The 230,686-nt window shown below is 62.2% G+C and carries 205 protein-coding genes, 8 tRNA genes and 1 other annotated feature (2 of these 214 cut by a window edge); of the genes, 108 read left to right on the top strand and 105 right to left on the bottom strand.

Going from position 1 to position 230,686, the window contains the following annotated elements:
* Positions 1-424, bottom strand: the 5' portion of a protein-coding gene (locus tag KF885_02435; GenBank protein ID MBX3048009.1) for a DUF4388 domain-containing protein. It extends 410 nt beyond the left edge of the window; 424 of the gene's 834 nt are visible here — the first part of the coding sequence; it begins with the start codon at positions 422-424; its stop codon lies beyond the left edge, outside the window.
* A gap of 113 nt (positions 425-537) precedes the next feature.
* Between KF885_02435 and KF885_02430 the strand changes: the two genes are divergently transcribed.
* From KF885_02430 to KF885_02415, 4 genes are all read left to right on the top strand, one after another.
* Positions 538-609: transfer RNA gene (locus KF885_02430), tRNA-Asn, on the top strand.
* A gap of 179 nt (positions 610-788) precedes the next feature.
* Complete coding sequence (ptsP, locus tag KF885_02425) at positions 789-2,528, top strand: phosphoenolpyruvate--protein phosphotransferase (protein ID MBX3048008.1); 1,740 nt, start codon at positions 789-791, stop codon at positions 2,526-2,528.
* A gap of 15 nt (positions 2,529-2,543) precedes the next feature.
* The gene (locus KF885_02420; protein MBX3048007.1) at positions 2,544-3,386 is read left to right on the top strand and encodes an inositol monophosphatase; all 843 of its coding nucleotides are present in this window, start codon (positions 2,544-2,546) and stop codon (positions 3,384-3,386) included.
* 48 nt (positions 3,387-3,434) lie between these two features.
* Positions 3,435-3,812, top strand: coding sequence for a DUF2089 domain-containing protein (locus tag KF885_02415; protein ID MBX3048006.1), 378 nt, complete (start codon positions 3,435-3,437; stop codon positions 3,810-3,812).
* 45 nt (positions 3,813-3,857) lie between these two features.
* Here KF885_02415 and KF885_02410 read toward each other — a convergent pair whose 3' ends face one another.
* Positions 3,858-4,187, bottom strand: coding sequence for a zinc ribbon domain-containing protein (locus KF885_02410; protein MBX3048005.1), 330 nt, complete (start codon positions 4,185-4,187; stop codon positions 3,858-3,860).
* Positions 4,188-4,257: 70 nt separating this feature from the next.
* The gene (locus KF885_02405) at positions 4,258-5,967 is read right to left on the bottom strand and encodes a tetratricopeptide repeat protein (protein ID MBX3048004.1); all 1,710 of its coding nucleotides are present in this window, start codon (positions 5,965-5,967) and stop codon (positions 4,258-4,260) included.
* 77 nt (positions 5,968-6,044) lie between these two features.
* Here KF885_02405 and KF885_02400 point away from each other — a divergent pair, with 77 nt between their 5' ends.
* On the top strand, positions 6,045-6,971 hold the full coding sequence (locus tag KF885_02400) for a LysM peptidoglycan-binding domain-containing protein (protein ID MBX3048003.1): 927 nt from the start codon (positions 6,045-6,047) through the stop codon (positions 6,969-6,971).
* Here the strand turns inward: KF885_02400 and KF885_02395 are convergent.
* A complete protein-coding gene (locus KF885_02395) occupies positions 6,968-8,194 on the bottom strand; it encodes a site-2 protease family protein (protein MBX3048002.1) in 1,227 nt (408 codons plus the stop codon). The two genes, KF885_02400 and KF885_02395, sit on opposite strands and share 4 nt — an antisense overlap.
* Before the next feature lie 9 nt (positions 8,195-8,203).
* Positions 8,204-9,037 carry a thioredoxin gene (trxA, locus tag KF885_02390; GenBank protein ID MBX3048001.1) on the bottom strand — a complete coding sequence of 278 codons (834 nt, stop codon included), beginning with the start codon at positions 9,035-9,037 and terminating at the stop codon, positions 8,204-8,206.
* A gap of 262 nt (positions 9,038-9,299) precedes the next feature.
* Here trxA and KF885_02385 point away from each other — a divergent pair, with 262 nt between their 5' ends.
* The 17 genes from KF885_02385 (at position 9,300) to KF885_02305 (ending at position 20,375) form a co-directional block, all read left to right on the top strand.
* Positions 9,300-10,406, top strand: a complete 1,107-nt coding sequence (locus tag KF885_02385; protein ID MBX3048000.1) for a PIN domain nuclease — start codon at positions 9,300-9,302, stop codon at positions 10,404-10,406.
* A gap of 8 nt (positions 10,407-10,414) precedes the next feature.
* Complete coding sequence (gene cysS, locus KF885_02380) at positions 10,415-11,902, top strand: cysteine--tRNA ligase (protein MBX3047999.1); 1,488 nt, start codon at positions 10,415-10,417, stop codon at positions 11,900-11,902.
* Between the two features lie 2 nt (positions 11,903-11,904).
* Positions 11,905-12,642, top strand: coding sequence for a 23S rRNA (guanosine(2251)-2'-O)-methyltransferase RlmB (gene rlmB / locus KF885_02375; protein MBX3047998.1), 738 nt, complete (start codon positions 11,905-11,907; stop codon positions 12,640-12,642).
* A 121-nt stretch (positions 12,643-12,763) separates the two neighbouring features.
* A tRNA-Thr gene (locus KF885_02370) sits at positions 12,764-12,835 on the top strand.
* A gap of 29 nt (positions 12,836-12,864) precedes the next feature.
* Positions 12,865-12,946: transfer RNA gene (locus tag KF885_02365), tRNA-Tyr, on the top strand.
* A 95-nt stretch (positions 12,947-13,041) separates the two neighbouring features.
* Positions 13,042-13,113 (top strand) — tRNA-Thr (locus tag KF885_02360).
* Between the two features lie 48 nt (positions 13,114-13,161).
* Positions 13,162-14,364 carry an elongation factor Tu gene (gene tuf / locus KF885_02355; GenBank protein MBX3047997.1) on the top strand — a complete coding sequence of 401 codons (1,203 nt, stop codon included), beginning with the start codon at positions 13,162-13,164 and terminating at the stop codon, positions 14,362-14,364.
* 27 nt (positions 14,365-14,391) lie between these two features.
* The gene (rpmG, locus tag KF885_02350; protein MBX3047996.1) at positions 14,392-14,559 is read left to right on the top strand and encodes a 50S ribosomal protein L33; all 168 of its coding nucleotides are present in this window, start codon (positions 14,392-14,394) and stop codon (positions 14,557-14,559) included.
* Between the two features lie 28 nt (positions 14,560-14,587).
* Positions 14,588-14,660: transfer RNA gene (locus KF885_02345), tRNA-Trp, on the top strand.
* 78 nt (positions 14,661-14,738) lie between these two features.
* Positions 14,739-14,951, top strand: coding sequence for a preprotein translocase subunit SecE (gene secE, locus KF885_02340; GenBank protein ID MBX3047995.1), 213 nt, complete (start codon positions 14,739-14,741; stop codon positions 14,949-14,951).
* A gap of 123 nt (positions 14,952-15,074) precedes the next feature.
* The gene (gene nusG / locus KF885_02335; protein ID MBX3047994.1) at positions 15,075-15,683 is read left to right on the top strand and encodes a transcription termination/antitermination protein NusG; all 609 of its coding nucleotides are present in this window, start codon (positions 15,075-15,077) and stop codon (positions 15,681-15,683) included.
* A 63-nt stretch (positions 15,684-15,746) separates the two neighbouring features.
* On the top strand, positions 15,747-16,172 hold the full coding sequence (gene rplK, locus KF885_02330) for a 50S ribosomal protein L11 (protein ID MBX3047993.1): 426 nt from the start codon (positions 15,747-15,749) through the stop codon (positions 16,170-16,172).
* Between the two features lie 124 nt (positions 16,173-16,296).
* On the top strand, positions 16,297-17,016 hold the full coding sequence (rplA, locus tag KF885_02325; GenBank protein MBX3047992.1) for a 50S ribosomal protein L1: 720 nt from the start codon (positions 16,297-16,299) through the stop codon (positions 17,014-17,016).
* A 24-nt stretch (positions 17,017-17,040) separates the two neighbouring features.
* Positions 17,041-17,182 (top strand) — a sequence feature (ribosomal protein L10 leader region).
* A gap of 8 nt (positions 17,183-17,190) precedes the next feature.
* On the top strand, positions 17,191-17,718 hold the full coding sequence (gene rplJ, locus KF885_02320; protein MBX3047991.1) for a 50S ribosomal protein L10: 528 nt from the start codon (positions 17,191-17,193) through the stop codon (positions 17,716-17,718).
* A gap of 32 nt (positions 17,719-17,750) precedes the next feature.
* Positions 17,751-18,128, top strand: coding sequence for a 50S ribosomal protein L7/L12 (gene rplL, locus KF885_02315; protein ID MBX3047990.1), 378 nt, complete (start codon positions 17,751-17,753; stop codon positions 18,126-18,128).
* A gap of 117 nt (positions 18,129-18,245) precedes the next feature.
* Positions 18,246-18,923 carry a response regulator transcription factor gene (locus KF885_02310; protein ID MBX3047989.1) on the top strand — a complete coding sequence of 226 codons (678 nt, stop codon included), beginning with the start codon at positions 18,246-18,248 and terminating at the stop codon, positions 18,921-18,923.
* A 6-nt stretch (positions 18,924-18,929) separates the two neighbouring features.
* A complete protein-coding gene (locus tag KF885_02305; protein ID MBX3047988.1) occupies positions 18,930-20,375 on the top strand; it encodes a HAMP domain-containing protein in 1,446 nt (481 codons plus the stop codon).
* Here the strand turns inward: KF885_02305 and KF885_02300 are convergent.
* From KF885_02300 to KF885_02270, 7 genes are all read right to left on the bottom strand, one after another.
* Complete coding sequence (locus tag KF885_02300) at positions 20,329-20,958, bottom strand: transglycosylase SLT domain-containing protein (GenBank protein MBX3047987.1); 630 nt, start codon at positions 20,956-20,958, stop codon at positions 20,329-20,331. The two genes, KF885_02305 and KF885_02300, sit on opposite strands and share 47 nt — an antisense overlap.
* 69 nt (positions 20,959-21,027) lie before the next feature.
* Entirely contained in the window at positions 21,028-21,663 is a 636-nt protein-coding gene (locus KF885_02295) for a hypothetical protein (protein ID MBX3047986.1), read from the bottom strand.
* 445 nt (positions 21,664-22,108) lie between these two features.
* Positions 22,109-22,906 (bottom strand): hypothetical protein, encoded by a 798-nt coding sequence (locus KF885_02290; GenBank protein MBX3047985.1) that lies wholly within the window; start codon positions 22,904-22,906, stop codon positions 22,109-22,111.
* A gap of 125 nt (positions 22,907-23,031) precedes the next feature.
* Complete coding sequence (locus KF885_02285; GenBank protein ID MBX3047984.1) at positions 23,032-24,690, bottom strand: ATP-binding protein; 1,659 nt, start codon at positions 24,688-24,690, stop codon at positions 23,032-23,034.
* 16 nt (positions 24,691-24,706) lie between these two features.
* Positions 24,707-25,057: a four helix bundle protein gene (locus tag KF885_02280; GenBank protein ID MBX3047983.1), complete on the bottom strand. Its 351-nt coding sequence runs from the start codon at positions 25,055-25,057 to the stop codon at positions 24,707-24,709.
* A 40-nt stretch (positions 25,058-25,097) separates the two neighbouring features.
* Positions 25,098-25,700, bottom strand: a complete 603-nt coding sequence (locus KF885_02275) for a hypothetical protein (GenBank protein MBX3047982.1) — start codon at positions 25,698-25,700, stop codon at positions 25,098-25,100.
* Positions 25,697-26,881, bottom strand: a complete 1,185-nt coding sequence (locus KF885_02270; protein MBX3047981.1) for a DNA double-strand break repair nuclease NurA — start codon at positions 26,879-26,881, stop codon at positions 25,697-25,699. The genes KF885_02275 and KF885_02270 overlap by 4 nt, the downstream gene beginning before the upstream one ends.
* Before the next feature lie 140 nt (positions 26,882-27,021).
* On the opposite strand from KF885_02270, the gene KF885_02265 reads away from it, so the two are divergent.
* Positions 27,022-27,540, top strand: a complete 519-nt coding sequence (locus KF885_02265; protein MBX3047980.1) for a hypothetical protein — start codon at positions 27,022-27,024, stop codon at positions 27,538-27,540.
* Here the strand turns inward: KF885_02265 and KF885_02260 are convergent.
* Complete coding sequence (locus tag KF885_02260; protein MBX3047979.1) at positions 27,537-28,019, bottom strand: thioesterase family protein; 483 nt, start codon at positions 28,017-28,019, stop codon at positions 27,537-27,539. The genes KF885_02265 and KF885_02260 overlap by 4 nt on opposite strands.
* Positions 28,019-28,357 carry a VOC family protein gene (locus KF885_02255; GenBank protein MBX3047978.1) on the bottom strand — a complete coding sequence of 113 codons (339 nt, stop codon included), beginning with the start codon at positions 28,355-28,357 and terminating at the stop codon, positions 28,019-28,021. Before KF885_02255 ends, KF885_02260 begins: the two co-directional genes overlap by 1 nt.
* 128 nt (positions 28,358-28,485) lie before the next feature.
* On the opposite strand from KF885_02255, the gene pdhA reads away from it, so the two are divergent.
* The 7 genes from pdhA (at position 28,486) to KF885_02220 (ending at position 35,951) form a co-directional block, all read left to right on the top strand.
* Positions 28,486-29,451: a pyruvate dehydrogenase (acetyl-transferring) E1 component subunit alpha gene (gene pdhA / locus KF885_02250; protein ID MBX3047977.1), complete on the top strand. Its 966-nt coding sequence runs from the start codon at positions 28,486-28,488 to the stop codon at positions 29,449-29,451.
* Between the two features lies 1 nt (position 29,452).
* Positions 29,453-30,424 (top strand): alpha-ketoacid dehydrogenase subunit beta, encoded by a 972-nt coding sequence (locus KF885_02245; protein MBX3047976.1) that lies wholly within the window; start codon positions 29,453-29,455, stop codon positions 30,422-30,424.
* 75 nt (positions 30,425-30,499) lie between these two features.
* Positions 30,500-31,774, top strand: a complete 1,275-nt coding sequence (locus KF885_02240) for a 2-oxo acid dehydrogenase subunit E2 (protein MBX3047975.1) — start codon at positions 30,500-30,502, stop codon at positions 31,772-31,774.
* An 89-nt stretch (positions 31,775-31,863) separates the two neighbouring features.
* Positions 31,864-32,385 (top strand): hypothetical protein, encoded by a 522-nt coding sequence (locus tag KF885_02235; GenBank protein ID MBX3047974.1) that lies wholly within the window; start codon positions 31,864-31,866, stop codon positions 32,383-32,385.
* Positions 32,386-33,612, top strand: coding sequence for a glycosyltransferase family 4 protein (locus KF885_02230; protein MBX3047973.1), 1,227 nt, complete (start codon positions 32,386-32,388; stop codon positions 33,610-33,612). It abuts the gene before it with no gap.
* 9 nt (positions 33,613-33,621) lie between these two features.
* Positions 33,622-35,550: an asparagine synthase (glutamine-hydrolyzing) gene (gene asnB / locus KF885_02225; protein ID MBX3047972.1), complete on the top strand. Its 1,929-nt coding sequence runs from the start codon at positions 33,622-33,624 to the stop codon at positions 35,548-35,550.
* Entirely contained in the window at positions 35,547-35,951 is a 405-nt protein-coding gene (locus tag KF885_02220; GenBank protein ID MBX3047971.1) for a hypothetical protein, read from the top strand. The genes asnB and KF885_02220 overlap by 4 nt, the downstream gene beginning before the upstream one ends.
* Here the strand turns inward: KF885_02220 and KF885_02215 are convergent.
* From KF885_02215 to KF885_02195, 5 genes are read right to left on the bottom strand one after another with little or no spacing between them, the layout of a single operon-like run.
* Positions 35,948-36,361, bottom strand: a complete 414-nt coding sequence (locus KF885_02215; GenBank protein ID MBX3047970.1) for a hypothetical protein — start codon at positions 36,359-36,361, stop codon at positions 35,948-35,950. The two genes, KF885_02220 and KF885_02215, sit on opposite strands and share 4 nt — an antisense overlap.
* 15 nt (positions 36,362-36,376) lie before the next feature.
* Positions 36,377-37,603, bottom strand: a complete 1,227-nt coding sequence (locus KF885_02210) for an ABC transporter permease (GenBank protein ID MBX3047969.1) — start codon at positions 37,601-37,603, stop codon at positions 36,377-36,379.
* A 2-nt stretch (positions 37,604-37,605) separates the two neighbouring features.
* On the bottom strand, positions 37,606-38,859 hold the full coding sequence (locus tag KF885_02205) for an ABC transporter permease (GenBank protein MBX3047968.1): 1,254 nt from the start codon (positions 38,857-38,859) through the stop codon (positions 37,606-37,608).
* A 9-nt stretch (positions 38,860-38,868) separates the two neighbouring features.
* On the bottom strand, positions 38,869-39,807 hold the full coding sequence (locus KF885_02200; protein MBX3047967.1) for an ABC transporter ATP-binding protein: 939 nt from the start codon (positions 39,805-39,807) through the stop codon (positions 38,869-38,871).
* An 8-nt stretch (positions 39,808-39,815) separates the two neighbouring features.
* On the bottom strand, positions 39,816-40,253 hold the full coding sequence (locus KF885_02195) for a MarR family transcriptional regulator (GenBank protein ID MBX3047966.1): 438 nt from the start codon (positions 40,251-40,253) through the stop codon (positions 39,816-39,818).
* 106 nt (positions 40,254-40,359) lie between these two features.
* On the opposite strand from KF885_02195, the gene KF885_02190 reads away from it, so the two are divergent.
* From KF885_02190 to KF885_02170, 5 genes are all read left to right on the top strand, one after another.
* Positions 40,360-41,751: a PD40 domain-containing protein gene (locus tag KF885_02190; GenBank protein MBX3047965.1), complete on the top strand. Its 1,392-nt coding sequence runs from the start codon at positions 40,360-40,362 to the stop codon at positions 41,749-41,751.
* A gap of 69 nt (positions 41,752-41,820) precedes the next feature.
* Complete coding sequence (locus KF885_02185; protein MBX3047964.1) at positions 41,821-43,353, top strand: hypothetical protein; 1,533 nt, start codon at positions 41,821-41,823, stop codon at positions 43,351-43,353.
* Positions 43,354-43,549: 196 nt separating this feature from the next.
* Positions 43,550-44,323: a response regulator transcription factor gene (locus KF885_02180; GenBank protein MBX3047963.1), complete on the top strand. Its 774-nt coding sequence runs from the start codon at positions 43,550-43,552 to the stop codon at positions 44,321-44,323.
* Between the two features lie 44 nt (positions 44,324-44,367).
* On the top strand, positions 44,368-46,083 hold the full coding sequence (locus KF885_02175) for a hypothetical protein (protein MBX3047962.1): 1,716 nt from the start codon (positions 44,368-44,370) through the stop codon (positions 46,081-46,083).
* A gap of 86 nt (positions 46,084-46,169) precedes the next feature.
* Positions 46,170-46,931 (top strand): sortase, encoded by a 762-nt coding sequence (locus tag KF885_02170; protein MBX3047961.1) that lies wholly within the window; start codon positions 46,170-46,172, stop codon positions 46,929-46,931.
* Positions 46,932-47,065: 134 nt separating this feature from the next.
* Here the strand turns inward: KF885_02170 and KF885_02165 are convergent, their stop codons facing one another.
* The 5 genes from KF885_02165 to KF885_02145 all read right to left on the bottom strand — a co-directional run bounded on the left by KF885_02165 (position 47,066) and on the right by KF885_02145 (position 50,398).
* Positions 47,066-47,899 carry a hypothetical protein gene (locus KF885_02165; protein ID MBX3047960.1) on the bottom strand — a complete coding sequence of 278 codons (834 nt, stop codon included), beginning with the start codon at positions 47,897-47,899 and terminating at the stop codon, positions 47,066-47,068.
* Between the two features lie 160 nt (positions 47,900-48,059).
* Entirely contained in the window at positions 48,060-49,067 is a 1,008-nt protein-coding gene (locus KF885_02160; protein MBX3047959.1) for a carbohydrate kinase family protein, read from the bottom strand.
* 9 nt (positions 49,068-49,076) lie between these two features.
* Complete coding sequence (locus KF885_02155) at positions 49,077-49,271, bottom strand: hypothetical protein (GenBank protein MBX3047958.1); 195 nt, start codon at positions 49,269-49,271, stop codon at positions 49,077-49,079.
* A gap of 3 nt (positions 49,272-49,274) precedes the next feature.
* Entirely contained in the window at positions 49,275-49,703 is a 429-nt protein-coding gene (locus KF885_02150) for a hypothetical protein (GenBank protein ID MBX3047957.1), read from the bottom strand.
* A 23-nt stretch (positions 49,704-49,726) separates the two neighbouring features.
* On the bottom strand, positions 49,727-50,398 hold the full coding sequence (locus tag KF885_02145; GenBank protein ID MBX3047956.1) for a rhomboid family intramembrane serine protease: 672 nt from the start codon (positions 50,396-50,398) through the stop codon (positions 49,727-49,729).
* A 96-nt stretch (positions 50,399-50,494) separates the two neighbouring features.
* On the opposite strand from KF885_02145, the gene KF885_02140 reads away from it, so the two are divergent.
* The 3 genes from KF885_02140 (at position 50,495) to KF885_02130 (ending at position 51,310) form a co-directional block, all read left to right on the top strand.
* Positions 50,495-50,568: transfer RNA gene (locus KF885_02140), tRNA-Pro, on the top strand.
* A gap of 38 nt (positions 50,569-50,606) precedes the next feature.
* Entirely contained in the window at positions 50,607-50,912 is a 306-nt protein-coding gene (locus KF885_02135) for a hypothetical protein (GenBank protein MBX3047955.1), read from the top strand.
* Positions 50,913-51,073: 161 nt separating this feature from the next.
* On the top strand, positions 51,074-51,310 hold the full coding sequence (locus KF885_02130; GenBank protein MBX3047954.1) for a hypothetical protein: 237 nt from the start codon (positions 51,074-51,076) through the stop codon (positions 51,308-51,310).
* Positions 51,311-51,355: 45 nt separating this feature from the next.
* Here KF885_02130 and KF885_02125 read toward each other — a convergent pair whose 3' ends face one another.
* The 8 genes from KF885_02125 to KF885_02090 form a co-directional block, all read right to left on the bottom strand.
* A complete protein-coding gene (locus tag KF885_02125; GenBank protein MBX3047953.1) occupies positions 51,356-51,607 on the bottom strand; it encodes a YdeI/OmpD-associated family protein in 252 nt (83 codons plus the stop codon).
* Positions 51,604-52,185: a YdeI/OmpD-associated family protein gene (locus KF885_02120; GenBank protein ID MBX3047952.1), complete on the bottom strand. Its 582-nt coding sequence runs from the start codon at positions 52,183-52,185 to the stop codon at positions 51,604-51,606. Before KF885_02120 ends, KF885_02125 begins: the two co-directional genes overlap by 4 nt.
* A gap of 5 nt (positions 52,186-52,190) precedes the next feature.
* The gene (locus KF885_02115; GenBank protein ID MBX3047951.1) at positions 52,191-52,772 is read right to left on the bottom strand and encodes a YdeI/OmpD-associated family protein; all 582 of its coding nucleotides are present in this window, start codon (positions 52,770-52,772) and stop codon (positions 52,191-52,193) included.
* Positions 52,769-53,311: a DUF1697 domain-containing protein gene (locus tag KF885_02110; GenBank protein MBX3047950.1), complete on the bottom strand. Its 543-nt coding sequence runs from the start codon at positions 53,309-53,311 to the stop codon at positions 52,769-52,771. The genes KF885_02115 and KF885_02110 overlap by 4 nt, the downstream gene beginning before the upstream one ends.
* A gap of 3 nt (positions 53,312-53,314) precedes the next feature.
* Positions 53,315-53,698: a VOC family protein gene (locus tag KF885_02105; protein MBX3047949.1), complete on the bottom strand. Its 384-nt coding sequence runs from the start codon at positions 53,696-53,698 to the stop codon at positions 53,315-53,317.
* 12 nt (positions 53,699-53,710) lie between these two features.
* Positions 53,711-54,271, bottom strand: coding sequence for a metalloregulator ArsR/SmtB family transcription factor (locus KF885_02100; GenBank protein ID MBX3047948.1), 561 nt, complete (start codon positions 54,269-54,271; stop codon positions 53,711-53,713).
* Positions 54,272-54,329: 58 nt separating this feature from the next.
* The gene (locus KF885_02095) at positions 54,330-54,776 is read right to left on the bottom strand and encodes a hypothetical protein (protein MBX3047947.1); all 447 of its coding nucleotides are present in this window, start codon (positions 54,774-54,776) and stop codon (positions 54,330-54,332) included.
* A gap of 55 nt (positions 54,777-54,831) precedes the next feature.
* A tRNA-Ser gene (locus KF885_02090) sits at positions 54,832-54,919 on the bottom strand.
* Between the two features lie 48 nt (positions 54,920-54,967).
* Here KF885_02090 and KF885_02085 point away from each other — a divergent pair.
* Positions 54,968-55,696, top strand: coding sequence for a gamma-glutamyl-gamma-aminobutyrate hydrolase family protein (locus tag KF885_02085; protein ID MBX3047946.1), 729 nt, complete (start codon positions 54,968-54,970; stop codon positions 55,694-55,696).
* Between the two features lie 9 nt (positions 55,697-55,705).
* Here the strand turns inward: KF885_02085 and KF885_02080 are convergent, their stop codons facing one another.
* Both KF885_02080 and KF885_02075 read right to left on the bottom strand, forming a co-directional pair.
* Positions 55,706-57,106, bottom strand: coding sequence for an MBL fold metallo-hydrolase (locus tag KF885_02080; protein ID MBX3047945.1), 1,401 nt, complete (start codon positions 57,104-57,106; stop codon positions 55,706-55,708).
* Between the two features lie 9 nt (positions 57,107-57,115).
* Positions 57,116-58,246 carry an HRDC domain-containing protein gene (locus KF885_02075; protein ID MBX3047944.1) on the bottom strand — a complete coding sequence of 377 codons (1,131 nt, stop codon included), beginning with the start codon at positions 58,244-58,246 and terminating at the stop codon, positions 57,116-57,118.
* 28 nt (positions 58,247-58,274) lie between these two features.
* On the opposite strand from KF885_02075, the gene KF885_02070 reads away from it, so the two are divergent.
* Positions 58,275-59,009, top strand: a complete 735-nt coding sequence (locus KF885_02070) for an RNA methyltransferase (GenBank protein ID MBX3047943.1) — start codon at positions 58,275-58,277, stop codon at positions 59,007-59,009.
* A 15-nt stretch (positions 59,010-59,024) separates the two neighbouring features.
* Here KF885_02070 and KF885_02065 read toward each other — a convergent pair whose 3' ends face one another.
* The 6 genes from KF885_02065 to KF885_02040 all read right to left on the bottom strand — a co-directional run bounded on the left by KF885_02065 (position 59,025) and on the right by KF885_02040 (position 67,971).
* A complete protein-coding gene (locus tag KF885_02065; protein MBX3047942.1) occupies positions 59,025-60,326 on the bottom strand; it encodes a hypothetical protein in 1,302 nt (433 codons plus the stop codon).
* A gap of 81 nt (positions 60,327-60,407) precedes the next feature.
* Positions 60,408-62,081, bottom strand: a complete 1,674-nt coding sequence (locus KF885_02060; protein MBX3047941.1) for a class F sortase — start codon at positions 62,079-62,081, stop codon at positions 60,408-60,410.
* Positions 62,082-63,275: 1,194 nt separating this feature from the next.
* Positions 63,276-64,913, bottom strand: a complete 1,638-nt coding sequence (gene groL / locus KF885_02055; protein MBX3047940.1) for a chaperonin GroEL — start codon at positions 64,911-64,913, stop codon at positions 63,276-63,278.
* 39 nt (positions 64,914-64,952) lie between these two features.
* Positions 64,953-65,249 (bottom strand): co-chaperone GroES, encoded by a 297-nt coding sequence (groES, locus tag KF885_02050; protein MBX3047939.1) that lies wholly within the window; start codon positions 65,247-65,249, stop codon positions 64,953-64,955.
* 173 nt (positions 65,250-65,422) lie between these two features.
* Positions 65,423-66,721 (bottom strand): tetratricopeptide repeat protein, encoded by a 1,299-nt coding sequence (locus tag KF885_02045; GenBank protein ID MBX3047938.1) that lies wholly within the window; start codon positions 66,719-66,721, stop codon positions 65,423-65,425.
* 2 nt (positions 66,722-66,723) lie between these two features.
* The gene (locus KF885_02040; GenBank protein MBX3047937.1) at positions 66,724-67,971 is read right to left on the bottom strand and encodes a tetratricopeptide repeat protein; all 1,248 of its coding nucleotides are present in this window, start codon (positions 67,969-67,971) and stop codon (positions 66,724-66,726) included.
* Between the two features lie 117 nt (positions 67,972-68,088).
* Between KF885_02040 and trmD the strand changes: the two genes are divergently transcribed.
* Both trmD and KF885_02030 read left to right on the top strand, forming a co-directional pair.
* The gene (trmD, locus tag KF885_02035) at positions 68,089-68,829 is read left to right on the top strand and encodes a tRNA (guanosine(37)-N1)-methyltransferase TrmD (GenBank protein ID MBX3047936.1); all 741 of its coding nucleotides are present in this window, start codon (positions 68,089-68,091) and stop codon (positions 68,827-68,829) included.
* Positions 68,826-69,401 (top strand): TIGR00730 family Rossman fold protein, encoded by a 576-nt coding sequence (locus KF885_02030; protein MBX3047935.1) that lies wholly within the window; start codon positions 68,826-68,828, stop codon positions 69,399-69,401. The genes trmD and KF885_02030 overlap by 4 nt, the downstream gene beginning before the upstream one ends.
* Before the next feature lie 53 nt (positions 69,402-69,454).
* On the opposite strand, the gene prmA is transcribed toward KF885_02030, so the two are convergent.
* Positions 69,455-70,369 carry a 50S ribosomal protein L11 methyltransferase gene (prmA, locus tag KF885_02025; GenBank protein MBX3047934.1) on the bottom strand — a complete coding sequence of 305 codons (915 nt, stop codon included), beginning with the start codon at positions 70,367-70,369 and terminating at the stop codon, positions 69,455-69,457.
* Between the two features lie 134 nt (positions 70,370-70,503).
* On the opposite strand from prmA, the gene KF885_02020 reads away from it, so the two are divergent.
* The gene (locus KF885_02020) at positions 70,504-71,781 is read left to right on the top strand and encodes an MFS transporter (protein ID MBX3047933.1); all 1,278 of its coding nucleotides are present in this window, start codon (positions 70,504-70,506) and stop codon (positions 71,779-71,781) included.
* On the opposite strand, the gene dnaJ is transcribed toward KF885_02020, so the two are convergent.
* From dnaJ to KF885_01995, 5 genes are all read right to left on the bottom strand, one after another.
* Positions 71,778-72,899 (bottom strand): molecular chaperone DnaJ, encoded by a 1,122-nt coding sequence (gene dnaJ, locus KF885_02015; protein MBX3047932.1) that lies wholly within the window; start codon positions 72,897-72,899, stop codon positions 71,778-71,780. The genes KF885_02020 and dnaJ overlap by 4 nt on opposite strands.
* A 73-nt stretch (positions 72,900-72,972) precedes the next feature.
* The gene (gene dnaK / locus KF885_02010) at positions 72,973-74,871 is read right to left on the bottom strand and encodes a molecular chaperone DnaK (protein MBX3047931.1); all 1,899 of its coding nucleotides are present in this window, start codon (positions 74,869-74,871) and stop codon (positions 72,973-72,975) included.
* A gap of 18 nt (positions 74,872-74,889) precedes the next feature.
* Positions 74,890-75,405 (bottom strand): nucleotide exchange factor GrpE, encoded by a 516-nt coding sequence (locus KF885_02005; protein ID MBX3047930.1) that lies wholly within the window; start codon positions 75,403-75,405, stop codon positions 74,890-74,892.
* Positions 75,406-75,410: 5 nt separating this feature from the next.
* Positions 75,411-76,490, bottom strand: coding sequence for a heat-inducible transcription repressor HrcA (gene hrcA, locus KF885_02000; protein MBX3047929.1), 1,080 nt, complete (start codon positions 76,488-76,490; stop codon positions 75,411-75,413).
* Positions 76,491-76,684: 194 nt separating this feature from the next.
* Positions 76,685-77,899 (bottom strand): C39 family peptidase, encoded by a 1,215-nt coding sequence (locus KF885_01995; GenBank protein ID MBX3047928.1) that lies wholly within the window; start codon positions 77,897-77,899, stop codon positions 76,685-76,687.
* 86 nt (positions 77,900-77,985) lie between these two features.
* On the opposite strand from KF885_01995, the gene miaB reads away from it, so the two are divergent.
* Entirely contained in the window at positions 77,986-79,350 is a 1,365-nt protein-coding gene (gene miaB, locus KF885_01990) for a tRNA (N6-isopentenyl adenosine(37)-C2)-methylthiotransferase MiaB (GenBank protein MBX3047927.1), read from the top strand.
* Between the two features lie 55 nt (positions 79,351-79,405).
* On the opposite strand, the gene KF885_01985 is transcribed toward miaB, so the two are convergent.
* The gene (locus tag KF885_01985; GenBank protein MBX3047926.1) at positions 79,406-80,689 is read right to left on the bottom strand and encodes an MFS transporter; all 1,284 of its coding nucleotides are present in this window, start codon (positions 80,687-80,689) and stop codon (positions 79,406-79,408) included.
* Positions 80,689-81,960, bottom strand: coding sequence for an MFS transporter (locus KF885_01980; GenBank protein ID MBX3047925.1), 1,272 nt, complete (start codon positions 81,958-81,960; stop codon positions 80,689-80,691). The genes KF885_01985 and KF885_01980 overlap by 1 nt, the downstream gene beginning before the upstream one ends.
* 165 nt (positions 81,961-82,125) lie before the next feature.
* On the opposite strand from KF885_01980, the gene KF885_01975 reads away from it, so the two are divergent.
* On the top strand, positions 82,126-82,902 hold the full coding sequence (locus KF885_01975; protein ID MBX3047924.1) for an alpha/beta fold hydrolase: 777 nt from the start codon (positions 82,126-82,128) through the stop codon (positions 82,900-82,902).
* A gap of 114 nt (positions 82,903-83,016) precedes the next feature.
* Here KF885_01975 and KF885_01970 read toward each other — a convergent pair whose 3' ends face one another.
* Together KF885_01970 and KF885_01965 are read right to left on the bottom strand one after the other, a co-directional pair.
* Entirely contained in the window at positions 83,017-85,182 is a 2,166-nt protein-coding gene (locus tag KF885_01970; GenBank protein MBX3047923.1) for a sortase, read from the bottom strand.
* A gap of 145 nt (positions 85,183-85,327) precedes the next feature.
* Positions 85,328-86,476 carry a hypothetical protein gene (locus tag KF885_01965; protein ID MBX3047922.1) on the bottom strand — a complete coding sequence of 383 codons (1,149 nt, stop codon included), beginning with the start codon at positions 86,474-86,476 and terminating at the stop codon, positions 85,328-85,330.
* A gap of 240 nt (positions 86,477-86,716) precedes the next feature.
* On the opposite strand from KF885_01965, the gene KF885_01960 reads away from it, so the two are divergent.
* Genes KF885_01960 through KF885_01950 form a run of 3 tightly spaced genes read left to right on the top strand, consistent with a single transcriptional unit; the run spans position 86,717 to position 89,216 of the window.
* Complete coding sequence (locus KF885_01960) at positions 86,717-87,583, top strand: hypothetical protein (GenBank protein ID MBX3047921.1); 867 nt, start codon at positions 86,717-86,719, stop codon at positions 87,581-87,583.
* Positions 87,583-88,371 carry a ParA family protein gene (locus KF885_01955; protein ID MBX3047920.1) on the top strand — a complete coding sequence of 263 codons (789 nt, stop codon included), beginning with the start codon at positions 87,583-87,585 and terminating at the stop codon, positions 88,369-88,371. Before KF885_01960 ends, KF885_01955 begins: the two co-directional genes overlap by 1 nt.
* Positions 88,371-89,216: a ParB/RepB/Spo0J family partition protein gene (locus KF885_01950; GenBank protein ID MBX3047919.1), complete on the top strand. Its 846-nt coding sequence runs from the start codon at positions 88,371-88,373 to the stop codon at positions 89,214-89,216. The genes KF885_01955 and KF885_01950 overlap by 1 nt, the downstream gene beginning before the upstream one ends.
* A gap of 33 nt (positions 89,217-89,249) precedes the next feature.
* On the opposite strand, the gene KF885_01945 is transcribed toward KF885_01950, so the two are convergent.
* The 8 genes from KF885_01945 to KF885_01910 all read right to left on the bottom strand — a co-directional run bounded on the left by KF885_01945 (position 89,250) and on the right by KF885_01910 (position 98,162).
* On the bottom strand, positions 89,250-90,413 hold the full coding sequence (locus tag KF885_01945) for a hypothetical protein (protein ID MBX3047918.1): 1,164 nt from the start codon (positions 90,411-90,413) through the stop codon (positions 89,250-89,252).
* Positions 90,414-90,479: 66 nt separating this feature from the next.
* Positions 90,480-91,919 carry a hypothetical protein gene (locus KF885_01940; GenBank protein MBX3047917.1) on the bottom strand — a complete coding sequence of 480 codons (1,440 nt, stop codon included), beginning with the start codon at positions 91,917-91,919 and terminating at the stop codon, positions 90,480-90,482.
* Positions 91,919-92,509, bottom strand: a complete 591-nt coding sequence (locus KF885_01935) for a hypothetical protein (GenBank protein ID MBX3047916.1) — start codon at positions 92,507-92,509, stop codon at positions 91,919-91,921. Before KF885_01935 ends, KF885_01940 begins: the two co-directional genes overlap by 1 nt.
* Positions 92,509-94,026: a hypothetical protein gene (locus KF885_01930; GenBank protein MBX3047915.1), complete on the bottom strand. Its 1,518-nt coding sequence runs from the start codon at positions 94,024-94,026 to the stop codon at positions 92,509-92,511. The genes KF885_01935 and KF885_01930 overlap by 1 nt, the downstream gene beginning before the upstream one ends.
* The gene (locus tag KF885_01925; protein ID MBX3047914.1) at positions 94,026-94,607 is read right to left on the bottom strand and encodes a hypothetical protein; all 582 of its coding nucleotides are present in this window, start codon (positions 94,605-94,607) and stop codon (positions 94,026-94,028) included. The genes KF885_01930 and KF885_01925 overlap by 1 nt, the downstream gene beginning before the upstream one ends.
* A gap of 51 nt (positions 94,608-94,658) precedes the next feature.
* Positions 94,659-95,639 (bottom strand): glycosyltransferase family 2 protein, encoded by a 981-nt coding sequence (locus KF885_01920; protein MBX3047913.1) that lies wholly within the window; start codon positions 95,637-95,639, stop codon positions 94,659-94,661.
* A 44-nt stretch (positions 95,640-95,683) separates the two neighbouring features.
* Positions 95,684-96,625 carry a carbamate kinase gene (gene arcC / locus KF885_01915; GenBank protein ID MBX3047912.1) on the bottom strand — a complete coding sequence of 314 codons (942 nt, stop codon included), beginning with the start codon at positions 96,623-96,625 and terminating at the stop codon, positions 95,684-95,686.
* Between the two features lie 148 nt (positions 96,626-96,773).
* Entirely contained in the window at positions 96,774-98,162 is a 1,389-nt protein-coding gene (locus tag KF885_01910) for an 8-oxoguanine deaminase (GenBank protein MBX3047911.1), read from the bottom strand.
* A gap of 568 nt (positions 98,163-98,730) precedes the next feature.
* On the opposite strand from KF885_01910, the gene KF885_01905 reads away from it, so the two are divergent.
* Genes KF885_01905 through mnhG form a run of 7 tightly spaced genes read left to right on the top strand, consistent with a single transcriptional unit; the run spans position 98,731 to position 104,735 of the window.
* On the top strand, positions 98,731-101,115 hold the full coding sequence (locus tag KF885_01905; protein MBX3047910.1) for a DUF4040 domain-containing protein: 2,385 nt from the start codon (positions 98,731-98,733) through the stop codon (positions 101,113-101,115).
* Positions 101,108-101,536, top strand: coding sequence for an MnhB domain-containing protein (locus KF885_01900; GenBank protein ID MBX3047909.1), 429 nt, complete (start codon positions 101,108-101,110; stop codon positions 101,534-101,536). The genes KF885_01905 and KF885_01900 overlap by 8 nt, the downstream gene beginning before the upstream one ends.
* The gene (locus KF885_01895; GenBank protein MBX3047908.1) at positions 101,533-102,000 is read left to right on the top strand and encodes an NADH-quinone oxidoreductase subunit K; all 468 of its coding nucleotides are present in this window, start codon (positions 101,533-101,535) and stop codon (positions 101,998-102,000) included. Before KF885_01900 ends, KF885_01895 begins: the two co-directional genes overlap by 4 nt.
* Complete coding sequence (locus KF885_01890) at positions 101,997-103,562, top strand: Na+/H+ antiporter subunit D (GenBank protein ID MBX3047907.1); 1,566 nt, start codon at positions 101,997-101,999, stop codon at positions 103,560-103,562. The genes KF885_01895 and KF885_01890 overlap by 4 nt, the downstream gene beginning before the upstream one ends.
* A gap of 24 nt (positions 103,563-103,586) precedes the next feature.
* Positions 103,587-104,096, top strand: a complete 510-nt coding sequence (locus tag KF885_01885; protein MBX3047906.1) for a Na+/H+ antiporter subunit E — start codon at positions 103,587-103,589, stop codon at positions 104,094-104,096.
* Positions 104,093-104,365, top strand: a complete 273-nt coding sequence (locus KF885_01880; protein MBX3047905.1) for a hypothetical protein — start codon at positions 104,093-104,095, stop codon at positions 104,363-104,365. Before KF885_01885 ends, KF885_01880 begins: the two co-directional genes overlap by 4 nt.
* 7 nt (positions 104,366-104,372) lie before the next feature.
* Entirely contained in the window at positions 104,373-104,735 is a 363-nt protein-coding gene (mnhG, locus tag KF885_01875; protein MBX3047904.1) for a monovalent cation/H(+) antiporter subunit G, read from the top strand.
* A 21-nt stretch (positions 104,736-104,756) separates the two neighbouring features.
* Here the strand turns inward: mnhG and folD are convergent, their stop codons facing one another.
* The 3 genes from folD to gyrB form a co-directional block, all read right to left on the bottom strand.
* Entirely contained in the window at positions 104,757-105,635 is an 879-nt protein-coding gene (folD, locus tag KF885_01870) for a bifunctional methylenetetrahydrofolate dehydrogenase/methenyltetrahydrofolate cyclohydrolase FolD (protein ID MBX3047903.1), read from the bottom strand.
* Between the two features lie 30 nt (positions 105,636-105,665).
* On the bottom strand, positions 105,666-106,181 hold the full coding sequence (locus KF885_01865; protein MBX3047902.1) for a hypothetical protein: 516 nt from the start codon (positions 106,179-106,181) through the stop codon (positions 105,666-105,668).
* Positions 106,182-106,280: 99 nt separating this feature from the next.
* Positions 106,281-108,200 carry a DNA topoisomerase (ATP-hydrolyzing) subunit B gene (gene gyrB / locus KF885_01860; GenBank protein MBX3047901.1) on the bottom strand — a complete coding sequence of 640 codons (1,920 nt, stop codon included), beginning with the start codon at positions 108,198-108,200 and terminating at the stop codon, positions 106,281-106,283.
* 385 nt (positions 108,201-108,585) lie between these two features.
* Between gyrB and KF885_01855 the strand changes: the two genes are divergently transcribed.
* From KF885_01855 to KF885_01775, 17 genes are all read left to right on the top strand, one after another.
* On the top strand, positions 108,586-109,809 hold the full coding sequence (locus KF885_01855) for a branched-chain amino acid ABC transporter substrate-binding protein (GenBank protein ID MBX3047900.1): 1,224 nt from the start codon (positions 108,586-108,588) through the stop codon (positions 109,807-109,809).
* 118 nt (positions 109,810-109,927) lie between these two features.
* Positions 109,928-110,962, top strand: coding sequence for a branched-chain amino acid ABC transporter permease (locus tag KF885_01850; GenBank protein ID MBX3047899.1), 1,035 nt, complete (start codon positions 109,928-109,930; stop codon positions 110,960-110,962).
* Between the two features lie 11 nt (positions 110,963-110,973).
* On the top strand, positions 110,974-112,635 hold the full coding sequence (locus KF885_01845) for a hypothetical protein (protein ID MBX3047898.1): 1,662 nt from the start codon (positions 110,974-110,976) through the stop codon (positions 112,633-112,635).
* A gap of 8 nt (positions 112,636-112,643) precedes the next feature.
* Positions 112,644-113,441: an ABC transporter ATP-binding protein gene (locus tag KF885_01840; GenBank protein ID MBX3047897.1), complete on the top strand. Its 798-nt coding sequence runs from the start codon at positions 112,644-112,646 to the stop codon at positions 113,439-113,441.
* A gap of 11 nt (positions 113,442-113,452) precedes the next feature.
* A complete protein-coding gene (locus tag KF885_01835; GenBank protein MBX3047896.1) occupies positions 113,453-114,166 on the top strand; it encodes an ABC transporter ATP-binding protein in 714 nt (237 codons plus the stop codon).
* 349 nt (positions 114,167-114,515) lie between these two features.
* A complete protein-coding gene (locus KF885_01830; GenBank protein MBX3047895.1) occupies positions 114,516-115,496 on the top strand; it encodes a hypothetical protein in 981 nt (326 codons plus the stop codon).
* 91 nt (positions 115,497-115,587) lie between these two features.
* The gene (locus KF885_01825) at positions 115,588-116,742 is read left to right on the top strand and encodes an FAD-binding oxidoreductase (protein ID MBX3047894.1); all 1,155 of its coding nucleotides are present in this window, start codon (positions 115,588-115,590) and stop codon (positions 116,740-116,742) included.
* Positions 116,742-117,926, top strand: coding sequence for a CinA family nicotinamide mononucleotide deamidase-related protein (locus tag KF885_01820; GenBank protein MBX3047893.1), 1,185 nt, complete (start codon positions 116,742-116,744; stop codon positions 117,924-117,926). The genes KF885_01825 and KF885_01820 overlap by 1 nt, the downstream gene beginning before the upstream one ends.
* An 80-nt stretch (positions 117,927-118,006) precedes the next feature.
* On the top strand, positions 118,007-119,938 hold the full coding sequence (locus KF885_01815; protein ID MBX3047892.1) for an amidohydrolase family protein: 1,932 nt from the start codon (positions 118,007-118,009) through the stop codon (positions 119,936-119,938).
* A gap of 164 nt (positions 119,939-120,102) precedes the next feature.
* Entirely contained in the window at positions 120,103-121,911 is a 1,809-nt protein-coding gene (locus KF885_01810) for a PQQ-binding-like beta-propeller repeat protein (GenBank protein ID MBX3047891.1), read from the top strand.
* 9 nt (positions 121,912-121,920) lie between these two features.
* Entirely contained in the window at positions 121,921-122,808 is an 888-nt protein-coding gene (locus tag KF885_01805; protein MBX3047890.1) for a serine/threonine-protein phosphatase, read from the top strand.
* Positions 122,809-122,813: 5 nt separating this feature from the next.
* Complete coding sequence (locus KF885_01800) at positions 122,814-124,313, top strand: VWA domain-containing protein (GenBank protein MBX3047889.1); 1,500 nt, start codon at positions 122,814-122,816, stop codon at positions 124,311-124,313.
* Positions 124,310-124,807, top strand: coding sequence for an FHA domain-containing protein (locus KF885_01795; protein MBX3047888.1), 498 nt, complete (start codon positions 124,310-124,312; stop codon positions 124,805-124,807). The genes KF885_01800 and KF885_01795 overlap by 4 nt, the downstream gene beginning before the upstream one ends.
* 2 nt (positions 124,808-124,809) lie before the next feature.
* Positions 124,810-125,052 (top strand): hypothetical protein, encoded by a 243-nt coding sequence (locus KF885_01790; GenBank protein ID MBX3047887.1) that lies wholly within the window; start codon positions 124,810-124,812, stop codon positions 125,050-125,052.
* 5 nt (positions 125,053-125,057) lie between these two features.
* Positions 125,058-125,810, top strand: a complete 753-nt coding sequence (locus tag KF885_01785) for a response regulator transcription factor (protein MBX3047886.1) — start codon at positions 125,058-125,060, stop codon at positions 125,808-125,810.
* Between the two features lie 89 nt (positions 125,811-125,899).
* Positions 125,900-127,210, top strand: a complete 1,311-nt coding sequence (locus KF885_01780) for an MFS transporter (protein ID MBX3047885.1) — start codon at positions 125,900-125,902, stop codon at positions 127,208-127,210.
* Positions 127,211-127,414: 204 nt separating this feature from the next.
* The gene (locus tag KF885_01775) at positions 127,415-127,873 is read left to right on the top strand and encodes an Hsp20/alpha crystallin family protein (GenBank protein ID MBX3047884.1); all 459 of its coding nucleotides are present in this window, start codon (positions 127,415-127,417) and stop codon (positions 127,871-127,873) included.
* 147 nt (positions 127,874-128,020) lie between these two features.
* On the opposite strand, the gene KF885_01770 is transcribed toward KF885_01775, so the two are convergent.
* Both KF885_01770 and KF885_01765 read right to left on the bottom strand, forming a co-directional pair.
* Entirely contained in the window at positions 128,021-128,362 is a 342-nt protein-coding gene (locus KF885_01770; GenBank protein MBX3047883.1) for a DUF971 domain-containing protein, read from the bottom strand.
* A gap of 14 nt (positions 128,363-128,376) precedes the next feature.
* The gene (locus tag KF885_01765; GenBank protein MBX3047882.1) at positions 128,377-128,862 is read right to left on the bottom strand and encodes a hypothetical protein; all 486 of its coding nucleotides are present in this window, start codon (positions 128,860-128,862) and stop codon (positions 128,377-128,379) included.
* Between the two features lie 130 nt (positions 128,863-128,992).
* On the opposite strand from KF885_01765, the gene KF885_01760 reads away from it, so the two are divergent.
* The 8 genes from KF885_01760 (at position 128,993) to KF885_01725 (ending at position 137,458) form a co-directional block, all read left to right on the top strand.
* On the top strand, positions 128,993-130,030 hold the full coding sequence (locus KF885_01760; protein MBX3047881.1) for a serine/threonine protein kinase: 1,038 nt from the start codon (positions 128,993-128,995) through the stop codon (positions 130,028-130,030).
* A 173-nt stretch (positions 130,031-130,203) separates the two neighbouring features.
* Positions 130,204-130,869 carry a ribulose-phosphate 3-epimerase gene (locus KF885_01755; protein MBX3047880.1) on the top strand — a complete coding sequence of 222 codons (666 nt, stop codon included), beginning with the start codon at positions 130,204-130,206 and terminating at the stop codon, positions 130,867-130,869.
* A 20-nt stretch (positions 130,870-130,889) separates the two neighbouring features.
* Positions 130,890-131,240, top strand: coding sequence for an Asp23/Gls24 family envelope stress response protein (locus KF885_01750; GenBank protein ID MBX3047879.1), 351 nt, complete (start codon positions 130,890-130,892; stop codon positions 131,238-131,240).
* Positions 131,241-131,261: 21 nt separating this feature from the next.
* Positions 131,262-132,941, top strand: a complete 1,680-nt coding sequence (locus KF885_01745; GenBank protein MBX3047878.1) for a DAK2 domain-containing protein — start codon at positions 131,262-131,264, stop codon at positions 132,939-132,941.
* On the top strand, positions 132,941-133,774 hold the full coding sequence (locus KF885_01740; protein MBX3047877.1) for a DegV family protein: 834 nt from the start codon (positions 132,941-132,943) through the stop codon (positions 133,772-133,774). Before KF885_01745 ends, KF885_01740 begins: the two co-directional genes overlap by 1 nt.
* 54 nt (positions 133,775-133,828) lie before the next feature.
* Positions 133,829-136,300, top strand: a complete 2,472-nt coding sequence (gene recG, locus KF885_01735; protein ID MBX3047876.1) for an ATP-dependent DNA helicase RecG — start codon at positions 133,829-133,831, stop codon at positions 136,298-136,300.
* On the top strand, positions 136,300-136,827 hold the full coding sequence (gene coaD / locus KF885_01730) for a pantetheine-phosphate adenylyltransferase (GenBank protein ID MBX3047875.1): 528 nt from the start codon (positions 136,300-136,302) through the stop codon (positions 136,825-136,827). Before recG ends, coaD begins: the two co-directional genes overlap by 1 nt.
* Positions 136,828-136,933: 106 nt before the next feature.
* Positions 136,934-137,458, top strand: coding sequence for a hypothetical protein (locus tag KF885_01725; protein ID MBX3047874.1), 525 nt, complete (start codon positions 136,934-136,936; stop codon positions 137,456-137,458).
* A 199-nt stretch (positions 137,459-137,657) separates the two neighbouring features.
* Here the strand turns inward: KF885_01725 and KF885_01720 are convergent, their stop codons facing one another.
* A complete protein-coding gene (locus KF885_01720) occupies positions 137,658-138,524 on the bottom strand; it encodes a hypothetical protein (GenBank protein MBX3047873.1) in 867 nt (288 codons plus the stop codon).
* Positions 138,525-138,538: 14 nt separating this feature from the next.
* Positions 138,539-139,852, bottom strand: a complete 1,314-nt coding sequence (locus KF885_01715) for a hypothetical protein (protein MBX3047872.1) — start codon at positions 139,850-139,852, stop codon at positions 138,539-138,541.
* A gap of 134 nt (positions 139,853-139,986) precedes the next feature.
* On the opposite strand from KF885_01715, the gene KF885_01710 reads away from it, so the two are divergent.
* From KF885_01710 to KF885_01690, 5 genes are all read left to right on the top strand, one after another.
* Complete coding sequence (locus KF885_01710; GenBank protein ID MBX3047871.1) at positions 139,987-141,114, top strand: PhnD/SsuA/transferrin family substrate-binding protein; 1,128 nt, start codon at positions 139,987-139,989, stop codon at positions 141,112-141,114.
* Between the two features lie 129 nt (positions 141,115-141,243).
* Complete coding sequence (gene phnC, locus KF885_01705) at positions 141,244-141,996, top strand: phosphonate ABC transporter ATP-binding protein (protein ID MBX3047870.1); 753 nt, start codon at positions 141,244-141,246, stop codon at positions 141,994-141,996.
* A 4-nt stretch (positions 141,997-142,000) separates the two neighbouring features.
* Positions 142,001-143,836, top strand: coding sequence for an ABC transporter permease subunit (locus KF885_01700; GenBank protein ID MBX3047869.1), 1,836 nt, complete (start codon positions 142,001-142,003; stop codon positions 143,834-143,836).
* A gap of 94 nt (positions 143,837-143,930) precedes the next feature.
* A complete protein-coding gene (locus KF885_01695) occupies positions 143,931-144,500 on the top strand; it encodes an HDIG domain-containing protein (GenBank protein ID MBX3047868.1) in 570 nt (189 codons plus the stop codon).
* Between the two features lie 142 nt (positions 144,501-144,642).
* A complete protein-coding gene (locus tag KF885_01690) occupies positions 144,643-145,755 on the top strand; it encodes a nuclear transport factor 2 family protein (GenBank protein MBX3047867.1) in 1,113 nt (370 codons plus the stop codon).
* Between the two features lie 53 nt (positions 145,756-145,808).
* On the opposite strand, the gene rpoC is transcribed toward KF885_01690, so the two are convergent.
* The 12 genes from rpoC to lepA all read right to left on the bottom strand — a co-directional run bounded on the left by rpoC (position 145,809) and on the right by lepA (position 172,310).
* Positions 145,809-150,098 carry a DNA-directed RNA polymerase subunit beta' gene (rpoC, locus tag KF885_01685; GenBank protein ID MBX3047866.1) on the bottom strand — a complete coding sequence of 1,430 codons (4,290 nt, stop codon included), beginning with the start codon at positions 150,096-150,098 and terminating at the stop codon, positions 145,809-145,811.
* 287 nt (positions 150,099-150,385) lie between these two features.
* Entirely contained in the window at positions 150,386-153,598 is a 3,213-nt protein-coding gene (locus tag KF885_01680) for a HAMP domain-containing protein (GenBank protein ID MBX3047865.1), read from the bottom strand.
* Complete coding sequence (gene cmk / locus KF885_01675; protein MBX3047864.1) at positions 153,595-154,974, bottom strand: (d)CMP kinase; 1,380 nt, start codon at positions 154,972-154,974, stop codon at positions 153,595-153,597. Before cmk ends, KF885_01680 begins: the two co-directional genes overlap by 4 nt.
* Before the next feature lie 3 nt (positions 154,975-154,977).
* Positions 154,978-156,657, bottom strand: coding sequence for a hypothetical protein (locus KF885_01670; GenBank protein ID MBX3047863.1), 1,680 nt, complete (start codon positions 156,655-156,657; stop codon positions 154,978-154,980).
* A 40-nt stretch (positions 156,658-156,697) separates the two neighbouring features.
* Entirely contained in the window at positions 156,698-159,124 is a 2,427-nt protein-coding gene (locus KF885_01665; GenBank protein ID MBX3047862.1) for a hypothetical protein, read from the bottom strand.
* Positions 159,121-164,301, bottom strand: a complete 5,181-nt coding sequence (locus tag KF885_01660; GenBank protein MBX3047861.1) for a glycosyltransferase family 39 protein — start codon at positions 164,299-164,301, stop codon at positions 159,121-159,123. The genes KF885_01665 and KF885_01660 overlap by 4 nt, the downstream gene beginning before the upstream one ends.
* A gap of 1 nt (position 164,302) precedes the next feature.
* The gene (locus KF885_01655; GenBank protein ID MBX3047860.1) at positions 164,303-166,414 is read right to left on the bottom strand and encodes a glycosyltransferase family 39 protein; all 2,112 of its coding nucleotides are present in this window, start codon (positions 166,412-166,414) and stop codon (positions 164,303-164,305) included.
* A gap of 73 nt (positions 166,415-166,487) precedes the next feature.
* The gene (locus KF885_01650) at positions 166,488-167,291 is read right to left on the bottom strand and encodes a class I SAM-dependent methyltransferase (GenBank protein ID MBX3047859.1); all 804 of its coding nucleotides are present in this window, start codon (positions 167,289-167,291) and stop codon (positions 166,488-166,490) included.
* On the bottom strand, positions 167,288-168,466 hold the full coding sequence (locus KF885_01645) for a glycosyltransferase family 4 protein (protein ID MBX3047858.1): 1,179 nt from the start codon (positions 168,464-168,466) through the stop codon (positions 167,288-167,290). Before KF885_01645 ends, KF885_01650 begins: the two co-directional genes overlap by 4 nt.
* A gap of 8 nt (positions 168,467-168,474) precedes the next feature.
* A complete protein-coding gene (locus tag KF885_01640) occupies positions 168,475-169,503 on the bottom strand; it encodes an SDR family NAD(P)-dependent oxidoreductase (GenBank protein MBX3047857.1) in 1,029 nt (342 codons plus the stop codon).
* A 4-nt stretch (positions 169,504-169,507) separates the two neighbouring features.
* Complete coding sequence (locus tag KF885_01635; GenBank protein MBX3047856.1) at positions 169,508-170,521, bottom strand: flippase-like domain-containing protein; 1,014 nt, start codon at positions 170,519-170,521, stop codon at positions 169,508-169,510.
* Entirely contained in the window at positions 170,514-172,310 is a 1,797-nt protein-coding gene (lepA, locus tag KF885_01630) for a translation elongation factor 4 (GenBank protein ID MBX3047855.1), read from the bottom strand. Before lepA ends, KF885_01635 begins: the two co-directional genes overlap by 8 nt.
* A gap of 127 nt (positions 172,311-172,437) precedes the next feature.
* Here lepA and KF885_01625 point away from each other — a divergent pair, with 127 nt between their 5' ends.
* A complete protein-coding gene (locus KF885_01625) occupies positions 172,438-174,036 on the top strand; it encodes a diguanylate cyclase (GenBank protein MBX3047854.1) in 1,599 nt (532 codons plus the stop codon).
* Between the two features lie 9 nt (positions 174,037-174,045).
* Here KF885_01625 and KF885_01620 read toward each other — a convergent pair whose 3' ends face one another.
* A complete protein-coding gene (locus KF885_01620; GenBank protein ID MBX3047853.1) occupies positions 174,046-174,843 on the bottom strand; it encodes a TlyA family RNA methyltransferase in 798 nt (265 codons plus the stop codon).
* A 64-nt stretch (positions 174,844-174,907) separates the two neighbouring features.
* Here KF885_01620 and KF885_01615 point away from each other — a divergent pair, with 64 nt between their 5' ends.
* Complete coding sequence (locus KF885_01615; protein ID MBX3047852.1) at positions 174,908-175,774, top strand: decaprenyl-phosphate phosphoribosyltransferase; 867 nt, start codon at positions 174,908-174,910, stop codon at positions 175,772-175,774.
* Positions 175,775-175,781: 7 nt separating this feature from the next.
* Positions 175,782-176,732, top strand: coding sequence for a mevalonate kinase (gene mvk, locus KF885_01610; GenBank protein ID MBX3047851.1), 951 nt, complete (start codon positions 175,782-175,784; stop codon positions 176,730-176,732).
* Here mvk and KF885_01605 read toward each other — a convergent pair.
* Positions 176,704-177,462, bottom strand: a complete 759-nt coding sequence (locus KF885_01605; protein ID MBX3047850.1) for a metalloregulator ArsR/SmtB family transcription factor — start codon at positions 177,460-177,462, stop codon at positions 176,704-176,706. The two genes, mvk and KF885_01605, sit on opposite strands and share 29 nt — an antisense overlap.
* 82 nt (positions 177,463-177,544) lie before the next feature.
* On the opposite strand from KF885_01605, the gene KF885_01600 reads away from it, so the two are divergent.
* Genes KF885_01600 through greA form a run of 3 tightly spaced genes read left to right on the top strand, consistent with a single transcriptional unit; the run spans position 177,545 to position 179,989 of the window.
* Positions 177,545-178,342, top strand: coding sequence for a hypothetical protein (locus KF885_01600; protein MBX3047849.1), 798 nt, complete (start codon positions 177,545-177,547; stop codon positions 178,340-178,342).
* A gap of 34 nt (positions 178,343-178,376) precedes the next feature.
* A complete protein-coding gene (locus KF885_01595; GenBank protein ID MBX3047848.1) occupies positions 178,377-179,525 on the top strand; it encodes a deoxyguanosinetriphosphate triphosphohydrolase in 1,149 nt (382 codons plus the stop codon).
* Positions 179,522-179,989, top strand: coding sequence for a transcription elongation factor GreA (gene greA, locus KF885_01590; GenBank protein MBX3047847.1), 468 nt, complete (start codon positions 179,522-179,524; stop codon positions 179,987-179,989). The genes KF885_01595 and greA overlap by 4 nt, the downstream gene beginning before the upstream one ends.
* 30 nt (positions 179,990-180,019) lie before the next feature.
* On the opposite strand, the gene KF885_01585 is transcribed toward greA, so the two are convergent.
* The 7 genes from KF885_01585 to rpsP form a co-directional block, all read right to left on the bottom strand.
* On the bottom strand, positions 180,020-181,069 hold the full coding sequence (locus KF885_01585; protein MBX3047846.1) for a hypothetical protein: 1,050 nt from the start codon (positions 181,067-181,069) through the stop codon (positions 180,020-180,022).
* A gap of 167 nt (positions 181,070-181,236) precedes the next feature.
* On the bottom strand, positions 181,237-183,534 hold the full coding sequence (gene topA, locus KF885_01580) for a type I DNA topoisomerase (protein ID MBX3047845.1): 2,298 nt from the start codon (positions 183,532-183,534) through the stop codon (positions 181,237-181,239).
* 82 nt (positions 183,535-183,616) lie between these two features.
* Positions 183,617-184,708: a mannose-1-phosphate guanylyltransferase gene (locus KF885_01575; protein MBX3047844.1), complete on the bottom strand. Its 1,092-nt coding sequence runs from the start codon at positions 184,706-184,708 to the stop codon at positions 183,617-183,619.
* A 1-nt stretch (position 184,709) separates the two neighbouring features.
* Positions 184,710-185,864, bottom strand: a complete 1,155-nt coding sequence (gene dprA / locus KF885_01570; GenBank protein ID MBX3047843.1) for a DNA-processing protein DprA — start codon at positions 185,862-185,864, stop codon at positions 184,710-184,712.
* Between the two features lie 62 nt (positions 185,865-185,926).
* Positions 185,927-186,436, bottom strand: a complete 510-nt coding sequence (gene rimM, locus KF885_01565) for a 16S rRNA processing protein RimM (GenBank protein MBX3047842.1) — start codon at positions 186,434-186,436, stop codon at positions 185,927-185,929.
* An 83-nt stretch (positions 186,437-186,519) separates the two neighbouring features.
* Positions 186,520-186,756, bottom strand: a complete 237-nt coding sequence (locus tag KF885_01560; GenBank protein MBX3047841.1) for a KH domain-containing protein — start codon at positions 186,754-186,756, stop codon at positions 186,520-186,522.
* Between the two features lie 14 nt (positions 186,757-186,770).
* Positions 186,771-187,388 (bottom strand): 30S ribosomal protein S16, encoded by a 618-nt coding sequence (rpsP, locus tag KF885_01555; GenBank protein MBX3047840.1) that lies wholly within the window; start codon positions 187,386-187,388, stop codon positions 186,771-186,773.
* A gap of 180 nt (positions 187,389-187,568) precedes the next feature.
* Between rpsP and KF885_01550 the strand changes: the two genes are divergently transcribed.
* Positions 187,569-188,420, top strand: a complete 852-nt coding sequence (locus KF885_01550) for a DegV family protein (GenBank protein MBX3047839.1) — start codon at positions 187,569-187,571, stop codon at positions 188,418-188,420.
* A 53-nt stretch (positions 188,421-188,473) separates the two neighbouring features.
* On the opposite strand, the gene KF885_01545 is transcribed toward KF885_01550, so the two are convergent.
* Positions 188,474-189,778, bottom strand: a complete 1,305-nt coding sequence (locus KF885_01545; GenBank protein ID MBX3047838.1) for a thymidine phosphorylase — start codon at positions 189,776-189,778, stop codon at positions 188,474-188,476.
* Between the two features lie 120 nt (positions 189,779-189,898).
* Between KF885_01545 and KF885_01540 the strand changes: the two genes are divergently transcribed.
* The 4 genes from KF885_01540 to KF885_01525 all read left to right on the top strand — a co-directional run bounded on the left by KF885_01540 (position 189,899) and on the right by KF885_01525 (position 196,992).
* Entirely contained in the window at positions 189,899-193,111 is a 3,213-nt protein-coding gene (locus KF885_01540) for a tetratricopeptide repeat protein (protein ID MBX3047837.1), read from the top strand.
* A gap of 142 nt (positions 193,112-193,253) precedes the next feature.
* A complete protein-coding gene (locus KF885_01535; GenBank protein ID MBX3047836.1) occupies positions 193,254-193,445 on the top strand; it encodes a hypothetical protein in 192 nt (63 codons plus the stop codon).
* A 39-nt stretch (positions 193,446-193,484) separates the two neighbouring features.
* Complete coding sequence (locus KF885_01530) at positions 193,485-193,700, top strand: hypothetical protein (GenBank protein ID MBX3047835.1); 216 nt, start codon at positions 193,485-193,487, stop codon at positions 193,698-193,700.
* Positions 193,701-193,869: 169 nt separating this feature from the next.
* On the top strand, positions 193,870-196,992 hold the full coding sequence (locus KF885_01525; protein ID MBX3047834.1) for a GAF domain-containing protein: 3,123 nt from the start codon (positions 193,870-193,872) through the stop codon (positions 196,990-196,992).
* Here the strand turns inward: KF885_01525 and queA are convergent.
* Entirely contained in the window at positions 196,989-197,999 is a 1,011-nt protein-coding gene (queA, locus tag KF885_01520) for a tRNA preQ1(34) S-adenosylmethionine ribosyltransferase-isomerase QueA (protein MBX3047833.1), read from the bottom strand. The two genes, KF885_01525 and queA, sit on opposite strands and share 4 nt — an antisense overlap.
* 2 nt (positions 198,000-198,001) lie before the next feature.
* Complete coding sequence (gene ruvB, locus KF885_01515; protein ID MBX3047832.1) at positions 198,002-199,030, bottom strand: Holliday junction branch migration DNA helicase RuvB; 1,029 nt, start codon at positions 199,028-199,030, stop codon at positions 198,002-198,004.
* Positions 199,031-199,124: 94 nt separating this feature from the next.
* On the opposite strand from ruvB, the gene upp reads away from it, so the two are divergent.
* Positions 199,125-199,751, top strand: a complete 627-nt coding sequence (upp, locus tag KF885_01510; GenBank protein MBX3047831.1) for a uracil phosphoribosyltransferase — start codon at positions 199,125-199,127, stop codon at positions 199,749-199,751.
* A 69-nt stretch (positions 199,752-199,820) separates the two neighbouring features.
* On the opposite strand, the gene tpiA is transcribed toward upp, so the two are convergent.
* From tpiA to KF885_01495, 3 genes are read right to left on the bottom strand one after another with little or no spacing between them, the layout of a single operon-like run.
* Complete coding sequence (gene tpiA / locus KF885_01505) at positions 199,821-200,585, bottom strand: triose-phosphate isomerase (protein MBX3047830.1); 765 nt, start codon at positions 200,583-200,585, stop codon at positions 199,821-199,823.
* A 2-nt stretch (positions 200,586-200,587) separates the two neighbouring features.
* The gene (locus KF885_01500; GenBank protein ID MBX3047829.1) at positions 200,588-201,766 is read right to left on the bottom strand and encodes a phosphoglycerate kinase; all 1,179 of its coding nucleotides are present in this window, start codon (positions 201,764-201,766) and stop codon (positions 200,588-200,590) included.
* Between the two features lie 13 nt (positions 201,767-201,779).
* Positions 201,780-203,117 (bottom strand): YvcK family protein, encoded by a 1,338-nt coding sequence (locus KF885_01495; protein MBX3047828.1) that lies wholly within the window; start codon positions 203,115-203,117, stop codon positions 201,780-201,782.
* A 10-nt stretch (positions 203,118-203,127) separates the two neighbouring features.
* Between KF885_01495 and recJ the strand changes: the two genes are divergently transcribed.
* Entirely contained in the window at positions 203,128-204,903 is a 1,776-nt protein-coding gene (recJ, locus tag KF885_01490) for a single-stranded-DNA-specific exonuclease RecJ (GenBank protein ID MBX3047827.1), read from the top strand.
* 6 nt (positions 204,904-204,909) lie between these two features.
* Here the strand turns inward: recJ and KF885_01485 are convergent, their stop codons facing one another.
* Positions 204,910-205,590 carry a glycosyltransferase family 2 protein gene (locus KF885_01485; protein MBX3047826.1) on the bottom strand — a complete coding sequence of 227 codons (681 nt, stop codon included), beginning with the start codon at positions 205,588-205,590 and terminating at the stop codon, positions 204,910-204,912.
* 137 nt (positions 205,591-205,727) lie between these two features.
* Here KF885_01485 and KF885_01480 point away from each other — a divergent pair, with 137 nt between their 5' ends.
* Positions 205,728-208,592, top strand: a complete 2,865-nt coding sequence (locus tag KF885_01480; GenBank protein MBX3047825.1) for a hypothetical protein — start codon at positions 205,728-205,730, stop codon at positions 208,590-208,592.
* Here the strand turns inward: KF885_01480 and KF885_01475 are convergent.
* Positions 208,557-209,540 (bottom strand): serine/threonine protein kinase, encoded by a 984-nt coding sequence (locus KF885_01475; protein ID MBX3047824.1) that lies wholly within the window; start codon positions 209,538-209,540, stop codon positions 208,557-208,559. The genes KF885_01480 and KF885_01475 overlap by 36 nt on opposite strands.
* Positions 209,541-209,675: 135 nt before the next feature.
* Between KF885_01475 and KF885_01470 the strand changes: the two genes are divergently transcribed.
* Positions 209,676-210,344 carry an FHA domain-containing protein gene (locus KF885_01470; protein MBX3047823.1) on the top strand — a complete coding sequence of 223 codons (669 nt, stop codon included), beginning with the start codon at positions 209,676-209,678 and terminating at the stop codon, positions 210,342-210,344.
* Between the two features lie 158 nt (positions 210,345-210,502).
* On the opposite strand, the gene KF885_01465 is transcribed toward KF885_01470, so the two are convergent.
* Genes KF885_01465 through lat form a run of 3 tightly spaced genes read right to left on the bottom strand, consistent with a single transcriptional unit; the run spans position 210,503 to position 214,818 of the window.
* Positions 210,503-211,849, bottom strand: coding sequence for a hypothetical protein (locus KF885_01465; protein MBX3047822.1), 1,347 nt, complete (start codon positions 211,847-211,849; stop codon positions 210,503-210,505).
* A gap of 20 nt (positions 211,850-211,869) precedes the next feature.
* Positions 211,870-213,426 carry a PAS domain-containing protein gene (locus KF885_01460; GenBank protein MBX3047821.1) on the bottom strand — a complete coding sequence of 519 codons (1,557 nt, stop codon included), beginning with the start codon at positions 213,424-213,426 and terminating at the stop codon, positions 211,870-211,872.
* A gap of 48 nt (positions 213,427-213,474) precedes the next feature.
* A complete protein-coding gene (lat, locus tag KF885_01455) occupies positions 213,475-214,818 on the bottom strand; it encodes an L-lysine 6-transaminase (protein ID MBX3047820.1) in 1,344 nt (447 codons plus the stop codon).
* A gap of 106 nt (positions 214,819-214,924) precedes the next feature.
* Here lat and KF885_01450 point away from each other — a divergent pair, with 106 nt between their 5' ends.
* The 4 genes from KF885_01450 to KF885_01435 are packed head-to-tail and all read left to right on the top strand — an operon-like array spanning position 214,925 to position 219,985.
* The gene (locus KF885_01450) at positions 214,925-217,285 is read left to right on the top strand and encodes an SLC13 family permease (GenBank protein MBX3047819.1); all 2,361 of its coding nucleotides are present in this window, start codon (positions 214,925-214,927) and stop codon (positions 217,283-217,285) included.
* A complete protein-coding gene (tgt, locus tag KF885_01445) occupies positions 217,286-218,407 on the top strand; it encodes a tRNA guanosine(34) transglycosylase Tgt (GenBank protein MBX3047818.1) in 1,122 nt (373 codons plus the stop codon).
* Positions 218,408-218,465: 58 nt separating this feature from the next.
* Positions 218,466-219,248 carry an undecaprenyl-diphosphate phosphatase gene (locus tag KF885_01440; GenBank protein ID MBX3047817.1) on the top strand — a complete coding sequence of 261 codons (783 nt, stop codon included), beginning with the start codon at positions 218,466-218,468 and terminating at the stop codon, positions 219,246-219,248.
* A 14-nt stretch (positions 219,249-219,262) separates the two neighbouring features.
* Entirely contained in the window at positions 219,263-219,985 is a 723-nt protein-coding gene (locus KF885_01435) for a hypothetical protein (GenBank protein ID MBX3047816.1), read from the top strand.
* A gap of 37 nt (positions 219,986-220,022) precedes the next feature.
* Here the strand turns inward: KF885_01435 and gap are convergent, their stop codons facing one another.
* Together gap and KF885_01425 are read right to left on the bottom strand one after the other, a co-directional pair.
* Complete coding sequence (gene gap / locus KF885_01430; protein MBX3047815.1) at positions 220,023-221,027, bottom strand: type I glyceraldehyde-3-phosphate dehydrogenase; 1,005 nt, start codon at positions 221,025-221,027, stop codon at positions 220,023-220,025.
* Between the two features lie 96 nt (positions 221,028-221,123).
* The gene (locus KF885_01425; protein MBX3047814.1) at positions 221,124-221,927 is read right to left on the bottom strand and encodes an ABC transporter permease; all 804 of its coding nucleotides are present in this window, start codon (positions 221,925-221,927) and stop codon (positions 221,124-221,126) included.
* 57 nt (positions 221,928-221,984) lie between these two features.
* Between KF885_01425 and KF885_01420 the strand changes: the two genes are divergently transcribed.
* Entirely contained in the window at positions 221,985-222,536 is a 552-nt protein-coding gene (locus KF885_01420) for a helix-turn-helix transcriptional regulator (GenBank protein MBX3047813.1), read from the top strand.
* On the top strand, positions 222,533-223,315 hold the full coding sequence (gene modA / locus KF885_01415) for a molybdate ABC transporter substrate-binding protein (GenBank protein MBX3047812.1): 783 nt from the start codon (positions 222,533-222,535) through the stop codon (positions 223,313-223,315). Before KF885_01420 ends, modA begins: the two co-directional genes overlap by 4 nt.
* Before the next feature lie 155 nt (positions 223,316-223,470).
* Here the strand turns inward: modA and KF885_01410 are convergent.
* Positions 223,471-223,542 (bottom strand) — tRNA-Arg (locus tag KF885_01410).
* 259 nt (positions 223,543-223,801) lie between these two features.
* On the opposite strand from KF885_01410, the gene KF885_01405 reads away from it, so the two are divergent.
* Complete coding sequence (locus tag KF885_01405) at positions 223,802-224,500, top strand: response regulator transcription factor (protein ID MBX3047811.1); 699 nt, start codon at positions 223,802-223,804, stop codon at positions 224,498-224,500.
* Between the two features lie 2 nt (positions 224,501-224,502).
* Here the strand turns inward: KF885_01405 and KF885_01400 are convergent, their stop codons facing one another.
* Positions 224,503-225,423 (bottom strand): polyprenyl synthetase family protein, encoded by a 921-nt coding sequence (locus KF885_01400; protein ID MBX3047810.1) that lies wholly within the window; start codon positions 225,421-225,423, stop codon positions 224,503-224,505.
* A gap of 67 nt (positions 225,424-225,490) precedes the next feature.
* Entirely contained in the window at positions 225,491-225,637 is a 147-nt protein-coding gene (locus tag KF885_01395) for a hypothetical protein (protein ID MBX3047809.1), read from the bottom strand.
* Between the two features lie 60 nt (positions 225,638-225,697).
* Between KF885_01395 and KF885_01390 the strand changes: the two genes are divergently transcribed.
* Positions 225,698-227,989 (top strand): hypothetical protein, encoded by a 2,292-nt coding sequence (locus KF885_01390; protein MBX3047808.1) that lies wholly within the window; start codon positions 225,698-225,700, stop codon positions 227,987-227,989.
* Between the two features lie 188 nt (positions 227,990-228,177).
* On the opposite strand, the gene KF885_01385 is transcribed toward KF885_01390, so the two are convergent.
* The 3 genes in view from KF885_01385 to KF885_01375 are tightly spaced (at most 33 nt apart) and all read right to left on the bottom strand, a layout consistent with a single transcriptional unit that may run on beyond the window.
* On the bottom strand, positions 228,178-228,903 hold the full coding sequence (locus KF885_01385; protein MBX3047807.1) for a Jag N-terminal domain-containing protein: 726 nt from the start codon (positions 228,901-228,903) through the stop codon (positions 228,178-228,180).
* Between the two features lie 33 nt (positions 228,904-228,936).
* Entirely contained in the window at positions 228,937-229,701 is a 765-nt protein-coding gene (locus tag KF885_01380; GenBank protein ID MBX3047806.1) for a YidC/Oxa1 family membrane protein insertase, read from the bottom strand.
* Between the two features lie 14 nt (positions 229,702-229,715).
* Positions 229,716-230,686 carry the 3' portion of a PQQ-binding-like beta-propeller repeat protein gene (locus KF885_01375; protein MBX3047805.1) on the bottom strand. The gene runs 94 nt beyond the window's last position, so only the last 971 of its 1,065 coding nucleotides appear in the window; its start codon lies off the right edge, out of view; it ends in the stop codon at positions 229,716-229,718.

Here is a 230,686-nt window from a genome sequence, read left to right as displayed (position 1 = left end):
TGCCCTCAGGCACGTCCTGGCTGGTCTCGAACTTGAAGTGGCCTTCGACCCAAGTGAAGAGCTGTTGAATGATGCCTACATAATAGTCCTGCAGACTTTCCAGAATATCGCTGCGGGTGACATACCCGGAGTTGATCAGCAGCAGGCCCAACTCTTTGTCGCTCATGCTGCCGGCGCGTGTGCGCAGCGTGGCCAATTGGGCGTCGTTGATCTTTTCAGAGCGGTGCAATACTTCAGGCAGGCTGCTTTGGGCGCCGTCCGCATCGCTGGCCAGCTGCGCGTAAGCCAGCTTGCCCTGGCGGAAGATTAGCCGGGCGCCTTCGCTGGGCACGTCCACCAGCAGCGCGCCGCTTTTGCTGGCCAGGTTGACCAGGTTGAGCAGCTGGGTAGTACTGAAGTCTTGCAAATTGCCTTGGAGAGCCATAGGATGCTGTCTGCCTTGATAGGCGATTATACATGTTCGCAGGGGTGGCGAGCGGCCCTCCGTGAATGCGGTGGTTGACACCCCCAGTTACCCCGAATATAATCCAGCCGCCTTCCTCGGTAGCTCAATGGCAGAGCGGGCGGCTGTTAACCGCTAGGCTGTAGGTTCGAATCCTACCCGAGGAGCTGAAGAGACGGCCCGGTTTTCGGGCCGTCTCTTTTTAATCCGATGCGCTGTCCACAGCCTCACTGGATTCAAGGTGCATTACTTGGCACGCTGTGCTCGAAGTGGTAAGCTCAAAGCCGAAGGATAGCAAGGCGCACGGGCTTAAGAAGCTGCACTTATTCGTCTTGCACGGAACACAATGGATACTGCTGTAGCCAATCTCACCATCAAAGGGGTCCCAGCCTCGGCTGGGATCGCCATCGGCAAACCCTGGATCTACCGGCCAGCGCAAGCGGCCGTGAAACGACGCAGCATTGCGGATGTGGACCAGGAACTGGAACGCTTCGAAGCCGCCCGGCAGGAAGCGCTGCAGCAGCTAGGCGATCTGGCCACTAAAACCCGCGCCGAGATCGGCCAGGCTGAGGCCGAGATTTTCGAGGCACACCAGCTTTTTCTGGAAGACGATGAACTGATCAAGGTCATTACCCACACCGTACAGAGCGAGAAGATCTGTGCCGAGGCGGCTGTGGACGCGGCGATCGCTGCTGCTGCGGCCCAGCTCAGCGCTTTGGAGGACGACTATTTTCAGGCGCGGGCGATTGATTTGCGGGATGTGGGCCGCCGGCTGGTGAACCTGCTGCTGGGCGTGGACACGGGCTTGCGAGATTTTCCGGCCTACCCGGTGGTTGTGCTGGCCGAGGATCTAACGCCCTCCGACACCATGCAGTTTGAGAAGTCCAAGCTGTTGGCTTTGGTGACCGTGCAGGGCGGCCCCACATCGCACACCGCCATCCTGGCGGGCAGCATGGGCATCCCCGCCCTGGTGAGCGTGCCGGTGGACTTGGCCGCTGCGGAGCGCAGCCCTCAGGTGATCGTGGATGGCAGCACCGGCCAACTGATCCTTGACCCGCATCCGGATCTGTTGGCTGCCAAACAAGCTGAGCAGGCCCAACTGCATGCCAAACACAGCGCGGCCGAAGCGCGCAGCCACGAAGCCGCCATCACGCTGGACGGCCACGTCGTAGAAATTGTGGCCAATATTGGCAATCTGGAGGGCGCCCAGAAGGCTCTGCAGCATGGCGCCGAAGGGGTGGGGCTGTTCCGTACGGAGTTTCTTTTCCTCGACCGTGAGCAGATGCCCACCGAGGAGGAACAAACCCAGGCCTACCGGCAGATTTTTGAGGTGCTGCGCGGCAAGCCGGTCGTCGTGCGGACTCTGGACATTGGCGGCGACAAAGCTGTGCCTTACCTGGGGTTCAAGGACGAGGCCAACCCCTTCCTCGGCTGGCGCGCCATCCGCATGATGGATGGCCGCTCAGACGTGCTGCTTTCCCAGTTGCGCGCTCTGCTGCGCGCCGGGGTGGATGCAGACCTGCGCATTATGGTGCCGATGGTCTCGCGCCTGACAGAGGTGGAGCAGGCCCGCAGCCTGCTGCAGCTGGCACAGGAGCAGCTGCAAAATGAAGGCCTGCCCGCTTGCCAAACCCCCCAGTTCGGCATCATGGTTGAGGTGCCCTCGGCTGCTTTGGTGGCAGAGCACATCGCCCCCGTGGTGGACTTTTTTAGCATCGGCACCAATGACCTTACTCAGTACACCATGGCCGTCGACCGCACCAATGAACGTGTGGTCCACATTGCCAGCACTTTCCATCCCGGCGTATTGCGGCTGATCCAAATCACGATTGAAGCCGCTCATCACCACGGAAAATGGGTGGGCCTGTGCGGCGAATTCGCCTCCAACCCGGCGGCAGTCCCTTTGTTGCTGGGCCTGGGTTTGGATGAGTTCAGCATGTCTCCGGTCCACATCCCCAATATCAAGGATCTGGTCCGTGGCTGGTCGATGGACGAGTGCCGCGAGATCGCCCGCCATGCGCTGAGCCTGCCTAAGGCTGCTGCGGTGGAAGCCTACCTCAAGTCGGTCTATGAGCATAAACTCTAAAGAATAGAGGCTTGTTTGACCAAGCATGAAATTCCAGCAGACCTGGAGCACTATTTGACCCTGGCGGTGGACTGCGCTCGCCAGGCCGGGGCTTTGCTGGAGCAAGGCTATGAAAAAGAAAAGCGGGTGGAGCACAAAAGCTCTGCTGTGGATTGGGTCACCGAGTATGACCGCGCCTCAGAGGAGTTGATCGTCGGGCGACTGACAGCAGCCTACCCCGGCCACGGCATCGTCGGCGAAGAAGGCAGCCGTCGAGAAAGCCAGGATGGCCATGCCTGGTATATCGATCCCCTGGATGGCACCAGCAACTATGCGCACAATTTCCCCGTGTTTTCGGTCTCGATCGCGCTATACAAAGACGACGTCCCTCTGGTGGGGGTGGTCTTTGACCCTTTGCGTGATGAGCTTTTCACGGCGGTACAGGGATGGGGAGCTTTCCTGACCCGCGCCGGGACAAAGCAGCGCCTGCAGGTCAGCCATGTGGCTTCGCTGACCGCAGGGCTGATCGCCACCGGTTTCCCGTACGACAGCCATACCAGCCAGCACAACAACATCACCGAATTGGGCGCATTTCTGCGCCGGGCGCAGGGCATTCGCCGGGCGGGCTCGGCGGCGTTGGACATGGCCTACGTGGCGGCTGGGCGCTTGGATGGCTACTGGGAGTTCAAGTTGCGCGCCTGGGATATGGCGGCCGCCCGGCTGATCGTGGAGGAAGCCGGCGGTGTGCTTACCCAGCCAGATGGCCAGCCCATCCAGATGCAGGAAATACTGGCCGTAGTGGCCAATAACGGCCGCATTCATGGGGAAATGCTCGAAGTGCTGGCGCAAGCTGCGGCCCAGCGCGGCGCGCAGGATTGACCGGCGCGGCCCGCCGCACGCCGCCAAGCTGGCGTGTATAATGCGCGTATGTACCCGATTCCCCACGAATGCCCCGTTTGCCACGGCGAACTGCACATCACCCGCCTGGTTTGCCGCGAGTGTGACACGGCGATCGAAGGTCGCTTTCTGGCCGGCGCCTTTTCCCGCCTGAGCGAAGAACAGCTGCATTTCGTAGAAGCCTTTGTGCGCAACGAGGGCAAGATCACCCGTATGGAAGAGGACTTCGGCCTCTCTTACCCCACCATTCGCAGCCGCCTGCACGAGGTCATTCGGGCTTTGGGTTATGAGCCGGGCAAAGATGCCGTCGCCAAGCTCACCGAAGAAGAGCGTCGCCGTATTCTGGAGGACCTGGACAAGGGCAAAATCACCTCCGAAGAAGCCATGCGCATGTTGGAAGAAGGTTGATCTACTGACAAAAACTCGCCGGCCGGCGAGTTTTTTTTGACAAGGTTATTCGGTTTTGGCCGCTGGTTTGCTTTCGCCAGCGGTCTTCTCTTTTGCGGTGGTTTCTTTAGCTGGCGCGCTGCTGGTATCCCCGCTGCTGGGTTTGCTCTCCGTGGCCGCCGGCGCGCTGGGCTTGGTGGCCGGCAGGGCGGAGGGTTTCTTTTTGTCAGTTACGTAGAAGCCGGAACCCTTAAAGGCTACGGCAGCCGGTTTGTAGACCTTTTGCAGGGAATGCTTGCGGCATTCCGGGCAGATCTTCAGCGGGTTGTCTTCAAAACCTTGGCGCACGTCAAACTCGTGGCCGCAATTGGCGCAGTGGTAAGTGTAGATCGGCATGTTTATTTACGTATATAACGAACGGGCGGCATTATAGCCCTGCCCCATGGGCTTGGCAATAGCCGGCGGCTTAACCGTCCACCCGGCCTTGGGCCGTCTGGCGCCAATCCTCGGGGCTGGCGCTGGCGGGTAGCTCCAGCAGGCTGCGCCAATCCGCCAGTGCGTTCTGGTTTTGGCCCAGCGCTTCCAGGGACATGGCCCGCCAGTAAAAGAACATGGCACGCTGCTGGTCTGTCTCCACACGCGGGCTGCTGGTGTTGATTTCAAAAAAGGCCAGGCTGGGGTTGCCGGTGAACAGGTGGGCGCGAGCCAAACCAATGCGGGCTTCGAACCAATCGGGCAAGCCGTTGACGGCGATTTGCATGTATCCCAGCGCGCTGGAGGGGCGGCCTTCTTCCAGGTCTTGAAGGCCGTGATAGTACGAGGCGTAGGGCAGGTTGGGGTCCAGCGTCAGGCCGTGGTCGAAGGCATTCAATGCGTCTGCGCTTTTGCCGGTGTGTTCAAAGCCCAGGCCGAGCAGTTGCCAGCCCAGCGGGTCGCGGCCATTGAAACTGAGATAGCGTTGCATGGTCACGATCGAGGCCGGGTAGTCGCCGGAACCCTGTTCCGCCTCCGCTTTGGCCAGATAGTTGGGCAACAGGGTCAGGTCCAGGTCGTGCGCCAGTTGGCTGCTCTGCAAGGCGGCTGCGTAGTCGCCGCGCGCCAGGGACAGGCGGGCCTGATAGTACAGCACCAGCGGCGAGTTGGGAGCCAGGCTGGCCGCGCTGGCAATGTCTTCGCCGGCGGCATCCAGGTTGTTCCGCCCCAGGTTGAAGGCGGCTCGCTGCAAATAGGCATCGACATAATTGGCGTCCAGCAGCACGGCGGTGTTCAGATCGGTGATCACATCGCCGTTGCTGCCGGCCAGGCTGGCCCGCGCCCGCCCCAGGTAAGCCGGGGCAAAGCTGGGCAGGGTTTGAATGGCGCGGTCAAAGGCCGCGTTGGCCGCCGTCAGGTTGCCGGCGCCCAGGTAGGCTTCGCCCAGGTAGTACGCCACGTCTGCTGCTTGTGGGTTGCTGGTCAGCAGCGCTTCAAAGGCATTGGCGGCGGCCGCCCAGTTTTGTGCTCCCAGCGCCTGCAGTCCTTCCGTGTAACTTGGGCTTTCTGGGTGGGGCGTGTCCACATAAACCGGCGTGGGGGTGTAGGTGGCTTGCAGCAACTCTTGCGGGTTGCTGGGCACCAACACTGGCAGGGTAGCCGTGGCGCGGCTGGGCGGCGCGGTGCTGCCATCGCCAGGACTGGCTTGGGCTTGGGGACTGCCGCTGCCCAGACTGTCCATCCACTCGTCCAGTAGATTGTTTTCCGCGGCGTAATAGGCCAATAGAATTAATGCGACGCCCACGCCCAGGGCCGCCAAAATGCCGCGCAACGACCAGGGTTTCTCGCGCGTTTTGCGCCTGCGTTTGCGGATCTTGGGCGCGGCGATCTCTTTGGTGTGCCATTCCTCGGTTTCTTCGGGCAGGAAAGCGGGCACGTGGGGCAGCGGCGCATCCGCATCCAGCAGTTTTAGGTCATGCCGGGCGGCACTGTTTTCGGGGTCCAGAAAGAGCACATTTTGCAGACAATAAATGCGTTCTTCGCGAGATTCCACTGTGGTGCTCATCAGCAGCCAATACAGCGGCTCTCGGTTGTCTCTTTTGAGCAGCTTTAATAAAAGCTGGCGCGCAAGTGCCGGGTTGCCTTGCTTGCTGGCCTCAACGGCTTTCTCCAATAAGGCATCTTTGGAGGAGTTGGCGCTCATATGCGGTGAGTGTAGCACAGCGTATATGGGCCAACAAGCCAGGCCGGCATTGGCAGGCCGCTCGGTATAATTTGCCGGTGCAAGCAACTAAATGGCTTCTGCTCTTTGTGGGTTTGGCGGCCTGCGCACCGGGCGCTGAGGCCGGCTTGACCCCGGCGCCGAACCAGCCCGTGCAGGTTTATCAAACCGCCACCCCCACGGCCAGCCCGCCAGCCCCCACGGAGCCGGTTGTGCTGCCCACCGCCACACCCTCTCTGTATACCGTAGTGTCTGGGGACACTTTCTTTTCGATCGCCGCCCGGCACGGCATCAGCCTGCAGGCCCTGCAGTTGGCCAACCCGGATGTGAACTCCACTTTTATTTCACCGGGGATGCAGCTGTTCATCCCTTCCAGTGATGAAGCTGCTCAGGCACTGCCGAACCCCACCGCCGCCGCGGCTGATGTCAGCCCGGCCGCCTGCTACACCACTGCGGCTAACGAGCTGTGGTGCTTTCTCCTGGTGCGCAATATCAATGAAGTAATTGTCGAGAACCTTGGCGGCTTAATTCAATTGCTTGATGCCCAGGGCAAGGCCATCATCAATCTTGTGGCCAATCCGCCTTTGAATATCTTGCCCCCTGGAGATGCAATGCCCCTGGTGGCCTATTTGCCTGAAGCGCCCGAGGGTTGGCACACGGCTCGCGGGCAGCTGAGCGCTGCCTACCCGCTGACGGTGGATGACTATTATTTGGCGGCGCAACCCTACGAGGAGCGTATTCAAGTCTCGACAGATGGTCTTTCCGCACAGGTGACTGGTGGGGTAAAGGTGTCGGCGCCACCCAGCATGGTGTGGGTGTTGGCCGTGGCCTATGACAGCCGCGGCGATGTAGTTGGCATCCGGCGCTGGGAAAGCGGCGACCTGAGCTCAAGCCCTGACCCGCAGACTGTGCAGTTCGATGTGTGGGTCTACAGCCTGGGCCGGCCGATTGACCGCGTGGAGCTTTTGCTGGAGGTGCAGCCTTAGCCGCCGAAGGGGCCTTCGATGATCTGCAGCGGCACGGGGATAAACACCAGCAGGAAAATGATCAGCCCAAAAATGGCCAGCAGGATGCGCGGCCGGTCGAGCTGCGTGATCTGGTCCAGGGGTTGGGCGTGCCTGCCGCCCATCATTAAGATCAAGAAGACCCACAGCCACCAACCAGACCAGAAGAAGCCCAACACAGCCAGCACGCCCAAAATGACGGGCAGCGCAAAGCTGCTCAATTTCCCCAGCAAGCTGTAGAGCAGGTGCCCGCCGTCCAGTTGGCCCGCCGGAATGAGATTGAGGGCCGTCACCAAGAGACCCGCCCAGCCTGCCCAGGCGATGGGATGCAAAAAGACATCCGCGCCGCCCAGTGGGATGGGCTGGCCGGTGAACAGGAAGCGCACCCAATGCAGCAGAGGGGACAACTCATAGCTGGCGGGCTGGGGAAGCCACTGGCCATGCACGGCGTACTTGGCCAGCAGATAGAGGATGGAATTGCCCTCCAAACTGTAAGCATCGCCGGCGCGCACAAAGTTGGGCAGCTGCGTGATCTCTGAGAGCGACAGGCCCAACAGCAACACAGGGATGGCCACCAGCAGCCCAGCCAGCGGCCCTGCCAGGCCAATATCCAGCAGCACGCGCTTGTTGCGCGGCGGCTCCTTGAGCTGAATGAACGCCCCCAATGTGCCAAATATGCTGAGCGGGAAAGGCAGAAAATAGGGCAGGGTCACTGCGGTCTTGTGGTAACGCGCCGCCAGGTAATGGCCAAATTCATGCGCCAGCAAGATCGCCAATAAGCTGGCGGCGAAGGGCACACCATCGCCCAAGCGGGCGAATACTTGCTGGATCAGCAGCATGCTGTCTTCCACAGCCGGCCCGTCATAGCTGTACAGGGTGCCGGCCATCAGCATGCTGACCACAGTCAGGATGAACATGACCAAATTGACCAGCGGATTGGAACCTTTCGGCTTGGGAGGTGAGGGCATCAGCTGGATGATGTGCTGACCCTTCTCCTCCAAAAAGAGCGGGGTGATGCCCATCTTGTCCAAGCTGTGGCTCAGTGCGGCATAGGCTGTTTCCGAATCCTGGGTCAGGCGGCCCACATACTTGGTGATGAAGGGGAAGCGGCCGCCCCCGGGGATGATCTGTTGGATGTCGAATACCCGCGCTATGTGCGGGGTAAGCATTTCTTGTGGCTCAAAGGCTTCGGTGGGTTCACTCATGTCGTCTCTTTAGAAGAGCAGGGCCGCCAGGTCAGCGCGGTAGGCACGCGTGTTCGGGTTCTCATCGCCCAGCACGGCCAGGCAGCCCAGGAAGACTTGCCGGGTGCGGCCGGCGGCGTGCTGCTTGTTCTCGCGCAGCACGTCCAGCAGGCCATCCATCGCCGCCAGCAATTGGCCGCGCCCGGCCAGGCGCATAGCGTTGGCCGCCAGGGCGTCCAGCTCCTCCGCCTCATCGGGCGGGCTGTCGTTTGCGGCGGCCATTGTTTCCGCCAGCGGGATAAGCTGCTCTGCAGTGGCGTAGAGCTTGCTTACTGGGAACTCGCGCAGGATGGGCAGTGCCGCGGCGGCCAGACCCTGGGCCAGCAGGCTGCGCGCCAGGCCCAGTAAGGCTGCCGGATGGTCTGGGTTGTCATCCAGTGCCTGGCGGTAGAGATCTTCTGCTTCTTCCCAGGCTTCTTCTGCCAGCAGCGCATCAGCTTTGCCAGTGGCCATGTCACCCAGGGGCGGCTGTAGCGCTTTCAGAAACTGGCGGATTTCTGTTTCGGAACGCACACCGCTGAATTCGGCCACGACCTGACCATTGCGGAAAGCCTTGATGGCGGGGATGCCGCGCACGCCAAATTGCTCGGCCAGCCCCGGGTTGGCATCTACATCTACCTTGGCCAGGCGAAAGGCGCCGCCTTCCTCGTGGGCCAGCTTTTCCAAAATGGGGGCGATCACTTTGCACGGCGCGCACCACTCGGCCCAAAAATCCACCACTACTGGGCGCTGGCTGGAATGCAGCAGCACTTCGGTGTGAAAATCAGCCTGGTTTACCTCAATAATGTGGCTTGAAGCGTTCATGGATTGATGAATCGTACCAGATGTTTGTTTTAACCATATTTAAAATCCGCTTTTGATTGACGCTGCTTGGCCCACATGCTAAGATAGCCGCAGTTCTTGCAGTTTATTGCACTTATTTGACTCACGCTTAACCCTTGGGTTAGCACGGACTTATTTTGGCGAAGTGACATTGCCAGCAAACTGGTTCATGATCTAAAAGACACAGGGTTGGCGCAGGGGACTGCGCTTTTCGCTATTGCGGGCGTGAGAGACTAGGAGATGAATGAGCATTGCGTTTTTCTCGCGCTTGGTCGGCATGCTGGTTTTCGGCATTGCCGGCTGGTATCTGGGGGGCGCCCTGGCCCCATTGGTCGGTTCACAAGACATCACCCTTTGGTCACAAGCCGGTAGCGCCCTGGGCGCCCTGGTGGGTCTGCTGCTGACCCCCTGGTTGGCTTTACGCCCGCTGCGCGCCACCTATACGTTTCTTTCCCAGCTTTCCCTGCGCTCGCTGATGGCCGGGTTGCTGGGCCTGATCTTGGGCTTGATCGTCTCGGGCTTGCTGGCTGTGCCGCTGTCCCTGCTGCCCCAGCCCCTCAGCCAAATTTTGCCGATCGTGGTTGCCGTGGCTCTCAGCTACCTGGGTGTGGTGACCAGCGTCAACCGCCAGGGTGAGATATTTTCGATCTTCAGCAATTTCGGCAACCGCGCCGCAGCCGAAGGCCGCAGCAAGGCCACCCCGGCGGCCGGCCGCACCATCCTGACTGACACCAGCGTGATCATTGATGGCCGCATCACCGATATTGCGCGTACCGGCTTCCTTTCAGGCACCTTGCTCATCCCGCGTTTTGTTCTGAACGAACTGCAGCACATCGCCGATTCGTCCGATAAGCTGCGCCGCCAGCGCGGCCGTCGCGGCCTGGAAGTGCTGGCGGCCCTGCAAAAGGACCCGCATATCACTGTGCAGATCAGCGATATTGATGTGGAAGGCATGCGTGAGGTGGATGACAAGCTGGTGGTTCTGGCCCGCCAAATGCATGCGCCGATCCTGACCAACGATTTCAACCTGAACCGCGTGGCCGACCTGCAAGGTGTGCTGATCTTGAACATCAATGACCTGGCCAACGCGGTCAAATCGGTCTTTTTGCCGGGCGAGGAACTCACCGTGCGCGTGATCCAGGAAGGGCGGGAGCACCGCCAGGGCGTCGGTTACCTCGAAGACGGCACCATGGTCGTGGTGCAAGATGGGGTGGACTTTATGGGGGCAGAAGTGCGCACTTCGGTGACCAAGGTGCTGCAGACGGCAGCCGGGCGCATGGTCTTTGCCAAGCCCGAAGAAAAACCCAAAAATTCCCCACGTCCGACCCGCAACGGCGGACGCAAACGTTAGGCAGCTCAATGGCATTGCGTATCTACAACACCCTCACCCGCAGCACCGACGAATTCAAGCCGCTGGTGCCTGGGGAAGTCTCCATGTATGTCTGCGGCCCCACCGTGTACGCATCGGCGCACATCGGGCACGCCATGTCATCTTTGATCTTTGACGTCGTGCGGCGCTATTTGGAATACCGCGGTTATAAGGTGCGGCACGCCATGAACTACACGGATGTGGATGACAAGATCATCCAAAAGGCCAACAGCGAGGGCAGCGATTCGCTGAGCGTGGCCGAACGCTACATTGAGGAATACGCCAAGCACCTCAGAGAATTGAATGTCTTGCCTGCCACGATCTACCCGCGCGCCACACAGGAGATCGATTACATCATCGATATGGTTTCTGGCATGGTGGCGGGGGGCGCGGCCTATGAGGCCGGCGGCGATGTCTACTACCGGGTTGAACGAGACGAGGATTATGGCAAGCTCTCCGGCCGCCGGTTGGAGGACATGAACGCCGGAGCGCGCATCGATGTCGATGAGCGCAAAGAACACCCCATGGACTTCGCTGTGTGGAAGACGGCCAAGCCGGGCGAACCCGCCTGGGACAGCCCCTGGGGGCCGGGCCGCCCCGGCTGGCACATCGAGTGCTCCGCCATGGTCTTCCATCATTTGGGCGAGCAGATCGATATTCATGGCGGCGGCAATGACCTGATCTTCCCCCATCATGAGAACGAAATTGCCCAGAGCGAGAGCCTGAGCGGCAAGCCATTTGCCCAGGTGTGGATGCACAATGGGATGATGCAGCTCTCGGGCGAGAAGATGTCCAAGTCGCTGGGCAACCTGATCACTATTCAGCAATTTTTGGATGCACACTCGGCGGATGCGCTGCGCATGATGGTGCTGAACACCAGCTATCGCCACCCGCTGACTTACAGCACCGAGATCGTGGAGCAAGCCGAGCGCGGCCTGGACCGCTTGCGCAGCGGCCTGCGTCCGGCCCTGCCGGGTGTCAGCGGCGCCAGCCCCGAGGCGATAGAGGCGCTGAACGCCCGTGCTGAAGCCGCTCCGCCGGCCTTCGTTGAGGCGATGGATGACGACTTCAATAGCGCGGCGGCTTTGGCGGTCATGTTTGAGCTGGTGCGCCAGATCAACCAGGCGCGGGATGCCGGCGCTACGGATGCCCAGCTGGCCGCAGCCCAGAACGTCCTCCTGGAGCTCTCCGGCGTGCTGGGCCTGCGTCTCAAAGCGGTAGAGCGCCAGCCGGATGTCGCCCCACTGCATGGCCTGATCGATGAGATCGCTGCCGAGCTGGAGGGCCAGGCAGACCTACTGGAGGCCGCCCGCTCGGCAGAGAACGGTGCAGCTCTGATGGATACATTGCTGGAGCTGCGCAAGGCGATCCGCGCCCAAAAGCTGTGGGCGCTTTCGGACAAGATCCGCGACCGCCTGGCTGAGCAAGGCATCCTGGTCGAAGACAGCGCCGGCGGCAGTTCCTGGCGCTGGGGCTAAACTTGAAAGAATGGATCTATGGCCGTCATGCAGTCTATGAAACCCTGCGGGCCGGCCGTCGCAAAGTCCATCGCTTGAAGCTGGCCCAAGGCTTACAGACCAGTGCAGTCTTGCAGGCCGCGCTAGACCTGGCCCAAAAGCTCAAAGTGCCCGTCGAGCAAGTGCGCCGCAATGAGCTGGACGGCTTGGGTGACAACCATCAGGGCCTGGCACTGCAAGCTGATGAATTCCGCTACAGTCATTTGGGGGAGCTGCTGGCCAAGGCCAAATCTTCCGGCGAGCCCCCTTTCTTTTTGATCCTTGATTCTTTGCAAGACCCGCAAAACCTGGGTACGTTGCTGCGCTCTGCAGAGGCGGTCGGAGTGCATGGAGTCGTGCTGCCGCAGCGGCGCACCGCCAGCATCACCCCGGCCGTGGTCAACTCTTCCTCGGGCGCCAGCGAGCACTTGCTGGTGGTGCAGGCCAACCTGGCCCAGGTGATCGAGGAACTTAAACGCGAGAACGTGTGGGTCATCGGTCTGGAGGGCGGCCCCGGCGCCCAACCGCTCGGCCGGCTGCGTTTGGATGGCGCCATTGCCCTGGTGGTGGGCAGTGAGGGTGAGGGCTTGCGCCGCCTGGTGCGTGAATCCTGTGATGGCTTGCTGAGCCTGCCGATGAAAGGCCAAATCGAGTCGCTAAATGCGGCTGTGGCCGGCTCTGTGGCACTATATATGGCTTGGCAAGCGCGTAACTTTTCCTGAGTCTATTGACTCCCTACCTGTCCGCGGATACACTTCGCCTTCGCCCAGTTGCCTTGAAAGCCTAAGGCTGGCTTGGTATAATGCGGCGCGCCTTGTGCGGGCTTCTTTAACATGTGAATACGCCGACGTAGCTCAACGGCAGAGCAACCGCCTTGTAAGCGGTAGGTTATGGGTTCGATTCCCATCGTCGGCTTCCGCACGCGGCCAACCGCGTTGCGGCTGGGGCAGGTACCCAAGTGGACAACGGGGTCTGACTGTAAATCAGATGGCATCGCCTTCGGGGGTTCGAATCCCTCCCTGCCCACAAGCCTGCCTGAGAAGGCGGCGCGAACAACCGTGTGAGCCGCGAAGCGGCCGCTGGAACACGCAAGGCAAAACAATTGCCGCAAGCAATTGTTAGCCCTCATAGCTCAGGGGTAGAGCGCATTCTTGGTAAGAATGAGGTCATGGGTTCAAATCCCATTGAGGGCTCTGTAGCCAGAAAAACGAATTACGCAAAATTTGAAGGAGAAGGCAATTATGTCGAAGGAAAAATTTGATCGGAGTAAGCCGCATTTGAATGTGGGGACCATGGGGCACATTGACCATGGCAAGACCACGTTGACGGCCGCGATCACGAAGGTAGCGGCGTTGATGGGCAAAGGCGAGTTCAAAGCCTATGACCAGATCGACAATGCGCCGGAAGAGCGCGAGCGCGGCATCACGATCAGCATCACGCATGTGGAGTATGAGACCGAGAAGCGCCACTATGCGCACGTGGACATGCCGGGCCACCGGGACTACATCAAGAACATGATCACGGGAGCGGCGCAGGTGGACGGCGCCATCTTGGTGGTGGCGGCCCCGGACGGGCCGATGCCGCAGACGCGTGAGCACGTGCTGCTGGCGCGCCAGGTGGAAGTGCCGAGCATCGTCATCTTCCTGAACAAGACCGACATGATGGACGACCCGGAACTGTTGGAGCTGGTGGAGCTGGAGCTGCGTGAGCTGCTGAATGAATATGGCTTCCCGGGCAATGAGACCCCCATCGTGCGCGGGTCGGGCTTGAAGGCCTTGGAGAGCACCTCCACGGACATCAATGCGCCAGAGTATGCGCCGATCGTGGAACTGCTGCGGGTGGTGGACGAGTACATTCCGGAGCCGACGCGTGAAGTGGACAAGCCGTTCATGATGTCTGTGGAGGACGTGTTCTCGATCAAAGGTCGCGGCACGGTGGTGACTGGCCGCATTGACCGCGGCAAGGTCAAGCTGAACGACACGGTGGACATTGTGGGCCTGCGGGATGAAGCGGGCAGCACGGTGGTGACGGGCATTGAGATGTTCCACAAGCAGCTGGAAGAGGGACTGGCAGGCGACAATGCGGGTCTGTTGCTGCGTGGTGTGGACCGTGAGCAGGTGGAGCGCGGCATGGTGTTGGCCAAGCCTGGCAGCATCAAACCGCACCGCAAGTTCAAGAGCGAAGTGTATGTGTTGAAGAAGGAAGAGGGTGGGCGGCACAAAGCCTTCTTCAGTGGGTACAAGCCGCAGTTCTACATTCGGACGTTGGACGTGACGGGCGAGATCACCCTGCCTGCTGGGGTGGAGATGGTGATGCCTGGGGACAACGTGAACCTGGATGTGGAGTTGGGGACGCCGGTGGCGCTGGAGCAGGGCTCGAAGTTCGCCATTCGCGAAGGCGGCCTGACCGTCGGCGCCGGTGTCATCACCGAGATCCTGGACTAAGACCAGGCAGTAAGCTAGGACGTAGAGATGGCTGGAAAAAAAGGTATACGAGTGGTGATCACTTTGGAGTGTACGGAGTGCCATGAGCGCAACTACACTTCCGAGAAAAGCCGGCGCAACGACCAGAACCGCTTGGAAATGAAGAAGTTCTGCCCGCGCTGCCGTGTTCACCGGTTGCACCGCGAGACGAAGTAACCCTGCGTCCCAGTGGTTGGCAATACATAGGCGAGTAGCTCAATTGGCAGAGCACCGGTCTCCAAAACCGGGGGTTGCGGGTTCGATTCCTGCCTCGCCTGCCTAAATTGCCGACAATCAAACAGAAACTGAAGCAAAGCCGCTGTACAGCGGCTTTGCCCACAGAATAAGGTGTGCATATGAGCCTCAAATCAGTAAAGCGAGAACCCAATGCCCTGCAGCGCTGGGCGCGTGAGACGGTGACCGAACTTCGCCGGGTCTCGTGGCCGACGCGTGAGCAGGCCGTTCACCTGACCATTGTGGTGTTGATAGTCATGCTGGTGGCAGGCGCCATTTTGGGCAGCCTGGACTTCTTGTTTGAACGTCTGTTTGTTGTGTTGCTGGGGCGATAGAATAGTTGGTGAGTTTGCATGGTTGAGGACGAGAAGGACTTCGTAGCAGAGGAACAAGACGGCCAAGAGGCCGACTTGGCCGCGCCTGCAGAAGAAACACCTCCTGAAGCTGAAACGATTGCTATTGGCGAGGTTTCCGCTCAGGAGCCGGCTGCCGAAGACGAAGACGCGCCTGCAGCCACGGCGCCCGCGGCTGACGCCGAAGGCGATGACCGCGCTTGGTATGTGGTGCACTGCTACTCGGGTTACGAGAATAAAGTGCGCCACAACCTGGAACAGCGCATTGAGTCGATGGGCATGAAAGACATGATCTTTGATGTGGTGGTGCCCACCGAAGAGGAAATCGAAGTCAAAGAAGGCAAGCGCCGCACGGTAGAGCGCCGCGTGTTCCCTGGGTACATCCTGGTGAATATGGTCATGACCGAAGAGTCTTGGTACGTGGTGCGCAACACCCCCGGCGTGACCAGCTTTGTGGGCCAGGGCAACACGCCCCTGCCCCTGCGTCCGGAAGAAGTGGCTCAGATCGTCAAGCGCATGGAAGCTGAAGCGCCGCGCATCAAGGTCACTTTCCGCCAGGGCGAACGTGTACGCATTGTGGATGGCCCTTTCAACGATTTCCGCGGCACAGTCTCGGAGATCGACATGGAGCGCGCCAAGGTGCGCGTAATGGTGAATTTCTTCGGTCGTGAAACGCCGGTTGAACTGGACTTTTTGCAGGTCGAGAAAGCGTAGCAATCAGGCGGGAGGCTTGCACAGCTCAGGGCTGCGCGCCGCTAATACCGCCAAGGAGAGAAAATGGCAAAGAAGTTAAAAGCAGTAGTTACCGTGCGCATTGAGGCCGGCAAAGCCAGCCCCGCACCGCCGATTGGTCCGGCTCTGGCCGGCCACGGCATCAACCTGATGGGTTTTTGTAAGGAATACAACGCGCGTACGGCCAACCGTATGGGCGATGTGATCCCCGCTCAGGTCACCATCTACACCGATGGCTCGTTCACCTTCATCCTCAAGACCCCGCCCGCTTCGGTGCTGTTGGCCAAAGCCGCTGGCGCGGCCAAGGGTTCTGGTGAGCCCAACCGCCAGAAGGTTGGCGAGGTGACGCGCGCCCAAGTGCGTGAGATCGCCGAAGTCAAGATGGTGGACTTGAACGCCAACGATATTGAAGCCGCGATGAAGCAGATCGAAGGCACCGCCCGCAACATGGGCATCACCGTACGCGACTAACTACACATAAATACGTGGGAGAGCTGCGGTGCTTCGCACCGCGAGTCAAAGCCAAAGGTTTTGACTGCCATTGAGCGGCTCGCCAAGTTGACGGGTTTCGTCGGCAGACCACAAAGGAGCAAGAATGGCTAAACGAGGCAAGAAGTACAAAGAAGCAGCATCCAAGGTCGAACACGGCCGCCAGTATTCCCCGCAGGAAGCGCTTTCCTTGGTGAGGGAAACCTCCTACACCAAGTTCGACGCCAGCGTGGAAGTGCACATCCGCCTGGGTGTGGACCCGCGCCATGCTGACCAGCAAGTGCGCGATGTGGTGGTTCTGCCGCACGGCTTGGGCAAAGACGTGCGTGTCTTGGTGTTCGCCCAGGGTGACGCTGCCCGCGCTGCCCGCGAGGCCGGCGCTGACGGCGTGGCCGATGACGATGCCACGCTGAAGAAGATCGGCGATGGCTGGCTGGACTTTGACGTGGCGATCGCCACCCCGGACATGATGGGTGCCGTAGGCCGCATTGGCCGTGTACTCGGCCCGCGCGGCCTGATGCCGAACCCCAAAGGCGGCACCGTGGTCAATGAGAAGGACCTGGTCCGCGCCATTGAGCAAGCCAAGGCCGGCCGCGTAGAGTTCCGTTTGGACAAGACCGGCAATGTGCATGTGGCGATTGGCAAGGTGTCCTTTGAGCCCGAAAAGCTGCAGGAGAATTTCTCCACCCTACTGGACGCGATCATCAAAGCCAAACCGGCCTCATCCAAGGGCGCTTACATTCGCAGCCTGACCCTGTGCGCCACCATGGGGCCGGCGATTAGTGTGGATCCGCTGCAAGCTCAGAACATCGGCGCTGCCGCTTAGGATTATGTAGTAAAATCTTGCTCGCCCTAGATGGGCGCCCTGCCAGTGACAGCAGGTGTAGCGTAAAGCACGCTACTTAATTCCCTGCCGAGGTAAGGACTTTGCAGCTTTTGCCTGCTTATAAGTCTTTGCTTCGTCACTGGAGCAAAGACTTTTTGTTTAGGAGGTAAAGACTTGGCGCTTTCGAAAGACAAGAAGCAAGCCATCCTGGCTGAATATGAAGACTGGCTGAGCAAGTCTGAGGCCGTGTACTTGACTGAGTACACCGGCCTGACGATGCCAGACTTCAATGAACTGCGCAAGCGCGTCCGCGAAGCTGGCGGCGAATTCCACGTGGTCAAAAACACGTTGGGACAGTTGGCTTTCAAGAATGCGGGCTATGATGTGCCCGCCGAATTCTTGACGGGCAGCTCAGCCGTCGGCCTGGCGTTCAGTGATGCGCCCGGTGTGGCCAAAGCGATCGCCGATTTCTCCAAGGAGAAAGAGGCAGTCAAGATCAAAGGCGGTTTCCTCGGTAAGGAACTTCTTTCCAAGGATTCGGTCACGCGCTTGGCTACGCTGCCCTCGCTGCCGGTGGTGCGCAGCCAGTTCCTGGCTCTGCTCAACACCCCGGCCACTCAGTTGGCTCGCTTGCTGGCAGAACCTGGCCGCCGTGTGGCTCAGGTTGTCAAGGCCTATGCAGACAAACCTGCATCGGCATAACTTTGAATTTTTGAACCTATAAGGAGTAAGAAATGGCTGATTTGGATAAATTGGTAGAAGAACTCGGCAAGCTTTCCGTTGTGGAAGCTGCTGAATTGGTGTCCAAGCTGGAAGAGGCTTGGGGTGTGACTGCTGCGGCCCCTGTGGCTGTGGCGGCTGCCCCCGCTGGCGGCGCGGCTGCCGCCCCGGCTGAGGAAAAGACCGAGTTTGACGTGATCATCAAGGACGCAGGTCCCAAGAAGATCGAGGTCATTAAGGTCTTGCGCCAGCTGACCAATGTGGGCTTGGCGGATGCCAAGCAGCAGGTGGAAGCCGGCAACACCAAGGTGCTGGAAGGCGCCACCAAGGAAGCGGCCACCGACGCCAAGGCGAAGCTGGAAGCTGCTGGCGCTGTGGTGGAACTGGCCTAAGTTTTACCAGTCCCTGTCAAAGGCCGCCCATCCGGGCGGCCTTTGTTGTTAATTTCACGCAATTATTAATCTTTGACGCTATTATTAAGCAAATCCAGAAACTTGGAGACACTGCACATGCCTACTCGCATATTAGTGATTGAAGATGACGAAGCAATTTTGGCCTTTCTGCGCCGCGGATTGGGTTATGAGGGCTATGAAGTCGAAACTGCTGAAAACGGGCAGAAGGGTCTGGCACTGGCTGCCGGCAACCGCCCCGATTTGGTGGTCTTGGACTGGATGCTGCCAGGCATGGATGGTTTGGAGGTGTGCAAGCGCTTGCGCACCATGGGCAAAGTGCCGATCTTGATGCTCACCGCCAAGGACTCGGTCAGCGACCGGGTGCTGGGGCTGGACGCCGGGGCGGATGACTACATGGTCAAGCCCTTCAATCTGGATGAGCTTCTGGCCCGGGTGCGCGCCTTGCTGCGGCGCACGCAAGCCCCCAAACAGAAAACCTACACCTTTGGCGACTTGGAGCTGGATACCGGCACACGCCGGGCGCAGCGCGGCGAGCGGGTGATTGACCTGACGGCCAAGGAGTACGAACTGTTGGAGCTGTTTATGCGCAACCCGCGCCAAGTGCTGACGCGTGAGATGATCTATGACGAGGTGTGGGGCTACGATTTCGGTGGGGAGAGCAACATTATTGAGGTCTATATTCGTTATTTGCGCCAGAAGATTGAAGAAGGCAGCGAGCCCCGCCTGCTGCACACCGTGCGCGGTATGGGGTATGTGCTGCGCGAAGACGAATAAGCCTGCATGTCGCTTCGTTCACGGCTGACGCTTTTCTATACCATAGGCTTGGGCGTCGTCTTGGTCTTTTTTGGGCTAAGCGTCTACGGTCTGGTGTCTGTGGTGCAACTGCGACAAGTGGATGCGACCCTTGACCGCACCGCCCGTGATCTGATCGATGTGACCCGCGTGGACGAACGCGGCCAGTTTGTGCTCTCCGAGCGCGTCTCGCTCGATTCCAGTGTGATTGTGCAAATTTGGGACTTGGATGGCAACCTGGTTGGTATGACCCTGGCCGTGGAGCCGGACAGCCCGCTGCGGGCGCCCTTTGATCCTTCTGCCATGCAGACTAGCCTGCCCATATACAGCAGCGCTGATCTGGGCGGGGTGCATTTCCGCGTGCTCAGCGTGCCGCTGCACACCGGCGGTACACCGATCGGCGTGATGCAGGCGGCCACCTCGCTGACCGTGATCGATGCGCTGCGCACCGATATTGTGCGCTACCTGGTGGTGCTGAGCGCTCTGGCCATCCTGCTGGTCAGCTTGATCGGCCTGGTCACGGGCAGCCGGGCGCTGGAGCCGCTTTCGCAGATGACCGAGACGGCATTGCAGATCACCCGGGCGGACGACCTGTCGCGGCGCATTCCCACCGAAGGCATTGTGGACGATGAGGTCGGCAAGCTGATCGTGGCCTTTAATGACACCCTGGCCCGCTTGGAGAAATTGTTTGCCACCCAGCGCCGTTTTCTGGCGGATATTGGCCATGAGCTGCGCACACCGCTGACCGTGATCCGCGGCAATCTGGACCTGATGCGCCGCATTGGCGAGTACGACGAACAGGCCCTGCATAGCATGGGTCTGGAGGTGGACCGCCTGGCGAGGATGGTGGCCGATCTGCTGCTGCTGGCCCAGGCTGAGTCCGGCAGGCTGCCCTTGGATCAGCGCCGAGTGGAGCTGGATACGCTGTTGCTGGAGGTCTTCAATCAGGCGCATGTGCTGGCGGGCGAGCGCGTCAGCCTGGAAATCGACACGATTGACCAGGTCATTGTTTGTGGTGATCGGGATCGGCTGAAGCAGGTTGTGCTCAACTTGCTGGCGAATGCGATCAAGTATTCCAAGGATGGCGGCAAAGTAATTGTCAATCTGTCGAAGAATCAGGGGCAGGCGTTCCTGGCGATCAAGGACAGCGGTATTGGTATTCCGGCGGAAGATTTGCCGCATGTGTTTGAGCGTTTTTACCGGGCCGACCGTTCCCGCTCGCGGGCCAAGGATGGTACCGGGTTCGGTCTGGGCTTGTCAATCGCTTACTGGATCGTACGCAATCATTCTGGCGAGATCGACGTGAAATCCCGTGTGAATCGCGGCAGCACCTTCACCGTGCGCTTGCCTTTGGCCGGCCCGGACTGCGCCGATACGACCACTGATCTCAGCGGCCAGCCTCTGCCAGTTGCTGAGCCTGAGCGCATAGGCTAGCGCCGCCCGCCGCCAGCCATTCCTGCAGCACGGGACTACTCTCGCGGCCTGTGGCTGCGTCGGCGTAGATGTTTTCTCCCCAATAGACATAATCTCGGGTTTCTTGCGCCCAGGCGGCCGCGGGGCGGCTGGCGCCGTTGATGCCGCCGTTGTATCCCGCCATCGCCATGGGCGGCGACCCAAAATTGTCGAGTGATTTGCGTAAGTAGGCCAGCCCGCGGTGGGCGTTGGTGTCCGGGTCGAAGCTGTTTTCGCCGTCCGCAAAATGGTAGGGCATTACCTGGAACAAGCCCATGGCGCCGGCGCGGGAAACCGCCTGCGCGTATCCACAGGATTCGATTTGCATGACCGTGGCCACCAGGTTGGGATCCAGGCCAGCGTCGTCTGCCCAGCGCAGGATCTCAGTTTCCCAGCGCAGAACTTGCGGCGTGAACAGGGCCGCCAGGCGGCCGCTGTAGGCGGCGGGCTGCTGCTCTGCGTTCATCTTGGCTGGAGCGACAGCGAAAAAGGGCAGACTGATGTTGGTCAGCAGGTGAAAAATCAGCGCACCGGCCAGGGCGACACTGATCGGCGGAAAAAGCAAGAAAGAGAGGCAGCCGCTTCCGGTTGCCTCTCTTTCTGCGTAGGGTGCGCTGTGCGGCATGCCCACGATTTAGAAGTCGTTCTCGTCGCGGCCCTGGGGTACCAGGCCGTGGTACATGGCGGGCTGCGCCTGGCCCTGGCGGACGGCCGGCGCGGGATTGGCCCGGCGCAGGGTGGGCGGGTTGTTGCGCTCCACGCTGGAGCGGGTGAACATCTTGCCGCCCGTGGTGATGAAGGCGCCGATGACCAGCATGCGGATCAGCCAGACCAGCACGGCCACGAAGGCGGGCACGGTCTGCAGCATGACCTCGCGACCCATCAGGCTCGTGCCCAGGCTGACGTGGCCGGCGATCGCCACGGTGATGCCCCACCAGGTCAGCACGGCGTTCATGGTGGCAGCCAGCAGCCAGGCGCCGAACAGGTACCAGATCTCCAGGGCCTGTTTGTTGCGCAGATCGCTGCTGTTGCTGAACAGGTGGGCGATTCCAGCAAAGTCCATCACGCAGATGGCGAGCGCCAGCAGGGTGGCCCAGGCGAACTCGCCGAAGCGCAGGTCTCCCAGCAAGTCGCGCATGGCGAATTCGGTGGTGCTGAAGTTGAAGACCTCGAAAGCGACCAGCGCGGCGCCGGTCAGCAACCCCCAGACCAGGTTGCGGGGCAGGCGGCCCGCCCATTCAAACTGTTGAAGCAAACCTCGATTGACCATCTTGTTCTCCTTTGGCCTCGCGGCCTAGAAACAAATGTTCTATGTGATGGCCAAAGTATAGAACGGATGGGCTAATAGAGTCAAGCGCTGTATATGGGGGCACGTAGCGGTGCCACCTGCTTGTGTGGGTGGAGTCGGCTGCTTGCCTGTATACTTGGCGATGACTTGTTTCATCGTGGCTTATGACCCGCAGAGTAAGCAGTCGGCATGGTGGTGCAGCCCCACCGGCTCGCCGTCGGTGCTATCGTGGCCTGGGCGCGGTGGCCACGCAGTCGTAGCCAATGTCGCCTTCGGCCCGCAGGGCCTGGACTTGCTCGCAGGCGGCGCCAGCGCGACGGAAGCCCTGCCTGCTGGCCAGCGGCTTGGCAGCAGCGGCCCGATGGCCAGGATGCTGATGAGGGCGGCGAACTGGACGAGGACAAGACACGGGGTTCATATTTGCTATTTACGGTGCAATTACCTTTGCATCAGGGTATCGCTGATCGAATCTCCGTGCTACTTCAAAAATATAGTCTAGGACGTACTTATGTAATTTTAGAAAATCCTCAAAGCTGATTCTGATGTTTTCACCCTCTCGATATCCTAACCATGGACAACTATCAATGAACTTTCTATCTGCGACCGCATTGTTATGGATAAACGAATTCCGGATTTGTTGGACTTCCGCAATCTTTTTGTGCAGCCGCTTTCCCGTGGCACCAGCTAAACCAACATGCCTTAGTATGCAATCAAAGCGCTCAGCCCCTAGGAATCTATTGCAATAAGTAGCGTTTAGTAACAAATTGGCTGTGTGATCTATTTGCTGATCCTTGGTCATCCTATGATAGTCCAGTAAGGAAACTCTAATTTTCTTGAATTCTTCCGAAGCGAATGTCGTGCGGTCAAATTCGAGTATCAGTGAAACAAGATCTCGTACAAAGACTTCCAATATTGTCCATAGCAAAGTAACGCCCTGAAAATATACTTGTCTCAAGTAATTCTCTTTTGCCACTTCCAGTCCAACAACCCAGTCATCGAAATCCGGGATGTTGCCAGGATCGAGCATCTTCATAAGTGCTTCGCGCACGACTCTTAGCTCCATTTCACTACCCTTTAAATTGTAATGAGAACTTAAAGTCATAAGCGAGACAGAGAAAGACATTTCTATGGCTTGTGTTACATGAAGGCATTGGCGCGCTTTTTGAAACGCTTGAGCCCACAAATGCTGAAAATCCTTGTAAAAAATTGCTTCGTCAAAGTTCATCACTGACTCAGTTCAATACCCCATCTCTTCCTTGAGCTGCTTTTTGTCCTTGCCGCTACCCTTGCTGCCTTGCAGTTCGTCCCAGAACGTGTCGTCGTAGCGGCGGCTTGCGTCGCTTCTCCATGTTAGAAGCCAAGCTCTTCGTCAACTTCCTTTGCGCCTTTTCTCTTGCCTTTGCCTTGCAATTCATCCCAGAACATATCGTCATATCTTCTTGATTTTATAGGCAGCGGCATCGGCACGCCCCAGCCCAGCAGCAGCACCTCCTCCTTCGGCTGCAGGCGCGCCAGCATGCCGCGCAGCGCCTCGCGGCCGGCCAGGCCGCTGAGCACGGCGCGGATGTCGTCGTCGTCGCCCAGCCAGCCGGAGATGCGCGTGCCCAACTGCGACATGACCTCGTCGTAGATCTGGCTGGGGCGCTGGTCGATGATCAGCAAGGTCACGTAATACTTGCGCAGCTCGCGGGCGATGGTGCTGAAGGTGGTCTGCACGGCCATCTCACGGTTGAGCAGCTTGTGTGCCTCCTCTACGGCGATGACCAGCGGGCGCGGTTCGCCTTTGTTGTTACTGCGCAGCTCGTTGGTGGTCTGCTCCCAGCGTTCACGGATGCGGCGGGTGAGCAAGTTGCTGACCAGCAGATAATCCAAATCGCTCTCGTGCTTGCCAAAGGAGAGGATCACGTGCTGGCCCGCCTCCAGCGATTTGACGATCTCGCCCACCGTGTCCACTGCCGGTTTTTCTGCCAGGTAGGCCAGGCGGAACACCTTGCCCAGTTTGTTGTGCAAACCCTCGGCCGCCATTTCATTGACGTTGTTCTCTCTGGCCCAGGCCGCTACGCTGCCTGGGGCGTCTGTCCTTTTCCCGTCATCGCCTTCCACCTTGGCTCGCGACATCTCTTTGAACGCTTTAAACCACTGGGTAGGTCCGAAGCTGGCCAGCAGGGCGTCCAGAGTGGCAGACGTGGTTTCTTTTAGGTTGAGCTCTCGGGTGAGCAGTTCGATATCGCCGGGCTGGATGTCGCTCATGGCGATTTCCAGGTTGAAGTCGGGCGTTTTGCCGCGGATGGTTGCCCCAGCCCCCAGACCGGCCACGCGCACCTTGGCGGGAAACTTGTCGCGCAGGCCGCTGACCGGGTTGCCGTTCTCGTCCTGATCGTTGTAGGCGTACTCGTTGTGCATGTCCAGCACCAGCACTGAAGCGGCATTGTGCTGGATCAGCCCGGCCAGCATCAGCCGGGTCAGAAAGCTCTTACCGGTGCCGGTGGCGCCGAAGATGCCGGAAGAGCGCTTGACCAGTTTGTCCAGGTCGATCGCCACCGGGTGGTTTTGCTCGCGGGTGTGGCCCAGCACAAAGTCGCCTTGGAACACTTCGGCCACGTCACCCTCGCTGGCCAGGAACACATCCGCCTGGTGCGAGGGCACAGTCTTGACTGGCAATGGTCCCTGGCGTTCTTCGCCGCCGGTGAACATCAGGGCGGGCAGGATCTCGAGGTTGGTGTACAGCGTTTGGCCTTGCAGCAGGCCGGCCAATTCGCCGGGCAGGCGGTTGGTGGTCTGCTCGTCGGCAAAGCGCGGGTTGGTGGCGCCGAGCTGCAAGTCGGTCACCAGGCCGTGGAAGAGCCAGTCATTGCTCTCGATGACCACAAAAGCGCCCTCCTGCACTTGCTGGGGGGGCACTTGCAGGCGGGCCAGCAGGTGGGTTTTCAGGCTGCCACCCACGACGAAGCCCACCCGGCGGCGGCCGCTGGATTGCTGATTGCTGATTGCTGAGTTCTGATCTGTCATGAAAGAACCTGCCTCTTCAGATTGCTTGACGCAGTTTTGTGGGAAGCTGTGAGGATGGCGGTAATTTGGTTAGCCTCGTCGAGCAGCATGGCTGCTTGTTCAGCGGATACGATCTGAGCTTCCAACAGCATTTCCAGCCAGTAGACGCTTTCGTCCGCCTCCCTATTGAAATCCCTAGCTTGGCGATAAATTCAGCTTTGGAACGCCCTCGGCAAGCCGCGCGATAATTCGCTCCCACCGAAGTGGCGGAACGAAGCAATTGGCGCCGAATGACGAAGCTAGTTTCGTTTCGGGGAAGGATTTGGACGAACTTGATCACGTCCAATCCAAAGCGTTTCGTTCTGGCCTTTAGTTCAACCTGGTCCATCTTTCCCTCAATCAGCGATCAGCATTCCAAAATTTGACAATCAGCTGGCGTCAGCCAGCGCGCTCATCACCTGCATCAGCGTTTCGTAGTCGTCGCGCAGCAGGGTAATGATCTCTTGCGAGGCGCGCTGGCGCCAGGTGCCGTCTGGGTGGTCGGCGGCGGCCTGGTGGATGTGCGCCGCCAGCAGTTCGGCGGCTGGCAGTTCCGGGTTGGCCGTATTGCGCAGGATGTGGCGGAAATACCCCAGCCGCTCGGTGAACTCGGCCACTTCGGCGGGCTGGCACTGCCAGACGATGTCCAGGCTCAGCGGGGCGCGCGGCGGCAGCAGGTGCGAGACGGCCTCTTCGCGGCGGTGGCCCACGGTGAGCACGCTGATCTCCAGCGGCACCGTGCGGTTCTTGCGGTTATCCGCCACCACCACCTCATCCACATTGTCGCTGGTGGCGATCTGGCGCACGGTGCCGTCGTCGTCAATGTTCATGGCGTAGATCAGGCCATAGATCCACATGCCGGGGTTGAGCGGGGCTTTGACCAGCGCGCCGAACTGCGGCGCATCCTGCTCGCTGACCCGCGTGCCGGCCACAAAACCGGTGATGGCCGAGCGCAGCAAATAGCCGACCTTGTAAGCTTGAGCATCGTTCACAGAGTAAACCTCCTGCGGCCGGGCAGGTTTTTGGCCGCCTGTTTTTGCGAGAGCTCGCCGGGCTCCACACCCATGGCGCGTAATTCGTTGATGATCAGCTGAGCCACCTGCTCGTGCTCTTCGTACTTCACCAGAGCGATCTCGTGCGCCCGGTGCAGTACATAGGGATAGGTGTAGGAGCCCAGAATGTTGTTTTGGGCGACCAGCACGGCGTGCAATGCGTCGAGCAGCGCCGGGTTGCCCGCCACCCAGCCGGGGATCTCCACCCGGGCCAGCCAGGGCGCGCCGGGCTTGCCCACGTTGAGATAGAAGAAATGCAAGGCCAGATGGCCAAAGTAGCGCCCGGCGGATTGGGACTGGATGCCGAAGACGGCCGAGCGCTCACCGGGCTGCAGCAGGTCGCGCAGCAGGTGCGCGTCGGTCACGCCGCGCAGCGGGCGCGCCCGCAGGGCCTGCGCATCAGAACCTTCGGGCAGCTGCAGCACCTCCAGCATGCGCACCAGCAGGTCGGCGCGCGGCTTGTCCACATAGCCCGCCGTGGCTGCCCCGCGCTGGTGCAGCTGCTCCAGCGCCGCCAGGTATTCGCTGAGGTGTTCGCTAAAGGCCTTGTCATCCCCGTAGCCGGCGGCTTTTTCGCCCCACAGCTCCAGCGGTCCGTCGGTCAACGTGATGATCGGCTGCTGGGCCGCGCTTTCGGCCAGCTCGGCGACCAGTTTGCGTTCGCCTTTGTCGCGTTCCAGGCTGACCATCTCTTCAGAATAGCCGCCGCTGCGTGTGTATTCGGCCACGTGCAGGTCGCTGTGAGTGAACACATCGGGAGCCTGGTCGCCCCCGCCCTGCAGGCGGATGGCGCCCAGGTTGACCAGGAAATAGTGCACCGGAGCGTGGGCATTGGGGTTGATCTGCGAGCCGTCGGCAGCGATCAATGTATAGGCAGCGGGGGCGGCAGGCAGTCCGCCGGCATGGGTCAGCGGCTCGCTGCTGGGCAGGGCACAGCGCAGCCGGGGGTCCAGGTGCGCTGCGTCGGCCACGCTCTGGCGGATGGCCTCCAGGTCGCTGGCTCGCTGTTGCAGCAGGGCCGCCGCCACGGCGCGGCGCTCCTCGACCTGCTTTAGGGCGGTCCTGGCCTTGAGCGCTTCGGCTTTGGCTTGCTGGCGCAGATCGAGGTAATTAATTGGCATAGTCTAAAGCTTGACAAGGGTGTGCGGGCATGGCATTATGGCGCATAGAACACTTGTTTTATTGTAACGCAAAACCCTGCTGCAAATGTATTGTAATCGGCAGGGGAAACTAAAACCGGCAACAAGTGTGAGGAGCAACGATGCACGAAGCACGCGCGTCATTCAATGGCTATTTTTACGGCCCGAGCGGGGGCAAAGACCAGTTCACCTTACGCCAAACTGAAGAACAAAGCGACCTGGAGTTCATCCAGCGCGTCGAGGCTTTCGTGGCTCTGCTGGCCGAGCGCGGCTGGAATAGAGTTTGCGAAGCAAATTCTGATGTGTTGCGTAGCAACACTACGCCCGCAATCCATGGCAACGGCAGCCCGGCTGCCACTGGCAGCGAGGCCACCCCGCCGACAAAATCCTTCGAAGTCGACAGCATCAAGCTGGCCGCGGGCGGCGAGCACCCGCGTTGGGTGATAAAGGGCGGCAGCTTCAAGAAATTTGGCGTAACCTGCTGGCCGGAGACGCTGGAGGCCGCCGGCCTCCGCGGCCTGGACCCGCTGAAGGACAACCGCCCGCGGGGCGCCTGGCTGGCGCACTACAGCAAACGCCAGAACGACGAGGGCCGCTGGGTGCCGGATAAGGTAGTGCGGCTGGAGAGGCAGTCCGCCTAAGCGATCTTGATCACCCCGCTCGCCCCAGCATCCCAAGCCAGCGCGGCATGCTCGGCGATGAGGCCGTCAAAATAAGCGACGATATGCTCCGGCAGCGGGGCGCTGCGCCGGGTGGACATGTCGATGTGGATGCCCAGCAGCTCGCTGGTCGCCGATAGCGCGCCATCGCTCAGGCGCTGCATGTACATGATGTAGTGGAACAGCTTGGCGTTGCGTGCCAGCATGCGGATGTGCACACCCAGCCGGTCGCCTACGCGCAGCTCGGACAGGTAGCGGGTGTGCGTCTCCAGGGCGAAGCTGCCCCAGCCGCTTTGCGTGTGATAGGAGGCGCCAAAGTCAAAGCTCTCGTACCAGTGCCAGATGGCCTTGTCAAAAAAATGCGTGTACCACATCACGTTCATGTGGTTCATATGGTCCAGGTGTTTCGGCTCCACTTCGGCTTCCAGCCAGCGCGGCAGCAGATTGAGATCGATCGTCATCAGGCCATCACCTCTACCGTGAACCCGCCGGGCGCGGCTACGTAAAAGGTGTAGGCGTGTGAATCTACAGGCGGCTCGACATTAAACCCATCTTCTTTTAACTGTTGGTTGAGCGTATCCACCATGGCGCGGTCCACTTGGCTGAAGCCGATATGGAAAGTTCCCGGATACTGCACAGACCCCTTGGTCTTCATCAGCGAGAGCACCAGGCCGTTCTTGTCCATCAGGAAGGCCATGCCCTGGTTGCCTCCCTGCGAAGTCATCTGGAAGTACTTGACCAGAAAATCCGCCGCGGCCGGCACATCGCTGACCGCCAAATTGATGTGGTTGAGGATCATGATCTGCTCCTGAGGAATGCCAAAGGTGGATTGTACCTGCCTTGGTATAATCCACCTTTGGTTTCATGATCACCACAACATCCGCAGCGATGCGGGGGTTGTTTTTAATGGGAGCACCCTACATGACATTGAAGAAGAAGGATCATCTGGAGCTGTACCGCCAAATGGTGCTGATTCGCCGCGTGGAAGAGCGCGCCGCGGAGCTGTATCAGGAAGGCAAAATTGGCGGTTTTCTCCACCTCTACATTGGCCAGGAGGCGGTCAGTACCGGCATTGTTTCCGCCCGCATCCCTGAGGATCGCGTGATCACCGCTTACCGTGACCACGGCGTGGCGATCAACTGTGGTATCAGCGCCAAGCAGGTGCTGGCGGAGCTGCTCGGCAAGGAAACTGGCATCTCCAAGGGCCGTGGCGGTTCCATGCACATGGCCTCTGTGGAGAACAACTATTGGGGCGGTCACGCCATTGTTGGCGCCCACCTGCCCATCGCCTCCGGCATGGCCCTGGGCGACCAGTACTTGGGCAACAAGGGCGTTACCATCTGCATGTTTGGCGATGGCGCCACCAACATCGGCTTCTTCCACGAGGGCGTAAACCTTTCCAAGGTTTGGAACCTGCCTGTGCTGTGGATCTGCGAGAATAACCAGTACGGCATGGGTACCGCGGTAGACCGTGCTTCGGCAGTGGAAGAGATCCACATGAAGGCTGAAGGCTACGGCATCCCGCACTCCCGCCTGGACGACGGCATGGACGTGATGAAGGTGCGCGCCAAAGTGGCCGAAGCGCTCGATTTCATCCGTGCCGGCAATGGGCCGTACTTTCTGGAGATCATGACCTATCGTTTTGAGGGCCACTCGATGGGTGACCCGCAGCGTTACCGCGACAAGGAAGAAGTCACCCAGTGGGAGAAGACCGACCCGATCGGCATTTACCACCGCTATTTGGTGGATGAGAAGATTGCCAGCAAGGCCGACCTGGACAAGATCGAGGCGGCCGTGGAAACTGAGACGCAGGAGGCCGTGGAATTTGCCGAAAGCAGCCCAGACCCGGCGATGGACACTTTGTTTGACTTCGTCTACGCGGAGGGCAACTAACATGGCAGAAATTACAATGCGGCAGGCCATCTCCGACGCGCTGTGGGAGGAGATGGAAAAAGACGAGCGTGTCTTCATCATGGGCCAGGAAGTGGGCGTGTGGGGCGGTACCTACGCCGTGACCAAGGGCTTCTATGACCACTTTGGCGAGAAGCGCGTGCGTGACACACCCATCGCCGAGTCGGCAATTGTCGGCGGCGGCATTGGCGCCGCCCTGGCCGGCCTGCGTCCGGTAACCGAGATCATGACGATCAACTTCGCCTTCGTGGCGATGGACTATATCGTGAATGAGGCGCCCAAGATGCACACCATGTTCGGTGGGCAGATGCGCGTACCGTTGGTCATTCGCACTGCGGGTGGCGGCGGCCGCCAGCTGGGCGCAACGCACTCCCAGACGCCCGACGCTATTTTTGCGCATTTCCCTGGCCTCAAGGTGGTTTCGCCCGGTACCCCGGCGGACGCCAAAGGCCTGTTGAAGGCGGCCATCCGCGACGACAATCCGGTGCTCTTCATCGAGCATGCTGCCATGTACCAAGTGCGCGGCGAAGTGCCGGAGGGCGACTACACCGTGCCCATTGGCGTCTCCAAAGTGCAGCGCGAGGGCAGCGATGTGACCGTGGTGAGCTACTGCCGCGGCCTGCAGCTTTCCATGCAGGCTGCCCAGCAATTAGAAGCTGAAGGCATCAGCGCCGAAGTGGTCGATTTGCGCAGCCTGCGCCCCTTGGACATGGGCCCAGTGATCGAATCGTTCAAGAAGACCAACCGCGCCGTGGTGGTGGAAGAGGGTTGGCCCAGTTACGGCGTCGGTTCTGAAGTGGTCACCCGCCTATATGAAGAAGCCTTTGACTATGCCGATGCGCCGATCAAGCGCGTGGCCCAAAAAGAAGTGCCCCTGCCGTACAACCAGGCGTTGGAACAATCTGCCCTGCCGCAGGTGGCCGATGTGGTTGCCGCGGTGAAGGAGGTTATGTAGTGGACCAGCGCATCTGCTTGCTACAATTGACATGCGAAATGATCGTGATTGACGAATGCACTTCTGGAGGCCACTTTGGCTGAAATCATCTCCATGCCCAAGCTGGGCTTTGACATGGCCGAAGGCACCCTGGTTCGCTGGGTTAAGAAGGAAGGCGACAAGGTGGAGAAGGGCGAGTTGCTCGCCGAGATCGAAACCGATAAGGCCACGGTAGAAGTCGAATCGCAATATTCCGGCGTGGTGCTCAAACACCTGGTCGCCGAAGGAACCAGCGTGCCGGTCAGCCAGCCCATCGCCGCCGTCGGCGAAGCCGGCGAAACCGTGGACGTCGCCGCCATCGGTGGCAGCGCGCCTGCGGAAGAGCCGCCTGCTCCGGCGCCCAGCACACCTGCTGCCGAACCGGCTGCCGCAGCACCAGCCCCGGCGCAGACTGGGGCTCTCGCGCCCGCTCCGGAAACCCCGGCAGATAGCAACGGCCAGCTGCCCGGCGGCGTGCGCGCCTCGCCTCTGGCCCGGCGCATCGCCGAAGAGCGTGGCGTCAATCTGCAGGCTGTGCGCGGCTCCGGCCCGCAAGGCCGTATCATCAAGCGTGATGTGGAAGGTGCCCAGCCCGGTGGCGCGGGCCTTCCGGCTTTGCAGTTCACCCAGCTGGGGCCGGCCCCGGCTGACAAGCGCATCCCGCTCAGCCGGCTGCGCTCGGCCATTGGCCGCCGCATGGTGCAGTCTCGCCAGCAAGTGCCGCACTTCTACGTCACCCACGAGTACGACATGGGACCGATCATGGACGCCCGCGCCCAGGCCAACCGCGCCCTGGAAGGCAGTGGCGAAAAGCTCTCGGTCAATGACTTCATCGTCAAAGCCGCTGCGCTGGCCTTGCGCCAGTTCCCCAACCTGAACGCCAAGTTGGATGATGACGCGGTGGTGCAGTTCGGCCAGGTCAACATTGGCGTGGCCGTGGCGGTGGAAAATGGCCTGCTGGTCATCGTCTGCCGCGATGCGGACCGCAAGCCGCTGCGCCAGATCTCGCAAGAAGTGCGCGAGATGGCCGGGCGGGTGCGCTCTGGCAAGGTCAGCCCGGAGGATATCGAAGGCTCCACCTTCTCGCTAAGCAACCTGGGTATGTTTGACGTCTACGACTTCACCGCCATCATCAACCCTCCGGAGGCAGCCATCCTGGCCCTGGGCTCCGCTCAGGAACAGGCCGTGGTCAAGAACGGACAGATCACGGTTGGCTGGCGCATGCGCGCCACCATCTCGGTGGACCACCGCGTCAGTGACGGCGCCGAAGCGGCCCAGTACATGCAGGCCCTGGCGACTTACATCGAGAACCCAGTGGCCCTGCTGCTGTAAGTTCGAATAAATCGAATGGATTGTGAAAGCCGCCTCTGTGCACAGAGGCGGCTTTGCTTTCGGCTGTCCGGGCTTGTTATACTCATAGCATGCAAGCTCAAGACCAATTGAAATTCCTGCGAGACGGCCTGGCTGGCCTCAAAGACTATTTGCTTTCAGACGAGTTATTTTGGCCCATGGGGGGCAGCCAACAGCTTACGCCGGGTAACCTGCTGTTCGCCATAGCCTACCTTGAAGGAACAGGCCAATCACTGGCCAATGAGGCACAGCAACTGGCCGCCCTGCAAACAGAGTGGCGCCAAGCCTGGCAGAAGAAAACCGCCCGCGAGTTCGATTCACGGCTGCGCCAGTGGGAACACGTCCTAACCGAGTGGGCTGACCAACCCCAGCGCTATGCTGACTATTATGCGACGGAGGTGCGTCTGCGCGCTTTGCTGGAACTGCTGGCGGAAACGCCGGAGCAGCGCCAGCAATTGGCCGGCCCTGATGCGTTGCTGCGCGGCCTGACGGTGCCCGGGGACTTCGTCTGGGAACCAACTGCCGCGGCCGCCTTCCCCGCGCAGGCGTACTGGTTCCTCTATCGCCGCCCCAAACCCGCTGACCAAGACTGAATGGCATCCCGGCCGCGCATTGCTGTGATCTCTGATACGGCGCCGCCCACCAGTGGCGGCGGCGTGGGCGTGGCGCACTATAACCTGGTGCGCGCCCTGCACAGAGAAGGTTATCCCGTACAGCTTTTTCTGTTTTTTGATGGCGGCGACCTCATCGAGGACGAAGGCGAGTTGACCGGGCTGGTGCATCGCTTTGGAACCAGCAAGCGCTTGTTGAAGCTGTTGCGCATTGCAAATGGTCGCTTGTTTGGACGCCTGTCTCCGGGCAGAGCCGCCTGGAATGTAGTGGATATTTTCGGCACCTGGCCTGGCATGTTAAAGGTGAACAAAGCGCTGGCAAAATTTGCCCCTGATGTGATCGTTATTCCCGACCATGGGGCACCCGCCCTTTGGCTACGTAAACCCAAAAATGCAGAAGTTATTCTGATCGCTCACCATAATCCGATGCGTTTGGCAGATATGAACCTGGAAGTCTATTCGGAATTGGATGCGCGCTGGGCTGTTACGCTGGAGCAGCGCTCTCTGCGCAAAGTCAGCAAGGTGATCTCTCCATCCCGACACATGCAGGAGTGGTTTTTGAGCACCTATGACTTTGAGGGAGAACAGGCGGTTATCCCCAACTTGGTGATTGCGGAAGACCTGCAAGCAGTACCGCTTGCAAGCGGCTTGCGCTCTCGCCTGGGCTTGCCGGATAACGCCTTTGTCATCTGTGTTCCCTCAGCACAGGCTGTGGTGAAAGGGACGCGCTTACTGCCGGATATCCTGACCGGATTGGCAGAAAAATTGCGACGGCCGTTCGGGGTTTTCATTCCAGGTGAATTGGATGCGGAATTCGAGAAAAAGCTGCCCTTCCTGCCGGAAGTAGTTCGCCTTTATACTCCGGGCAGGTTGACTTGGCAGGAGTACATTGGACTGCTTAAGAGTTGCTCGCTAGGCATGTTCTTGTCCCTGCGGGATAACTACAGCATGTCTTTGGTGGAGGCGACCCATTGCGGCGTACCAATGGTTGCTTTTGATGCTGGAGGGAACGCAGATATTGTTAGCCACGGCGTCAACGGATTACTGTTCGATGAAGTGGATATCGCAAAACTGACTGATGCAGTTGCCGAGTTGGCAGACGCGCCCGAAAAGCTTGAAGCTCTGCGCAATAAGTGCCTTGCAGACGCGAGCGAGCGCTTTGATAGCCAGAAGATCGTGAAGGAGTATCTGCGCTTTATTGAGGATTGAGGTCCGAGCATGTGTGGCATTGCTGGCTGTGTTTCATCGGAGGAACTAACATCCAGGCAACGTGAGCAGGTAAGCCGCTTGCTGGCTTGTATGGTGCATCGCGGTCCGGATGGGGCCGGGGCGCATTCGGCCTCGCATGCTGAGTTGGCCATGCGCCGCTTGAGCATCATCGACCTGGACGGCGGTTGGCAGCCCATCTACAACGAAGACAAAAGCCTGGCCGTGGTCTGCAACGGCGAAATCTACAATTATGTGGAACTGCGAGCCGAGCTTGAGACGCGCGGCCACCGCTTTTATACCAATAGCGATGTAGAGACCATAGTCCACCTGTATGAGGAACATGGGCTTGACTTCGTGAGGTACCTGCGTGGCATGTTCGCCATTGCCCTCTGGGACGAGAATAACAGCAAGCTGATCTTGGCTCGAGACCGGATGGGGGAGAAGCCGCTTTATTACCTGGAAAAGTCGGATGGCCTCTATTTCGCTTCTGAGCTGAAGGCGATTTTGCGAACCGGACTGGCGGCATTGGAGTTAAACCCCGCTTCAGCTTACCAATATTTCCATTTTCAATACGTCCCAGACCCGGCCACTATGGTCCTTGGGGTCGAGAAGCTGCCTGCCGCGCATATGCTTGTAATGACTGCCCATCCCTGGCAGAGCCAGCTGATCCAGTATTGGCATTTTGAGGAGGCTGACCCGATCGACGCTGATCCGGCGACAACGTTGGAGGCGGAACTGGATCGCGCCAGTGAGCTGGTGGTGCGCTCCGATGTTCCCGTGGGGCTGGCGCTGAGCGGCGGGGTCGATTCGGCGATAGTGGCGGCTTTTGCCGCGCACAAATACCCTGGTGTGCTGCAAACCTTCAGTGTGGGCTATGCGGGTGGAGCGGCTTCCGATGAACGCGAGGACGCCCGGGCTGTAGCCGACTACCTCAAGGTGCCCTTCACCAACATTGAGATCAACGATCAGGAGATGGTTGACTTCTTTCCGCAGCTGGTCTACTGGCGTGACGACCCCATCGCCGATATTTCGGGTCAGGGCTATTATGCCGTGATGAAAGCGGCCAGCCAGCAGGGAGTACGTGTCATGCTGCAGGGTCAGGGTGGCGATGAGCTCTTCTGGGGCTACGACTGGGTGCGTCGCGCTCTGGCGGAGAACCGTGAACGGACCGTACGCAATCGTGATTTGCGTAGTTACCTCAACAATTGGGAGCCGGTTTGGCCCACAGGCTTAAGTCGCGCCGGCCTGGGGCCGTTCCTGCGCAGCGCCGGGGGCCTGCGCACCAGCTGGGAGAAGCAGCAGCGGTTGGCCACCACGCCTGACAGCCAGATCATTCTCTATGAGCTCAGTCGCGATTTTCAATTGGCGCGCAAAAGCCTGCACCCATACCTGGATCGAAAAATGGCTCTCGGCTCTTATGGGAAAGCCATGGTTTGGCCCTTTGAGATGAACGGATTCGATGCGCCATTGGAAGTGCAAATAACTAAAGCGATTGCGCATACGTATTTAATGGAGAACGGTGTGGCGCAGGGCGATCGGCTGGGCATGGCCTCTGGGGTGGAGCTGCGCCTGCCTTTATTGGATCACAAGCTGATTGAGACGGTCGTGGGGCTGCGCAAGGCGCAGCGCGACGACGTTTTGGAGCCCAAGGAGTGGTTGAAACAAGCCGCGGCTGGGCGCATCCCGCGCCGTTTCCTGGACAAGCCCAAGCGCGGCTTTGAGCCGCCGGTGCGCCGCTGGCACCAAATGCTTTTTGAGCGCTATGGCAATTGGCTGATCGATGGTCAGCTGGTGCAGCAGGGCATCCTCAGCCCGGCTGGCGCCAAGCAGCTGGCGCAGGGTCCTTTCCCGAAATTCGCGGTCACTCCCATTTCGTTCAAGGCCCTGGTGCTGGAGACTTGGATGCGGCAGATGGCCAGCGCACAGGAGCCAGCATGAAAACCCGATCCAATCTGGTTGGCGTGGCAAGCTCAGTCATGGTTTTACTGCTCGCCTATGCGGTTGATCTGGGGCTGAATGCATTGCGTGAATATAGCGGCCGGAGTTTTGATTTTCGCACGGCTATCGCCGGGCAGTTGGGCCTGGTTTTGCTGTTCGGGCTCTTGCTGGTCGCCTTTCAGACCGTGTTGGTCCACCTGAGGCCAGACCGTTGGTTGTTCTGGGTGTGTATTGGCCTGGGCGCCATCGTCTTTGTTCCTTTTGTCGGCTTCCACTTTGCGGCCATTCCAAGCATTCCCAGCTTGTCCAGTATTGTGCCGCCCTGGCCGTACACGTGCATCGCTGCCGCTGTCGTGCTGTGGACCGGCGTCAGCCATCTGTTCCGCCGAGACCTGGACTAACCGGTCGCCTGCACCAGCCCGACTCCCAATACCAATAAGCCCGCCGCCAGCACCACCGCGCCGACATACGCCAGGTTGATCAGTCGGTTGGGTTTTTGCGCGTCCGGCTTCAACACCGAAAGGAAGAAGGCCACAGGCAGAAAGATGGCTGAGCTTGGGATAGCGTTGCGTACAAAAGTTTTCCAAGCAGGCGCCAGGGCGGTCTGGTCCACATAGAACAAGGCTACCAGGGATAAGATCAGCAGAACGCCGGCGTGAGCATGCCCCGCCCGCCACAACTGCTGGCGCAGTGGATTTTGGCGGTAGCGCGGGTCACGGATAAGCAGGGTCAGCACGCTTACCCCGCCAAAGATGACCGTCGGCAAGATAATCAGCAAGATGCCGGCTGTACGTAGGCTTTCGGGGCTCATACTTTTTACTCCTGGTTATTCGTAGCGAAAACGCCAGATACCAATCAGAAGGAAGGCCAGTGCAAAACCAAAGAGCATACCGGCCTCCTGCAGGACGTCACTGAAGCCCAAGCCGCGCGTGACGATATCGTGAAAACCGCGCATCGCCCAGCCAGTCGGCAGGAATAAAGCCAACTGCTGCATCCAGGTCGGAGTGATTTCGATCGGCCACATCGCTCCACCCAGGCCGGAGAGCGGCAGGATGATCAGCATGCTCAGCGCGTCCAGCTGGGCAAAGGTGCGCACCAGAGCGGCCAGCAAAATACTGAAACAGGTGATGCAGAAGACAAAGGCAACCATCATTAACGCCAGGGCGGCGGGTTGCGCGCCCCAATCCACTCCGAAGACGAACTGTCCAAACAGCACCAGGATGCCGAACTGCACCAGGCCAGCCAGAAAGATGCCCAGGATCTTGCCGCTTAGGATCATCCACTTGGGTGTGGGCGTCACCAACAGCCGGCGCAGAGTGCCCTGTTCGCGCTCCAGCAGCAAGCTGGCGCCACCGTAGGTGATGAAGAACATGGTGAACATCACCCCCACGCCCGGCGAAGTCTGCTGGAAGCCTAGCGGGATTTGCGGCTCGGTTTGTGTGCGCCCGGTCACCTGTCGGCTCAGCACCGTTACCGGCGCGCCGGCCGCCCAGGCCGTGTCGGTCGCATCCAACGATTGGTTGAAGTAGTCCCGTGGGAGAGGCGCCCCGTCCAGGCTGAAGAGTTGCAGGTCCTCTGCTACACGCAGGCTGGTTTCCGCAATATTGACCGCGCTGCTCACTTGACTCAGGGCGGCCAATACGGCTTGCTCGACCACTTGTGCGGTAACCGGCTCCTCTACATTCATCTGGAAGTCCAGGTTGATGCGCTCGCCCATCAGCAATTGTTCGCCGAGCCCAGCCGGCAGGGTCAGCACCGCCGAGGTTTCGGCCGCCGCTAAGGCCGCGGCGGCGCTGGTGGTATCGGTAGGGTGCACGTCCAGCACTGGGTCGCTGGCCAGGTGGTCTGCCAGGCTCTGGCTGATGGCGCTGCGGTCATTGTCCACCAAGTCCAGCCGCCAAGTGGTCTGCGGCTCACCGCCGCCAAAGCCGGCGATGCCAAAGCCGATCACCGTGGTGAAAATCAGCGGCATGGCGAAGCCATACACAAAGCTGCTGCGATCCTTGTAGGTGGTGTACAGGTACTGCCAGGCTATATCCCATATTTTGCGCATGGTTATCTCACAAAGCGACGGCGAAAGCCGTAGAGGGCCAGAACAAAGGTCACCAGGCCGATTGCGCCCAGCACCCCCGCTTCTGGCAGGATGTCGTAGAAGCCTGCCTGCCCGATGGTCAGCTTAGTGAAGCCCTCCATCGCCCAGCGATTGATGGTCAGCCGGCTGGCCAGGTCTACGATGCCGCTGAGGTTCGAGGCGGGGAAGAAGCTGCCGCCCAGAGCGCCAAAAATGAGCGAAACAGCAGAGACGACGATGCCGGCCTGGCTTTCGTTGCGGGCTGCGCTGGTTAGTAAGGCGCCCAAGCCGCTGGCGGCGAACACGGTCAGCACCATGATCAACAGCACTCCCGCGGGTGAGCTGCCCCAGTTGATGCCGAACAACAGGCTGGAAGCCAGAACCAACAGGGCAAATTGCAGCAAACCGGTGAAGAAGGTGCCCAGCATTTTGCCCAAGATGATTTGGCTGTGCGGGGTGGGTGTGGTCATCAGACGCGGCAGCGTGCCGCGAGTTTGTTCTTGCAGGATCGAACGTGAGCCGTCAAAGACGCTGAACATCAGGAAAAAGACCGCCATGCCGGGAATAAAGAAGGCGTACGGGTCAAAAGCAGGGCCAGCTTCGCCGGTCTGGGTCACATCCAAGCCCAGGCGTGACTGGCGTATGTTAAGGTTTTGCTCGGTGAGTTGGGCGGAGATGGCCTGACCGATGCCGGCCATACGCTCGCCCAACAGGGCGGCATATTCGCTGGCTTGCAGCGCGCTGATCTGGCCGGAAAGCAGGACGCTGTTCAATCCAGTAGAGATCTGTTCCACGATGCTTTGAATAATGAACGGGCTGATGTTGGCCGTCGGATCAGTGAAGATTTTAACCTCAGCCAGTGGGCCAAAATCGCTCCCTTGCGCTCCCTCCAGTAGACTGTCACTAAACCCGGCAGGGATGGAGACCACGGCGCGCAATTCACCCTCGCGGATGCGCTGCTGCGCCGCTACCAGGTCATCCATCGTTTCAGGAGCAAGCAGGTCTGCCAAGTCTTCGGAGTGCAGCACATCTACATAGATCTGACCCAGTTCACCCTGGTCGTGATTAACCACCGCCACGGCAATATCACTGATCGGCGTTTCTGCGTCGTCCAGGTTGCCAAAGGCCAGGCCAATCAGGGCAGAGATCAGCAGCGGGGCGGCCAGCATGCCGGCCAGCGCTTTCCAGTCACGGAAGCGCCGCAAAGTATCCTTCCAGCCGATGTAAAGAGCTCTCACGGTGGCTTCCTAGTCGCGCAGGGCGCGCCCGGTCAGGTGCAGAAATACGGCTTCCAGGTTGGGCTCATCCACCCGCAAATCCAGCAGGCGAGCCTGGGCTTGGTTGATGCAGGCTACGATATCGCCCAAGGCGGCGTGGCCGCCCTCTGCCTGCACCAGCAGCTGTCCATTTTCAAGGCTGGCGCGCTGCACGCGCTTCACCTTGTGCACTGCGTCCAATAGCTGGGTTTGCTCCAGTCCTTCCGGATCCAGGCCGATGCGCAGGGTGTCCACTTGGCCGACCAGCTTGGTCAGCTCAACTTGCGAGCCCAAAGCGATCAGCTGGCCGTGGTCCACGATGCCGATGCGGTTGCTGAGCTCGGCGGCCTCTTCCATGTAATGGGTCGTGTACAGCACTGTTAGACCCTGGCGGTTGAGCTCGAGCACCGTGTCCAAAATGCGGCGGCGGCTTTGTGGGTCAATGCCCACCGTGGGCTCATCCATGTACAGCACCTTGGGCTTATGCAGCAGGCCAACCGCAATATTCAGGCGGCGTTTCATGCCGCCTGAGAAGGTTTCCACCTTATCTTTGGCGCGGTCCGCCAAGCCAACCGTATCCAACAGTTCTTCACAACGTTGGCGCAGCAAGGCGCCACCCAGGCCATACATGCGCCCCCAGAAGCGCAAGTTTTCCATGGCGCCCATGTCTGGGTAGAGGGCGATCTCTTGCGGCACCATGCCGATGACTGCTTTGACCTGGCTGGCCTGGCTGCGGATCGAGTGACCATCGATCAGGGCATCACCCTGTGTCGGCTCCAGCAAGCAGCTGAGCATGGAAATCGTGGTGGTCTTGCCGGCGCCGTTCGGCCCCAACAAACTGAAGATCTCGCCTGGTTGAATATCAAAGCTGATGCCGCGCACCGCTTCGGTTTTTCCGTAGCTTTTGTGCAAGCTTTGGGCTTGCAGGATCGGTTGGGTCATGGTTTAGCCTCGTGCAGTCTTTCTTCGATAAGTTGCAGCAGGCGCTTGGTTTGGCGCAGCTCTTCTTCGCCAATGTTGGCGAAAGTATCTGAGCCTAGCCGCGTGGCGCGCTCGGCTACTCTTTCCAGAACTTCGCCGCCCGCCGCGGTCAGCACCAGACGATGGCTGCGCCGGTCTGGGCCGGACAAACGTTGCAGCCAGCCCAGTTTGACCATGCGTTGGCTCATCACACTGACCGTGCCGCGCTCCACCAGCAGGTGATGGGCCAGTTGGGAGGGTGCGATCCCTTCTTGCCCGCCGTGTTCCCATACGGCCAGCAGCATACGGAACTGGGCCTGGTTTACGCCCAGGTCGGCGAAGAACCGGTCGAAGGCGGTGGCCATGCCGGTGCCGATACGCATCAACGCCAGGCTGATCCAGGAGGTAAGCTCCATCTCTGTCATTGTTTGATATATAACTGTTTTGTGTCAAACTGTCAAGCGCTGGCCGAAGAACGAGTTGTGGTAAGCTCTCTTTCGAATCTGTTTTTGGAGCCTCGTGATGCGAACTGCACTGTTGCGCGTAGGGTTGTTGCTGGGCTTGCTGGCTGCTTGTTCTTCAGCCACCCTTGACCAGGAAACTGTCATGGCCACCATGGTGGCGGCCACCCTGCAGGCGCAGGTTTCGCCCACCGACACAGGCGAGCCGATCGACGGCGAGATCCAGCCCCAGAGCGTTTTTGGCGACTGCGCCAATTCGGGGCAGATCAGTGTGGCTTACCTCAAAGACGGTAACGTCTGGCTGTGGGTGCGCGGTGCGGCGCCCCGGCAGCTCACGCATGAGGGCGATGCCCACGATCTGCGGATTTCAGGCGATGCCTGCCGCATCGCCTATGCACGTGCCGTGGCCAACCCGGGCCATGACCCGGCAGAGGATTTCCCCCAACCTGAAACGTACAGCGAGCTGTGGGTTGTGGCCAGTGATGGCGCCGGCCAGCAGAAGCTGGCCGGGCAGGAGGTGTTTGCCGCCGCCCTGGCCGCCCCCAGCGGGGCTGTTACCGGCCTGCACCAGTTCGAGTGGCAGCCAGGCTCTCGCCTGCTGGCCTTTAGCACCCGCCAGTCCTTCTCCGGTCCCGGCCTGCTCACCAGTGGCGACATTCACCTGGTGGATGCCGATGTTCCCGTCCCCAGTCTGCTGCTGCCCGCGGGCCAGGCCGGCCGCTTTGTCTTCTCGCCGGATGGCCGGCAGATCGCTTTTGCCAGCGCCAACCGGGTAGGCGTGGTGCGCACGGACGGCGGCGATTTGCGTCCCGGCTTGGTGCATTTCCCGGCGGTCATCACGTACAGTGAATACCAATATGAGCCGCCGCTCTTCTGGACGCAGGCCGGTGACCTGATCTTCGCCTTGCCGCCCGAGGATATGTTCGCTCCGCCGGTCGATGGCCTCTATCCTGAAACTGTCTTGTGGTTCGTGCCTCTGGATGGCTCGGCGGCTTTTGAGGCAGGCGCCATCCAGGCTGTGGAGTTTCTGCAGCAGGAAGTCGCTTTCTCCCCCGATGGCGGGCGGATCGCTTATTTGCGCCCCCAAGCCGCCAGCGGTGAACGCGAACTGGTGATCGCCCTGAGCAACGGCAGCCATGAAAGCGCCTGGTTCAATGAGGCGGATGTGCTCTTTGGCGATTGGTCGCCAGACAATGAACGCTTCATTTACTCATTTCGAGATGGCGATTTGCGCTTGATAATCAGCGATGCGACTGGCGCCCTGGCAACCCCCCTGGATCTGCCCGGCTTGGCAGAAGCCCCGGGCGTGACTGTGGAATGGTTGAACGAGGATGCCGTGTTGGTCAGCCTGTTAGGCCCCAGCGCCCAGCTGTTCCTGTGGACAACCGATGGCGCCGTGGAGTTCATTGATGCCGCCGGTTTTGGCGCTGCAATATACGATGCGGCTGATTAGACGGCTAACTATTCTGATAGGAATAAAGTCCCGTTGTCCCGTCTTTAGGCCTGGGATACACTGATAGCGATGAAAAAGCGTTTGGGGTTTATCCAGCGGTCTCGGAGCAGTGAGAGCGGCCAGGTCATCGTCTTGATGGCCTTGTTGCTGGTCGGCCTGATTGGCGCCGCCGCCCTGGTGGTGGATGGCGGCCGCGCCTATAGCGAGCGCCGTTCGGTGCAGAACGCGGCGGACAACGCCGCCCTGGCCGGCGCCCTGGCGCTTTGCCAGAGCAGCGACGTGACTGCCGCTGGCCGGGCCTCGGCTGCCCAGAACGGCTTTGATAATTCAGCCAGCGGTGTCACCGTGGTTGTCAACCAGCCGCCGCTGAGCGGCCCCAATTCCGGCAATGCCGAATATGTGGAAGTGGTGATTAGCGGGCAATGGCAGCCTGGGTTCCTGCAGGTGCTGTCCGGCGATTCCGGGCCGATCACCTCGGCCGCCCGCGCCGTAGCGCGCTGCATCCCCAGTGCTGGCGGCCCGGTGGGTTGGGGCAATGGAGTCATCGCCCTTAATCCCAGCAATGACAATGTGGTTTATGGCCCCAGTAGTGGTTGTCTGCAAGTGATTGGCGGCGGCGTATTCGTCGACTCTTCGAACGCCAGCGCCATGTATTTGGATGGCGGCGATGGAAGCGGCTGCCCGGGCGGCGCTCGTATCGTGGCAGATTGGGTTCAGCTTGTTGGCGGCGTCAACCTGCCTTCCTGGGTCATTCCGTACGGCAACCCTTCGTTGTGGATCAAGCCCTGGCCTCCCCAGACCGGTCAAGCCCCGCGCGGCGACCCGATGGCTACGTTGGCAACGCCTGCGATACCTGCGCAGCCGGCAAATGCGCTTGCGCCCACGATCAGCGGCAGCTGCACGACCAGTTTGTATAGCGGCGGCAACTTGAATATCCCTACGGGAATGTCGTGGTGCTCCACAGGCGTCACTATCTACCCGGGAACCTACCGCAGTATGAACATTTCCAGCGATGTCCCGGTGACTTTCCAGCCCGGTTTGTACTATGTCACGCATGGTGACTTCACCCTGGCCGGCCCTTCCACCAACCGGCCTTCTGGCAGTGGTGTGTCAATTTATGTGGCCGCTGGCAATGTCAGCATTACCAGCAGTTCACAGGTCAATTTGTCTTCCGGCAGCTCCGGGGTCTTGTTCCATGTAGAGAGTGGCAATTTCACTGTAGGTGGCAGCAGCTCTACAAGAACACTTGCGGGGTTGATTTATGTCAGGAGCGGCCCGATTACGATTGATGGCAGTTCCGCCCTGACCACGACTGCGCCCACTTCCGGACCCTATGCCGGGTTGGGTTTCTTTATGGGGCGTGCCAACGCCAATGATCTGACCGTCACTGGCGCGGGTGTGCTTTCCATGACCGGCACTATTTATGCGCCGAATGGCCGCATTGCCTCAACCGGCTCTGGCAGCAACAAAACCGTCAACGGGCAAATGATCGCCAATCGCTTCTACGTAACTGGCGGCGGTCGATTGGTCATCAATTACGATGATGATGTAGTGTTTAGTGGCGGATCAGGGGGCAGTTCCATGATCGAATTTTCTGAATAAGGCGCTAATTTTTATAGTGATTTGTGCAACCAAAGCTGCCCCTTGCAAATTTGCAAGCCTGTGGTATGCTATTGGTTGTAATTTGTTGGAAAACGGTTTGTAAATCATAGAAAACCACCCGCTTATGGGGTGGAATATGATGCAAATACCCCATATATGGGGTGTTTGCCTGTAAGGGAATATTTTGGATATTGTTGTGACGGAAGACTTGGTGCAAAAAGAGCAGGCCAATAACGCCTTGCAGGCCCCTGGGCTGGATCTGGACGCGGTCCAGCAGCTCGGTGACCAGCGCGTGGTGTTGGTGGTGGAGGATGATCCGGATACCCTGGACCTGCTTAAGCTCACCCTGCGCCGGGCCGGCATGAATGTGGTGGGCGCCACGGATGGCAAGCAAGCCATTCGCAAGTGGATGGAGACCAACCCCAACATTGTGCTGCTGGATCTGATGATGCCGGAAATGGATGGCTGGGAAACCCTCAGTCACTTACGCGGCATCACCGATGTGCCCATCATCATCCTCTCCGCCATGAGCCAGAAAGAGAATGTTGTGCGCGGCCTGCGTGAAGGCGCAGACGATTATGTGCCCAAGCCCTTCCTGGGGGACGAGGTGGTCGCCCGGGTGGAAGCCGCCCTGCGCCGCGCCGGCCCGAAAGAGCCTGTCTCCAAGCTGGCGTTCCCTTCGCACCAGCTTTCGCTGGATCTGCAAACTCGCCAGGTGAGTTTGCGCGACCAAATGATCGACCTCACCCCGCGTGAATTTGCCGTGTTGGCTCTGCTGGCCAAGCAGCACCCCAAGCCGGTTTCCTATGAAATGATCGCTGAGGGTGTGTGGGGCGAGGATAGCGAAAAGATCCGTGAAAGAATCAAATGGATCGTGTACCTGCTGCGCCAGAAGCTTGAAAGCGACCCGAGCCAGCCGGAGCTGATCTTGAACAAGACCCGTTTGGGGTATCAATTGGCGGTGGACTAATGCTGGCGAATATATTGAGACGCTTCGTTTTTGCAGGCCTGATCATGGCCGTTCTGGCGGCGGCCACCATTACTGTGGCCCAGGCCTGGGACTGCACTGCCTACAATTTCCGCGTGCAGGAAAACGGCACGGTGCAGGTGGAAAACCGCTCCGGAGTGGACGAGGCCGCCCAGCAAGCTGATGTGTATATTCGTACAGGGGGCAGTTGGGGGACGCGGGTCGCCCGCTTTAATGTGCCCTTTATGCCGCGCAACACGGGTTGGCAGACTATTGGCACCATCACCCCGCCGACTGTGAGCTGGGAGTGGTGGGTGGATGGCACTGTTGACTGTGAGGACAAGGGCGAATACAAGATCAAGACTCCAACCCCGACTGTAACGCCTTCCAAGACGCCAACCAATACACCCACCAACACGCCTACCAAGACCCTGACGCCCAGCAATACGGCCACCAACACGCCGACCAGGACACCGACCAAAACCCCCACGCCGAGCAATACGCCCACGGCGACCTTTACTTTAACCCCCAGCATTACGCCCACATTTACGCCGACCTTCACGTCAACGTTTACGTTGACGCCCAGCATCACCCCGACCTTTACACCCACATTCACGCCGACCTTTACGCTGACGCCCAGCATCACGCCGACCTTTACGCCGAGCAATACCCCGACCTTTACGCTGACGCCTAGCATCACGCCGACCTTTACCCCCAGCAACACGCCAACCATTACGCCGACGTTTACGCCCAGCAATACGCCGACGTTCACGGTGACCTACACGCCCAGCAATACCCCGACCTTTACGGCCACGCTCACCCCGAGCGATACGCCAACCCTGACCCCGTCCAATACCCCGACGGAAACGGCGACCTTCACGCCCAGCAATACGCCCACGGATACACCGACCCTGACGCCGTCGAACACCCCGACAGACACACCGACGCTGACGCCCAGCATCACGCTGACGCCCAGCGAGACGCCCACCGGCACTTTGACCAACACGCCGACCGCGTCACTCACCTTCACGCCCAGCAATACGCCGACGGACACGCTGACTCCGACCCCGTCGGATACCCCCACGGCTTCTGACACGCCGACGGATACGCCGACCAACACGCCCACCGATACCCCGACCAACACGCCCACGGGTACGTTGCCGGATACGCCAACCAACACGCCGGTCACCCCCACGGACACCCCCAGCCTGACGTCCACCTTTACTGTGACGCCGTTCGTGCCTGTCACGGGTGACGGGCTTACCCTGGTCGGCCTGTGCGTCCAGCAAGAGGGCACCCTGCGCTGGGAAGTCAGCAATTCGCACCCCACCAACCTGACCTTCACCTGGTGGGTGGTGGGCGGCACCAACTCTGGCGGTCCGGAGAACATCCCGGCCAATGGCAGCATGACCTTTGGCTCGGCGGTGGAGGGCAGCCTGCCCAACACGGTCGCCATCATGTGGCAGGACCCGAATGACGGCACCGCCCGCACGCTGACCACTTCGAACAGTGGCACGCTCTGCGATGGCGAGCCTCCCACGGCCACCCCCACCGCCACGGCCACGCCCGGCGTGCTCATCCCGGTCACCGGCATTGAACTGCCGGCCATCTTCCGGGACAGCATGTTCCTCAACCTGGGCCTGGGCGTGTTTGGTTTCGCTCTGATCCTGCTGGGCATCGGCTTGAAGATGGACCGGGATGGCAGCCAGCCTCAGGACGACGAGGATGATGAGTACGAGTACTACTATGAGGACGAGGAGTAATCGTTCCCGGGCATAGCATCAAAGCGGGGCATCTGCGGATGCCCCGCTTTTTATTGCCTGCGGCAGCAAGGTAAAATCTGAGCGTTATGCAAACCAGCACACAGCAGCCCAAACGAGACGCCAATTTGCCCGTCATCGCCCTTATCTTTCTGGGCTTTCTGGTCATCTTTTTCGCCTTCGGCAAAAGCCTGGTGGATCTGTTTATCCTGCCGCCGCGCACGATTGACCTGGCGGTGGATGACCAAATAGAGGCCGGCTTCCTGCCGGTCTATTCCCTGGAAGGCGCCAATGCGGACCCGGGGCTGGTGGCGGTGCAGGCTGGCGAGCAGCAGGCATTCCCTACGCCGCTGGTTGAGGCTGGCGATGTGTTCCGTGACCCGGGCCTGGTGCCCGAGCGCATCCTGATCCCTGTGATTGATCTGGATGCCACCATCACCCCGATCAGCTATGAAAAGCTGCAGTTTGAAGGTGTAGTCTACGACCAGTGGCTGGCGCCGGATTACCGGGCGGTGGGTTGGCATGAAACCTCGGCCGGCTTGACCGTGCCGGGCAATACCGTGCTCAACGGACATCACAACATCTATGGAGAGGTCTTCCGCGACCTGTATCGAGTTCAAGTGGGTGAAGAGATCCGCATTATGGCGGAGGGGCAGGAGTTTCGCTATGTGGTCGTCTACACCGGGGTCCTGCCGGAGCGCAACCAGCCGCTGGACGTGCGTCTGGCCAACTCCGAGTGGATCCAGAGCACCGAAGATGAGCGCGTCACTATCATCACTTGTTGGCCGTACGAAAGCAACACGCACCGGGTGGTTGTGGTGGCGGTGCCTATCCGCGGAAGTTCCGGTTAGCGAAAAAAGAACAGCATTGAGTTAAAGAAAAATCCCCGCTTCCTCAAACGGGGATTTTTTATGCAGTCCTTTGGCTTTCCTCGGCTCGCTCAGCTCAGCGCCCAAGGACTGCGGAAAATGTCATTGAAAGCTTTTTAGCCGTTCACCGGCACGGCGATGATGAACATGCGCCCCCAGGTGCTGATGCCGTTGTTCTCGATGCAGGTTTGCAGCACCACCGGATTGTTGCTGTTGTAGATCTGGGCGAACAGGTTGGCCGCCGAGAGTTCTTTGCCGTTGTCCAGGTCCACGAAGCGCGACTGGGTCGAGTCTGGGGAGAGCGCCTGGAAGCGGCGGATGCTCTCGACGCGATACTCGCGAGTGCTGCCGTCACCCTGCACCAGGGTGATCGTCTGCCCCACGCTCAGCTCAAAGAAAGCGGCGCCGGCCAAATAATTGTGGGCTAGGAAGGCCTGGCTGCCGTAGCTGGCGGCCATACCGAATTTGGTGACTTCGTTGGGCTTGCTGGTCACATAGGCGGCGTTACCGGCGGGCTGGCTGCCCACGGGGAAGGCCAGCACATCTTTCACAAACAGTCCGGTGACCTGGTTGGCGTTGCCGGCCGACAGGCTGGCCGCAAAATGCTCCAGGCTCAGGGCCGGGGCGGCCGGGGCTTGCACGTCGCTGTTCGGGCGGCTGGCCGCCAGCTCCTGGCTGGGGGCTGCCGGAGCGGCCTTGCTCAGCTCCATGGTAAAGCTGCCGGCCAGGGCCGCCGCAGCGAGGTCGGCATTCAAGTCGGCCGGCGCCGCGGCGGCCATCGGGGCATCGCCCGTCAGGGGAGTTACCGGGTCACGCAGAATGGCTTGGGGATCGGCCGAGATGAAGGGCATCTCGGTGGTTTCGGCAGCTGCGGGGGAAACAAAAAACACGCCGCCGATGGTGAGGGCTAACAGGGTTCCGAGGAAAATGGTCAAGCTGAGCGATTTCATGTGTCTTACCTTTCCACGAGTGAGGAGCTCGTATCTGGTAAGATTTTAGTTAGTATTTGGTAATAAAGATATAGTATTGTGGTACTGCTAACAGGCCTGTAAGGAGAAGCAAAAAGAGCGCCTAAGCAGGCGCTCTGGCATTGGCGGTTTTATACGGCTTCTAGATAGGTTTTAAGGCTTGCTGCAGCGCTTCGCGGCGGGCTTCCAGCAAGCCCGGGAAAGTTTCGGTGACGTGGAAAGCGCCGTTGCCTTCTGTGGCCAGCGAGGCGGCGGCGCTGGCGGTGACCATTGCCTCGGGCAGGCCAATGCCCTGGGCCAGTTGCGCCAGCAGCGCTCCGCAGAAGCTGCTGGCGTTGTCGGTGATGTCATAGACGCGGGCCGGGAAGGGCGGCAGGTGAAATCGCTTTTGGCTGGCGGCGTCATACAATTGGTCGCCGCGTGCCGGGTTGCGCACGATGACCGCGGCGCAGTTGAATGAACAGACTGCTTCAGCCATTTCCCATATTTCGGCGCTTTGCCGGCGAAAGAGGCTTCCCAGGTCTTCGGCACTGGTGACAAACACGCTGATGCCGTTCACCAGGTCTGGAAACTCCTTCCAAAAGTCAGGGTGCATGTACCCCGGGCCGGCTTCCAGGGTGATCAGCCGAATGCCCGCTTCTCGCAAGGCTACCGGCATGATCGCATGGCTAAAGTAGTCCAATGGGCACAAGTGGGCACACTTGGCTTCCCAATAAGCCTCAGGCAGGTCTTCGGGACGCAACGTGAGTGGAGTGCGCTGTTGTTTTGAATCCAGCGCTCCGTCTGGGTTCTGGTAATGCAGCAGCGGCTTGGGCAGGGGCAGCCCCCAGCGGGCGAAGTGCCTGACCGGGTGTTCGCTATTGGCGCGGTACAGTTCGGGGTAAGCAATGAAGCGCAGCTGATCGGCCGGGTCGGCCAGCCGGCAGATGCCGTGGGTGTCCAGCCCTCGGCTGTCCATTGCATCCAGCCACTCGCCGGGGTAATCACTGCCCACGCGGGCCACCAGCCCCGGCCTGCCGCCCACCAATTGGCAGGCGGCCGCCGCATAGGGCAGGTTGCCGCCCAGCTCGTCCAGCCTTGCCTGGCCGTCAGCTGTCAGGATGATATCGCGCTGCAGGCGCCCCAGCAGCACACAGTCGGGCGAAGCCACGCGGGAAGGTTATTCGTCGCCGAGGGTCGAGATTTGACGCAACAAGCCAACCACAAGCGTTCCCAGGCTGATGCCTTCAGCGGCAGTCAGCATGGGCCGGTCACCCTGCTCAGCGCGTTTCAGCAAGCTGTGGCCGGCGGCCACGCCCACCAGGGCGCCCAGCAAACCCCCCAAGACCAAAACAATATTGCGGTTTGTCTTCATTGGTTATCCTCGTTTGAACAGGCGGCCCAGCGCGGCGGTCCAGCTTTCGATGGCCAGAAATGGGCGCGCAGCCCAGTGAGCGCTGCGGTGGGCGCCGGCATTCATAGTTTCCACCAGATCCAAAATTCGCACGGTCAGCTGCGGCAGCCACTCGCTGAGTTTGTTGACCCCGATTATGAGCATGACCAGCACCACCAACAGGGTGATCCCCAGCACCAGCAGAGGCAGGGCCAGCAGGATGACTGCCACCTGGGCCGCCTGTTCACTGCTGGCGGCCTGAGTGCTCAGCAGCTGGTACACCAGATAGGCCACCAGCCCCACACCCAGCAGCAAAGGCAGAACGATCTGCCAGAAGCTCTCTTTGCGATAGGCACGCCGGGCGCGCTCAGTGCGCACCAGGGCGGTTTTACTCTTGGGCAGAGCGTCGTTCATGTACGGATTTTAACACGCGGGCTTTACAAATAGTCGATCTGCGCAGGGCGCTGGCGCCTGGCAAACAGTCCGCACAGCAGCAATCCCATGGCGAAGCCGCCGATGTGCGCCCACCAGGCCACGCCGGTTGTGGCGGTGGCGCCGATGGAGGCCAGGCCGGAGAAAAGCTGCGAGACAAACCAGAAGCCGATGAAGATCACTGCTGGCAGGTCCATGATCGAGATGAAGATCAGGAAGACAGCCGTGCGCACCCGTGCGCCGGGGAAGAGCAGCACATAAGCTCCCAGTACACCGGCAATCGCCCCGCTGGCGCCCAGCACTGGGATCTGACTGCCCGGTGAAACATACGTTTCCAGCAGCGCGGCGGCCACGCCGCCCAGCAGGTAAAAGATCAGGTAGCGGATGGGGCCCATGCGGTCTTCCACATTGTCGCCAAAGATGTGCAAGATCCACACATTGCTCAGGAAGTGGAACCAGCCGGCGTGCATGAACATGCTGGTCAATACCGTGAAGGCAAAGGTTTGCGGGTCGCTCTGCAGTTTGGCCGGCATCATGGCGAATTCATAGATGAATTCGTTGAGCTGCCCATCGCCCAGGCTGATCTCATAGAAAAATACCAGGGCATTGGCCAAGATTAGCAGCCAATTCATGATCGGGAAGCGGCTGGTGCGGTTGCTGTCTCGAATGGGGAACATAGGCAATCAGTATAGTGCATTCTGGCGAGCAACGGAATTGGCCGTTTTTGGCCTTTCTTGACTGGCTCCGCCGGCAGCGAGTATACTCACCAAGCCCGGGGTGTAGCGCAGCCTGGCAGCGCACCGCGTTTGGGACGCGGTGGTCGGCGGTTCGAATCCGCCCACCCCGACTATGCAAACAAAAACCAAAACCCTACCCTCAAAGCGTGTGCGTAAGCTGGACGGCGTGGTCGAGGCGGCCCACTTCACAGCCGATGGCCAGCTGGCCTGGGTGCGCGCCTACGAGCGCCGCGGCCCCACCTGGTCGGACATCGTGCTGTTGGACCGCGCCACGCTGTTGGAGCGCCTGCGCCAGGGCAAGCGTTTTTACGTGGGCACCCGTCGTGAATTTTGGGCCAGCGAGTTCGACCTGACCGTGCCCCTGCGCCGCGTGGAGTTTTATCGCGGGGAAGCGCTGGTCACCGGGCGCGGCAAGCCGCGCCAGGACAGCCTGGAACACATCCCGGTCGTATAGCAAACGTAGTTGACTCGCAGGGCTACTTGGCAGTAGACTACCAGTAAGGAGAAAGCCTAAGATGCGATTAACGGCTTTCAAGTTAATCTTTTACTTCGTTGCCCAAAGGCACGCGCAATCCGCGCGTGCTTTTTTGTTTCCCACTAGTCAAGGAGAATGCTATGGACACAGGACTGCTGCGTAAGTTTGAAAAAGCCAAAACCTATGCCGAAGAACGCTCCCGCATGACCGTTGAGTCGATGGTGGTGCACTTCAGCGGCGTGAACAACCCGCATCGCGTCGAGTATCGTGACGGCTCCTGGCACTGTGACTGTGAATTCTTCGTGGGCCGCAACGAATGCAGCCACACCATGGCGCTGGACATGGTGTTGACCGGGATGTTGCCACAACCGGTTTAGCCCGCACCAAACGCTAAAAGGCCCCGGACACGCCGGGGCCTTTTTCTATTTGGCCTGCCATTTCATGTTCATGTATACATCGCCGCGGCGCAACTCATCCACGATCTGGTCCAACCGCTTCTGGCGGGTTTCTGGTCGCTTGGCGCGGTTCAGCCAGCCGATGTAGTCGTTCTGCTGATAGGGCGGCCGTGCCTGGTAGGCTTGGCTGAGCTGGTGGCTCTTCAAAGCCTTGGCCAGGTCTTCGGGCATCGCATAGCGCGGCCGGCTCAGCCGGCTCCAATCTTGTTCGCTCATCATGCCCCTCCAAACGGTTTCATGAAATCCACGCGCCGGCCCTCGACGGAAAGCTCTATTAACCGTGCCAGGCGTTTCAGTTGGGTTTCTTCGCGCTTGGCGCTGGTGACCCAGTGCTGCATGGTTCTTTGGTAGCCTGCGGGCTGCTGGTTGAAGAATTCCCAGGCTGTCGGGTGCGCTTGGAACTCCGCTTCCAGCTTGGTCCCCCAGCCCGTTTCCACCTGCTCAAACGAATAGATCCCAGAGCGCTCCGCGCGGCGCGCCTGGTAGGCAGCCAGCCCGGGAGGCTGCATGCGCCCCGTGCTGATTAAGCGCTCGGCGCTGGCAATGTTTTTGTTGCTCCAAATGCTGCCGGCCTTACGCGGCGTAAAGCGGATGGTGTAGCTCTCTGCGCCCAGACTTTTGCGCACGCCGTCAATCCAGCCGTAGCACAAAGCCTCGTCCACGGACTGTTCCCAGGTCAGGCTGGGTTTGCCCGTGCCGACTTTGTAATAGCCCACCAAAACCTCCCTGGCCTTGGCGTGGTTGGCCCACAGCCAGTCACCAAATTCCGCTGGAGAGGCAAAGAAGATCGGATCCATGCTGCCTACTTTTTGCCGAACGGATGGCGGTCATCGATGCGCTGGGCCTGCGCTGAGACTTCAATCAGGCGTGCCAGGCGTTTCAGCTGGGTTTCCTCGCGCTTGGCGCTGTTGACCCAGTGCCGCATGGCTTTCTGGTAGCCGGGCGGCTGCGTGGTGAAGAATTCCCAGGCGGCCCGGTTGGCTTTGAAACGTTTCTCTAGTTGTGGGTCCAGCGTTATCTCAGCTTGTTCAAACGAGTAGGTGCCGGTCTTGTCGGCTCGCCTGGCTTGATAGGCGGCAAGGCCGGCCGACTGCATCCGTCCGCTTGCGATCAGCGCTTCCACAATGCCCAAGTTGCGCTGGCTCCACACACTATCGGGCCGGCGCGGGCTGAAGCGCACCGCATAACGTTCACCATCAATGCTTTTGCCTACGCTGTCTATCCAGCCGTAGCACAAGGCTTCTTCAATCGCCTGCGAGTGGGTGATGCCTCTCTGGCTGCTGCCGGCTTTGTAATACCCCACGAAGACTTCGCCCGTACTGGCGTGGTTGACCTGCAGCCAGTCACGAAATTCTGCTGGGGAGCCGAAGAAGATCGGGTTCATGTTCCCTGCAGTGCGGCGTGCACCTTCAGCACCGTGTTCCAGTTGCGCGTGGTGATGCCGGCGCCAAAGTGCTTGTCCAGGGCATCCATCAAATTGAGCGTGCCCCTGCTGGCATCTACTTGCACTACGCTGGCGATATAGCCGGGCTGCACCTGCAGGATGCGGAAGTTCTCGTCCCCATCCTGGAAGGCTTGCGGTAGTCCTTGCGCGGGCTGGGCCAGAAAGCTGATGTACAGCCGGGTATCTTTATCCACGGCCACATTCTCGAACGGGGCCGCTTCCACCAGCGCGGCGATCTCTGCGGCACTGCGCAGTAGCACCGGCACCTCAAAGCCGAAGGCGGCCCGCATCACGGCTTCCAACTCCGCGCCCAGCACGGCGGCATTGGCTTGCGGGCTGGCCAGCAGCACGTTGCCGCTGGCCAGCAGGGTGCGCACATCGGCATAGCCGGCCGTGCTCAGCGCCTGGCGCAGGTCGGCCATTTTGATGCTGCGCTTGCCCAGGTTGATGCCGCGCAGGAATGCGGCGTACTCCGGCATTGGTTAGCCCGCGTCCACTTGGGTGCCCAGCGACCACAGGTTGCCAAAGGGGTCGCTGAAGGTACCGCGCTTGTCGGGGTCATTCCCTTTTTTGGGAGCCTGCACTTCGCCTGCCCCGGCCCCCAGGGCCTTCTGGAAGCTGGCATCCACGTTCGGCACGTAGAGGTGCAGCACGCTCTTGATCGCCGGGTACTGTTCATTGGCGTCGGAGAGCATCAACACCGAGTCGCCAACCATGATCTCGGCGTGCACCACGCGTCCCTCGTGCTCAAAGACGCGCAGTTCTTTGCCGTCCAAGGCGTCTTTTAGAAAAGTGATCAGGCCACGCGCATCGTCCACGATCAAATACGGTGACAGATCATTGTAGCTCTGCGGTTTGTAGGTCATCAGCGCTCTCCTTTATAAGCGGCGATAGAGGTTGCTTTTGCGTTCCATTAGTTTGAATTCCACTAAATGCCGGCGCAGGGCAGCCACGTCGGGGTGAAAGGCTTTGAGCCTCTTGTTCAGTTCGACCTCAGGCAGGTCTTGGCCTTTTTCGAACTGGTCTGCCAGCCAGCGCAGCACGATCTGGCGTTTTTTCTGCGTGGCGGGGATGGCGCGCAGCCGGCCATCGACCAAATAATACCGCAGCACTTTGGCTTCCCAGGCGCGGCCGCTTTCTTCAGGCGCCAGGCTGGCCAGTTGCTCCTGGGAAAAGATGTTTCGGTTGAGCGTTTCAAGAGCGGTGGTGTTGAGCCAATAGATGTGATTGTTGCCGTCCACGCGCATCGCCACCAGGTCCAGCTCGCGCAGCACGGCCAGGTGATGCGAGATGGTCGGTTCGCTCAGACCCAGCAGGATCGCCAGCTCACCCACGCTGCGCTCATCGCTGGCCAGCAGGCCCAGTACTTTCAGGCGACTTTCGTTGCCAATGATCTTGAAGAACTGCAGCAGTTGGTCAGTTTGGGCCTGTGCGCTCATGGAATCTAATTCGACGACTGTCGAATTAGATTATGGCGCTGAAAGGGTTGGTTGTCAACTACAGCTCGGCGCGCAGGCTGGCTGCCCACTGGCGGACGCGCTGGGCGGCCCCTTCTGCTTGGCCGTGCGCATAGACGTCGGCGATGGTCATCTTCCACGTGCGCAGCACGGGCTGGCGCTCCGCCGGGTCTTTCAGCACGCGCCGCTCGCCTTCAAAGGCGCCGCCCATCCGCTTGCGGATCTGGCTGGCCGGCAGACCTAGGTCGATCTGCTCGATATAGGCGGCTTGCAGGTCGGCCAGGGGGTCTGCATGGAACTGCGCCGGGTGCTGCAGGTTGTAGGAAGCCACGATCTTGAAATGCTCCGCTTGCAGATCGGCGTCGTACATTTCCCAGGCGATAACGGCGCCCAGCAGCCCCCAGCAGCTGAAGCCGTCGGCTTGGGGGCCGCCGCATTCGGGGCAGTTGGCAGAGTTGGCGTGCGGGGAGGGCGTTGGTGCTTTCATGCGGGCAAAGGGTTAAGACGAAGAACGCCCAGAAATCTGGGCATTCACAGTCAGGCGGAGAGAGAGGGATTCGAACCCTCGGTGGCCCAGAGGACCACAACGGTTTTCGAGACCGCCCCATTCATCCACTCTGGCATCTCTCCGCCGCCGATTATAACCGCTTGGGCCTTTGTTCCATTAGAATAGCCGGCATGTCTGCTCCCCTGATTGGCGTCACCACCCGCAATGCCCGTTCCGAGTTGTACCAGATCGATGTCATTCAAACGCCGCGGCCGTACAGCGAGGCGCTGGTGCGCGCCGGGGCCATCCCGGTGCTCATCCCGCTCAATCTGCCGCCGGACAGGCTGCAGGAACTGCTGGCCCGCCTGGATGGGGTGGTCTTCACCGGCGGCGGCGACATCGAGACTGCCCGTTTCGGCGGCGCGCCGCACGACAAGATCTATGACGTAGACCCAGAGCGCGACGAGATCGAGATTCAGCTGGCCCAGCAGGTGGCCGAGGACGGCACGCCCTTCCTGGGTATTTGTCGCGGGTTGCAGATCGTCAATGTGGCTTTTGGCGGTAGCTTGTACACCCACATCCCTGACCAGCTGCCGGGTGCGCTGCAGCACAGCAATTTCCCGGACCACCCCTGGGATTACCTGGCCCATCCGGTGCAGGTGGGCGAGGGCAGTCGCTTGGCTGGGATCTTGGGCGAGCCGATCGTGCAGGTCAACAGCCTGCATCACCAGGGGATCAAAGAGCTGGCGACTGCCCTGCGGGCCACGGCCAGCGCGCCGGATGGCTTGATCGAAGCGGTGGAACTGCCCGAGCATCCCTTTGCGGTCTGCGTGCAGTGGCACCCGGAATGCCTGCCGGACGACCCGCGCATGCAGAACCTGTTTCGTTCACTGGTCAGCGCCAGCCAAGTTCCTAGCTAGAAAACTCTTCTACAACTCCACCCGGCTGCCCCACTCGGGGTAGTGCACGTTGGCGGCGCCATCTGCGGCCAGCAGTTCGCTTAGCGCGGCGGCCGGCCCGGCTTCGCCATGCACCAGGAAGATGTTGCGCGGACGGCCGTCGGCGGCGCGCACATACTCGCGCAGGCCTTCCTGCCCGGCATGGGCAGAGAAACCCTGCACGCGCGCCACGCGGATCTTGCGTTCAAAGACTTCGCCGAAGATCTTGATCTGCTCCTCGCCTTCCAGCAGGCGGCGGCCCAGCGTATGCGGCGCCATCCAGGAGACGATCAGCACCACGCTGCGCTCATCATCCACATTGTGCTCCAGGTGGTGCAGAATGCGCCCGGCTTCCATCATCCCCGAGGCGGAGATGATGATCATCGGGTCTTTGCGCTCATTGAGGTCCTTGGATTCATCCACGCTGCGGATATAGGTCAGCATTTCGAAGCCCAGGGCCTGGCGATCTTTGCCGGACTCGATGAATTCTATGGTCTCCTGGTCGAAGCATTCCAGATGGGCGCGGAATACATCGGTGACATTCACCGCCAACGGGCTGTCCACGTACACCGGCACGCGCGGGATATCCCCGGCGCTCATCATGCGGTTCAGGTTGAAGACCAGTTCCTGGGTGCGCCCCACGGCGAAGGCGGGGATCAGCACCTTGCCGCCGCGCGCCAGGGTTTCGTTGACGGCTTCTTGCAAACCTTCGTAGGCCTGCGCTGGGGAGGGGTGCGGGCGGTCGCCGTAGGTGCATTCCATCAGGATATTGTCGGGCGCCTTGGGCAGCACCGGGTCGCGCAGCAGCGGCAGCTCGGGGCGGCCAATATCCCCGGAGAACCACAGGCGCTGCTGGCGGCCGCCGCCCTCGTCAATGTCCAACACGATGGCGGTGGAGCCGAGGATATGCCCCGCTTCCACGAAGGTGACCTGGACGCCGGGGGCAACTTCAAAGGCCTTGTCGTAATCCCGCTCGCGGAACTGGACGTTGGTGCGGGCCACGTCATCCGTGGTGTACAGCGGCTCCACCAGCGGCTGGCCGCGCTTGGCCAAACGCCGGTTGAGGTGCATGGCGTCACTTTCCTGGATGCGGGCGGAGTCTTCCAGCATCAACCGGCTCAGGTGGGCCGAGGCGCGCTGTGCATAGATTGGCCCGGCGTAGCCGCTCTTCACCAGGTTGGGCAGGTTACCGCTGTGGTCAATGTGCGCATGCGAGAGCAGCACGGCCGAGAGTTTGCCGGGCTCAAAGCGAAAGGTTTTGTTGCGTTCGATCGACTCTTTGCGCGGGCCTTGATACAGGCCGCAGTCCAGCAGGATTTGATGGCCGTTGACTTCGAGCAGGTGCTGGGAACCGGTAACCGTTTGGGCAGCGCCGAGGAAATGTAGCTGCATGAAGCTCCTTTAGCTGGGTTTCAGCGCGGAGAGAATCTCTGCCCCAAAGCGCGCCAGGCGCCAGGGCACCTGGCTCAGCAGCCCTGCCAGGGCCTCGGGCGAGTTGGGGTTGGCTTTGGCCACCGCCTGCATCAGGTCCTTGGGCAGCACCACGTCCGATTCGACATCCATCTCCAGGGCGGCTGCTTTACGCCAGGCGCGCAGCTTGTCCAGGCGTTCCACATAGGCTTCGTCATACGGCTCCCGCCGCGGCCGGCGCAGCGGCGGGCTTTGCTCGCCCCTGCGCACCGCCGCCAGCAGTCCCTTGGCGTGCCGGCGCACCTGGCCGGGCGTCATGCCCTCCAGGCTCTCCAGATCCTTCGCGCTTTGCGGTTGGCTGGCGGCAATGGCGCTCAGCGTTGTGTCGCTGATGATCTTGAACAGCGGCTGGTCGGCCTGGGCCGCCCGGCTCTCCCGGTAGACGGCCAGCTCTTGCAGGATGGCCGCCTGGCGCGGCGTCAGGTCCCGGGCGCCTTTGATGCGCCAGATGTCCTGTTGGGGCGGCTCGGCCAGGGTGGGGATCAGGCTCGGCTGGCGGGCAAAGTCCTCACGGGCGATCTCCCAGCGCTCGCGGGCCTGTAACTCGTCTTTCAGCTTGTGGCGCAGCTCGATCAGGTGGTGGGTGTCCATGCGGGCATATTCCAGCATCTCAGGCCGCAGGGGCCGCTGGCCCCAGTCGGCGCGCTGGAAGCGCTTTTCCAAGTGAATGCCGAATTCTTCTTCCAGCAAATTGCCCAGGCCCACCTTTTTGCGCCCCAAAATGCGGGCCGCCACCATCGTGTCGAACAGGTTGCTGAGCGTGAAGCCCAGATCGCGGTATAGCACGATCAGGTCGTATTCCGCGGCGTGAAAGATCTTTTCGATCTGTGGATTGGAGAAGACCGAAGCCAGGCTGGACAGATCTGGCAGCAGCAGCGGGTCCACTACGGCGTCTTGGGTGGGGGTGGAGAATTGCAGCAGGCACAGCCGCTCGCGGTAGGCGTGCAGGCTGTTGGCCTCGCTATCGACGCCGATCAGAGCTTCCCGGCTCAGCTCCTGGCTGAGCGCTTGCAATTGTTCATGCGTGTTGGCAACAGTGAAAGAGACTTGGTCAGGCATCATGTAGCTAGGCAAGAGTATACTGCCGAATATGAGTACGCCGCAGATTTTGGAAGGCTGGGTCTCCGTGCTGGCCGCGCTGCAGGCCGGCCGCCGCCCGGTGCAGGCGGTCTACCTGCAAGCCGGCAAACCGGTGCGCCAGGCTGGGCAGATCACGGCCGCCGCACGCCAGCGCGGTCTGCAAGTACAGTCCATCCCCGCCGAGCAGCTGGATGCGCTGGCGCAGGGGCGCAGCCACGGCGGTGTGCTGGCCCAGGCGGGCGAGCGCAGCTTCCAGACCTTGGAGGAGCTGACCGCTGCCGCACCGCAGGGCTTTTTCGCCATGTTGTACGGCGTGGAAGACCCCTACAACTACGGCCAGGCGGTGCGCGCCCTGTACGCCGCCGGGGCCGACGGCCTGGTGGTGCCGCAGCGCAACTGGGACACGGCGCTGAACGTAGTGGCACGCGCGTCGGCCGGGGCCACGGAGTACATGCCTACCGCGCAGGCGGCGCCGGAAACCGCCATCCAGCATTTCAAGGCGCAAGGCTGCCTGGTGGCGGCCACGGCCAAGGCGCGCACGGCCACGCCCCTGTACGCGGCCGACCTGCGCGGGCCGCTGTTCCTGCTGATCGGCGGCGAGCGCCGCGGGCTAGGCGCCGCGGCGCAAGCCCTGTGCGACCTGCAGATCACGATCCCTTACGGGCGCGGCTTTGCGGGTGAGCTGGATGTGACTTCGTCCACTGCGGCGCTGGCCTTCGAGGTCATGCGCCAGAGGCAGGGCTGAGGATGGGGCAGGGATTTAGGGCTGGCAGTCTGGCGAGCCACTGAAGCTGGCCACTTTTAGCGATTGATTGGCGAAGTCGTAGTAGGCAATCACCGGGCTGCCAGCGCAATCCAGCGCCAACGAAGTGTGCCATCCTACGTCGCCATCATCGTCCACAGTGGCGATATCTGCACTGGCGCAGTTGGGGTCATGGCACTGGGCCAGCTTCAGTGAGAGATTTGTCCGGTCGTAATAGCTGATCACCGGGTTACCCGTCGCGTCCAAGGCCAGCGAAGTGAACCAGCCCACTTCGCCTTCGCTGTCCACCACAATAATGTCCACGGTAGCACAATTGGGTTGGCGGCAACGAGCCAGCTTCAGGTCGTCCAAGACATCATCGTAATAGCTCACCACCGGGTTGCCCACCGCGTCCAGCACCAGCGAGCTGTAACGGCCGAAGGCGCCAGTGATAACCGCCTCGCCGTCCAGGATACTAAGGGTAGCCGAGACGCAGTTGGGGTCATGGCAACGCGCCAACTTCAGATCCTGATTGCTTGAGTCATGGTAGCTGATCACTGGGTTGCCCGCTGCATCCAGGGCCAGCGAGCTGTATTCACCCACCCTGGCCTCACCATCAACGACAGTGATGATCACCGAGCTGCATACTGGGTCTGTGCAATGGGCCAGTTTGAGCGCGTAGTTTGTGCCGTCATAGTAGCTGATGACCGGGTTGCCAGCTGCGTCCAGCGCCAGCGAAGTGTGCTGGCCCACTTCCCCTTCGCTATCCACGGTGTTGAGCACAGCCGTCACGCAGTTAGGGTCGTTGCAATGCGCCAACTTGAGGTCTCGTTCGGCATCGTCGTAATAGCTGATAACCGGCTTGCCGGTTGCATCCAACACCAGCGAGGTGTATTCGCCCACCCTGCCGCTGCTGGCCACGGTGCTGAGCACGGCGGAGCTGCAGTTTGCATCCCGGCAGTAGGCCAGCTTGAGATCCATATTGGAGGCATCGTAGTAGCTAATGACCGGGTTGCCCGCCGCATCCAGCGCCAACGAGCTGTAGCGGCCGACGCTGCGGGGGCTATCCACCGCCTGCAACACATCTAGCCAGGGAGCTAGCGCGGTGGCTGCGGTGCCAGCGGTGGGCACAGCCGTGGGAAGTGGCGTTGGGGTGATATTCCAGCCAGCCGCCTGCTCGGTCCGCAGCGCGGTGTGGGTGGCGAGAATATCGTCTTCGCTGATGTTGCTGCTGCCGCCACCGCAGGCGGCGACCACCAGCGTGAAGACGGCAAGCAATGTGAAACAAGCGGAGCGAGACGGTGCTGAAATGACGTGCATCCAGTTTCGGTAAGTATAAGGAATTTGATGCCTACGTCAAACGCCTTGTACGCCAACTGACAATGCCGCAGTAAACAAATGCTAGTACACGTCCACCAGTACGGCCTGCACGGCGCGGCGGTAGCGGTAGTCGCCGGTGGCGGGGTCGAAACTCTCGCAGGTGACCAGGGTGATTTGGCTGTACTCGCTCTCCGCCAGCGGGCGCTGGCTACTGGGCAGCACTAGCTGATTACTGCGCACCTCGTAAGTATAGGTGTTGCCACCATAGGCTATGGTGAAGCGGTCGCCGTGCTGGAGGGTCTTGAGAGCATGGAACGGCCCCGGCGTATTGTCGGCGTTCCAGACATGGGCGGTCAAAACCGAGTTGCCTGCCCAGGTGGGGAAGGCCGTGCCGTAGAGATAACCGGCTTGCCCCGATGAAAGCCAGCTTACATCCCAGCCGTTGGGTCCTTGCGGCACGCCGAGGATGTCCGGGTTGAGGCCCAGCTTGGGGATGCTCAGGGTCAAGTCAGACGCGGCGTAGGCTACAGAAGGCGCGCCCAAGTCGGTGACCACGCCCGGCGCGAAGCCGGTGGCGGGCAGGGCCAATTGGCCGAGGGTGAACAGCGAGAGCGTGCGGGTTTGCCCGCAGACGTAGCCTGCAGGCCCGGAGCCACCATTGATGGCCCGGAAGTCCTGGCCCGCATGGCGGTGGTAGACGTTCTTGTCGCCCGGCACGCCATCTGAGGGGCGGATGCAGACGGTCAGCGCGTCCAGGAAGATGTTGAGTTCGCCGCTGTCGCAGAAGACTTTGACGTCGTAGACCAGATCGTCCAGCGAGAAGCCATATTCGCCGGAACTGCCCTGTTCTTTGACGGCGATCTCACAGCCGGTCTGGCCGGGCGGAATGGCGGAGGCCGGCAGCGAGACGAGCAGACGGCCCAGCTGCAGGGTGGTGACCCCACTAGGGGCTATGGGCTTGCTGGCGGAAGAAACGGCGCCGACACCGTCGGACGACGAGCCAGAGTCGCCGCCCGATGCAGGAGCGGTACAGGTCAGGTTGTAGGTCACGGTGGGGTTGGCCGGGTCGTTGGTGCTGAGCACCAGCGTGCCCGACGATTGCGGCACACTATCGCATTGCACGGTGATGGTCGCCGAGCCTCCAATCGTGGTCAGGTCGTCTATTGGCAAGCCGGAAACGATGCTGTAGCCGGGGGTGGTAATGCTCGCCAGGCTGACATCCAGTTGGGAACCGGTATCCCCTGTGTTGGTCACTTGAACAGTGAGTTGAGGGGTGGCGGCCGCTATGTCAACAAAGGCCAGTGGGCCGGGCGCAGTGGGGGAGCCGTTGAACTCGGGCACGAGCGCCGTGCAAGTGAGGTCGTAGGTCACAGTGGGCACCACCGGGTCGTTGGTGGCCAAAACGAGCGTGCCGAGAGCCTGTGGGGCGCTATCACATTGCACGGTGATGGTGGCGGCCGGGTCGCTGGCGGCCAGGTCATCGATGGGCAGGCCGGAGACGATGCTGTAGCCACCGCTGATGCTCACAAGGTCAACATCCAGCTGGGTAGCGTGGACGATGTTATGGATATCGATGCTGATCTGAGGGCTACTACCCGCGGCCCCGCTAAACTCCAGCGGGCCGGTGGCCTCAGGCGTGCCTCTGAACGCAGGCACAGGGGTGGCGGCGCAGGCGCTGGCGTTGTCAACATACAACCGAAGATCCTCGGCGGTGAGGTTGTAGTAAGCCACCACGGGGTTGCCAGCACAGTCCAACTGAAGACTGTTGCCAAGGGAGCCTATATTGTCATGCAGCGAGCTGGCAGTAGGGACGGGGCTGCAGGTGGTATTTGTACAACGTGTAATCCTCAAGCCGGGATTGCCGCCAGAAGTTTCCGAAGAGGTAAACACTGAGTGACCGCTGCTATTAAAGACCAGCGACGTGTAAGACGTCGTGGCGGTACCAGCGAAGTTGACCGTGGTGGCTAGAGAAGAGCAAGCAATATCGTTGCAGCGCACCATTCGGATACTCGTCGACGGACTTTGATTGTCAAAGAAGACCACCCGCGGTATGCCGGCTGCATCCAGTTCCAGGGAGATGTACCTGGTCTGGCTACTAGAATGCAACACCACGGGGGTATCAGCTGTGCTGCAATCAGGCGCGGTGCAGGTGAGCAGACGCGCCCCTGTTGTTGTGTTGTAGGCAATTACTGGGTTGCCAATGGAGTTGAGCTTCATTGAGGTGTAATTAGTTCCCCCTCCCTCCACTACGCGCGTGCGGGTTATGGAATCGCATTCAGAATCATTGCAATAGGCCACCCACAAGCCGGCAACCCCGCCGCCCGAATACGTGTAAGCGCTAATGGGTCTATCGTCTGCATCCAACAGCATGGATAGTCGAATGCTGTTGGCGCCGGCAAGGTCGTGTAGTGCCTTCACTGTCACGCTGCCTGGCTCGCAAGTTGGCGTGCTACAAAAGGCAATATACATCCTGCCGCCGCGGTGATAGCTGATCACGGGCAAACCTTCGGCGTTGAGCTGTAATACAGCACTATTGCCTGTGCCCGTATCATCCACTACGTTGATGGTCCGGGAGCTGCACACCGGGTTATCGCAGTAGACCAGCTTGAGAGCCGTGCCAGTCGTATCTGTGTATGCGATTACCGGCCGTTGGTAGGCGTCCAGCGCCAACCAGGGATTGTTGCCCACATTGCCGCTGGAATCCAAGTTTAGTCGCACTGGCGCAAACAGAGGCGCGGCTGAGGCAGAGCTCAGTGCTACTGCCAGGCTGATGAGGGAAACTGCAAGAATTGCAAACAGCAGATGTCGTTGAATTTTCATTTACAGGCGGCAGTATAATCCCAAACTGTTGGCCGAAGAAAAAAAAGCCCCGCATTCGCGAGGCTTTTTTGATAATCGGGCTGCGGCAAAAGCGAAGCTTTTGCCAAAACCAACGGCGAAGCTGTTGGTTTAGTATTCCGGCATGTGGCCGCCGCCAGGGGCGGGGGCCGGGTGCTCCTCGGGCTTGTCGGTGATCAGGGCCTCAGTGGTCAAGATCATGGCCGCGATGGAAGCGGCATTCTCCAGCGCGCCACGCGTCACCTTGGCCGGGTCGATCCAGCCCTTGGCAACCATGTCCACGAAGGTCTCTTCCATCACATCGTAGCCGATGCTCTTGCTCTTCTTGGCTTCCTGCTCACGCAGTACGCCATCGACGATCACCGAGCCGTCCTGGCCGGCGTTCTGGGAGATGCGGCGCATGGGCTGCTCCAGGGCGCGGCGCACGATCTGCACGCCGATCTTGGAGTCCTCATCGTCTACCTTCACCTTGTCCAGCACGGCGCGGGCGTTCAACAGAGCCACGCCGCCGCCGGGCACAATGCCTTCTTCCAAAGCGGCGCGGGTGGCGGATACCGCGTCTTCCACACGGTGCTTCTTTTCCTTCAGCTCGGTCTCGGTGGCGGCGCCAACACGGATGATGGCCACACCGCCGGCCAGCTTGGCCAGGCGCTCGTCCAGCTTCTCTTTGTCGTAGTCGCTGGTGCTGTTGTCCTTCTCCACGCGGATCTCTTCCACGCGGGCGGCGATGCGCTTGGGGTCGCCCTTGCCGCCGACGATGGTGGTGTTGTCCTTGTCGGAGACGACCTTCTCGGCCTTACCCAGATCCTCGATGGTGGCGGTTTCCAGCTTGCGGCCGACTTCCTCCGAGATCACGGTGGCGCCGGTCAAGATGGCGATGTCCTGCAGCATGGCCTTGCGGCGGTCGCCAAAGCCAGGGGCCTTGACCGCCAGCACGTTTAGCATGCCGCGCAGCTTGTTCAGCACCAGAGTGGCCAGCGCTTCGCCGTCCACATCCTCGGCGATGATCAGCAGGTTGCGCTTGCCGGTCTGCACCAGCTTCTCCAGCAGCGGCACCATGTCCTGGGCGGCGGAGATCTTTTTATCGTAGATCAGCACATTGGCGTCTTCGATGATGGCTTCCATGTTCTCCGGGTTGGTCACGAAGTAAGCGGAGAGGTAGCCGCGGTCGAACTGCATACCTTCGACGTATTCGGTTTCGAACTGCAGACCCTGGGAGTCTTCCACAGTGATAACGCCGTCGTTGCCGACCTTGTCAAAGACTTCAGCGATCAAGTTGCCGATCTCGCGGTCCTGGGCGGACACGGAGGCGACGTTGGCAATGCCTTCTTTGTTCTCGATCTTGATGGCTTGCTTCTTGATCTCTTCGGAAACGGCGCGGGTGGCCGCTTCAATGCCGCGCTTGAGCATCATCGGGTTGGCGCCGGCCGCCAGGTTCTTCATGCCGTCAGTCACGATGGCATGCGCCAGCAGGGTGCTGGTGGTGGTGCCGTCGCCGGCAATGTCGTTGGTCTTGGAAGCGGCTTCCTTCAGCAGCTGGGCGCCCATGTTCTCGAACGGGTTCTCCAGCTCCACTTCCTTGGCCACCGTCACACCATCATGGGTGATGGTGGGGGCGCCGAACTTGCGGTCCAGGGCCACGTTGCGGCCCTTGGGTCCTAACGTGGTGACCACAGCCTCAGCCACCGCGTTCACGCCGGCCAGCAAGTGGCGGCGAGCTTCCTCAGAAAAGGCGAGTTGTTTTGCCATAGATTAGTGTCTCCTTGGGAAAGATATAAGTGCTTTTTTTTAGCCTTCGACAACGGCCAAGACGTCGGATTGGCGCAAGATCAACAGCTTCTTGCCATCGACCTTGATCTCGGTGCCCGCATACTTGGCGAACAACACGGTCTGGCCCACGGCCACTTCCATTTCGACCGGCTTGCCATTTTCGTCGCGGCCACCGGGGCCAGCGGCCAAGATCTTGCCGCGCTGCGGCTTCTCTTTGGCGGTCTCCGGCAGGACGATGCCACCCGCGGTGACCTCTTCGTCCTCGATCGGCTCCACCAACACGCGGTCCGCGAGCGGTTTGAGGGTACTAGCCATGCAATGCCTCCTAAAGTTGAGCGGTTTGCTCTATGTGATATGGATTTGTGTGCTTACGCAACATTAGCACTCATGTCGAAAGAGTGCTAATTGCGGCAATCATACCATTTTTGGGTAAGGCGTCAAGCGCAGGTCAAGGCCCCCGGGATTTTCTTACAAAATTCTGACGGAGCTTAGCCGCCGGCCAGAGGCTGGCCGCAGATGGCGTAGTTTTGCTGCACAATGCCCATCACGATCGAGTCGCCCGCATAAGTCTCGCGCAGCTCGTCCAGGATCGGCATGGCGGTGGGGCAGTCCTGCAGGGCAGCCAGCACCGAGCCATAGGTGTAATAGTAGACCAGGGTGTTGTCATCCAGCGGCATGCCCTGCACAGAATTCGTCCAGCGGCCCAAACTGTCCAGGCTGTTTTGCACGTCCGAACAGCCGTTCACCGCGCAGCCCAACACCGGGATGGAGCTTTCGTAGTTGCGCGAGCGGAAATAGATGATGCCCAGCTGCCCGTACCAATCGGCATTGGTGGGGTCCAGGTCAATGGCGCGCTCAGCGTTCAGCGCCGCGGCGAAGAATTCGCCCATGCGCGAATAGGTCTTGGCGATGGCGATGTAGGGCAACGGGTCGCTGATGCCCAGGGCGGCGTTGATCGTGGCGGCCCGGTCGAAGTAGTCCAGCGCCTGGTCGTAGAGGCTCAGTTCACGGTAGTTCTGCCCGATGCGGATGTAGACGAAGGTTTGGTTGGGGGCCACTTCCACTGCTTGCTGGTAGCGTTCGATCGCCCCGGCGTAATTGCCGCTGGCCTCGCGCACATAGCCGCTGACCCGCAGGGTGTCGAAGGAGCGCGAGTCCAGCGAGAGAGCCCGTTCCGCATATTGGAAGGCCTGGTCGTATTGCTGCTGGTCTACGAAGATCTCGGCTTGGTAGGCCAGCGCCAGCACATCCCGGCTGTCCAGTTGCAGGGCCAGCACCGCCTCGATGCTGGCCTGGGCGATGAAGGCCTGGTAGTCAGCCGCGTTGCCGGCGGCCCCTGCGCTCCAGTTGAGCACAAAGGCCCGCACCGCATGGCCGGTGCTGTATTCCGGCGCAATTTCCACGGCGCGGTCAATGCTTTGCAGGGCCTCCGCCAAGCGCTCACGCCGGCGGTCCTGGGTCAGCAGGGCCGAGGAGTAGGCCTGGATGCGGGCCAGTTCCGTCCAGCCCAAATAGTCTTGCGGGTTCTCGGTCAAGGCGTCCTGATAGGCCTGGATGGCGCTGTCTAAGTTGCCCGCATTAAAGAAGGCGCTGCCTTCTTCACGATAAGAGGCGGCGCTGCGGGTAGCCGTGGGAGTGGGCACGAACAGCGGCTGGTAGCGACCAGTGTTCAAACCCTGCAGCATGAACAGCCCGGCCATGATCAGCCCGGCCCAAAACATCATGCGGTATGGGTTGGAGCGCGGCCCGGGGGAGTGGAACAGATTCTGGCGTTGGCGGACGCGCATGGCTAAGACCCCCCGGCGCGTGCAGCCAGGTCGGCCAGTGGTGTGACGGTTGGCAGGCTGGCGCCTTCTTCGCAGATGCGCACCATCTCATTGGCGTTGTCCACCGCCACCTGATTGTCTGGCACAGCGGCGATCAGCGCTTGGGAGACCGGCAGTGCCTCAGAACAGCGCTGGGCGCGGGCCAGCAGCAGTCCGTAGATGTAGTAATACGAGACCACATCGGGCGCATCCAACGCCAGGCCGGGCACCACATTGCCCTTGTCGTCCGTGCCGCCGCGCAGCGCCAGCTCCAGCGCTTGCAAGGCTTCTTCGGACTGGCGGTTACGGTAATAGGCCACCCCCAGGTTGGCATGCCGGTAGGGGTTGGATGGCTCTTCGGATGCGGCTTGCAGCATGGCTTGCACGGCCTTGCCGAATTCGCCGGTGGTGATGTAGATCAGCCCGGTGTAGGTGTTGGGCAGGGGGTCGTTCGGGTTGAGCGAGTCAGCCACGACGAACTGGTTGATGGCGTCTTCGTAGCGTTCCATGGCGCGGTACACGCGTCCCAGAGAAAGGTGCAGGCCGGCAATCCGGTCGTTGATCTGCAGCGCGGCTTCATATTGGAAGGCGGCTTCAGGGTAGTTGCCGGTCAGTTCCAGTACGTAGCCGCGCGCCCGGCGCACTTCCAGCAGGTCGCCGGCCAGTTCCACCGCGATGCGCGACTCTTCGGCGGCCTGTTCGTACAGCTGTTGGTCGGCCAGCACCTCGGCGTAGAATGCGTGGGCCAGCGGCTGGTTGGGGTCCAGCTGCAGGGCGCGGCGCAGGGCGCTTTCCGCCCCGGGTTCGTTGTCTAGCGCATTCAAGGCCCAGCCCAGAATGGACAGGGCCGTGGGGTTGTCCGGGCTGAGCAGCAGCGCGTTGCTCACGCTGGTTTGGGCCGCCTCTGGCCGCCCGGCCAGCATTTGCACGCGAGCCAGGGCGATGTAAACGGCCGGGTTGGCCGGGTCTGCCATGATGGCTTGTTCGTAGGAGGCAATCGATTGCAGCAGGTTGCCTTCATTGAAATAGGCGTCTGCCGCACTCACATAGGATTCAGGGTCTTGCGTGGGGATCAGCGTGGGTTCCTGGGGCAGGGGCAGGGCCGGCACCACATATTGGTTGAAGTAGCAGGCCGCCCCCGCCAGCATTAACACCAACCCAATCAGCGCCGGATTCACCCGGCGCTGTTTACGTTGGCGCTGCATATGCCAGCGACTGCCACGAAGATACATGCCGCGATTGTACTGGCCGCAGGAATTGCCCGTCAAGAAAAGGCTATGAGAACCTTATGAGATTGTGACCGGGGCTGATCAAAAACCCGCAGGTCTTGGCGCTGATAGAATGAGCGCATGCAATTCGATGTATTCACCTTGTTCCCAGAATTGTTTGAAACCTACCTGGGGACCAGCATTTTGGGCCGGGCCCGCCAGGCCAACCGGCTGCAGGTAATTCTGCACAACATTCGTGACTACGCCACGGACAAACACCAGGTCACCGACGATGAGCCGTACGGCGGCGGCGGCGGCATGGTGATGAAGCCCGAGCCGCTCTTCGCCGCCGTGGAAGCCGTGCTGGGCCTGGCGCCCGCGGTGCCGGTCATCCTGCTCACTCCCCAAGGGCGGCCATTTAGCCAGGCTGTAGCGCAAGAATTGAGCCGGCAGCCGCGGCTGGCGCTGCTCTGCGGGCGCTACGAGGGTGTGGACGAACGCGTGCGCCAGCACTTGGCCACCGATGAGATCTCGCTGGGCGATTTTGTGCTCACCGGCGGCGAGCTGCCGGCCCTGGCGTTGATCGACGCCGTGGCGCGGTGCCTGCCCGGCGTGCTGGGCGACCCGCAGGGTGCCGCCAGCGACTCGCACGCCACCGGGCTGCTGGAGCACCCGCACTACACGCGGCCGCCGGAATTCCGCGGCTGGGGCGTGCCGCCGGTGCTGCTCTCCGGCGACCACGCCCGCATCCAGCGCTGGCGCCGCGGCCAGGCGCTGCTGCGCACCGCCCAGCGCCGGCCCGATCTGCTGGCGCGCATGGCGCTGAGCGCAGAGGATCAGAAATTATTACAAATCGCCAAAGAAGAGGAAGAGACGAAATGAAATCCGTATGTGTCTATTGTGGTTCTTCGGACGAAGTGCCGCCCAAATATATTGAAGCCGCCCGCGCCATGGGCCGCACCATCGCCGGCCGCGGGCTGGAACTGGTCTACGGCGGCGGCAGCACTGGCCTGATGGGCGCCGTGGCTGACGCAGCCCTGGAGGCGGGCGGCCAGGTGACCGGCATCCTGCCGCTCAACTTCAACAAGCCGGAGCTGGCCCACCAGCGCCTGACCCGCCTGGAGCTGGTGGACGGCATGCACGCCCGCAAGGCGCGCATGATCGAGCTTTCAGATGCCTTTGTGGCCATGCCCGGCGGCTTCGGCACGCTGGAGGAGGTCTTTGAGGCACTCACCTGGGCGCAGATCGGCTTGCATGCCAAGCCGATCGGTTTTCTCAACGCCTATGCCTATTTCGACCACTTGCTGGTTTTCATGGAGCACGCCAATAAAGAAGGCTTCACCTTCTGGGAGCACCAGCGTTTGTACTTCCAGTCTGCGGAGCCGGATGCGTTACTGGATGCGCTGGCGGGCTACCAACTGCCAGACGGCCTGGACCGCTGGCTGCAGCGCTAGTTGACCGTTTGCTCTTAGTCGTGTAGGTGCGGTTTCGTAAGGGCCGCTACTGCTTATACTTTTGCGGCCAGCCCCAGCCAATCGCCGCTGCGGCGCTCGGCCGTAATTTGCAGGCCGGCCGCCGCCAGGGCGGCGCGCAGGTCAGGTTCCTGCTCCGCCAGAATACCAGAGAGCACCAGCACGCCGCCCGGTTTGAGCAGCTTGTGCAGCCCAGCGTCCAGCAGGCGCACCAGCACCGGCGCCAGAATGTTGGCCACCACCACTTCGGCCTGTTGCAGGCCGAAGTGACCGGCCAACACCTCGGCCACGGAGCCCACCCCTAATTCAACCTCGGCTTTGTTGAGTGCGATATTGTGGCGGGCATTGTCCATGGTGCTGGCGTCGTTGTCCACCGCCAGCACTGGGGCGGCGCCCAGCTTGCCCCCGGCGATCGCCAGAATGGCCGAGCCGCAGCCAATATCGATCAGCGCATCGCCAGGCTGAAGGTGCGCTTCCAGCAGCTCCAGGCTGAGCTGCGTGGTGGGGTGCACGCCGGTGCCGAAGGCCATGCCCGGCTCGATGCGCACCGCCACGCGACCGGCAGTGTCCATCTCTACCCAGGCGGGCAGCACCACCAGGCGCTCTCCAATGCTCAGCGGGTGGTAGTGCTGCTTCCAGGATTCCATCCAGTTCTGTTCGTGGATGGTCTCGTAGCTTGGGTCCGGCAGGGGCTGGATCATTGCCAGGTAGCGCAGGCCTTGCTCGATCTGGCTACGCACTTCTTCGGTATGAGCGTCGTGTGGGATGTAGCCCAGCACGCGCAGCGGGCCGATGGGGTGGCCCTCATCTTCGGCATTGGCAGTGATAGCCGTGCTCTCGATGGCGACGCCGCCCGGCAGGTGCCGAGCCAGCACTTCGGAGACGGCTTCAGCCAGTTCGGGGTCTACTTCGAGCGAGATGCGCAGCCAGGAAGTGGGAGTGGTGCTCACCGCGCGCAGTATAACGTATAGTTGCCCTTCAATTTTTCAGGCAGCGTCTCATCCCGGTCTGCTGGTACCATCCACTCGCGGCCAGATCGGGATTTGGTTTTGTCGCTGATCACTTGCAGTGAGGCTCTTTCGGAATGTATTTAACACTGTTACGCAAAGGTTCGTTTGTTTTTCTTTGGTTGGCGCAGATCGCTTCGACATTTGCCGTTCAGCTTTACAAGATCGGTGTTGTGGTTGTGATCTTCGAACAAACCGGTTCCACCTTGCAAGCGGCTGGGGTTTTGGTGGCCACTTCACTGCCGTATGTGCTGGTCGGGCAGCTGGCCGGCGCCCTGGTGGACCGTTATCCGCGTAAAATCATGCTGGTCGGCGTCGCCCTGGCGCAGGCGCTGCTGGTGGGCATCTCTACGCTGCTTATGGGCGAGGTCCTGAATATTTGGTTGGCGTATATGGTGGTGGCAGGTTTGTCGCTCACCGACGCCTTTTACAAGCCAGCCATGCTTTCCATGCTGCCCACGCTGGTGGATAAAGCCGCGCTTGTCCATGCCAACAGCTTGATCCACAGTACGAATTATGCCGTCATGGCGCTTGGCTATGGCTTGGGCGGGATCATGATCTTGCAATTTGGCTTATCGACGATTGTGGCCATCAATCTGGTGCTCTTCCTCTTGGCCGCCCTGTTGGTCAGCCGCATCGTGGTTGCCCCCGGCCTGGTCGCCAAGCAGGCTCGCAAAAACGCTGAACCGATCTGGCGTTCGATCCGCTCCGGTTTGGCCTATCTGCGCCAGCATGATCTGGCCCGCTCATTGATCACCATGGAGTTCCTGGAGCATTGGCCCCATGCGATTTGGACGGCGGCGCTGATGCTGGCCTTTACTATAGAAGGCTTGAAGGTCGGCGAGGAATTCTTCGGCTATCAGAATGCGGTCTACTTCGGCAGCAATATCATTGGCGCCGCGATCGCAGTGGCTTTTGCCAACCGTTTGGGAAAGCGACCCGGTTGGGTGGTCATCATCAATGCGCTGCTGATGGCGCTCTTGACCGTTATCTACGCGCTGACCGCCAATATTTGGCTGGCCTTGCTGGTCATGCTGCTCTACGGACTGCCGATGGCCTTGCGCGATGTGGCACAGGATTCGCTGCTGCAGGCCACGATCAAAGGCGAGGTGCTGGGCCGGGTGTATGCCACCCGCCAGATGCTGGCCAACCTGGCCTTTATGGTGGCTGGGCTGCTCCTGGCCGGGCTGGCGGACCTGATCGCTATCCGGGCAGTCTACTTGCTGGGGGCCGGGCTGTATTTTCTAACCGCATTTTACGCGCTGGCCCAAGCATCACTGCGTCGGGCCACATTGCTTTCAGCAACTCCAGAGCCGGCCGAAGTGGTGGCCAACCTGGGAGGCTTTGAGCCCTAGCCGCCAAAGGCTTCGCGCAGCTTCTCCAACCAGCCGCCGCTCTCCTTGGGTTTCACTTCGGTGCCCATCGTGCTGGCCAGCTGCTCAAACAGCGCACGCTGCTCGGCGCTCAGCTTGGTGGGGATGGCCACATCCACCATCACCAGTTGGTCGCCGCGCCCGCCGCCACGCAGGTGCGGCACGCCTTTGCCGCGCATGCGCAGCAGCTTGCCCGGCTGCACGCCGGCCGGGATGCTCAGGATCGCCGGCCCGTCCACGGTGGGCACTTCGACTTCGGCGCCCAGCGTGGCCTGGGCGATGTTCACGTCCAGGTCGAGCAGAATGTCGTTCTCGCGGCGCTGGAAGTATTGGTGGTCCTTGACGCGGATGGCAATGTACAGGTCGCCCTGCGGGCCGCCGTTGATGCCCGGCTGGCCCTCGGCGCTCAGGCGCACCTGAGTGCCGCTGTCCACTCCGCCGGGGATATCCACCTTGCGCTTGATCATCTTGCGTTCCAGGCCGCGCCCACTGCACTGACGGCAGGGCGTGGCGATGATCTCGCCGCTGCCGCGGCACTCTGGGCAGGTGGTCACCTGCACCATGTTGCCGAAGAAGGTCTGGCGGTTCTGGCGCACTTCGCCGCGGCCGCCGCAGGTGGCGCAGCTGCTCTTGCTGGTGCCCGGCTCCGCCCCTTCGCCTGAGCAGTGCGAGCACGGCTCGTCACGCGGGAACTCGATTTCCTTCTCTACGCCAAAGACGGCTTCTTCGAATTCCAGCGCCAGATTGTATTGCAGGTCGGCCCCGCGGCGCGGCGCGTTGCGCGCCTGCGCCGAGCGGCGGCCGAATGCGCTGCCAAACAGCTCCTCGAAGATGTCGCCCAGATCCACATTGGTGAAGTCCGGCATGCCGCCCATGCCGTCCACTCCGGCGTGGCCGAAGCGGTCGTAGGCGGCCCGTTTTTGCTCGTCAGACAGCACTGCATAGGCCTCGTTGAGCTCCTTAAAGCGTTCTTCGGCGTCCGGAGATTTGTTCACGTCGGGGTGGTACTGGCGCGCCAAGCGCCGGAAGGCGGATTTCAGCTCTTCCGGCGAGGCGCCCCGGGCCACCCCGAGGGTTTCGTAGTAGTCGCGTCTGGCCATGGTATGCGCAGGGATCAGGAATTAGGGATCAGGTGTAAATGGCCGTGGCCACTGCCCTGTCACAGTTTCCTGATTACTGATCACTTGCCTCTTTGAACTCACCCTCGACCACATCATCTTCGCCGGAGGAGCCATTGCCCGTTCCGGCGTCGCCCTCGGCGGCTGGGCCGGCTTGCTGGTAGGCTTCAGCGCCCAGTTTCTGCACCAGTTCCATCAGGGCTTCGCTGGCGGCGTTGATCGCCGCCGAGTCTTCACCCGCCAGGGCGGCGCGCACCTTGGCCACCGCGTCTTCGATCTCTTGCTTGCGTTCCGCGGTGACTTTGTCGCCCAGGTCCTTCACAGCCTTTTCGGCCGTGTAGGCCGCGCTGTCGCCGTTGTTGCGGGCTTCCACCAGCTCGCGGCGTTTCTTGTCGTCTTCGGCGTGGCTTTCAGCTTCTTTGCGCATACGCTCGACTTCGGTGTCCGACAGGCCGGAGGAGGCGGTGATGGTGATGTGCTGGCTCTTGCCGGTGGCTTTATCCGCGGCGGTCACGTTGAGGATGCCGTTGGCGTCAATGTCAAAGGTCACTTCGATCTGCGGCACGCCGCGCGGCGCGGGCGGGATGCCGTCCAGCACGAACTTGCCCAGTGACTTGTTGTCCGCCGCCATGGGGCGCTCGCCCTGCAGCACGTTGACCTCCACCTGGTTTTGGTTGTCCGCCGCCGTGGAGAAGATCTGGCTCTTGCGGGTCGGGATGGTGGTGTTACGCTCGATCAGCGGCGTGGCCACCCCACCCAGGGTTTCGATGGACAGGGTCAGCGGGGTCACGTCCAGCAGCAGGATGTCCTTGACGTCGCCGCCCAATACGCCGGCCTGGATCGCCGCCCCGATAGCGACGACCTCGTCCGGGTTCACGCCGCGGTGCGGTTCCTTGCCGAAGAGCTTCTTGACCGCTTCCTGCACGGCGGGCATGCGCGTCATGCCGCCCACCAGCACCACTTCATTGATCTCGCTGGGCTGCAGGTCGGCGTCCTTCAAAGCCTGGCGCACCGGCCCCAGCGAGCGCTCGATCAGGTCGCCGGTCAGCTGCTCCAGCTTGGCGCGGGTCAGCTGCGTGACCAGGTGCTTGGGGCCGGAGGCGTCTGCGGTGACATAAGGCAGGTTGATCTCGGTCTGCTGCAGGGTGGACAGTTCGATCTTGGCCTTTTCGGCGGCTTCCTTCAGGCGCTGCAGCGACTGGCGGTCGTTGCGCAGATCGATGCCCTGCTCTTTCTGGAACTCATCCGCCAGGTAGTTGATGATGCGATGGTCGAAATCGTCGCCGCCCAGGAAAGTGTCGCCCGAGGTGCTGCGCACCTGGAAGACGCCGTCGCCCACGTCGAGGATCGAAATGTCGAAGGTGCCGCCGCCCAGGTCGTAGACGGCGATGATCTCGTTCTTCTTCTTGTCCAGGCCATAGGCCAGGGAAGAGGCGGTAGGTTCGTTGATGATGCGCAGCACTTCCAGGCCAGCGATCTTGCCGGCGTCCTTGGTGGCGTTGCGCTGGGCATCGTTGAAGTAGGCGGGCACGGTGATCACGGCCTGGGTCACCGTTTCGCCCAGGTAGGCTTCAGCGTCGGCCTTGATCTTGGCCAGGATCATCGCCGAGACTTCTGGCGGCGTGTATTGCTTGCCGCCCAGTTGCACTTCAATGCCGTCGTTGCCGCCCTTCTCGATCTTGTAGGGCACCACTTCCAGCGCCTTGGCGGTCTCGGGGTCATCGTACTTGCGGCCCATAAAACGCTTGATCGAATAGATCGTGTTCTCCGGGTTGACCACCGCTTGGTTGCGGGCGGCGCGGCCCACCAGGCGTTCGCCATTCTTGTTGATCGCCACTACCGAGGGCACCAGCCGGTCGCCTTCGGCGGTGGGGATCACCACCGGCTCGCCGCCTTCCATCACGGCGCCTACCGAGTTGGTGGTGCCCAAGTCAATGCCAATGATTTTTGCCATAATTGCTCTCTCCTCGAATTATTTTGCGACTTTCACCACGGCAGGGCGCAGCACGCGCTCGCCCAGCAGGTAGCCGGGGCGCAGCACTTCGCTGACCGTGCCGCTCTGGTATTCACTGTTTTCTTCCTGGCTCAGGGCTTCGTGCAGGTTGGGGTCGAAGGTTTCCCCCAGCGGGTAGACCCGTGTCAAACCCTCGGCCTGCAGGTAGGTCATCAGCTTCTGGTAGATCAGCTCGATACCCTGCGCCCAGGCGGCGCCTTCGCCGTCCTGTGGGCGCGCCTTCAGCGCCAGTTCCAGATCATCACTGACTTCCAGAAAACGCTGGAAGACCCGGCCGCGGATATCTGCGGCTTGCATTTCCTGGTCGCGGCTTTGGCGCTTCTTGTAGTTGGCGAACTCGGCCTGGGCGCGCTGCCAGCCCTCCAGGTTCTGGGCCGCCAGCGCTTCGGCCTCGGCCAACTGCGCCTGCAGCGCAGTCAGCTCGGCCTGCTCCTCGCCGGCTTGTTCGGGGTGTTGTTCTTGGGTTTCTTCCATAATGTCTATTCCTTCGATTTGGTGCTGGTCATCGAGCCGCTGCTCATTGAACCACTGGTCATTGAACCAGAGACCACTTCGCTGAGCAGCCCGGCTACATAATCCACAGTCGAGACGGCGCGGCCGTAGGCCATACGGATCGGCCCCAGTACGCCCAGGTAACCGCTGGCGGTGCCCGGAGCGCCGTAGCGCGCCAGCACCAGCGAGAAGTCGTGCAGTTGCTCCCAGCGGCCTTCGCCGCCGATCAGCACCTGCACGCCGCCGATCTGGCTTTCGCTCATCACTTCGGTCAGCAGGTTCTCCAGCAGCGGCCGTTCCTCCAGCACGCGCAGGGCGCGCTGGGCGGCATCGCCCTCGCTGAACTCCGGCTCAGAGAGCACATTGGTCCAGCCGTCGTGGTAGACCTCGCCGGCGTGCCCGTTGGTCAGGCGCAGCAGCTCAGTGCCTACCAGGCGGAAGACCTCGGCGGCCAGCGTGCCCAGTTCCTCGGGCGGCGGCGTCATTTCTTCCACAGCCTGGCCGCGCAGCAAGCCGTTGAGCTGGTCGGCAATGCTGCTCAGGCGTTCCTGCGAAAAGGATTCCTTAAGCGCCAGCATCTGCTGCAGCACTTGCCCGCTCTCCAGCACCATGATCATCAATACCTGGCGTCCTGAAGTAAGGATCAACTCCAGGTGCTTGAAGCGCACCTGCTGCGACTGCGGCAGCGTGATCAGCGCCGCGGCGCGTGATTGGCTGGCCAGCACAGAAGCAGCCAGGCGCATCCACTGCTGCACTTCATGGCGGGCCTGGTAGAACTGGTGGCTGATGGTGTGCTTGATCGAGGCAGGCAGCTCCTGGCGGTGCATCAGCTCGCCGACGAAGAAACGGAAGCCCTCCTCGGTGGGCACGCGCCCGGCTGAGGTGAAAGGCTGGCGCAAAAAGCCGCTCTCGGTCAGCTCGGCCATTTCGTTGCGCACGGTGGCGGAGCTGACGTCCAGCCCGTAATAGTCCACCAGGCGTTTGGAACCCACCGGCTGGGCGGCTTCCACATAGTCCTGCACGATCAGACCCAGGATCAGTTTTTGGCGTTCGCTTAGTTCTTTCATGGTTTGTCGCAATATTTAGCACTCTCGGTTCGAGAGTGCTAAATAAGGCCAATAGCCATTTTAACAAGCGCCAGAGAGCCAGTCAAGAAGCTGCTGGCGCAAAGCCGGCTTTCTTACAAAGGGTTAATAGCCAGATCAGCCCGGTCTGGCAGGTTTCCTGGCGGGTGCCGATAAGAACTGAGCGGGTTGCTGGCTTAAGGGGTGGCGCCTAGCGAAGTCAGTGCCGGACCGGTGTAGATCGACTTGGGATTGGCTTCCTGCGCCAGGCGGAACTGCTGGATGGCGGCGTTGATGTTGCCTTCCTTGTGCAGCGCCCAGCCGCGCCAGATCAGCACGTCTTCCGAGTTGGGCGTGATCGCCAGCGCATAGTCCACCAGTTGGTTCAGGTCGTCCTGCCGGTTGGTGTGGTAGTAGGCGAAGAAAGGCCCGAACTGGTAGCGCAGCATGCGCATCGGCAGGCCGATCAGTCGGGCCTGGTCGAACGAGGCCGCCGCCGCGTTGAATTCGCCAAAGTAGACCTGGTTCATACCCAGGTTGAACCAGGCGAAGGCGTTCTCTGGGTGGCTTTCCACTTCTAACTGCGCCGTTACCATCGCGTTTTGGCGGTTGGCCTGCGCATCCCAGTCCGCCCCCAGGATGGCTTGCACATCGGCTTCCCGGTCCGGCGTGTAGACCAGCGTGTACACCCGGTTGAACTGCTGCCACCACATGTCCAGCTCCGCGTACCCCATGCGTTGGTTCGGGCCGTTGTAGCTGTCCTGGTAGATGAATTCGCCGCTGGCGTCGTCGTAGCCCGTCAACAGAGCGTAGTGCCCATTCCAGTAGTCGTCGTTCAGCAGGTAGTCGATCTCGATGATGTGGCCCTTTTCCACCATGACGGGCAGCCCGGCCGCCAGCAGCTGCTTCAGCAGAGTAATACTGCCGTCCACCCGGAAAAGGGTGCTCAGCCAGCCGGCGCGGGTGCGGATGTAATAGTCCAGCTCGTCCACGTTCACATTGCGGTCCGCTGAGATCGGTTTGATCTCGTCTGAGATGGTGTATTGGTCGCCGCCCCAGCCGTAGTAGCGCAGGTACATGGCCAGCGTGGCCGGGCCGCAGTTGTTCGGCCCCTGGGTTTCATGCGCCGGCGGGGTCAGAATGAAGTTCGGCGGCAAGGGGGTGGGCGTGGCCAGCGGAGTGGGGCTGGGCGGCAGCGCTGTGGCGCTGGGACGCACCTCCACCTCTGGGCTGGAGCTGGCGATCTGCGGCGGCGGCAGCTCGCCTACCGGGTTGAGCCGGCTGCGCACGAAGACCTGCGCCAGGTCCAGGCGCCATTCCAGCCGGGTTTTCACCCAGGGGATTTGGTAGACCAGCATGGGGAGGACGATCAGGGCGACCAGGATCAAGGGCCAGCGACGACGCAGCTGCATGGCAGTCATTGTACCGAAGCCTGACGCGCCCGAGGTTAAAGGCAGATTGGCGGCGGCCTGTCCTGCGCTGTATAATTCAGCCTCTTATGAAATATCACATCTGGACCGAAGGCTGTCAGATGAATGTGGCCGATTCGCAGCGGGTCGCCTCGGCGCTGGAGCGCCTGGGCTACCAATCCGCTGCGCGCCCCGAGGACGCCGAGGTCATCGTGCTTAACACCTGCGTGGTGCGCCAGAGCGCCGAAGACAAGGCCATGGGCAAGGTCACTTCGCTCAAGCCGCTCAAGCAGAAAAACCCCAACCTGACCATCAACCTGATGGGCTGCATGGTCGGCGTCAAGGGGCAGGAACGCCTGCGCGAGCAGCTGCCTTTTGTGGATGTTTTCTCGCCGCCCTCTGACCCCGGTCCGCTGGTCGCCCACCTGACCCAGAACGACAGCCGCTTCATCGAGCTGGCCGAAACCGAGCAGCGCTTCGCCGTCATGGACGGCGATTTGCGCCTGCCGGCCGAGGAGCGCGACCAATTGATCAGCGCCCATGTGCCCATCGTCTACGGTTGCTCGCATGCCTGCACCTTTTGCATCATCCCCTACCGCCGCGGCGTGGAACGCAGCCGCCCTGTGGGCGAGATCGTGGCTGAGATCCGCAGCCTGGTCGCCCAGGGTGTGCGCGAAGTGACCCTGCTGGGCCAGATCGTGGACCGCTATGGCAAAGATGTGCCCGACGGGCCCAGCCTGACGGACCTGCTGCGCGTGGTGCATGAGGTGGACGGCCTGCAGCGCATCCGCTTCCTGACCTCGCACCCCAACTGGATGACCGATGAATTGCTGCATACCGTGGCCGAGCTGCCCAAGGTCATGCCGCACATCGAAGTGCCGGTGCAAGCCGGCCATGATGAGGTGCTGGCCAACATGAAGCGCGGCTACACGGTGGACGAATACCGCCGCCTGGTCGAGCGCATCCGCGCCATCATCCCCAACGTCTCGATCGCCACCGACATCATCGTCGGCTTCCCCGGCGAGACCGCCGAGCAGTTCCAGGCCACCTATGACCTGCTGGGCGAGCTAAAGCTGGACGTGGCGCATCTGGCGCGCTACTCTGAGCGCGAAGGCACCGTGGCTGCCCGCCGCATGGATGACAATGTGCCTGAGCCAGAGAAGCTGGCCCGCCTGCACGCGCTGGACAAGCAGCAGGAAGCCATTCTGAGCGAGATCAACGCCCGCTACCTGGGCGAGACGGTTGAAGTGCTCTTCGAGGAAGAGGTCAAGGGCCGCTGGAAGGGCCGCACGCCGACCAACAAGCTGGTCTTCGTGCAGTCAGAGCAGCCCTTGCACGGCCAGCTGCTGCCGGTGGAGATCACCTGGACCGGTCCCTGGTCCATGCAGGGACGCCTGCGGCCGGACACCCACCCGGCGCCGATCCCCATCGAGATCATTTCCCTCAACGCATAGCAAAAGCGCCCGGCGGCACGGGCGCTTTTGCGTTAAGCCTGCAACGGAGGAGAGGTTACGCCGCGGTCTCAGGGATTGGCTTTGTCAGTTCTTGCGGGTGGCCGGCTTCAATGTTCATTACACTGGGGATGAAGAAACCCGCCAGGCCCATTAGCGCGCACAGCCCGCCGCCGATCAGATACCAGATCTGGATGCCGAAGGCATCCGAGATAGGACCAGCCACCAGCAGCCCCAGCGGGGTCATGGCGGTGGCGAAGCTGGTCAGCAGGGTGAAGACGCGGCCCTGCCGGCTGGGGTCTACCGAGGCCTGCATGACTGCCCCCAGCGAGCCGTTGACCACCGGCCCCATCACGCCTTCGATCAGGAACAGGGCCAGCAGCCAGGTGAAGTGCTGCGGGGCCAACAGGCCCATGCCGGCTGCAGCCAGGCCCAGGCACACCAGGCCGCTGAAGACAGTCAGGATGCGCTTTTTGAAGCCACCCCACACGCCCAGCAGCAGGCCGCCCAGCACCACGCCGCTGCCCCACAGCGCATTGACCCAGCCCAGCTCGATCACGCCTTTTTCAAAGTGCTTGGTGATTAGCAAGGGCAGCAGCGCCCCGGCCGGAGTCAGCAGGAAGTTGATCAGCGCCGCCATGATCAGCACCACCATCAGGCCCGGCCAACTGAGCACATAGCGGAAACCTTCGCGGAAGTCTTCCCAAAAGGTGGCCGGCTTGCCGTCGGCGCCATTTGGCTTTCGCTCCGGCTGGGGGATGCTGATCGGCAGCACGGCCACCACCGCGATCAGGGCCGTGACCACGTCGATGGCCAGCACGCCCTGCATCGGCAGCAGCTCCAGCAGCAGCGCGCCCAGCGGGGCCGAGATGATGTTGAGGCCGCCGTTGAGCATTTGGTTGACGCCTTGGATGCGCGCCAGGTGCTCTTTGGGCACCATCAGCGAGGTTGAGGCGGTCATCGCCGGACCATGGAACGCCTGGCCCAGCGAACGCAGCATCAACAATACATAGATGTGCCAGACCTCGACCAGACCGAAGGCGAACAGGGCCGCCAGGGCCAGCGTGGCCAGGGCGATACCGCTGTCGGCCAGGATCATGATGCGCTTGCGCTGGCTGCGGTCCACCACGGAGCCGGCCAGCGGGCCGATCAGGATCATCGGCAGCATCGCCACCAGCGTGGCGGTGGCCAGTACCGTGGCCGAACCGGTCTCACGGGTCAGGTGCCAGATCAGGGCGAACTGCACCAGCTGGCTGCCGAGCAGGGAAAAGGCCTGGCCGATCCAGACTTGAAAGAAAGGGCGTTTCCACTGATTGCGGGTTTCAGTTGTCATAACAGCAATTAACCTTTGCTAGAGGCGTTGGCCGCCTCAGAGGGGATCGGTCGTCCAGCTTCCAAATTGCGTACGGCGGGGTGCAGGAAGCCCAGGATGCCCATAATGGCGCACAGGCTGCCCGCCAGCATGTACCAGAACGGCACGCCGAACTGGTCCACCAGTGGCCCAGCCAGCAGCAAGCCCACCGGGGCCATGGCGCTGGCCAGGCTGATCACCAGGGCGAAGACCCGCCCCTGGCGCTCGGGGTCCACGGTGGCCTGCATCACCGCCCAGAACGAGCCGTTGGACATGGGCAGCATCATACCGCCCAGCAGGATCAGGCCCAGGGCGGGCTGCAAGCCGCTGGCGGGCAGCAGGCCGGTCAGGCCGAAGGCCAGGCCCAGACCCAGCAGGCCCATCTGTGAGGTGTAAATCCGTTTTTTGAAGCCGCCCCACACGCCCAGCACCAGGCCGCCCAGGATGATGCCCAAACCCCACATGCCCTGCAGCCAGCCCAGCTGCAGGACGCCCTGCTGGAAATGTTGGCTGACCAGCAGCGGCATCAGGGAAATGGCCGGGCTGAACAGCACGTTGATCAGCATCGACATCACCAGCAAGATCAGCAGCCCCGGCCAGCCCAGCACATAGTCCAGACCGTCACGAAAATCGCTCCAGAAGCTGGGTTTCTCGGCGTTGGCCGGGGTTTGGCGCTCTGGCTGCGGGATACGCACCGGCAGCAGCGCCAGGATGGCAACCGTCGCCGTCACCAGGTCGATCGCCAACACACCCTGCGTCGGCAAGAGCTCCAGCAGGAAGGCGCCCAGCGGGGCGGCCACCACGCTCAGGCCGCCGTTGAGCATTTGGTTGACGCCTTGCACGCGCGGCAAATGCTCCTTGGGCACCATCAGCGAGGTCGAGGCGCTGAAAGCCGGGCTGTGGAAGGCGCCGCCCAGGGCGCGCAGCATCAGCAGTAAATAGATGTGCCAGATCTGCACCCAGCCCAGGGCGAACAGGCCGGCCAGCGCCAGCGTGGCCAAGGCGATCGCCGCGTCGGCTACGATCATGATGCGCTTGCGGTCGCCGCGGTCTACGAACGAGCCGGCCAAGGGGCCCAGCAGGATGTTGGGCAGCATCGCCACCAGGGTGGCTGTGGCTAACACGGTCGCCGAGCCGGTCTGGCGGGTTAGATACCAAACCAGCGCGAACTGCACAAGCTGGCTGCCCAGCAGGGAAAGCGCCTGCCCGGTCCACACCTGGAAGAAAGGGCGCTGCCAGCCTTTTGATTGTTCTTTAGCCATTCGCTAAAACAGAAATCTAAAGCGCAAAAGTAGAGAAATAAACATTTTTAACTCCTTATGCGAGAAATTATAAAGATGATTTTGAATTTGTCAATACTAAACTGATGAATTCTAATATTTACTTTGAAGTTTTTGATTTTTGACAAAATCGGATACACTTTTCTTATGGAAAATACGCAAACACTCAGCTTGCACTTTGAAGAGACCGGTTCGGGCAAGCCGCTTTTGCTCATTCACGGCTTTCCGTTCAGCAGCCGCATGTGGGCGGCCCAGTCGGATGCCCTTGGCGCGCGCCTGCTGGCGCCTGACCTGCCTGGCTTCGGCGACTCGGCCGCGGTGGATGCCGCCAGCGTAGAAAGCTACGCCGAAGATTGCGTGGCGCTGCTGGACGCGCTGGATATTCTGGAACCGGTGGCGGTGGGTGGGCTTTCGATGGGCGGTTACATCGCCCTGGCCTTCGCCCGCTTATTCCCGGAGCGTGTCGGCGCGCTGCTGCTGCTCTCCACCCGGGCTGGGGCCGACTCCGCTGAAGCCAAGGCCGGGCGGGATGCCACGATTGCCAAAGTGCAAGAGCAGGGTCCCGGCGTGGTCGCTGAGGGCATGTTCCCCAAACTGCTCGCCCCGGACACCTACACGGTGCAACCCGCGGTGGCCGTCGAGCTGCAAGCCATCATGGCCACCGCCAGCCAGGCCGGCGTGGTGGCCGCCCTGGGCGCCATGCGCGACCGGCCGGACGCCAGCCAGCTGCTGCCCGAACTGCACATGCCGGCCTTGGTGGTGCATGGGACACAGGATCAGGTCATCCCCTACAGCGAAGCCGAAGCCATGGCCGCCGCGCTGCCCAACGGCCAGCTGGAATTGATCGAGGGCGCCGGCCATGTGCCCAACCTGGAACAGCCGCAGCGCTTCAACCAGATCGTGCGCGATTTTTTGAATAGTTGACAGCCTACAGTTCACAGTCAACAGCAAGGGCCGGTCTTCAGACCGGCCCTGCTGTTCATCATTGGGGCGGCTTGCAAGCCGCCCTACTTAGACATCATTGCTAACAGCTGATTACTATTGGCTAACGCTCACCAGCACCGCCCCCACCGCCCGCCGATAGAGATACTCACCGCTGGCGGCATCAAAGGTCTCGCAGGTGATCAAGGTGATTTGCGAATAGTTACTGCTTGAGGCCAGTACATTCAGATTGCTCTCGTTGATCAGGCGGTTGCTGCGCACTTCGTAGATGTAGGTTTGGCCGTATGCCGAGATGCTGAAGCGGTCGCCATGCTGCAGGTTCTTGAGGGCATAGAAGGGGCCAGGGGTGTTGTCCGCGTTCCAGACATGGGCGGTGAGCACAGAGTTGCCTTTCCAAGTCGGGAAAGTGGTCCCGTAAAGGTAGCCCGCCTGGTCGGTGGAGAGCCAACTCACATCCCAACCGTTCGGCCCTTGCGGCACGCCGAGGATGTCCAGCTCCAGGCCCAGCTTGGGGATGCTGAGGGTCATGTCGCTGGCCGCGTAGGTCAGTTCGACGGGCTGGACGGCCATCTGGGTGACCGCACCCGGCGCAAAGCCGGTGGCGGGCAGGGCCAGCTGGCCGAGGGTGAACAGTGAGAGCGTGCGGGTTTTCCCGCAGACAAACCCTGGCAGATCGTTGCTGCCAGCCAATGGGGCAAAATCAGCTTCGGCGTGACGGTGGTAAACGTTCTTATCCCCGGTCACGCCATCCACAGGCCGGATGCATACGCTGAGCGGTAACTGGAAGAGGTTGACTGGGCGCTCCTTGCAAAGCACTTTCACATCCCAGACCGTGTCGTCCAGCTGGAAGCCGAATTCTGCCGAATCGCCTCGCATCTCTATCGAGACTGAGCAATCCTGGCCGTCGCCAAAAAGCGCTCCGGCAGGCACCAGCACCGCAATGCGCCCAAAGTCGAGCCGGGTCAGGCCGCCCGGGTCAATCCCTTTGCTGCCCCGTTGGGAGCGCCCGCCCTCTGCCGGCGGCAGCGCGCCATCGTATTCGTAGGCGCCCATGTCGCAGCCAGCGTACTGTGGGCGAGTCACGCCGCGCTGGTCGGCCGCCAGACAGGTGGAACTGTTGCCGGCGTCGATGGCCGGCGAGGCGGCTCCCAGGGCGAAAGTGTGGGTGAGGCCGCCGTTGTCTTGTAGCGGGCCGAGCAGCGGGTCGGCAGTCAGCCGCGCGCCGCTGCAAGTGATGGTTCCGAGCCCGACTGGACAGCCGCCTTGCACCAAACTGTCGTTGATGGTGAGGGTCACTCCAGCAGATACACTCACAATTTCACCCGGTGTATTGCCCCACAGGATGCTGTTGTTGATTTGCATATTGCTGTTGACACCATTGCGCATAGCGCCGCCCTGAAGGGAGGCTGTGTTGTCGCTGAAGGTCACATTGTTCAAAGTCTGCATGCCGCCGGCATTCTCCATGGCGGCTCCAACGGGCGCAGTGTTGTTGTGGAAAGTTACGTTGTTGAGAACCGGGTCACTGCTCAGGTTACTGATACCGCCACCTGAATTGACAGCACTGTTTCGATCGAACGTGGTGTTATCTATAAACGGGTCGCTGTTGAGGTTGGCCATCCCGCCGCCAGCAAAGGCCGAATTCATGGTAAACGTGACATCCAAAAGGGAGGGGTTTGAGGTCCGGTTGTAGATCCCGCCGCCTTGTCCAGCAGTGGTGTTGCTAATCAAGGCAACGTTCACCAAAGCCGGGTTAGAGCCCGCACTATTTAACATGCCGCCGCCATTGCCGCCGACCAGGGGCGCATGGTTGTCCCTAATTATCAGATTGGCGAGCGTGGGGCTGCCGCCGTCGATATACATGCCGCCGCCCTCGGTATGCAAGCCTGGCCCATCGGCATAGCCATCGCGGATGGTGAAGCCGTCCAGCACGATCGGGAGGTGTGGCCCGCCGACGATGACCACGTGGTAGGAATTGTCCGTGGAGCCCAACGCGCCGATCTCGCCGCTGAGGATGGTGGGGTTCGCCTGCCAATCGCGCTCGCTCAGTAGGGTCTCGATGCCAGTGAAGCCGCCATAAATCTCCACTCCGGTGAACGGGAGCACGAAGCTAATATCGCGGTCACCGGTGCCGCTGTCCGGCTTGTAAGTACCCTCGGCTACCCAGATTTCCTTGCAGTTACTGTTGATCAGGGCATGCTGCAGGTCGCGATAGGCGGCGGCCCAAGAACTGCCGCTGCCCGCCCAGCTAATGTCCGCATCCACATAGCAGCGCGGGCCGGCGGCGTGGTCAATAAATTCATAGGCGCCCAGGTCGCAGGCAGCAAGCTGAGGGCGGGGGACACCGCGCTGCTATGTGGCGGCGCAAGCGGCGTTAACCCCACCGGCATCGATCGCCGGCGAACCAGACTCAATATGCATTGTCTGGGTGAAGCCGCCGTTGTTCTGCAGCGCGCCCAGCAGCGTGGCGCCGACAATTACGTTGGTGCAGGCTAAGCCGGCGATCAGCGGGCAGGCCACCGGCACCAGGCTGTCGATGACAGCCAGGCTGCCGCCCGGTCAAATTGAAGTGAGCGGCCGTTGTGATACCAAACAAGCTGTTGGTCACGGTGACTGCACCGGCCTCCAGCATCAGACTGTCGCCCAGGCCGTCATTGTCCCGAAAGGTGGCATGGTTGATCGTGGCGCCGCTGTCCAAATTGTGAAAGGCGCCACCTCCGGAAACGGACTCGTTGAAAGCGAAAGTGACATTGGTCAGCAAGACATTGCCCCCGTTGTACATGCCGCCACCCGGGCCTTGTGCCGTGTTGCGGGAGAAGGTCACGTTGTTCAGCGTGGCGCTGGTCGTGCTGGTAGCGATCGCCAAACCGCCGCCCCAGCCGCCCAACGCGCTGGTAGCCTCATTTCTATCAAAGGTGACATCGGTCAGCGTGGAGCTTCCTTCTTGGGCATACATACCCCCTGCAAAGTCGGCGGAATTGTCGATAAAGATGACTTGGTTAAGCACCGGGTTGCCCTGGCCAACGTACATGCCGCCGCCGAGTGCGCCTTGATTGTCTGCGATCCTCAGGTTGCGTAGTGTCGGGCTGCCGCTGTTTATCAAGATGCCGCCACCTAGGTTATGCCCACCGCCGAGCCCATGGGCGTAGCCGTCACGGATGATGAAGCCGTCCAGTATGCTGGAAGGGCCGGCGTTGCCGACCACTACATGGTAGCTGTTGTCCGTGTTATCGCCTGGGGCGCCAATGTTGCCGCTGAGGATGGTTTGGTTGGCCAGCCAATTCCGCTGGTCCCGCTGGGATTCCGTGCCCACAAAACCGCCATAGATCTCTACGCTGGTCTTGAGGCCGAAGCTGAGGGTTTGGTTGCCGGGGTCAGATTCGTCCGGCAGATAAGTGCCCCCAGCTACCCAGATTTCTGTGCAGCTGTGGTCTGCCAGGGCATCTTGAGGGTTGGCATAGGCCGTGGCCCAGGAATCCCCATCCGGCCCCGGGCCGCCAGGGCGCACATAGCACAGCGGGCCGGGCGCGGCGGCGGCAGGCGCTGGTGAGGCGAACAACAAAGCCAAGGATACGACTAGCGCCACGCCAGCGGGAGGGCGGAGGGTTTTTCGCATATTCTGTTAGCAAGTTGTTGTGCGCTTTGTAGAACGCCACCCTTGCTGGCTGAAGCGCGGGGGAGGTGCTATTCCCCAAACAAAGTTGCAAGGAGTATAAATTAGCCCGGTTTTTTATGCAATTGTTCGCTATCAGGCAGCCAGCAACTAAGAGCCAATCAGCTATCAGCTATAATCCACGCCATGCATCACCTGGGCCGTTTTGAAGCCATAGACTACCTGGTCGTGGGTCACATCACCATCGACCAAACCGCCCTCGGTCCGCGCCTGGGCGGCTCGGCGGCTTATGCGGCCCTTACCGCCAAAGCCTTTGGCTGGCGGCCGGGCATCCTGACCGCCTGGGGCGAGGAATTGCCCCTTGGCCCTCTGGTGGACATCCCCATCCTCAACCTGGGCGCCGAGCGCAGCAGCACTTTTGAGAACATCTACACCGCCACCGGCGACCGCGCTCAGCGCTATCTGCCCAGCCTCGGCCCGCAGTTGGACTTCCACTTCATTCCAGAGGCCTGGCGCGCCCCGCGCATCTTGCATCTGGCCCCGGTGGCGCAGGAAGTCTCCGCCCGCATCCTTTCCTTTTTTGATGATTCGTTCCTCGGCGTGACCCCGCAAGGCTGGCTGCGCGGCTGGGGGCCGGATGGCCAGGTACACCGCGCCGAATGGGAAGAAGCCGAGCACGTGCTGGCCCAGGCAGATGCCTGCGTGCTGGCCCGCGAGGACCTGGGCGGCGACCAGGCCCAGATCGAACGCCTGGCGGCCGCCTGCCCGCTACTGGTGGTCACCGACGGCGCGGCGGCCGTCCACATCTACACGCAGGGCGAACAGCTCAGCGTGCAGCCCGCTGCGGCCGAAGCGCTGGACCCCACCGGGGCCGGCGATGTTTTTGCGGCCGCCTTCTTTATAAGCATGTACCAGAACGCCGACCCGCTGCAAGCCGCCAAGCTGGCCAGCCAGCTGGCCACCCGCTCGGTAAACTATCACGGCTTGGCCGGTGTGCCCAGCGGGGATGATGTCGTCGATCTGCTCAGCTCCGGCCTCACTGAGGCGTTTTGATGGCCCGCATTTACACGCTTGTCAATCAGAAGGGCGGCGTGGGCAAAACCACCACCACCATCAACCTGGGCGCCTACCTGGCCGATCTGGGCCAGCGCGTGCTGCTGGTCGATCTGGACCCCCAGGCCAATGCCACCTCCTGCCTGGGCGTGGACAAGCAGACCGTCAAGTCCGGCACCTATGAAGCGCTGACCGGCCTCAAGCCTGCCGCAGAGAGTATTCTGCATAACAAGCAGTTCAAACTTTCCCTGCTGCCCTCCTCCCCGGCCTTGGCCGGGGCGGAGGTCGAATTGGTCAATGCCCTGGCGCGCGAGACGCAGTTGAAGAAGGCGCTGGCCGGTCTGCAGGACCGCTATGACTATATTTTGATCGACTGCCCGCCCTCTCTCGGCCTGCTGACCCTCAACGGCATGGTGGCCGCCCAGGATGGCCTGATCATCCCGGTGCAGTGTGAATACCTGGCTTTGGAAGGCTTGGGCATGTTGCTGGAGACCATTGAGCGTGTGCGCAAAGCCCTGTACCCTGGTCTCAAGGTGCGCGGCGTGCTGCTGACCATGTTCGATAACCGCACCAATCTCTCGCAAGAAGTGGTCGACGAAGTCCGCCGCCACTTCCCCCAGCAGACCTTTGACGCCATCATTCCGCGCAGCGTGCGCCTGGCAGAAGCCCCGTCGCACGGCATGCCCATCCTGGCCTATTTTCCGCACTCCCCCGGCGGCGAAGCCCACCGCGCCTTGGCGGAAGAGCTGCTGCGCAAAGACGGTGTAGCTGTGCAGGTGGGCGTCTGATGGCCTCGCGACTGGGCAAAGGCCTGGATGCGCTCATCCCGCGGGAAAGCGAGATCTCCGCGTCTGACGTGCACCAGGCCGCTGTGGAAAATATTCGCCCCAACCCGCACCAGCCGCGCACCGTCTTCCAGCCGGAGCAGTTGCAGGAACTGGCCGAATCGATCCGCATGCACGGCGTCATCCAACCGCTGATCGTCAAGCGCGGCCCTGGGGACGGCTACACGCTCATCGCCGGCGAACGTCGCTGGCAGGCCGCCAAACTCGCCGGGTTGACCCATGTGCCGGTGGTGCTGCGCGAGGCGGACGACCAGGCCCTGATGGAGCTGGCCCTCATCGAGAATGTGCAGCGCGCCGACCTGAGCCCATTGGAAGCAGCCGAGGCCTATCAGCAGCTGCATAAGGACTTTGGCCTCTCGCATGAGCTGATTGCCCAGCGTGTGGGCAAAAGCCGCGTGGCCATCACCAACACCATCGGTTTGCTGGAGCTTTCCGCGGCGGTCAAGCAGGCCCTGGCCGCCGGACGCATTTCAGAGGGCCACGGGCGCGCCCTCAAGGCGTTGGACGGTGACAAGGCGCAGAACGCCGCCTTGGCCACCGTGCTCAGTCAAAACCTCAACGTGCGCCAGACGGAAGAGCTGGTGCGTAAGCTCAAAGGCCACAAGCCCGCCGCGCCGGTCAAGCGCCCTCCATCGGCTGACGTGAGTGCCCTGCAGGCCGAACTGCGCGATGCGTTGGGCACCAAGGTCAGCCTGCAGCACAGCGGCAAAGGCGGCAAGATCACTCTGTTCTATTATTCTGATGAGGAATTGGACGCGCTGATCGCGCGGCTGCTGCAAGCCAAATAAAAACGGCGGCCCATGGGCCGCCGTTTTTATCACTTAACGGGAGTTGCTTAGAAAGCGCTCGTTCTCGGCCAGCGAGTCACGGGCCAGTTCCAGCAGCGCCTGCAGGTTGCGTTCCGACTGGTCATTCAGGTGCTGCAGGCCATCCTGCAATTCACGCAGGGTATCTTCCATACGTTGCACCTGCTCGCTCATCTTTTCATATTGCCGGCCGCGCTCGCGCTGCTGCTCTTCCTGGGTTAGGGTGAAGTTCGACCAGCGCTTTTGCGCATCGGTCTGGAAGGTAGACCATTCCTGGCGGAAGCGCTGGTCTCCCAGCCGCTGGATCTCGTTGAGCTCGTTGATGCGACGGTTGATCTTGTCGATCAGGTCTTCAAACGAGCGCTGAGCGCGTTTTACGGCCATCTCGGTGCTTTCCAGTGAGCTGAGCTGCTGCGGAATTTGGGCGGACTGCTTCTCGAACGCTTCCAGGCGCTGAGCCCACTGCTTCCAGCTGCGTTCATTCTCGACTTGCATCAGGCTCAGCTTTTGCTGTGCGTCTTCATGTTCCTGGCGGCGGGTGGTTTCTGCGTTGTACAGCTCATCCATGCGCTTTTCCACTTTGCGATGGGAGTTGTACAGGTTTTCATTTTGCTTCGCCGTGGATTCCAAGCGGGTTAGCAGGGCGGCGACTTCAGCGTGCATCTGGGTCAAGCGCTCCGCGTCTTCCCGGCTGGCGTCTTCCAGGCTTTTCGCCAATTGGCTGCGCTTTTGCTCGCCGGTGATCACGTCTTGAATGCTTTCGTAGACCGTCTCAATGCGGCCTTCCAGCTGGGCGAGCTGCTCACGATGCCCATGGATCGATTTCTGCATCGACTGAATTTCCAGGATCTCCTGGCGGAAGTCCTGCAGCAGCTTGTTTACGCTTTTGTTTTCCTGCGCAAAGCTTTTTTCCAACTGGCTGGTTTTCTTCTTGACGTCCTGCAGATCTTTCTTTTCGGCGCTTTGCTGGCTTTTCAGCAGCTTGTCCAGTTCCGCCAATTGTTTCCCGTAAGTATCCAGGCGCGTTTTATGGCTGGTCAGCGTCTTGCTCTGGTTTTCCTGTTTGGGTTGGCTTTCCAGCTTGGCCAGGCGCGCTTCCAGGGCTGCGATGGTGTCCAGGGCCTTGCGGCGTTCCGCGTCCAGCCACTCTACTTTCTTTTCCAGTTGTTCTTTTTCCATTGAGTCTCAATGAAGCCCTTTCAGGCCGGGATTTGGGATTATAGCATGCAGGGGATGAGAGATGCCTTAGCGCATCAGCTGGCTGAACAGCGCCGCCAACTCAGGTACCGCACCCAAAAACAGCTGGGGGAACAGGCCGCTGCCAAACAGTAGGATTGCGCTAAAAGCGGCGAACCCCCAGATATAGATATGTTGCAGGTCGCTGGACTTGCTGTTGTCTGCTGGCTGGGCTTCTTCCACCCAGCCTTTGGCCCGCTGCCCCTGGGCGGCCAGGGTTGCAGCCAGCAGACGGTAGCCTGCCGCCAGCAGGCCCAGGCTGCCCGCCAGGGCCGCCAAGGCTGCCCAGGGCGCTTGCACCACCGTCTCGTCCAAAACCGCCAAGCGGCCGTGAAAGACGCCCAGCAGGGGCAGTCCCGCCAGGCTGGCCAGGGCCACCAGCAGCACTGTAATGGTCAGGGGTTGGCTGGGCGCCTGCGCGGTCAGCCCTTCTGGTGTGGTAGCTTCCTGCTGCGGCAGCCGGCTGAGCGCCGTCGCCCAGGCCCAAACCGCCAGCCCCTGACCGATCAGCAGGGCGAAGAGTGCTTGTACACCGGCTGCGCCGCCCAGGCCGATGGCCTGCACGCAGTAGCCGCTCAGCAGCACCGCCGCATAGCCAAACATTCGGCCCAGCTGGCGTTCGTGGGCAGCCCACAGCCCACCCAGCAGCGCCATCAGCCCGCCGGCCAGCAGCAGCGGCGCGCTGAAGTTGGCTTCGCGCAGCCAGGCGTAGCGGTCAAAGAAGCTCAGCGCAAAGATCATCCCCGTCGCCGGTAGGAAGAACACGGTATACCCAAAGACGTAGGGATGGCTTTCTCCGCCCAGCAGAGGTATCCAGCTATGGAAAGGGAATAGGGCCAGCAGGAAGCCGAACCCCAGGGCCAGCAGCATGCTGGCGCGCAGCACCAGCATGGTGTTGCTTGGGTTGGCCTCCACGCCGGAAAGGATCCAGCCGGTGAACAGGATGAAGGGCACCGCAAAGACCTGGAATTGCAAATAGCGCTGCAGGCCCAGCCCAGGCCTGGCTTTCTCCCGCAGCAGCGCAGGGATCAGCAGCAAAGCGGCCATGCAGATCAGCAAGGCCGCGTACAGGAAGGGCTGCACCGCCAGGGCGGCCACCAGCAAAGCCAGGCCGATCAAGGTCAGCGGCGTGAACAGAGCCCCGGGGCGCGCCAGATAACCGCCAAAGAGCCATAAGGCCTGGAACAGGTAGAGCAAAGTCAATAAAGGCGTATGTGCGCTGCCCAGCGTGAAGCTGCGCCCCAGCACCACCAAGGATGGCGAGATCTCCAGGTTGAGCGTGCCCAGGCGCATGACCACGCCGATAGGCAGTTGCCAGGCGATCCAAGCCAACAGCAGGCAGGCAATCCCGGCGATCAGTGTGGGCAGCCACTGGTATTTGCCGCGGTAAAACAACAGGCCCACGCCCAGCAGCGCAGGGCTTAGGATCCACAGCAGCGGCGAACTCATCAAACCCGCTCCCCGCTGCCGGCCTGCATCAAGAAGGCGCTGACCAGCGAGATGCCCAATGTCAGCAAGGCCAGCAGGCCTGCCACCAGGATCGAGGTTTCCACCCCGGCATAAACCACCTCGAAGCCCGCCAGCAGGATCAGCAAGCCCAGCCCGTTATTGAACACATTGCTGCTCAGCCCTACATGCAGCAGCCCCGTGCCGATCAGGAACAGGCCGCCCCAAACCACGCCGGCGTCGAACTGGCGCGCCCAGGCCACCATGGCCGGCGCCGCGCCGCTGGCCAGCACGATCACCAGGCCGGCCGCCATGCTGAGGAACAACGGGCTTTGCGGAAAATCGTCGGCATCGCTCTCTTCGCTTTCGGGCTTGTTCAGCTGGGTCAAGCCCAGCACTGCCGTCGCCATCCAGCCGCTCACCAGTTTGACTGCGGCAAGTTCCAGCGGCCAGGAAGCCGTGATCAGCACGAAAGCCAGCAAATAGATCGCGCTCAAGTAGCCCAGGCGCCAGCGCCAGTCAGGCGTCAGCAACTGCGCCAGACAAACGATGGCCAGCAAAGCCAGGGAGAAGCCCAGCACAAATGCGTTCATCAGCTGCCAATCCCCAGGTTGCTGATCAGCGAGACCAGTAGAGTGAGCACCACCAACGCCCACAACACTCCGGCGCGGCCTTCTAGCAGGCTGGCCGTCAGGGCCAGCAGCCCGGCCAGGCCGCGCTGCGCCAGGCGGCCCAAGGCGCTTACCCAGTTCAGCCCCAGCGCCATGCCCAGCAGCTTATAGCGGCTGCGTACCTGGGCAGAAGGCCGCCAGGTGATCTGCCGGCGCAGCAGCGCCAGGACGGCGGCCAGGGCGGCCACCAAAGCGGCCGGCCACCAGGCCGCCGCTTCGTCCTGCAGCCCCGGCAGCAGTCCCGGGCCGAAGCCCATCAGCACGATCGCCGGCAGGGTTAGCCCGGCGCGTTGGATGGCGACCATCCAGGGTTCGCTGGGCTCGCTGGCTGAGCCGCGCAGCAGGGCAAACAAGAACCAGCCGGCCACCAGGGCGGCGTGCAGCGGTAAAAAGACATAACCGAAAAATTGGCCGCCCGCAAATAGCGCCAGCACGCCCTGGCTGCCGGTCAGGGGCAGGCCGCAAAGCAATAAGGCGCCGCCAACCGCTAGCGGCAGGCGCAGCTGCCCTGCCGAGCGTACCGCGGTCAGCACAGCTGGTCCCAGGAAGAGCAGGCCCGCAAAAGCCAGCAGGGCTTGCACTTGTCCCAGGGCTGCGCTGGCTGCGGCCAGCCCGCCGGCAGCCAGCTGCCAGTAAGCCCACTGCGGCTGCTCCCCGCGCAGCCACTGCAGCGCGGCGTAAAGGCTGGGCAGCAGGATCAGCAGCAGGAACAGCGGCGGCGCAGCGCCCTGTGCTAGGCCAAAGGCGGACAGCCCTGCCGCCAGCGGCGTATGGAACAGCAGGGTCTGTTGTTCTGTGCGCAGGCCGGGCAGGGGTTTGGTGACCACCGCTGGCTGCCACAACCCCAGGCGCAAGCCGCCGGCCAGCAGCACCAACAGGCTTTGTACTGCAGCCCCATAAAAGGACAGCAGCCAGGCGGCCAGCAGCAAACCGGCCGCGGCAAGGTGCTGGGGCATGCGCGCCAGCTGCTGCAGGCGTTCTTCTGGCCCGTTGGCCAGCAGCATCAGGCTGCCGAAAATGACGACATCCAGAACGATCCAGGCCAGGAACAGGGTTAAAACATCCCCGCTGACACAGGCCAGCAGGGTAGCCACGGCGGCCGCCAACGTGGGCGCCCAACTGCTCCAGCGGGCTTGCATGGCGTGCTCCACTTGCAGCAGCAAGACGGTCACCAGCAGGCTGGTGACCAGGAAGGCCAGGGTCCAGGAGACATTGTCCAGGCCGAACCGCGCTTGGAACTCCAGGCTGCGTCCGGCCCACCAGGCAGGCAGGCTGACTTCGAGCGGCAGCCGCAGACGCAGAAACAGCAGGCTAAGCCAGGCCAGCGCCGCCCCGCCCAACACCAGCAGCCAGTTGGAGCGGAAGCCGCGTTGCAGATTGCCCAGGCCCAGCGCGACCAGGGTCAGGAACAGGATCAGAATGGGCGTGAAAAGCAGCATCAGGGCTCAACTTCCCTGAAATAGGCGGCGCCGCCAGCCTGCAAACTGATGTAGGCCAGCAGATCGGGGTCAAGCGGAAATTCGGGGCGACGCACTGTGGAATACTGCTGTTCCTGCTTGGCGCGCTCTCGCAAAGCCTGAAAGAGCACCTGGCGTTCTTCATCGTGCACGCCCAGCTGGCCCAGGTCCTCGGCGGCCAGCAGGCGTTCACCTGTGGTGTACAGGAAGGTCAGCCGCTTCCATTTCCCGGAGGGAATGGGCTGCGGCAGGCTTTGCAGCGGTCCCAGGGCGATCTTGAAGTATTCATGGCCTGCTTTGGGGCCGCCGCTTTCGTCTTTGAAAAGCTGTTCACGTGTAACCAGCTCATGGCCCTGCACCTGGGCGCAATGCTGCACCTGCCAGCGCTGCTCTTTCGGGAAGCTGGCCGGCTGGTAAAAGGCCAGCCAGTCCACGGCGATCACGCGCGGGGCGGTGCGCAGCGGGATGCGGTACCAGCCCAGCAGGCGCGCGATCTCCAGATCACGCGGCTGGGGCAACAGCGCCACCAGCACCAGGTCGTTGGGTTGCGGCAATGAGGACATAAGACAAGCCCGATAGGCGAGCCTGTGTATTGTACTGGCTTCGGGTTGTGGCTAGTTTTTCTTGCGGGGCTTGGCCGCCGTCGGGCGTTTGGCAGCCGCATCGTCCGGCCCCTGGCGCACGATGTACAGCGGCCGGCCGCGTACCTCGTCGTACAGGCGGCCGATGTATTCGCCCAGGATGCCGAGCGAGATGAGCTGCACGCCGCCGAAGAACAGTACGGCGATCAGCGTAGTGGCCTGGCCGAAGAAGGCCGCGCTGCCCATCAGGCGCACGGCGATCACCACCGGGATGGCCAGGATGGCCAGCAGGGCGGTCACAAAACCCAGGTAGGTGGCCACTTGCAGTGGAAAGAAAGAGAAACCAGTGATGGCGGTCAGCGCCAGGCGGATCATGCGGCCCAGGGTGTAATGCGTCTGGCCGGCAAAGCGCGCCGCCCGGTCGTAAGGCACCCCTACCTGGCGGAAGCCGACCCAGGCAGACATGCCGCGCAGGAAGCGGTGGTGCTCGCGCATCTGGTTGAGCACATCCACCACCCGCCGGTCCATCAGGCGGAAGTCGCCGGTATCCAGCGGGATTTCGATGGCGGTGATGCGATTGATCAGTCTGTAGAAGAATGAGGCGGTGAAGCGCTTGAAGAAGCTTTCGCCTTCACGGCGGCGGCGCTGGGCATACACCACTTCGTAACCTTGGCGCCATTTGGCGATCAGTTCCGGAATGATTTCCGGCGGGTCCTGCAGGTCGGCGTCGATCAGCACTACTGCCTCGCCGCGGGCGTAGTCCATGCCGGCGGTCACCGCGATCTGGTGGCCGAAGTTGCGGGCAAACAGCACTGGGCGAATGCGGCTGTCTTTTTTGGCTGCTTGGGTGATAAGGTCCGCCGAACCATCCGTCGAGCCGTCGTCCACCAGCAGCAGTTCCCAGCTTTCGCCCTGGGCCTGCATCACTTCGCTGACGCGGCTAATAAACTCCGGCAGGCTGGCAGCCTCGTTCCACACGGGCGCCACAATCGAAAACACAGGTGCTTTGCTCACGATCCCTCGCCGACATTAAACCGCATTCGCCGTGTTCGCGCCGCCTACGGCACGATCCAAGTGCCGGTTTCCCCGGCCAAAGCCTGGCGGATGTTGGCCGGGTCGGTGATCAGCGCTTGTTGGCCACCGCCCTTCAAAAAGCGGATGACCGCCTGCACTTTGGGCAGCATACTGCCCTTGGCGAAGTGGCCTTCTTCTATATACTGCTCCGCTTCGGCCACGCTGATGCGGTCCAGGTCCTTTTGCTGCGGTGTGTTGAAGTGGATCGCCACTTTTTCCACGGCGGTGGAGATCAGCAGTAGCTCAGCGCCGATCTCACGCGCCAGCAGGCTGGAGGCGAAATCCTTGTCGATCACGGCTGCAATGCCCTGCAGCTGGCCCTGGTCATCTGCCACCACTGGGATGCCGCCGCCGCCCACGGCGACCACCGTCAGGCCGTTTTCCAGCAGCTGTTTGATGGCCGGCGCTTCCACAATGCGTTGCGGCTGCGGCGAGGCCACCACCTCACGCCAGCCGCGGCCGGCATCTTCGATCACATGCTTGCCTTCCGCCTGGCGTGCCAGGGCGGTGCTTTCATCCATAAAGGAACCGATCGGCTTGGTGGGGTTGGCGAAGGCCGGGTCATCCCGGTCTACCTGGCACTGGGTCACCAGGGCCACGGCGTCCTTATGCATGCCGCGCTGCTGGAAGGCGTTGTGCAGTGACTGCTGGAACATGTAGCCGATCGAGCCCTGTGTGTCCGCGCCGCACACGTCCAGCGGCACGGGCGGCAGTTCGCCCGCGGCCAGTTCAGAGCGGCGCAGGGCAAAGCCCACTTGCGGGCCATTGCCGTGGGTCACGACCACATCCCAGCCGGCCGCGATCATCTCCGCCACGTAGCCCATGGTCTCGCTGGCTGCGGTGTACTGGTCGGCGCTGCTTTGGCGCGCATTGTCTTTGATCAGGGCGTTGCCGCCCACGGCGACCACCGCGAAGCGCTTAGCCAAGGCAACCCGCCTGGGTCTGGCAAATAGCGACACTGCTCTCTGGGATGAATGCGAACTTCATGAAACCTCGAATTTTTGAGTGGGGGTGGGATGGGCGCAGACCTGCGCGGCCTCAGTGTAATGGCGAGCGCCTCCAGCGGCAAGGCCGTCAGGCGGCCTCCGCCAGGCGTTGGGCGGCCTGGTTGTGCTTTTCGACCAGCATGGGCAGGTCCAGCGTGAGCAGCTGGCCTTCTTTGACCACGAACTTGCCGCCCACCACGGTGTAGTCGGCCCGGGCCGGGGCGCAGAAGACCAGGGCGGCCAGCGGGTCGTGCAGGCCGCCGGCGAAGCCGATCTGCTCCAGGTTCACGGCGAAGAAGTCGGCGCATTTGCCCACTTCAAGCGAACCGATGTCGCTTCGGCCGAGCACGGCGGCCCCGCCGCGGGTGGCCAGCTCCAGCACCTGGCGGGCCTGCATCAGCGGCGGGGCGTCCTCGCCGGAGAGCGAGGCGCCGCGTTGGCCGGCGTCCAGGCGGGCCAGCAGCATGGCCTGGCGCGCCTCAGCCAGCAGGTGGCCGGAGTCGTTGCTGGCTGATCCGTCCACCCCCAAGCCGACTTTGACGCCGGCGTTGAGCATCTTGAGGATCGGCGGGATGCCGGAGGCCAGGCGCATGTTGGAGGAGGGGCAGTGGGCCACACCGCAGCCCATCTGGGCGTACTGGGCGATCTCGGCGTCGTTGACGTGCACCGAATGGGCGTACCAGACGTCATCACCCAGCCAGCCCAAGGTTTCCATCCAGGCCACTGGGCGCATGCCGTAGTGGGCCTGGGTGTACTCTTCCTCGTCCTGGGTTTCGGCCAGGTGGGTGTGCATCTGCACTTTGTAGTGGCGGGCCATCTTGGCTGTTTCGCGCATCACGTCGGCGGAGACGTTGAAAGGCGAGCAGGGCGCCAGCACCAACTGGGTCATGGCGCCCGGGTTGGGGTCGTGATAGGTCTCCACCAGGCGCTGGCTTTCGGCCAGGGCGTTGGCGTCGCTTTCCACTACGCGGTCGGGCGGCAAGCCGCCCTGGCTTTGGCCCACGGTCATCGAGCCGCGCGAGGCTTGCAGGCGCAGGCCGATCTGTAGGGCGGCTTCGATCTCGTCGTCCAGCCGGGCGCCGTTGGGAAACATGTACAGGTGGTCCGAGGCGGTGGTGCAGCCGGAGAGCGCCAGCTCGGCCAGAGCGGTTTGGGTGGAGGTGCGGATGTCTTCGGGGGTGATGCCCGCCCAGATCGGGTAGAGCGTGGTCAGCCAGTTGAACAGGTTGACGTTCTGCGCGGCGGGCACTGCCCGGGTCAGGCTTTGGAAGAAGTGATGGTGGGTGTTAACCAGCCCAGGCAGCACGATGTGGCCGCGCAGGTCCAGCACCTCGTCGGCGCTTTGGGGCAGCTCGGCGCTGGGGCCGATCTGTTCAATGAAGCCGTCACGCACGAAGATCCCCGCGTCGCGCAGTTCGCGGCGCTGGTCGTCGAAGGTGGCAATCAGGTGGGCATTGCGGACAAGCAGAGTGCTCATAAGGCAGTAATCATAAGACAATTGGCGGCAACTTTCCAGCGGGCGGGAGTAGAAGTATTAATTATTATCACTGCAACAGGGGGAGTGACCTTGACAAAGCCAGCATCCCGAAGGGTTTAAAGGATAGCCGCTTTCCTGGAGGGATTGGCGTTTTGGGGTGGAAATTCAAGCGATTTCTCTCGAGGCGCGCAATGGTTAAAACTAACAGATTACTTCGACAGCTGCGTGGCTGCGCAACGCGGCTACGCCGGCAGGACGCCGAATTTTGAAGAGTTTGTTGACAATAATTATAGAGCTTGTTACTATACTGGCTCGCTTGAGAAATTGTGAACAAACAGCCTGGCGTTCAGGTTTTCAGGTGATTATGGCTTGACAATTTTGGCGATATCGCCGCGACGTTGTACTGACGTACTGTGCTGAGTGGGCACGTTCGCCGAGTATCGCCGGGCGGTTTTGTTTTTCCGCTTCAGCTATTTCGTAAGCTGGCTGGCCTTTGAGCCATCTGAATCCAGGATTGTCGTCTTATGTTTGCGGCGGCATCGGCCACATGGATACATACAATTAGACTATGTTGATCACCCTGCTCGCCCTCCTGGCCGTCTCGGCCCCCACTCTGTGGCTGCTCAAGCCGCAGCGCTGGCGCCACGCGGGCTGGCTGGCCGCCCTGCCGCCTTTGGTGGTGACGGCCTGGCTGCTGACCCAGCTGGGGCCGGTGGGTCAGGGCGCGGTGATCCGCGAGCATTATGTCTGGTCTGAGGCTTTTGGGCTGGCCCTGGACCTGCGCCTGGACGGGCTGAGCCTGTTCTTTGGGTTGATCGTGGCCGGGATCGGCGCGGCGATTGCTGTATACGCCGGCTACTATTTCGAAAAGAAAACCACCCTCGGGTATTTCTACGCGCTGCTCTTCCTGTTCATGACCAGCATGCTCGGCCTGGTGTGGGCGGACAACTTGCTGGCCCTGTTCGTTTTCTGGGAAGGTACCAGCATCACCAGCTATCTACTGATCTCTTTCAAGCTTTCCGACCAGAAGGCCTTGGAAGGCGCCCGGCGGGCGCTGATCGTCACCGGCATGGGCGCCTTGGCCATGCTGGGCGGTTTCGTGCTCCTGGGGCAGATCGGCGGCAGCTACACTATCAGCGCCCTGCTGGCCCTGCCGCCGGCCACCTTCACCAGCCATGCCTTGTTTGCGCCGATGCTGATCTTGATCTTGCTGGGGGCATTGACCAAATCGGCCCAGTTCCCCTTCCACTTCTGGCTACCGGGGGCCATGTCCGCCCCCACACCGGCCAGCGCCTATCTGCACTCAGCCACCATGGTCAAGGCTGGCGTGTACCTGCTGGCCCGCCTGCACCCCGCCTTTGCGGAGAGCCCGCTGTGGTTCTGGACCTTGCTGGTGGTGGGCGGGATAACCATGCTGATGGGGGCGCTGATCGCTCTGCGCCAGGTAGACCTGAAAGCCATTTTGGCCTATGCCACGGTCAGCCAGCTGGGCGTGCTGGTGATGCTCTTAGCCTTCAACAGCCAAACCGCGGCCGTGGCGCTGGTGCTGGGCATTTTGGCCCACGCCTTGTACAAAGGGCCACTCTTCCTTATTGCGGGCATTATTGACCACGCCACCGGCACCCGGGACATTCGCCACCTGGCGGGCTTGGCCAAGGCCATGCCCCTGCTGGCGGCCGGTGTGTTGCTGGCCGGTCTGTCGATGGCCGGCATAGCCCCCACCTTCGGCTTCCTGGCCAAAGAGACCCTGCTGGAAGTCTTCTTTTACTGGATGGAAAGCGGTGACCCGCTGGGCCTGGTCGGCCTGATTGCCTCGGCCCTGGCAGGGGCCTTGTTCGTGGCTTACAGCCTGGTGCTGATCTGGGAGCCGTTCTTCCGCCGCGCCGCGCCGCAAAAGCAGGCTGCGGTGCAGCATCCGCCCTCGGCGCTGTTCGTGCTGCCGGTGCTGCTCCTGGCCGGGGTGGGCACGGCGATCCCCTTCATGCTGGGCATCGTGGAGCAGGGCTTATTTGCCGCCCCGGCCAGCGCCGTGCTCGGCGCGCCGGTTACGCTGCATCTGTCTCTGTGGCACGGCTGGACGCCAGTCTTCCTGACCAGCCTGCTGGCGATCGCGCTGGGCCTGCTGGTCTTCTGGCTGCGCCAGCCGGTGCGGGCGGCTTTTGCACAGGCGCCCAAGAAGCTGAACGGCACTGGCATCTTCGATGGTCTGGTGAATGGCTTGTATACCGTGGCGGACTGGAGCACGCGCAGCGTGCAAGGCGCCACACTGCCCACACAGGTCAGTGTCATTTTGCTGGCCGCCACGGGTTTTCTGCTGTACGCGGGGCTGTCCAGCGGGACCTTGCTGGCGGAACTGGGCATCAATTGGGCCGCCAGGCCCACGTTCTATGAAGTGGTTTTGGCCGCTTTGGCTGTGGTGGCGGCCCTGATCACGGTGCGCATCCAAAGTCGCCTCAGCGCCATCATCAGCCTGGGCATGGTTGGCGCCTCAGTTATGTTGATCTATGTCTTCTTTTCCGCGCCCGATCTGGCCTTGACCCAATTCTTGATCGAAGTGCTAACCCTGGTGCTTTTGGTGCTGGTCTTTTTCCGCATTCCACCCCAGGAAGTGCAGCCCATCCCCAAGCGGATCTCGTTGCGCCATTTGCTGATCAGCTTGCTCGTGGCTGGCTGGGGCTTTGGCATGGCCTTGTTGGCGGCGCAGCGCCCCTTCTTTGCCACGATCAGTGACTATTTCTCTTTGAATGTGCTCGCCGCCCATGGCGGCAATATCGTCAACGTCATTCTGGTCGACTTTCGCGCCATGGATACGCTGGGCGAGATCAGCGTGATGGTGGTGGCGGCCTTGGGCGGCTACGCTCTGCTGCGCGCCTCGCGCCTGCGCCCGGTGCAGGACCCCAGCCAACCAACCCCGCCCAAGGCGCGCAGCCGGCGTGGAGACAAGAATGCCTGAACGCTACCTGGCCCTGCTGGACCGCATCCTGACCCCGGTGCTCTTCCTGCTGGCGGTCGTTTTCCTGATCGTTGGTCACAACGAACCGGGCGGCGGCTTTGCCGCCGGGTTGGTGGTGGCGACCGCTTTCCTGATGCAAATTCTGGCGCGCGGCGATGATTTTGTGCGCAAGCTGATCGGCACCTATTTGCAGCCGGCCATGGGCGTTGGCCTGGTGATTGCCATCTTCTCGGCGATACTCAGCCTGCCTGAAGGGGCCTTTTTGCTGGGCGTCTGGTGGAAGATTCCCCTCCCGGGCGGCGCCGTGTTAGAGATCGGCTCGCCGACCTTGTTTGATATCGGCGTCTTTTTGGTGGTCAGCGCTTTTGTGACCTCCTATCTATTGGAACTGAGCCGTCCCGCGCGAGGAAGCCGCCGATGATCGCCCTGGTCTTTGCCGTTTTGGTGGCAGTGCTGATGGGCACCGCCACCTACCTGCTGCTGCAGCGCAGCCCCATCCGGATGGTCCTTGGTCTGGGCCTCTTCACGCATGCCGTCAATATGCTGATTTTCGGCACCAGTGTTAGCGACCGCGGCCAACCGCCGGTTTTGCTGGACAAGGCGGCCTTTGATGGCGATATCAGCCAGTTTGTTGACCCACTGCCTCAAGCGCTGATCCTGACCGCTATCGTGATCAGCTTCGGCATTGCCGCCTTCATCATTGCGCTGCTGCATCGCCGCCACACCCTCGACATGTCCGGTGAGAACTGCACCGACCGCGTAGACGACCCCTTCGCCCTGGAGCCGCGCGCCGAACTGGATGCCGTTGAGGAAGACTACGAGTGGTTGGAAGATGTGGTCTTGCTGCGCCGTCAGGAACAGCAGGCCCGGGAGAGCCGTAAATGAACGTCAATGCTAATTGGCTGGCGGCTCCAGTGGTCCTGCCGCTGATGGCTGCGGCCGTTTCGCTGCTGGTTTCCACCCGGGTGACGCCCAAACAAACCCGTATTCAGCGCAATGTGGCCATTTTGGCCGCAGCCGGCAACTTGCTGGTCGCGCTCTTCCTGCTCTGGCTGACGGCCGGCGGAGACCAGCGGATTGTGCTGCAGGTGGGTTTGTGGCCGGCGCCGTTTGGCATCACTTTGGTGGCCGACGCCTTCAGCGCCATCATGCTGACGCTGACCGGCCTGCTGATGCTGTGCCTGGTTGTCTTTGCTTCAGGCACCCTGGACGAGCGCCAGGGGCTGAACTTTTACCCCCTGCTGCTTTTCCTGCTGATGGGTGTTAATGGCGCCTTTGTCGCCGGCGATCTTTTCAATCTTTATGTATTTTTCGAAGTGTTGCTGATGGCCAGCTTCGTGCTGCTCAGCCTGGGCGGCCGCCCGGCCCAGGTGAACGGCGGCCTGCGTTACGTGCTGCTCAACCTGCTGGCGTCCACTGTGTTCCTGGCCACCACGGGTGTGGTCTATGGCACCCTGGGCACGCTTAACCTGGCCCATCTGGCCGAACGGATGGACGCTGCCCCGGATTGGCTGCGGATCGTGATTGCGGGCATGCTGCTGGTGGCTTATGGCAGCAAAGCCGGCATCTTCCCTCTCTTTTTCTGGCTGCCGGCCAGCTATCACACCCCGCACCCGGCGGTGACGGCCATTTTCGGCGGCTTGCTGACCAAGGTCGGCATTTACGCCCTGTTCCGCATCTATCCGCTGCTCTTCCCAGATCTACTGGTCGAATGGCAGCCTTTGATCCTGACCATCGCCGCCCTGACCATGCTGGTGGGCGTCTTCGGGGCCATGGCGGTCAAGACCATCCGTCGCGTGCTCAGTTTCCATGTCATCAGCCAGGTGGGCTACATGGTGATGGGCTTGGGCCTGGCGCTGTCTGGCAACCAACTGGCGGCCGGCTTTGGCATGGCTGCCGGCATCTTTTACATTGTGCATCATATGATCGTGAAGACCGCCCTGCTGATGGCGGGCGGCGCCGCCGAGCTGACCATGGGCACCGGCCGTTTGGAAAAAGGTTACCTGGGCGGGTTGGTCAAGCGTTCACCGGTGCTGGCGGGAGTCTTCTTCGTGGCCGCTTTTTCGCTGGCCGGCATCCCGCCATCCAGCGGGTTTATCAGCAAGCTGGGCCTGCTGCAGATCGCCCTGGATGCACAGCAGTGGTGGATCGCCGGGATCAGCCTGTTGGTCAGCCTGTTGACGCTGATGAGCATGATCCGCCTGTGGCAGAAAGGCTTTGCCGGCCCGCAAGAAGATGTGGTCGCGCCGCTGCGCCGCCCTAACCTGCGCTTGACCGTGGCGCCCATCGCTCTCTTGGTGACGGCCAGCTTGGCGATCGGCGTCTTCAGCGGGCCATTCTTCGAATGGTCTAGCGTGGCCGCCAGGCAAGTCCTTGACCGTCAGGGCTATATTCGGGCCGTGGCACCCACTGACCAGATCTTGCCAATCGGGGAGCAGAGCCACTAGCCGCCGGCCGTGGACGGAGCGCCGATGCCGAAGAAGCAAGAGAACCTGCAAATCATTGCCTTGCTGCTGGTCAATGCCTGCCTGGCTGTGTTTTGGTACATCTTCCTGCCCATCTACGGTGCGGAGGACTTGTTCATTGGCTTTGCCGTCGGCGCCCTGGCTCTGTCGATTTATGAGCGCGGCTACGGCCGCCGCATCGGCTATTTGATCTCGTTCCTGCTTTTTGTGGCCTGGGAGATCGTGCTCAGCAATGCCAAACTCACCTGGTGGATCTTGCATCCAGAATTGGAATTCAAGCCTGGGATTGTGGCTGTGCCGCTTACGCTCGACAGCAACTTTGAGATCATTGTTCTGGTCACGATCATTACGCTGACCCCGGGTACAGTCAGCATTGACATGCGCCATGATGACCAGGGCCGCGATGTGGTCTACATTCACGGTTTTTTTGTAGAGGACCCTGAAGCCTTTCGTAAGGAGATCAAAGAAACCTTTGAGCGCCGCCTGGCCTTGGTCACGCGCGGGGGATGGGAATGATCTCCTTCGACTTTCTGATCGACCTCCTGTTGGGGGTCCTGACCGTCTCGCTCGCCCTGGGTTTCATTCGCCTCAAGCGCGGGCCGGACGTGCCCAATCGCACCGTGGCCTTCGACCTGATCACCCTGCATGCGGTTGGCATGGTCGCCCTGATCGCCATTCGCCACCAGGCCCCGATGCTTTTGGACATTGCTTTGGTGGCGGCGGTGCTGGGCTTTCTGGGCACCATGCTGCTGGCCCGCTATTTGGAAGAATCTGACGAGAAATGAGCCAGCCATGACCACCCTGGAAGCGATCACGATCATTTTGGCCACCATCGGCGTGCTGATCATGCTGATCAGCAGCTACGGTGTGCTGCGTTTCCCCGATGTCTTTATGCGCATGCACGCTTTCAGCAAGGCGGGCACTTTGGGCATTAGCTGCTTGATTCTGGCGGCAGCCGTCTACTATCCCGAATACCTGGCACGCATGATTGTGCTGGTTGTGCTGTTCTTCCTGACCGGCCCAATTGCCACAACCGCGATTGCCCGGGCGGCTCTGCGCGCTTCGACGCCAGAAGACCATCTCCATCTCACCATCAATGAGATGCAAGACGATGGGATGATCAAGAAACCCAGGAAACGGAAGAAAACAGGATAGCTGCGTGGCAGCTGGCCACGTTTAAGCGGCCGCCAGCTCGGCGGCCTTCAGCGTATTTTCCAACAGCATGGCGATCGTCATCGGCCCGACCCCGCCCGGCACGGGCGTGATCGCCGCCGCCTTCTCCACGATTTCATCGAAAGCCACGTCGCCCACCAGCCGCCGGCCGCGGCGGGCAGCCGGGTCTTGAATTTGGTTGACTCCCACGTCAATCACTACTGCGCCTTCCCGCACCCAGTCGCCGCGCACCAGCTGCGGGCGGCCCACGGCCGCCACCAGCAGGTCTGCGCTGCGGCACAGGGTAGGCAGGTCACGCGTGTGCGAATGGGCGATGGTCACGGTGGCATTGGCCCGGGTCAGCAGCAGCGCCACCGGCATGCCGACGATGTTGGAGCGCCCCAGCACGACCGCGTTGGCGCCGCTCAAGTCCAGGCCGGATTTTTCGATCAGCCGCAGGATGCCGGCCGGGGTGCAGGGGGTGAAGCGCGGCTGGCGGTCGCGCTGGGCGAGCAAGCCCAGGTTGGCTGGGTGCAGGCAGTCTACATCTTTTTCCAGGGCCACGGCGCTTTGCACCGCCGCGGCGTCCAGGTGGGCGGGCAGCGGCAACTGCACCAGAATGCCGTGCACATCGGCACGCCCGTTCAGCTCAGCGATCAGGGCCAGCAGCTCGTCTTGTGACATGCTGGCTGGTAGCTCATAGCCAATGGGGGTGATGCCCACTTCGCGGCAGGCTTTGTGCTTGCCACGCACGTAGACCTGCGAGGCAGGGTCCTCGCCGACCAGTACGGTGGCCAGGCCAGGCGCGGGCTTGCTGGCCGCGGCGCGGGCAGCCACACGCTGCGCCAGGACGCCGCGGAGTTCAGTGGCCAGGGCCTTGCCGTCCAGGAGCAGAGCAGTCATGGGTGGGATTATACGAGGTGTGCTGATTTGTCAGCAGTCGAATACGAACCAGCAGATCGGGTTGCGCAATTTCTGATCGTCCAACACCAGTTCCAGGATGGGGCTGGGGAGTTGGGCGCGCTGCCACTCGCATTCCAGGCGGCCGGCTTCTGCAGCCTGGCCGTCTGGCGCCGCGGCGCGGGCGGCCTTAATCGCATAGGCGGCCGCACCCAGCTCGTGCGCTGCCACATGGGCCACCGCGGCGGCCTGAGCTGCGGCATAAGCTGCGAAACGGGCGGCCCCACTCAGGTCTCGGGCGGCCGCGTTGGCATGGCCTGCCGCTGTGCGCGCTTGGGTCATCGTGGCTTCACTGCTCGCCCAGGCCCGCGCCAACTGAATCGCCTGCCGGGGGCGTTCGTCATGGGGCTGAATTTCCTCGAAGAGATGCAACACATGCTCGGCGCAAGCCGCTGCCCATATCGCTAGCAGCTGATGATCGGCATCTTGCAGGGTGCCGCCGCGGCGCACAGTGATGAACCTGGGGTCACGTTTCTTGGGCAGAATCATCGCTGGACTCTCACAGAGACTCTATCAAAAAACGCCGCATACGCGGCGTTTTTTGAGAATGCGTTGGTTTGCTAACAGCTAGCAACTGATCGCTATCCACTAAACATCAAGGTTCTGCACTTCTTTGGCGTGCGTTTGGATGAACTTGCGCCGCGGGGGCACCGAGTCGCCCATCAGCATGTCAAAGGTGCGGTCCGCTTCGGCGGCGTCTTCGATGTTCACTTGCAGCAACACCCGGCGGTCGGGGTCCATGGTGGTCTCCCACAACTGGTCCGGGTTCATTTCACCCAAGCCCTTGTAGCGCTGGATGTTGAGCTTGTCACTCTTGCCGAGCTGCTTGACGACTTCGTCACGCTCGCGGTCCGAAAAGGCCCATTGCACCGTTTTGCCCTTGGTCACGCTGTACAGCGGCGGTTGGGCGATGTACAGGAAGCCGCCCTCGATCAACTCCGGCATATAGCGGAAGAAGAAGGTCAGCAGTAGCGTGCGAATATGGCTGCCGTCCACGTCAGCGTCGGTCATGATGATGATGTGCTTGTAGCGCAGGCCGCTGATGTCGAAGTTGTCGCCAATGCCGGTGCCCAGCGCCGAGATGAGCGCCTTGACCTCATTGTTGGAGAGGATCTTGTCCAGCCGGGCGCGCTCGGTGTTGAGGATCTTGCCGCGCAGCGGCAAAATGGCCTGGAAGTGGCGGTCGCGCCCTTGTTTGGCCGAACCGCCGGCCGAGTCACCCTCGACGATGTACAGCTCGCTGCGTTCGGCATTGCGGTCGGAGCAGTCGGCCAGCTTGCCGGGCAGGGTCAGGCTTTCCAGTGCCGACTTACGGATCACCAGGTCGCGTGCCTTGCGGGCCGCGTCACGCGCCCGGGCCGAGGTCAGGCACTTGGCCACAATGGCGCGGCCGGCGGCCGGGTTCTCTTCCAGGAAGACGGCGAAGTGCTCGTTGACCACCTGCTGTACATAAGTTTGCACTTCAGGGTTCATCAGCTTGACCTTGGTCTGGCTTTCAAACTGCGGGTCAGGTACTTTGACGCTGACGATGGCGGTCAGGCCTTCGCGAGTGTCGTCGCCGGTGAAGTTGGGGTCAGAGTCTTTGAGCAAGCCGGCTTTGCGGGCATAGTCGTTGATGGTGCGCGTCAGGGCCGAGCGCAGGCCGGTCAAGTGCGTGCCGCCGTCCAGGGTGTTGATCGTGTTGGCGAAAGCCAGCACCGATTCGGAGAAGGCGTCGGTGAACTGAACCGCCACGTCCACCGCAGTGCTTTCCAACTCCTCTTCGCGATGGAAAATGGGATGCAGCGCCACACGGTTGCGGTTCAGGTAGCGCACGAAGGAGGTGATGCCGCCCTCAAAATAGAAGGTCATTTCGCGCTCATCGCGCTCGTCCAGCAGCTTGATCGTCACGCCGCGGGTCACAAAGGCCATTTCGCGGAAGCGCTGCAGCAGTGTTTCGAAGCGGAAATCGATCTCTTCTTTGAAAATCTCTTTGTCGTATTTGAAGGTGGTACGCGTGCCGGTGCCTTGACCCTTGGCCATCTTGCGCAGGGCTTTCACCGGGCCTTGTGGGATGCCGCGCTTGTAGTTCTGGCCGTAGACCTGGCCGTCACGCGCCACTTCCACCTCGCACCACTCCGAGAGGGCGTTGACAGCTGAAACGCCCACGCCGTGCAGGCCGCCGGAGACCTTGTAGCTGCCGCCGTCAAATTTGCCGCCGGCGTGCAGGATGGTCATCACCACCTCCAGCGCAGACTTCTTTACGCTGGGGTGCTCATCCACCGGGATGCCGCGGCCGTTGTCTTGTACGCTGACGCTGCTGTCTTTGTGAATGGTGACCTCAATGCGGTCACAGGCGCCTGCCAGGGCTTCGTCGATGGAGTTGTCTACCACCTCGTAGATCAGGTGGTGCAGGGCTTTGATATCCGTGCCGCCCACATACATGCCGGGGCGGCGGCGGACCGCTTCCAAGCCTTCAAGGACTTGAATATTCTCTGCTTGATAAGAACGGGGTTGCTCAGTTGCCACGCAGGGACCTCCGCAAGGGTTTCACGCGTAAAAGTTGGGCCAGGCCCAACCGATTCTATAATATTTGAATGCTTGCTGGCTGGGGAACCAGAGGACTGCTTTCCAGCACACTGCCTAATTCGAGTGGATGTTCTATTTTACCACGACGGCCACAAAGTAGTCGCCCTAGCGCTCGGTTTCCTTGACCGGATTTGGCTACATATGTACAATGGGCCATTAACACCCGCGCTATGCGCAAAAAATTCCTTGAAACAAGAAGCAATCCCAAGAGGCTTGGCCTCTAGTGCAAGGAAACCTGAGAGGAGGTGGATGCTTAGGACAATTCAGCCAACCCTTTCCTTCCTAGGAAGAAACCTTAACCTGAACGTATTTTGGAGGAGTAAGAATGTCTAAAAAAGCATTTTCGATTTTGGCCCTGCTCGTGGTCACCAGCCTGTTGCTGGCTGCCTGCGGCGCTCCGGCTGCCAGTGGTGGCGCTGATGCCCCGGCTGCTGAGGGCGATGTGGTGGTTGCCGCTGGCGACCCCATCCGCATTGCGTCCGCTCTGGTGATCTCTGGCCCCAACACCGACCTGGGTCTGGATTCCCAGCATGGTGTGGAAATCGCCATTGAGTTCAAGGGCGAGATCAAGGGTCATGCCATCGAGCTGCAGGCTGAAGATGACGGCTGTTCCGCTGAAGGCGGCCAGGCCGCTGGTCAGAAGATCGTTTCTGACCCCAGCATTGTGGCTGTGATTGGCACCAGCTGCTCCGGCTCTGGTGTGCCCATGGCTCAGGTCGTTTCTGACGCCGGTTATGTGATGGTTTCCCCGTCCAACACCGCTCCGTCCCTGACCGACCCCGCCCAGGCTTGGAAGCCCGGTTACCTGCGCACTGCCCACAACGACAAGGTGCAGGGTGCTGCCATGGCTGAGTACGCTTACAGCGTGCTGGGTCTGAGCACTGCGGCCGCCATCCATGACGGCGACCCCTACACTGAGGGTCTGGCCAACGCCTTCCGCGAGTCCTTCGAGGCTCTGGGTGGCAGTGTGGTGGCCTTCACCGCGGTGAATGTTGGTGACACCGACATGCGCCCGGTGTTGACCTCCATCGCCGCTTCTGAAGGTGGCGCGCCTGCCTTCCTGTTCTTCCCGGTCTTCACCGCTGAGTGCGCCCACCTGGCCACCCAGGCGCTGGAAGTTGCCGGCCTGGAGAACACGGTGCGTGGCGCGGCTGACGGCTGCTTCTCCGCCGCTTCCGCTGAAGCCATTGGTGACGCCGCCCCTGGCATGTACTTCTCCGGCCCGGATCTGTCCTTCTCCGGTGACGTGTACAACCAGTTCGCTGCGGCCTACCAGAGCAACTTCGGTACCGCTCCGATCTCCGTCTTCCATGCCCACGCTTTCGATGCCACCAACATGGTGTTTGCTTGTATCGAAGAGGTATCCGTTGAGGGTGCCGATGGTTCCCTGACGATCAATCGCCAGGCCATGCGTGACTGCTTGTATGCCACCTCTGGCTTCCAGGGCATCACCGGTTCGTTGACCTGCAACGAATACGGCGACTGCGCTGATCCCAAGATCGCGGTGTACGAGATCGTGGACGGCGAGTACGTGTCTGTCTGGCCCTAAGCCTGACTAATACGTACGGCTGATTAGCAAAATGGATAGGCCCAGGGCAATTGCCCTGGGCCTATCTAAAGCCCTCCTCAGGAGCTTTTGTATGAAAGACCGGCTTAAGAATCTTGATTTGATTACAGCGTTTTTGTGGTTGCTGCGGGCCGCAATTATTCTGGTGGTTGCCTGGGGCACTTTTAAGACTTTGCTCAGCAACCCCTACACCTCTCGCAACTGGCTGGACTTCATTATTTTCGGCATTGCCCAGGGCAGCATGTATGCTCTGATCGCGATTGGTTACACCCTGGTGTACGGCGTGCTCAAGATGATCAACTTTGCCCACGGCGAGTTTTTTATGTCGGGCATTTTTACCGCCACTTCCGCCCTGGCCATTCCTCTGGCCGCCTCGGGCTTTATGGATAAGCATCCCTTGCTCAGTTTGCTGGCCATCGGCCTGCTCTCCATGTTGGTCTCGGTGGGTATTGCGCTGCTCACCGAACGGATCGCTTATCGCCCGCTGCGCCATGCCCCGCGCCTGATGCCCTTGATCACGGCCATCGGCGCTTCGTTCTTCTGGCAGTACTATTTCCGCGGCTTGTTCGGCTCGCAGGTGCGTCCCTTCCCCACCGTCGTGGCTTTGCAGGGCAGCATTCCCTTCCTCAACACCACCGTGCTCAAGACCCACGTCCTGGTCGTGGTGGTGACCGTGCTGGCCCTGGTGGCCCTGAACTTCTTCATTACCAAGACGCGAGCCGGCATGGCCATCCGCTCTGTTTCGGAGAATAAGGACGTGGCCGCCCTGATGGGCATCAATGTCGACCGGGCGATCAGCATGACCTTCGCCACCGGCGCCACCATGGCCGGTTTGGCCGGCTTGTTGTATGCGCTGGTCTACGGCCAGGTGCACTTCTTCATGGGCTTCATCCCCGGCATCAAGGCCTTCACCGCCGCCGTCTTGGGCGGCATCGGCAACATTCCCGGCGCTGCAGTGGGCGGCTTGCTGCTCGGCTTGTTCGAGTCGGTCGGCCCCAGCCTGTTCCTGCAGGGTCTGGGCATTCCCGCCTTCAACCAGCTCAAGGACGTGATCGCCTTCACCATGCTGGTGCTGGTGCTGATCTTCCGCCCGCAAGGCATCATGGGCGAGCGCCTGGCTGAGAAGAAGGCCTGAGGTAAATCAATATGGACAACGTGACTTCCTCTGGTTGGAGACAGGCCCTCCTGCAGGGCTTTGTGGCCGGCCTCATCACGGTCAGCGCCAGCACGATTGGTATGGTCGAGCTTTTCGGCACACGCTATTTCCTCGCCGGGTTGTTCACCATGGGCCAGCTGCTGCTCTTCGCCCCGCCGGCCGTGCTGGCCTTCTCGCTGGCGGGCAAGATCAAGAGCCAGGGCATTGGCATCGTGACCGCCAAGGCTGCCGCAATTGGCGCGGTCAGTGGCGCCATGCTGACCTTGCTGGTCTGGGCCAACCAAACCTTCCCGCTGCGCACCGTGCTCATCAATCTGTCCCCCAAGCTGATGGGCCTGCTGACCTTCGACAAGTCTTTGGCGGAAGGCGCCCTGATCCTGATCGGCGTCTCTGTAGCCACTGCGGTCTTTGGCGCCCTGCTGCAGTTTGTGCCCCGGCTGTACCGCCAGGCGCTGCTCTCTGCGATTATCACCACCTTGGGCGTGGGCCTGCTGGCTCCGCTGCTGTTTGAACGCATCCGCAACTTCTTCGGCCAGTCTGTGGCCCAGTTGGTTTTCACCTCCAGCGCTTTGCAGGTGGTGCCGGCCATCATCATCTTCGCGGCTTCGGCGGCGCTGTTCTACTTCCGGGGCAGAGCTTCTCTTAGCAGCAAGCCCAAGGCCGAGCAAAACCTGAACCCGCGCCAGAAGATGCTGCGCCAGATTCCTCTGGCCATCTTCCTGCTGATCCTGCCCATGTTGCTGGGTTCCTACCTGACCGAGATCACCAACAATGTGGGCATCTTCCTGCTGATGGGCTTGGGCCTCAACATCGTGGTCGGTCTGGCAGGCCTGCTCGACCTGGGGTATGTGGCCTTCTTCGCCATTGGCGCTTACACCATGGCGGTGCTCACCTCCACTGGCCCGCTGGGCGTGGCGCAGATGTCCTTCTGGGCTGCGCTGCCGATCTGCGTGGCCGTGTCGGCGTTTGCCGGCGTGTTGCTGGGTACCCCGGTGCTGCGCATGCGCGGCGACTACCTGGCCATCGTCACCCTGGGCTTCGGAGAGATCATCCGCATCCTGGCCCTCTCCGACTTGCTCAAGCCGTTCATCGGCGGCGCGCAGGGCATCCTGCAGATCCCCAAGCCTTCCATCGCCGGCATCACCTTGATCTCGCCGGAGCAGCTCTACTACGTCATCCTGGGCGGTGCGCTGCTGGCCGCCTTCATCTCCAACCGCCTGCGTGAATCCCGCGTGGGCCGCACCTGGATCGCCATGCGTGAGGACGAAGACGTGGCCGAGGCGATGGGCATCAACCTGGTCAAGACCAAGCTGCTGGCCTTCGCCATCGGCGCGGGCTTCTCCGGCCTGGCGGGCGCCATCTTCTCGCCCAAGCTGACCTCCATCTTCCCGCATAGCTTCAACCTGCTGATTTCGATCAACATCCTCAGCCTGATCATCGTCGGCGGCCTGGGCAGCATCCCCGGCACCATCGTCGGCGCCCTGGTGCTGGTCGGCCTGCCGGAACTGCTGCGTGAATTCGCCGAGTTCCGCTGGCTGATGTACGGTTTGTTGCTGGTGGTCATGATGCTCAACCGCCCTGAGGGTTTCATCCCTTCAGACGTCATCCGCCGTGAACTGCACAGCGGCGACGAGCACCGGGCAGAGGTTTAGGAGCTGAAATGGCTATCATTCTCAAAGCAACCGACATTAAGAAGACCTTTGGCGGCCTGGTGGCGGTCAATGGCCTCAGCATCGAAATTCCGCGCAACAGCATTTCGGCGGTAATCGGCCCCAACGGCGCCGGCAAGACCACTTTCTTCAACTGCATCACCGGCTTCTACAAGGTGGACAGTGGCGAAGTGCTCTTCGACGGCGAGTACATCCAGAACCGCCGTACGGACCAGATCTCACGCATTGGCATTTCGCGCACTTACCAGAACATCCGCCTGTTCAACAGCACCACAGCGATCGAGAATGTGCTGGTCGGCTTGGAACCGCGCCTCAAGACCAGCGTGCTCGACTCCGTACTGCGCACCCGCCGCTTCCACGAAGAAGAGAAGTCTTCGGTGGAGGAGGCCCGCAGCCTGCTGGAGTTCGTCGGCCTCAAGGGCCTGGGTGACCAGCTTTCCAGCAATCTCTCTTACGGCGCCCAGCGCCGCTTGGAGATTGCCCGGGCGCTGGCCAGCAAGCCCAAGCTGCTGCTGCTGGACGAACCTACCGCCGGCATGAACCCCAACGAAACCGCCGAGATGACCCGCTTCATCCTCGACCTGCGCGACAAGCTGGGCATCACCATCCTGCTGATCGAACACGACATGCGCGTGGTGATGGGTATTAGCGACCAGATCACGGTGCTGGACTACGGCTCGAAGATCGCCGAAGGCGGACCCAAGGACATCCAAAACGACGTCCGTGTGATCGAAGCCTACCTCGGCCGCGGCGCAGCCTCTGGCCTTAAAGACGCCAAGGCAAACTAGGAGGCAGCCAGATGGCAATGCTCGAAGTCAATAACATTCATACCTACTACGGCAACATTCACGCCCTCAAGGGCATCTCGCTGGAAGTCAACGAAGGCGAGATCGTGACCTTGATCGGCGCCAATGGCGCCGGCAAAACCACCACCCTGCGCACCATCTGCGGTTTGCTGCGCCCGCGTGAAGGACACGTCAAGCTGAATGGCGAGGACCTGGCCAAGTATCCGGCCCACCAGCTGGTCTACAAAGGCGTCGCCATGGTGCCGGAAGGCCGCGGCGTATTCGCTCAACTCTCCGTGGAAGAGAACCTGGAGCTGGGCGCCTACAGCCGCAATGACAAGCCCGAGATCGCCGAGGATAAGGAACACATCTTCAGCCTCTTCCCGCGGCTGAAAGAGCGCCGCAACCAGGTGGCCGGCACCCTCTCCGGCGGTGAGCAACAGATGCTGGCCACCGGCCGGGCGATGATGGCGCGCCCCAAACTGCTGCTGATGGATGAACCCTCGATGGGCCTGGCGCCGATCCTGGTCGAAGGCATCTTCGACACGATCAAGAACATCAACGCCCAAGGTACCACCGTGCTGCTGGTGGAGCAGAACGCCCTGATGGCGCTGTCCATCGCCCATCGCGGCTATGTGCTGCAGACCGGCGAGATCGTCTTGAGCGATACGGCCAAGAAGCTGGCCAACAACAAGACCGTCCAAAAAGCCTACTTGGGCGTCGACTAAGACCCATGTTCTGACCAAAGAGCGCAGCCGAAGGCTGCGCTCTTTTTTGTAGTACCGTCATCGCAAGCCAATATCACCCTGACGGACAGCCGTAGGGGCGCACGGCCGTGCGCTCCAAAATCTCAACCATGCACCCCAAACGCGTACCCGCCTAAATAACGTGTCATTCTGAGCGGGTCAATAACGAGCCACCTGACCGCCGAGCCCGGATCAGCGAAGAATGTGTATAACCCGGTCTTCGGAATAACCCGAGAACCCCAACCACCAACCCAGCCGGTATGGGTGCGCGGCGCGCATTCCAAACGCTACCCTTGTACGCCGAGTTCCGCAAAGGGATTAGAATTTGCCTATGCTGCTACTCAACGCCGATGAGGTCCGCCAAGCCCTGCCGATGAAGGAGTGTGTCCAGGCGATGAAAAGCGCCTATGCGGCGCTCTCCGCCGGCAAGGCTGAAGTGCCGCTGCGCCTGCGCCTGCCCGTGGCGCCCAATCAGGGCCTCAGCCTCTTCATGCCGGCCTTTGTGGACGACCCTGCCGGCCAGGCCCTGGCGGTCAAGATCGTCTCGCTGTTTGACCACAACCCCAGCCGCGGCCTGCCCTTCATTCACGCCGCCGTGCTGGTGCTCCACTCGCAGACCGGTGCGGTGGAGGCGCTGCTGGAAGGCGGCAGCCTGACCGCCATCCGCACCGGCGCGGGCTGCGGAGCGGCCACCGACGTGCTGGCCCGGGCGGATGCACGCACGGTCGCCATCTTTGGCGCCGGGGTGCAGGCCCGCACCCAGCTGGCGGCGGTGTGCGCCGTGCGCCCCATAGAAACCGCCTGGGTCTATGCACCGGCCGGGGTCGAAGCGTTTATTGCCGAGATGGCTGGGCACGGCGATGTGCCGGCCGACCTGCGCGCCGCCGCCAGCCCGGCTGAAGCGCTGGCCGGCGCCGACATCGTCAGCGCCGCCACCACCAGCGCCGCCCCCGTCTTCGCCCACGCCGACCTGCGCCCGGGGACGCACGTCAACGGCGCCGGCTCGTACACGCTGGAGATGCAAGAGATCCCGGCTGAGACAGTCGCCGCCGGCTTGGCCGCGGTGGACAGCCGCAGCGCGGCCCTGGTCGAAAGCGGCGACCTGCAGCGCCCGCTGGCCGCTGGCCTGCTGCAGGAAGCCGAGATCGCCGAGATTGGCGAGATCATCGCCGGCACCCGCCCCGGCCGCCGCGATGCCGAGCAGATCACCTTCTTCAAATCCGTGGGCGTTGCCGTGCAAGACGCCCTGGCCGCCCAGCTGGCTCTGCAGAATGCCCGCAAGCTCGGCCTGGGCACCGAGGTGGCTTGGTGATGCTCTTGCGCTACTGTGCGGCTTGCCGGCTTGATGTGCTGATGGGCTTTGCCCTGGTTACCGGAATCGAGATCATTCAAAGGAACAACGCGTGAATCTGCCAAAATCTGCTTCAGTTGTCGTCATCGGCGGCGGCGTGATGGGCGCCTCCACGGCCTATCACTTGGCCGAGCGCGGCATCAAAGATGTGGTGCTGCTGGAAAAGGAAGAATTCTTCGGCCAGGGCGCCACTGGCCGCTGCGCCGGCGGGGTGCGCTATCAGTTCGCCACGGAGATCAACATTCGGCTCTCTTTGGCCAGCCTGCCCATGCTGGAGCGCTTTGCGGAAGAGTTGGGGCAAGAGGTCGACTACCGCCAGTGCGGTTATCTCTTCCTGCTCGACAACGATAAGGACATCCAGACCTTCCGCCACAACGTGGAGTTGCAGCACAAGTTGGGCGTGCAGACCGAGTGGCTGGACGGCGACGAGATCCGCCACCGCCTGCCGGACATGCGCCTGGACGACGTGCAGGCCGGGACCTTTAACGCCCAAGATGGCTTGTGTGACCCCAACGGCGTGGTGATGGGCTACATCAATGCCGCCGCGCGCTTGGGCGCCCAGTGCCTTACCCAGGTAGAGGTCACCGGGTTGGACGTACAGGACGGTGTGATCCTCGGCGTGCACACCAACCAGGGCGACATTGAGACCCCGCTGGTGGTCAACGCCGCCGGCCCCTGGGCGGGCCAGCTGGGCCGCTTGGCCGGCGTCGAGATCCCCATCACGCCCGTGCGCCGCCAGATGCTGACCACCACGGCCCTGCCGCAGCTGCCGGCCGACTTTCCCTTCGTGATCGACTTCGCCAAATCTCTGTACTTTCACCGCGAGGGCGACGGCCTGCTGACCGGCATGTCCAACCCCGGCCAGGCGCCTGGGTTGGACCAGAACGTCGACCCGGACTGGGAATTGGTCCACATGGAACACGCCATCCAGCGCCTGCCCCTGCTGGAGCGCGCCGGCATCGTTTCACATTGGGCCGGCCTCTACGAAGTCACCCCTGACGCGCACCCCATCTTCGGCGCCACGCCGGTGGACGGCTTTTTCGTCGTGGCAGGCTTCTCCGGCCACGGCTTCATGCACGGCCCGGTCTCCGGCAAGCTGATCAGCGAGATCATCCTGGACGGGGCCGCCAGCACAGTCGACGTCTCCATGCTTGACCTGGCCCGCTTCGCCGAGAAGCGGCCCATCGTGGAATACAATGTGATCTGATGCCCAGCGCGGAAATTCTCACCATCGGCACCGAGCTGCTGCTCGGCGAGATCGTCGACACCAACACCCAGGCCCTGGCGCGCCTCCTGCGCGACGCCGGGGTCGATTTGTACTGGACCGGCACCGTGGGCGACAACCAGGCCCGCATTGCCGCGGCAGTACAGCTGGCGCTGGGCCGCTCGCAGGTGCTGCTGTGCACCGGCGGCCTGGGGCCGACTGTCGATGACGTGACCCGCGAGGGCATTGCCCAGGCTCTGGGTGTCGAGTTGGAGTTCCGTGAGGATCTCTTGCTCAAGCTGGAAGAGCGCTTTGCACGCTTCAAGCGCAAACCCAGTGAGAACAACAAACGCCAGGCGTACCTGCCGGCCGGGGCGCTGGCCCTCGAGAATGCCGTGGGTACCGCGCCGGGTTTCCTCATTGAGCACGGTGAGCAAGTCATTATTTCCATGCCCGGCGTGCCGGGCGAAATGCACTACATCATGGAGCACGGCGTGCTGCCCTACTTTGAGCAGCGCTACGGCAAAGGCGCCGTGATCCGCACGCGCGTGTTGCACACCGCCGGCGTGCCTGAGTCGCAGATCGACGAGAAGCTGGACGACCTGGAGCGCCAGACCAACCCCACCGTCGGCTTGGCGGCGCACGCCGGTTCTGTGGATGTGCGCCTGACCGCCAAAGCGGACACTGCCGCCGAAGCCGAGGCGATGCTGGCCGAGCTGGAAAGCGAAACCCGCCGGCGCCTGGGTGACTGGGTCTACGGCGCAGACGATGAGAGCCTGGCGCGCGCCGCCCTGGGCTTGCTGGCCGCGGTGGGCAAACGCCTGGCCGTCATTGAAAAGGGCTTGGACGGCATGGTCATCCGCAGCCTGACTGGCCAGGGCAATGCCTTTGTCGGCGGTGAGATCCAAGGCACAGAAATGAAAAGCAAGCCGCTGCCTGAGCTGACCGACCAGTACGTCAAGGAAGTGCGCGCCGAAGTCGTGTTGGGGGTGGAGCTCAGGCGGGCCGATGGGCAAGCCGATTTGCAGATCGCCCTGCGCGGTCTGGGGCCTAACCGCGATTACGAATTCTCCTACGGCGGTCACCCGCGCCAGGCGCAGCTGTGGGCCGCCAACCTGGCGCTCAGCTTGCTGCGCACCAAGCTGATCAAAGAGCACGATACGCTGGATGATCCAGATGAATCCTAGACACAGTGTTTAATAAAGACCGGGAGAGTTTAGTGAGCCAAAAAATCGATTACTTATTCACCAATGCCCTGGTCCTCACCATGGACGCCGGGTTGAGCCAGTATGCCGAGGGCGCTGTGGCGGTCAAAGGCGACAGCATCGTCGCCGTCGGAACGCAGGCGCAGCTGGCCGCCCAGTACCAGGCCGCCGAAACCGTGGATTGCGGCGGCAAGGTGCTAATGCCCGGGCTGGTCAATGCCCACACGCATGTGCCCATGACCCTGCTGCGCGGCCTGGCAGACGATACCCGCCTGGATGTCTGGCTGCTGGGTTACATGATGCCGGTGGAGCGCCAGTTCGTGAATCCGGAGTTCGTGCGCCTGGGCACCTCGATCGGCGCGGCGGAATTCATTCGCTCCGGCGTCACCAGCTTTGCCGATATGTATTATTTCGAATCCGCCGTGGCGGAAGCCACTGCCGCGGCCGGCCTGCGCGGCGTGCTCGGCCAGACCGTCATGCAGTTCCCTGCACCAGACGCCAAGTCTTACGAAGACTCACTGGCGCTCACCCGTGAATTTATTGAAGAATGGCTCGGGCACCCGCTGGTGGTGCCGGCTGTCTCTCCGCATGCTCCCTATACCTGCACTGCCGAGATCCTGCAGGCCTGCGCTGCCCTGGCCGTGGAATACGACGTGCCGCTGCATACCCACATCGCCGAGACCGCCTTCGAGGTGGAAAACGCCCGCCGTGACTGGGGCATGCCGGTGGTGCCGTACGTCAAGAAGCAGAATCTCTTTGACGCCAAGGTGCTGGCGGCCCACTGTGTGCATATCGACACTGGCGAGATCAACACGCTCTTGCACCACCGTGCCGGCGTCTCCCACAACCCCTCCTCCAACCTCAAGCTGGCCTCCGGGGCCGCCCCGGTGGCGGAGATGCTCAAGGTTGGCCTCAATGTCGGCATCGGCACGGACGGACCCGCCTCCAACAACGACCTGGACATGTTCGAGGAAGTGCGCCTGGCCGCTTTCCTCTCCAAGTTCCGCACCAATGACCCCACCTCGCTCCCCGCCCAGACTGCGCTGCTGATGGCCACCCGTCTGGGCGCCCAGGCCATGCACATCGGCCACCTGACCGGCTCGCTGGAGCCGGGCAAGCGCGCTGACCTGATCCTGGTGGACATTCACAAACTGCACAATTCGCCGCACTTCACGCGTGACCCCAACGGGGTCTACGCCCAGATCGTCTATGCCAGCAAGTCCACCGACGTCAGCGATGTGATGGTCAACGGCAAATGGCTGATGCGCGCCCACCAGCTGCTCACGCTGAACGAGACCGAGCTGGTGGAGCAGGCGGCAGACCTGGCCAAGCAGATCGACCAGTTCCTCATCACGCGTGAATCTTCGGTGCACTCCAAGCTGGTCGCCATTGGCGGCGCCCGCCAGGAGCAAAGCTTCGAGGTGCAGGTCAAGGTCAAGGTGGACGATGCCGAGACGGTCTTGAAAGCCCTGGAAAATGCCGAGTTCGAGAAGGTCTATTCACGCCACTATCGTGAGTTCGACACCTATTTCAAGTTCGAAGGCGAAGACAGCGTGCTGCGCTATCGGGAAGATGAATTCCTGGATGAGCTGGGCAAGGTGGACCATGTGCGCTATCGCCTAACCCTGATGGGCGAGCCGCACGAACGTGAATTTCCCAGTGATGTGATGCTCTCTCGCAGCCGGTTTATTGCCCCGGCGGACCAAAGCCTGCGCTTTTATCGCGAGTACTTCAAGCCGTCCAAGGAAATCCAAGTGGTCAAGGAACGCCGCCGCTGGTTGGTGCGTTTCCGCGACACCGAGTTCTATGTCAACCTCGACTTCGTAGACCGCCCTGACTTGGGCACCTACCTGGAGGTCAAAAGCCGCACCTGGAGCCGCAAGGACGCCGAGCACAAGTCGGTTCTGGTTCTGGAGTTGGTCAAGGCCCTGGGGATCTCCACCGCCGAGACCGAAGCCCGCGAATATGTGCGTATCGCCGAGGACAGCCGCTAAACACAACTGACGCGAAGCCTTTGATGCGCCAGCCAAGCCTGGAAGCTATAATCAGCTTCCAGGCTTTTTACTAGGAGTGCACCCTGAGCGAAGACCCGTCCACCCGTAAGCTGGACTTCCGAGAAGACCAAGTCCGCTATAACCAGCTGCAGCCCGGCCATGTCTTGGCTGATCGCTACGAGATCCAGGAGATCGTCGGCATGGGCGGCATGGGGTCTGTTTACCGCGCCCGGGACAAGAACTTCAAAGCCATTCGCCTGGTGGCCATCAAGGAAATGATCAGCCAGGTGACTGATTCGGTGGTGCGCAAGAACATTTTCCAGATCTTTGAGCGCGAAGCCAATATTCTGGCCACCCTGCGGCACCCCACCATTCCGCGTATTTACGACTATTTCTCGGTGGACGAGCGCGCGTATCTGGTCTTGGAGTTCATCCATGGCAAGAACTTGGAACAGCTGCTCTCAGACGCCAAAGGTTTCTTCCCGGAACAGCAGATTTTGGGCTGGGCGGTGGAACTGTGTGATGTGCTGGAGTATTTGCACGCCCACAAGCCGGAACCGGTCATCTTCCGCGACATCAAACCGTCCAACATTATGTGCACCCTGCAGAACCACATCGCCCTGGTGGATTTCGGCATCGCCAAAGTCTTCGAAGGCAATCAAAAGAACACCATGGTGGGCACACAGGGCTATTCCCCGCCAGACCAGTATCGCGGCGAGGCCACCCCGCAGGTGGATATCTACGCCCTGGGGGCCACACTGCACCACCTGCTGACCCTGCGTGACCCGCAGTTGGAGGCGCCGTTCTCCTTTGCTGAGCGGCCCATCACCGAGGTTAACCCGGCGGTGAGCCGCGAGTTCGCCGCGGTGGTGGAGCGCGCCCTGGAGTACAAGCCAGAGGACCGCTACGCCAATGCCGCCGAGATGAAGGAAGCGCTGGTCAATGTCGCCCAGAAGACCGGCACCCTGCTGAACCTGAACATCCCCGCCGTCACAGCCCCCCGCGCCCAGGCGATGGGCGTCAAGCCTTTATGGGCTTTCGCCTGCGAGGATGAGCTGCGCAGTTCGCCCACCTTCCATGACGGCATCCTCTACCAGGGCTGCTACGACAACAACCTGTATGCGCTGGACGCAGCCAATGGCGAGTTCAGCTGGAAGTACGCCAGCGACGGCGGCATTGCCAGCAAGCCCGCCGTGTTCGAGGGCAATGTCTATTTCGGTTCTGAGGACAAGCGCCTGCACGTGGTGTCTGCCCGCAGCGGCCGCGTGGTCTGGACGCATTACACCGATGGGCCGGTGCGTTCCTCGCCGCGCATCGCCGAGGGACACGCCTTCATCGGCTCCGACGACGGCTTTTTGCACGCGGTCAACACCGCCAGCGGCCGCCTGGCCTGGAAGGCCGAGGCGGGTTCGCCGGTGCGCTCCACGCCCTTCGTCAGCAGCGAGTACGTCTATTTTGGCTCTGAGGCGGGTGATTTCACCTGCGTGGACTTCCGCGGCGAGGCTCGCTGGCGTTTCAAGGCCAAGCGCGGGGTCACTTCTTCGCCGGTGGCCGACGACGGGGTGGTCTATTTCGGTTCGATGGACAATACGCTCTACGCGCTGGACGCCGGCTCCGGCTGGGTGATCTGGCGTTTCCGCCTGGGCAAAGGCAGCATCTCCACCCCGGCCTTGGCTGGTCACCTGCTTTACACCGGCGCGGCGGACCAGAACATCTACTGCATTGATGTGCGCTCGGCTAAGGAGATGTGGCGCTTCACCACCGAGCACCAGGTCACCGGCTCGCCGGTGCTGCACCGCGGTGCGCTGTACTGCGGCTCGGTGGATGGCAGTTTCTATTGCCTGGAGGCCGCCACCGGCCAGCTGCGCTGGCGTTTCCAGACTGGTGGGCCCATCACCGCCACGCCCACCGTGCATGAAGACATGGTCTTTATCGGCTCCACCGACAAGCACATTTACGCCTTTTCCGCGTAAGGACAGATCGTGAAACGCTTATTGGACAAGATCTTTAAACGCAAGCCGGCTGCCCCGAGCCGCGCCGTCACGCTGCCGCTGGGCGACGCCGACTCGCTGGCTCCGGCAAGCCGCGGCTCGGGCTTTTATCATTTGATTTCGGGCAGCAGCCTGGACGCCGGCCGCCGCCGGGACAACAACGAAGATGCCTTGTTGTGCATCAATGTCGCGCTGGGCGCCGAACAGGCCGCCCAGCCGCTGGGCCTCTACGCCATCGCCGACGGCATGGGCGGCCACCGCAATGGCGAGCTGGCCAGCGAAGCAGCCGTGCGTGCCTGGGGCAGCGCCTTGCTGGGCAAGCTCTACAAGCTGCTGTTTGGCCCCAACCCGCAACCCGCCGAGGAATCGCTGCGGGAGTTGATGGAGGCTGCCGTCGGCGAAGCGCACCGCGCCGTGACCAAATCTGCTCCCGGCGGCGGCTGCACGCTCACCGCCGCCCTGGTGGTGGGCAACCAAATGGTGGTCGCCCACCTGGGCGACAGCCGTGCCTATGCCGTGCACCGTGACGGCCGCATGCAGCAGCTGACCCGCGACCATACGCTGGTGCAGCGCCTGCAGGAGATGGGCCAACTCAGCGCCGAAGAAGCCGCCAGCCACCCGCAGAAGTCGGTGTTGTACCGGGCGCTGGGGCAGGGCGGGGCGGCCCAGCCGGAGATCTTCATCAGCAGCCTGCCCAACCCGGGCAGCCTGCTGCTCTGCTCGGACGGCCTGTGGGGCGTGGTTTCCGATGACGAGATCCAGCGCATCGTCAACTCGACAGACAGCCCGCACCTGGCCTGTCAGAAGCTGGTGCAGGCCGCCAATCATGCCGGGGGACCGGACAATATTTCTGTGATCTTGGTGCGCGCCACCGCCTAGGGGTTATGACCACCAGCTATTTAGACAACTTCTACGCCCGCCTGGGGATCTCCCAAACGGCTTCATTGCAAGATGTGCAGCGCGCCTATCGCGCTGCGGCGCGCAAGTACCACCCAGACGCCAACCCCAGCGCCGGAGCCCAGGAGATCTTCTTGCTGGTGCAGGAAGCCTATTCCGTACTGGGCGACCAGTCTCGCCGGGCCGAGTACGATCTGACCCTGCCGCCAGACATCAACCCGCCGGCCGACCTGATGGTCAATGCGCTCTACAGCCGCAGCCAGGTGACCCCCGGCGAGGCGCAGCAGGTGGTCTACGTGATGCTCGACCTGATGGCCGCTGAGCTGCTGCGCGGCCGCCGCCCGCCGCTGAACGTCTCGCTGGTGTTGGACACCTCCACCTCCATGGCCGGCTCGCGCCTCAACCAGGTGCTCAAGTCCGCCATGCAGTTTATTGAAGAACTGGAGCCGCAAGACACCCTTTCGGTGGTGGCCTTCAATGACTATGCCGAGCTGGTCTTGCCCGCCCAGCCCGTGGTCAACCCCCAGCTGCTACGTGCCCGCCTAGGCGCCCTGCAGGCCCGCGGCGGCACCGAGATCTTGCAGGGCCTGCGCGCCGGCCTGGTGGAGGTGCGCCGCAACATGCGCCCCAATGCCGTCAATCACCTGCTGCTGGTTACCGACGGCCGCACCTACGGCGATGAAGCCGGCAGCCTGCAGCTGGCCGCCCAGGCGGCGCAGTTGGGCGTGCCTATTTCCGTGATCGGCATTGGCGAGGAGTGGAACGAAGCCTTTGTGGACCAGCTGGCCGCCACAGCCGGCGGCGCCAGCCTGTATGCCGACAAAAGCGCCCAGATCACTCAACTGGTGCAGCGCCGCCTGACCGGCCTCAACCAGGTCTACGCCAGCAATGTCAAACTGCATTACCAGGCTGGCCCTGGCTGCCGCTTGGACTATGCCTTTCGCCTGGCGCCGGATGGCGGCATGCTTCAGGGGGAGTCGCCGCTTTTTCTCGGCGACATCCCGCTGGATGGCAGTCTCAGTGTGCTGCTGGAGTTCAGCGTGGACGCGCGCACCTTTCGGGAAGGCCATGTCACCCTGGCTGAGGGCGACTTGCGGCTGGATGTGCCCAGCCGGGTGATCCCTGCCACCAAAACCCGTTTCGAGCTGACCCGCCCGGTGAAAAGCGTCGCCGCGCCTGAGGCCCCGCCGCGCGCCCTGGTGGGCGCGATTGGCAAGCTTTCGCTGTATCGGATGCAGGAGCGCGCCCGCGAGGACCTGCAAAACGGCGACCCGCAGGCGGCCGCCAAGCGCCTGCGCATGCTGGCCACCCGGCTGCTCTCCGGCGGCGAGCGCGGCCTGGCCCGCCAGGTCTTGAATGCCGCCGACGAAATTAAGCAAGGCGGCAGCCTGGGTGACAAAACCGGAAAACAGATAAAATACGGCACGCGCGCCCTGGTGGCCGACTTTGCGGCCAGCGGGCCGCTGTCTGAAAAGGAAACCACGTGACGATCACTTGCTCGAATTGCGCGGCCAAAGTGCAGACCGGCAGCTTGTTTTGCAGCCAGTGCGGCGCCGCGCTGCAAGAGAATAGCGGCGTGCCCACCATGGCCATCGGCGGGGATGCCGTACGCCCGCGGCGTTCCAAAACCAGCCCGCCCACCAGCCGCATCGCCCGCCTGGCCTTGCACATCGTGCGCACCGGCGAGATCATCCCTGTCGGCGGCGAGGGCGAGTATGTGATTGGCCGGGTCAGCAGCGGGCAGTCCGTCCTGCCGGACATCGATTTGGAGCCGTTCAGCGCTTACGAAGCAGGCGTCTCGCGCCTGCACGCCCGCATAAACGTCTCGCATGAGGCGATCCTGATCACAGACCTGGGCTCTTCCAACGGCACCCTGGTGAACGAGGAAAAGGTACTGCCGCACCAAAGCCACGTTCTGCACGACAAGGACATCGTCTCGTTGGGGCACTTCAGCGTTCAGGCACTCATCGGTCAGGATTAAGCATGGCCTATACCATTCTGGTGCACATTTTGAACGAAGAGCCCTTTGTGGGCGAGATCGACGATTTGCCGGGGCCGGCGGATGTCAGCCTGCGCATCCAAAACCCACGCAAGCGCGACGGCAAGGATCTGCCCTATTTGCAGGGCGATGTCACCTCAGTGCTTTATCCCTGGTCGCGCATCAACTTTATTGAAGTGCTGCCCAGCGGCGGCGAAGACGAGATCATTGGCTTTGTGCGCGAGTGAGTGACGTGAGTACCAACGACCAGTTTCAGAACAAGCGCATCCTGGTGGTGGACGATGAAGAGCGCATTGTGCGCTTCATCCGCCTCAACCTGGAGCAGGATGGCTTCCAAGTGGTGGAAGCCAACACCGGCCGCCAGGCGCTGGACAAGCTGCGCCAGTCGCTCCCGGACCTGATGCTGCTGGATGTGATGCTGCCCGACCTGGACGGTTTTGAGGTGCTGCGCATGGTGCGCGAGAACCATGACGTGCCCATTATCATGCTGACCGCCAAGACTGAAGAGGACGACCGCGTGCGCGGCCTGGAGCTGGGCGCCGATGACTACGTCACCAAGCCCTTCAGCCCGCGTGAGCTGGTCAGCCGGGTGCGCGCCGTGCTGCGCCGCACCGAAGGGCGCGAGGCGCAGGGCGTCATCCAGGTGGATGAGCGCCTTAAGATCGACTTTGACCGCCGCGAGGTCTGGCTGGAGGGCAAGCTGGTCAAGCTGCGCCCCACGGAATACCGCCTGCTCTACCACTTGGTGCAGAACGCCGGCTGGGTGGTGACCCATGACCAGATCCTGGCCAAGGTCTGGGGCTACGAATATCGCGACGAGCCGCACTACGTGCGTTTGTATGTGAACTACCTGCGTGAGAAGCTGGAAGAAGACCCGGCCAACCCCAAATACATCCTGACCGAGCGCGGGGTGGGCTATCGTTTTGTGGATTACAAACGCCAGCAGCCCACCGAAGAAGCCAAGCCCAAGAAGAGCAAGAGCTAGCGATCCCATCGCTGGTTAAAATAGAGAGGCTCAATGCCCTGCGTTGAGCCCGCCGTGTTTCGCCCAATACGGAGAATTAGGAATTTCGCATGAAACAGCACGCAAAAGTGTTTTACGCCTTGCTGGGCAACAATATTCTGGTCTCGATCACCAATTCCACGGTGTGGTTTGCCCTCACATTTTTTGTCTTTCTGGAAACGCAATCGGTCTTCGCCACTTCGATCATTTCCGGGTTGTACCTGGTGCTTACTTCCGCCTCCGCTTTTTGGTTTGGTTCCCTGGTGGACCATCACAAGAAGAAGGATGTGATGCTGGTTTCCAGCCTGGTCTCGGTGGTCATTTTCGCGCTGGGCTTCGGCGTGTACATCACCGCCGCGCCAGGCGAATTGGCCAATGTGGCCAGCCCGCGCCTGTGGCTGCTGGCCCCGCTGCTGTTGGCCGGCGTGATCGCCGGCAATGTGCGCTCCATCGCCATGCCGACCCTGGTGAGCATGTTGTTCCCAGCCAGGGAGCGCGAACGCGCCAATGGCCTGGTGGGCACCGCCTTCGGCATTTCGTTCCTGATGACCTCGGTCTTCAGCGGCCTGCTGGTCGGCCACTCCGGCATGTATTTGGTGCTCATCCTGGCCATGGTCATCACCCTGGCCGCCATGCTGCACCTGTGGACCATCTCGGTGCCGGAGAAGGAGATCGTCCACCTGGAAGATGCGCCGCCCGCCAAGGTGGACGTGCGCGGCACCTTCAAGCTGGTCAGGGGCGTGCCCGGGCTGCTGGCGCTGATCCTCTTTACCACTTTCAACAATTTCCTCGGCGGCGTTTTTATGGCGCTGATGGACGCCTACGGCCTTTCGCTGGTCTCGGTGGAAGTTTGGGGCTTCCTGTGGGGCGGACTCAGCACGGCCTTCATCATCGGCGGCCTGCTGATCGCCCGTTTCGGCCTGGGCGGCCAGCCCTTGCGGGCCATGTTCACCGCCAACATCGTCATCTGGATGATCAGCTCGGTCTTCACCATCCAGCCGTCCATCGTGCTGCTGGCCGTGGGCTGTTTTATCTACCTGTGTGTGGTGCCCTTCATCGAAGCCGCCGAGCACACCATCATCCAGAAGGTCGTGCCGGTGGAACGCCAGGGCCGCGTCTTCGGCTTCGCCCAAAGCATCGAATCGCTGGCCTCGCCGTTGACCGCCTTTTTCATCGGGCCGATCGCCCAGTTCATCTTCATCCCCTTCATGACCACCGGCGCCGGGGTGCAGTTGATCGGCGAGTGGTTTGGCGCCGGGCCGGACCGCGGCATTGCCCTGGTCTTCATCGTCACCGGCGTGATCGGCCTGATGGTTACGCTGATCGCCATGCGCTCCAAGCCCTACCAGGTGCTGGCCCAGCGCTACGCGGCAGCTGAATAACAGTCGTCACCCGCTTGTCATTCCGAGAAGTTCCGCAGCCGCGCCGGGGAATCCGTTTGGCCCAGCCAAGCGGTGGCCACATCTTCAATAAAGCGCGCTGCCTTTAACGTTCCTCATATAAAGCGTTTGCATTCTTTTAATTCACGCCCGCTATCTTAACTATGCTCCTAGGAGCACACTCTTACACATATCTTGGAGGTTGAGATGGCAAACATTACTCGTTGGGAACCCTTGCGGGAGATCATGGAGTTGCGCCGCGATTGGGACCGGGTCTTTGACGACAACTTCTTCCGTCCCCTGTGGAGCGACGGTGGCCGCGCAGAGGGTGTCCGTAGCTACCCGGCCGTCGATCTGTATCAGACTGCCGATGACGTTCACGTCAAGGCCACCATGCCCGGCGTGAAGGCCGAGGATGTCGAGATCCAGATCAACGGTGACCTGCTGACCGTCAAGGCTGAAACCCAGGCCGAGGAAGAGCGCAAGGACGCCACTTATCACGTGCGTGAACGCCGCGCCCACTCCTTCGTGCGGGCCATCACCCTGCCGGTCCCGGTCAAAGCTGACCAGGCCCAGGCCGAGGTGAGCGAAGGCATCCTGCACATCACCCTGCCCAAGGCCGAAGAGGCCAAGCCCAAGGTCATCACGGTTAAGGCTAGCAAGTAGCCTGGGTTATAGAGCAACCTTTAAAAAAAGAGCCCGCCATACAGCGGGCTCTTTTTGTTGCTATTTTTTATTTATGGCGGCGATGAGCCCAATGATGAACAGTGGCGCCCAGCAAATGCACTCTTCCAGCGTCATTCCGAAGATCATTTATGCCTCCCTGGTTTGCAGCTCCTCGTGCAGCGCACGCAAATAATGCCAGTTGTAAATGCCGTACTTGTGCCCGTCTTCCCACTCAATGTTCAGGGCGTAGTTGCCCACCATCTCGATGCCTTTCAGGCGCGAGGTGTTGGCGTCCATCAACGGGATGATGAACATCTCCGGGTCCGGCTCGGGTTTCATGTTCTCATGGCCGCCGCGGCACTGGGCGCAGGGGCAGGCGTTGCGCAGCAGGTCGAAGGGCAGGGCGCTGTGTACACCGTCGGCCCACTCGATCACCAGGCGCGCCTGCTTGCGGTTGGCGGTAATGTTCTTGGGGAGAATTTCGCTCACGTCTGTAGTCCTTCTTAAGGGTTAGCCACCAGCGAGAGGAAGCTGGCGGCGGCCCAGCCCGCCCGGCTGGAGTCCACTGGGGTGACCACATACCACCAGGTGTAGCCATCCGCCTCGCGCGGGCCGTCGCGGATCTCAAAGACTTCGGCGTCAAAGCCGAGGAACTCGATGCTGGTGTTCAAACCCGGCGCATTGCGGATGTTCAGCCCGCTGCCGCCGGTGTCGACCTGCACGTAGCTGCCCACGCCCATCTCGCCCGCCGCCAGCGGCGCATAGGTCGCCGTGGGCGTGGAGGTGGGCGGCGGCGTGTCCGTGGGCGGCCGCGCCGTGTTGGTCGGGCCGGGGATCCAGGTCAGCGCCGCCAGGGGCGGTTCGCTGACGCTGGGCGGCAGATACCACAGCAGGGCATAAACCGTCGCCGCGGTGAACAGTGTGCCCAGCACCAGGGCGCTGATCAGCACGCCCCGGGTGGCGTAGCGGCGCAGGTTGGACAGTTTCACGGATTAAGCATAACCCGAATTATTGGCTTTGGCTCGGCGCACAACGCTATTTTTGCCACATATTGTCTGCTTGTCTCGATTGCCGGCCAACGGGCTGCTGCCAATCAGGAGGAGCAGGTACAATCGCCCTATGACTTCGTCGGGCGAAAAGCAGCTACTCAACAAGCGCTACCAGTTGGAAGGCAGCCTGGGCAAGGGCGGCATGGCTACCGTCTACCGCGGCCGGGATCTGATGCTGGAGCGTGACGTGGCTATCAAACTCCTGCGCCAGGATTACTCCAAAGACCCCGCTTTCCGTGAACGTTTCCGCCAGGAGGCCAAGGCGGCTGCCAACCTCTCGCACAGCAACATCGTCACCGTCTACGACTTCGGCTTCGACGAAGACCGGCTTTTTATTGTCATGGAATATGTGCCCGGCACCGACCTGTACAGTCTGGTCAAGCAGCGCGGCCGCTACAACCCGCAGGAAGGCCTGCCGCTGATGATCCAGGCCTGCAAAGGCATCGGCTACGCCCACCGGGCGGGTCTGGTGCACTGCGACGTCAAACCGCACAACTTCCTGGTCACACCGGACGGTCGCCTCAAGGTGGCCGACTTCGGCATCGCCCGCGCCCTGGCCTCCATTCATCCTGATGAGGAGGCCGAAGTGGTTTGGGGCTCTCCGCAATATTTTGCCCCGGAACAGGCCGCGGGCGGCGCTCCCTCGCCGGCTTCGGACGTCTATTCGCTGGGCGTGATCATGTACCAGATGTTCACTGGTCGCCTGCCGTTCACGGCCAGCGACCCGGCCCAGCTGGCGCGTGACCACCAGATCGCCCCTGTGCAGCCGCCCAACCAGCTCAACCCCTTGATCTCGCCGACGCTCAACGAGATCATGCTCAAGGTGCTGGCCAAGGAGCCGGCCGGGCGCTACCGCACCGCCGACCAGCTCGGCCGGGTACTGCTCAACCTGGTGGCTCCGGTCCCGGCGCCGGCGGCGCCCCTGCCGCAGGCGGCCCCGCCCGCCCCGCCGCCCGCCGCAGCCCGCCGGGAGCGCCGCAGCCCGGCCGCCACAGGCGAAATGGACTGGGCTGCCGTGGGCCTGGGCCTGCTGGTCGCTCTGCTGTTGGGCGGGCTGCTGCCCTTCTGGATGTGGGTCTATCTCGTTTTCAATCCCCCGATACGATAACCGTCATTGCGAGGAGCACACACAGCAAGGCATGTTCATGCCTTGCTATACGGCGGACGAAGCAATCTCGGTGCTCGAGCTCACATTCAGATTGCTTCGTCGGCCCTGGCTTCGCCGGGCCTCCTCGCAATGACTGCAATAAGCCCTTGCCCTACATCCGTTATAATCGCTCAATGGCTTCTCAGCCAATCATCGCCCCCTCCATCCTCAGCGCTGATTTCACCCGCCTCGGAGAGCAAATCGCCGAGGTCGAACAGGCCGGCGCCGGTTGGATACATGTGGATGTCATGGACGGGCATTTCGTCCCGCCGATCAGCTTTGGCCAGGTGATCCTTGCGGCTTGCCGCCCGATCACCCAGCTGCCGCTGGATGTGCACCTGATGGTGCAGGACCCGGCGCCCATGCTGGCCTCCTTTGCCGAGGCGGGAGCCGACCAGATCACCATCCATGTCGAAGCTTGCCAGCATATCCACCGCAGCCTGCAAACCATCCGCCAGCTCGGCTGCAAGGCTGGCGTGGCACTGAACCCCGGCACCCCGGCCGGCGCGCTCAGCGAACTGCTGCCGCTGGTGGACGTGGTGTTGGTCATGTCGGTCAACCCCGGCTATGCCGGCCAGGCCTTCATTCCCGAGGTGCTGCCCAAGGTGGTCGCCCTGCGCCAAATGCTCAACGCGCTGGGCAGTCAGGCCCTGATCGAGATGGACGGCGGCATCGACGCCCAGAGTATTCCCGCCGCCCTGGCGGCCGGCGTGCAGGTCTTCGTGGCCGGCAGCGCCGTCTTCGGCCATGCAGACGGCCCGGCCGCCGGCCTGGCCGCCCTGCAGCAGGTCACCGCTTAGCTCGTATAACCCCAAACCTTATGCCCAAATCTGAACACACCTCCAAAGGCAGTATTCACATCACCCCTCGGGCGATCGCCACGATCGCTTATCAGGCGGCCATCCAGTCTTATGGCGTGGTCGGCCTGGCCTCTAGGAACTTCCTGGACGGTCTGAGCAACCTGATCGTCAAAGACCCCACTCACGGAGTCGAAGTGCGCTACGAGGACGACGCCATCCTGATCGATATTTATGTCGTCGTCGAATACGGCACCAATGTCAAAGTGGTCGCCGACAGCGTGGCCAAGACCGTGCGCTTTCACGTGGAGCGCGCCCTGGGTTTGCCTATCCGCGAAGCCAATGTGCATGTACGTGGGCTGCGCGTAAGCTAAAAAATTGTTAAATGGTGACATATGACCTCAGCTGAAAAAACCCAAGTTCGCGAAACCCGGATTGTTGCCCTGCAGCAATTCCCTGTCAACGGCATGGCGGTGAAGCGCCTGGCCCAGGCAGGCTATTCCTGGCTGGAGGCCAACAAGCAAACGGTCAACGCCCTCAACGTCTTCCCCGTGCCGGATGGTGACACCGGCACCAACATGACGCTGACGATGAAGTCCGCCGTGGAGGAAATGGACAAGACCCACGCGGACAAGGCGGATGAGATGCTCAACGCCCTGGCGCAAGGCGCCTTGATGGGCGCCCGCGGCAACTCCGGCGTGATCCTCTCGCAAATTTGGCGCGGCTTCGCCCGCTCGGTGCAAGGCAAAACTCACCTGACCTCTGAAGACCTGGCGGCGGCCTTCGTTTCCGCCCGCGACACGGCCTACAAAGGCGTGGTGCGCCCGGTGGAAGGCACCATCCTGACCGTGATCAAAGACATGGCTGTGTCCGCTGAAGAAGGCGCCGCGGCGGGCGACGACCCGATCATGTTGCTGCGCCGTGTGCTCGAAGCTTCCAAAGTATCTGTGCAGCGTACGCCGGAGTTTCTGCCCATCCTCAAAGAAGCCGGTGTGGTCGATTCTGGCGGCAAGGGCCTCAGCTTGCTGATGGAAGGCATGCTGCGCTGGGTGGAAGGCCAGCAGTTGCACACCGCCGAGACGCATGTGGCCCCCATCTCGGCCATGAACCTGGAGAGCAGCCTGGAAGCGGTGGAAGAAGGCCAGGACTACGAAGTCGTGGTGGACTTCCGCCCCAACGGCGAACTGGATCTACCCTCCTTTTACGGCGAGCTGGAGAAGATGGGCACTTCCATCCAGGTGGGCGAGGGTGAGGGCATGTACCGCATGCACATCCATGTCCCCACCGACAAGCTCTACGACCCGATCAACTATACGCTGGGTCTCGGCACCGTCACCAATGTCGCCATCGAGAACCTGATGGCGCAGATGGACGAGATCAGCGGCAAAGCCGGCCTTAAGCTCACCCCGGTCCAGCCCGGGCAGATCGCCCTGGTGGTTGTGGCTCCCGGGGCCGGCTTTGCCCAGCAGTTTGCCGAGTTGGGCGCTTCTGCGATTGTGCAGGGCGGCCAAACCATGAACCCCAGCACGGCTGACCTGCTGGCCGCCTTCGAGAACCTGCCCGGTGACAAGGTCATCATTCTGCCCAACAACAAGAATATCCTGATGGCGGCCAAGGCCGCCACCGAGGTCACCGTCAAACAGGCCGTGGTGGTGCCCAGCCGCAGCCTGCCGGAAGGCCTGGCTGCCGTGCTGCGCCACAACCCGGACGGCGAGCTGGATGCGGTGGTCAAGCAGATGCAGAGCGCCATGGCCGAAGTGCAGACCGGCGAGATCACCACCGCCAGCCGCGACGCCGAGATTGACGGCGTGAAGGTGCGCATCGGCGAGATCATTGGCCTGCACAACGGCAAGCTGGCCATCTCGGCCGGCGACCTGGACACGGCCTGCCTGCAGCTGCTGGGCAAGATGCAAGCTGACACTGCCGAGATCCTGGTCATGTATTACGGCGAAGACCTGAGCCTGGCGGACGCCGAGAGCATGGCGGACAAGATCCGCACCACCTACCCGGAATTGGAAGTGGAAGTGCAAGCTGGCGGCCAACCGCATTACCAGTTCATCTTCTCGCTGGAATAATGACTTCGGTCTGTGTAGTTAGCGACAGCACAACCCTGTTTCCCAACCCTGTCTTCGCAGGACGAAACCGTGTGCATCTCCTGCCCGCCGCCTGGCAAGGCGAGAACGGCGCAGAGCGGCTCAAGGCCAGCGATTTCCCCCTCTCGCTCAAGAGCCAGGCGGCCCTGCAGTTGGCCACGCCCAGCGCCGCAGAGCTCGAAGCGTTTTTCCGCAAACTGGGCGCGCATTACGACGGCGTCCTGATGATCGTGCATGCCGAGCGCTTTGGCGGTCTGGCCCCCGTGGCCGCCCGCGCCGCGGCCAGTCTGCACGGCAGCCTGCCGGTGCGCGTGATCGACAGCGGCACGCTGGGCCTGGGCCTGGGTCTGTTGGTGCAGGCCGCCGCCGAGGCTGCGGAGGGCGGCCTCAGCCTGGCCGATCTGGACCTGCACACCCGCAACCTGTCCGCCCGCATCTATGGCTTGCTGTGCATCCCCGGTCTGAGCTATTTGCAGCGCAGCGGCCTGGTTAACCCTTCGCAGGCCATGGTGGGCGAATACTTGAAGATCACCCAGGTCTACACACTGGAGGAGGGCGAGCTGATGCCCTCGCAGAAAACGCGCAATGCCCGCCACCTGGTGGATGCGTTGCACGAATTTCTCTCGGAGTTTGACGACCTGGAACATGTCGCCATCATGCAAGGCGTGCCCGCCTTTGACCAGGAAACTCGCGCCCTGCGCGAACGCCTGCTGGAAGAGCGCGGCGCGCTCTCGATCAGCGAACAAACCGTCAATGCCCCCGTGGCCAGCTTTGTTGGCCCGCACAGCCTGGGCATTTTCGCCCTGGAACGCTAGCCAGAGCTGGCTAGGTCAGTTTTTGCCGACAGCACCCCTTGATACAATCGTTGGATGAAGGCGTCGATTCTCAAGCTGAAGAAGTTCTTCCGGCTTGAAGCTGAGCGTGGCTACGACAACCGCGCCGTAATGGGCGGCCTCGGCACCATGCTGCATGCCTGGCAGGCCGAGGCGCGCGCCGAAGGCATCGGCGATGCCCTGCTGGAGGCCATCCAAACCCGCCTGCACAATTACGCCCAATACAGCCCGCAAGAGCGCCAGGCGGCGCTGATCGACACTTGGCGGCGCGTGGAGGCCGAGTTGGGCTTGCCGCCCAGTTCGGAACGCATCCCGGCCCGGCGGGTGGCCAAACCCGAAAAGCCCGCCAAACCCCCAGCCGCCCCCAAGACCCTAACCGCACCGCGCCGCCGCCCGGCGCCGGCCCGCGCCCGCATCAAGGGCGAGCCCGCCGCCCTGGATGCGCCCACCACCGTGCTGTACGGGGTGGGGGCGGTCAATGCCCAGCGTCTGGAGAAGCTGGGCCTGTACACCCTAGGCGATATGCTCTATCACTTCCCCCGTCGTTATGACGATTACAGCCAGCTCAGCGACATGGTCAGCCTGCTCTACGGCCAGCACGTCACCGTCATGGGCACGGTCAGATCGATCGCCAATCGTCCGGTCAAGGGCGGGCGGCGCTCGATTGTTGAGGCCCTGGTGGACGATGGCACCGCCGCCCTGCGCGTCAGCTGGTTCAACCAGCCGTGGATGCAGCGCAACCTCAGCGTGGGCAGCCAGGTGGTGCTCTCCGGCCAGGTGGACCAGTACCTGGGCCGCCTGACGATGAGCAACCCGGAGTGGGAACTGGCCGACAAGGAGCAGCTGCACACCAACCGCATCGTGCCGGTCTACCCGTTGGCGGCCGACCTGGGGCAGCGCTGGCTGCGCGGTGTGATGAAGCGCGTGGTCAGCTACTGGGCGCCGCGCGTGCCTGACCCGCTGCCGCCCGAACTGGTGGCCGCCGCCGAGGTGCGCCCGCTGCCGGAAGCTTTGCTGCAAGTGCACTTTCCCGATGCGCCGGAGCAGCTGCGCGCCGCCCGCACCCGCATCGCCTTCGATGAACTGCTGCTGATGCAGCTGGCCGTACTGCTGCAGAAAGCCGCCTGGCAGGGCCAAAGCGCCCGGCGTTTCTCTGTGCCGGCGGGCTGGCTGCCCGCACAAACCGAGGGTCTGCCCTTTGCCCTCACCGGCGACCAGCAGGCCGCGCTGGATGACCTGTTCAAGGACATGGCCTCCGGCCGGCCGATGAACCGCCTGCTGCAGGGCGATGTCGGCTCCGGCAAGACCGTGGTGGCCGCCCTGTGCATGGCCCTGGTGGCCGCCCAGGGCGCCCAGGCCGCCATCATGGCGCCGACCAGCATCCTGGCCGAGCAGCACTACCTGACCCTGCAGCGTCTGTTGGTGCGCCCAGGCGGCCTGGCGGCGGACGAAGTGCGCCTGATCATCGGCGCCACGCCAGAGAGCGAAAAGCAGCAGATCCGCGCCGGGCTGCAGGACGGCAGCATCAAGCTGGTGGTCGGCACCCAGGCCCTGATCCAGGACCCGATCTTGTTTGCCCAACTCGAACTGATCGTGATCGACGAGCAGCATCGCTTCGGCGTGGGCCAGCGCGCCAAGCTGCGCGCCAAGGGCAGCAATCCGCACCTGCTGGTGATGACCGCCACGCCCATCCCGCGCTCGCTCTCGCTGACCCTCTACGGCGACCTGGACCTAAGCGTCATCGCCGAGCTGCCGCCCGGCCGCCGCGAAGTGAACACCCAGCTGATGCTGCCGGGCGAGCGCCGCCGGGCGTATGACCTCATCCGCCGCGAAGTGCAAGCCGGGCGGCAGGCTTTCATCGTCTATCCGCTGATCGACGGCGAAGAGGGGGAGGACGGCGAAACCGACGAGCGCAAGGCCGCCGTGGAAGAGCAAAAACGCCTGCAGGCGGAGGTCTTCCCGGAGTTAAAACTGGGCCTGCTGCACGGGCGCATGTCCGCCGAGGAGAAGGACAAGGCCATGAGCGCCCTGCGCGATGGCCGGGTGCAGGTGCTGGTCAGCACCACCGTGGTCGAAGTGGGCGTGGACGTGCCCAACGCCACGGTGATGCTCATCGAAGGGGCGGACCGCTTCGGCCTGGCGCAGCTGCACCAGCTGCGCGGCCGGGTGGGCCGCGGCGGCGAGCAATCCTATTGCATCCTGGTGCCCAATGCCAGCCACGGCGCTGAAAATGAGCGCCTCAAGGCCTTGCTGGAAAGCAATGACGGCTTTATGCTTGCACAAAAGGATTTGGAGCAGCGCGGCCCCGGCCAGTTCCTGGGCAAGCAGCAATCCGGCTTTTTGGACTTCCGCCTGGCCTCGCTTAGCGACGCCCGGCTGATCGACAAGGCCCGCCGCCATGCCGAAGAACTGTTGGCGGCCGACCCACACCTGAGCCAGCCGGCTCACCTGGCCTTGGCTGTGGCAGTAAACCATTACCTTAGTGACGGCAAGGGAGACCTTAGTTAATGATTCGAGCCCTGTTCCCGGCCAGTTTCGATCCCATTCACAATGGCCACATCGATATTGCCCTGCGCGCTGCCCAGATCTTTGATCAGGTCGTGGTGGCGGTCTATTCCACCCCGCAGAAGAACCTGCTTTTCCCCACCGAAACCCGCGTCGAACTGGTGCAAGGCGCCTTTAAAACGGAGCCCAAGATCAAAGTGGTCACCTACCACGGGCTGACTGTGGAATTTGCCCGCCAGATCGATGCCCAGGTGATTGTGCGCGGCCTGCGGGCACTCTCCGACTTCGAATACGAGTTCCGCATGGCCCTGGCCAACCGCCAGCTGGCCCCCAGCATTGAGACGGTTTCGCTGATCACCAGCAAAGAACATTCCTTTCTCTCCTCCACCACCGTGCGCGAGATCGCCTCGCTGGGCGGCGATGTCAGCAGCATGGTCCCTCCACACGTCAATAAAGCGCTGAACAAGCGTTTTGCCGACATCAAGAAAAACGGCGAAGCTGAGTTTGAGCCCAGCCCGCCGCGCGATTAGATTGCCCGGTGCAGCGAGTTGACTGTGGGGCGGTTTATGTATAAGCTTTGTAATTGCTGGAAATCTGCCTACCTGGTATTTTTCTTGCACTGAAAGACTTTAAATTATGGATATCCTACAGCTAGTAGACCGTCTCGAGGAGCTCTTTAATCAGAGCCGTCCCATTCCACTGACCAATAACGTGGTGGTGGATGAGGACAAAATGCTCGATCTCATCGACCAGATGCGCGTGGCCATCCCGGACGAGGTCAAGAAGGCCCAGAAGCTGATCGCCGAACGCGACCGCACCCTGGCCCAGGCCGCCGAGGAAGCCCAGCGTACCCTGCAGCTGGCCAAGGAGAAGAGCCAAGGCCTGGTGGAGCGCGACTCGATCGTGGCCACCGCGGAAGGCCGCGCCCGAGAGGTCTTGCACCAGGCCCAGCTGGACGCCGAGGCCACCCGCCAGGAGGCCGACGACTACGTGGTCGAAGTGCTCACCAACCTGGAAATGGAACTGGAGCGCGTGCTCAACCAGGTGCGCAACGGCATCCGCGCCGTGATCCACCAGCAGGAGGAGCGCCGCGGCCAGGCTTCGGCCGCTCAGCCGCAGCCCTACGAAGCGGGTGAGGGCGGCGAAGGCTCTTCCGGCTGACCTAACAAGCCAAAGCGGCGGGCACAAGCCCGCCGCTTTTTTGTTTCACAAATCGTCATTGCGAGGAGTACTTGCTTGGCAAGTGCGACGAAGCAATCTCCGAGGCGGTGAGCAGCCGAGATTGCTTCGTCGCTTTGCTGGCTGTGCCGCTTCGCTCCTCGCAATGACGATAAGCTAGCCGCTAATCGCTAACAACTGCCTACGGCACCAGCGTGATCGGAATGCTGCTCAGATGCAGCAGGCCGCCGTCGCGCGCCGACTGGGCATACACTACGATCCGGGCTGGCCCAGGCTCGCTCACGGCATAGATCAACTGTCCGCTGAATGGACCGGGCTGGCCAATATCCGGCGACTGGATCGTGGCGAAGCTCAGCGCCAGCACATTGTCTTCTGTGCCGCACAGCTCATGCGGCGCCCCCTCGCCACCGGGGCCGCACAGCGCCAGGCCCAGGTTGGATTCAAAGAAATAGTCCGAGAAGCCGCTGACTTCGATCTGCCCGCCGCTGACCTGGGCTAACGCAGCCGGCGCGGTGATGTTGATCACCTCGAAGTGGAATTCCGCCGGAATGACCTGGGCTTCGCCGCCGGGCAGCAGGGTCACTTCTGCGCTGGACAGGTGAACAATGCCGCCGTCCAGCGCGCTGGTTTCAAAGACCGAGATGCGGCCGGGCTGCTCGCTGGTGACCAGAAAGGCGATTTCGGCACTGAAGCCGCCCGGCTCGCCCATCGGCGCCTGGATCGTGGTGGGCTGCAGGGCCAGCTCTTCGCCTTCCTGGCTGTAAACGGCGATCACCAAATTTTGTTCGAAAGTCGGGCGGGATTGACCCTGCACGCTGATTGGCGAGGTCAGCCGGGATCCCGCGCCGGGCAGGGCCAGCAATATAGCTTCCAGGGCGCTTTCCGGCCCGGTCGGCACCGCGCTGGGCTCCACCGGCGGGATCGTGCCGTCCAGCGTGGGCAGGGGCGGCAGCGCAATCTCTGTGCTGGTCGGTGGGGCAGCTGGCGCCGGGGCGCAAGCTGCCAATATAAGGAAGAGCAGGGCAGAAATAGAAAGGGCTTTGATCATGCCAAAATTATGACCTATGCCGCGCCTTTTGCGGCGCGGTGGAACTGCCGGATTTGGTCCACCAGGAAGACGGAGCCGCAGACCAACACCAGCTGCCCGGGCCGCACTGCGCTCAGCGCGGCGCGCAGGGCTTGCTGCGGGTCCGGTTCGGCCCAGGTGGTGAGCCCGGCCTGCTGCAGGCGGGCGGCCAGCGCCCCGGTCGGCATAGCGCGGGCGTGCCCAGACTGTGTGGCGATGGCCGCCGCGCTGCGCTCTTGCAGCGGGGCCAGCAGCCCGGCCAGGTCTTTGTCTGCCGAGACGCCCAGTACCAGCACGAGCTCCTGCCCGGGAAAATAATCGTCCAGCGCCTGCCGCAGGGCCTGGGCGGCCCCGGGGGAGTGGGCTGCGTCCAGCACCACGGCGGGTTCATCCTGCAATAGCTCGAAGCGACCCGGCCAGCGTGCTGCGGAAAAGCCGGCCTGCACCGCGGCCCGCGGTACGCTTAGGCCGCTGGCGGCCTGCAGCGTGTGCAGGGCGGCGTAGGCCGTGGCCGCATTGCCCGCCTGGTGGCGGCCCAGCAGGCCGATCTGCAGCGGGATAGGCTCTTCGGGCTGCTCTTGTGACCAGACCCACAACTGCTGCCCGGCCAGGCTGTGCTCCCCGGTGCGGTAGCCCCATTGTTCGCCAATTTCCACCAGCAGCGCCGCCTGCTCTGCCGCGGCTTGGCGCAGCACGCGCCGCGCCTCGGCCGCCTGCCCGGCCAGCACCACCGGCACACCCGGCTTGATGATGCCGGCCTTCTCAGCCGCGATCTGCGCCAGCTGGCTGCCCAGAATGCTGGTGTGGTCGTAGTCCACCGGGGTGATCACGCTCACGCTGGGCGTCCAGGCGTTGGTCGCATCCAGCCGTCCGCCCAGTCCGGCTTCGATCACCGCCGCGTCCACCTCCTGGCGGGCGAAGTGCGCGTAGGCCAGGGCCGTAACCACCTCAAAGTGGGTCCAGTCCGCCCGGCTGCCCAGGGCGGACTGCATCCCGGCGAAGGTAGCTTCCAGTTCGGGTAGGGTCGCTACTGTGCCGTTCAGTTGGATGCCCGCCAGCGCGCCCGCCGCATGGGGCGAAGTGAACAGCCCCACACGGTAGCCGGCCGCTTGCAGCGCCGCCGCACACAGCACCGCCACGGATCCCTTGCCGTGCGTGCCGGCGATGTGCACACCGCGCAGCCCGAGTTCGGGATGCCCCAGGGCGACCAGCAGCGCATGCATGCGCTCCAGGGTGAAGTCGCTGGAGCGCATGCCGTCCTGGTTTCTTGCGGCCATATCCGGCAAACGGTCTAGAAAAGCGGTTAACACGCCCTGATTGTACGGAGAAAACCCCGTTTTCCCCTGGGCAAACAAGTTTTTAAGGTACTCGTAGGACGAATATCAAGTATCATTTCAATTAGTGCTGGGTTCCCAGCGCCAAATAATCCAAAGGAGAAGCTCCTATGCGCAATCGCCTCACCCTTTTGCTTAGCTTGCTGGCCCTGGCTGCCATTTTGCTGAGCGCATGCGGTCCCGCCCCTGTCGCGGAAACCCCCGCTCCCGAAGCACCTGTTGAAGAAGCCCCCGTAGAAGAAGTCCCCGCTGAACCCACCCACAACATTGGTACCGAAGACAACCCGATCAAGGTGTTGTTCGTGCCGTCTGTGGACACCACCGTGATTGTGACCGGCGGTGAGGTGATGGCTGCGGCTTTGGAAGAGGCCACCGGCCTGAAGTTTGAAGTGTCTGTGCCCACTTCCTATGCGGCCACCATCGAAGAGATGTGCGCCTCCCCGGACAACACCATGGGCTTCATCCCCGCCCTGGGTTATGCCATCGCCAATGACCTGTGCGGTGTGGACGTGGCCTTCAAGGCCGTCCGCTTCGGCTTCCCGGTCTACTGGGCCCAGTTCCTGGTCGCTCGCGACAGCGAATTCCAGAGCCTGGAAGACCTGGATGGCGCTTCCTGGGGCTACGGCACCCTGACTTCCACCTCTGGCTACCTCTTCCCCCTGGTTACTCTGAATGGTTTGGGTGTGACCCCGGGTGAGGCCACTGAGACTGGTGGACACAACCAGGCTGCTCAGGCTGTGTACAACGGCTCGGTCGACTTCGGCACCACCTTCTACTCCGTGCCGCTCGACCCGGATGGCAACCCCGCCTGGTCCTATGATGACTGGCTGGCTGGCCGCGTGACCCCGGACATGTACGATGTCCCCACCGACGTGCTGGACGCCTGCGGTCCCAATGAAGACGGCAGCCGCCTGGTCTGCGAAGGCTGGCGCATTGCTGACGCTCGCGCCAACATCCGCACCGAGGCTCCGGACGTCGCTCAGCAGGTTCGCATCCTGGGTCTGTCTGACGAGATCCCGAATGACACGCTGTCCTTCGGTCCTGAGTTCCCGGCTGACCTGCGCGCTCAGATCGAAGCCGCTCTGCTGGCTTTCGCTGAGACTGACGCCTGGGGCGATTCGATCGGTAACCCCGACTTCTACGATTGGTCCGGCATCTTCCCGGCCAGCGACGCGGATTACGACATCATCCGTGAGCTGTTGGCTGTGACCGGCCAGTCCCTGGACGATTTCCGCTAAACCGAACGCAAACAAACAAAAAGAGCAGGGCATTGCCCTGCTCTTTTTGTTATCCATCGCCCTTCATTTTCCTTTTATAATTTCATTCCTCAGGATCGCCACAACCCAAAGCCTGAAGACAGGAGTGCCATGCTACAAATTCGAAACCTGACCAAGGTCTACGACAGCGGGGTGGTTGCCCTCGACGATGTAAGCTTTGACATCCCAGACGGCCAGTTCCTGGCGGTCATCGGCCTTAGCGGTTCCGGTAAATCGACCTTGCTGCGCTGCATCAACCGGCTGATCGAGCCGACCAGCGGCCAGATCCTCTGGGATGGTGTCGACCTAGTCTCGCTTTCCCCTGAAGAGATGCGCCGCATGCGCCGCAAGATTGGCATGATCTTCCAGCATTTTAATTTGGTCAATCGCTCCAAGGTGCTCACCAATGTATTGGCAGGGCGGCTTGGCTACCTCAACCCGGCCTTCAGTTTGATCAATCATTTCCCCAAAGAAGATATCCAAAAAGCCATTCAACAACTCGAGCGCGTCGGCATTGCAGACAAGGCCAACGTGCGCGCCGACGAACTCTCCGGTGGCCAGCAGCAACGGGTCGGCATCGCCCGGGCCTTGATGCAAGACCCCAGCATCCTGCTGGCCGACGAGCCGGTGGCCAGCCTGGACCCGGTGCTGGCGCACAGCATCATGAAGTATCTGGAATTGATCAACCAGGAAGACAAAGTCACCGTGATCTGCTCACTGCACTTTTTGGATCTGGTGCATCGCTATTCGGATTATGTTGTGGCGCTTAACCAGGGCAAAGTCGTTTTTCAAGGGGAACCCAAGAAGATCGACGACGCCAAGTTCAAAGAAATTTACGGCAAAGACGCCGAGCGGGTAGGTTAAGGCCATGAAAGAGAAGAAATCGAACGTTTGGAAGTCGATTACGCTGGGCGTGGCCGTTTTGCTGGGTGTACTGGTCTATGCCTATGGCGCTGAGGTCACCCGGGTTAACCTGGGCGAGCTGCAGAGCGAACGCCGCCAAGAGAGCTTGGTGCGCGTGCTGCGCGCCATCTTCCGCCCCGACATCTTCCAATACGACCAAGTGGAAGACATCCGCGTGGCGCCTATCTACATCACCTGCCCGGCTGGCGGCGCCCCTGAAGTGCAGGCGGACCCCGGCGATGGCGATAGTTACATCACCGTGACGCCGGCCTGCGGCGCCCCCGGTGACGTGGTCCATGTACAAGGCTTCAACTTTGCACCGAGGGCGGAAGGCCCGCTGCGTTTCGTGCCCGGCACTGACCCGGCCAGCAATGTATCGCTGGGGCAGAACTTCGTGGAGACGGATGCGGAAGGCAGCTTCGCTACGGACTTCACCCTGCCGGCCCGCGAAAGCGATGACGTGCAGTACATCCGCGTCAGCATGCGCCAGAATGAAGGCTTGCCTTACTTCACCCAAAATGCGCGTGATACCTGGGACAAGATCGTGGAAACGGTCTATATGGCTTTGTTGGCGACCACGATTGGTACCATCCTGGCCATTCCGATCAGCTTTACCGCCGCCCGCAACCTGATGCGGCCGGTGCGCAGCCCGATCGCCAGCATTGCGCTTAACATCCTGGGTTGGGCCGCCGGCATCTATCTCGCCTATCAGTTCACTTTATGGATCGGTGACTTTACTCGATCCTATGTGACTGTGCTGCCGCTGGCCTTAGTCAGCGCGGTGCTCATCCCGGTCATCGGCAACTTTGCCATCCGCTGGGCCATCCCGGTGGAGGACGAGGTTAATCCGCCACTGGCTTTGCGGGTCACGCGCGGCGCCGTCATTTTTGCCGTGATCGCCCTGGGCATTTACGCCTTCTATGCGCTGGCTGGAGCCATGAGCAATTTAGGCCCCCAGCTGGCGGCTCGCTTCTCTAGTGTAGCCTTCCTGGGCAATTTCCTGTTCCGCCTGGGTGAGATCCTGACCCTGCTGGTGCCTACCATTGCCGCCCTGCTGGGCGGTGGGGCGCTGGGCAGCATGCTGGCCCGCATTGGCCAGCAAGCCACCGAGCGCCTGCCGAGTGGCGCGGTCAAGACCATGAACATCGTGCTGGGCGGCCTGGTGGGCGCCGTGATCTTTGGCTTGCTGGGCGCCGCGGCGGAGTGGCTGTATCAAATCGGCAATCCGGTCAGCACGCTCTGGATCCCAGCCGCCATCGGCGCTGCCGGCGGCGTGCTGCTGGCTCTGCTTACCCAGCCCAAGGACACCCTGCCGGTCGGAACGGCCCTTTACTTCGTGATCCGCACCATCCTCAACGCCCTGCGCTCCATCGAGGCCCTGGTGATGGCCATCGTGTTCGTGATCGCCGTGGGCATTGGCCCCTTCGCCGGCATGATGGCGCTGGCCTTGCATACTGTGGTCAGCCTGGCCAAGCTCTACTCCGAGCAGGTCGAGAGCATTGCGGACGGTCCCATGGAGGCGGTGCAGGCCACAGGCGCCAATCGCCTGCAGACCATCATCTACGCCGTCGTCCCGCAGATCATTCCGCCCTACATCGCTTACACACTCTACCGTTGGGATATCAATGTGCGCATGTCCACCATCATCGGTTTTGTGGGCGGCGGCGGCATCGGTTTCCTGCTGCAGCAGAATATCAACCTGCTTAACTACCGCGGCGCCAGCACGCAGATGGTGGCGATTGCCATCGTGGTGGCCACGCTGGACTACATCAGTTCGGTGGTGCGTGAGCGCTATACCTAGCCGCGGCTGAGTTTGGCTTGACGTACATCCAAACATCCCGCCCCGCAAGGGGCGGGATGTTAGAATCCCCGACCATTCACAAAGGAAGACTGCCATGACCTCTCGCCAGGAAGCTTTGGACATCGTGCACGAGTTCGTCAAGAATGAAGCTTTGGTGCGCCACATGTTGGCGGTGGAAACTGCCATGCGCCATTACGCCGGCCTGTACGGCGAAGATGTGGAGACTTGGGGGCTGGCGGGCCTGCTGCACGACTTTGATTGGGAAGTGCATCCCACGCTGGAGCAGCACCCCCAGGCGGGCGCGCCGATCTTGCGCGAACGCGGCGTCCCTGAGGAGGTGGTGCAGGCCGTGCTCAGCCACGCCAACCACACCGGCGTGCCGCGTGCCACGCGCTTGCAGAAAGCGCTGTATGCCTGCGATGAGATTACCGGGCTGATCACCGCGGTCACCCTGGTGCGTCCTTCTAAGGCGATTGCCGACGTAAAGGTCAAATCCATCAAGAACAAATGGAAAGACCGCGCCTTTGCTGCGGGGGCCAACCGCGAAGAGATTGAGGACGGCGCCCGCGAATTTGGCGTGGAGCTTTGGGAGCATGCTGGCAATGTGCTGGCCGCCATGCAGGCCAACGCCGCCGAACTGGGCCTGGAGGGCCAGCCTGCCTGACGGATCCGCCGGAAAAGTTGTCAAGTTTGATTAAAACCCCGCCCCGCGGCGATTAATATATCTTCTTGACAAAAATGGCAGCCCTAACGGTGGTCGCCGACCACTTTCGGCACAGAACTTGCTACAAGGGGGATTGGAGCCAATGCAGATGTTATACGGCAAAGGAATGTACTTGTGGATCATCCAGCGCGTGGAGCGCGGCGATCCGAATGCAATTGCGGAATTGGCGCGCCAGGCGGGGATGAGCCATGTGCTGATCAAGATCACCGATGGCGAATATACCTACAACGTAGACCGTGACACCCAATACGACCGTGTCCCGGAGTTGGTGGCCGCGCTGCGGCAGCGCGGCATCCAGCCCTGGGGCTGGCAGTACGTCTATGGCCGCAACCCGGTCAAAGAAGCCCAAATGGCCATCCAACGCGTGCGGCAGTTCAACCTGCCCGGCTTCGTGGTCAATGCAGAGATAGAGTTCAAGCAGCCCGGCATGGATGCGGTCGCCGGGCGCTACATGCAGGAATTGCGCAAGGGCTTGCCCAGCACGCCGATAGCCCTGAGCACTTTTCGCTTTCCCACCATGCACCGGCCGTTCCCTTACGAGACCTTCTTGGATTTTTGCGACCTGAATATGCCCCAGGTCTACTGGATCAAATCTTTCAACCCCGCCGAGCAGCTGCTGCGCACGGTGCGTGAGCACCAGGCCTTGCGCGTCTGGCGCCCCATCATCCCTACGGGCTGCGTGTACCCCGAGGGTACCTGGAAGCCGACCCCCAAGCAGATACAGGCCTTTATGGATAAGGCGCGTGAGTTGGAGTTGCCCGGCGTCAATTTCTGGGAATGGTATTACGCCCGCTGGGACAATTCACTGCTGTGGAATGCGGTCAAAGACTATCGCTGGGATGCCCCGGCAGTGGAAGAGAAGCCGGATATCGCCATTCGCTATATTAACGCCATGAATTCCAATGATCCGGTCAAGGTGGCGGCGCTCTACGACACCGAGGGCGTGCATGTCAGCGCCCAGCACACCCGCCAGGGACCGGAGAGCATCTTGCGCTGGTACAACGCCCTGCTGCGCGAAACGCTGCCGGGCGGTCGCTTTGAGATCACCGGCCAGTCGCAGAATGGCAATGTGCGCACCATCACCTGGTCCGCCCAATCCAGCAATGGCCGCGTGCTGGACGGCAAAGATTCATTGGGCTTGCAAAACGACCACATTGCCTATCACTACACCTATTTCACGGTGCAGAAACCCTAAGCATCCAACAAAAAAGCCCCGCACATTGTGCGGGGCTTTTTGATTCTTGTCGGCTACTCGCCGTCGTCGATCGGCTCGATCGGGGGCACATTGGGAAGCATGTCCAGCTCGGTGGCCATCAGCGGGGCCTCGACCCGGGCTTCAGGGCGCGGCTCCGGCGGTGGCAGCAGGTGGGCGTTGGCCGGGTGGCCGGTGCCCGCCGGGATCAGTTTGCCCAGGATCACGTTCTCCTTCAGGCCGGTCAGGTAATCTTCCTGGCCGGCGATGGCCGCGCCCGCCAGCACCTTGATGGTGTGCTGGAAGGAGGCTGCAGAGAGGAACGAGTCGGTGGTGAGCGAAGCTTTGGTGATACCCAGCAGCACTTCCACGAACTTGCCCGGCTCACGGCCTTCGGCGATCAGCGCTTCATTCTTCTTGCGCATGTCCAGGCGGTTGACATGGTCGCCCGGCAGGTAACCGGTGTCGCCGGGGCGGGTCACCTGCACTTTGGACATCATCTTGCGGATGATGACCTCAAAGTGCTTGTCGTGAATGTTCTGGCCCTGCGAGCGGTACACCCGCTGCACTTCGGAAAGCAGGTACATGTAGCAAGCGTCGCGGCCCTGAATGCGCAGGATGTTGTGCGGGTTCAGCGAGCCTTCGGTCAGCGCCTGGCCGGCTTCCACCTTCTCGCCGCTCTTGATCAGCATGCGCGTGGTGTTGGGCACTTCGTATTCCACGACTTCTTTCTGCTCGTAAGACACGTACACGACCCGGTCTTCTATCCGTACAATGCCGGCATTTTCGGCTTTGACGTCGTTCTCTTTGAGTGAGGCCAGCACCGCGCCGGCTTCCAGCTTCTGGCCGTCTTCCACGGCGATGCGGTAGCCCTTGGGCAGCTCGTATTCGTCGTGCACCATGGCGCTGTGCAGAATGCGGATGATGCGCATGTCGCTGAAACGCTCGGACTGCGAAACTTCCACCGTGCCGCCCAGCTCAGCCACAACCGCTTCGCCCTTCGGCGCCCGGCGGGCTTCGAACAGCTCTTCCACACGCGGCAGACCCGTGGTGATGTCGGATTCAGCGGCCACACCACCGGTGTGGAAGGTGCGCAGCGTCAGCTGCGTACCGGGTTCACCGATGGACTGCGCCGCTACGATGCCGACTGCCGCGCCGGTGTCTACCACGCGGCCGCGGCCCAGGTCCATGCCGTAGCACTTGATGCAGATGCCCTGCTCAGCTTCGCAGGTCAGCGGGGAGAAGACGTACACTTCTTCCACCGCAGAGGCGGCTACCCGGCGGGTTTCCTCGTGGCCGATGAGTTGGTTCTTCTCCACCAGCACTTCGCCGGTCTTCGGATCGACGATGTTCTGGGCGGCCACTCGGCCGGAAACGCGGTTGCTCAGCGCTTGGTCGGCCACTTTGTCTGTGCTGCGGATCCAGATACCTTCTTCAGTGCCGCAGTCATCATCGATCGTGATCACGTCCTGCGCCACGTCCACCAGGCGGCGGGTCAGGTAACCGGCATCTGCTGTACGCAGCGCCGTGTCGGCCAGACCCTTGCGGGAGCCGTGGGTGGAGATGAAGTATTCCAGCGTGGTCAGACCCTCGCGGAAGTTGGAACGGATCGGCAGCGGGATGATGCGCCCCGAGGGGTCGGCCATCATGCCGCGCATGCCGGCCAGCTGCGAAATCGAGCTGAAGCCGCCCTTGGTGGCGCCGGAGTTGGCCATGGTGGCCAGGTTGCCCAGCGGGTTCATGCGTTCGCGCACCGCCTTGGCGACCTTGTTGGTGGTCTCCTGCCAGATCTCGATCACGCGCTCGTTCTGTTCTTGCTCGGTCAGCAGGCCGCGGCGGAAGTCCTCTTCCACAGCCTCTTCGCGTTCCATGGCCGCCGCCACGATCTCGCCCTTTTCTTCCGGAATGGTAATGTCCGAAATGGCGATGGTCGTGCCGGAGCGGGTGGCGTACTTGAAGCCGATGTCCTTGACACGGTCGGCCACGCCGGTGGTGCGCTCTTCGTCGCCGGTTACTTCCAGCAGCTGGGCGATCAGGTCTTTGATCTCGCCTTTGCCCATCTTCTCATTCACGAAGCGGATCTCCGGCTCCAACACCATGTTGAAGAGCACGCGGCCCACCGTAGTGTCCAGCATGCGCGTCTCGGGCTCGGCCAGGCGGTTGCCCTGGTCGTCAAACCAGGTTTCCGCACGCAGGCGGATGGGGGTGTGTACCTTGACCTGCTGCAGCTGGTAGGCCATGTCGACTTCGTCCATCTCGGAGAAGACGCGCGGTTTCTCATCCTTGCCCAGTGCGTGCGGTTCCATGGTCAGGTAATACACACCCAGCACCATGTCCTTGGACGGGCCGATGATCGGTTCGCCGTCGGCCGGCTTCAGCAGGTTGCGGGTCGAGAGCATCAGCTCGCGCGCCTCCCACACCGCCTTGCGTGACAGCGGCACGTGCACGGCCATCTGGTCACCGTCAAAGTCGGCGTTGAAGGCCGTGGTGACCAGCGGGTGCAGCTGGATGGCGCTGCCCTCGATCAGGATCGGCTCAAAGGCCTGGATGCCCAGGCGGTGCAGCGTCGGCGCGCGGTTCAGCAATACCGGGCGCTGCTTGATGACTTCTTCCAAGACTTCGTAGACTTCCGGCCGGTTGCGGTCAATGATGCGCTTGGCGCCCTTGACGTTCAAAGTGTAGCCCTTGGCGACCAGTTCGGAGATCACGAATGGTTTGTACAGTTCCAGCGCCATCGACTTGGGCAGACCGCACTGGTACAGCTTCAGCTGCGGACCGACCACGATCACCGAACGACCGGAGTAGTCCACGCGCTTGCCCAACAGGTTGCGGCGGAAGCGGCCCTTCTTGCCTTTGAGCAGGTCGCTGAGCGACTTGAGCTCGCGGCGGCCGCGGCGCGAGAGCGCCTTGCCGCGCTGCGAGTTGTCGATCAACGAGTCGACTGCTTCTTGCAGCATGCGCTTTTCGTTGCGCACGATCACGTCCGGCGCGCCCAACTCCAACAAGCGTTTGAGGCGGTTGTTGCGGTTGATCACGCGGCGGTAAAGGTCGTTCAGGTCCGAGGTGGCGAAGCGGCCGCCATCCAACTGCACCATCGGGCGCAGGTCCGGCGGGATCACCGGCAGCACGGTCATGATCATCCACTCGGGGCGATTGCCGGAGCGGCGGAAGGACTCCACCACCCGCAGGCGGTTGGTGGCCTTGCGGCGGCGCTGCTTGCTGCGCGAGGTGCGCAGCTCGGTCCACAGCTCCTCGGCCAGCTTGTCCAGGTCAAGGCGCTCCAAAATGTCGTAGAAGGCTTCGGCGCCCATGTCGGCGCGGAAGACCTGGCCATAGCGTGTGCGCAGTTCGCGGTAGCGGTTCTCGCCCATAAAGGTCAGGTGGCGCAGCGTCTCCAGCTCTTCGCGGGCACGTACACGCTCATCCTGCTCAGGGGCGGTCTTGTCGTCCAGCGTCATGCGCAGTTGGTTCATGCCCATTTCGCTTTCGGCCTTGATGCTGGCGCGTTCCACGGCCAGGCGTTCCAGCTCTTTCTGCTTGTTCTCGGCTGCGTCTTTTTCCTGGGCTTCCAGGAAGGCTTTGACCTGGGCCTGCACTGCAGCAATGTGCTGGCTGGCCACGGTCTCGCCCGGCTGCACGATCACGGCGTCATTGCTGAACTTGATCCCGGCGCGTGATTCTTTGCCCTGCTGCTCTTGCAGCTTGGTTTCCAGTTTCTGGCCTTCTTTGATGATCGGGTCGATCTTGGCGGCCAGTTCTTCGTCGTAGCGCGTTTCGATTTCCTTGGTGCGCTTGTCCAGCTCCGCTAGCTTTTCGTCGCGCTGCTTCTTGACTTCGGCGATCTGCGAGTTGATCGAGCCGGCGTGTTCCTTCTCGGCGTCGTTGATCTCTTCGGCCAGGCGGGCCAGCGCCTTTTCACGGGCGTCTTCGTCGACATAGGTGACTACATACTGGGCGAAATACAGCACGCGGTCCAGATTGCGGCGCGAGATGTCCAGCAGCAGGCCGAGGTAGGAGGGCACCCGACGGGTGTACCAGACGTGGGCCACGGGGGCAGCCAGCGCAATGTGGCCCATGCGCTCACGGCGCACGGACGAGCGCGTGACTTCTACACCGCACTTGTCGCAGACAATACCCTTGTAGCGAATATTCTTATACTTACCGCAATAGCACTGCCAGTCACGGGTGGGGCCAAAGATGGCTTCATCGAACAGGCCGTCTTTCTCCGGACGAAGGCGGCGGTAGTTGATCGTTTCGGGTTTGAGCACTTCGCCATACGACCAGCTGCGGATGGTCTCCGGCGAGGCCAGGCTGATGCGCAGCGCGCGCAGTCCCTTGGTTTCCATAATTAGGTGGCCTCCTTATATTGATTGCGAGAATGCTGTTGTGATGACTGCTGGGCATGTGCCGCGGAAAATTGTTTGACCCCTTGGGCTGCTTTGAGTTTTCCGCGAATGGGCATAACACCACCAGGCAAAGACAAGATTTCCGAACAAACGTGCTACGAACACACACAAACAAAACAAGCACTTAGGAAGTTTTCTCCTAAGCGCTCGCTTTAGTTGGCAAGCAAGCTATTCGATTGATGCAGTAATTATATCTTGGCTGTCAAGCCTGTCAAGCTGTGCAGAGGTTAGCCGGCTGCCTGGTAGGGCGTCAGCGGCAGCTCCATGAAGAAAGTACTGCCGGAGCCCAGTTCACTTTCGGCCCAAACGCGGCCGCCGTGCCGCTCCACTACGGAGCGCACGATCACCAGGCCCGAAGACTTGCGCTCGGCGCCTGGCTTGGCCTGGAAGATCTGCGGCAGGTCCAGCGGCGCAATGCCGGATCCGTGGTCAGTGATGGCCAGGGTCAACCGATCGCCGGCATATACGTTGCTGATCTGGATCACGCTCTCACGCGGACTGAACTTGATGGCATTGTCCAGCAGATTGTGCAGGGCGCGCTGCAGCAGCGTGCGGTCTGCCCTCAGCGGCTGGGCTGTGCCGGCCGTGTGCTGCACCAGATCCAGGTTCTTTTGGCGGGCGCGTGGGGTCAGTTCGCTCAGCACGTCCTGAATCAGGGTGGCGATCGGGAAAGTTTGCAGCTCCAGGCTCTTCAAGCCGGAGACGCGCTCAATATCGGTCAAGTTGCTGGAGAGGCGGGCGATGTTCTCCAGGTTGTGCTCGATCTTGCGCAGGTAGCTGCTCTGCTGCTCGTTGAGCTGGCCCTGAGCCGCCAGCATTTGCACATAGCCCTGGGTCTGGTCCAGCGGTTCATGCAGGTCGTGGCTCAGGGTGGCCAGGAAGTCGCTGCGCGCATTTTCTGCCCGGCGCAGGCTGCTCAGGTCGCGCAAGTACACCACTTTGCCCACGCTCTGCCGGCTGTCTTGCAGTTCAGACACCGTGGCCAGGTACACCTGGCTGCCCAGCTCGATCTCGAAGCCGGCGGCGGCCTGCTCGCCCTGCGGCAGGGCCAGCAAACCCGGCAGGGCTGCCCCCAGCACCGCCTCGGCCGGCTTGTCCAGCGCCTGCAGGGCGGCGGGGTTGGCGAACAGCACTTTGTCGCTGGCGTCGGTCAGCAGCACCGGCTCGGGCACTGCATTCCAGGCGGCTTCGAAGCGCTGGCGGCCTTGTTGGGCGCTGGCGTATTGGTAGGCGTTCAGCCCGGCCTGGCCGGCCTGGTCTGCCAGGGCTTCCAGGTATTGCACCGTATTGGGGTCAAAGGTTTGGGCTTGGTCATAGGCCAGCCACAGCACGCCTAGGTATTGCTCTTTCTGGCGCAGAGCGAACGCGGCGATGGCTTGCGGCAGACCGGTCCCAGGCGCCGCCTTCAGGCGTGCCCGGGCTGGGTTGGTCAGCAGGATGCGGTCTTGCTTGGCGGACAGGTCAAAGATCTGCTTGTCCAGCCCCTGGCTGCTGCGGGCAGCCGGCCCCAGGCCGTAGCCTGAGACTTGACCGCTGTCGCTGCGTAGCACCAGGCGGGCCGCGGCGGCGCCGCTGGCCAGGGCCGCGTTCAATATCGGGTCGACATGGGTGCTGGCGTCCAAGCTGGCGCTCAGCCCCTGGCTGACCGAGAGCAACCGCCGGCTTTCATCCACGCGGTCCTTCAGCGCCAGGCGCATGCTTTCAAAAGCATCCGCCAGGCGGCCCACCTCGTCTGGCCCGGTCACCGCCAGGGGCGCCTGCAGGTCGCCCGTGGCCAGACGCTTGGCTTCGCCCATCAGTGTGTGCAGCGAACCGGTCACGGAGCGCAAACTGGTGCGCAGCAGCCAATACGCCAGCCCAGCCAGCGCCAGCAGCACCAGGCCGATCGGCAGCACCAGCTCCAGGGCCAGCTGCTGGCTGAGGCGGGCGGGCCAGTGGGCCGCCACGGCCCAGTTGCTGCCGGTCACGGGCAAATAGCTGATAAACCGGCGCGAACCATCCGGGGCGGCGTCGCTATAGTTCAGGGCCGCAGGGCCGCGCCGGTTGTTGTAAGGCTGCAGCAGGGCGCCCGGATCGGCGGCTAGCACAATGCGCCCATCGCCGTCCAGCAGGAAGCCCTGCCCGCCCAGGCTGGACAGGCTGCGCAGGCTTTGCACTGCGGGCTGGGCGAAGGGGTTGGAGGCCAGGCTGGTGCGGCCCAACAGCACGCCGCGCACCTGCCCGTTGGCGTTGCGCACCGCGGCCACGAAGGCCAATTGGGCGGCATTGCTTTGCGGGCTGTTGGCGGGCGCGCTGACCACTTGGAAGCCCAGGCCTTGGATCGCCAGGCTTACCGCCTCCAGTTCGGCCTGGCTGGGCGGCAGCTGCAGCAGATCAGCCTGCGGCAGCCCGGCCACGCTATTGCCGCCGGTGTCAAGGTAAAAGAGTTGCTCAAAATACGGCACAGCCCGCAGGTGGTTTTGCAGGATCTCCTGCGCTGCCGCGGACGAGGCGTCTGGCAGGCCGGGGTTGCCCGCCAACTGGGCGATCAGGTTTTGCCCGGTTTCCAACAGGAAGGGTACGCTGCCGGCCGTGACCTGCACGGCCGACTGCACGCGCTCGTTGAGCAGGCGTTCGGCGGCCCGGCTGGCCGACCACCAGGACAGCGCCGCTAGTGCGGCGAAGGCCAGCAGCACCACCGGGCCCAGCGTGAAGAGCAGGCGGCCCTCCAGGCTGCGCTGGTTGGGCGCCGCCTGTGGGGCGGCCGGTGTCGGGGCCAGCAGCCCGCGGGCTTGCGCCAGCTGCAGCGCCAACCCAGCCACCAGCAGCGGCAGCCCGGCCGCCAGGGTCACAGGCGCCAAAGACACCAGGGCGAAATCCAATGCGGTCACCAGGTCTGCCGAGGCCCAGAAAGTGGCGGTCAGGAGATAGAACAGCGGGTAGAGCAGGGCCAAGGCAGCGGCCGCCACCAGCGGCTGGCGCAGCCAACCGAACAAGCGGCTGCTATAGGTCTGGCTGATTGCGGCGGCAAATATAGCCGCCACCCAGGCGTGTTCCAGGGTGGTGAAGGGGCTGCGCGTGCCCCAGAAAGCCAGCAGCAACCCGGAGAGCCCGGCCAGCGCCGCGCCGGGCAGGCTGCCCAGACGGGCAACCGCCAGCACCCAGGGCAGGGCGGCCAGCAGGGGCAGCAGCGGGGCCACCGGCGGCGGTCCCAGGGCAGGAATGGGCAACAAGCCGGCGCTGGACAAGCGCAGGCCAACCAGGAGGATCGATAGCGGGGTCAGCAGCAGCAGGCCCAGCAGCCAAAACCACTCCGCCCGGTCCCAGGCGGCGCGGCGCGGCTGCCGCCACAGCCAGCGCAGCAGCAGGCCGCCCAACAGCAGCCCGGCCAACCAGGCCAGGGGGCCATTAGGCGGCAGCAAACGCTGAAAGGGAAAGCCGGCCAAAAAGTAAGTGATCATTTCTCCAAAGGTTTATACACGCCCCAGTGCTCCGGCGCCAGCAGGCTGGCGATGTGTCTCATCACCAGGTCGGCGTTGGCTTGGCGCGCCGCCCGGCGCTCTTCGCCGCGTCCCGCGATCGGCGGCAGGTTGAAGGCCGGGCCGACCCGCATGGTCAGCTGCGGGCGTTTGCCGCGCACAGCCAGCTTGAGCACTTCGTCGCTGGTGCCGCTGATGCCCACCGGCACCACCGGCACGCCGGCGCGGTCCATCAGGTAGGCCACGCCGGCCCGGGCCGGGCGCAGGCCGGGGTCGTGGCTGCGCCCGCCCTCGGGAGCAATGGCCAGCGGCCGGCCGCTCGCCAGCACCTCCAGCATGGTGTCGATCACTTTGCGGTCATACTCGCCGCGCCGCACCGGGATGGCCCCGTAGCCGCCGACGAACAGGTTGATCGCTTTACGCTGGAACACATCGGCGCCGGCCACCGCCTCGGGGAAATACGGCCAGAACGCCAGCACAAAAGGCGGCTCGAAGTTGGAGACGTGGTTGTAGGCAATGATGTAAGGTCCCTTGCGAGGCACGTTCTCCAGCCCTTCGAGGCGAACCTGGCACAAGATCCGGAACAGCAGGCGAAAGATCGGCCCGAAGATGTGGCGGAAGATCCAATTGCTCAGCGGCAACCGGTAATTGGGGCTGCTTTGCGGGTCTTCTGGCTGGCTGCGCTCGGCGACCAGCTTCAGCACCAAATCCAGCACTTCTTCACGCGGCATGCCGTCACTCTTCAGCATCACCGCGTCCTCCGCTGGCTTCAGCGGCGCCACCGCCCGGCTGGAGTCGATCTTGTCGCGCTCGATCAGCGCCGCCAGCACCTTCTCGTAATTGGCTTCCTTGCCCTGCTCCAGCAGCTCGCTGTGGCGGCGGTGGGCGCGTTCTTCCGGCGAGGCGTCCAAATAGATCTTCAGCTCAGCTTCAGGCAGCACCACGGTGCCGATGTCACGGCCGGCCATCACCACCCCGCCGCGCAGGCCAATGCGGCGCTGCTGGGCGCCGAGCGCCTGGCGCACGGCGGGCACCGCCGACACATCCGAGACGTTGACGTCCACGGCCTTGGTGCGGATCTCCCAAGTGATGTCCTCGCCATCCAGAAACACGTCGCTCAAGCGGCCGTCGGCCTTGCTGGGAGGGCGCAGGTCAATGTCGGCCTGCTCAGCCAATTCCGCCAGGGCCTGTTGGTCTTGGGTATCGATGCCCTGGCGCAGGGCGGCCAGGGTCACGGCGCGGTACATGGCCCCCGTGTCGAAGTACAGGTAGCCCAATTCCTTGGCCAGGGCCTCTGCCAGGGTGGATTTTCCCGATGCGGCTGGGCCGTCGATGGCGATGCTGAGTTTACGCGTCATAGTTTAGGGAATTGCCTCGTCGAAGTTTTGCAAGCTTGCGTCGCCGTCCGCGAACAGGTCGGTGCGCGCCCACAGGATGATGTGCTGATCGGTCTGGCTGCCCTGGCGGAACAGCAGCCAGGCGAAAATGTTGGGCGGCCAGGCGTCCCAGTCCCGGCGGGTTTGCCAGGCAAAGCTTTGCCCGCGGTAGGCGGCGAACTCCACCGGCAGCTGGTCGGCGGGGGTGATGGCCAGGGCCGGCGCCGCCTGGCCACTGGCCGCTGGGTACTCGCGCAGCGCCCAATCCAACGCGGCGCTTGGGCTGCGCCTTTGGATTGCCAGGGCGCCAGGCTGGCTGGCGCCCCAGAATGAGAGGTCATCTACACTCTCCAATAAGGGGCGCAGGTTGGCCGTGGCCGCGCCCGGCTGCCATAAATCGTGCGTCAGCGCCGCGGTTTGGCGCCCATAGCGGGCGCTGGCGGCTAGCAGGCCTAAGCAGGCGGCCAGGCTCAGCGCCCACACCAGACCCTGGCGCGCGGCGCGCGGCGACCAGCCCAAGGCCACCAACAGGCTAGCCGCCCCCGCGATCAACACCACCACCAGGGGCAGCAGCACTTGCGGATTGACCACCGGCATCAGCCGACCGGGTTCAAAATACAGCAGATAGTCCTCACCACTGGCGCGCGCCAGGGTGAAGGCAAAAAAGGGCATCAGCAGGCTGATCAGCACAAATTCGCCATAGGTCGCTCTGGGCTCCTCCTGCGGACGCCGCAGGTAACGGCTGACCTCGGCCGCCGCCAGCCAGTACAGGGGCAGCAAGACCCAGGCCAGGTGCGCCACTTGGCGGCCAGGGTGCAGCAGCGCCAGCAGCAGGGCCAGCCCGGCGAAGATCGCCGCCGGGCGTGTCCCCGGCGCCGGCTCTGCCCGCAGCAGGTGCGGCAGGCCCAGCAGCAAGGCCGGCAGCCCGTAGCCGAACAGGGCGAAGAGCATTTCGCCGATGCTCACTCCGGGCGGGTACCCGTGGCCCAGCAAGAAGGCCGCCAGGCCTTGTCCCAGGCCGGAGAGGCCTTGCGGTGCGCTGAAGAGCAGCGTCCCCCCAAGAACCAGCGTGGCGAAGAAGGCGGGTAGGGCCGCCTGCCATGGAGGGCTAGGCAGCTTGGGACGCACCAGCAGCCGGGCAGCCCCTGCGGCGGCCAGGCCCAAATATACGCCTGGCCCGGCCAGCAGGGCGGCGGCGGCCAGCGCCCCGGCGGGCACGGCCCGGCCGCGCAGCAGCAGGCTGGCTGCCCACAGGCTCGCCGCCAGGCTCAGGCTCGACCCGCCCGCCAGGCGCGCCAAGGCCACCAGGCCGGGGTCCAGCGCCAGAAACAGGCTCAGCACCAGCGCCACAGTCTGCCCCAGGGTTTTGCGCCAATAGTAGGGCAGTGCCACCAGCGCCAGGCTGGCCACGGCCGGCCAAAGGCGCGCCAGGGCGTTGCCCGTGCCCAGCAGGCGAAAGAGCAAGCTGGTCAGCAGCACATAGCCGGGCTGCGCTCCCAGGTCGGCGGGCTGGCCCTGGGCCACGGCCTTTGCCGCCAGCGCCGCGCCGGCTTCAAATTCGCTCAGTGGCGCAGAACCCAGGTGTACAAAGCGCAGCCCGGCTGCCAGCAGCAGAATCAGCAGGAAAAAGAATTGTCCCCGGCTGGGGGAGGTGGCTTTTGGCATGGATGGCTCATTATAGCCGAGCCATCCATGCCGGCTCGGATTACGGGACTTGATAGATGGTGATGCTTTCGCTCTGGAAAACGATGCGCAGGTTCTGGGCGAATTTTTCTTCGTTGACTGGGTAACTGGCGCGTTCTGTGGGGCCTACCACCACATATTGGATGTTGTAGTCTTCCAGGATCAGTTGGGCGCTGCGCCAATCCGACGTGCTATACAGCGTGCGCAGCTGGTCCATGCGCGTCCAGTCCACATTCCCGCCGCGCCATTGCCCTTCGTGGCCCGGCCAGCCCATCAGGGTGGGCTGGCCGCTGAAGGCTGAGAAGCGCGAAGTGGAACTGTCATAGCTGGCCCCCACCGCCTCGGCCAGTACGCCCAGCGGCGCCGCCTGCAGCCAGGCGATGGCCGCCTGGGTGTCGGCGGGCAGGTGGGCGGCTCCGTCCAGGCTGCCCACCGGGTTGCGCGTGATCTGCGAAAAAGAGTAGAGCGAGAACAGCAGCCCGGCCGCCAGCGCCAGCGCCATCAAGCCGGCAAAGGCCGCCCGCCAGACGCGGCGCAACTCGCTCAGCAGTACCACGGCGCCTACCGCGGCCGCCACGGCCCACAGCTGCCAGGTCTGGAAATAGAACTTGAACACAGTGTTCATGCGTGTACCGAACTGGTCACGCAAATAAATAAATTCCGGCGCGGTGACCAACAAGGCGCCCATGAAGACCATCAACAGCACGAAAGCGTGCACCGGGCTGTGCTGCGGTTCGACCTTCTTGGCTGGCGGTTTCTGGCTCAACAGGCCCAGGCACAGACCCAGCAAGGCTGCCAGAGACAGGCTGCCGCCAATCGCCGCCGCTCGGCGCTGCAGACCAGCCGCCAGAATCTCACCCAGACTGCCGCCCCCCAGCGCGGCCACGGCCTGCCCCAGAGCGCTGCCGGGCAGCAGCCCCGCGTACAACCCGGCCAGCCCCACAGACAGCAGCCATAGCCCGGCCGCCAACGCCAGCCCGTACAGCAGGCCGCGCCCCAAGCCTTGCCAGCGGGCGCCTTTCCACAGCCACAGCAGGTAGGCCAGCAACGGCAGCCACAGCCAGCCGAACATGATCCACAAATGCGCCCCGCGCGAGGGGTTGATCAGGTTGGGCAGAATGCCGCCGGCCTGTGAAGTGAAGCCCAGGTAGAAGGGCAGGTAGGCTGCCACGCCACCCACCAGCAGCACCAGGCCCAATGCCAGCAAGTCAATAAAGTGCTCCCAACGCCAGCCCTCGCGCCGTCCCTGACGCAGCAGGTAGGCCAAGCCGTATAGGGCTGCGTAGATGGGGAAGTCCCAAATATTGAGGAAGGCCAGCCCGCCCAACAGCACGATCGCAAAAGCCAGGTCCTCGGCCTGGATCTTGAACCCCAGGGCGGGCAGCGGCTGGCGGCGTGCGCCGCCGCCCAGGTACAGGTTCAGCGCCAGGCCGGTGGCCAGCAGCACAAAAGGCATCGAAAGCACATGCGGGTGCAGGTCGCCCAGCGTGAAGGAGAAGGCCGGGAACTCATCGATGACTTCCTGGTCACTGCCGCTCAGGTCGCGGTCGTTGATGATGCGCGAGGAGCGCCACCACCACCAGAAATCCGTGTCGTAGTGGCGCGGCGTCCAGGACGGCTCGCCTACTGGCGGGCTGGACAGTTCGTCCACGTCCAGCCAGGTCCAGAAGCGTGACTGCAGCGTGCCCTCAGCGCCCGGCGCCCACAAGACGTGGCGCGCGTGGGCCAGCTCCAGCAGCGCGCCGCCATTGCCCAGCAGCAGTACCAGCAGCGGCGCCAGGCCGGCCAGCCACAGCAGGCTGCGCTGCAGGCGCGGCTTGTAGACCATCAGCAGGTTGTAGGCCAGGCCATAGGCCGCCAGGGCGGTACAGGCGAAGATGCTGACAAAGCCCAGGTTGAAGGCCAGCGAGCCGCTCAGCTTCAACAGCTGGGCCAGCATCGCCACCATCAGGTAGCCGAAGTAATAATAGGAGATCGAGAACCCCGACATCCACGGGTCGTGCGGCGGCAGGGCCGGCGAGCGCAGGATGGCGTTGATGAAGGCGAGCTCCATCGGCTGCTCGGTATGGTAGATCTGCGGGCTGGCGGCGCGCACCCAGGCCATGAAAACAAAGGCCAGCAAGAACAGCGCTTCCATCGCCAGCAGCGTGCCGCGTTGGCTGCGCAGCCAGCCGCGCAGTTCGCCCGGCTGCAGGCCGCGGGCTGCCCACCAGCTCAGGCCGCCCAGCAGCAGTGTAGCGCTGAGGATGCCGGCCGGGTTGTTGGGGAGCAGCCCGTAGCTGCCCAACAGCCAGAAGAGAAAGCCCCACAGCAGCAGGCTCAGCGGGCGCAAGAAGGCGTAACCTTTGTCCGCCAGCGCGCAAAAAAAGCGGTAGCCCACCGGCAAGGCCAGCCCGCCCAACGCGGCCAGCAGCAGGTACCAGCCCAATACGCTCAGTACTTCGCTCACGGTGCGCTGCTCCGCGGGAGCACTTCGTAGATCACGGTGTCATTCAGGCGGAATACGGCCCGCCACAAGCGGCCGTCCTGCTCCTCGAACTTGAGCAGGCCATCGCCCGGGTAATAGGCCCGTTCCATCTGGCCCAGGATGATGTACTGCACTTGATACCTGTCCAATAAAGCCTGAGCAATCACCAGGTCGGTGGTGGTGTAGAACTCATCCACTTGGGCCATGCGGCCAAATACGTCGTTGCCTGGCACAAACTCGCGCTGCTGGCGCTGGTGCCAGTTCCAACCCAGTACGCTGGGCAGGCCGGTGTAGATACTGATGCGCCCGCCCCAGTGGTATTCACCGGCATAGCCTTCCACGATCACCGGCGAACCGGCTACATTCTCTTGCAGCCAGCGGATGGCGGCGTGATCCTGCGAGAGTTCCAGGCGCCGCTCCCGATCGTAATATACAGCGTGCTGCATGTAGGCCATACCGTCCAAGCCGCGCGGCGCCTCTTGCGCCATGCGGTCGACCATTTTGGCCGTGACGCCCTGGATCATGAACAGTGAACCGCACAACAGCAGCAGCGCCGCGGCGCTTTGCCAGAAGTTGCGCCAGCCCGCGCTCCACTCGGGCATATCCTCCAGCGTCCAGGCCAGCGCCAGGGCCGCGCTGCTGCCCAGCAGCACCCAGGCCTGCAGGTAGAACTTGAAGACCGTGTTCATGCGTGAGATGTCGCCCTGCAGGCGGATCACCTCGACCATCAGCGTCAGGAACAAGCCAGTGCCGACCAGAAAGAGGATCATGCGCTTGATCTCAGGCAGGTCGCGACGCAGGAACAGCAAGCCGACCCATACCAGCAGCGGCAGGACCAGCCAGGCGATGTGCACGTCCAAAATGACCAGCGTGATAAAGGCAAACAGCAGCGCGGCGAACGCGATCATCAACCAGCTTACATAGGGTTCCAGTTTGCGCAGCGCCGATAAAGGCGTGCTGGCCAGCCACTGGCGCGTCTCCCAGGCCAGCCAGGCCACGATGAAGAACAGGAAAATCCCCCAGTGGTTCAGATACGCCGCGCTGGGCGTATGCGACCCGCTCCACAGTTCCAGCGAGGCATAGCCCTGGCGGTACCAGTTCATGAAAGGCTGGTAGGCCAGCACGCTCAACGCCACCAGCGCCGCCGTTCCAGCGCCGGCCAACCACCAGGGCGCCAGCTTGCCCAGGCGCCCATAGCGCCACAGAGCATAGCCCAGCGCCAGAACACCGATCGCCAGGTAGGTCGGCAGGTCCCAGGTGTTGATCGGCCGCAGGCTGCCCAGCACCAACGCGCCCAGCAGCAGCGAGGCGGCCGCCTGCCAGGGGTTGCGCAGGCCGTCCCAGGCCTTGCTCAACACCGCTGAGGCGGCCCAGGCCAGGCTAAGCAGGGTCACTGGCAGGGCGATCATGTGGGCGTGCAGGTCCGCATAGGTGAAGGTGAACAGCGGGAACTCCGAGATCGGGCCGACTTCGCCGTTCAGCGGGCGGATGATGCGCGTGGGGGTCCAATACCAATCGCCCAGGCTGATCGGCGGCGACTGGCCGCCAATGCCCATCCACAGGCCGCGCAGCATCCAGCCGATCTGGCTGAGCAGGCCGCTATCCGGGGTGAAGGCGCCCTCGCTACCCAGGCGGGCGTAGGCGGTGAAGAACGTGCCAAAGCTGGCCAGGTTGCCCAGCAGCACCACCGCCACCGCCGCGGCAACGCCCACGGCCACCGGCGAGAGGTTGGTGCGCCGCCCGGCAGACCAGGCAGTCCACAGGTTCCAGGCCAGGCCGTAGGCGCCCAGGGCCAGCATGGCAAACAGGCTGGGTAGCACCAGGTTGTAGGCCACCGCCGGCACGATGCCCAGCAGTTTGACCAATGAACCCACCAGAACGAAGCCCCAGTAGTAATAGTTAATGTAGCCGCCGGCAAACCAAGGGTCATAGGGCGGGAAGCTGCTGCTCTTGAGCACCGCATTGAAATAGGCGAAGTCCATCGGCTTTTCGCCGCCGAAGCCGGGGTGCCACAGATCTGGGTTCATGAAGCGGGCGAAGAGCAAGAGCAGGAAGAACAACAGGAAAAGCGCTTCGACGCGCAGGAAATCGCCTTTGCGCGCTGTCCATTCCCGGCGCAACGCCTCGCGCTGGGGCCAGGCCGCCAGGCCGCCCAGCAGGAGCAGGCCGGCCGCGAAGGCGGCCAGCAACCCGCGGCTGTGTTCCAGCCCCAGCGAGCCAGCCAGCCAGCCCGCATAGCTCAGCAGCAACAGGCCGCCCAGCCGGGCGAAGACGTAGCCGCCGTCGGCCAGCCCTGGCAGTGTCCAACGCAGGATCGGGTAGGCTGCCAGCCCCAGGACGGCCAGGGCCACGTACCAGGTGACGGCCGCCAGCCAGGGCCAGCGGTTCAGGGCGCTTTCGGTATCGAACAACTCGGCCCAGGTGCCGCCGGCGCGCTGCTGTTCCAGCCGTTCGCCGCTCAGCTGCAAATCAGGCAGCAGCCGGCCCCCGGCCTGCTTGGGGGTCACATGCACCACGCTGTTCAGGTCTACCTGGCCCAAGTGTGCGGCCCATTGCTGCGGGTCATAGTCCGCCGTCTTTTGGAAGATGAACACCTTGGGATGGTCGTAGACGGTGAAGGCTTCTTCGGCAGCCTGATCGTTAATTTTCCAGTCGCCAATCCGCGGCCCGTTCTCAAAGACTTGCACCAGTTCAAAGCCGAAGGCGTTGGCGGCCGTCTCCGGCTGGGCATTCGTATAGCAGGCGTCAATGCTCTGCTCTTCGGGACAACCCAGCAGGGCGCGGTAATACGCCACCGCCAGCGGGAAGCGCTCCGGCAAGCGCGGCAGGCTGCCCCATTGACGGTTGGAGGTGATGAAAAGGTATTCGCTTTCGTCCAGAATGGTCAGGAAGCGCTGCAGTTTGACCGCGTCCTCATTCCAATAGATCTCAAAGTTGTGGTCGCCTTGGTACAGGCCGCCGTAGCCGTTGTAACCGTCCACCGGGTGCGGCTGGCCATCGTCCCAACTGGTCTCGTTGGCCACCGCCGTGCCCCAGAACTGGGCCGCGCCGGACTGCAGGCTGAGCTGCAGCCCCACGGTTTGGCCTGCCGGTAGGCTCAGCGGCTGCTCCAGGCGGATGCTTTGTTGCGTTCCCAGTGCACTGCGGCTGGTGCCCATTGGCAGGCTCAGCGTTTGTTCCAGCAGCACGCTGCCGTCTCCCTGCGAAAGGATCTGCAAAGTCGCCTGCAGCGGGGCCAGGCTCAATGGCTCGGCGGGGCCGAGCCATAGCGCCAGCCGGTCTGGCGCCTGCAGCTGGGGTCCTGACAGGTTGAGGGTCAGCTCGCTGCCCAACTCCAGGTGCACCGGCATCTCCAGCGCCTGCCGGCGCGGCAGGTCGATCAGCTGCGTGCTGTACAGCTCCACAGCCTGAACAGCCACCTGGCCCTGGCCGGCTGGCAGCTGCACGCGCAGCTGGTAGTCGGCGTTCAGGTCGGCCAGCAGTTCCAGCGGCAGCTCCACTTCCAGCAGGGTGTTCTCCCCAGGCGCCAGGCCCAGCAAGTCCACCACCTGACTGTAACGCGCCAGCAGCGCTTCGCCTTCGGGGCCGCCGCGCACTTCGATAAGTACCGGCGCCAGCACATATTTGAAGCTGATCTGGTTCAGAACGCCTTCATGCTGCGGAACAAAGACGGTATGCAGCGGCAGGTCGGGTGTATAGCTGAAATCGTAGCTGGCGGGCAGCGGCTGGTTGAGTTGCTGCCCGTCCTGCTCGTAGGTCAGGGTTAAGGGGCCGGGCAGGTTCTGGTAGATCCAGCGGCTGGCCTGCAGGCGCGAAATGTCTTGCTGGTACACCTGCGAAAAGGCAAAGGCCCAGCCGGCGCCGGCCAACAGCGCTATGGCTCCCAGACCGATGGCCGCCGGGCGGCCCCAGCTGCGCCTGCTGTCCCACAGTTGCAGCAGTCCCCAGGCGCCGAAAATGACCAGCACCGGGTAAAAGGGCAGGAAGTAGCGCATCGTCGGGTTGAAGGCGCTGGACTGCCAGGCGAAATACAGCAGGCCCCAGGCCCACAGCAGGGCCGGCGGCCTGCGCCAGTCGCCCTTGACGATCTTCCAGCCCGCCCAGGCCAAACCGCCCAGGCACACCAGGGCCAGCGCCGGCCCCAGGCCCCAGCCCACGATATTGCGCAGGCCGAACCAGATCGGGCGGCGCGCCCACTGCATCGAAGGCGGCCAGTCGGCGTCGCCATTCACTTGGCCCGCCAGGGTGTGCATCGTCTCCAACCAGTGCGGGTTCAGGCCCAGCAGGGCCGTCAGCCCAGCGCTGGCCTTGTCCAGCAGGCCCTCGGCGGCGCCTACCGCGGTACCGATGTTGGCCAGCCAACCCGCCACGCCCAAGCCCTGGAAGGCATAGGGCTGGAAAACGCGGAACGCCACAAAACTCAGCGCCCCGGCCAGAACCAGCAGGCCGAAGGCTCGCCAGCCGGCTTCTTCCTGCTCTTTGGCCGGCAGGGCCAGCACGCGCAGGGCGGCCGCCGCTGGCAGGGCCAGCGCCAGCGGCGCCAGGCTGACCTTGCAGGCCAGCGCCATGCTAAAGGCCAGGCCAAAGCCAATGAAGTCCGCGCGTTTGAACTCGCCTGCGGCGGTCGCGATCCGAACCGCAAAGTACACCGCCAGCAGGCTGAAGAAGTTGACGAAGTTATCCACCGTCCAGAAGTGCGACTGCTGGATCTGCATCACCGCCACGGCGGAAAAGGCCATGGCCAGCAAGCCCACCCGCCGGTCGAACAGGCGCGTGCTGATCAGGTAGACCAGCAGCACCACGCCCAGATCCGCCAGGGCTGAAAGCGCCCGACCGACCGTGTGCACCTGGTCATAGCCGGTCAGGCTGACTGCTTCCGCCACGTAGCGCACCAGGGTCACCGGCAAATTGCCGTAGACGAAGAAGCTGAAGCCGCGGTTGTTCGGGTTGAGCGGGGAGTTTTGCGTGTCGAAATATTGCTGGAGGTTTTCCGCCGGCTGCAGGGCCGCCACCACCTGGTTCATGAAACGCTCGTCCGGATGCAGGTGCATATTGTTGCCCCAATCCAGGCCGCTAAAACGGAAAAGCGCCGCCATCAGCAGGATCAGGATGAAGAGCACGTCGAATAGAGGACTGAAACGTTGGCGAGGTGTGGACATATCAGGGTTCAGTGGGCACAAAGAAGCTCATAAAGTCTTTGCCGGGGACACGGCTTTGATAATAGCTTAGCAGTCCATGCGGGTACAGCGATTGCAGGGCATTTAGCCCTTCCTCATCTTCTGGCTTGAGCAGGAACAACTTGGGCGCCGGGGTTTCCAGCGAGTTGTTCAGCTGGTCAGGCCAAATGCCGTAGTCGTGCCCAGGGTTACCGGCCCTCAGGGCCACCAAGCGCGTGTCCACCCAGTGCGGATAAGCCACCACCCAGGCGCTCTCCAGGTTGCCGAAGCTGCCGGCGTAGTCGGCGATCACGCCGCCCAGCTCGGAATTGTTCCAGGCGGCCTGGTCATACTGCGTTCGAAAGTCGCCGAAAAGCAGGCCGGCGTTAAGTGCCGCCAGCCCAGACAGCAGCAGCCCGCCCGCCAGGGCCGCCGGCCAGCGGCCGGCGCGGGCCCGCAGGGTGCGCAGCAAGCCGTCCAGCGCCAAGGCCGCCAGCAGGAAGGCCGGCACCCAGGCGCCGCTGGCCCGGTTCATCGCCGGGTTTTCTTCCGGAAAGGCCAGCGAGAGCATCGAGGGCAGCAACATCAGAGGCACACACAGCAGGATGAACAGATCCACCCAGGAGCGGCTTTGCCGGTAACGGTAAGCCGCCAGCAGCGCCCCCAGCAGCCACAGGGCGGCGGAGAACAGGTCGAAGGCCGGCCGGTCTTTGATGCCCACCACCCAGATGCCGCCGCCGGAGATGTTGAACATGCGCACGGCGTTCCAGAAGTTCTTGACCAGTATCAGCGCCACGGGTTCCGGATAAGCTCGCTCGCTTTCCAGCAGGCGGCTGGACATGCGGAAAGCGAAATTCGCCGGGTGTTCCACGGCATAGCGCAGCAACGGGGCGCACACCACCAGCGCCACCAGGGCCAGCAGCGCCAGGCCGATCAGGGCGCGCTGCCGCTGGGACGGCTGGCGGGTGTGCAGCCAATACAGCAGCACGCCCACCGCCACCACCAGCGGCATGATGCGAAAAGCGGAATAGCCGTTCAGCCCAATCCCCAGGAACAGGCCGCACAGCAACAGGTGGTTTAACTGGCCGCGCCGCAGGCCGTAAATGAGATGGAAGAGCACCGGCGCGGCAAACGCCGGGTAGAGCGCAAAGCGCAGACCCACCCGCGGCAGCAAATTGGGCCAGAAGCCCAGCCCGGCCAGCAGCAGGGCGAACAAGCCAAGCCAGCGACCGCCCAGTTCCTTGCCCAATAAGTACATGTAGGCCAGGCTGGCAAAGCTGAGCAGGGTCGTGCTCAGCTTGAGGGTGGTGAAGCTCAGCCCGGTGCCGAACAGCTTGGCCACCGCGGCCGCCAGGTAGAACTGCAGCGGCTCGCGCCCGGTGTTGCGCTCAAAGAAGATCGGGTACTCGCCCTCCAGGATGGTTTGCACATCCAGCAGCTTCTCCGCCTGGTCGCTGATCATCTCGCCGGGCAGGCTGCCCAGCTGCGAGAAACGCGCAAAAGCGATGGCGGCCAGGGCTACCAGCAGCACCAATGCCCAGGGGGTGATGCGCACGGTCCACTCGCCGCGCCTCAGCCTCTGCTTCCAGGCTTCCCAGGTTGCCCGCGGGCTGTCCTCGAATTGCCAGAAGGCGTACAGCACCAGCCCCAGGCTGGCCAGCCAGCTGATCAACGTGATCAGCTGGAATTGGTTGCCGCCGGAGAATAGGAAAGTCAGCACGAACAGCGCCAAGCCAGCGATCAGCGGCCGGCGCTGGTAGCGCAGCACTTTGCGCTGCGCGGTGGCGCCGGCGAGTTTGGCCTGCTGCCACTCGCCGCTGCGCAGCGCGGCCAGGGCCAGCCCCGCCCCGGCCAGGGCGGACAGCACGCCGGCTGGCCAGTTGCCTGCCGGCGGCGCCCATAGGGCCTGGGCCAACAGGAACAGCGCCACGGCCAGAGCGCTTTTCCAGGGCCATCGGCCCAGGGTCAGTGCTGGGCGGCGCGTTGCGGCCGCCCGAGCCGGACGCCGCACCGCGGACCGGCGGGCGGCCTTGGACGGCGCCACGCCACTGGGGATCTCCATCGGCTGGCCGGCCAATAAGGCTTTTAGATAATCGAGTAGGCTGGGTTCTCGCATAGATCCTTGGGCTTGCCTGCCCCAAGGATGATTGTATCGTAGGCGGCTTGGGCCGCCATCCGCCGGGGGTGGGCTATTTACGCCGGGCCACGTACCAGGTGTACGTACCGGCTTCGTCCGCCTGGGCCACCGCGTGGCGGCGGATGGCCGCTTCCGTCAGCGCCAGGTTCCAGCGCCCCGGCGCCAGCACCCAGCGGCCAGTCAGCAGACGCAGCAGCCAACTGGGCAAGCCCCAGTAGTGGCCGCGCTCCAGCGCCCCCAGGGCCGCCGGCGGAAAATAATGCCAGTAGCGCTCCATGGCGAAGCCCGCCGTCTGCAGGCGTTGCTGCCATTCCTCCGGCGAGAGCATGTTGACGTGCCGGGAGATGCGCGTGAACAGGCGCACATAGGCGGCTGCCAGCCCTCTCAGCCCCAGGCGCGCCAGCCAGCCGGAGAGCCACAGCTTGTGCGGCCAGCGCTGGTTGGGTACGCAGAACAGGAACAGGCTGCCCGGCGCCAGCACCCGGGCGGTTTCGTTCAGCACCGGCTGCAGGTCGGGAATGTGCTCCAGCACGGAGTTGCTCAGCGCCGAGCGGAAATGCCCGCTGGGAAAGGGCAGCCGGGCGCCCACGCTCTGCGCCAGCAGGTGATAAGAGCGGTAGCCTTTGGCTTCGTGCAGCGAGGCCAAAGCCGGGTCTATGCCCACGTCCAGGGTCTGCTCAAAGACTTGATGGGCGAACAAGCCGTCGCCGCAGCCCAGGTCCAGCACCGGCGCGCTCAAGACAAAATCGTCGTAGAACTCAGCCTCTACCGCCCGCAACAAGGCCCGGAAATAGGGCAGTTCACCCATCATCGGCAGCAGGAAGCGGCTGGGCGCCTTAGGGCTTGGCGCGCTCACAGTAACTCCTTGCCGTGCAGCTCTTGGTAAATCTCGCTGAACAAGGCTTCATGCCGTTCGGCACAGGCCGCCGGGCTGAACTCAACCCGCAGCTGCGCGCCTTGGGCCGCGCTGGGCTGCCGGCCGTCCAGCACCGCGAGCATGTTCTCCGCCAGGGCCGCCGCGTCGCCCACCGGGCTCACCCGGCCCATGCCGGTCAGCCGCACGGGCTGGCGCACGCCCGGCAGGTTGCTGGCCACCACCGGCTTGCCGTTCATCATAGCTTCCACCTGCACGAAGCCAAAGGTTTCGGTGGAGTTGGTGCTGGGCACCACCAGCAGGTCAATGTTGGGGTAAAAGGCGGCCATCTCTGGCAGGCTCAGCGTGCCCAGGAACGTCCAGCGCCCTGCGCGTTGCAGGGCTTCGATGCGCGGCCGCAGGCTCTGCCAGTAGGCCTCTTCGCCCAGCACATCCGTGTGCTGGCCGGCAAACCACACCATCGCCTCGGGATACTTGGCGAACACTGCTGGCAGCGCATCCAGCAGCAGTTCCACACCTTTCTCGGCTGCCAGGCGGGTAGCCATGGCGATCACCGGGCGTTTGCCCTGCGGGTTGTGCGCCGCGGCCATAGCGGCCACTTTGGCCGGCTGGGCCGCGGGCAGCTCCACCGCCGGCGGGATGATGCGCACTTTGCGCGCAAAGCGCCGCAGCAGCGGCGAGTGGCTGGCGAAGTCTTGCGTATAAGACGAGATTTTGTGCGTGAACAAGCCCGCCAAGCTGTTCATCAGCCCCACCACCGCGCCCACCAGCCAGTTGAACAGCCCGGGGGGCAGGGTCAGGTCCGAGTGATAAATGAAGACGGTCGGCTTCTTCCACAGGCGGCCGCGTAAGGCCAGGCCGGCCGCGTCGAACTGCGGCAGGTGCAGCAGCAGCACATCGTGCTTTCGGATCTCTTCGCTGGCGATGCGTCCGAAGCTGGGCATGATCACGCCCTTGCTGACTCGCAGGGCCACCGGCACCCGCCGGATGCGCAAGCCGTCGCTTTGCTCTTCCAGCGGCAGGCCGGGCTCAAACTGCGAGGTCAGCACGGTCAGTTGGTGGCCGCGGGCTGCCAGCGCCTTGGCCAGCCGCTCGGCGTAAATCGTCAGCCCGCTGGTGTGCGGGCGGTAATAGGTCAGAACGGTGAGGATGCGCACAACGTATCTTAGCGAAAAAGCGCCCGGTGGGCTTCCACCCAGTCCACCAGTTCGGCCGCGCCTTGTTCCACGCCCATCTTGGGCTGCCAGCCTAGCGCCTGCTTGGCCTTGCGGATGTCGCTGATGTACACCGCCTGGTCGCCGGGGCGCACCGGGCCGTACTCCACCGGGATCTTGCGGCCCAGCTGCTTCTCCAGCAGCGGGCCGCACTCGGCCCAAATGGAGAGCGTGTGCTGCGGCCCGCCGCCCATATTGAAGATCTGCCCGGCCACCTGCTGGCCTTGGGCGATGGCCGCGTCATAGGCGGCGATCAGGTCGCTGACGTGCAGCATGTCGCGCACCTGCTTGCCGTCCCCGTAAATGGTGATGGCTTTGCCCAGCACCGCTGCGATCACGAACCAGGCCAGCCAGCCCTGGTCCTCCACGCCGAACTGGCGCTGGCCGTAAATGCAGCTCTGGCGGAAGACCACGCTGGGGATGCCGTAAATGCGGGCATAGTCGCGCACGTACTGTTCGGCGGTGCCTTTGGAGCAGCCGTAGGGCGAATGAAAGTCCAGCGACTGGCTTTCCGGCAGGCCGTGCGGCAGGCGCGCGTAGCGGTAGCGCGTCTTTTCTTCCACCAGGCGGTGTTCGCTCATCTCGCCGTAGACCTTGTTGGTCGAGGCGTAGAGGATGAAGGGCTTGTGCCCGGCGGCGCGCACGGCTTCCAATAAATTGAAGGTGCCCAGGGCGTTGATGTCGAAGTCGCTGCGCGGGTCGGTCACCGAGCTGGTCACGGCCACCTGGCCGGCCAGATGCACGATCACATCGGCGTCGCCCACCGCATCTTGCAGGGCGCCGCTGTCGCGCACGTCGCCCACGATCAACTCGAAGCTGTCCGCACCGTGTTTTTCGCGCAGCCAGTTCAGGTTCTTTTCAGCCCCGGTACGGGAGAGGTTGTCGAACAGGGTCAGCTGGGCGCCGCGGCCCAGCAAATGGTCGGCGTAGTTGCTGCCGATGAAACCGGCCCCTCCGGTGATCAGGATCTTGTCTGCCATGTGCTTATTTTGCCCCAGAACGGTTGAGCAGTTGAGTATATACCTCTCCCAGGGATTGGCCCTGCTGCCAGAAGCCGTAAATCCCCAGCAGGCCGGTGACCACCACGTAGATCACATGCGATACCAGCGCATAGGCCAGCGCCGTGGCCGGGTCTGCGCCGAACAGGCTCAGCGCGGCCACCATGGCCGCCTCCAGCACGCCGACATAGGCGGGCGAGGAGGGCAGTGCCACGCCTACCGAGACAATGCCGATGCTGAACGCAGCCCACAACCAGGTGGCTTGCGGGAAGAAGTTGAGCATCAGCAGGTAATACCAGCCTATGTTTAATACCCAGGTCAGCAGCATCAAGGCGGCCACTTTAAAGAAACGGGCCGGGCTGCGCAGGGCTGCAATGCCCTCCAGAAACTGCTGCAGCTTGTCGCTCAGCCAGGCTTGCAGCCGCGGCCAGCGGCCGGTCAGTTGGCCCAGCACCCGCGTGACCAGCTCGGGCTTGGCCGCCATCAGAAATAAGGCGATGAAGCCGACCAACACCAGCCCGCCGGCGACCCAGGCCGCCGTGTAGGCACCTTCGGCGCCCACCACCAGCGGCAGGGTCGCCATCAACAGCCCGGCGGCAATCCCCAGATCAAAGACGCGCTCCACCACAATGCTGGAGAGCACCTGCCAGAAGGGCAGCCCGATCCGGTTGCCCAACAGCAGCGCCCGGCCTAGCTCCCCCAGCCGGAACGGCAGCACATTGTTGAGCAAATAGCCCTGGTTGAGCGCCAGAAAACTGTCTTTGAAGTTGGCGCGTTCTTGCAAGATGGTGCGCCAGGCCAGCGAGCGCGTGACCAACGTGCCAACAAAACACAACAGCACGGGCGGCAGAATGCTGAGGCGCACCGCAGACAGGGCCTGGCCCAGTTCTTCCAGATCGACAAAATACACCAGGGCAGCCACCGCCAGCGCCGTGACCAACAGGCCCGGCAGCATGCGCCATAAAGGGCTGGGTTGCTTGCTCTGCTCGGCCTTAGTCATCGTTCAAGCGCAGTACAGCCAGGAAGGCCTCCTGCGGGATCTCCACACTGCCCACCATCTTCATGCGCTTCTTGCCCTTCTTTTGCTTCTCAAGCAGTTTGCGCTTGCGCGTTACGTCACCGCCGTAGCACTTGGCCAGCACGTCCTTGCGCATCGCCTTCACGTTGGCGCGTGAGATCACCCGGCCTTGGGATACAGCCTGGATCGGCACCACGAACAGTTGGCGGGGGATCAGATCTTTCAGCTTGCTGATCACCGCCTGGCCTTTGCTGAAGGCATGGTCCTTGTGCACGATGGTGGTGAAGGCGTCGATGGGTTCCTGGTTCACATGGATTTCCAGCTTCACCAGGGTGTCGGCGCGGTATTCCTTCAGCTGGTAGTCCAGCGAGGCGTAGCCACGCGTGGCGGATTTAAGTTGGTCAAAGAAGTCTACGATGATCTCGGCCAGTGGGATATCGAAATACAGCTGCACGCGCTCCGGGCCGGGGTATTCCTCGCGCAGGTAAACGCCGCGGCGTTTGGTGATCAGCTCCATCACCGGTCCGTAATAGCTGGTCGGCGTGAAGATCTGGATCTCCATCCACGGCTCACGCACTTCGGCGATCTCGCCTTCGTCTGGCAGTTCCGCCGGTGAGTCCACCCGCAGCGTGTTGCCGTTCTTCAGCAATACTTCGTAGGCCACCGAAGGGGCTGTGACGATGATATCCAGGTCGTATTCGCGTTCCAGACGCTCCTGCACGATTTCCATATGGAACATGCCCAGGAACCCGCAGCGAAAGCCGAAGTTGAGCGCTTGCGAGATCTCCGGCTCGTAGACCAGCGAAGCGTCGTTAAGCTGCAGTTTCTCCAACGCATCTTTCAGTTCGGGGTAGTCGTCACCCTCCACCGGGTAGATGCCGGCATACACCATCGGCTTGACTTGGCGGTAGCCCGGCAGGGCTTGCGCGGCCGGGTGGGATTTGTAAGTGAACGTATCGCCCACCCGGCACTCCGAGACGGTCTTCAGGCCGGTGGCCACGTAGCCCACCTGCCCGGTCTCCAGCGCCTTGCGCGGCACCAGCGTGGGCGAGAAGGTGCCCAACTCGATCGGGCGCAGCTCGGCGCCGGTCGCCATCAGCTTTAGCGTGTCCAGCCCCTGCAGGCTGCCATCCATTACGCGCACATAAGCGATCACGCCTTTGTAAGCGTCGTAGTGCGAATCAAAGATCATCGCCCGCAGCGGGGCGTTGGGGTCGCCTTTGGGCGGCGGCACGCGCTGCACCACCGCTTCCAGCACGGCTTCGACATGGATGCCAGACTTGGCCGAGATGCGCAGAATATCGTCCGGGTCGCTGCCGATCAACTGGCTGATCTCCTCCGCCACCCGGTCCGGGTTGGCGGCCGGCATGTCGATCTTGTTGATCACCGGGATGATCTCCAGGTCGGCCTCCAGCGCCAGGTACAGGTTGGCCAGCGTTTGGGCTTGCACGCCCTGGCTGGCATCCACCACCAGCAGGGCGCCTTCGCAGGCCGCCAGCGCCCGGCTGACTTCGTAGCCAAAGTCCACATGGCCGGGGGTATCGATCAGGTTCAGGGTGTAGGTCTTGCCATCCTGGGCCTTGTACTGCATGTGCACGGCCGAGGCTTTGATCGTCACGCCCTTTTCGCGCTCCAGGTCCATGCTGTCCAGCACCTGAGCGGTCATGTCCCGCGCCGAGATGGTGTCGGTCAACTGCAACAAACGGTCAGCCAGCGTGGATTTGCCGTGATCGATGTGGGCGATGATGCAAAAATTGCGGATTTGCTGCATAGCAGGCCAGTATAACTGAGAGGACTGACCTTTGGCTGCGCCGAAAAAGTGGTCCGCCTGGAGATTTGCCGAATTTGGGATGTGTGGGCAAAATTAGCTACTCCCCCCTGAGGCATGTATTTAATTAATGAATGACTTAGCCTATGCGCTAACCCTGTTGATTGCCGCCGCGGTATGCCTTGTGGTTGCACGCTTGGCTTGGACACGTGGGGATTACCGGGGCAGCCGCCCCCTGGCGGTGCTCATGCTGGCTCTGGCCTGGTGGTCGGCCTCCTACGGCATCTTTTGGCTGCCGGTCGAGCCGGAAGGCTATTTCTGGTTGGATATGACCTACCTGGGCGTGGCCCTGGTGCCCACCACTCTGCTGGTCTTCACCATGCAGTTCACCGGCCGCGCCAGCGAGATTACCCAGCGTCTGAAGACCTTGCTGGCCATCCAGCCGATCGCCATGGTGCTGATGCTCTGGACCGACCCCTGGCACGGCCTGTTCTTTGGAGAGCGCCTGCCCGGGCAGGGCGCCATTCTGACCGGAGGCATCCTGTTCTACGGTCATGTGGCCTACAACTATGCTCTGGTGCTGTTTTGCTGTGTGCTGTTCGTCAATGCCTATGCCCGCGCCAAAGGCATTTACAAACAGCAGATCCTGGCCATTTTGGTCGGCATCTCGATTCCCTTTGTAGCCAACGCCGCCAGCCTTTCCGGCTTCCAGCCCTTCCCGGATTTGGATATGACGCCCTTGGCCTTTACCGCCACGGGCCTGGTCCTGGCTTTCGCTTTGTTTGAATTGGGGCTGCTGGATATTCTGCCGGTGGCGCGTGACGCGGTAGTGGAGCAAATGGCAGACGGCGTGCTGGTCTTCGACCTGCGCAACCGCCTGGTGGATATGAACCCGGCCGCCAAAACCCTGCTCGCCTTGCAAGGCGACAAGCAGATTGGCGAGGAAGCCGCCAATCTGCTCAAAAGCTGGCCCCAACTGGTTGAACATTTGGGCCCTTCATTAACTGCCGAAATGCATCTGCGTATCACGTCCTCGCCAAAACGCACCTTTGATGTGCGCTTGCTGCCCTTGCGCAACCAGGTCACTGAGCTCAGCGGGCGCATGGTGGTGGTGCGAGAGATCAGCAAGCGCGTCCGCGCCGAAAAAGCCATGGACCGCGCCAACCGCGGCATGAAAAAGAAACTGGCTGAGATCGAGGAACTCCAGATTCAGCTGCGCGAGCAAGCTATTCGGGATGCTCTGACGGGCTTGTTCAATCGTCGTTATCTGGAAGAATCGCTGCCGCGTGAACTGGCCAAAGTGCGCCGCAGCAAAGAGCCGCTCAGTGTGGCCATGCTGGACATCGACCATTTCAAGAACTTCAATGACCGCTACGGGCACGCCTTGGGCGATGAGATGTTGCGCCATCTGGCTAGGACTATGCTTTCACACATCCGTGAGGGCGATATCGTCTGCCGCTACGGCGGTGAGGAATTTGTGATCGTGCTGCCCGGCGCCAGCCAGAAAATCGCCATGCAGCGAATTGACGAATGCCGCCAGCTGTTCAAGAACTCCGTCTTGGAGCATGAGGATCTGGCGCTGTATTCCACCTTCTCGGCCGGCGTGGCCACCTTCCCCATGGATGGGGAAGAAACCCAGCAGTTGCTCCGCCAGGCAGACCTGGCTTTGTACTACGCCAAACACAATGGACGTGACCAAGTGGCCGGCGCAGCGATTTTGCAGCTCTAGCGGGCTGCCCTAGCGGGCTTCTGCGTCTCCGGCCGTAAACAGTGGGGCGATCAGCGCCTCCGGGCTGTGGCCGGCAGGCTGGCTGCAGTCCGCCCAAAGCAGGAATTCCTGGTTGCCCTTGGGTCCCAGGATTGGCGAGCGCATCAGCCCGCGCAGCTGATAGCCGTCATTCGATACGAACTCCAACACCTCGTTCAGCACGCGCTGGTGCACTTCCGCATCGCGGATCACGCCTTTGCCGCGCGCCACTTCCTGCTTGCCCGCTTCGAACTGTGGTTTGATCAGCGCCACCAACTGCCCGTCGAGCGCCAGCCAGCTGCGCACCACGGGCAGGATCACCTTGAGCGAGATGAACGAGACATCCACCACGATCAGGTCAACCTGTTCTGGCAGACGCTCCAGGTGGCGGGCGTTGGTGGCCTCCATCACGATGATGCGCGGGTCCAGCCGCAGGCGCCAGTGCAGTTGGCCTTTGCCCACGTCAATGGCGTAGATGCGCGCCGCCCCAGTCTGCAGCAGGCAGTCGCTGAAGCCGCCGGTGGAGGCGCCCACATCGGCGCACGACCAGCCCTTGGGGGCAATCTCAAACTGGGCCAGCGCCGCCTCCAGCTTCTCGCCGCCGCGTGAAACGTATTTGGGCCCATGGTCTACTTCCAGCTGGCTGTCGCTGGCCAGCTGGCTGGACGGCTTCGCCACCACCTGCCCGTTGGCGCGCACCTGCCCGGCCATCACCAGGCGCTGGGCCTGGCTGCGGCTGTCGGCCAGGCCGCGGGCCACCAGCAGTTCATCGGCGCGTTGCTTGCTCATCCCGGCGATTGTAGCATCGCGAGCCTGAGGAACGCGGATGCCAAAATAATGTATGATTCAAGCCATGTTCATCGCCCTGCTCAAGAACATGCGCCCCAAGCAGTGGGCCAAAAATGCGCTTTTGCTGGCCGGCCTGGTCTTCGACCGCCAGCTGACCTATCTGCCTGCGCTGGAACGCGCCTTGCTCGGCGTGCTGCTCTTCAGCCTGCTGAGCAGCAGCATCTACCTGATCAACGACGTGGTCGACCGCGAGGCCGACCGCAAACACCCGACCAAGAAGCACCGCCCCATCGCCTCCGGCGCCCTGCCGGCGTCAGTGGCTGTGGCCGCCGCTGCCTTGTTCATGCTGCTGGCCCTCGGCTTGGGCTTTTGGCTCTCGCCCCTCTTCGCGTTGATCTGCGTGCTGTATGTCCTGCTTAACTTCGCCTATTCGTTCTGGCTTAAGCACATCCCCGTGATTGATGTGCTGGTGCTGGCCAGCTTCTATGTGCTGCGCGTGGCCGCCGGCGTGTCCGTGATCGATGTGCAGCGCTTCTCCCCCTGGATCTATGTCTTCACCATTTTCCTGGCCCTGTTCCTGGGGATCGGCAAACGCCGGGCGGAATTGTTGCAAAGCCGGGAGGGCGGCCCCACGCGTAAAGTGCTGAAAGGCTATACCCACACTTTTCTGGAACAGCTTTTGCTGGTAGTGCTCTGCCTGTCGATCATCACCTACAGTCTGTATACCTTCCTGGCCCCCAACGTGCCGGAGAACCACGCCATGATGCTCACCATCCCCTTCGTGATCTATGGCTTCTTCCGCTATTTGTACCTGGTGCAGGTCAAGCAGGTCGGCGAGGCCCCCGAAGAAATTCTGTTCAATGACCGCCCCCTGCAAATCGATTTGCTGTTGTGGGCCGCTACGATCCTGTTGATTTTCTACATCTATTAGCATGGCTGTGACTGTCGCTTCCGCCCCCGGCAAGATCATCTTGTTCGGCGAGCATGCTGTCGTCTACGGGCAGCCGGCCATCGCCGTTCCGGTGACTGCCGTGCAGGCCAAGGCCCGCGTCCAGCCGGACATTTCCGCCCCCAGCGGCCGCATCCTGGTCTGGGCCGAACAGATCGGCCTGGACGCCGCGTTGGACGAACTGCCCATCGACAATCCCCTGGCCGCCGCGGTGCGTGCGGCCCTGGCCGCGCTGGGCGTGCCGCGCCCGCCGGCCTTCCGCCTGCATGTCAGCTCCACCATCCCGCTGGCCGGCGGCATGGGCTCCGGCGCGGCGGTGAGCGTCGCCATCCTGCGCGCCGTCTCCGACTTTCTGGGCCGGCCCTTCAGCGACGAGCAGGTCAACGACCTTACTTTTGAGATCGAGAAATTGCATCATGGCACGCCCTCCGGCATTGACAATACCGTGGTCACTTATGCCCAGCCGGTCTTCTTCATCAAAGGCCAGCCGGTCGAGCGCCTTAGGGTGGGCCGGCCCCTGCACTGGCTCATCGCCGACAGCGGCCAGCCGGCGCCCACCGCCGAGACCGTCGGCGATGTGCGCCGCGCCTGGCAGGCGGACCCGGGGCGCTGCGACAACTTGTTTGCCCAGATCGGCCTGATCGCCCACCAGGCTCGGGACGCCCTGGCTGCCGGCCAGGCGGCCGAACTGGGCCGCCTGATGGACGCCAACCAGGCGCTGTTGCAAGAGCTAGATGTCTCTTCGGCCCTATTGGAAATGCTGGCCGCAACCGCCCGAGAGGCGGGCGCCCTGGGCGCCAAGCTGTCCGGCGGCGGCCGTGGCGGCAACGTCATCGCTCTGGTGGAGGAAAACAGCGCCGCGCAGGTGCGCGAGGCGCTGCTGGCGGCCGGCGCCAAAGCCGTGATCGATACTAGGCTTGGCCAGCGTCGCGCTGGATAAGCAAGAGCAGGTGCTTGATCCTCTGGCTTAGCCCCAGGGCGGTTTGTGAGAAAGCTTGCAGCTTCTGGGTCTGGCTGCCTTCCACGGCCGAAGGGTCGGGGAAGCTCCAGTGGATCTGCTTGGGCGCCCCCGGCAAGATCGGGCAGCTTTCTTTGGCCCGGTCGCATACCGTAATCACATAGTCAAAAGTCTCTGCCAGGTATTGGTCCACCAGCTTGGAGCTGTGGCCGCGGATATCGATCTTCAGCTGATCCATGGCTGCAATCGCTAGGGGGTGCACCCGCGAGAGTTGTGTGCCGGCGCTGAACACCTCCGCCCACTCCCCGCCATGCGCCCGCATCAGCCCTTCGGCCATTTGCGAGCGGGCGCTGTTGTGCGTGCACAGGAACAGCACCCGCAGCCGCCGGCTGGGGGCTGCCGCCGGTTCGCTGGCCGGGGCCAGCGCCGGGTGCAAACTGTCGCCCAGCGAGAAGAGCGCCGTCTGCAGGCGCGGCAGGTCCAGGCTGTAATAGGTCTGGCGCCCATCCGCAATGCTTTGCGTCTCACGCACCAGGCCGCCGTCCCGCAGCAAGCGCAGGTGGTAGGACACCAGGTTTTGGCTGCTGCGCACCGCAGCTTGCAGTTCTTGCACGTTGAAATCGCTGTCCGCCAGGGTGGAGACCAGTTGCCAGCGCAACGCATGCGCCAGCAGAGCAAACAGAGGGGGCGCTTCGGTAGTCAGGGTCGTCATATATATCAATCCACTTTGAATCAAAATATCTTGATATATTATCAGGCCAAGCGGGGCAACTGTCAAGCGGTATAGTAAGCCTGTGCAGCCCATCACCTTCCTTAAACTCGGCGGTTCGCTGCTGACCCACAAGGACCAGCCTGCGACCTCGCGGCCCGAGGTCATCCAGCGCGCTGCCGGCGAGATCGCCGCCGCCCGCCGCGCCAACCCCGACCTGCGTTTGCTGCTGGGCCACGGCTCCGGCTCTTTCGGCCATGTGCCCGCCAAGCAGCACAATACTCGCGCCGGCGTGCGCAACCCGGCCGATTGGTTGGGGTTCGTTGAGGTCTGGCGGCAGGCCGGCGCGCTGAACCGCCTGGTGATGGATGCCTTGGCCAAGGCCGGCCTGCCCGCCATCGCCTTCCCGCCCTCCGCCGCCGGCCAGGCCCAGGCCGGCCACCTGGCGGCCTGGCAGAGCGGCCCGCTGCAGGCCGCCCTGGATGCCGGGCTGCTGCCGGTGGTCTATGGCGACGTGGTTTTCGATGCGGAGTGGGGCGGCACCATCGCCTCCACCGAGGATGTCTTCGTCTATCTGGCCCCGCTGCTGCAGCCGTCCCGCATCCTGCTGGCGGGCGACGAAGACGGCGTCTACGCCGGCTACGGCGGCGTAGACGCTCGCCTGCTGCCGGAGTTGAGTGCCGCGGATAGGGCCTCCATGGGCGCCGGCGCGGCGGCCGGAGCGGACGTCACCGGCGGCATGGCCGGCAAGGTTGGCGCCATGTTCCCTCTGTTGGACGCCTTGCCGGACTGCGAGATCCGCATCTTCTCCGGCCTGCGCCCGGGCAACCTGGCCCAGGTGCTGGCTGGCGAGCCGCTGGGCACGCGGCTTTTCAAGGTTTGACACCCGTCTGGCGCTCCATTACACTGGAGTTCCCATGATCACTCGTGAACAATTGGAAGCTCAGGAAGAGCAGCTGCTCGCCCCTTGGGGCGCGCGCAGCCGCGACAGCCAGGGCCGCCAGTACCCGGATGATGAGCCACAGTACCGCACGCGCTTCCAGCGCGACCGGGACCGCATCATCCACACCACCGCCTTCCGTCGTCTGGAGTACAAGACCCAGGTCTTCATCAACTTCGAGGGCGACTACTTCCGCACGCGCCTCACGCACACCCTGGAAGTGGCCCAGATCGGCCGCACCATCGCCCGCGCCCTGGGCGCCAATGAAGACCTGGTCGAGGCCATCTGCCTGGCCCATGATCTGGGCCACGCCGCCTTCGGCCACTCCGGCGAGCACACCCTCAACGAGCTGATGAAGGACCACGGCGGCTTCGACCACAACCGCCAGTCTCTGCGCATCGTCACCGAGCTGGAACAGCGTTACCCGGATTTCCCCGGCCTCAACCTGACCTGGGAAGTGCGCGAGGGCATGGTCAAGCACGAGACCGAATATGATGTCTCCGACGCCTCGCAATACGACCCGGAACTGCGCGGCAACCTCGAGGCGCAGATCGCCAATGTGGCCGATGAGCTGGCCTACACCACCCACGACCTGGACGATGGCCTGCGCTCCGGCTTGGTGACCCCCGCCGGCCTGGCGGGGCTGGAGATGTGGAAGCTGATGCTGGACAGCATCGGCTGGGACGGCCAGGACCTGAACGACCTCACCCGCCACCGGCTGATCCGCCGCTTGGTGGGCTTGCTGGTCAGCGATGTGGTCGCTGCGACCCAGTCTCGCATCGATGCCAGCGGCGCTCAAAGCGCCCACGACATCCAAAAACTGGAGCACAACGTGATCGGCTACAGCGAGGCCATGCACGCGCGCAACAAGCCGCTCAAAGATTTCCTCTACAAGAATATGTACCGCCACCCGCGCGTCGTGCGCATGGCGGTCAAAGCCCGCAACGTGCTCACCGAGATCTTCCAGGCTTACGAAAAGGAGCCCAGCATGTTGCCCTATGAATACCAGGCCTATGTCGAAACCCGCGGCCTGCAGCGCACCGTATGTGACTATCTGGCGGGCATGACCGACCGCTACGCCGTTCAGGAACACGAGAAATTGTTTAACCCACAGAGTTTGCCATGAGCGATGAACATTACTTAACCGAAGAAGGCGCCGCCAAACTGCGTGCCGAGCTGGAGGACCTCAAAGGCCCCCAGCGCAGCGAACTGGCCGCCCGCCTGCGCGAAGCCATTCAGCAGGGCGATCTGTCTGAGAACGCCGACTATTCCAAGGCCAAGGAAGACCAGGCTTTTTTGGAAGGTCGCATCCAGGAACTGGAAGCCCTGCTGGGGCGCGCCAACATCATCACCCGCGAAGGTTCGGCCGACGGCTCGATTGGCGTCGGCTCGGTAGTGGTCATCAAAGAAAAGGGTCGAGAGCCCAGCAAGTACTTCCTGGTCGGCGCCGCCGAGGCCGACCCGCGCAACGGCAAGATCTCCAACGAATCACCGATTGGCCGTGCCCTGCTGGGGCATAAAGCTGGCGAAACCGTGGAAGCCGAAACGCCCGCCGGCAAACTGCTCTTCGAGATCGTCAGCGTCGAATAAGCTCAGTAATCAGCAGTCTGCGGTCAGCAATCAGACCTTAGACCACACCGCCAGTTCCAGCGTCACCCGCTCGAAGAAACTCTCCTCCGGCAGCGGGCCTTCGCCGTACTGCATATCCACCACGCGCGCCACCATCTGCAGCGTGGCCGTCTCCAGCACCGTCTCGGCGCCGGGGGTGGCCAGCAGCGGGTCGCCCTTGGTCGCCAGGCGCTGGCGGGAGGCATCGTCGCGGAACAGGTGCGTGCTCATCAGCACCTTGGTCACCGTGTGCACATCATTCTTGTCGAACAGCCAGACTTCAAAGGCGCTCACTCGCTTGGGGCTGCCCACGCCGATCGCTTCCGAAATACTCACCCCGCATTCGCCCATGAAGTCGCCCGCGGTCGAATCGATGCTGAACGAGTCGTCATACAGGTCGTCGCCCAGCACGTAAGTCGTCATCCACTGGGAAAGCGGCGGGCTGTCTTCGCCGGCCTCTTCGTAGTGGGGCGGGGCGGCCGGTGTGTTCTTGTCGCTCAACGGGCTGAGCGGCCCAGCCGGTCCCTGCCTGCGCCGGTTGCGCGAGATATACACCACGGCCAGGGTCAGCCCCACGAACAGCGTGATGCCGCACAGTGTGGTCAGCAGCGTGCCGCTGCCGAACAGCGGTTCGGCCGACGTTGTGCTGCCGGCTCCGCTCGTGCTTGGGCTGCCGCCGGTGGATGGGGTCGTCACGCCCAGCAGCGCTTGGAAACGCGCCAGGCTTTCGATATTCTGTCCGCCGGGGGCGGCGGCCACTGCCGCCATCGTCTCGTCGGCGAATTCGCCCAGTGCGCCCAGGCGCTGGCGTGCCAGGGCGTCATTCGGCTCCAAGGTGTAAGAGTCGATCGCGGCGCGCAAGTAATCGGCGCGCAGGTCTGCCCGCAGGTCCGCCACGGAGGCGTCCGTCCAGTTCACCGGGAAGAGCCACCAGCCCAGCACCACCAGGCCCACGATCAGGCCTGCGGCGAAAGCCACTGCCGCCAGCGTGCGCGGCTGGCTCAAGGCCGAGATGTTGATTTCACGTCCCAGGACGGTGATCGTCCCGTTGTCGATTCGCATAATGTCAAAAACTCCTGTCCGCGTGATTCTAGAGTAGCAAGAGCAAAAGTGCAACTTGCGTGCCAGGGAGAAAGGCCGGGGATGAAAATTCAAAGGGATGAAGTGTAGGCACTTCATCCTTCTAACTTCACAGCTCGAACCTGCTTTTATGTGTTAACTGCGGACTGTCAACCCTCGGCTGCTGCGGGCGCCTCTTCCGGCTGCACATCGTCCAGCGGGAATTGGGTTTCGCAGGCCAGGCACTGGGCGAATTGCTTATTGGCGATCACCAATGTTCCGCCGCAGCTGGGGCAGGGCGTCGGCAGCGGCCGCTTCCACGAAGTGAACTCGCACTCCGGGTAATTGGCGCAGCCGAAGAAAATGCGTCCCTTGCGGGTGCGCCGCTCGACGATTTCGCCGCCGTCCACCGGGCAGGTCACGCCGATCTTCTCCAGCCACGGTTCCGTGTGGCGGCAGTCTGGGAAGCGCTCGCAGCCGATGAACTTGCCATAGCGCCCCCAGCGGATGATCAGCTGGCCCTGCTGGCAGGTGGGGCACTGGCGGCCCACATACTCAGGCCCGGCCTTGCTCTCCGGCATTTCCGCCTTGGCGCGCTCAACCACCTCCGAGAACGGCTCGTAGAAGTCGCGGATCACTTTGACCCACGGCTCTTCGCCGGAGGCGATCTTGTCCAGGTCTTCTTCCATCTCCGCCGTGAACTGGTAGTTCACAATGTCGGGAAAGTGTTCGGTGATCAGGTCATTCACCAGCAGACCGGTCTCAGTCGGGATCAGGCGGCGGTCTTCACGCACAATATAGCCGCGCTGCTGCAGGGTGTTCAGCGTGGGCGCATAAGTGGAAGGCCGGCCAATGCCGAACTCTTCCAGGGTCTTGATCAGCGTGGCGTCGCTGAAGCGCGGCGGCGGCTGGGTGAAGTGCTGTACTGGCAAAAGCTCTACGAGCTTTTGCAGTTGGCCCTCGGCCAGGTCGGGTGGAATTTTGGTGTCCGCCTCGCCTTCGCCCTTAGTGCCCTCTTCCAGCGTTTCTTCATAGACGGCCAGGTAGCCGGGGAACTGCAAGATCGAGCCGGAAGCGCGCAGCAGGTACTGGTGCGCCTCCCCTTCGCCGCGCACTCGCACCGAGACGGTGTCGTACACCGCCGGGTTCATCTGCGAGGCCAGGAAACGCTGCCAGATCAGCTGGTACAGGCGGTATTGGTCGCGGCTCAGGTGGTCCTTGATCGCGCTGGGGGTGCGCAGCACCGAAGTGGGGCGTACGGCCTCATGCGCCTCTTGGGCGCCTTTGGCGCGTGTCTTGTAGACTGGCGCCTCGTCGGGGATGTAGCTGGCGCCGTGCACTTTGGTGATGTAGTCACGCGCTTCCTGTTGGGCGCTCGCAGAGATGCTGGTCGAATCCGTACGCATATAGGTGATCAGGCCGGTGTTCTCGCCTTCGCCCAGGTCAATGCCCTCGTAGAGCTGCTGGGCGATGGCCATGGTGCGCTTGGCGGTGTAGCCCAGCTTGCGCGAGGCCTCTTGCTGCATGGTGCTGGTGGTGAAGGGCGCTGGCGCTTTGCGGCGGCGCTGGCCGCGCTTGATCTCGTTGATCAGGTAGCGGGCCGTCTGCATATCGTCCAGCAGCGGCTGCACCTGGGCTTGCGCGCCCATCTCAGGTTCGGCGCCGTCCACTTCGGCCAGTTTGGCGATGAAGGTGTTCCGGCTGCCTTCTGGCTGCAGCTCGGCCTCGATCGACCAGTATTCCACCGGCACAAAGGCGTCGATCTCGCGCTCGCGCTCCACGATCAGGCGCAGCGCCACCGACTGCACCCGGCCCGCCGAGAGCCGGTTGCGCACCTTGGTCCACAGGATCGGGCTTAGGTTGTAGCCCACCAGGCGGTCCAGGATGCGGCGGGCTTGTTGGGCGTCCACCAGCGACATGTTGATGTCGCGCGGGTGGTTGAAGGCTTCTTCAATGGCCGGTTTGGTGATCTCATGGAAGACCACGCGTTTGACCCGCTCGGGTTCGATCTCGGCGGCTTCCAGCAGGTGCCAGGCGATCGCCTCGCCCTCGCGGTCGGGGTCGGTTGCCAGGTAAATTTCTTCGACCTGGGCCGCCTGCTTTTTGAGTTCCTTGACCACCGGGCGTTTCTCGTTCGGCACGCGGTACTTGGGGGCGAAGTCGTTGTCTACATCCACCGAGAGTTGCGAGCGCAACAGGTCGCGTACATGCCCTACCGAGGCCTGCACCTTGTAGCCGTTACCCAGGTAACGGCCCACAGTGCGGGCCTTGGCCGGCGACTCGACGATCACCAGCTTGCCCTTGCGTTTGGCCGCCGCGCGTTCCTCTTTGGTCGGGCGCGGCGGGGCGCTCAGCCCTTCATGTGCCGGGGTGCTGCCCATGCGGAACAGCGTGGTGCCGCACACCGGGCAGGTGCCGCGCGTGCCCGGGGCGCCGCTTTTGGTGTATTCCGGCGCCGGGTTCTGCATCTCTCGTTTGGTTTTGCACTTAACGCAATACGCTTCCAAGTTTCCTACCTCTGGGTGAAATCTATTTGTAGTTAACGGCCTGCTATAGATATTGTTGCAGGCCCTTTTCCTTTAATAACTCGATCACTTTGCGCAGGTCCTGCGCACGCTCTTTGGAGCAGATCAGCAAGACGTCGCCGGTGTCCACCACCACCATGTTTTCCACCCCCACGGTGACCACCATGCGCTCCTGGCCATTGCTGTGGATCAATACGTTGCGGCTGTCAATATCCAAGTGCCGCTCGCTGAGCACCAGGTTGCCGCTGGCATCCACCTCCAGCACCTCGAACAGTGAACTCCACGAGCCAACATCGTTCCAGGCCATATCCCGGGCGGGGATCACAGCCACATCCGCGGCCTGTTCCATCACGCCGTAGTCTATCGTCTGGGCGGCGATGCGCGGCCACTCATGCGCCAACACAGTCGCAAAGTCCGCCTGGTTCCAGGCTGCCGAGATCTTTTCCAGCGCCTCGTGCAGTTCCGGCATGTGGCGCTGGAACTCCTGCCAAATGCGCGCCACCTGCCAGATGAACATGCCTGAATTCCAGGCATAACCGCCTTCGGCCAACATGGCCTCCGCCTCGGCCGCGGCCGGTTTCTCTTTGAAGCGCTGCGCTGTGTAGGCCGTGTAGCCGTCCACTTTGGCCAGCGCCGCCCCCAGCTGAATGTAGCCGAACTGCGTGGCGGCGTAGCTGGGTTCAATGCCCAGGGTCACCAGGTGGCCCTGTTCCGCCAGCTGGCGGGCGGCCAGCAGGTAGCGCTCAAACTCGGCTTCGTTGCCGATGTAATGGTCGGCGGTCAGCACGGCCATGACGGCGCCGGGGTCACGCGCCTGCAGGTAGGCGGCCGCCAGGCCGATGGCTGCGGCCGTGCCGCGCGGCTGCGGTTCCAGCAGGAAGTTTTCTGGTTTCAGCTCTGGGGCTTGCTCCTGCAGGCGTGCGGCTTGCTGCTGGTTGGTCACCACCAGAATATGCTCCGGGGAAAATACGCGCTGCAGGCGTTTGAGGGCGGTTTGGAACAAGGTGCTGTCTGCGATCAGCGGCAGCATTTGCTTGGGCGTCGCCTGGCGCGAGAGCGGCCACAGCCGGGTACCCCCGCCCCCGGCCATGATCACGGCGTAATAATTGTTGGGCATGCTAGGGCAGGCTCCCGGTTTGGTAGGCGGCTTGGCTCTCGCGCACCACGTAGCTCATGCCGCCCACCTGGCGCACCAGTCCCTTCAGTTCCATCAGGGCCAGGGTCGCCGACACCTGTTCGATCGGCAGACCGGCCTGGGCGCCCAGCTCGTTCAGATGCCGCGGCTCTTTGCCCAAGAGCGTGTACAGGCGCGCCTCGGTAGGGTCGGCTGGCAGGGCCGCCGCGGCGGTTTGGTGAGCAGTCATCATTTCCAAGTTCAATACTTCCAACAGTTCCTCGAAGCGCAGCAGAGGGTGGGCGCCGCGCTGGATCAGAAAGTTTGTACCGGCGCTTTGCGGAGCGTGAATATTACCCGGCACCGCAAAAACTTCCCGGCCTTGCTCGGCGGCAAAACCGGCCGTGATCAGCGCGCCGCTGCGCTGGCCGGCCTCCACCACCACTACCGCCAGCGACAGGCCGGAGATGATGCGGTTGCGCGGCGGGAAATTGGCGCTGTCCGGCGGTGTGCCCACCGCATAGTCGCTGAGCAGCGCTCCGCGGCCGCAGATCTCCTGGGCCAGTTTGCGGTGCTCCGGCGGGTAGACCCGCTCCAGGCCGTGCGCCATCACCGCCAGGGTGCGGCCGCCGGCTTCGAGAGCCGCCTGGTGGGCTACGGCGTCCACGCCGCGCGCCAGGCCACTCACCACCGTCAAGCCGTTGCGCGCCAGGAAGGCGGCCAAATCCGCCGCCACCTGCCGGCCGTAGGCAGTCACCTGGCGGGTGCCCACGATCGCAACGGCCCACTCATCCTCAGGCTGCAGCGTACCGCGCACATACAAGACCGGCGGCGCCTGCTCCAGTTCACGCAGTTTGCGCGGATAGCCCGGTTCGTCCCAGGTCAGGGCTTGCAGGCCGTGCTGTTCCAGTTCTGCAGGCAGGTTGGCTAAGTCTGCAGCGCTGCGCGCCTCAAGCAGCCGCTCTACAGCCGCCGGGCTAAGCCCGGCGGCCTTCAGCTCGCTGGGGCTGGCCGCCCAGGCCGCCGCCGCGCTGCCGAAGGCGTCCAGCAAGGCCCGGAAGCGCACCGCGCCAATGCCGGATATGCGGTTCAATGCCAGCCAGTAGGTCTTTTCATCCATAGCAGCCGCCCCCAGGGCAAAGCGGGCCGAGAATACCATAGCCCTTTAACGCCTGTCAACGACTGTGGGCAGTGTAGCTGGTTGTGCGGGTTGCGTAAAGGTTAGCCGTCTGGGTTGGGTTTCTTGGGTTGGCGCAGGCCAGGCAGCAGATGCACGCGCATTTGCCTGGCGGCCGTATCCACGCCAAGGATCACCTGGGGGATGGCCGGCAGCAGGATCTCCTCGCCGTCGGCCGCCCGCACCAGGTACACATCGTTGGCGCCAGTCACCAGGATGTCTGCCAACTGGCCCAGGCTTTCGCCGCCCTTGTCGAGCACATCCATGCCGAGCAGTTCGTGATGGTAATACTCGCCTGCCGGCAGGGGTGGGCGATCCTCTATGGATACGAAGAGCGGTTCGTTGCGGAAAGGCTGCACCGCTTCGTGAGTGGGAAATTCTACAAAGGAGAGCAGCAGCCCATCCGCATGCGGGCGGCGGCTGGCAATGGTTATCGGGGTGTAATCTTCACTCAGGAACAAGCGCGTGCCGGTTTGCAGGCGCTCAGGGAAGTCGGTTTCCAGGCTGACCACCACTTCGCCCCGCAACCCATGCGGGCGGCGCAGTACGGCCACGCATACAAATACAGGCTCGCTGGGTACGGGCGAGCCTGTATGGTGCTGTTTGCGTTTGGCGGCTTGGCGCCGGCGGGGGCTGCTCACTGGGGTTCGGAGATACGCAAGAAGGCGCGCTTGCCATCCCGGCTGGCCGAGACCTGCAGTAGGGTGCGGATGGCATTGGCCACCCGCCCATTGCGTCCGATTACGCGGCCCATGTCTTCTTTGGCGACCTGCAGCGAGATCTCTGCGCTGTCGCCTTTTTTGCGCTCGTGAACATGCACCTGGGTCGGGTCATCCACCAGCGAACGGGCTACGTACTCGATGAGTTCCTTCATTGTATGAACCGGGCTTATTCGGCGGCTTCGGCCGGGGTGTCCTCAGCAGGGGTTTCTTCAGCTGCCGGGGCTTCAGCCTCAGCCGGGGTTTCTTCGGCGGCGGGGGCTTCAGCTTCTTCAGCCGGGGCGGCCTCAGCCGCTGGGGCCTCAGCTTCTGCCACCGGTGCGGCTTCTTCCGCCGCCGGGGCTGCAGCAGGGGCCTCCGCCTGAGCCTTGGCGGCTTCGGCGGCGGCCGCCGCAGCTGCGTCGCGGGCGGCCTGCTTGCGCTTGGAACTGCCGGCTGGGGGAGCCGGGCGGCGGGTCTTGGTGTTGGCGTTGCGGGTCTTGTCGGCTGCTTCAGCCTCGGCCAGCAGGGCTTCCAGGCCCTCACCGGCTTTGTAGCGCTCAAAGCGCGCCAGCAAGCCAGCGGTCTGGAAGATCTGGCTGGCGGAATCGCTGGGGACGGCGCCATTGCCAATCCAATGATAAATGCGGTCTTCCTTCAAGCTAATTGTGGCCGGCTCAGTGCGCGGGTTATAAAAGCCAAGGATTTCAATGAAGCGGCCGTCTCGGGGGCTTTCTTTGTCAGCCGCCACGATACGGAAAGTGGCCTGCTTTTTGCCGCCTACTCGGCGCAATCGGATACGAACCATGTGCTGAAAATACTCCTATTCAGTGATTAACGCTGCCCTATTGTACTTGGAAACAGCGTGTGATTGTAGCTTGCTAGTCTGGAGCGGTCAAGGGTAGCTGCGTTGCGTGAAGTTTTGCCGCAAACTGCCTTATTGTTCTGTGTTTTAATAGGCCGTCACACCGCCTGACGAGGAGAATCTATGGCTAAGATCGCGATTGTTACAGACAGCACGACCTATATCCCCAAAGAGCTCAGCAAGGGTCACGAAATCCATGTCGTCCCCGCTTTGATCATTTGGGGAGACCAAGAAATGTACGACGGTGTAGATATCCAGCCCAAGGAATTTTACGAACGCCTGGCCGCCTCCACCAAATCCCCCACCACATCGCAGCCCACCCCCGCAGCCTTCAAAGAGAAGTTTGAAGAGCTGGGCAAGAAGGGCTTCGATGTTCTGGGTATCTTTGTGTCCTCCGCTTTTTCCGGGACGATCGCCTCTGCTTTGCAGGGTAAGGAAATGGCTTCGGGCGTGAAGGTGGAAGTGATCGATGGCCGTTCCGCCTCGATGGGCACTGGCTGGCCCCTGCTGCGAGCCGCCGCGGCCGCCAAAGCCGGTAAGTCGCTAGCGGAATGCGTCAAGATCGCCGAAGCCGCCCGGGACAACACCGGCGTGATGCTGATGGTGGACACGCTGGAATTCCTGCACCGCGGCGGCCGCATCGGCGGCGCGCAGCGCTTCCTGGGCACGGCGCTTAACATGAAGCCGATCCTTGAAGTGGTCGAGGGTAAGCTGCAGCCCGTGGAGCGCGTGCGCACCAAGGGCAAAGCCGTCAAGCGCATGGTCGAGCTGGCCGAGGAACGCATCGGCGGGCGCGGCCCCGTGCGCATTGCCGTGCTGCACGCCAATGCCCAGGCCGATGCCGAAGCCTTGCTGGCTGAGGTGAAGGATCGCTTCAAGCCGCTGGAAGCCGCCATCACCGATGTGAGCCCGGCTGTAGGCACCCACACCGGCCCCGGCACCCTCGGCGTGGCCTTCCTGGCTGGCATCGAGTAAGCACACAGGTTCAAGCGAAATAAAAACTGGCGACCAAGGGTCGCCAGTTTTCGTTATTCGATCGTCCCGTAAAACAGCGGCAACGGCTCCACCGGCGCATCACTCCAGTGATGCGCCGCCAGCACGCGCGCTTTGGCGGCGGCCAGCTTGGCCGCATCACCGGCGTGTACGCTGAACAGCGGCTGCCCCGCCTGCACCTGGTCGCCCACTTTGTGATGGATCACAAAACCGACACTATGGTCGATCGGTTCGCCCTTCTGGGCGCGGCCGGCGCCTAATTCTACGGCGCTCTCGCCCACCTCGCGGGCGTGAATGGTCTGCAAATAGCCACTGCGCGGGGCCGGCACTTCTTCGATCAGCGCCGCGCTCGGCAGTTTGTCTGGGTCGTCCACATAGCTGGCATCACCGCCCTGGGCGGCTACCAGCGTGCGGAAGCGCTCCAGCGCACTGCCGTCCGCCAGGCTGGCCGCCGCCCGCTGGCGCGCGGCGGGCAGGTCACTTTCCACTCCGGCCAGCACCAGCAAATGCGCCGCCACTTCCAGGGCATGCTCGCGGAAGTCGGCAGGCCCACCGCCGCGCAGCGTGTCCAGCGCTTCTTTCACTTCCAGCGCATTGCCCACCGCGTGGCCCAGGGGTTGGTTCATGTCGGAGAGCAGCGCTACCGTTTTGCGGCCGGCCTGGGCGCCAATCGCCACCATCATCTCGGCCAGCGCCCGAGCATCGTCCAGATTGGTCATGAAAGCTCCCAGGCCCACCTTCACATCCAGCACAATGCGCTGCGCGCCGGCGGCGATCTTCTTGCTCATGATCGAGGCCGCGATCAGGGCTGGCGAGTCCACCGTGCCGCTGACGTCCCGCAGCGCGTACAGCTTGCCGTCGGCCGGGGCCAGGTCGCCAGTTTGCCCGGTGAGCACCAGCCCCACATCTTTCAGCTGCTGCAGGAACTCTTCCCGGCTCAGGTCAGTGCGGTAGCCGGGGATCGACTCCATCTTGTCCAGCGTGCCGCCGCTAAAGCCCAGGCCGCGCCCGGACATTTTGCCCACCCGGCAGCCGCAGGCGGCCAGCACCGGTTCCACCACCAGCGTGGTCTTGTCGCCTACACCGCCGGTGGAATGCTTGTCCAGGGCCAGGTCCACCACGCCGCTCAGGTCCAGCGTTTCGCCGGATCGGGCCATCGCCAGGGTCAGCTCAGTGGTCTCGGCCGCGTTCATGCCATTCAGCAGTACCGCCATGGCCCAGGCAGCCACCTGATAGTCGGCGATGCTGCCATCCGTGTATCCTTTAATGAAGAAGCGGATCTCTTCAGGGGTTAATTCTTGTTTGTCACGCTTTTTAATGATGATGTCTGTAGCACGCATGCAAAAATTATAATTCAGGCAGTTTCATTAGTTTTGCGCTCAGCGGCTTGACAAAGCCGCGCCACTCGCAATAGACTACGATGACCTAGATTGGAAGGATTGCAGTTTATTGCCCATCGTATGGCCATTCTGCTGACCAAAGTACGTCCACCGCAACGGCGCAAAGATGTTTTGCGCCGTGTGCGTCTAATTGACGTGCTCCACCAGAATCTGCATCGCAAGCTGACCTTCGTCTCGGCCCCCGCGGGCTATGGAAAAACCACACTACTGGTAGATTTTGCCTCCGACGTGGATGCGTTGGTCTTTTGGTACCGTATCGCCGCCGAGGACAATGACCTGGTGCAGTTTGTGCGCCATTTGGTGGCTTCTTTTCAGCAGCAGGTGGATGGGTTTGGCGAAGAGCTGGAAGAAAAACTGGTCTCTCTGGGCGGCCAGCCAGACGCCGGCAGCCTGGCCATCGACTTCATTAATGAAGTCGAGCAAAAGGTACAAGACTTCTCCCTGCTGATCTTGGACGACTACCATTTGGCGGGCGAAAACCAGCACATTGTTGACTTCATTGAGAACCTGCTGGAAAACCTGCCAGACCGTCTGCGCATCCTGATCGGCTCGCGCAGCGTCTATGGCATCCCAACCGCCAGCCTCTACATTCGTGACGAACTGGTCACCATCAGCCCGGACGAACTGCGCTTCCGGGCGGACGAGCTGCAAAAACTGGTTTTGCAGAACCACCATGTCAAGCTCAGCGATGAGCAGGCCCGGGAGTTTGCCGAGCGGGCCGATGGCTGGATCGTGGCCATCTTGCTGGCCCTGCGCACCATGGAAAACGGGGTCCTGCCCTCGCTGACCGGCAAGGTCGAACACATCTACAACTACCTGGCTGAAGAAGTGGTCAACCGCCTGGCCGAGGACCTGCGCGATTTTATGCTGGCCACTTCGGTGCTGGGCGACTTCAATGAAGCCCTGTGCAACTATGTTCTAGAGATAGAAGATTCGGCCAATTTTCTGCGTTCCCTCGAGGAGCGCAATCTGTTTGTCAGCCGCACCGAAACTTCGGAGGGCCCCAGTTACCGCTACCATCAGTTGTTCGCCGAATTTCTGCAGGACTATTTTGAACGCCACCACAAAGCGCGTTTCAAGAGCCTGCACAGGCGCGCTGCAGACTGGCACCACCAGCGCCGTGACTGGGAAGGGGCTATCGCCCACAAGCTGGCTTCCGGCGAGCGGCCTGAGGCCGCCCGCTGGATGGACCAGGTGGCGGTGGATTTCTACACCTCAGGCCGCCAGATGCTGCTCAGCCGCTGGGTGGATGGCCTCAAGAAAGCGCCGGACCAGCGCACCCTGGCACCGCACCTCTTGCTCTACCAGGCAAAGATCCTGGGCAACCAGGGTGCCTATGCCGCCTCTTTGAAGCTGCTGGAGATGGCAGAGCCGATCCTGGCCGAGAGCGACACCGATGCTTACGTTAACGCCATTGTTACCCGCGGCATGATCCTGCGCCTGACCGGCAAACACAAACAAGCCTTGGCTCTGGCAGAAGAAGCCCAGGGTCTGTTAGATAAGAAATCGCAAAAGCCCGAGAGCCGCCAGAAATGGCTTCAGGCGGAACGCCTCAAAGCGGTGCCGCTCTATTATCAGGGCCGCGTGGATTTGGCCGTGGCCAGTTTGGAAACCGCCGCGGCGGGTCTGCGTCAGCTGGCCTTGGAAGACACGCCAAACCGCACACAGTTTGCCTACGACCTGGCCGAGTGCCTGAATGACCTGGGCCTGATCGAACTGGCCCAGGGCCGCATGCTGGAGGCGCAGAAAGCCTTCCAGGAAACACTCGATATTCATGTGGAGATCCGCAGCAATCTCGGCGCACTGGCCTCGGCGCGCAACAACATTGGCTATCTGCATCACCAGGTGGGTGAGTATGCCTTGGCCTGGCGTGAGTACCGACTGGCCTTGGAGCATGCCCAGATCGCCGGGCAGGCGCCGGTGCAAATTTCGATCCTCAATGGCCAGGCCGAGTTGTTGTTGGATGTCGATGAACTGCAAGAGGCCAAATCCCTGCTGGACCAGGCCTTGTCACTCGACCAAGAAGAGCTGCCCGAGCTTTCCGGCACCTACCTGGCGCTTGGCCGCTTCGAGCGCAAAGAAGGCCGCTACAACGAGTCGATGAAGTGGCTGCGCAAAGCGGCGGGCGCCGGCATTGATGAAACCGAGTACCTGGCGGAACTCGGCTACGTCTATGCCGAAATGGGGCAAGAGCCGCTGGCAATGGCGGAATTTGACAAAGTGCTGGCAGACTGGCCCAAGACCAAGTTGCCCAAGCAGTCACAGGTGTTGGCGGCGCTGCTGGCTGCCCGCACCAGCTTCTATACCGGCAATGAGCGCGCCGCCAAAAAGTATTTGCACCGGGCGCTGGAAGGATCGGCGCGTCTGGGCTTTGACCAGTTCATGGTGCCCGTTTTGCGCTTTCACCCGGAGTTTGTCCAGTTCTTGTCCAAGAACGGCGCCGCCGGCCAGGTGCAAACGTTGTTGGACCGTCTGGCCCGCTTTGCCACTGGCAAAGCAGCCTTGGAGAGCAAGCCGCAGATCGAAGATATTCAACCGGCTCTGTTGGAGGTGAAAGCTTTCGGCCTTGGGGAAATTCGCCAAAATGGCCAGGTCATCCCCGGGGCTGTGTGGCGCTCCAGCCGGGCGCGCGCCTTGTTCTTCTTTATTCTGGACAAGGGCAGCGTACGCAAAGACGCCATCGGCCTGGAGTTCTGGCCGGACTTCAGTTCTGGCAAGATCAGCAGCAACTTTCACGCCACCCTGTGGCGCGTGCGCCAGGCACTTGGCTCCAAAGATGCCATCACCTTTGAAAATGAGCAGTACGCGCTGCATCCCTCATTCCAGGTCTGGTATGACGTGGCGCAGTTTGAAGACTTGTTGACCCAGGCCGGCCAGCCCAACCGTTCCAAGCTGGAGCGGATCGAGATGCTGCGCCGCGCCCTGGACTTGTACAACGACCATTACCTGCTCGACACTTACATGGATTGGTCAGACCGCCGCCGCGAAGAATTGCGCAGCCGCTATTTGGATGCCCTGATGGAGCTGGCCGCCGCCGAAAAAGATAACAAGCAGTATCGCGAAGCCAAGCTCTTGTTCGAAAAGATCCTCAAGATCGATCCATATCGCGACGATGTCCACCTGGCCTTGATGCACTGCATGGCCCTGGCTGGCTCCCCCTCCACCGCCATCGCTCACTTCAAAAAATATCGTGCCTTGCTGCGTGAGGAACTGAACGCGGAACCCCTGCCAGAGTTGCACGCCTACTATCAGCAGCTGTCCATCAAGGTCTGAGACAGCCGCATGCTCGAGAAAAAACCGCCCCCCGGCGGTTTTTTGTTTTTTAATGGCATGAAACCTGCTCATACCTACGTTCATAGGGCATCTTCTATCATCCGGCATATCAAAAACACAAACAAACTTCGGAGGAAGACAAATGACTAACATTCACATGAACCAACCGCGTGGTGGCGGCATCGGCACCGGCCCCTTGTTCAACCAGCCGCGTGGCGGTGGCATTGGCACTGGCCCGCTGTTCAATCAGCCGCGTGGCGGTGGTATTGGCACTGGTCCGCTGTTCAACCAGCCCCGCGGTGGCGGCATCGGCACCGGCCCCAGCGCTCACTAATTTTGCATTTTCATAGTTAAGAAAGCGTACGAGGAAATTATGTCCAAGCTAAAATTGAACGCAATCGCTACCCAAGCCTTGTTGGACAACGAATTCAAAGCGGCCCTGCTCAATGGCGAAGTCAAGGATCACCTGCGTGCTTTCGAGTTGAATGAGGAAGAAGTCGCGGCTGTGATGTCCATTCAAGCGATGGATCTGGATCAATTTATCCGTCATCTGAGCGGTCTGATCCAGCCGAATGTGGTAGCCGCCTAATTTTTTGGGACTCATACTCGGCCTTTTGGCCCATTAGACCTTAGAGCGAGGGTAAGGTTCTCACCCTCGCTTGTGGTTTTTAAAAGGCCCCAGTGGTTTTCCTGGCAAGTAGAGAGCGACGATGGCCACGCTAACCCGAATAAAGCTGCCTGTTGTTGACGCGAACAGCATGAAATTACGCCCCACTGACCAACTTCGCGAAGACTCTGCTTCGAACGTTGAATTGCAGTATGTCGAAGAATTGGCCGCCCTGGCTATCGCCGGCGCGGGCATCGCTTCCAACCTGGAAGTTGACAAAGTTCTGCAAATTATCGCCCAACAGCTGACCCGCTTAATTGATGTGCCCGTCTGCCTGTTCTCTGAATGGCACCCCAATACGGAAGCTTTGCAGGTTAAGCTGCGTTACACCAACCCCGGCATCCCCGTGCCTGACCGGCAGGGGACCCACTATACGCTGGCCGACAAACTGGGCATCCCTGTCTCAGAGCAGCGCGGCGCCATCCAAAAAAGCCAGGCGAACACGGGCTTATCTCGCAAGGAAAAACAGGCGCTGAAAAAAGCCGGCGTGCACGCTTTACTGCTGCTGCCCCTGGTGGCGCAGAACCGCCTGGTGGGCGTGGTGGAGCTGCATGAGACCCGCCTGTCACGAGAGTTTAGCGACCGGGAGATCTACCTGGCGCAGACCCTCTGCCACCAGGCTGCCGTGGCTGTAGAGAACGCCCACCTCTTTGAAGCCACCAACCGCCAGTTGCAGGAACTCAGCATCCTCTACCAGGTATCCACGGCGGCCACTGAAGCCACGGATGAAGACCAACTTATTGTCCGCGCCACAGACCTCATCCGGGATAGTTTGTATCCCGACAACTTCGGCGTGATCATGCTGGACCAGACGGAAAACCGTTTGCAGATCCATCCCTCTTATCAGAGTGAAGACGCCATCCACCAGAATGTGATTGAGTTGGGCCAGGGCGTCACCGGCCAGGTAGCCAAAACCGGCAAAGCGCAGCGAGTGGCTGATGTACGCAAACTGAAGAATTATCTGGGGTACGACACCCAGACCCTTTCTGAGCTGTGTGTGCCCATGAAGATTGGCGACCGCGTGATAGGGGTGATCAACGCCGAAAGCCAAAAGGCCGATCATTTCAGCGAAAAAGATGAACGTATTTTGCTTACCTTTGCGGGCCAACTGGCCGGCGGCATTGAGCGGCTGCGCACCGCCGCCGCCGAAGAACGCCGCGCCCGCCAACTCAGTGTGCTTAACAAGCTCACCGGGGAAATGAGCGGCGTGCTGGACACCGATAAGCTGTTCCAGATCGTTGTCGAGCGCTTGAACACAGACATGCAGTACACCTCCACCGACATAGCCTTGGTGGACGAGACCAGCCGGGAATACAGAGTGGCTCAAGCTGCCGGCAGCTTCACCCCGCTGATGAAGGCCCGGGGCGGCTACCGCCAGCCTTTTGGGGTCGGCCTGCTGGGCGAGGCGGCGGCTACCGGTAAACCTATTGTGGTCAACAACGTCCACCAGCGAGCCGGCTACCTGCTGGTGGACGGGCATGAAGCCATCCAGTCCGAGCTGGTCATTCCGATCAAGATCTACAAACGCGTGGTCGCCCTGCTGAATATTGAAAGCGACCAACCTAACGCTTTCGACTCTTACGAAGTGGGCGCCCTGACCACGCTGTGCGAACAGATCTCGGTGGCCTTGGAAGGCATCGATCTTTTCGATTCCACAAGACGACAACTGCAAGAATTGACCGTACTGCACTCGATTAGCCAGGCGGCGCTAAACGCCAAGAGCGAAGAAGAGCTGCTCGAACGCGCCACGGAAGTGATTGGCGACAGCGTCTATCCTGACCAGTTTGGTTTCCTGATGCTGGAGCCCAACGGTGAGCATCTGACCGTCAACCGCAGCTATCGCGGTATTTCAGACGAGATCAAGCGCCGCCGGGTCCACCTGTCGCAGGGTGTGGTCGGCAAGGTCGCCAGCAGCGGCACGTCCTGGCGGGTTCCCGACGTGCGCAAAGAGCCCAATTACCTGAATGTCAGCAGCAGCATGCGCTCTGAATTGTGCGTGCCGCTGCTGAACAACAGCCAGCGGGTCATCGGCGTGATCAATGCCGAGAGCGCCCAGCTGGATGCTTTTAGTGACCGTGATTTGCGCCTGATGGAGACGATTGCCAACCAGTTGGCCAATGCCATCGAGAAACTGCGCCTGTTCGGCTCTGAGCGTGCCCAGCGCCAGCAGGCGGAAACCCTGCGTGAAGTGGCCGCCATCCTCAACAGCGAGACCGACCGGGCCAAGGTCTTGAACCTGATCCTCGAGCAGCTCAATCAGGTCGTGCCCTTTGAGAGCGCCTCCATCCAGATCAGAGAAAATGGGCATCTCAAGTTACAGGCTTTGGCCGGCGCCTTGGATGAGAGCTTGCTCGGCATGGAAATTCCCCTGGAAGAAAACCGGCTAATGCATCCGATCATCTTCGACCACGAAACCATCCTGCATGGCAACGTCCACCAGCAGCCGGAGTGGATCGTCATGCCGGGCATCGAAAATATCGTGTCGTGGATCGGCGCGCCGCTGGTGGCGCGCGGGCGCTGCATTGGTATGCTGACGGTGGATGGCTACCAGGAAAATCAGTTCACCCACAAGGATGCCCAGCTGGTCTCTGTCTTCGCCGCCCACGCCGCCATTGCCCTGGAGAATGCGCGCCTCTTCGAAGACGCCCAGGAAGCTTATGTGCAGACGGTGACTGCCCTGGCCAGCGCCATTGATGTGCGTGACAGCTACACCAGCGGACACAGCCGCCGGTTGGCCGACCTGGCTGTGCTGACCGGCCAGGAATTGGGCTGCACATCGGACGAACAGCTCGATATTCTTTGGGCCGGCTTGCTGCACGACATTGGCAAGATTGGCGTGCCGGATGAGATTTTGCGCAAGCCCGGCGATCTGACCCCGGATGAGACGGCCATCATGCGCCGCCACCCGGAGATCGGCGCCCACATCGTGGAAGGTGTCAAATACCTCGAAGGTGTTGCTCCCATCATTCGAGCCCATCAGGAACGTTACGATGGCCGCGGCTACCCGGATGAACTCAAGGGGGAGCAGATCCCCCGTATTGCGCGCATTATCAGCGTGGCTGATGCCTATGTCGCCATGACCGATGATCGTGTCTATCGCAAGTCAATGGGCCATGAAGAAGCCATTGCCGAGCTCGTGGCGCACAGTGGCACGCAGTTCGACCCGCAAGTGGTGCAGGCCTTTTTGAAGGTCATACAAGTCCAGGCTGTTTAGAAGATCAGCATCGCATCCCCAAAAGAATAAAAACGATATTCTTGGGCGATGGCCTCTTGGTAGGTCTGCAGGATCAACTCGCGCCCGGCAAAGGCGCTGACCAGCATCAGCAGGGTGGAACGCGGCAGGTGGAAATTGGTCAGCATCGCATCCACAATTTGGAAATCGTATCCCGGTCGAATGAACAGATCGCTGCGGCCCTGGTAGGCCGCCAGGCGGCCGCCCCGCGCCGCCGTCTCCAGCGTGCGCACGGAGGTGGTACCCACCGCCACCACACGCCCCCCGGCTTGCTTGGCCGCCGTGATCTGTGCGGCAGTTTCGGCGCTCAGCTGGCACCACTCGGTGTGGATGACATGCTCTTCGGCGTTCTCTTCCGTCACCGGCGCAAACGTGTCCAGCCCCACATGCAGCAGCACGCTGGCCGTGCCCACGCCTTTGGCGCGCAGCGCATCCAGCAGTTCTGGCGTGAAGTGCAGGCCAGCCGTGGGCGCTGCCGCGGAGCCGGATTCCTGCGCGTACACGGTTTGGTAACGGGCCGGGTCGGCCAGCGGGGCGTGAATATAAGGCGGCAGCGGCATCACGCCCAGATCGGGCAGGTCCGCATCCAGCGGCTGGCTGAAAGCCACCAAGCGCTGCGCCCCGCCCAGGTCTTGTTCGACGGTCGCCACAATGCGGTTGGGCAGCTGGAGCTGCTTGCCGGGGCCGAGTCCCTTGCCGCCCACCAGGGCCTTCCAGTGCAGCTCGTCCACGCGCTCCAGCAGCAGCAGCTCGGCTTTGCCGCCGCCGGGCAGTTTATGCGCCGCAATGCGGGCCGGCACCACCCGGCTGCGGTTCATTACCAGCAGGTCGCCAGGCTTCAAGTAGTCCAGCAAATGGGCAAAAGTAGTGTGCGTGCGCTGGCCGCTGGAGCGCTCCAGCACCAGCAGGCGCGCCGCGTCGCGCGGCTCGACCGGGTGCTGGGCGATCCGTTCCGGCGGCAAGATATAGTCGAAATCCGCGGTTTTCAAGCTCAGAACAGGGTGGGGGCGTTGTCTGTGCCCGTGTAGGGCAGGCCCAGGTGTTCATAGGCCCGCCGGGTGGCCATGCGCCCCTGGGCCCGGCGCTCGATAAAGCCCAGCTGCATCAGGTAAGGCTCCACCACGTCCATGATCGTGTCCGGTTCCTCACTGATCGAGGCGGCGATGGTGTTTAGTCCCACCGGGCCGCCGCCAAACTTTTGGATGATGGTGCTCAGTACGCGGCGGTCCATATCGTCCAGGCCGAGCGCGTCAACTTCCAGCAGGTCCAGCGCCGCATGCGCCACCTCTGCCGTGATGGCGCCGTCGGCGCGCACCTCGGCGAAGTCGCGCACCCGGCGCAGCATGCGCAGCGCCACCCGCGGCGTGCCGCGCGAGCGGCCGGCCAGCAGCGCCAGCCCGGCTTCGTCAGCCGGGCTGCCCAGCTGGGCGGCGGCGCGTTGCAAAATGGCTTGGATGGCGGCCGGCTCATAGTAGTCCAAACGGAAAGTGGCGCCAAAGCGGGCGCGCAGCGGCGCGGTCAGCAGCGCCAGGCGCGTGGTGGCGCCGATTACCGTGAAGCGCGGCAGCTTGAGCCGGATGGCGCGCGCCGCCGGCCCCTTGCCGATCACGATGTCCAGCGAGAAATCTTCCATCGCCGGGTAAAGCACTTCTTCCACGGCTTTGCCCAGGCGGTGAATCTCATCCACGAAAAGCACATCGCCCGAATTCATATTGCTGAGGATGGCGGCCAGGTCGCCCTGGCGTTCGATGGCCGGGCCGGAGGTGACTTTGATGTTGACGCCCATTTCATTGGCCAGAATGTGAGCCAGGGTGGTTTTGCCCAAACCAGGCGGGCCGTAAAAAAGCACATGGTCCAGCACTTCTTCCCGTTGTTTGGCGGCGGCCAGCAAGATGCTTAAATTCTCGCGCACCTTGTCCTGGCCGATCAACTCGTTGAGGGCGCGCGGCCTGAGGGCCGGTTCCAGTTTGTCATCGCTGCGCGGTTGGGGGTCCACCAGGCGAGGTTGGCCAGGGTTCATCGCAAAGATTATACATGAGCGGGTCTGACCCGGGTTTTTGCCGCCCTGCCGGCCAAGTCCACATATAATCCTGTTAGCTGAGGTATTCAACAAAATGAAAAACGTCCACGCTTCCCCCCATCCTCTGGTTGCCCATAAACTGTCTATTTTGCGAGACAAAAGCACTGAGCCGCGCAAATTCCGCGAATTGGTGCGTGAGATCAGCGCTCTGTTGACCTATGAAGCCACTCTTGATCTGGAAACGGAGGCGCGCCAAGTGGAAACGCCGATGGGCATGGCCCAGGGCCGCAGCACCAAGAAAGAACTGGGTCTGGTGCCCATTTTGCGCGCCGGCCTCGGCATGGTGGACGGTGTCTGGGACCTGGTTCCGGACGCGCAGGTCTGGCACATTGGCCTGTATCGAGACGAGAAAACCTTGCAGCCGGTGCAGTACTACAACAAGCTGCCCACGCTGCCCACCGTGGGCGTCTGCCTGGTGCTCGATCCCATGCTGGCCACTGGCGGATCAGCGGCGGCGACTGTCAGCATCTTGAAGGACTGGGGCGTGACCCAGATCAAGTACATGGGCATCATCGGTGCGCCCGAGGGCATTGAGCATCTCAGCAGCCTGCATCCTGATGTGCCGATCCACCTCGGCGCGGTGGACGATCGCCTCAACGAGATCGGCTACATTGTGCCCGGTCTGGGCGACGCCGGCGACCGTCAGTTCGGCACGGGGTAAGACGCGTTATCTGTCATTGCGAGGAGTGAAGCGCTATGCCGCTGAACGACGAAGCAATGACGGTTGAGTCTAGCTTGCAACCGCCGCCTGCGTGATCCCCACGAACTCCTCCGCCTTCAAACTGGCCCCACCCACCAGCGCGCCGTCGATCTCCGGCATGGCAAAGAAGCCGGCCGCGTTGCTGGCATTGACTGAGCCGCCATACAGCACGCGCAGGCCCTGGGCCAGCGCATCGCCGTACAGACCAGCCAGGGTCGGGCGCACCACGTTGCGCAGCAGCGTGTTGGTCTGCTCCGGCGTGGCGGCTTTGCCGGTGCCAATCGCCCACACCGGCTCATAGGCCACCACCAACGCCGCCGCTGAGTTGAGCGAGCTGCCGTCCAGCGCGGCGCGCAGCTGCCGCGAGAGCACTTCGGCCGCCTGGCCGGCTTCATTCTCCTGCAGGGTCTCGCCCACGCACAACACCGGGCGCAGCCCGGCGGCCAGCGCCGCACGTACCTTGCGCTGCACGTCTGCGTCGCTCTCGCCAAACAGCGCTCTGCGCTCCGAATGTCCGATGATCACATATTGGCAAAACTCCGCCACCATGCTGGGGGAAATCTCGCCGGTGAAAGCGCCGGACTCTTCCCAATATAAGTTCTGCGCGCCCAGAGCCACGCCGCTGTTGTGCAGCAAGGCCGAGACCGGCATCAGCGCCGTGGCGGGCGGACAGACCAGCTTGTCCACCCCAGCCACGGCCTGCAGCCCGGGCAGCATCTCTTCCACCAGGTGCAGCGCCTCGGCGGAGGTCTTGTTCATTTTCCAGTTGCCGGCGATCAGGGGTGTGCGTGCCATGATTATTCCTTGTCCTGCAAGGCGGCCAAGCCGGGCAGCAGCTTGCCTTCCAGCATTTCCAGCGAGGCGCCGCCGCCAGTGGAGATATGGGTGATCTTATCGGCCAGGCCGGACTGCTGCACGGCGGCCACAGAGTCGCCGCCGCCGATGATGCTGTCCGCCGAGGAATCGGCCACCGCTTGCGCCAGCGCAAAGGTGCCTGCGGCGAACGGCTTCATTTCAAACACGCCCATCGGCCCATTCCACACCACGGTTCCCGCCTTGGCGACTTGCTCGCTAAAGGCCGCCGTGGTCTGCGCGCCGATGTCCAGGATACGCCAACCCTCCGGCACGTCGCCGGTCGCTATCGTTTTGTGCTGTGCGCTGGCGTCAAAAGCATCTGCGATGACGACGTCCACCGGCAGGTGCAGCTTGTCGCCGTCTTCTGCCAGTAAGCCCTTGGCCGTCTCCACGGCCTCCGCCTCCACCAGCGAATCGCCCAGCGCATAGCCCAGCGCCTTGAGGAAAGTGTTGGCCATGCCGCCGCCGATCAACAGCTGGTCGGCCTTGGTCAGCAGGTTGCGGATCACTCCGATCTTGTCACTGACCTTGGCGCCGCCCAGAATGGCGACGAATGGCCGCCGCGGTTCAGCCAGGGCCTGGCCCAGGTAGCGGATCTCTTGCTCCATCAGCAGGCCGGCCACGGCTGGCAGGTGCTTCGCCACGCCCTCGGTCGAAGCGTGGGCGCGGTGGGCCGAGCCGAAGGCATCGTTCACATAAATATCGGCCAGCTTGGCCAGTTGAGTCGCCATCTGCGGGTCGTTCTTGGTCTCGCCGGGATAGAAGCGCGTGTTCTCCAGCAGCAGGATCTCGCCGGGCTGCAGGGCGGTCGCGGCGGCTTCCGCCTCTGGCCCCACACATTCCGGGCAGAATTTGACCGGCGCGCTGACCAGGGTCGCCAGGTAGTCGGCCACCGGCTTCAGCGAATATTGCGGGTCAGGCTCGTCTTTGGGGCGGCCCAGATGGGAGCACAGCAGCACCGCTGCGCCGCGTTCCAGCAGGTTGTTGATCGTCGGCAGGGCGGCGCGGATGCGCGTATCGTCCTGCACCACGCCGTTGTCAATCGGCACATTGAAGTCCACCCGCACCAGTACGCGTTGGCCGCGCGGCTCAATGTCTGCAATCGTCTTCTTGTTGAACACGTCCAAATCCTCTCTAGATCTCTGCCAGCGGGCCTGTGCGTTCCTGCAGCAGGTCCATCAATATCTGAGCCAGCCGGGCTGCATCATGGTGGCCGGGTTTCTTGGGGTCTGCCAGCGCAGCTTTGTACAGGGCGTAATGTTTTTCCAACCCTTCTTCGGCCACCACCCACTCCGAGCCGGCCGGCAGCCTGGCGGACTGCTCCTGGTTGCTCAGCACAATATCAAAGACGCCCTTGCCAATGTGTTCCTCAATGGCTTGCACATGGTCGCCGCAGCGGTAGCCGTCGGTTTCACCGGCTTGGGTGGCCAGGTTGCAGATAAAAATCTTCAGCGCCGAGCTGTTCTTGACCGCCGCCGCCAGGTCAGGCACCAGCAGGTTGGGCAGAATGCTGGTGTACAGGCTGCCCGGGCCGATCACGATCAGGTCGGCGTTGAGCAGCGCATTGATCGCGTCCGGGTAGGCGGGCGGCGAATTGGGCTCCAGCCATACGCGCCGCACCGACCCGCGCATATGGGGGATCTGGCTCTCGCCGTGCACACGCACTTCCATGCCGGCCAGCGGCACGGCCATGTCCGCCACCAGGCGCACATCGTGCAGCGTGGCTGGCAGCACCTGGCCGTGCACCGAAAGCACCCGGCCGGATTCGGCGATAGCTTCTTCGAAGCTGCCGGTGATCTCGCTTAGGGCGCTGATGAACAGGTTGCCGAAGGAATGACCCTCCATGCCGCTTTCGCCGCCGGAGAAGCGATATTGGAAAAGCTGGGTGATCAGGGTTTCGTCGTTGGAAAGCGCTGCCAGACAATTGCGGATATCGCCGGGGGGCAGCACACCCAGTGAATTGCGCAGGCGGCCAGAGGAGCCGCCGTCGTCTGCCATGGTCACGATGGCGGTCAGATTATAGGTGTGTGCTTTGAGGCCGCGCAGCAGGGTGCCCAGACCATGTCCCCCGCCGATCACCACAATGCGCGGCCCGCGGCCGCGGCGTCGGTGGTCCGCCAGCGTATCCACCATGGCCTGCCCCGGGCGCTGGTAGGGCGCCATCAAGGAGCGGTTCATCTTGATCACACCGTACACCATTGAACCAAAACCCAGCAGGGCGAAGCTCACTGCGCGCAAGGTGCGGTCCAGGAAGCGCAAAGAAAACAGATCGAAGATCTGCAGCCACCAGACCTCTGGGGTCTGGCGGTACACATCCAGGATCAGCATGGCCGCGCCAATGCCGATGAGAAAGGCTCCGAAAAATATCAGGAGAATCCAGCGCTTTACCCCCAAGCCTGGAGTGAGCCAGCGGAGGATGCGCAACGCCTCATTCCAGGCTGTGCGCAGCCCGTTAGAGAGCCGTGCACCCATAAGGCTTGGGATGATAGCAGTCTTTGGAAGCAGCGTCAACGCGCTGGTTTGGAGCTGCGGCTACATCTCACGGTATGATTGGCGGCTGATCATGGAAGTCGCCCAACGTGAATGGCGCGTCGCCGCCAAACTGGACCCGCAAACAGAACAGCAGCTCAGCACGCAGCACCCGCTGATGCGCCAGGTGTTGTTCAACCGCGGCGTGCGCACCGCCGCCGAAGCCGAACGTTACCTGCAGGCCCTGCCGCCTGAGGTCAATGACCCCTTCCTGATTAAAGACATGGCCCTGGCGGTTGACCGCCTGGTGGCTGCCATCCAGAAGGGCGAGCACATCGTGGTTTATGGCGATTACGACGCCGATGGCGTCACCGCCACCGCGCTGCTGCTGGACAGCTTCGGCCGCTTAGGCGCCCAGGTGCGGCCCTACATCCCCAATCGTTTTGAAGAAGGGTACGGCCTTAATATTGAAGCCCTGCGCACTCTGAAAGAAGAGGGTGCGGACCTGGTCGTCAGCGTGGATTGCGGCATCCGCTCTTTGAAAGAAGCCGCCGAGGCGCGCCGCCTCAAGCTCGACCTGATCATCACTGACCATCATTCACCGGGGCCGGAGATGCCGGACGCCTTCGCCGTGATCAACACCAAGCAGCCGGGCGATGAGTACCCCGAAAAGCAGCTGGCCGGCGTGGGCACGGCTTACAAGCTGGCCTGTGCCGTGCAGTCCAGCATGCAGCCCGGCGCCGGGCCGGACACCAGCCTGCTGGATCTGGTGGCGCTGGGCACCGTGGCAGACATGGTGCCCCTGGCCGGGGAAAACCGCTGGATGGTGCGCAACGGCGTAGCCCGCCTGCGCCAGCCAGCCCGCCAGGGCGTCTGGTCGTTGATGGGCGCCTCCGGCGTCAAGCCAGCCAAGGTCACCGCTGGCGACATCGGCTACCTGCTGGGGCCGCGGCTGAATGCCGCCGGCCGCCTGGAAACCGCCCTGAATGCGCTCAATTTGCTGGTCAGCACGGACTTGTTTGAGGCCGGGCGGCTGGCCCAGTATCTGGACAGCCAGAATCGTGAACGCCAAGCGCTCACGCGCGAGATGACCGCCACGGCCGAAGAGATCGTGGCTGCCCAAAGCCCGCAGGATTTCCTGCTTATCGCCGCCCACGAGCAGTTCAATCCCGGCGTGGTCGGCCTGGTGGCCTCCCGCCTGGTGGAGAAGTTCTATCGCCCCGCCATCGTGGCCCACCGCGGCCCGGACTTTACCCGCGCCTCATGCCGCAGCATCCCTGAGCTGCACATTACCGATGCGCTGCAAACCTGCGCCGACCTGTTCACCAACTTTGGCGGGCATGCCGCCGCGGCCGGCTTCACCGTTCCCAACCAGCACTATGCCGAAGCCATGCAGCGCTTGCAAGCCTTAGTCGGTGAGCAGCTGGTCAGCTTGCAGCTGCGCCAGGTGCTGCGCGCCGATGCGGAGCTGCCTCTGATCGACCTCAAGCCAGAGTTGTTGGGGCTGCTGGAGCAGGTCGAGCCGACCGGCATGGATAACCCGCAGGTCAACCTGGTCAGCCGCGGCCTCAGCGTGCGTGATGCGCGTGGAGTGGGGGAAGAGGGCGCCCACCTTAAGCTCAAGGTCAGCGATGGCTGGATCACCTATGATGCGATCGCGTTTCGCCAGGGGCATTGGATGCAGAACTTGCCCCCGCGCCTTGATCTGCTCTATCGCTTTGAAGCCAACGAATTCAACGGCCGCACCTCGCTGCAGCTCAACGTGCGCGACCTGCGCCCCAGCGACTAAACCCGCTCAGTCAACAAAACGATACTTCAGCAAGGCCCACAACGCTTCAAAAGCGTCCTTGAGCTTGATCTTTTTGCCTTCGGAATAATCGCGCGGGTTGAAACTGATCGGCACTTCATAAATGCGCGCCCGCCGCTTTAGCAGTTTGGCCGTGATCTCGGGTTCAAAGTTGAAGCTGTTGGAACGGATGGTGATGCCCGCCAGCGCCTCGCGCCGGAAAAGTTTGTAGCCGGTTTCCATATCCGTCAGAATGTTGTTGTACAGGATATTGGTGATCAGCGTCAGCAGTTTGTTGGCCACCATATGCCAGAACATCGTGGGCCGGCGCGGCGCCCCCATAAAACGCGAACCATAGACCACATCGGCGATGCCCTCTTCCATCGGCTTGAGCAGCGCCGGGATGTCGCGCGGGTCATATTCCAGGTCGGCGTCTTGGATCAGGATCAGTTCACCTTGCGCCGCCTGGATGCCCGTGCGCACCGCCGCGCCCTTGCCCTGATTGCGCGGGTGCACGACCAGGCGCACTTGAGGGTCATTTAGGCTCGCCAATACATCTGCTGTGCCGTCTTGTGAACCATCGTCCACCACAACGATCTCATCTGCCACGCCGGTGGCTTTGACGCGCTTGAGGATCTCCAGAATTGTTTGGGCCTCGTTGTACACAGGCATCACGATGCTGAGCTTCATGGCCCGGATTATACGCCGGGTGCGCTCAAAAACCCGCATGCTATAATCCCCGCAGAGCCACAGGGGATGCAGGCTCGGACCATTACCGGCGGTGTTTTTGCATGGGCAGTTTGAGTTTTAAGAGCATATTCCCCAGAATGTGGCGAGTAGGGTTGGTTTTGGCGTTGGCGCTGGGGCCCTGGTTGGCCGCGCCCCGCCAAAGTCAGGCGGCGTACGCCGCCCAGCTGGATGACCCCCTGAGCAAGGCGGCCGTCCTGCTGCAGGAGCTCACCCCCGAGCAGCGCGTGGGGCAGCTGTTTCTGGCCACCTTCGTAGGCGCCGGCGCCAGTGCGGAAAGCCAGATCTACGATCTGATCGCCAACTATCACATCGGCGGCGTGGTCCTCCGCCGCGATATGGACAATTTCTCCGGCCTGCCAGATACGCTGGCTGACCTGGACAGCCTGACGCGGGCGCTGCAGCAGGCGGCCGCCGCCAACGCCGGCGAGACGCGCGCCGACGTGCTCAGCGGCCAGAGCTATACCGGCCAATACATTCCCCTGCTGGTGGCCATCAATCAAGAAGGCAATGGCTACCCCTACGACCAGATCCTCGAAGGGCTCAGCCCGCAGCCTTCTGCTATGGCGCTAGGCGCCACCTGGGACCCGGAGCTTGCGCGCCAGGCCGGCGAGCTGTTGGGTCGCGAACTCTCCACCTTAGGCGTCAATATGCTCCTGGGTCCCTCGCTGGATGTCTTGGAAGACCCCCGCCCGGAAAGTTTGGGTGACCTGGGGGCGCGCAGCTTTGGCGGTGACCCCTTCTGGGTCGCCCAAATGGGCCAGGCTTACATCCGCGGCGTGCACACCGGCGGCGACGGCCGCATCGCCGTGGTGGCCAAGCACCTGCCCGGCAATGGCGGCACCGACCGTCCGGTGGGGGAGGAAGTGCCCACCGTGCGTGAGTCGCTGGAGCAGCTCACCCAAGTCGAACTGGCGCCCTTCTTCGCCGTGACTGGCGAGGCACCGGATGTCCAAACCACGGCCGATGCGATGTTGATGGCTCACATTCGCTATCAGGGCTTTCAGGGCAATATTCGCACCACCACACGCCCCATCAGTCTGGACGCACAAGCGTTTGCCCAGCTGCTGGGCTTGCAGCCTTTTGTCGATTGGCGTGCCGCCGGTGGTCTGGTGATCAGCGACAATCTCGGCACCCGCGCCATCCGCCGCAACTATGACTCCACCGAGCAGGCCTTCAATTCGCCCCTGGTGGCGCGTGATGCATTTCTGGCCGGCAACGACTTGCTCTACCTGGGCAACTTCTTGGCGACTGGCGACCCGGATGCCTATACCAGCATCCGCAACACGGTCTCATTCTTTGCCCAAAAATACCGGGAAGATGCAGCTTTTGCCGAGCGCGTCGATCAATCTGCCCTGCGCGTGCTGGCTCTCAAATTCAAGCTCTACCCGGAATTCTCGCTGGATGAGGTGCTGCCAGAAGTGGATAGCTGGCAGGCGCTGCAACAAAATCAAGCTCTGATCTTCGAGGTGGGGCGCCGCTCCGCCACTTTGCTCAGCCCGGACATGGACCAGCTGGGCAGCGTGCTTCCTAGCAGCCCGGGGCGCTTCGAGCAGATCGTCTTCATTACCGACAGCTACAATGTCTTGCAGTGCAGCAGTTGCCTGCCGGAAAGTGCGCTCCCGGTCAGCGCCATGGCCGACGCGGTGGCCGACCTGTATGGCCCACGCGGCGGCAACCAGATCTCCACCGCCAACCTGACCTCATTTTCCTTTTCCCAACTGGCCCGCACGCTGGACGGCCTGTGGCCGGACGGCCAGGACCCCGTGACGGCCAGCCTGCAAATCGCCGAATGGGTGGTCTTTCTGCCCACCCGGCAGGACAGCCGGCCCGAGTCGAATGCCTTGCGCCGCCTGCTTTCCGAGCGGCCGGACTTGCTGCAAAACAAAAAAGTGGTCGTCTTTGCCATGGACGCCCCCTATTACCTGGACGCCACTGACATTACCCGTGTGAGCGCCTATTACGGTCTGTACGCCAAGCGCACCGGCCTGGCGCAGGTGGCCGCCCGTCTGCTCTTCCAGGAGCTGCATGCTTCCGGGGTCTCCCCGGTGTCTGTAGAGGGAATTGGCTACAGTCTGTTGTCCGCCGTGGCCCCCAACCCGGCCCAGACCATCCCACTGCAAGTACAGCGGGTTTCACCGCCCGAGCCGCTCCCCAGTCAAACGGCGGAAGCAGAGGCCACGCAGAGCAGCGTCACTCCCCAGCCCACCCCGCCACCCATTTTCCAGGCAGGCGATTCGCTCAGTTTGCAAGCTGGCCCGGTATTGGACCACAACGGGCACATCGTGCCGGATGGGACCATACTCACTTTCGAGATCTCGCTCACCAATGAAGGCCCCGGCCTCAGCCGCCAGCTGTCCGCCCCTACCCGCCAGGGTTATGCCGCGGCTTCCTACTCCATTGAGGCCGAAGGTTTCTTGCAGATCCTGGCGGTCAGCGGCGACCCCCGCGCAGTTTCTATCGCACAGCAGTTCGAGGTCTTGGGCATCAATCCGGAGGGGCTGGCGCTCCAGGCCACTCAGACGGCCCAGGCTCAGATGATGGCCACCGCATCGGCCATCCCCCCGGCCGTCACCGACGCCCCCCCAATTGAGGTGGAACCCCCCCGGGCTGGTTTGGTCGAATGGTTCCTGACCACGCTTATCTCTGTCCTGGCCGCAGTCTTTGCTTATCAGGCCAGCCTGAACAGCCAGCGCACGCGCTGGGCGGTGCGTTACGGGCTGTGTACTTTGATTGGCGGCTTGTTGGTGGGCAGTTACCTGGCGTTTGATTTGCCGGGCAGCCAGGCCATCTTGAACTGGAGCGGGGAGTGGGGTGTGGTGCTGTGCGCGCTGATGGGCGCCGGCTTGGGTTGGGCAGCCGCCTGGCTGTGGCAGGAAGTGGCCAATATGCCGCGGCCCATGACCGGCTCAGCGTCCAATCGAAGCGATAAGACTGAGCAATAGCAGGCTGCCCGCCAGCCACAATAGCCCGCGCTCTGCGCGTGAACTCAAGATATCGGCCAGGGTGGGGTTGGGCAAACGCCCGCTGTTGCGTGAATTCGGCTCCAGCTTGCCTAGCAGGGCTTCTTGCAGGGCCTGAATGCTCTGCGGGCGCTCCTCCGGGTGCAGGCTCAGCGCCCAGATCGCGGTTCGCTCGGTGCGCGAGCTGATCTCCGGGTTCAGTTCGCGCATGGCTGGCATGCTGTTGGGGTTGAGGAAACGTTCGCGCGCTTCGATCGGCGGCGTATTGGTCAGCAGGTGATACAGCGTGGCCCCAAAGGCGTATACATCGCTGCGGGCGTCTGTGTGGCCCGTGTCGCCGCCATATTGCTCCAGCGGCGTGTAAAGCGCCGTGCCGCGCCCCTGCACGATGGTCACCGTATCCTCCTGCGCGGCCAGGATCTTCACCAGCCCAAAATCCACCAGCTTCACCACGCCGTTGGGCGTCAGCTTGATGTTGCTCGGCTTCACATCTCGGTGCAAGATCGGCGGGTCCTGGCTGTGCAGGTAATGCAGGGCGTCGCCGATTTGGCTGGCCCACAGCAGCACTTCTTCTTCCCTCAGGAATTCGCCGCGTTGGCGGGCGGCCATCATTAAGGAGCGCAGGTCCTCGCCGGGGATGTAATCCATCACCAGGTAGTCACTGTGCTCTTCGGAAAAGAAGTCAGAGACTTTGGGCAGGTTGGTGTGGTCCAGGCGCGCCAGTACCGTGGCTTCTCGCAGGAACTGGGCGCGGGTCTGGTCCAGTGTTTCCTGCGACAAGGACGGGTCCAGGCGCACTTCTTTTACCGCGCATTGGCGGCCCTGCAAACGCAGATCATCGGCAAGGTATATACTTCCCATACCGCCGCGGCTGATGAATTGAGCAATGCGATAGCGCTCGCGCAGCACCTCGCCAACTTCTAAGGGCATGTGGTCTCTTCTTTCAAAATGAATTCCTTCCAGCCGAAATTGTTGCGGGGCGTAACGGCTGGGCGTCTGGCAGCGTCTTGACTAAGGCGCTGAATTGAGTAGCCAGAATTTTGGTATTATAACTTGAGAGGTTTGATGGCTTCTAAGAACGAGTCCCATCCCGTTCTCTTGGCACAGAGTGGGCCATTAAGTGGAGAACGATGGCCAATCCGTGGCCCTCTAACGATTGGTCGCGACCAGGACTGCGACATTGTCATTCCTGATCGCAAAATCTCTCGCCAACACGCCCAGCTGCGCCTGAGCGATGATGGCGTGGTGCTCGAAGATCTGGACAGCAAGAACGGTACCCATCACAACGGTGAGCAGCTGCACGGCCGGGTCTTGCTGAAGGACGGCGACATCGTTCAGATCGCCCTCGCCCAAAAGTTCGCCTTTATCAGCTCGGACGCCACCGTCCCCTTGGAATTTGAACCGCCTGTGGAAAGCGGCCTGGAAGAACGCCGCCTGCGCATGGACAAACGCTCCCGCCGGGTGTGGGCCAATCAGGTGGAGATTGCCCCGCCGCTCTCACTGGCCCAATTCACCATGCTCGACCTGCTTTACCGCCGTGATGGCTTGGTGGTGCCGCGTGAGGAGATGGTGCGGGCGGTTTGGGGCCAGGAGGAAGCCTACGGCATCTCCGACCAGGCCGTCGACGCCCTGGTACGTCGTTTGCGCGACCGATTGGCCGAAGCCGACCAGGGCTTCGAATATGTTGTCACCGTGCGCGGCCACGGCCTGCGCCTGGACAATCCCAAGCTGTAGAGCGCGAAAGACGAGGCATGCCTCGCCCCTACGCGAAAACTTGACTCGTCTTTTGCGAGGGATGCTTACATAGCAAGCCTAGCGAAGCAACCTGAATGTTTATCCCAGCCCTAGAAAATCGCAAGCTTTGCTTAGAGCTTATGGCTTACAGCCTATAGCTACCCCTGCATACCCTTTTCCATCGAGACGCGCAGCGCGGCGCGGTACGCTGCCCGGATCTTTTCGGTTAGCTCTTTATCCTCAGTAGCTTCCAGCTGCATCATCATCGCTGACAGGCTCTCGATGAACTCAGGGGTGATCTCGTCTTTGTGCTCGGCCACGATCTTTTTGAGCGTTTCTTCGTCCGCGGCTTCCATCAGCTTGTCCAATAGTTCCGGGTTGTAGCCCGGGGTGATCAGCTGCTGGATGACTTGGGTCAGCGCTTGCAGTTTCTGCAGGCGGGCGCTGTCATTATTCTGTTGGGCTTCCCCCAGCGACTGGTTCAAGACCTGGATGAAGAATTCATCTAACACGGCCGGGTTCTCCTGGATCAGCACGGCCGCATCTTCGGCCTCCAGCAAGGCGTCCAGGTTGCGCAGGGCCACATTCAAACGGGCCTGCAATTGCTCATCCACGCGCTTGGTGATCTCCAGCAGATCCTCGCGCATCTTGTTCAGCTTGTCTTTGTCGGCCCCATCCGCTGCGTCCAGTCGTTCGCTCAGCATCTGAAAGAAGCTGTAATCCAGCCCCGGGCGCGCCATGCTGGCCAGCGCATTGAAGCGGATGTCGTTGCCAGCCGCCTCGCTCAGCAGGTCCAACAATTTTTCACGCGTGAGCTCTTTGCCGGCCGCTTCCAGGCTTTGGCGGGCGGCCTCCACCTCGTCGGCCTGCGACTTGATCTGCCGGCCCATCTCGGTATGCTCCAGCAGCGCTTCCTGAATGCGGCCAAGCTTGGATACGCTGGCCTCGTCGCGGGCGGCCATGCCCGCTTCCAGCATGCGGCTCAGCAGGGTGAAGAACTCGCTGTCGATCGTCTCGCTGGCGGCTTGCACCATTCCCACCAGGCCGTCATCGCTGGCGGCCATCAGGCGCTGCAGCAGGTCTACCCGCTTGCGCTGGGCGTCCAGCATCTCTTTGGTGATGCCCTCGCCTTCCAGCACTTTTTCGATCAGGTTCTGCAGGGTGAACATCTGCTGCGGGTTGAACAGATAGCCCTTGCGCTGCTCTTGCGGCAGGTTGTCCACCACTTTGTTGATCAGCGGGGCGATGCTGCGTTCCTGCTCCATCACCGGCACGTTCAACTCCGCCGGGAAATAGGTCAGCAAAAATTCCTTGGAAGGGTCGTGATAGATCAGCGGGGTGGGTACCTGGCCCTGAAAACCACAGAAAGGGCAGTTGATCACGTTGAAGCTGCCATTCAGCAGGCGCTGCTTGGCTTGCGGGTCCGCGGCCACATCAAATAGCTGCTCGATCTCGGTCACGCTGGGTTGTTTGCAGTTGGGACAGGGTACTTGAATTTTAGCCATGCTCTCTTCCAAAAAATAGTTTATTGCGCACGCGGCAGCGAGAAGCATACCCGGGCGCCGTCTTTATACTGAGTATCGACCCAAATGCTGCCACCATGCGCTTCCAGGATGGCGCGCGTCAGGTACAGGCCCAGCCCGGCGCCCTTGGTGCTGCGGGCGGTTTCGCCGGCGCGATAGAAGCGGTCGAAGATGTGCGGCATGTCGCCCGGCGGGATGCCCGGCCCTTGGTCCTGTACGCACACTACCACATGCTCCGGCCGCACTTGGCCAATGATGCGGATCTCGCCGCCTTGCGGCGAATACTTGGCCGCGTTGGACAGCAGGTTGAGCAGCACCTGCCCTAGGCGCTGCTCGTCGCCCAGCACTATGGGAAAGTCCGGGGGGAAGTCTAGCACGATATTGTGCTTGTCTGTCTGGGTGCGGAAGCGCTCTACAATGCGCTCCGCCAGGCGCCCCAGCGCCAGATCGCTGGCATTCAATGCCAGCGCGCCGGCCTCCAGGCGGGAGGCGTCCAGCAAGTTCTCGATCAGTTCGGCCAGGTGGTCGGCCTCTTCCTCGATCACTTCCAGGCTGTCTTGCACTACTTTGCTATCCCAGCGCACGTCTTCACGGCGCAGCGTGCCCACATAGCCCTTGATCAGCGCCACCGGGGTCTTGAGCTCATGGCTGATCACCGAGATGAAGGTGCTTTGCATCTCCTCGGCCTGGCGGAAGTGGCTCACATCCCGCACCGAGGCGATGATGTTGATCAGTTGGCCTTCGGGGTTCAGCAGCGGAGCGTAGGTGATCCCCACCGGCAGGGTGCTGCCGTCTTTGCGCAGCAGGTCGCCTTCCACGTACAGCGTGGCCGTGGGGGTCAACGGCCAGCCGCCCGCTTCAGCGCGTTCCAGCGTAGGCCCGTGGGTGACCTCTTTCCACAGAATGACCTGCGCATGCTCCCGGCCCACGATCTCGCTGGGCGTCTTGCCCAGCAGGCGCGCCAGCGCCGGGTTGCAGCGCTCGATGGCGTGGTTGGGTTGCAGGATCAGGATGCCGTCCGCCACGGAATTCAGCAGGCCGTCCAGCCGCTGGGCCTGGCCGCGGCTTTGGTTGTACAGCTGCGCGTTGTGCACGGCGATGGCGGCCTGGTCGGCAAAGCTCTGCAGCAACAGTTGGTCCTCACGCGAAAAACGGCCGTGGTAATTGCGAAAGACAAAAATAACGCCCAGCACCGAATTCTGCACGATCAGCGGCAGACCCACGCCGCTCAGCAGGCCCAGGCTGACTTCGCGTGCCAGGTTCTGCAGCAGACGGTTGACCTCGGGGATCTCGAAGCGGGCCGCTTCCTCAAAATCGGGCACCTCAGCCAGCAGCGGGTCCAGGTAGCTGATCAGCGGCTCCGGAATACCAATGAAGGCGGCTACATTCCAGCCGCCTTCATTGCCGCGCAGCGCCACCAGGCCAGCCTGGCCGGCCAGCAGCTCTGCCGCGTGCTGCAGGATGCGCGCCAAGACATCATCCAGGTTCAACTCCTGGGTGATGGCGCGGGCAATTTCCAGCAGGTAGTCGCGTTGGCGTACTCTGAAGTCAGGCAGCATCAGCAGACCTTCCCCCTATGATAGCCAAAAACGCGGCCGAAAGGATGTTTACTTCTTCGGCAGGCTCTTGGCGGTGATCTCCAGAGCCTTGTCGATCACTTCGGCGGGCACGTCCAGCATGCCGCGGAAGCGGATGGAGCGTTCGCCTGACTTCAGTGCATACAGGCCATTGTCCTTCATGGCGCCGATGGTGGTGTCACGCGCCGCCTTGTCCGGCAGGTCAAAAGCCACCATCATGCCGCGGCCGCGCACGTTGCTCAGCACGCCCTTGGAGTCAGCCGCCAGGCTGTGCAGACCGCCCATCAGCTTCTCGCCCATCTTGGCCGTGTGCTCCATCAGTTTCTCTTCCTGGATGATCTCCAGGAAGCGGGCGGAGCGCACCATGTCGGTCAGGTCACCGCCCCAGGTGGAATTGATGCGGCTCTCTTCTTCAAAGACGTTGTCAGGCACCTGGTCGATGCGCGGGCCGGCGATGATGCCGCACACCTGGGTCTTCTTGCCGAAGACGATGATGTCCGGCTGCACGCCCATATGCTCGATGGCCCAGGTCTTGCCGGTGATGCCCAGACCGCTCTGGATCTCGTCGGCGATGAACAGGAACTCGTGCTCATCGGCCAGGCGGCGCAGTTCGGCAAAGAATTCGGGACGGAAGTGGTTGTCGCCGCCTTCGCCCTGGATCGGTTCAATGATCAGCGCCGCCACATCACCCGGGTACTGCTGCACCGCCGCCTCGATCTGCGCGATGGCGATCTCCTCGGCGCGCTTGACCTCCGCCAGCACCTCATCGGTGACAGGGAAGCGCAGTTTGGGGTTCAGCACCCGCGGCCAGTCGAACTTGGGGAAATACAAGTACTTGCGCGGGTCATCCGTGTTGGTCAGCGACATGGTGTAGCCGGAGCGACCGTGGAAGGCTTCACGGAAATGGATCACCTTGGTGCCCATCCCCTCAATGCGGTGCGGCTGGCCCTTGGGGGCCGGCTTGCCGATGCGCCCGAAGTTCTGGCGCGTTTTCCAGTCAAAGGCGGTCTTCAATGCATTTTCCACCGCCAGCGCCCCGCCGGCGATCAGGAACAGGTGCTTCATCTCGGCCGGCATGGCGATGCGGGCAAACGTGTCCACAAATTCCGCCATGTAGGTCGTGTAAAAATCCGAGGAAGAAGGCTTGGTGATCGCCACGCTAAGCAGTTTCTCGATAAAGGCGGCATCGTGCATCTTGGGGTGGTTGTGGCCGATCGGCGCGCTGGCAAAATAGGTATAGAAGTCAATATAGTCCTTGCCGGTCAGCGCATCGTGCAAATAGGCGCCCTGGGACTTTTCCAAGTCCACCACGATTGGCTCTGCGCCGGATGGCAGGTGTTTTTCAATTTGCGCGTGAACTTCAGAAGCTTTCATCGAGTTCTATCTCCAAAAATCGAACATGGGTGGGGGTTGTCGGCATTATACAGCCAAACGGTATAATGGCTAGGTACGCCGCCAAACGGCCCCTGATTTGCCATTCATGACAGTTGAAATTGCCTTAACCCTGGGCATTTTAGGCGTGGCGCTGCTGCTGCTGGTTTTCGAGCGGCTGCGCGCCGACCTGATCGCCCTCCTGGTCCTGCTCAGTCTGACCTTGTCTGGCTTGGTTACCCCTGCCGAGGCTCTTTCCGGTTTCAGCAACCCTAGCGTAGTCACCGTGTGGGCCATGTTCATTTTGGGGCTGGGCTTGGCGCGCACCGGCGTGGCGGACTGGCTGGGCCGCTTCATTTTGCAGGCCAGCAAACAGCGCGGCGAAGCCGGGCTGATCGCCCTGATCATGTTGCTGGCGGTGCTGCTCTCGGCTTTTATGAACAGCTCTGCCATCGTGGCCATGTTCCTGCCCGTGATCAGCGTGGTGGCCCGCAAGCGCCAGTTCCTGCCGGCGCGCCTGCTGATGCCGCTGGCTTTTGGCACGGTTTTGGGCGGCTCCACCACGCTGATCAGCACCATGCCCAACATCTTGGTCAGCAATGCCCTGGAGGAGTTCACCGGCCAGGGGTTCCGCTTCTTCGACTTTGCGCTGACCGGCCTGCCGGTCAGCCTGGCGGGCGTGGCCTTCATGGTCCTCATCGGCCGCCATCTGCTGCCTCGCCGGGAACGCAACCTGGAATGGCCCGGCGCTGAACCGGGCAAGCTCTTTGGCCTGGAAGAGCGCTTGTTTGTGCTGCGCCTGCCGCCCGGCAGCCCGCTGGCTGGCAAGCGCCTGGCGGAAAGCCGCCTGGGCAGCGCCCTCAAGCTGAACGTGGTCAGCATCCAGCGCGCCGGCCTGACCCAAACCGCGCCCAGCTCTCAAACCATCCTGCAGCAGGGCGATGAGCTGCTTGTTCTGGGCAAATCGGACTGGCTGCAGGATCTGCTCTCCGGCCAGCAGCTTCACTTGGACAATGGCAAGCAGCGCGCCCCGCAGGAGCAGTTGAAACTGGATGTGAAAGAACTGGTCTCCAGCCAGGTCGATCTGGCCGAAGTGGTCGTGCCGCCCGGCTCGCCTGTGATCGGCCAGAGCTTGTATCAATGTGATTTCCGCAAGAAGTACAAGGCCAATGTGCTCGCCATCTGGCGCGAGCGCCCGGTGCGCACCAACTTTCAGGACATGCCCCTGCGCTCCGGCGACCGGATTCTGGTGCAGGCCAGCCGCAAACACCTGAATGGGCTCAGTGCCTCGCCAGATTTCACGCCCGGCGAACCCAATGCCGTGGCTGCCTACGAACTTCAGGAGCGTTTGCTCCTGCTGACCGTGCCGTCCGGCTCCACCCTGGAGGGCAAAACTCTGGCGCAAAGCGAACTGGCCGATGCTTTCGGTTTGTCGGTGCTGGGCATCGTGCGCAATGGCAAAACGCGCCTGATGCCCAAGGCCAAAGAACGCCTGCGCGCCGGCGATCAATTGGTGGTCGAAGGCAAGCTGGAAGATGTGGAGCTGCTGCAGGCCATCCAGCAATTGGAGGTCAAGGAAGTCCTGACCCCGCAGTTGGATGAGTTGGAGAGCGTGGAAATCGGCCTGGTCGAAGCCGTGCTCTCGCCCCATTCGCGGCTGAATGGCAAGACCCTGCGTGAACTCAAGTTCCGCGAGAAGTATGGCTTGAACATCCTGGCCATCTGGCACGGCGGGCGGGCCTATCGCTCCAACCTGCGCGAGATGCGCCTGCACCACGGCGATTCAGTGCTGCTCTATGGGGACCGCACGCGTATCAAACTGTTGGCCGAAGAGCAGGATTTCCTGATTCTTTCCGAAGAACTCCAAGAGTCGCCGCGCCGCGAAAAGGCCCTGCTTTCCATGCTGATCATGGCGGCCGTGGTGCTGGCCGCCGGCCTGCGCCTGCTGCCCATCGAGATCGCCGCATTGGCTGGGGCGACCGCCATGGTGCTGACCCACTGCCTGACCATGGAGGAGGCGCAGCGATCCATTCGCTGGCCGGCCGTCTTCATGATCGCCGGCATGCTTCCGCTGGGGATCGCCATGCAGACCAGCGGCGCGGCTGAATTGCTCGGCCAGCTTGTGCTCAGCGAAGCCGGCGCCTGGCAGGTCTCCATCTTCCTGGGCGCGCTGTTCCTTTTCAGCAACCTGCTGTCTCAGGTGGTGCCGCCGCCGGTCGTGGCCGTGCTGATGTCGACTGTGGCGCTCAGCGGCGCGCTGCCTGCGCACACTTCACTGCAGGCCTTGCTGGTCACGATTGCGCTCGGTTCGGCCATGCCTTTCCTCAGCCCCATGGGACACCCGGCCAATCTTCTGGTGCTCGGCCCCGGAGGGTATCGCTTTAGCGATTACACTAAAGTGGGCCTGCCGCTGACCCTGCTGGTCATGTTGGTCGCGGTGCTGGTGGTGCCCCTCGTTTGGCCGCCTTAGATGACGAAGCATAGACCCTTTCTTTTTGAATTGATGGCTGCCGATGGCCGCGCCCGCGCGGGCCGTTTCAGCACGCCGCATGGCATGCTGGAAACCCCGGTCTTCGCTCCCGTGGGCACTCAGGCCACCGTCAAGGCCGTCACCCCGGCCCAGCTGATGGAGCTGGGCGCCAGCCTGGTGCTGGCCAATACCTATCATCTCTATTTGCGCCCCGGCGACCAGCTGGTCAGCGATATGGGCGGGCTGCACCAGTTCATGCAGTGGTCCAAGCCGATGCTCACCGATTCGGGCGGATTTCAGGTCTTTTCCCTGTCGGACACGCGCCAGATCGATGACGACGGCGTCACTTTCCGCAGCCACCTGGACGGCTCGGCGCACCGCTTTACCCCGGAGAAAACCGTCGCCATCCAGGAGAACCTGGGTGCGGACATTGTGATGGTGCTGGACGAGTGCGCCGAGCCCTACGACCGGGCTTATAACGAGATCGCCATGCAGCGCACCCATGCCTGGGCCAGGCGCAGCATGGCGGCCCGCACCCGCCCGGACCAGGCCATGTTCGGCATTGTGCAGGGGGGCGTCTTCCCGGATCTTCGTGCACGCTCAGCAGAGTTCATTGCCGCCCAGGAGTTCGAGGGCAATGCGATTGGCGGCCTCTCTGTGGGCGAGAGCAAGGCCGAGATGTACGCCATGCTGGACGTGGTCACCCCCATCCTGCCGGCGGACAAGCCGCGCTACCTGATGGGCGTGGGCACGCCGGAAGACCTGGTGGAGGGCATTCGGCGCGGCGTGGACATTTTTGACTGTGTGCTGCCCACCCGCCTGGGGCGCACGGGAGCCGTCTTCCTGCGGGCCGGCGGTCGCCTGAATATGAAGAACGCCGAGTTCGCCCGCGATACACGCCCGGTGGACGATGCCTGTGCCTGCTACTCCTGCCAGAACTTCAGCCGGGCCTATTTGCGTCACTTGGTGCAAACCAAGGAGATGCTGGCTTCGACCCTGCTGTCCATCCATAATCTGCACACCCTGGTGCAGCTGGCCAAAGACTTGCGTGCCGCCGTCCTGCGCCGCGAATTTGAACTCTATGTGGCCGCCCTGAATGTGCGCGCCGGCGCAATCGAGTAAGATTCACTATCCCGAATAGAAAGCGAACCTAGTTGCTGTGGAATTTTTGCATGTCCTTTTGCTTGGAGCAATTCAGGGCGTCACCGAATTTCTGCCCATTTCCAGCTCCGGGCATTTGATTTTGGCCCGCCACCTGCTTGGCATTCAGCAGGAGGCCCAAGTGGCCTTCACTTTTGACGTCATTATCCAGCTGGGTACCTGGCTGGCGGTCATGATCTATTACTGGGCAGACATCCGCGCCATTGCTGCTGATATGTGGGCCGGCCTGCGGGGCCAGCCCGGCCCACTGGCCCGCCTGGGCTGGATGATCTTGCTGGCCACCGTGCCAGCGGTTTTAATCGGCTGGCCGCTGAAGGACCGCATGGCCGGTGAAATGAGCGGGCTGTTCTTCACTGGCGTTTTTTTGTTGATCAATGCCGGGCTGATGCTGCTGGCGGAGTGGGTGGGCAAGCGCAGCCGCCAGCTGGCGGACGCCAACCTGAACGATGCGCTCTTGGTCGGCCTGGCGCAGGCCGCGGCCCTGCTGCCGGCGGTTTCGCGCTCGGCCGCCACCATGGCCGGCGGCATGCTGCAGAACTTCACCCGGCGTGATGCGGCTCGTTTCGCCTTTCTCATGTCAGTGCCGGTCATGCCGGCGGCGGCAGCGGTGGGTTTTTGGGATCTGGGCCATTTGCCCAACCCGGGCGCCCTGGGCCTGCCATTGCTGGGCGGCTTCCTGGTCGCCGCACTCGTTGGCTACTTCAGCATTCGCTGGCTGCTGGGTTATTTGTCGCGCAACTCTTTCATGCCCTTCGCGGTCTATTGCATTGTCTTGGGCAGCCTGGTGCTGTACTTCAGCTAGGGTATTCTAGGGAGATGAGCGGGTTGTTGTCTCGCTTCGTCGTACTGCTGGGCTTCTTTTTAGTGGCCTGCAACCCGGCTTCGGCTCCAGCCACCACGCTGCAGATCGGCCTTAGCCCTGCGGCGCGCCCGCTGCAAGCCGCCATAGGCGTCTGCCTGCCCGCCGACGAGGGTCTGTCGGCCAATCTGCAGGTCATCTACCCCAACCAGGTGGACCTGGCGGAGTGGGATCTGTATTTCCAACTCGGCGAGCCCGCGTCTGAACCGGGCTTTGTGGCCCAGGTGGCTTGGGAGCAGCTGGCCCTGGCCCTGCCTTCTGAGCGCCTCCTCCATTTGTCTGCTGTCCAGGTCGCACAGCTCTTCCGGGGGCAGATAGCCAACTGGAGTGAACTGGGCCAGACTAGTGCAGAGGTGAACCTGTACCTGCCGCCTGCCGGAGATGAAACCCGCCAGGCCTTTGAGCGCGCTATCTTGCAAGGCCAAGTGGCGGGCGACGCCCGGCTCACCACATCGCCGGCTGAAATGGCCGCCGCCGTGGCGGCCGATGCCAACGCGGTGGGGCTGCTGCCCCTGGCCTGGGCCAGCCCAGGCATCTCCTTGGCCAGCCTGGACCTGCGCCTGCCGGTACTGACCCTGGCGGACGCCCCGCCGCAGGGGGCCGCGCATGCTTTGCTGGCTTGCCTGCAAGGACCGCTGGGGCAAGCCGCTTTGACGGAGTTGTACGAAGGCATCCAATAAAAAAGGCCCGGGAACCCGGGCCTTTTTGTCTGTGCATTTACTTCATTTGCTTGGCGATCTCAGCCGCCTTGCGGATCATTTGGTTGGTGTAGCCCCATTCATTGTCATACCAGGCGAAGATCTTCACCAGGTTGCCGTCCACCACCTTGGTCATCTGCATGTCAATGATGCAGGCGTGCGCATCGCCGACGATATCGGAGGAGACGATCGGGTCGTTGGTGGTGCGGATGATGCCCTTGTAGCGCTTGGAATTGGCTTCATCCGTCAGCACCTTGTTGATCTCTTCCGGCGTGGTGTTCTTCTCGGTCAGGAAGACCACATCGGACACCGAACCGACCGGCACCGGCACGCGCAGCGCCACACCGTCGAACTTGCCCTTGTACTGCGGCAGGGCCAGCGTGGTGGCCTTGGCGGCCCCGGTGCTGGCGGGCACGATGTTGATCGCCCCGGCCCGTCCGCGGCGCACTTCCTTGGGATCCGGCCCGTCCACAATGCCCTGGCCGGCGGTGTAGGCGTGCACCGTGGTCATGATCGCCTTCTGGATGCCGAAGTGGCGGCCAATCACCTCCACCACCGGCGTCAGCGAGTTGGTCGTGCAGCTGGCGCAGGAGATGATCGTGGCTTCGCCCACCGGCTCACTGACACCGTACACCACGGTGGGCACGTCTTCGCTCTTGGTGGGGGCGGAGATGATCACATACTTGGCGCCAGCTTCAATGTGTTTGCCTGCGTCCTCTTTTAGCGTGAAGCGGCCGGTGCTTTCGATGACAATGTCGATGTTCAGCTCTTTCCACGGCAACAGGGCGGGGTCGCGCTCGCTGAGGAACTTGATCGATTGCTTGCCTACCTTCAGCGTGTCGCCGTCCACGCTAACCTCATGCGCCAGGCGGCCATACACCGAGTCGTATTTGACCAGGTAGGCGATGTTGTCTGCTGGGGCGATATCGTTAACCGCCACTACTTCCAGTTCGGGCGTGTCCATGATCAGGCGCAGCGCGGCGCGGCCGATGCGTCCCAAGCCATTAATTGCAATGCGTGCCATGTTTCCTCCAGAAAAAACAGGTGGGTAATTGCGCGAATTATAGTTCTCGTTGTGGCAAACGAGAAGTGATATTTGACCCCTGCGCGTACTCTATGGCTAGAAAAGGTCCGGCTGGCTGTTTGGACCGGCCAGTCGGTGGGAGATCAGGATGGTGAAAAATCCCAGACTCATCAGGATCAGGCTGGCGGCGATGGCGGCTCCCAGGTTGCTTTCGAACGCGTTGTAAATGAACAGGGTCATGGTTTGCGTGCGGCCGGTGATATTGCCGGCGAACATCAGCGTGGCGCCAAATTCGCCCAGCGAGCGCGCCCAGCTGAGCGACAGGCCGGTCAGCACCGAGTTGGCCGCCAGGGGGAAAGTCACTCTCCAGAAGACTTGCTGGTTGCTGGCCCCATCCATGCGGGCGGCTTCCTCGACACTTAGCGGCACGCTCTGAAAGCCGGTCTGCGCGGCCCGAATGTAGAAGGGCGCTGCGACGAAGATCTGGGCAATCACCACGGCTGCGGTGGTGAAGGGCAGGCTGATGCCCAGGGCTTCCAGGCTTTCGCCGAACAGGCCGCGGCGCCCCAGCGCCAGCAGCAACGCCAGCCCGGCCACCGTAGGCGGCAGGATGATGGGCAGTTCGATCAGGGCGGTCAGGGCGCGTTTGAAGGGGAAGTTGCGCCGGGCTAGGAAATAGGCGATCGGCGTGCCCAGCACAAAGATGCACAGTGTGGCCAGGCCCGTGGTGAGAAAGCTGAGTCCGATGGCCGCCAGCAATTGCGGGCTGGCGAGCTGCCCCCAATCCACACCCACCCCGCGCAGCACGACCGCCAGCATGGGCAGGACCAGCAGCAGACCCAAGAGCAGGCCGAGGCCGGCGCTCAGGCTGGATTGCAGTTTTTGCCAAAAGGGAATCATTGTCCTGGTGAGTCTAAATTAGTCTATCATGGAATAATCCATGATAGACTTTTGAGCATGCGCATTCCTTTGCCCGATGAAACCATTCTGGGCTTGCTGGCCGCAAGCCCGCAGCACGGTTACCAGCTCTTGGCGCACTTCGAGGCCAAGAGCGAACTGGGTCGGGTATGGACGCTGAGCCGCAGCCAGCTCTACGCCGTGCTCAAGCGGCTGGAGGCCAGCGGGGCCGTGCGCGGCCAGAACTTCAGTTCCGGCAGTTCGCCCACCCGGCGAGTTTACACCTTGACCGAGGATGGCCGGCGCCTGCTGGATGCCTGGCTGCAGCAGCCCCAGCTTTCTGCCAGCATGCGCCAAATTCGGGTGCAGTTCATCAGCCGCTTGTACATCGCCGGTCTGCTGGGCAGGCCCGCTGGTGACTTGATCGCCCGGCAGCGACAGGCCTGCCTGGCCCAGCTGCAGCAGGTGCAGGAAGCGTTGAAGCGGGCCGGCTCCCCCAGCGAGATGATGGTTCTGGACTTTGTGCAAGGACAGCTTGAGGCGGCTCTGGATTGGTTGGATCGCTGCGAAGCGATGCTGGCAAGTTCCCCACATATACAGGAGAAGCAATGAAAAGATTTGACAAGCTTCATGCAATTGTGCTCGGTTTGATGGTTTTGTCCGCCGTGTTGGCGGCCTGTGCCCCGGCGGCCAGCGGTGAGGTCACCGTCTTCGCCGCTTCTTCGCTCACAGATGCCTTCACTGAAATAGGCGCCGCCTTTGAAGCGCAGCACGCCGGCAGCCAAGTGCTGTTCAACTTCGGCGGCTCCTCCCAGCTGGCCACGCAGTTGGCCGAGGGCGCCCCGGCGGATGTCTTCGCCTCCGCCAATCAGGCCCAGATGGCCAATGCCGCCGCGGCTGGGCGCATCTCTGGCGAGCCGGTCTTGTTCCTTACCAATCGCTTGGTGATCGTGGTGCCTGCCGACAACCCGGCCGGCATCCAGACCCCGGCAGACCTGGCCAAGGCCAATCTGCGCCTGGTGCTGGCGGCGCCGGACGTGCCCATCCGTGAGTACAGTGACCAGGCCATCACCGCTTTAGGGGATGCGGCCTATCAGCAGGCGGTGTATGCCAACCTGGTTTCTGAGGAGCCCAATGTGCGCCAGGTCGCCACCAAGGTCGCCCTGGGCGAGGCCGACGCGGGCATCATCTATACCTCAGACGTCACCCCCGATATTGCGGGCCAGGTGCTGCAGATCGAGATCCCTGTCGAAGCCAATGTGATCGCCGTCTATCCCATCGCGGCAGTGGAAGGCGGCCAGCCGGCTTTGGCGCAGCAGTTCATCGACTTCGTGCTGAGCCCAGACGGCCAGGCCATCTTAGCCAAGTGGGGCTTTGGCCCGCGGCCGTAGCCTCGTAGACCTAGCGCCAAATACAAGAGCCCGCCTACATGGCGGGCTCTTTTTTGTTGTATCAGCTTGGTCTGCCCAACAGACTAACGTATGGAGTTGCGTTAGTCTGCGCAGCAGGCTAGCAACTCCCGAAGTTCGCCCGCAGGGCGAACGTATACCCCCACTGCGACTCGAACGCAGGTCCCCGCCTCCGGAGGGCGGTGCTCTATCCACTGAGCTATGGGGGCTTACAGAAAAGCGATTTTAACACGCCGGCGCAACAAAACCGGCAGCGCTTCGTTTCTTTAGTTAGAATCTTTGGCGGGGGTTAAAGAAAATTGCCATCAACCAATCCCCTCAGGTTGATGGCAATGAGCTTTGCCTGATGTACTGTGCCGCGACTGCTGTTATAGTTGGGTTTGTCTCTATTGGAAATAGGCAGCTGTACTTGAAATGTAGACATTTGTACTACTCAGATTCACACAAAAAACGAGCACGAGGTGGGAAATGAACAAAATGTCTCAGCCAAACAACATCAAGGTCGCTATTCTGGATGACCACATCAGCGCTTTGGACAGCTACCAAATGCGCCTGGCTGCCAACAAGAACATCGAGGTGGTAGCCACCGCACACTTTGGCGACGAGCTTGAAGAAATGCTCGACCAGCATGCTGTCGATGTTCTGATCCTGGATGTGGGGGTGCCCAATTCGGCGGAAAATCGAAACCCCTATCCCATTCTGCACATCATTCCGCGCCTGCGCGAGAAATTTCCCAAGATCCACATCCTGATCATCTCCATGTACGAACAACCCACCTTCGTCCGCTTTTTGCTGGAAGCAGGCGCCACCGGCTACATTGTCAAAGAAGATCAGGAAGCCATCATCCGTCTGCCGGAAATTGTGACCTCGGTCAGCACCGGGGGCATCTATCTCTCCGGCCGCTTGCACAATTTGCTGGCGCAAACTTCTAACGAGGAAAGCCGCACGCTCAGCCGGCGGCAGCAGGAAGCCATTTCGTTAATCACGGCTTTCCCGGAGCTGGACACGGATGATCTGGCCAAGCGTATGAGCGTGGCGCCTTCCACAGCGCGCAATCTGCTGTCCCGGGCCTACAAACGCCTGGGCGTGCATAGCCGGATCGCGGCGGCTCATCGCGCCCGTGAATTGGGCTTGCAGATCATCTTCCCCGAAGAACCCGGCAAATAACCTTATATGGCCACGCGCGCCAACAGGCGCTGCACCGGGGCCAGCATTTGATCCAACAGCTCGCCAAGCGGCGAGCTGTTTTTCAGCTGCATCTGCGATAAGTGCTGGCGGGCCTGCTTTTCTCGCAAGATGAGTTCATTAATACAGTAGCTGATCGCGCCGCTGCTGACCAGGATGCTTTGCGCTTCTTGCAGTGCGGCCGATTCGTTCACCTGGCTGCGTAGTTCCTTGAAGCGAGTTTGCTGGCCGTGGGGCGCCAGTTCAGCGTACAAGATCGTCAAGGGCGAACGCCCCTGCAGCCAATCCACGTTGGCTGGCGCGCTAAGGCAGTCGTTCAGGTCATCGTGGATTTGCAGCATCTCGCCAAATAAGGCCCCAAATTCATAGCACTGGGTTGCACTTTCCCTGCCCGCTCCTGCGAACAAGGCGCCTAAATACAGTCCGGTGGCGAAATACGGCGAACTCTTGGCGTGGGCCACCGCCCAATAGTCCTCTTCACTGCTTGGGTTTTGCACATCCAGCTCCTGCCCATAGGCGGTGTCCATTTGCATGCGGACAATGGCGGCGATGGCCGGCTGGCTGACCTCAGGTTGGGCGTTTTGCAGGACGTCAGCCGCCATGCCCAGCAGGGCGGTGCTCAGGTTGGCGGCACGCCCCATGCCGATCTGGTGCTGCAGGCCACGCGGGTCCTCGTCGAGAAGGTCGTCGACCAGCAAGATGCCCATATGTGCGCAGGTCATGGCCGCCAGGGCCGGCGTCAGCAGGCTCTCATCGCCGCCGGTGGCCTGGCAGGCCCGCAGCGGGAAATCCCAGGCCACCGGCTTGTGCGTCAGGGCCCTTTGGCAGGCTTGTTGCAGCTGCGGCCAGCGCAAGGTTTGCGGATGCTCTAACAGCAGGTTGACGGCTTTTAAATACCTTTCCATTTTTCCTCCTCTATTACAATGGCACACACAGAGGGCGGCTAAACAGCCGCCCTCTGTGAAGGTTGGTTTACTCCGTCCAGGCGTCCCAGGCCAGCTCTGAACGAACGGCCAGGACCTCGCTGAGCGAGGCCTCAGTGATGTTGAAAAGCTCGGTCACCAAAGCGGGTTGCTCATCTTGGGCGAAGAGGGAAGCGTGAAATGCTTGAATGCTCATGGAGAATCTCCTTTTCTTGTTCATAGTTAGGAAATAGGGTCTACGTATGATGAGCGGTTGGTGTCTGCAGCAATCACCTCCTTTCTAAAAACCATGATGCAAAGCAGCGTTACTTCCGGGGGCCGCCGTTTAGGCGAGATCTTCTTGCCCGCCTTTGTTCTCTGGGTGCTGTTTGTCCTTACCTACGCGCGCTTTTACAGCATTCCCTACTTGGGGTTTGAATATCGCGGCGTTAATGGGGAGATCACCGAGGTCCACTTGCCTGAAATGGGTCTGGAGGTGGGCGACGAGATCATGGCGGTCAATGGCCGGGCTTGGCCGGAAGCCACATCGCGCGTGGGGCTGCACTTGCTGGCGTTGAGCCAACCAGGTGATGTTCTGCTCTTGGATGTGCGCCAAGGGGAAACCGTTTCCTTAGTGACCTGGCAGGTGGCTGGGGCAACGCCCAGTGAGTTCTCCTCCCGCTTTTTCAATACCTGGTGGGTCAGCTATGTCTTTTGGTTGGCGGGCACCGTCTCGCTGGTCTTGTTGCGCCCCAAGGACAAGCGCTGGGCCTTGCTGGTGGGCTTCAACTACGTTACGGCCATTTGGTTCATGGCCGGCACGCTTTCGCGCTTTGGGGTGCTGCTTTCACCGATTATTCTGCGCATGGGCATTTGGCTCAGTCTGCCCATCTACCTGCATCTTCATTGGGTCCTCCCCCGTGAGATCCGCACATTGCCCCGGTTTGTTTGGCCTGCCCTGTATGGCCTTTCGATCCTGGCGGCATTGGGTTACCTCTTCGGCTATACTCCGCATGATTCCTACCTTTCGGCTTTCCTGGTGGCAGTCCTGGGGAGCGTAGCTTTGCTCACTTACCGCTTCTTCTTGCGCCAGGCAGAGCGCAAGGAAATTGGCCTGATCCTCTTCGGCGCCGGGGTGGCCTTTTTGCCCGCCGCGGTGGTGGCGCTGACCACCCTGCGGCCGAACGCATCCGCCACCTTGCCGGGTTATGTCATCTCGATGATGGCGTTGCCCGGCGCCTATCTGTACATCGCCATGCGCCGCAGGTTGGGCGATTTGGAAGTGCGCGCCAACCGGGCCATCTCCCTGTACCTGTTCCTCGTGCTGATGGTGACATTCTCTCTGCTGCTGTTGCCTACCACCACCTTGTTGTTTCCCGGACTGACTGGGGCGGGCGGTGTGGTGGTCGTCACAGCCGTGGTGGCCTCTTTGTTCAGCATCCTCGGCTTTTCAGGGTTTCAGAAATTTGTCGAACGTAGGATTCTGGGCATCCCGGAAACCCCGCAGCGTCTGCTGGAGGAATTTGCCGGCCGGCTTTCCACCAGTTTTTCTCACTCCAATCTGGCCGCATTGCTGACCACAGAAGTCTTGCCTGCCTTATTCATTCGCCAATCCGCCCTGATGAATTTCGACATGCGCAGCACAGGCCGCGTGGTCTATTTGCAGGGCGTGAAAGCGGACAACCTGCCAAACCAGTCCCAGCAAAAAGTGCTTGCTAGCTTGTCTGCCAATGCGCTGGTCGATCAGGTGCATTTTGGCCGGGCGCAGCAGTGGGCCAAGGTCAGCCTGCCTCTGGTGGTGGCGGGAGAGCCGCGCGGCTTGTGGCTGCTGGGGCGCAAGGACCCGGATGACCACTACAGCGAGGCGGAGCTGCGTTTGCTGCGTTCCCTGGCCAACCAGATGGCGATCGCCCTGGTCAACATAGGCCAGGCCAGTGACCTGCGCTCACTCTACCAAGCCAATGTGCAGCGCCAGGAGGCTGAACGCATCCACTTGGCGCGTGAGCTGCATGATGACACTCTGGGCCAGGTGGGCGACTTGGTGCGCCAGGTGGCCGGAAGCCAGGTGGGGGCGGAGTTGGCGCCCAAGCTGGAGGGTTTGGTGGGCCAGATCCGCCGCATGATCAACGGCCTGCGGCCGCCTTTGCTGGACCAGGGTCTGTACTTCGCGCTTGTGGAGCAAACTGAGCAGTTGGCCCGCAAAGCCGGCCGGAAACTGAATGTTCGCCTGGCTGTACCCTTAAGCCTGGACCGCTTTGACCCGGAGATTGAGGTTCATATTTTCCGCATCGTGCAGCAAGCGGCTGACAACGCCCTCAAATACTCACGCGCCCGCCACCTGGTGATTGAAGGCAAGATTGATGCGCTCGGTGTGGATTTGACCGTTTCAGACGATGGGGCCGGCTTCCGGTTGAAAGACTCCGCCAGCCTGGACGAATTCCTGGGTAACGGCCATTTTGGTTTGGCGGGCATGCAGGAGCGCGCCGCCATGATGGGGGCCAAGCTTAGCGTGATCACCGCGCCGAAGAAAGGCACACGTGTGCACCTGGCTTGGAGGCGCCCCGAATAGCCAAATTCGGTTGTTAAGGTGCAGCCTGCGTAGGCAGAAGCCTGGGCTAAGTAAGCAAATGTCTCAGCTTTAGCCTAGGCTGTCGCTGCTCCACCAAATTGGCAGATTTGTGCAAATTTGTGCGCATAGCTGGGAAGAACAACAAAAAAGCCCCGCCATTTTGGCGGGGCTTTCGTAAAGGCTTTGGGCTAGTTCTTGGGGACGATAACCACTTTCCGGCGGGGTTCTTCCCCTGTGCTCTCGGTGGTCACTTCGGGGTTGTCGCGCAGGGCGATGTGGATGATGCGTCTCTCGGCGGGCGACATCGGCTCCAGGTTCTGGCGGCGGCCGCTGCTGATCGCCTGCTGGGCCATGCGCTGCGCCAACTGGCGCAGGCTGTCCTCGCGGCGTTTGCGGTAATTTTCCACATCGATCACGATGTGTGCCGAGTGGCCGACTTCTTTGCTGACGATCAGGCGGGTGATCAGCTGCAGAGCCTGCAGGGTTTCCGCCTGGCGACCGATCAGAATGCTCAGGTCGCCGCCGGTGATATTGACCATCACGGGGGCTTCGGGTTCATCCTCTTCGGGCTCCCCCAAGCTGCTTTCCACCTGGGCGCGCACGTCCATATGATGCAGCAACTCTTCCACCGTGGCCTGGGTGATCGCCAATAGGTTTTCGGTGTCTACTGGCAGGTCGCTGTGGGTAGGCTGGCGCCGGCTGGGCGCCGCCGCGGCGGTTTCTTGTCTTTCACCACCGGTGACTGTCAGGCGCACGCGCGCCTGGCGCCCACCCAAGCCAAACAGGCCGCCGCTGCCTTCATCCAGCACTTCGATCTGGACTTGCTCTTCGGAAAGACCCAACTCTTGCAATCCTTTGCGGATCGCTTCTTCTTTGCTGGGGGCAATGATCTCTAAATTGGCGCGATGTTCCATAGGCGTCTGTCGGTTAGTGTAATCCAAAACTGCTTATTTGGCAGTGCTGGGCGTGTTGGCGCTGGCTGCCGCAGGCCGCACGCGCATAAAGTAGTACTGAACGATGCTCAGCACGTTGCTGGTCACAAAGTACAGGGCCAGGCCGGCGGCGTAGATGTACGAGATGTAAGCCATCAGCAGGGGCATATACAGGTTCATCATACGGCCCATCTGGGCGCCCTGGTCATCCGAGCTGGTGGGGGTCATCATCTTGCTCTGGAAGTAAGAAGTGATCATCACCAGGATGGCCAAAACCGGGATGCCGAAGGGGATGCCCGGAATGTTCAGCCGTTCAGGCTGGCCCAGGTCCATCCACAGGAACTGGGCGTTCAGTGGGATCAGCTCAGCCGCGTTGGGCAGCGAGATGCCGCGCGCAAAGTTCAGCAACTGCAGCGGGGTGGCGGCCAGGGCGCGCATGACCGTCCAATACATGGCGAACAGCAGCGGCAGCTGCAGCACGGTGGGCAGGCAGGCCCCAAAGGGGTTGATGCCCATTTCCTGGTAGAGCTTCATTTGCTCCTGGGCCAGCTTTTCGCGATGCTCGGCGCCCTTGTATTTCTGCTGCATGGCCTTCCACTTGGGGTTGCTCTGCAGCTCTTGCATGGCCTTGGCGCTCTTGATCTGCTGCGCGTTGAAAGGATAGGTGACTAGGCGGATCAGAATGGTGAAGACGATGATCGCCAAACCGAAGTTCTCGCCCAGAAGGTTGTAGATCCAGACGAGCACATTGGTAAACGGGACAATGATAAATTCAAGCATGATCTTCCTTCTGCCTAACTTTCGGGGGTAAAGCTCCACACCACAGAGCCGGAGCTGTCCAGGGCGATAAGAACGCTGTCATTGCCGTTCAGACCCAACAGCAGCAGGTCGCCGGCCGCCACCGGGGTGCCATACAGCGCGCCGGCATAGCTTTCCGGCAGAGCCAACTGGCGAGAACGGCCATCCAGGCTGAAGGCATACAAGCTGCCCGCCTCATTGATCACATACAGGCTGTCCTGAAACCAGGTCGGGGCGCCGGTAATGGCGCCGTCGGTTTGACCGCGCCAGACTTGGCGGCCGCTGGCGGCATCCAGGGCGTATAAGTAGCCTTCCAGGTCGCCGATCACCAGCAGGTCATCCACCAGGGCGGCCTCGCCCCATACCCAGCCTTCGGTTTCCGTGCTCCAAGTGATCTGCCCGCGGGTGGTGTCCACGGCCGCGACGCTCTGCGCCAGGGTGCCTACATACAGCATGCCGTCGGGGCCGAGCAGCGGGTTGCTGACCGTCGTGCCGCCCAGGTCCAGGCTCCACAACTCTTCGCCGCTCTGGGCATCCAGAGCGTACAGCATATGGTCCATGCTGGCGACATATAGCGTGCTGCCGTCGCTGGTGGGCTGGCTCCAGATGGGCTCGCCCGCGGTGAAGCTCCATTGCAGGCTGCCGCGGTTGTCCAGCGCATACAATTTATGGTCGGAATTGGGCGCATACACCAGTTGGCCCACAGCCAGGGCAGAGCCAATGTAGCGGTTGCCGCCGGCGCTAAACGCCCATTGCTGGGAGCCTGTGTCCGCATCCAGGCTGTAGAAGACGTGGTCGTACCCGCTTACCAGCAGGTTGTCGTCCGCGCCGGTTTGCACCGGCGCATAGCTGCTAAAAGAGCCGCTTTCCGCGGGGAAGCGCCAGGCTTCGGCGCCATTTGCGGTTTGCACAGCGTAGACGTGCTGGTTGTAGGCCACATAGGCCACACTGGCGTCCTCATTCACGC

This window comes from Anaerolineales bacterium, assembly GCA_019637805.1.
In the GTDB taxonomy this organism is placed as follows: Bacteria; Chloroflexota; Anaerolineae; order Anaerolineales; family UBA11579; genus JAMCZK01.
This window is presented reverse-complemented; position numbering and strand designations above follow the sequence as displayed.

Bases quoted from the DNA above. Each gene is read 5' to 3' on its own strand.
- KF885_01380 (MBX3047806.1), bottom strand. From the start codon at position 229,701: ATGCTTGAATTTATCATTGTCCCGTTTACCAATGTGCTCGTCTGGATC.
- KF885_02120 (MBX3047952.1), bottom strand. From the start codon at position 52,185: ATGGATCCGATCTTCTTTGCCTCTCCAGCGGAATTTGGTGACTGGCTG.
- KF885_01840 (MBX3047897.1), top strand. From the start codon at position 112,644: ATGGCTATCATTCTCAAAGCAACCGACATTAAGAAGACCTTTGGCGGC.
- KF885_02085 (MBX3047946.1), top strand. From the start codon at position 54,968: ATGTCTGCTCCCCTGATTGGCGTCACCACCCGCAATGCCCGTTCCGAG.
- KF885_01930 (MBX3047915.1), bottom strand. From the start codon at position 94,026: ATGCTGCTTTTCACGCCCATTCTGATCCTGTTCCTGACCCTGGTCGCG.
- KF885_01895 (MBX3047908.1), top strand. From the start codon at position 101,533: ATGATCGCCCTGGTCTTTGCCGTTTTGGTGGCAGTGCTGATGGGCACC.
- KF885_01845 (MBX3047898.1), top strand. From the start codon at position 110,974: ATGGACAACGTGACTTCCTCTGGTTGGAGACAGGCCCTCCTGCAGGGC.
- secE (MBX3047995.1), top strand. From the start codon at position 14,739: ATGAGCCTCAAATCAGTAAAGCGAGAACCCAATGCCCTGCAGCGCTGG.
- cmk (MBX3047864.1), bottom strand. From the start codon at position 154,974: ATGACGCGTAAACTCAGCATCGCCATCGACGGCCCAGCCGCATCGGGA.
- KF885_02195 (MBX3047966.1), bottom strand. From the start codon at position 40,253: ATGGAGCTTACCTCCTGGATCAGCCTGGCGTTGATGCGTATCGGCACC.
- KF885_02415 (MBX3048006.1), top strand. From the start codon at position 3,435: ATGTACCCGATTCCCCACGAATGCCCCGTTTGCCACGGCGAACTGCAC.
- KF885_02040 (MBX3047937.1), bottom strand. From the start codon at position 67,971: ATGTATCTTCGTGGCAGTCGCTGGCATATGCAGCGCCAACGTAAACAG.
- KF885_01890 (MBX3047907.1), top strand. From the start codon at position 101,997: ATGAACGTCAATGCTAATTGGCTGGCGGCTCCAGTGGTCCTGCCGCTG.
- KF885_01470 (MBX3047823.1), top strand. From the start codon at position 209,676: ATGGCTTCTAAGAACGAGTCCCATCCCGTTCTCTTGGCACAGAGTGGG.
- KF885_02155 (MBX3047958.1), bottom strand. From the start codon at position 49,271: ATGAAGACAAACCGCAATATTGTTTTGGTCTTGGGGGGTTTGCTGGGC.
- KF885_01725 (MBX3047874.1), top strand. From the start codon at position 136,934: ATGGATATCCTACAGCTAGTAGACCGTCTCGAGGAGCTCTTTAATCAG.
- KF885_02210 (MBX3047969.1), bottom strand. From the start codon at position 37,603: ATGCGCAAAATATGGGATATAGCCTGGCAGTACCTGTACACCACCTAC.
- KF885_02255 (MBX3047978.1), bottom strand. From the start codon at position 28,357: ATGATCCTCAACCACATCAATTTGGCGGTCAGCGATGTGCCGGCCGCG.
- KF885_01655 (MBX3047860.1), bottom strand. From the start codon at position 166,414: ATGCGAGAACCCAGCCTACTCGATTATCTAAAAGCCTTATTGGCCGGC.
- KF885_01855 (MBX3047900.1), top strand. From the start codon at position 108,586: ATGTCTAAAAAAGCATTTTCGATTTTGGCCCTGCTCGTGGTCACCAGC.
- KF885_01480 (MBX3047825.1), top strand. From the start codon at position 205,728: ATGTGGCGAGTAGGGTTGGTTTTGGCGTTGGCGCTGGGGCCCTGGTTG.
- KF885_02080 (MBX3047945.1), bottom strand. From the start codon at position 57,106: ATGCAGCTACATTTCCTCGGCGCTGCCCAAACGGTTACCGGTTCCCAG.
- KF885_01425 (MBX3047814.1), bottom strand. From the start codon at position 221,927: ATGATTCCCTTTTGGCAAAAACTGCAATCCAGCCTGAGCGCCGGCCTC.
- KF885_01465 (MBX3047822.1), bottom strand. From the start codon at position 211,849: ATGGCTAAAATTCAAGTACCCTGTCCCAACTGCAAACAACCCAGCGTG.
- KF885_01460 (MBX3047821.1), bottom strand. From the start codon at position 213,426: ATGCTGCCTGACTTCAGAGTACGCCAACGCGACTACCTGCTGGAAATT.
- KF885_02280 (MBX3047983.1), bottom strand. From the start codon at position 25,057: ATGGACCAGGTTGAACTAAAGGCCAGAACGAAACGCTTTGGATTGGAC.
- KF885_01740 (MBX3047877.1), top strand. From the start codon at position 132,941: ATGACTTCGGTCTGTGTAGTTAGCGACAGCACAACCCTGTTTCCCAAC.
- KF885_02285 (MBX3047984.1), bottom strand. From the start codon at position 24,690: ATGACAGATCAGAACTCAGCAATCAGCAATCAGCAATCCAGCGGCCGC.
- recG (MBX3047876.1), top strand. From the start codon at position 133,829: ATGAAGGCGTCGATTCTCAAGCTGAAGAAGTTCTTCCGGCTTGAAGCT.
- KF885_01695 (MBX3047868.1), top strand. From the start codon at position 143,931: ATGACCTCTCGCCAGGAAGCTTTGGACATCGTGCACGAGTTCGTCAAG.
- KF885_02165 (MBX3047960.1), bottom strand. From the start codon at position 47,899: ATGAAATCGCTCAGCTTGACCATTTTCCTCGGAACCCTGTTAGCCCTC.
- KF885_01545 (MBX3047838.1), bottom strand. From the start codon at position 189,778: ATGCGTGCTACAGACATCATCATTAAAAAGCGTGACAAACAAGAATTA.
- KF885_02130 (MBX3047954.1), top strand. From the start codon at position 51,074: ATGGACACAGGACTGCTGCGTAAGTTTGAAAAAGCCAAAACCTATGCC.
- KF885_01595 (MBX3047848.1), top strand. From the start codon at position 178,377: ATGATCACTCGTGAACAATTGGAAGCTCAGGAAGAGCAGCTGCTCGCC.
- KF885_01745 (MBX3047878.1), top strand. From the start codon at position 131,262: ATGACCTCAGCTGAAAAAACCCAAGTTCGCGAAACCCGGATTGTTGCC.
- KF885_01530 (MBX3047835.1), top strand. From the start codon at position 193,485: ATGTCCAAGCTAAAATTGAACGCAATCGCTACCCAAGCCTTGTTGGAC.
- KF885_01710 (MBX3047871.1), top strand. From the start codon at position 139,987: ATGCGCAATCGCCTCACCCTTTTGCTTAGCTTGCTGGCCCTGGCTGCC.
- KF885_01945 (MBX3047918.1), bottom strand. From the start codon at position 90,413: ATGGAAAAAGAACAACTGGAAAAGAAAGTAGAGTGGCTGGACGCGGAA.
- KF885_01475 (MBX3047824.1), bottom strand. From the start codon at position 209,540: ATGCCCTTAGAAGTTGGCGAGGTGCTGCGCGAGCGCTATCGCATTGCT.
- modA (MBX3047812.1), top strand. From the start codon at position 222,533: ATGAAAAGATTTGACAAGCTTCATGCAATTGTGCTCGGTTTGATGGTT.
- KF885_02405 (MBX3048004.1), bottom strand. From the start codon at position 5,967: ATGAGCGCCAACTCCTCCAAAGATGCCTTATTGGAGAAAGCCGTTGAG.
- KF885_01525 (MBX3047834.1), top strand. From the start codon at position 193,870: ATGAAATTACGCCCCACTGACCAACTTCGCGAAGACTCTGCTTCGAAC.
- KF885_01680 (MBX3047865.1), bottom strand. From the start codon at position 153,598: ATGATCACTTACTTTTTGGCCGGCTTTCCCTTTCAGCGTTTGCTGCCG.
- KF885_01405 (MBX3047811.1), top strand. From the start codon at position 223,802: ATGAACAAAATGTCTCAGCCAAACAACATCAAGGTCGCTATTCTGGAT.
- KF885_02030 (MBX3047935.1), top strand. From the start codon at position 68,826: ATGAAATCCGTATGTGTCTATTGTGGTTCTTCGGACGAAGTGCCGCCC.
- KF885_02145 (MBX3047956.1), bottom strand. From the start codon at position 50,398: ATGTTCCCCATTCGAGACAGCAACCGCACCAGCCGCTTCCCGATCATG.
- KF885_02175 (MBX3047962.1), top strand. From the start codon at position 44,368: ATGGCCGTTCTGGCGGCGGCCACCATTACTGTGGCCCAGGCCTGGGAC.
- KF885_01620 (MBX3047853.1), bottom strand. From the start codon at position 174,843: ATGAGCAAGCAACGCGCCGATGAACTGCTGGTGGCCCGCGGCCTGGCC.
- KF885_02095 (MBX3047947.1), bottom strand. From the start codon at position 54,776: ATGAAAGCACCAACGCCCTCCCCGCACGCCAACTCTGCCAACTGCCCC.
- KF885_01780 (MBX3047885.1), top strand. From the start codon at position 125,900: ATGAAACAGCACGCAAAAGTGTTTTACGCCTTGCTGGGCAACAATATT.
- KF885_01615 (MBX3047852.1), top strand. From the start codon at position 174,908: ATGTTCATCGCCCTGCTCAAGAACATGCGCCCCAAGCAGTGGGCCAAA.
- lat (MBX3047820.1), bottom strand. From the start codon at position 214,818: ATGAAAGCTTCTGAAGTTCACGCGCAAATTGAAAAACACCTGCCATCC.
- dprA (MBX3047843.1), bottom strand. From the start codon at position 185,864: ATGGTATTCTCGGCCCGCTTTGCCCTGGGGGCGGCTGCTATGGATGAA.
- KF885_02295 (MBX3047986.1), bottom strand. From the start codon at position 21,663: ATGGTCAATCGAGGTTTGCTTCAACAGTTTGAATGGGCGGGCCGCCTG.
- KF885_01815 (MBX3047892.1), top strand. From the start codon at position 118,007: ATGGACGCCGGGTTGAGCCAGTATGCCGAGGGCGCTGTGGCGGTCAAA.
- hrcA (MBX3047929.1), bottom strand. From the start codon at position 76,490: ATGAAAGAACTAAGCGAACGCCAAAAACTGATCCTGGGTCTGATCGTG.
- KF885_02260 (MBX3047979.1), bottom strand. From the start codon at position 28,019: ATGACGATCGATCTCAATCTGCTGCCGCGCTGGCTGGAAGCCGAAGTG.
- KF885_02310 (MBX3047989.1), top strand. From the start codon at position 18,246: ATGCCTACTCGCATATTAGTGATTGAAGATGACGAAGCAATTTTGGCC.
- KF885_01550 (MBX3047839.1), top strand. From the start codon at position 187,569: ATGGCTAAGATCGCGATTGTTACAGACAGCACGACCTATATCCCCAAA.
- KF885_01605 (MBX3047850.1), bottom strand. From the start codon at position 177,462: ATGACGACCCTGACTACCGAAGCGCCCCCTCTGTTTGCTCTGCTGGCG.
- KF885_01420 (MBX3047813.1), top strand. From the start codon at position 221,985: ATGCGCATTCCTTTGCCCGATGAAACCATTCTGGGCTTGCTGGCCGCA.
- KF885_01775 (MBX3047884.1), top strand. From the start codon at position 127,415: ATGGCAAACATTACTCGTTGGGAACCCTTGCGGGAGATCATGGAGTTG.
- KF885_01395 (MBX3047809.1), bottom strand. From the start codon at position 225,637: ATGAGCATTCAAGCATTTCACGCTTCCCTCTTCGCCCAAGATGAGCAA.
- KF885_01935 (MBX3047916.1), bottom strand. From the start codon at position 92,509: ATGAACGCATTTGTGCTGGGCTTCTCCCTGGCTTTGCTGGCCATCGTT.
- trxA (MBX3048001.1), bottom strand. From the start codon at position 9,037: ATGAACGCTTCAAGCCACATTATTGAGGTAAACCAGGCTGATTTTCAC.
- KF885_01980 (MBX3047925.1), bottom strand. From the start codon at position 81,960: ATGGCTAAAGAACAATCAAAAGGCTGGCAGCGCCCTTTCTTCCAGGTG.
- phnC (MBX3047870.1), top strand. From the start codon at position 141,244: ATGCTACAAATTCGAAACCTGACCAAGGTCTACGACAGCGGGGTGGTT.
- KF885_02045 (MBX3047938.1), bottom strand. From the start codon at position 66,721: ATGCGCGTCCGCCAACGCCAGAATCTGTTCCACTCCCCCGGGCCGCGC.
- KF885_02270 (MBX3047981.1), bottom strand. From the start codon at position 26,881: ATGCCAATTAATTACCTCGATCTGCGCCAGCAAGCCAAAGCCGAAGCG.
- KF885_01900 (MBX3047909.1), top strand. From the start codon at position 101,108: ATGCCTGAACGCTACCTGGCCCTGCTGGACCGCATCCTGACCCCGGTG.
- KF885_02065 (MBX3047942.1), bottom strand. From the start codon at position 60,326: ATGCACGTCATTTCAGCACCGTCTCGCTCCGCTTGTTTCACATTGCTT.
- KF885_01880 (MBX3047905.1), top strand. From the start codon at position 104,093: ATGATCTCCTTCGACTTTCTGATCGACCTCCTGTTGGGGGTCCTGACC.
- KF885_02110 (MBX3047950.1), bottom strand. From the start codon at position 53,311: ATGCCGGAGTACGCCGCATTCCTGCGCGGCATCAACCTGGGCAAGCGC.
- KF885_02215 (MBX3047970.1), bottom strand. From the start codon at position 36,361: ATGAGCCCCGAAAGCCTACGTACAGCCGGCATCTTGCTGATTATCTTG.
- KF885_02290 (MBX3047985.1), bottom strand. From the start codon at position 22,906: ATGAACTTTGACGAAGCAATTTTTTACAAGGATTTTCAGCATTTGTGG.
- mnhG (MBX3047904.1), top strand. From the start codon at position 104,373: ATGACCACCCTGGAAGCGATCACGATCATTTTGGCCACCATCGGCGTG.
- KF885_02410 (MBX3048005.1), bottom strand. From the start codon at position 4,187: ATGCCGATCTACACTTACCACTGCGCCAATTGCGGCCACGAGTTTGAC.
- KF885_01670 (MBX3047863.1), bottom strand. From the start codon at position 156,657: ATGCCAAAAGCCACCTCCCCCAGCCGGGGACAATTCTTTTTCCTGCTG.
- KF885_02125 (MBX3047953.1), bottom strand. From the start codon at position 51,607: ATGATGAGCGAACAAGATTGGAGCCGGCTGAGCCGGCCGCGCTATGCG.
- KF885_01400 (MBX3047810.1), bottom strand. From the start codon at position 225,423: ATGGAAAGGTATTTAAAAGCCGTCAACCTGCTGTTAGAGCATCCGCAA.
- folD (MBX3047903.1), bottom strand. From the start codon at position 105,635: ATGACTGCTCTGCTCCTGGACGGCAAGGCCCTGGCCACTGAACTCCGC.
- KF885_01435 (MBX3047816.1), top strand. From the start codon at position 219,263: ATGAGCGGGTTGTTGTCTCGCTTCGTCGTACTGCTGGGCTTCTTTTTA.
- KF885_01960 (MBX3047921.1), top strand. From the start codon at position 86,717: ATGCATCACCTGGGCCGTTTTGAAGCCATAGACTACCTGGTCGTGGGT.
- upp (MBX3047831.1), top strand. From the start codon at position 199,125: ATGAAAAACGTCCACGCTTCCCCCCATCCTCTGGTTGCCCATAAACTG.
- miaB (MBX3047927.1), top strand. From the start codon at position 77,986: ATGAAATATCACATCTGGACCGAAGGCTGTCAGATGAATGTGGCCGAT.
- rplK (MBX3047993.1), top strand. From the start codon at position 15,747: ATGGCAAAGAAGTTAAAAGCAGTAGTTACCGTGCGCATTGAGGCCGGC.
- KF885_02185 (MBX3047964.1), top strand. From the start codon at position 41,821: ATGAAAAAGCGTTTGGGGTTTATCCAGCGGTCTCGGAGCAGTGAGAGC.
- KF885_02190 (MBX3047965.1), top strand. From the start codon at position 40,360: ATGCGAACTGCACTGTTGCGCGTAGGGTTGTTGCTGGGCTTGCTGGCT.
- ruvB (MBX3047832.1), bottom strand. From the start codon at position 199,030: ATGAACCCTGGCCAACCTCGCCTGGTGGACCCCCAACCGCGCAGCGAT.
- KF885_01450 (MBX3047819.1), top strand. From the start codon at position 214,925: ATGACAGTTGAAATTGCCTTAACCCTGGGCATTTTAGGCGTGGCGCTG.
- KF885_01905 (MBX3047910.1), top strand. From the start codon at position 98,731: ATGTTGATCACCCTGCTCGCCCTCCTGGCCGTCTCGGCCCCCACTCTG.
- KF885_01940 (MBX3047917.1), bottom strand. From the start codon at position 91,919: ATGAGTTCGCCGCTGCTGTGGATCCTAAGCCCTGCGCTGCTGGGCGTG.
- KF885_01640 (MBX3047857.1), bottom strand. From the start codon at position 169,503: ATGGCAGACAAGATCCTGATCACCGGAGGGGCCGGTTTCATCGGCAGC.
- gap (MBX3047815.1), bottom strand. From the start codon at position 221,027: ATGGCACGCATTGCAATTAATGGCTTGGGACGCATCGGCCGCGCCGCG.
- dnaK (MBX3047931.1), bottom strand. From the start codon at position 74,871: ATGGCAAAAATCATTGGCATTGACTTGGGCACCACCAACTCGGTAGGC.
- KF885_02265 (MBX3047980.1), top strand. From the start codon at position 27,022: ATGCACGAAGCACGCGCGTCATTCAATGGCTATTTTTACGGCCCGAGC.
- KF885_02115 (MBX3047951.1), bottom strand. From the start codon at position 52,772: ATGAACCCGATCTTCTTCGGCTCCCCAGCAGAATTTCGTGACTGGCTG.
- rpmG (MBX3047996.1), top strand. From the start codon at position 14,392: ATGGCTGGAAAAAAAGGTATACGAGTGGTGATCACTTTGGAGTGTACG.
- KF885_02075 (MBX3047944.1), bottom strand. From the start codon at position 58,246: ATGATGCCTGACCAAGTCTCTTTCACTGTTGCCAACACGCATGAACAA.
- KF885_02005 (MBX3047930.1), bottom strand. From the start codon at position 75,405: ATGGAAGAAACCCAAGAACAACACCCCGAACAAGCCGGCGAGGAGCAG.
- KF885_01560 (MBX3047841.1), bottom strand. From the start codon at position 186,756: ATGAAGGAACTCATCGAGTACGTAGCCCGTTCGCTGGTGGATGACCCG.
- KF885_02305 (MBX3047988.1), top strand. From the start codon at position 18,930: ATGTCGCTTCGTTCACGGCTGACGCTTTTCTATACCATAGGCTTGGGC.
- KF885_01700 (MBX3047869.1), top strand. From the start codon at position 142,001: ATGAAAGAGAAGAAATCGAACGTTTGGAAGTCGATTACGCTGGGCGTG.
- KF885_01955 (MBX3047920.1), top strand. From the start codon at position 87,583: ATGGCCCGCATTTACACGCTTGTCAATCAGAAGGGCGGCGTGGGCAAA.
- KF885_01820 (MBX3047893.1), top strand. From the start codon at position 116,742: ATGCCCAGCGCGGAAATTCTCACCATCGGCACCGAGCTGCTGCTCGGC.
- KF885_01975 (MBX3047924.1), top strand. From the start codon at position 82,126: ATGGAAAATACGCAAACACTCAGCTTGCACTTTGAAGAGACCGGTTCG.
- groL (MBX3047940.1), bottom strand. From the start codon at position 64,913: ATGGCAAAACAACTCGCCTTTTCTGAGGAAGCTCGCCGCCACTTGCTG.
- rpsP (MBX3047840.1), bottom strand. From the start codon at position 187,388: ATGGTTCGTATCCGATTGCGCCGAGTAGGCGGCAAAAAGCAGGCCACT.
- rplA (MBX3047992.1), top strand. From the start codon at position 16,297: ATGGCTAAACGAGGCAAGAAGTACAAAGAAGCAGCATCCAAGGTCGAA.
- KF885_02020 (MBX3047933.1), top strand. From the start codon at position 70,504: ATGTATTTAACACTGTTACGCAAAGGTTCGTTTGTTTTTCTTTGGTTG.
- KF885_01835 (MBX3047896.1), top strand. From the start codon at position 113,453: ATGGCAATGCTCGAAGTCAATAACATTCATACCTACTACGGCAACATT.
- KF885_01495 (MBX3047828.1), bottom strand. From the start codon at position 203,117: ATGGGTGCACGGCTCTCTAACGGGCTGCGCACAGCCTGGAATGAGGCG.
- coaD (MBX3047875.1), top strand. From the start codon at position 136,300: ATGATTCGAGCCCTGTTCCCGGCCAGTTTCGATCCCATTCACAATGGC.
- KF885_02230 (MBX3047973.1), top strand. From the start codon at position 32,386: ATGGCATCCCGGCCGCGCATTGCTGTGATCTCTGATACGGCGCCGCCC.
- KF885_01995 (MBX3047928.1), bottom strand. From the start codon at position 77,899: ATGCAGCTGCGTCGTCGCTGGCCCTTGATCCTGGTCGCCCTGATCGTC.
- KF885_01720 (MBX3047873.1), bottom strand. From the start codon at position 138,524: ATGATCAAAGCCCTTTCTATTTCTGCCCTGCTCTTCCTTATATTGGCA.
- KF885_02170 (MBX3047961.1), top strand. From the start codon at position 46,170: ATGCAAACCAGCACACAGCAGCCCAAACGAGACGCCAATTTGCCCGTC.
- KF885_01885 (MBX3047906.1), top strand. From the start codon at position 103,587: ATGCCGAAGAAGCAAGAGAACCTGCAAATCATTGCCTTGCTGCTGGTC.
- greA (MBX3047847.1), top strand. From the start codon at position 179,522: ATGAGCGATGAACATTACTTAACCGAAGAAGGCGCCGCCAAACTGCGT.
- KF885_02235 (MBX3047974.1), top strand. From the start codon at position 31,864: ATGCAAGCTCAAGACCAATTGAAATTCCTGCGAGACGGCCTGGCTGGC.
- KF885_02395 (MBX3048002.1), bottom strand. From the start codon at position 8,194: ATGAGTGAACCCACCGAAGCCTTTGAGCCACAAGAAATGCTTACCCCG.
- KF885_01485 (MBX3047826.1), bottom strand. From the start codon at position 205,590: ATGAAGCTCAGCATCGTGATGCCTGTGTACAACGAGGCCCAAACAATT.
- rpoC (MBX3047866.1), bottom strand. From the start codon at position 150,098: ATGGAAACCAAGGGACTGCGCGCGCTGCGCATCAGCCTGGCCTCGCCG.
- KF885_01540 (MBX3047837.1), top strand. From the start codon at position 189,899: ATGGCCATTCTGCTGACCAAAGTACGTCCACCGCAACGGCGCAAAGAT.
- tpiA (MBX3047830.1), bottom strand. From the start codon at position 200,585: ATGGCACGCACACCCCTGATCGCCGGCAACTGGAAAATGAACAAGACC.
- KF885_01830 (MBX3047895.1), top strand. From the start codon at position 114,516: ATGCTGCTACTCAACGCCGATGAGGTCCGCCAAGCCCTGCCGATGAAG.
- ptsP (MBX3048008.1), top strand. From the start codon at position 789: ATGGATACTGCTGTAGCCAATCTCACCATCAAAGGGGTCCCAGCCTCG.
- lepA (MBX3047855.1), bottom strand. From the start codon at position 172,310: ATGCAGCAAATCCGCAATTTTTGCATCATCGCCCACATCGATCACGGC.
- KF885_02245 (MBX3047976.1), top strand. From the start codon at position 29,453: ATGGCAGAAATTACAATGCGGCAGGCCATCTCCGACGCGCTGTGGGAG.
- KF885_01755 (MBX3047880.1), top strand. From the start codon at position 130,204: ATGGCTTCTCAGCCAATCATCGCCCCCTCCATCCTCAGCGCTGATTTC.
- rplL (MBX3047990.1), top strand. From the start codon at position 17,751: ATGGCTGATTTGGATAAATTGGTAGAAGAACTCGGCAAGCTTTCCGTT.
- recJ (MBX3047827.1), top strand. From the start codon at position 203,128: ATGATAGCAGTCTTTGGAAGCAGCGTCAACGCGCTGGTTTGGAGCTGC.
- KF885_01950 (MBX3047919.1), top strand. From the start codon at position 88,371: ATGGCCTCGCGACTGGGCAAAGGCCTGGATGCGCTCATCCCGCGGGAA.
- groES (MBX3047939.1), bottom strand. From the start codon at position 65,249: ATGGCTAGTACCCTCAAACCGCTCGCGGACCGCGTGTTGGTGGAGCCG.
- KF885_01535 (MBX3047836.1), top strand. From the start codon at position 193,254: ATGACTAACATTCACATGAACCAACCGCGTGGTGGCGGCATCGGCACC.
- KF885_01750 (MBX3047879.1), top strand. From the start codon at position 130,890: ATGCCCAAATCTGAACACACCTCCAAAGGCAGTATTCACATCACCCCT.
- KF885_02385 (MBX3048000.1), top strand. From the start codon at position 9,300: ATGAGCATTGCGTTTTTCTCGCGCTTGGTCGGCATGCTGGTTTTCGGC.
- dnaJ (MBX3047932.1), bottom strand. From the start codon at position 72,899: ATGGCCAGACGCGACTACTACGAAACCCTCGGGGTGGCCCGGGGCGCC.
- KF885_01800 (MBX3047889.1), top strand. From the start codon at position 122,814: ATGACCACCAGCTATTTAGACAACTTCTACGCCCGCCTGGGGATCTCC.
- trmD (MBX3047936.1), top strand. From the start codon at position 68,089: ATGCAATTCGATGTATTCACCTTGTTCCCAGAATTGTTTGAAACCTAC.
- KF885_02150 (MBX3047957.1), bottom strand. From the start codon at position 49,703: ATGAACGACGCTCTGCCCAAGAGTAAAACCGCCCTGGTGCGCACTGAG.
- tuf (MBX3047997.1), top strand. From the start codon at position 13,162: ATGTCGAAGGAAAAATTTGATCGGAGTAAGCCGCATTTGAATGTGGGG.
- KF885_01625 (MBX3047854.1), top strand. From the start codon at position 172,438: ATGAATGACTTAGCCTATGCGCTAACCCTGTTGATTGCCGCCGCGGTA.
- KF885_01865 (MBX3047902.1), bottom strand. From the start codon at position 106,181: ATGATTCTGCCCAAGAAACGTGACCCCAGGTTCATCACTGTGCGCCGC.
- asnB (MBX3047972.1), top strand. From the start codon at position 33,622: ATGTGTGGCATTGCTGGCTGTGTTTCATCGGAGGAACTAACATCCAGG.
- KF885_02220 (MBX3047971.1), top strand. From the start codon at position 35,547: ATGAAAACCCGATCCAATCTGGTTGGCGTGGCAAGCTCAGTCATGGTT.
- KF885_01925 (MBX3047914.1), bottom strand. From the start codon at position 94,607: ATGTCCTCATTGCCGCAACCCAACGACCTGGTGCTGGTGGCGCTGTTG.
- tgt (MBX3047818.1), top strand. From the start codon at position 217,286: ATGACGAAGCATAGACCCTTTCTTTTTGAATTGATGGCTGCCGATGGC.
- KF885_01635 (MBX3047856.1), bottom strand. From the start codon at position 170,521: ATGACTAAGGCCGAGCAGAGCAAGCAACCCAGCCCTTTATGGCGCATG.
- KF885_01690 (MBX3047867.1), top strand. From the start codon at position 144,643: ATGCAGATGTTATACGGCAAAGGAATGTACTTGTGGATCATCCAGCGC.
- KF885_01910 (MBX3047911.1), bottom strand. From the start codon at position 98,162: ATGAGCACTCTGCTTGTCCGCAATGCCCACCTGATTGCCACCTTCGAC.
- KF885_02105 (MBX3047949.1), bottom strand. From the start codon at position 53,698: ATGACCTACAAACCGCAGAGCTACAATGATCTGTCACCGTATTTGATC.
- topA (MBX3047845.1), bottom strand. From the start codon at position 183,534: ATGCAGAACCCGGCGCCGGAATACACCAAAAGCGGCGCCCCGGGCACG.
- KF885_02070 (MBX3047943.1), top strand. From the start codon at position 58,275: ATGAGTACGCCGCAGATTTTGGAAGGCTGGGTCTCCGTGCTGGCCGCG.
- KF885_01385 (MBX3047807.1), bottom strand. From the start codon at position 228,903: ATGGAACATCGCGCCAATTTAGAGATCATTGCCCCCAGCAAAGAAGAA.
- KF885_01575 (MBX3047844.1), bottom strand. From the start codon at position 184,708: ATGCCCAACAATTATTACGCCGTGATCATGGCCGGGGGCGGGGGTACC.
- KF885_01660 (MBX3047861.1), bottom strand. From the start codon at position 164,301: ATGTCCACACCTCGCCAACGTTTCAGTCCTCTATTCGACGTGCTCTTC.
- KF885_01790 (MBX3047887.1), top strand. From the start codon at position 124,810: ATGGCCTATACCATTCTGGTGCACATTTTGAACGAAGAGCCCTTTGTG.
- cysS (MBX3047999.1), top strand. From the start codon at position 10,415: ATGGCATTGCGTATCTACAACACCCTCACCCGCAGCACCGACGAATTC.
- KF885_02100 (MBX3047948.1), bottom strand. From the start codon at position 54,271: ATGAGCGCACAGGCCCAAACTGACCAACTGCTGCAGTTCTTCAAGATC.
- KF885_01760 (MBX3047881.1), top strand. From the start codon at position 128,993: ATGACTTCGTCGGGCGAAAAGCAGCTACTCAACAAGCGCTACCAGTTG.
- KF885_01585 (MBX3047846.1), bottom strand. From the start codon at position 181,069: ATGCGAATCGACAACGGGACGATCACCGTCCTGGGACGTGAAATCAAC.